The sequence below is a fragment of the Microbacterium sp. Bi121 genome (assembly GCF_918698005.1).
Lineage (GTDB): Bacteria > Actinomycetota > Actinomycetes > Actinomycetales > Microbacteriaceae > Microbacterium.
This window is the reverse complement of sequence record NZ_CAKKLJ010000006.1, coordinates 1-225,329: the sequence shown is the minus strand read 5'-3', so window position 1 is coordinate 225,329 and position 225,329 is coordinate 1. Positions and strand designations below refer to the sequence as shown.

220 protein-coding genes, 7 tRNA genes, 1 other RNA gene and 1 pseudogene (1 of these 229 running past the window's edge) are annotated in these 225,329 nt (G+C 67.8%); 146 read left to right on the top strand and 83 right to left on the bottom strand.

The genetic code is table 11. The features are described from left to right. The 8 genes from rplL to LQZ87_RS11755 form a co-directional block, all read left to right on the top strand. On the top strand, positions 1-33 hold the 3' portion of the coding sequence (gene rplL / locus LQZ87_RS11790; protein WP_230103660.1) for a 50S ribosomal protein L7/L12. 351 nt of this gene lie to the left of the window's left edge; only the last 33 of its 384 coding nucleotides appear in the window; its start codon lies beyond the left edge, outside the window; the stop codon is at positions 31-33. Between the two features lie 190 nt (positions 34-223). Then, entirely contained in the window at positions 224-1,552 is a 1,329-nt protein-coding gene (locus tag LQZ87_RS11785; RefSeq protein ID WP_230103659.1) for an extracellular solute-binding protein, read from the top strand. Positions 1,553-1,653: 101 nt separating this feature from the next. Beyond that, positions 1,654-3,009: an ABC transporter permease subunit gene (locus LQZ87_RS11780; protein ID WP_230103658.1), complete on the top strand. Its 1,356-nt coding sequence runs from the start codon at positions 1,654-1,656 to the stop codon at positions 3,007-3,009. Then, complete coding sequence (locus tag LQZ87_RS11775; protein WP_230103657.1) at positions 3,009-3,977, top strand: carbohydrate ABC transporter permease; 969 nt, start codon at positions 3,009-3,011, stop codon at positions 3,975-3,977. The genes LQZ87_RS11780 and LQZ87_RS11775 overlap by 1 nt, the downstream gene beginning before the upstream one ends. A 42-nt stretch (positions 3,978-4,019) precedes the next feature. Then, positions 4,020-5,393 (top strand): cystathionine beta-synthase, encoded by a 1,374-nt coding sequence (locus LQZ87_RS11770; protein WP_230103656.1) that lies wholly within the window; start codon positions 4,020-4,022, stop codon positions 5,391-5,393. Between the two features lie 65 nt (positions 5,394-5,458). Then, positions 5,459-6,613, top strand: a complete 1,155-nt coding sequence (locus tag LQZ87_RS11765) for a cystathionine gamma-synthase (protein ID WP_230103655.1) — start codon at positions 5,459-5,461, stop codon at positions 6,611-6,613. A 43-nt stretch (positions 6,614-6,656) separates the two neighbouring features. Then, entirely contained in the window at positions 6,657-7,301 is a 645-nt protein-coding gene (locus LQZ87_RS11760) for a phosphatase PAP2 family protein (RefSeq protein ID WP_230103654.1), read from the top strand. Next, positions 7,298-7,894, top strand: a complete 597-nt coding sequence (locus LQZ87_RS11755; protein ID WP_230103653.1) for a GNAT family N-acetyltransferase — start codon at positions 7,298-7,300, stop codon at positions 7,892-7,894. The genes LQZ87_RS11760 and LQZ87_RS11755 overlap by 4 nt, the downstream gene beginning before the upstream one ends. 176 nt (positions 7,895-8,070) lie before the next feature. Here LQZ87_RS11755 and LQZ87_RS11750 read toward each other — a convergent pair. Beyond that, positions 8,071-8,158, bottom strand: a tRNA-Ser gene (locus LQZ87_RS11750). An 86-nt stretch (positions 8,159-8,244) separates the two neighbouring features. On the opposite strand from LQZ87_RS11750, the gene LQZ87_RS11745 reads away from it, so the two are divergent. Together LQZ87_RS11745 and LQZ87_RS11740 are read left to right on the top strand one after the other, a co-directional pair. After that, positions 8,245-9,465, top strand: coding sequence for an LCP family protein (locus tag LQZ87_RS11745; protein WP_230103652.1), 1,221 nt, complete (start codon positions 8,245-8,247; stop codon positions 9,463-9,465). A 23-nt stretch (positions 9,466-9,488) separates the two neighbouring features. Further along, positions 9,489-10,388 (top strand): rhodanese-related sulfurtransferase, encoded by a 900-nt coding sequence (locus LQZ87_RS11740; protein ID WP_230103651.1) that lies wholly within the window; start codon positions 9,489-9,491, stop codon positions 10,386-10,388. Positions 10,389-10,401: 13 nt separating this feature from the next. Here LQZ87_RS11740 and LQZ87_RS11735 read toward each other — a convergent pair whose 3' ends face one another. From LQZ87_RS11735 to LQZ87_RS11725, 3 genes are read right to left on the bottom strand one after another with little or no spacing between them, the layout of a single operon-like run. Beyond that, a complete protein-coding gene (locus tag LQZ87_RS11735; RefSeq protein ID WP_230103650.1) occupies positions 10,402-12,624 on the bottom strand; it encodes a DUF3488 and transglutaminase-like domain-containing protein in 2,223 nt (740 codons plus the stop codon). Further along, positions 12,611-13,810 (bottom strand): DUF58 domain-containing protein, encoded by a 1,200-nt coding sequence (locus LQZ87_RS11730; protein WP_230103649.1) that lies wholly within the window; start codon positions 13,808-13,810, stop codon positions 12,611-12,613. Before LQZ87_RS11730 ends, LQZ87_RS11735 begins: the two co-directional genes overlap by 14 nt. A 4-nt stretch (positions 13,811-13,814) precedes the next feature. After that, positions 13,815-14,786, bottom strand: a complete 972-nt coding sequence (locus LQZ87_RS11725) for a MoxR family ATPase (protein WP_230103648.1) — start codon at positions 14,784-14,786, stop codon at positions 13,815-13,817. Positions 14,787-14,889: 103 nt separating this feature from the next. Here LQZ87_RS11725 and ffs point away from each other — a divergent pair. The 10 genes from ffs to LQZ87_RS11675 all read left to right on the top strand — a co-directional run bounded on the left by ffs (position 14,890) and on the right by LQZ87_RS11675 (position 26,719). Beyond that, an RNA gene (ffs, locus tag LQZ87_RS11720) (signal recognition particle sRNA small type) lies at positions 14,890-14,986 on the top strand. Positions 14,987-15,027: 41 nt separating this feature from the next. Continuing rightward, entirely contained in the window at positions 15,028-15,648 is a 621-nt protein-coding gene (locus tag LQZ87_RS11715; protein ID WP_230103647.1) for a rhomboid family intramembrane serine protease, read from the top strand. Continuing rightward, on the top strand, positions 15,645-16,247 hold the full coding sequence (locus LQZ87_RS11710) for a hypothetical protein (protein WP_230103646.1): 603 nt from the start codon (positions 15,645-15,647) through the stop codon (positions 16,245-16,247). Before LQZ87_RS11715 ends, LQZ87_RS11710 begins: the two co-directional genes overlap by 4 nt. Positions 16,248-16,271: 24 nt before the next feature. After that, positions 16,272-18,386, top strand: coding sequence for a phosphate acetyltransferase (gene pta, locus LQZ87_RS11705; RefSeq protein ID WP_230103645.1), 2,115 nt, complete (start codon positions 16,272-16,274; stop codon positions 18,384-18,386). Then, complete coding sequence (locus tag LQZ87_RS11700; RefSeq protein ID WP_230103644.1) at positions 18,383-19,606, top strand: acetate kinase; 1,224 nt, start codon at positions 18,383-18,385, stop codon at positions 19,604-19,606. The genes pta and LQZ87_RS11700 overlap by 4 nt, the downstream gene beginning before the upstream one ends. Before the next feature lie 36 nt (positions 19,607-19,642). Then, a complete protein-coding gene (locus tag LQZ87_RS11695; protein WP_230103643.1) occupies positions 19,643-20,452 on the top strand; it encodes a beta-phosphoglucomutase family hydrolase in 810 nt (269 codons plus the stop codon). Beyond that, positions 20,449-22,932, top strand: coding sequence for a glycosyl hydrolase family 65 protein (locus tag LQZ87_RS11690; RefSeq protein WP_230103642.1), 2,484 nt, complete (start codon positions 20,449-20,451; stop codon positions 22,930-22,932). The genes LQZ87_RS11695 and LQZ87_RS11690 overlap by 4 nt, the downstream gene beginning before the upstream one ends. A 76-nt stretch (positions 22,933-23,008) precedes the next feature. Beyond that, a complete protein-coding gene (locus tag LQZ87_RS11685) occupies positions 23,009-25,171 on the top strand; it encodes a DNA polymerase III subunit gamma and tau (RefSeq protein ID WP_230103641.1) in 2,163 nt (720 codons plus the stop codon). Continuing rightward, the gene (gene recR / locus LQZ87_RS11680; RefSeq protein ID WP_230103640.1) at positions 25,171-25,764 is read left to right on the top strand and encodes a recombination mediator RecR; all 594 of its coding nucleotides are present in this window, start codon (positions 25,171-25,173) and stop codon (positions 25,762-25,764) included. The genes LQZ87_RS11685 and recR overlap by 1 nt, the downstream gene beginning before the upstream one ends. A gap of 31 nt (positions 25,765-25,795) precedes the next feature. Further along, a complete protein-coding gene (locus tag LQZ87_RS11675) occupies positions 25,796-26,719 on the top strand; it encodes a DMT family transporter (RefSeq protein ID WP_230103639.1) in 924 nt (307 codons plus the stop codon). Positions 26,720-26,741: 22 nt separating this feature from the next. Here the strand turns inward: LQZ87_RS11675 and LQZ87_RS11670 are convergent, their stop codons facing one another. Beyond that, entirely contained in the window at positions 26,742-27,191 is a 450-nt protein-coding gene (locus LQZ87_RS11670; protein ID WP_290368267.1) for a DUF2871 domain-containing protein, read from the bottom strand. A 95-nt stretch (positions 27,192-27,286) separates the two neighbouring features. Between LQZ87_RS11670 and LQZ87_RS11665 the strand changes: the two genes are divergently transcribed. The 8 genes from LQZ87_RS11665 to LQZ87_RS11630 all read left to right on the top strand — a co-directional run bounded on the left by LQZ87_RS11665 (position 27,287) and on the right by LQZ87_RS11630 (position 35,953). Continuing rightward, entirely contained in the window at positions 27,287-28,480 is a 1,194-nt protein-coding gene (locus LQZ87_RS11665) for a histidine kinase (protein WP_230103638.1), read from the top strand. Beyond that, complete coding sequence (locus LQZ87_RS11660) at positions 28,477-29,094, top strand: response regulator transcription factor (protein ID WP_230103637.1); 618 nt, start codon at positions 28,477-28,479, stop codon at positions 29,092-29,094. Before LQZ87_RS11665 ends, LQZ87_RS11660 begins: the two co-directional genes overlap by 4 nt. An 87-nt stretch (positions 29,095-29,181) precedes the next feature. Beyond that, positions 29,182-30,468 carry an aspartate kinase gene (locus tag LQZ87_RS11655; protein ID WP_230103636.1) on the top strand — a complete coding sequence of 429 codons (1,287 nt, stop codon included), beginning with the start codon at positions 29,182-29,184 and terminating at the stop codon, positions 30,466-30,468. Positions 30,469-30,577: 109 nt separating this feature from the next. Further along, positions 30,578-31,642 (top strand): aspartate-semialdehyde dehydrogenase, encoded by a 1,065-nt coding sequence (locus tag LQZ87_RS11650; protein ID WP_230103635.1) that lies wholly within the window; start codon positions 30,578-30,580, stop codon positions 31,640-31,642. A gap of 47 nt (positions 31,643-31,689) precedes the next feature. Then, positions 31,690-33,162 (top strand): malate:quinone oxidoreductase, encoded by a 1,473-nt coding sequence (locus tag LQZ87_RS11645; protein WP_290368266.1) that lies wholly within the window; start codon positions 31,690-31,692, stop codon positions 33,160-33,162. A gap of 9 nt (positions 33,163-33,171) precedes the next feature. Further along, the gene (locus LQZ87_RS11640) at positions 33,172-33,825 is read left to right on the top strand and encodes a thymidine kinase (protein WP_230103634.1); all 654 of its coding nucleotides are present in this window, start codon (positions 33,172-33,174) and stop codon (positions 33,823-33,825) included. 150 nt (positions 33,826-33,975) lie between these two features. After that, a complete protein-coding gene (locus LQZ87_RS11635) occupies positions 33,976-34,683 on the top strand; it encodes a GntR family transcriptional regulator (RefSeq protein WP_230103633.1) in 708 nt (235 codons plus the stop codon). 10 nt (positions 34,684-34,693) lie between these two features. Then, positions 34,694-35,953 (top strand): alpha-hydroxy acid oxidase, encoded by a 1,260-nt coding sequence (locus LQZ87_RS11630; protein WP_230103632.1) that lies wholly within the window; start codon positions 34,694-34,696, stop codon positions 35,951-35,953. A gap of 3 nt (positions 35,954-35,956) precedes the next feature. Here the strand turns inward: LQZ87_RS11630 and LQZ87_RS11625 are convergent, their stop codons facing one another. The 5 genes from LQZ87_RS11625 to LQZ87_RS11605 all read right to left on the bottom strand — a co-directional run bounded on the left by LQZ87_RS11625 (position 35,957) and on the right by LQZ87_RS11605 (position 41,286). Then, positions 35,957-36,775, bottom strand: coding sequence for a DUF1295 domain-containing protein (locus LQZ87_RS11625; RefSeq protein WP_230103631.1), 819 nt, complete (start codon positions 36,773-36,775; stop codon positions 35,957-35,959). A gap of 9 nt (positions 36,776-36,784) precedes the next feature. Further along, the gene (locus tag LQZ87_RS11620) at positions 36,785-37,582 is read right to left on the bottom strand and encodes an HAD-IIB family hydrolase (protein WP_230103630.1); all 798 of its coding nucleotides are present in this window, start codon (positions 37,580-37,582) and stop codon (positions 36,785-36,787) included. Between the two features lie 54 nt (positions 37,583-37,636). After that, positions 37,637-37,710: transfer RNA gene (locus tag LQZ87_RS11615), tRNA-Pro, on the bottom strand. A gap of 61 nt (positions 37,711-37,771) precedes the next feature. Then, positions 37,772-38,716 (bottom strand): metallophosphoesterase, encoded by a 945-nt coding sequence (locus LQZ87_RS11610; RefSeq protein ID WP_230103629.1) that lies wholly within the window; start codon positions 38,714-38,716, stop codon positions 37,772-37,774. Next, entirely contained in the window at positions 38,713-41,286 is a 2,574-nt protein-coding gene (locus LQZ87_RS11605) for a transglycosylase domain-containing protein (protein ID WP_230103628.1), read from the bottom strand. Before LQZ87_RS11605 ends, LQZ87_RS11610 begins: the two co-directional genes overlap by 4 nt. A 78-nt stretch (positions 41,287-41,364) precedes the next feature. On the opposite strand from LQZ87_RS11605, the gene LQZ87_RS11600 reads away from it, so the two are divergent. Continuing rightward, positions 41,365-41,589: a DUF4177 domain-containing protein gene (locus tag LQZ87_RS11600; RefSeq protein ID WP_230103627.1), complete on the top strand. Its 225-nt coding sequence runs from the start codon at positions 41,365-41,367 to the stop codon at positions 41,587-41,589. Further along, complete coding sequence (locus LQZ87_RS11595) at positions 41,586-42,044, top strand: RidA family protein (protein WP_230103626.1); 459 nt, start codon at positions 41,586-41,588, stop codon at positions 42,042-42,044. Before LQZ87_RS11600 ends, LQZ87_RS11595 begins: the two co-directional genes overlap by 4 nt. A gap of 67 nt (positions 42,045-42,111) precedes the next feature. Here LQZ87_RS11595 and LQZ87_RS11590 read toward each other — a convergent pair whose 3' ends face one another. Continuing rightward, a complete protein-coding gene (locus LQZ87_RS11590) occupies positions 42,112-43,983 on the bottom strand; it encodes a hypothetical protein (RefSeq protein ID WP_230103625.1) in 1,872 nt (623 codons plus the stop codon). Positions 43,984-44,089: 106 nt separating this feature from the next. On the opposite strand from LQZ87_RS11590, the gene LQZ87_RS11585 reads away from it, so the two are divergent. After that, a complete protein-coding gene (locus LQZ87_RS11585; protein ID WP_230103624.1) occupies positions 44,090-44,707 on the top strand; it encodes a TetR family transcriptional regulator in 618 nt (205 codons plus the stop codon). A gap of 45 nt (positions 44,708-44,752) precedes the next feature. On the opposite strand, the gene acs is transcribed toward LQZ87_RS11585, so the two are convergent. After that, positions 44,753-46,720 (bottom strand): acetate--CoA ligase, encoded by a 1,968-nt coding sequence (gene acs / locus LQZ87_RS11580; RefSeq protein ID WP_230103623.1) that lies wholly within the window; start codon positions 46,718-46,720, stop codon positions 44,753-44,755. A gap of 210 nt (positions 46,721-46,930) precedes the next feature. Here acs and LQZ87_RS11575 point away from each other — a divergent pair, with 210 nt between their 5' ends. The 10 genes from LQZ87_RS11575 to LQZ87_RS11525 all read left to right on the top strand — a co-directional run bounded on the left by LQZ87_RS11575 (position 46,931) and on the right by LQZ87_RS11525 (position 56,214). Then, entirely contained in the window at positions 46,931-47,935 is a 1,005-nt protein-coding gene (locus LQZ87_RS11575; protein ID WP_230103622.1) for a TadA family conjugal transfer-associated ATPase, read from the top strand. Continuing rightward, positions 47,929-48,828, top strand: coding sequence for a type II secretion system F family protein (locus LQZ87_RS15220; RefSeq protein WP_290368265.1), 900 nt, complete (start codon positions 47,929-47,931; stop codon positions 48,826-48,828). Before LQZ87_RS11575 ends, LQZ87_RS15220 begins: the two co-directional genes overlap by 7 nt. Positions 48,829-48,854: 26 nt before the next feature. Beyond that, the gene (locus tag LQZ87_RS11560; protein WP_230103621.1) at positions 48,855-49,052 is read left to right on the top strand and encodes a DUF4244 domain-containing protein; all 198 of its coding nucleotides are present in this window, start codon (positions 48,855-48,857) and stop codon (positions 49,050-49,052) included. Between the two features lie 5 nt (positions 49,053-49,057). Next, the gene (locus LQZ87_RS11555; RefSeq protein WP_230103620.1) at positions 49,058-49,402 is read left to right on the top strand and encodes a TadE family type IV pilus minor pilin; all 345 of its coding nucleotides are present in this window, start codon (positions 49,058-49,060) and stop codon (positions 49,400-49,402) included. Beyond that, complete coding sequence (locus LQZ87_RS11550; protein WP_230103619.1) at positions 49,402-49,731, top strand: helicase; 330 nt, start codon at positions 49,402-49,404, stop codon at positions 49,729-49,731. Before LQZ87_RS11555 ends, LQZ87_RS11550 begins: the two co-directional genes overlap by 1 nt. A 91-nt stretch (positions 49,732-49,822) precedes the next feature. Continuing rightward, entirely contained in the window at positions 49,823-52,678 is a 2,856-nt protein-coding gene (gene topA, locus LQZ87_RS11545; protein WP_230103618.1) for a type I DNA topoisomerase, read from the top strand. Continuing rightward, positions 52,675-53,301, top strand: a complete 627-nt coding sequence (gene tmk / locus LQZ87_RS11540) for a dTMP kinase (RefSeq protein ID WP_230103617.1) — start codon at positions 52,675-52,677, stop codon at positions 53,299-53,301. Before topA ends, tmk begins: the two co-directional genes overlap by 4 nt. Before the next feature lie 62 nt (positions 53,302-53,363). Then, positions 53,364-54,518 (top strand): DNA polymerase III subunit delta', encoded by a 1,155-nt coding sequence (locus LQZ87_RS11535; RefSeq protein WP_230103616.1) that lies wholly within the window; start codon positions 53,364-53,366, stop codon positions 54,516-54,518. 65 nt (positions 54,519-54,583) lie between these two features. Further along, entirely contained in the window at positions 54,584-56,080 is a 1,497-nt protein-coding gene (locus LQZ87_RS11530; RefSeq protein ID WP_230103677.1) for an alpha/beta hydrolase, read from the top strand. Between the two features lie 58 nt (positions 56,081-56,138). Then, positions 56,139-56,214: transfer RNA gene (locus tag LQZ87_RS11525), tRNA-Thr, on the top strand. A 60-nt stretch (positions 56,215-56,274) separates the two neighbouring features. Here LQZ87_RS11525 and LQZ87_RS11520 read toward each other — a convergent pair. Next, positions 56,275-56,718, bottom strand: a complete 444-nt coding sequence (locus tag LQZ87_RS11520) for a VOC family protein (RefSeq protein ID WP_230103615.1) — start codon at positions 56,716-56,718, stop codon at positions 56,275-56,277. Between the two features lie 65 nt (positions 56,719-56,783). Between LQZ87_RS11520 and LQZ87_RS11515 the strand changes: the two genes are divergently transcribed. The 3 genes from LQZ87_RS11515 to LQZ87_RS11505 are packed head-to-tail and all read left to right on the top strand — an operon-like array spanning position 56,784 to position 58,560. Further along, entirely contained in the window at positions 56,784-57,383 is a 600-nt protein-coding gene (locus LQZ87_RS11515; protein ID WP_230103614.1) for an isochorismatase family protein, read from the top strand. Beyond that, positions 57,380-57,913: a DUF1697 domain-containing protein gene (locus LQZ87_RS11510; protein ID WP_230103613.1), complete on the top strand. Its 534-nt coding sequence runs from the start codon at positions 57,380-57,382 to the stop codon at positions 57,911-57,913. Before LQZ87_RS11515 ends, LQZ87_RS11510 begins: the two co-directional genes overlap by 4 nt. Continuing rightward, positions 57,910-58,560, top strand: coding sequence for a YigZ family protein (locus LQZ87_RS11505; RefSeq protein WP_230103612.1), 651 nt, complete (start codon positions 57,910-57,912; stop codon positions 58,558-58,560). The genes LQZ87_RS11510 and LQZ87_RS11505 overlap by 4 nt, the downstream gene beginning before the upstream one ends. Here the strand turns inward: LQZ87_RS11505 and LQZ87_RS11500 are convergent. Beyond that, positions 58,555-58,764 carry a hypothetical protein gene (locus tag LQZ87_RS11500; RefSeq protein ID WP_230103611.1) on the bottom strand — a complete coding sequence of 70 codons (210 nt, stop codon included), beginning with the start codon at positions 58,762-58,764 and terminating at the stop codon, positions 58,555-58,557. The genes LQZ87_RS11505 and LQZ87_RS11500 overlap by 6 nt on opposite strands. A gap of 25 nt (positions 58,765-58,789) precedes the next feature. On the opposite strand from LQZ87_RS11500, the gene LQZ87_RS11495 reads away from it, so the two are divergent. Together LQZ87_RS11495 and LQZ87_RS11490 are read left to right on the top strand one after the other, a co-directional pair. Next, entirely contained in the window at positions 58,790-59,305 is a 516-nt protein-coding gene (locus tag LQZ87_RS11495) for a CGNR zinc finger domain-containing protein (RefSeq protein WP_230103610.1), read from the top strand. A gap of 75 nt (positions 59,306-59,380) precedes the next feature. After that, positions 59,381-59,629: a hypothetical protein gene (locus tag LQZ87_RS11490; protein ID WP_230103609.1), complete on the top strand. Its 249-nt coding sequence runs from the start codon at positions 59,381-59,383 to the stop codon at positions 59,627-59,629. Positions 59,630-59,958: 329 nt separating this feature from the next. Here LQZ87_RS11490 and LQZ87_RS11485 read toward each other — a convergent pair whose 3' ends face one another. The 3 genes from LQZ87_RS11485 to LQZ87_RS11475 all read right to left on the bottom strand — a co-directional run bounded on the left by LQZ87_RS11485 (position 59,959) and on the right by LQZ87_RS11475 (position 62,580). After that, positions 59,959-61,197 carry an amidohydrolase gene (locus LQZ87_RS11485; RefSeq protein ID WP_230103608.1) on the bottom strand — a complete coding sequence of 413 codons (1,239 nt, stop codon included), beginning with the start codon at positions 61,195-61,197 and terminating at the stop codon, positions 59,959-59,961. Further along, positions 61,194-61,826 (bottom strand): TRIC cation channel family protein, encoded by a 633-nt coding sequence (locus LQZ87_RS11480; RefSeq protein WP_230103607.1) that lies wholly within the window; start codon positions 61,824-61,826, stop codon positions 61,194-61,196. The genes LQZ87_RS11485 and LQZ87_RS11480 overlap by 4 nt, the downstream gene beginning before the upstream one ends. A gap of 94 nt (positions 61,827-61,920) precedes the next feature. Further along, a complete protein-coding gene (locus tag LQZ87_RS11475; protein ID WP_230103606.1) occupies positions 61,921-62,580 on the bottom strand; it encodes a fasciclin domain-containing protein in 660 nt (219 codons plus the stop codon). A gap of 152 nt (positions 62,581-62,732) precedes the next feature. Between LQZ87_RS11475 and LQZ87_RS11470 the strand changes: the two genes are divergently transcribed. The 5 genes from LQZ87_RS11470 (at position 62,733) to LQZ87_RS11450 (ending at position 67,685) form a co-directional block, all read left to right on the top strand. Further along, positions 62,733-64,445: a cytochrome c biogenesis protein DipZ gene (locus LQZ87_RS11470; RefSeq protein WP_230103605.1), complete on the top strand. Its 1,713-nt coding sequence runs from the start codon at positions 62,733-62,735 to the stop codon at positions 64,443-64,445. 44 nt (positions 64,446-64,489) lie between these two features. Continuing rightward, entirely contained in the window at positions 64,490-65,089 is a 600-nt protein-coding gene (gene sigK / locus LQZ87_RS11465) for an ECF RNA polymerase sigma factor SigK (RefSeq protein ID WP_230103604.1), read from the top strand. Further along, positions 65,086-65,850 (top strand): anti-sigma factor, encoded by a 765-nt coding sequence (locus LQZ87_RS11460; protein ID WP_230103603.1) that lies wholly within the window; start codon positions 65,086-65,088, stop codon positions 65,848-65,850. The genes sigK and LQZ87_RS11460 overlap by 4 nt, the downstream gene beginning before the upstream one ends. Positions 65,851-65,870: 20 nt before the next feature. Next, complete coding sequence (locus LQZ87_RS11455; RefSeq protein WP_230103602.1) at positions 65,871-66,497, top strand: DNA-directed RNA polymerase subunit beta; 627 nt, start codon at positions 65,871-65,873, stop codon at positions 66,495-66,497. Between the two features lie 303 nt (positions 66,498-66,800). Then, on the top strand, positions 66,801-67,685 hold the full coding sequence (locus LQZ87_RS11450; RefSeq protein WP_230103601.1) for an aminodeoxychorismate lyase: 885 nt from the start codon (positions 66,801-66,803) through the stop codon (positions 67,683-67,685). A 143-nt stretch (positions 67,686-67,828) separates the two neighbouring features. Here LQZ87_RS11450 and LQZ87_RS11445 read toward each other — a convergent pair whose 3' ends face one another. The 8 genes from LQZ87_RS11445 to LQZ87_RS11410 all read right to left on the bottom strand — a co-directional run bounded on the left by LQZ87_RS11445 (position 67,829) and on the right by LQZ87_RS11410 (position 77,056). Beyond that, positions 67,829-68,659, bottom strand: coding sequence for a DUF559 domain-containing protein (locus LQZ87_RS11445; protein WP_230103600.1), 831 nt, complete (start codon positions 68,657-68,659; stop codon positions 67,829-67,831). A gap of 222 nt (positions 68,660-68,881) precedes the next feature. Further along, positions 68,882-69,661, bottom strand: coding sequence for a phosphate ABC transporter ATP-binding protein PstB (pstB, locus tag LQZ87_RS11440; RefSeq protein ID WP_230103599.1), 780 nt, complete (start codon positions 69,659-69,661; stop codon positions 68,882-68,884). A 37-nt stretch (positions 69,662-69,698) separates the two neighbouring features. After that, positions 69,699-70,781 carry a phosphate ABC transporter permease PstA gene (pstA, locus tag LQZ87_RS11435; RefSeq protein ID WP_230103598.1) on the bottom strand — a complete coding sequence of 361 codons (1,083 nt, stop codon included), beginning with the start codon at positions 70,779-70,781 and terminating at the stop codon, positions 69,699-69,701. Between the two features lies 1 nt (position 70,782). Next, complete coding sequence (pstC, locus tag LQZ87_RS11430) at positions 70,783-71,751, bottom strand: phosphate ABC transporter permease subunit PstC (RefSeq protein ID WP_230103597.1); 969 nt, start codon at positions 71,749-71,751, stop codon at positions 70,783-70,785. Between the two features lie 165 nt (positions 71,752-71,916). Further along, a complete protein-coding gene (locus LQZ87_RS11425) occupies positions 71,917-73,020 on the bottom strand; it encodes a phosphate ABC transporter substrate-binding protein PstS (protein ID WP_230103596.1) in 1,104 nt (367 codons plus the stop codon). A 172-nt stretch (positions 73,021-73,192) separates the two neighbouring features. Further along, positions 73,193-74,155: an NUDIX domain-containing protein gene (locus tag LQZ87_RS11420; RefSeq protein ID WP_230103595.1), complete on the bottom strand. Its 963-nt coding sequence runs from the start codon at positions 74,153-74,155 to the stop codon at positions 73,193-73,195. After that, on the bottom strand, positions 74,152-76,317 hold the full coding sequence (locus LQZ87_RS11415) for an RNA degradosome polyphosphate kinase (RefSeq protein ID WP_230103594.1): 2,166 nt from the start codon (positions 76,315-76,317) through the stop codon (positions 74,152-74,154). The genes LQZ87_RS11420 and LQZ87_RS11415 overlap by 4 nt, the downstream gene beginning before the upstream one ends. Positions 76,318-76,372: 55 nt before the next feature. Continuing rightward, positions 76,373-77,056, bottom strand: coding sequence for a response regulator transcription factor (locus LQZ87_RS11410; protein ID WP_230103593.1), 684 nt, complete (start codon positions 77,054-77,056; stop codon positions 76,373-76,375). Between the two features lie 91 nt (positions 77,057-77,147). Here LQZ87_RS11410 and LQZ87_RS11405 point away from each other — a divergent pair, with 91 nt between their 5' ends. The 3 genes from LQZ87_RS11405 to LQZ87_RS11395 all read left to right on the top strand — a co-directional run bounded on the left by LQZ87_RS11405 (position 77,148) and on the right by LQZ87_RS11395 (position 79,325). After that, complete coding sequence (locus LQZ87_RS11405) at positions 77,148-77,438, top strand: hypothetical protein (protein ID WP_230103592.1); 291 nt, start codon at positions 77,148-77,150, stop codon at positions 77,436-77,438. A gap of 160 nt (positions 77,439-77,598) precedes the next feature. Then, positions 77,599-78,201, top strand: a complete 603-nt coding sequence (locus LQZ87_RS11400) for an FABP family protein (protein WP_230103591.1) — start codon at positions 77,599-77,601, stop codon at positions 78,199-78,201. A 2-nt stretch (positions 78,202-78,203) separates the two neighbouring features. After that, positions 78,204-79,325, top strand: coding sequence for a glycine cleavage T C-terminal barrel domain-containing protein (locus LQZ87_RS11395; RefSeq protein ID WP_230103590.1), 1,122 nt, complete (start codon positions 78,204-78,206; stop codon positions 79,323-79,325). Here the strand turns inward: LQZ87_RS11395 and LQZ87_RS11390 are convergent. Further along, positions 79,322-80,152 (bottom strand): class I SAM-dependent methyltransferase, encoded by an 831-nt coding sequence (locus LQZ87_RS11390; RefSeq protein WP_230103589.1) that lies wholly within the window; start codon positions 80,150-80,152, stop codon positions 79,322-79,324. The two genes, LQZ87_RS11395 and LQZ87_RS11390, sit on opposite strands and share 4 nt — an antisense overlap. 51 nt (positions 80,153-80,203) lie before the next feature. Between LQZ87_RS11390 and LQZ87_RS11385 the strand changes: the two genes are divergently transcribed. Continuing rightward, positions 80,204-80,947: a phosphoglyceromutase gene (locus LQZ87_RS11385; RefSeq protein WP_230103588.1), complete on the top strand. Its 744-nt coding sequence runs from the start codon at positions 80,204-80,206 to the stop codon at positions 80,945-80,947. 80 nt (positions 80,948-81,027) lie between these two features. Here the strand turns inward: LQZ87_RS11385 and phoU are convergent, their stop codons facing one another. Continuing rightward, entirely contained in the window at positions 81,028-81,735 is a 708-nt protein-coding gene (phoU, locus tag LQZ87_RS11380) for a phosphate signaling complex protein PhoU (RefSeq protein ID WP_230103587.1), read from the bottom strand. Positions 81,736-81,930: 195 nt separating this feature from the next. On the opposite strand from phoU, the gene LQZ87_RS11375 reads away from it, so the two are divergent. Together LQZ87_RS11375 and LQZ87_RS11370 are read left to right on the top strand one after the other, a co-directional pair. Further along, positions 81,931-83,163 (top strand): ATP-binding protein, encoded by a 1,233-nt coding sequence (locus LQZ87_RS11375; protein ID WP_230103586.1) that lies wholly within the window; start codon positions 81,931-81,933, stop codon positions 83,161-83,163. Next, positions 83,160-83,843, top strand: coding sequence for a response regulator transcription factor (locus LQZ87_RS11370; protein ID WP_230103585.1), 684 nt, complete (start codon positions 83,160-83,162; stop codon positions 83,841-83,843). Before LQZ87_RS11375 ends, LQZ87_RS11370 begins: the two co-directional genes overlap by 4 nt. Positions 83,844-83,908: 65 nt before the next feature. Here LQZ87_RS11370 and LQZ87_RS11365 read toward each other — a convergent pair whose 3' ends face one another. Further along, the gene (locus tag LQZ87_RS11365) at positions 83,909-84,379 is read right to left on the bottom strand and encodes a DNA modification methylase (protein WP_230103584.1); all 471 of its coding nucleotides are present in this window, start codon (positions 84,377-84,379) and stop codon (positions 83,909-83,911) included. A 132-nt stretch (positions 84,380-84,511) separates the two neighbouring features. On the opposite strand from LQZ87_RS11365, the gene LQZ87_RS11360 reads away from it, so the two are divergent. From LQZ87_RS11360 to LQZ87_RS11340, 5 genes are all read left to right on the top strand, one after another. Next, complete coding sequence (locus tag LQZ87_RS11360) at positions 84,512-84,994, top strand: CarD family transcriptional regulator (RefSeq protein ID WP_147039792.1); 483 nt, start codon at positions 84,512-84,514, stop codon at positions 84,992-84,994. A gap of 9 nt (positions 84,995-85,003) precedes the next feature. After that, positions 85,004-86,218, top strand: coding sequence for a 2-C-methyl-D-erythritol 4-phosphate cytidylyltransferase (ispD, locus tag LQZ87_RS11355; RefSeq protein ID WP_230103583.1), 1,215 nt, complete (start codon positions 85,004-85,006; stop codon positions 86,216-86,218). Further along, entirely contained in the window at positions 86,215-87,624 is a 1,410-nt protein-coding gene (gene cysS / locus LQZ87_RS11350; protein ID WP_230103582.1) for a cysteine--tRNA ligase, read from the top strand. The genes ispD and cysS overlap by 4 nt, the downstream gene beginning before the upstream one ends. Next, complete coding sequence (gene rlmB, locus LQZ87_RS11345; protein ID WP_230103581.1) at positions 87,617-88,636, top strand: 23S rRNA (guanosine(2251)-2'-O)-methyltransferase RlmB; 1,020 nt, start codon at positions 87,617-87,619, stop codon at positions 88,634-88,636. The genes cysS and rlmB overlap by 8 nt, the downstream gene beginning before the upstream one ends. Before the next feature lie 86 nt (positions 88,637-88,722). Beyond that, a complete protein-coding gene (locus LQZ87_RS11340) occupies positions 88,723-89,361 on the top strand; it encodes an NAD(P)H-binding protein (RefSeq protein WP_230103580.1) in 639 nt (212 codons plus the stop codon). Positions 89,362-89,385: 24 nt separating this feature from the next. On the opposite strand, the gene LQZ87_RS11335 is transcribed toward LQZ87_RS11340, so the two are convergent. Next, positions 89,386-90,690 (bottom strand): DUF4032 domain-containing protein, encoded by a 1,305-nt coding sequence (locus tag LQZ87_RS11335; RefSeq protein ID WP_230103579.1) that lies wholly within the window; start codon positions 90,688-90,690, stop codon positions 89,386-89,388. Between the two features lie 83 nt (positions 90,691-90,773). Next, the gene (gene ugpC / locus LQZ87_RS11330; protein ID WP_230103578.1) at positions 90,774-91,880 is read right to left on the bottom strand and encodes a sn-glycerol-3-phosphate ABC transporter ATP-binding protein UgpC; all 1,107 of its coding nucleotides are present in this window, start codon (positions 91,878-91,880) and stop codon (positions 90,774-90,776) included. A 231-nt stretch (positions 91,881-92,111) separates the two neighbouring features. Between ugpC and LQZ87_RS11325 the strand changes: the two genes are divergently transcribed. Together LQZ87_RS11325 and LQZ87_RS11320 are read left to right on the top strand one after the other, a co-directional pair. Further along, complete coding sequence (locus tag LQZ87_RS11325; RefSeq protein WP_230103577.1) at positions 92,112-93,062, top strand: thioredoxin domain-containing protein; 951 nt, start codon at positions 92,112-92,114, stop codon at positions 93,060-93,062. Between the two features lie 58 nt (positions 93,063-93,120). After that, positions 93,121-93,196, top strand: a tRNA-Thr gene (locus tag LQZ87_RS11320). Positions 93,197-93,220: 24 nt separating this feature from the next. On the opposite strand, the gene LQZ87_RS11315 is transcribed toward LQZ87_RS11320, so the two are convergent. Then, entirely contained in the window at positions 93,221-93,526 is a 306-nt protein-coding gene (locus LQZ87_RS11315; protein ID WP_230103576.1) for a hypothetical protein, read from the bottom strand. 33 nt (positions 93,527-93,559) lie between these two features. On the opposite strand from LQZ87_RS11315, the gene LQZ87_RS11310 reads away from it, so the two are divergent. Next, positions 93,560-94,297: a tyrosine-protein phosphatase gene (locus LQZ87_RS11310; protein WP_230103575.1), complete on the top strand. Its 738-nt coding sequence runs from the start codon at positions 93,560-93,562 to the stop codon at positions 94,295-94,297. Here LQZ87_RS11310 and LQZ87_RS11305 read toward each other — a convergent pair. After that, on the bottom strand, positions 94,294-94,929 hold the full coding sequence (locus LQZ87_RS11305) for an SOS response-associated peptidase family protein (protein ID WP_230103574.1): 636 nt from the start codon (positions 94,927-94,929) through the stop codon (positions 94,294-94,296). The genes LQZ87_RS11310 and LQZ87_RS11305 overlap by 4 nt on opposite strands. Before the next feature lie 84 nt (positions 94,930-95,013). Between LQZ87_RS11305 and LQZ87_RS11300 the strand changes: the two genes are divergently transcribed. Next, positions 95,014-95,937, top strand: coding sequence for a DMT family transporter (locus LQZ87_RS11300; RefSeq protein WP_230103676.1), 924 nt, complete (start codon positions 95,014-95,016; stop codon positions 95,935-95,937). On the opposite strand, the gene LQZ87_RS11295 is transcribed toward LQZ87_RS11300, so the two are convergent. After that, on the bottom strand, positions 95,938-96,483 hold the full coding sequence (locus tag LQZ87_RS11295; RefSeq protein ID WP_230103573.1) for a nitroreductase family protein: 546 nt from the start codon (positions 96,481-96,483) through the stop codon (positions 95,938-95,940). Next, positions 96,480-96,890 carry a peptide-methionine (R)-S-oxide reductase MsrB gene (gene msrB / locus LQZ87_RS11290; protein WP_230103572.1) on the bottom strand — a complete coding sequence of 137 codons (411 nt, stop codon included), beginning with the start codon at positions 96,888-96,890 and terminating at the stop codon, positions 96,480-96,482. Before msrB ends, LQZ87_RS11295 begins: the two co-directional genes overlap by 4 nt. Before the next feature lie 78 nt (positions 96,891-96,968). Between msrB and LQZ87_RS11285 the strand changes: the two genes are divergently transcribed. The 4 genes from LQZ87_RS11285 to groL all read left to right on the top strand — a co-directional run bounded on the left by LQZ87_RS11285 (position 96,969) and on the right by groL (position 100,545). Further along, on the top strand, positions 96,969-97,961 hold the full coding sequence (locus LQZ87_RS11285; protein ID WP_230103571.1) for a DUF2332 domain-containing protein: 993 nt from the start codon (positions 96,969-96,971) through the stop codon (positions 97,959-97,961). A gap of 9 nt (positions 97,962-97,970) precedes the next feature. Continuing rightward, positions 97,971-98,228, top strand: coding sequence for a DUF3263 domain-containing protein (locus LQZ87_RS11280; RefSeq protein ID WP_230103570.1), 258 nt, complete (start codon positions 97,971-97,973; stop codon positions 98,226-98,228). A 93-nt stretch (positions 98,229-98,321) separates the two neighbouring features. Next, on the top strand, positions 98,322-98,813 hold the full coding sequence (locus LQZ87_RS11275) for a LytR C-terminal domain-containing protein (protein ID WP_230103569.1): 492 nt from the start codon (positions 98,322-98,324) through the stop codon (positions 98,811-98,813). Between the two features lie 112 nt (positions 98,814-98,925). Further along, positions 98,926-100,545 carry a chaperonin GroEL gene (groL, locus tag LQZ87_RS11270; RefSeq protein ID WP_230103568.1) on the top strand — a complete coding sequence of 540 codons (1,620 nt, stop codon included), beginning with the start codon at positions 98,926-98,928 and terminating at the stop codon, positions 100,543-100,545. A 65-nt stretch (positions 100,546-100,610) separates the two neighbouring features. Here the strand turns inward: groL and LQZ87_RS11265 are convergent, their stop codons facing one another. From LQZ87_RS11265 to LQZ87_RS11250, 4 genes are all read right to left on the bottom strand, one after another. Further along, positions 100,611-100,901: a WXG100 family type VII secretion target gene (locus tag LQZ87_RS11265; protein WP_230103567.1), complete on the bottom strand. Its 291-nt coding sequence runs from the start codon at positions 100,899-100,901 to the stop codon at positions 100,611-100,613. Positions 100,902-101,012: 111 nt separating this feature from the next. After that, positions 101,013-102,719 carry a HAMP domain-containing sensor histidine kinase gene (locus LQZ87_RS11260; protein ID WP_230103566.1) on the bottom strand — a complete coding sequence of 569 codons (1,707 nt, stop codon included), beginning with the start codon at positions 102,717-102,719 and terminating at the stop codon, positions 101,013-101,015. 18 nt (positions 102,720-102,737) lie between these two features. Continuing rightward, positions 102,738-103,424, bottom strand: coding sequence for a response regulator transcription factor (locus LQZ87_RS11255; protein ID WP_230103565.1), 687 nt, complete (start codon positions 103,422-103,424; stop codon positions 102,738-102,740). A gap of 18 nt (positions 103,425-103,442) precedes the next feature. Beyond that, positions 103,443-104,015, bottom strand: a complete 573-nt coding sequence (locus tag LQZ87_RS11250) for a TetR family transcriptional regulator (RefSeq protein WP_230103564.1) — start codon at positions 104,013-104,015, stop codon at positions 103,443-103,445. Positions 104,016-104,083: 68 nt separating this feature from the next. Between LQZ87_RS11250 and LQZ87_RS11245 the strand changes: the two genes are divergently transcribed. Then, positions 104,084-104,989, top strand: coding sequence for an alpha/beta hydrolase (locus tag LQZ87_RS11245; protein WP_230103563.1), 906 nt, complete (start codon positions 104,084-104,086; stop codon positions 104,987-104,989). Here the strand turns inward: LQZ87_RS11245 and LQZ87_RS11240 are convergent. Genes LQZ87_RS11240 through LQZ87_RS11230 form a run of 3 tightly spaced genes read right to left on the bottom strand, consistent with a single transcriptional unit; the run spans position 104,950 to position 108,641 of the window. Beyond that, positions 104,950-106,593, bottom strand: coding sequence for a DNA repair helicase XPB (locus LQZ87_RS11240; RefSeq protein ID WP_230103562.1), 1,644 nt, complete (start codon positions 106,591-106,593; stop codon positions 104,950-104,952). The two genes, LQZ87_RS11245 and LQZ87_RS11240, sit on opposite strands and share 40 nt — an antisense overlap. A 55-nt stretch (positions 106,594-106,648) precedes the next feature. Beyond that, positions 106,649-108,364, bottom strand: coding sequence for a helicase-associated domain-containing protein (locus LQZ87_RS11235; RefSeq protein ID WP_230103561.1), 1,716 nt, complete (start codon positions 108,362-108,364; stop codon positions 106,649-106,651). 1 nt (position 108,365) lies between these two features. Next, positions 108,366-108,641 (bottom strand): multidrug ABC transporter ATPase, encoded by a 276-nt coding sequence (locus LQZ87_RS11230; protein ID WP_230103560.1) that lies wholly within the window; start codon positions 108,639-108,641, stop codon positions 108,366-108,368. 95 nt (positions 108,642-108,736) lie between these two features. On the opposite strand from LQZ87_RS11230, the gene LQZ87_RS11225 reads away from it, so the two are divergent. Then, positions 108,737-109,117 (top strand): cold shock domain-containing protein, encoded by a 381-nt coding sequence (locus tag LQZ87_RS11225; protein ID WP_230103559.1) that lies wholly within the window; start codon positions 108,737-108,739, stop codon positions 109,115-109,117. Beyond that, positions 109,101-109,700, top strand: a complete 600-nt coding sequence (locus LQZ87_RS11220; RefSeq protein ID WP_230103558.1) for a DUF3027 domain-containing protein — start codon at positions 109,101-109,103, stop codon at positions 109,698-109,700. Before LQZ87_RS11225 ends, LQZ87_RS11220 begins: the two co-directional genes overlap by 17 nt. A gap of 46 nt (positions 109,701-109,746) precedes the next feature. On the opposite strand, the gene serC is transcribed toward LQZ87_RS11220, so the two are convergent. Then, complete coding sequence (serC, locus tag LQZ87_RS11215) at positions 109,747-110,859, bottom strand: phosphoserine transaminase (protein ID WP_230103557.1); 1,113 nt, start codon at positions 110,857-110,859, stop codon at positions 109,747-109,749. 101 nt (positions 110,860-110,960) lie between these two features. Between serC and LQZ87_RS11210 the strand changes: the two genes are divergently transcribed. The 4 genes from LQZ87_RS11210 to LQZ87_RS11195 all read left to right on the top strand — a co-directional run bounded on the left by LQZ87_RS11210 (position 110,961) and on the right by LQZ87_RS11195 (position 113,661). Further along, entirely contained in the window at positions 110,961-111,662 is a 702-nt protein-coding gene (locus LQZ87_RS11210) for a metal-dependent transcriptional regulator (protein WP_230103556.1), read from the top strand. A 328-nt stretch (positions 111,663-111,990) separates the two neighbouring features. Further along, positions 111,991-112,722, top strand: coding sequence for a M23 family metallopeptidase (locus LQZ87_RS11205; protein WP_230103555.1), 732 nt, complete (start codon positions 111,991-111,993; stop codon positions 112,720-112,722). Between the two features lie 318 nt (positions 112,723-113,040). Beyond that, positions 113,041-113,538 (top strand): HNH endonuclease, encoded by a 498-nt coding sequence (locus LQZ87_RS11200; protein ID WP_230103554.1) that lies wholly within the window; start codon positions 113,041-113,043, stop codon positions 113,536-113,538. A gap of 48 nt (positions 113,539-113,586) precedes the next feature. Next, a tRNA-Arg gene (locus tag LQZ87_RS11195) sits at positions 113,587-113,661 on the top strand. 205 nt (positions 113,662-113,866) lie between these two features. Here LQZ87_RS11195 and LQZ87_RS11190 read toward each other — a convergent pair. Then, complete coding sequence (locus LQZ87_RS11190) at positions 113,867-114,997, bottom strand: site-specific integrase (RefSeq protein WP_230103553.1); 1,131 nt, start codon at positions 114,995-114,997, stop codon at positions 113,867-113,869. A 161-nt stretch (positions 114,998-115,158) separates the two neighbouring features. On the opposite strand from LQZ87_RS11190, the gene LQZ87_RS11185 reads away from it, so the two are divergent. The 6 genes and pseudogenes from LQZ87_RS11185 to LQZ87_RS11160 all read left to right on the top strand — a co-directional run. Then, the gene (locus tag LQZ87_RS11185) at positions 115,159-116,208 is read left to right on the top strand and encodes an IS3 family transposase (RefSeq protein WP_230103552.1); all 1,050 of its coding nucleotides are present in this window, start codon (positions 115,159-115,161) and stop codon (positions 116,206-116,208) included. 38 nt (positions 116,209-116,246) lie between these two features. Continuing rightward, positions 116,247-118,913: an excinuclease ABC subunit UvrA gene (locus tag LQZ87_RS11180; RefSeq protein WP_230103551.1), complete on the top strand. Its 2,667-nt coding sequence runs from the start codon at positions 116,247-116,249 to the stop codon at positions 118,911-118,913. A gap of 106 nt (positions 118,914-119,019) precedes the next feature. Next, positions 119,020-119,334, top strand: coding sequence for a transposase (locus LQZ87_RS11175; RefSeq protein ID WP_230103550.1), 315 nt, complete (start codon positions 119,020-119,022; stop codon positions 119,332-119,334). 46 nt (positions 119,335-119,380) lie between these two features. Further along, complete coding sequence (locus tag LQZ87_RS11170) at positions 119,381-120,082, top strand: IS3 family transposase (RefSeq protein WP_290368269.1); 702 nt, start codon at positions 119,381-119,383, stop codon at positions 120,080-120,082. Positions 120,083-120,283: 201 nt separating this feature from the next. Then, complete coding sequence (locus LQZ87_RS11165; protein ID WP_230103548.1) at positions 120,284-121,354, top strand: IS110 family transposase; 1,071 nt, start codon at positions 120,284-120,286, stop codon at positions 121,352-121,354. After that, a pseudogene (locus LQZ87_RS11160) lies at positions 121,353-121,604 on the top strand (IS3 family transposase); the annotation flags it as partial. The gene LQZ87_RS11165 and the pseudogene LQZ87_RS11160, both read left to right, overlap by 2 nt. 663 nt (positions 121,605-122,267) lie before the next feature. On the opposite strand, the gene LQZ87_RS11155 reads toward LQZ87_RS11160, so the two are convergent. Further along, entirely contained in the window at positions 122,268-122,495 is a 228-nt protein-coding gene (locus LQZ87_RS11155) for a DUF2188 domain-containing protein (RefSeq protein ID WP_230103547.1), read from the bottom strand. Positions 122,496-123,010: 515 nt separating this feature from the next. On the opposite strand from LQZ87_RS11155, the gene LQZ87_RS11150 reads away from it, so the two are divergent. Then, positions 123,011-123,280 (top strand): hypothetical protein, encoded by a 270-nt coding sequence (locus LQZ87_RS11150; RefSeq protein WP_230103546.1) that lies wholly within the window; start codon positions 123,011-123,013, stop codon positions 123,278-123,280. Positions 123,281-123,296: 16 nt separating this feature from the next. On the opposite strand, the gene LQZ87_RS11145 is transcribed toward LQZ87_RS11150, so the two are convergent. Then, positions 123,297-123,548 (bottom strand): hypothetical protein, encoded by a 252-nt coding sequence (locus tag LQZ87_RS11145; protein WP_230103545.1) that lies wholly within the window; start codon positions 123,546-123,548, stop codon positions 123,297-123,299. A 23-nt stretch (positions 123,549-123,571) separates the two neighbouring features. Further along, positions 123,572-124,747 (bottom strand): zinc-dependent alcohol dehydrogenase, encoded by a 1,176-nt coding sequence (locus tag LQZ87_RS11140; protein WP_230103544.1) that lies wholly within the window; start codon positions 124,745-124,747, stop codon positions 123,572-123,574. 139 nt (positions 124,748-124,886) lie between these two features. Here LQZ87_RS11140 and LQZ87_RS11135 point away from each other — a divergent pair, with 139 nt between their 5' ends. Beyond that, positions 124,887-125,885, top strand: a complete 999-nt coding sequence (locus LQZ87_RS11135) for a YihY/virulence factor BrkB family protein (protein ID WP_230103543.1) — start codon at positions 124,887-124,889, stop codon at positions 125,883-125,885. Positions 125,886-125,955: 70 nt separating this feature from the next. Next, on the top strand, positions 125,956-127,317 hold the full coding sequence (locus tag LQZ87_RS11130) for an APC family permease (protein WP_230103542.1): 1,362 nt from the start codon (positions 125,956-125,958) through the stop codon (positions 127,315-127,317). Here the strand turns inward: LQZ87_RS11130 and LQZ87_RS11125 are convergent. Together LQZ87_RS11125 and LQZ87_RS11120 are read right to left on the bottom strand one after the other, a co-directional pair. Next, complete coding sequence (locus tag LQZ87_RS11125) at positions 127,268-128,245, bottom strand: cation transporter (protein ID WP_230103541.1); 978 nt, start codon at positions 128,243-128,245, stop codon at positions 127,268-127,270. The genes LQZ87_RS11130 and LQZ87_RS11125 overlap by 50 nt on opposite strands. Next, positions 128,242-128,754, bottom strand: coding sequence for a hypothetical protein (locus tag LQZ87_RS11120; protein ID WP_230103540.1), 513 nt, complete (start codon positions 128,752-128,754; stop codon positions 128,242-128,244). Before LQZ87_RS11120 ends, LQZ87_RS11125 begins: the two co-directional genes overlap by 4 nt. 134 nt (positions 128,755-128,888) lie before the next feature. Between LQZ87_RS11120 and LQZ87_RS11115 the strand changes: the two genes are divergently transcribed. Together LQZ87_RS11115 and LQZ87_RS11110 are read left to right on the top strand one after the other, a co-directional pair. Next, positions 128,889-129,833 carry an AraC family transcriptional regulator gene (locus LQZ87_RS11115; RefSeq protein WP_230103539.1) on the top strand — a complete coding sequence of 315 codons (945 nt, stop codon included), beginning with the start codon at positions 128,889-128,891 and terminating at the stop codon, positions 129,831-129,833. Positions 129,834-129,977: 144 nt separating this feature from the next. After that, entirely contained in the window at positions 129,978-130,298 is a 321-nt protein-coding gene (locus LQZ87_RS11110; RefSeq protein ID WP_230103538.1) for a hypothetical protein, read from the top strand. Here LQZ87_RS11110 and LQZ87_RS11105 read toward each other — a convergent pair. After that, positions 130,285-130,536, bottom strand: a complete 252-nt coding sequence (locus LQZ87_RS11105) for a hypothetical protein (RefSeq protein ID WP_230103537.1) — start codon at positions 130,534-130,536, stop codon at positions 130,285-130,287. The two genes, LQZ87_RS11110 and LQZ87_RS11105, sit on opposite strands and share 14 nt — an antisense overlap. Further along, positions 130,533-130,739 (bottom strand): hypothetical protein, encoded by a 207-nt coding sequence (locus tag LQZ87_RS11100; protein WP_230103536.1) that lies wholly within the window; start codon positions 130,737-130,739, stop codon positions 130,533-130,535. The genes LQZ87_RS11105 and LQZ87_RS11100 overlap by 4 nt, the downstream gene beginning before the upstream one ends. Positions 130,740-130,865: 126 nt before the next feature. Between LQZ87_RS11100 and LQZ87_RS11095 the strand changes: the two genes are divergently transcribed. Further along, complete coding sequence (locus LQZ87_RS11095; protein ID WP_230103535.1) at positions 130,866-131,246, top strand: hypothetical protein; 381 nt, start codon at positions 130,866-130,868, stop codon at positions 131,244-131,246. Between the two features lie 12 nt (positions 131,247-131,258). Here the strand turns inward: LQZ87_RS11095 and LQZ87_RS11090 are convergent, their stop codons facing one another. Beyond that, entirely contained in the window at positions 131,259-133,436 is a 2,178-nt protein-coding gene (locus LQZ87_RS11090) for an MMPL family transporter (protein WP_230103534.1), read from the bottom strand. Positions 133,437-133,506: 70 nt separating this feature from the next. Here LQZ87_RS11090 and LQZ87_RS11085 point away from each other — a divergent pair, with 70 nt between their 5' ends. Beyond that, a complete protein-coding gene (locus tag LQZ87_RS11085) occupies positions 133,507-134,079 on the top strand; it encodes a MarR family transcriptional regulator (RefSeq protein WP_230103533.1) in 573 nt (190 codons plus the stop codon). Positions 134,080-134,085: 6 nt separating this feature from the next. Here LQZ87_RS11085 and LQZ87_RS11080 read toward each other — a convergent pair whose 3' ends face one another. Next, positions 134,086-134,427, bottom strand: a complete 342-nt coding sequence (locus LQZ87_RS11080) for an Lsr2 family protein (protein ID WP_230103532.1) — start codon at positions 134,425-134,427, stop codon at positions 134,086-134,088. Positions 134,428-134,503: 76 nt separating this feature from the next. Then, on the bottom strand, positions 134,504-135,331 hold the full coding sequence (locus tag LQZ87_RS11075; protein WP_230103531.1) for a LuxR C-terminal-related transcriptional regulator: 828 nt from the start codon (positions 135,329-135,331) through the stop codon (positions 134,504-134,506). 148 nt (positions 135,332-135,479) lie between these two features. On the opposite strand from LQZ87_RS11075, the gene LQZ87_RS11070 reads away from it, so the two are divergent. Both LQZ87_RS11070 and LQZ87_RS11065 read left to right on the top strand, forming a co-directional pair. Further along, on the top strand, positions 135,480-135,827 hold the full coding sequence (locus LQZ87_RS11070) for a DUF485 domain-containing protein (protein WP_230103530.1): 348 nt from the start codon (positions 135,480-135,482) through the stop codon (positions 135,825-135,827). After that, positions 135,824-137,458: a cation acetate symporter gene (locus LQZ87_RS11065; RefSeq protein WP_230103529.1), complete on the top strand. Its 1,635-nt coding sequence runs from the start codon at positions 135,824-135,826 to the stop codon at positions 137,456-137,458. Before LQZ87_RS11070 ends, LQZ87_RS11065 begins: the two co-directional genes overlap by 4 nt. 84 nt (positions 137,459-137,542) lie before the next feature. On the opposite strand, the gene LQZ87_RS11060 is transcribed toward LQZ87_RS11065, so the two are convergent. Further along, complete coding sequence (locus LQZ87_RS11060) at positions 137,543-138,055, bottom strand: methylated-DNA--[protein]-cysteine S-methyltransferase (protein ID WP_230103528.1); 513 nt, start codon at positions 138,053-138,055, stop codon at positions 137,543-137,545. A 211-nt stretch (positions 138,056-138,266) separates the two neighbouring features. On the opposite strand from LQZ87_RS11060, the gene LQZ87_RS11055 reads away from it, so the two are divergent. Together LQZ87_RS11055 and LQZ87_RS11050 are read left to right on the top strand one after the other, a co-directional pair. Next, complete coding sequence (locus LQZ87_RS11055; RefSeq protein ID WP_230103675.1) at positions 138,267-141,929, top strand: AAA family ATPase; 3,663 nt, start codon at positions 138,267-138,269, stop codon at positions 141,927-141,929. Further along, a complete protein-coding gene (locus LQZ87_RS11050) occupies positions 141,922-142,131 on the top strand; it encodes a hypothetical protein (protein WP_230103527.1) in 210 nt (69 codons plus the stop codon). The genes LQZ87_RS11055 and LQZ87_RS11050 overlap by 8 nt, the downstream gene beginning before the upstream one ends. Positions 142,132-142,191: 60 nt before the next feature. On the opposite strand, the gene mscL is transcribed toward LQZ87_RS11050, so the two are convergent. From mscL to LQZ87_RS11035, 3 genes are read right to left on the bottom strand one after another with little or no spacing between them, the layout of a single operon-like run. Then, complete coding sequence (mscL, locus tag LQZ87_RS11045; protein WP_230103526.1) at positions 142,192-142,623, bottom strand: large conductance mechanosensitive channel protein MscL; 432 nt, start codon at positions 142,621-142,623, stop codon at positions 142,192-142,194. A gap of 27 nt (positions 142,624-142,650) precedes the next feature. Further along, complete coding sequence (locus tag LQZ87_RS11040; protein WP_230103525.1) at positions 142,651-142,923, bottom strand: FmdB family zinc ribbon protein; 273 nt, start codon at positions 142,921-142,923, stop codon at positions 142,651-142,653. 17 nt (positions 142,924-142,940) lie between these two features. Then, positions 142,941-143,537, bottom strand: a complete 597-nt coding sequence (locus LQZ87_RS11035) for a 5-formyltetrahydrofolate cyclo-ligase (RefSeq protein WP_230103524.1) — start codon at positions 143,535-143,537, stop codon at positions 142,941-142,943. Positions 143,538-143,588: 51 nt separating this feature from the next. On the opposite strand from LQZ87_RS11035, the gene galU reads away from it, so the two are divergent. The 5 genes from galU (at position 143,589) to LQZ87_RS11010 (ending at position 147,347) form a co-directional block, all read left to right on the top strand. Then, positions 143,589-144,476, top strand: coding sequence for a UTP--glucose-1-phosphate uridylyltransferase GalU (galU, locus tag LQZ87_RS11030; protein ID WP_230103523.1), 888 nt, complete (start codon positions 143,589-143,591; stop codon positions 144,474-144,476). 21 nt (positions 144,477-144,497) lie between these two features. Then, the gene (locus tag LQZ87_RS11025) at positions 144,498-145,127 is read left to right on the top strand and encodes a GNAT family protein (RefSeq protein WP_230103522.1); all 630 of its coding nucleotides are present in this window, start codon (positions 144,498-144,500) and stop codon (positions 145,125-145,127) included. 103 nt (positions 145,128-145,230) lie between these two features. Continuing rightward, the gene (locus tag LQZ87_RS11020) at positions 145,231-146,076 is read left to right on the top strand and encodes a hypothetical protein (RefSeq protein ID WP_230103521.1); all 846 of its coding nucleotides are present in this window, start codon (positions 145,231-145,233) and stop codon (positions 146,074-146,076) included. Between the two features lie 54 nt (positions 146,077-146,130). Next, positions 146,131-146,203: transfer RNA gene (locus tag LQZ87_RS11015), tRNA-Ala, on the top strand. Between the two features lie 70 nt (positions 146,204-146,273). Beyond that, positions 146,274-147,347, top strand: coding sequence for a PQQ-dependent sugar dehydrogenase (locus LQZ87_RS11010; RefSeq protein ID WP_230103520.1), 1,074 nt, complete (start codon positions 146,274-146,276; stop codon positions 147,345-147,347). A 15-nt stretch (positions 147,348-147,362) separates the two neighbouring features. On the opposite strand, the gene LQZ87_RS11005 is transcribed toward LQZ87_RS11010, so the two are convergent. The 3 genes from LQZ87_RS11005 to LQZ87_RS10995 form a co-directional block, all read right to left on the bottom strand. Further along, positions 147,363-148,268, bottom strand: a complete 906-nt coding sequence (locus LQZ87_RS11005) for a metallophosphoesterase (RefSeq protein ID WP_230103519.1) — start codon at positions 148,266-148,268, stop codon at positions 147,363-147,365. A gap of 44 nt (positions 148,269-148,312) precedes the next feature. After that, on the bottom strand, positions 148,313-149,233 hold the full coding sequence (locus LQZ87_RS11000) for an AEC family transporter (protein WP_230103518.1): 921 nt from the start codon (positions 149,231-149,233) through the stop codon (positions 148,313-148,315). 355 nt (positions 149,234-149,588) lie between these two features. Beyond that, positions 149,589-150,356 (bottom strand): IclR family transcriptional regulator, encoded by a 768-nt coding sequence (locus LQZ87_RS10995; RefSeq protein ID WP_230103674.1) that lies wholly within the window; start codon positions 150,354-150,356, stop codon positions 149,589-149,591. Positions 150,357-150,417: 61 nt separating this feature from the next. Here LQZ87_RS10995 and hutH point away from each other — a divergent pair, with 61 nt between their 5' ends. The 3 genes from hutH to hutI are packed head-to-tail and all read left to right on the top strand — an operon-like array spanning position 150,418 to position 154,818. Further along, positions 150,418-151,980: a histidine ammonia-lyase gene (hutH, locus tag LQZ87_RS10990; RefSeq protein ID WP_230103517.1), complete on the top strand. Its 1,563-nt coding sequence runs from the start codon at positions 150,418-150,420 to the stop codon at positions 151,978-151,980. After that, on the top strand, positions 151,977-153,635 hold the full coding sequence (hutU, locus tag LQZ87_RS10985; protein WP_230103516.1) for a urocanate hydratase: 1,659 nt from the start codon (positions 151,977-151,979) through the stop codon (positions 153,633-153,635). Before hutH ends, hutU begins: the two co-directional genes overlap by 4 nt. 10 nt (positions 153,636-153,645) lie before the next feature. Beyond that, positions 153,646-154,818 (top strand): imidazolonepropionase, encoded by a 1,173-nt coding sequence (gene hutI, locus LQZ87_RS10980; protein ID WP_230103515.1) that lies wholly within the window; start codon positions 153,646-153,648, stop codon positions 154,816-154,818. Between the two features lie 32 nt (positions 154,819-154,850). Here the strand turns inward: hutI and LQZ87_RS10975 are convergent, their stop codons facing one another. The 4 genes from LQZ87_RS10975 to LQZ87_RS10960 all read right to left on the bottom strand — a co-directional run bounded on the left by LQZ87_RS10975 (position 154,851) and on the right by LQZ87_RS10960 (position 160,016). Continuing rightward, entirely contained in the window at positions 154,851-156,731 is a 1,881-nt protein-coding gene (locus tag LQZ87_RS10975) for a glycogen debranching N-terminal domain-containing protein (protein WP_230103514.1), read from the bottom strand. Further along, positions 156,728-157,567: a carbohydrate ABC transporter permease gene (locus tag LQZ87_RS10970; RefSeq protein ID WP_230103673.1), complete on the bottom strand. Its 840-nt coding sequence runs from the start codon at positions 157,565-157,567 to the stop codon at positions 156,728-156,730. The genes LQZ87_RS10975 and LQZ87_RS10970 overlap by 4 nt, the downstream gene beginning before the upstream one ends. Positions 157,568-157,632: 65 nt before the next feature. Beyond that, complete coding sequence (locus LQZ87_RS10965; RefSeq protein ID WP_230103513.1) at positions 157,633-158,751, bottom strand: sugar ABC transporter permease; 1,119 nt, start codon at positions 158,749-158,751, stop codon at positions 157,633-157,635. Between the two features lie 2 nt (positions 158,752-158,753). Next, a complete protein-coding gene (locus LQZ87_RS10960) occupies positions 158,754-160,016 on the bottom strand; it encodes an extracellular solute-binding protein (RefSeq protein WP_230103512.1) in 1,263 nt (420 codons plus the stop codon). 112 nt (positions 160,017-160,128) lie between these two features. Here LQZ87_RS10960 and LQZ87_RS10955 point away from each other — a divergent pair, with 112 nt between their 5' ends. Beyond that, on the top strand, positions 160,129-161,133 hold the full coding sequence (locus tag LQZ87_RS10955; protein WP_230103511.1) for a LacI family DNA-binding transcriptional regulator: 1,005 nt from the start codon (positions 160,129-160,131) through the stop codon (positions 161,131-161,133). Positions 161,134-161,158: 25 nt separating this feature from the next. Here the strand turns inward: LQZ87_RS10955 and LQZ87_RS10950 are convergent, their stop codons facing one another. Together LQZ87_RS10950 and LQZ87_RS10945 are read right to left on the bottom strand one after the other, a co-directional pair. After that, positions 161,159-162,067: an agmatinase family protein gene (locus LQZ87_RS10950; protein ID WP_230103510.1), complete on the bottom strand. Its 909-nt coding sequence runs from the start codon at positions 162,065-162,067 to the stop codon at positions 161,159-161,161. Positions 162,068-162,085: 18 nt separating this feature from the next. Continuing rightward, positions 162,086-163,363, bottom strand: a complete 1,278-nt coding sequence (locus tag LQZ87_RS10945) for a DUF445 domain-containing protein (protein ID WP_230103509.1) — start codon at positions 163,361-163,363, stop codon at positions 162,086-162,088. A gap of 34 nt (positions 163,364-163,397) precedes the next feature. Between LQZ87_RS10945 and LQZ87_RS10940 the strand changes: the two genes are divergently transcribed. Then, a complete protein-coding gene (locus tag LQZ87_RS10940; protein ID WP_230103508.1) occupies positions 163,398-163,670 on the top strand; it encodes a metal-sensitive transcriptional regulator in 273 nt (90 codons plus the stop codon). 3 nt (positions 163,671-163,673) lie between these two features. Here LQZ87_RS10940 and LQZ87_RS10935 read toward each other — a convergent pair whose 3' ends face one another. The 4 genes from LQZ87_RS10935 to LQZ87_RS10920 form a co-directional block, all read right to left on the bottom strand. Next, a complete protein-coding gene (locus tag LQZ87_RS10935; RefSeq protein ID WP_230103507.1) occupies positions 163,674-164,828 on the bottom strand; it encodes an acyl-CoA dehydrogenase family protein in 1,155 nt (384 codons plus the stop codon). Continuing rightward, the gene (locus tag LQZ87_RS10930; protein ID WP_230103506.1) at positions 164,825-165,580 is read right to left on the bottom strand and encodes an alpha/beta hydrolase; all 756 of its coding nucleotides are present in this window, start codon (positions 165,578-165,580) and stop codon (positions 164,825-164,827) included. The genes LQZ87_RS10935 and LQZ87_RS10930 overlap by 4 nt, the downstream gene beginning before the upstream one ends. Before the next feature lie 139 nt (positions 165,581-165,719). Beyond that, positions 165,720-166,649: a sugar kinase gene (locus LQZ87_RS10925; RefSeq protein WP_290368264.1), complete on the bottom strand. Its 930-nt coding sequence runs from the start codon at positions 166,647-166,649 to the stop codon at positions 165,720-165,722. Continuing rightward, on the bottom strand, positions 166,646-167,860 hold the full coding sequence (locus LQZ87_RS10920; protein WP_230103504.1) for an MFS transporter: 1,215 nt from the start codon (positions 167,858-167,860) through the stop codon (positions 166,646-166,648). The genes LQZ87_RS10925 and LQZ87_RS10920 overlap by 4 nt, the downstream gene beginning before the upstream one ends. 379 nt (positions 167,861-168,239) lie before the next feature. On the opposite strand from LQZ87_RS10920, the gene nrdH reads away from it, so the two are divergent. The 7 genes from nrdH (at position 168,240) to LQZ87_RS10885 (ending at position 173,585) form a co-directional block, all read left to right on the top strand. Then, a complete protein-coding gene (gene nrdH / locus LQZ87_RS10915; RefSeq protein ID WP_120228032.1) occupies positions 168,240-168,473 on the top strand; it encodes a glutaredoxin-like protein NrdH in 234 nt (77 codons plus the stop codon). A gap of 9 nt (positions 168,474-168,482) precedes the next feature. Continuing rightward, positions 168,483-168,932, top strand: coding sequence for a class Ib ribonucleoside-diphosphate reductase assembly flavoprotein NrdI (nrdI, locus tag LQZ87_RS10910; RefSeq protein WP_230103503.1), 450 nt, complete (start codon positions 168,483-168,485; stop codon positions 168,930-168,932). After that, a complete protein-coding gene (gene nrdE / locus LQZ87_RS10905; RefSeq protein ID WP_290368263.1) occupies positions 168,899-171,073 on the top strand; it encodes a class 1b ribonucleoside-diphosphate reductase subunit alpha in 2,175 nt (724 codons plus the stop codon). The genes nrdI and nrdE overlap by 34 nt, the downstream gene beginning before the upstream one ends. 35 nt (positions 171,074-171,108) lie before the next feature. Further along, positions 171,109-172,086, top strand: a complete 978-nt coding sequence (nrdF, locus tag LQZ87_RS10900; protein ID WP_230103502.1) for a class 1b ribonucleoside-diphosphate reductase subunit beta — start codon at positions 171,109-171,111, stop codon at positions 172,084-172,086. Between the two features lie 111 nt (positions 172,087-172,197). Next, on the top strand, positions 172,198-172,350 hold the full coding sequence (locus tag LQZ87_RS10895) for a hypothetical protein (protein WP_230103501.1): 153 nt from the start codon (positions 172,198-172,200) through the stop codon (positions 172,348-172,350). Between the two features lie 93 nt (positions 172,351-172,443). Continuing rightward, a complete protein-coding gene (locus LQZ87_RS10890) occupies positions 172,444-172,656 on the top strand; it encodes a hypothetical protein (protein WP_230103500.1) in 213 nt (70 codons plus the stop codon). Further along, positions 172,656-173,585, top strand: coding sequence for an aldo/keto reductase (locus LQZ87_RS10885; RefSeq protein WP_230103499.1), 930 nt, complete (start codon positions 172,656-172,658; stop codon positions 173,583-173,585). Before LQZ87_RS10890 ends, LQZ87_RS10885 begins: the two co-directional genes overlap by 1 nt. A gap of 33 nt (positions 173,586-173,618) precedes the next feature. On the opposite strand, the gene LQZ87_RS10880 is transcribed toward LQZ87_RS10885, so the two are convergent. Then, entirely contained in the window at positions 173,619-174,221 is a 603-nt protein-coding gene (locus tag LQZ87_RS10880) for a GNAT family protein (protein WP_230103498.1), read from the bottom strand. A gap of 36 nt (positions 174,222-174,257) precedes the next feature. Here LQZ87_RS10880 and LQZ87_RS10875 point away from each other — a divergent pair, with 36 nt between their 5' ends. Together LQZ87_RS10875 and LQZ87_RS10870 are read left to right on the top strand one after the other, a co-directional pair. Then, the gene (locus tag LQZ87_RS10875; protein ID WP_230103497.1) at positions 174,258-174,632 is read left to right on the top strand and encodes a PLD nuclease N-terminal domain-containing protein; all 375 of its coding nucleotides are present in this window, start codon (positions 174,258-174,260) and stop codon (positions 174,630-174,632) included. Positions 174,633-174,634: 2 nt separating this feature from the next. Next, complete coding sequence (locus LQZ87_RS10870) at positions 174,635-175,627, top strand: DUF1731 domain-containing protein (RefSeq protein WP_230103496.1); 993 nt, start codon at positions 174,635-174,637, stop codon at positions 175,625-175,627. Here LQZ87_RS10870 and LQZ87_RS10865 read toward each other — a convergent pair. The 4 genes from LQZ87_RS10865 to hrpA are packed head-to-tail and all read right to left on the bottom strand — an operon-like array spanning position 175,608 to position 182,439. Then, positions 175,608-176,555, bottom strand: coding sequence for an NYN domain-containing protein (locus LQZ87_RS10865; protein ID WP_230103495.1), 948 nt, complete (start codon positions 176,553-176,555; stop codon positions 175,608-175,610). The genes LQZ87_RS10870 and LQZ87_RS10865 overlap by 20 nt on opposite strands. Continuing rightward, positions 176,548-177,543: a Gfo/Idh/MocA family oxidoreductase gene (locus LQZ87_RS10860; RefSeq protein WP_230103494.1), complete on the bottom strand. Its 996-nt coding sequence runs from the start codon at positions 177,541-177,543 to the stop codon at positions 176,548-176,550. The genes LQZ87_RS10865 and LQZ87_RS10860 overlap by 8 nt, the downstream gene beginning before the upstream one ends. A 48-nt stretch (positions 177,544-177,591) precedes the next feature. After that, positions 177,592-178,536 carry an NADP-dependent oxidoreductase gene (locus tag LQZ87_RS10855; RefSeq protein ID WP_230103493.1) on the bottom strand — a complete coding sequence of 315 codons (945 nt, stop codon included), beginning with the start codon at positions 178,534-178,536 and terminating at the stop codon, positions 177,592-177,594. A 9-nt stretch (positions 178,537-178,545) separates the two neighbouring features. Then, positions 178,546-182,439 carry an ATP-dependent RNA helicase HrpA gene (gene hrpA, locus LQZ87_RS10850; protein ID WP_230103492.1) on the bottom strand — a complete coding sequence of 1,298 codons (3,894 nt, stop codon included), beginning with the start codon at positions 182,437-182,439 and terminating at the stop codon, positions 178,546-178,548. A gap of 55 nt (positions 182,440-182,494) precedes the next feature. Between hrpA and LQZ87_RS10845 the strand changes: the two genes are divergently transcribed. From LQZ87_RS10845 to arr, 4 genes are all read left to right on the top strand, one after another. Next, positions 182,495-183,331, top strand: a complete 837-nt coding sequence (locus tag LQZ87_RS10845; RefSeq protein ID WP_230103491.1) for an aldo/keto reductase — start codon at positions 182,495-182,497, stop codon at positions 183,329-183,331. A gap of 76 nt (positions 183,332-183,407) precedes the next feature. Continuing rightward, positions 183,408-183,974, top strand: coding sequence for an FMN reductase (msuE, locus tag LQZ87_RS10840; RefSeq protein ID WP_230103490.1), 567 nt, complete (start codon positions 183,408-183,410; stop codon positions 183,972-183,974). Between the two features lie 39 nt (positions 183,975-184,013). Then, positions 184,014-185,816, top strand: a complete 1,803-nt coding sequence (locus tag LQZ87_RS10835) for a DUF255 domain-containing protein (RefSeq protein ID WP_230103489.1) — start codon at positions 184,014-184,016, stop codon at positions 185,814-185,816. A gap of 13 nt (positions 185,817-185,829) precedes the next feature. Further along, positions 185,830-186,231 (top strand): NAD(+)--rifampin ADP-ribosyltransferase, encoded by a 402-nt coding sequence (gene arr / locus LQZ87_RS10830; protein ID WP_230103488.1) that lies wholly within the window; start codon positions 185,830-185,832, stop codon positions 186,229-186,231. A gap of 23 nt (positions 186,232-186,254) precedes the next feature. Here arr and LQZ87_RS10825 read toward each other — a convergent pair whose 3' ends face one another. Further along, positions 186,255-187,796, bottom strand: coding sequence for a phospholipid carrier-dependent glycosyltransferase (locus LQZ87_RS10825; RefSeq protein WP_230103487.1), 1,542 nt, complete (start codon positions 187,794-187,796; stop codon positions 186,255-186,257). A 47-nt stretch (positions 187,797-187,843) separates the two neighbouring features. Between LQZ87_RS10825 and rsmI the strand changes: the two genes are divergently transcribed. From rsmI to LQZ87_RS10805, 4 genes are read left to right on the top strand one after another with little or no spacing between them, the layout of a single operon-like run. Next, positions 187,844-188,665, top strand: a complete 822-nt coding sequence (gene rsmI, locus LQZ87_RS10820) for a 16S rRNA (cytidine(1402)-2'-O)-methyltransferase (RefSeq protein WP_230103486.1) — start codon at positions 187,844-187,846, stop codon at positions 188,663-188,665. A gap of 56 nt (positions 188,666-188,721) precedes the next feature. Further along, entirely contained in the window at positions 188,722-189,360 is a 639-nt protein-coding gene (locus LQZ87_RS10815; protein WP_230103485.1) for a class I SAM-dependent methyltransferase, read from the top strand. A 54-nt stretch (positions 189,361-189,414) separates the two neighbouring features. Beyond that, entirely contained in the window at positions 189,415-190,992 is a 1,578-nt protein-coding gene (gene metG / locus LQZ87_RS10810; protein WP_230103484.1) for a methionine--tRNA ligase, read from the top strand. A 17-nt stretch (positions 190,993-191,009) separates the two neighbouring features. Next, on the top strand, positions 191,010-191,897 hold the full coding sequence (locus tag LQZ87_RS10805) for a TatD family hydrolase (protein WP_230103483.1): 888 nt from the start codon (positions 191,010-191,012) through the stop codon (positions 191,895-191,897). Here LQZ87_RS10805 and LQZ87_RS10800 read toward each other — a convergent pair. Beyond that, on the bottom strand, positions 191,876-193,153 hold the full coding sequence (locus LQZ87_RS10800) for an MFS transporter (protein ID WP_230103482.1): 1,278 nt from the start codon (positions 193,151-193,153) through the stop codon (positions 191,876-191,878). The two genes, LQZ87_RS10805 and LQZ87_RS10800, sit on opposite strands and share 22 nt — an antisense overlap. A 36-nt stretch (positions 193,154-193,189) precedes the next feature. On the opposite strand from LQZ87_RS10800, the gene rsmA reads away from it, so the two are divergent. The 11 genes from rsmA to LQZ87_RS10745 all read left to right on the top strand — a co-directional run bounded on the left by rsmA (position 193,190) and on the right by LQZ87_RS10745 (position 206,051). Then, the gene (gene rsmA / locus LQZ87_RS10795) at positions 193,190-194,050 is read left to right on the top strand and encodes a 16S rRNA (adenine(1518)-N(6)/adenine(1519)-N(6))-dimethyltransferase RsmA (RefSeq protein ID WP_230103481.1); all 861 of its coding nucleotides are present in this window, start codon (positions 193,190-193,192) and stop codon (positions 194,048-194,050) included. Further along, complete coding sequence (locus LQZ87_RS10790) at positions 194,047-195,114, top strand: aldo/keto reductase (RefSeq protein WP_230103480.1); 1,068 nt, start codon at positions 194,047-194,049, stop codon at positions 195,112-195,114. The genes rsmA and LQZ87_RS10790 overlap by 4 nt, the downstream gene beginning before the upstream one ends. A gap of 7 nt (positions 195,115-195,121) precedes the next feature. Continuing rightward, complete coding sequence (locus tag LQZ87_RS10785) at positions 195,122-196,054, top strand: 4-(cytidine 5'-diphospho)-2-C-methyl-D-erythritol kinase (RefSeq protein ID WP_230103479.1); 933 nt, start codon at positions 195,122-195,124, stop codon at positions 196,052-196,054. A 126-nt stretch (positions 196,055-196,180) separates the two neighbouring features. After that, the gene (locus LQZ87_RS10780) at positions 196,181-197,194 is read left to right on the top strand and encodes a LacI family DNA-binding transcriptional regulator (protein WP_230103478.1); all 1,014 of its coding nucleotides are present in this window, start codon (positions 196,181-196,183) and stop codon (positions 197,192-197,194) included. A gap of 179 nt (positions 197,195-197,373) precedes the next feature. Next, entirely contained in the window at positions 197,374-198,894 is a 1,521-nt protein-coding gene (mmsA, locus tag LQZ87_RS10775) for a multiple monosaccharide ABC transporter ATP-binding protein (protein WP_290368268.1), read from the top strand. Then, a complete protein-coding gene (gene mmsB, locus LQZ87_RS10770) occupies positions 198,891-200,210 on the top strand; it encodes a multiple monosaccharide ABC transporter permease (protein WP_230103477.1) in 1,320 nt (439 codons plus the stop codon). The genes mmsA and mmsB overlap by 4 nt, the downstream gene beginning before the upstream one ends. A gap of 30 nt (positions 200,211-200,240) precedes the next feature. Beyond that, complete coding sequence (locus LQZ87_RS10765) at positions 200,241-201,365, top strand: sugar-binding protein (RefSeq protein ID WP_230103476.1); 1,125 nt, start codon at positions 200,241-200,243, stop codon at positions 201,363-201,365. An 82-nt stretch (positions 201,366-201,447) separates the two neighbouring features. Next, the gene (locus LQZ87_RS10760) at positions 201,448-203,235 is read left to right on the top strand and encodes an ABC-F family ATP-binding cassette domain-containing protein (RefSeq protein ID WP_230103475.1); all 1,788 of its coding nucleotides are present in this window, start codon (positions 201,448-201,450) and stop codon (positions 203,233-203,235) included. 105 nt (positions 203,236-203,340) lie between these two features. Next, complete coding sequence (locus tag LQZ87_RS10755) at positions 203,341-204,237, top strand: MetQ/NlpA family ABC transporter substrate-binding protein (RefSeq protein ID WP_230103474.1); 897 nt, start codon at positions 203,341-203,343, stop codon at positions 204,235-204,237. 81 nt (positions 204,238-204,318) lie between these two features. Further along, a complete protein-coding gene (locus LQZ87_RS10750) occupies positions 204,319-205,392 on the top strand; it encodes a methionine ABC transporter ATP-binding protein (protein WP_230103473.1) in 1,074 nt (357 codons plus the stop codon). Beyond that, a complete protein-coding gene (locus tag LQZ87_RS10745; RefSeq protein WP_230103472.1) occupies positions 205,392-206,051 on the top strand; it encodes a methionine ABC transporter permease in 660 nt (219 codons plus the stop codon). The genes LQZ87_RS10750 and LQZ87_RS10745 overlap by 1 nt, the downstream gene beginning before the upstream one ends. 3 nt (positions 206,052-206,054) lie before the next feature. Here the strand turns inward: LQZ87_RS10745 and LQZ87_RS10740 are convergent, their stop codons facing one another. The 3 genes from LQZ87_RS10740 to LQZ87_RS10730 all read right to left on the bottom strand — a co-directional run bounded on the left by LQZ87_RS10740 (position 206,055) and on the right by LQZ87_RS10730 (position 208,814). After that, positions 206,055-206,966, bottom strand: a complete 912-nt coding sequence (locus tag LQZ87_RS10740; protein WP_230103670.1) for a pseudouridine synthase — start codon at positions 206,964-206,966, stop codon at positions 206,055-206,057. Between the two features lie 34 nt (positions 206,967-207,000). Beyond that, entirely contained in the window at positions 207,001-207,495 is a 495-nt protein-coding gene (locus LQZ87_RS10735; protein ID WP_230103471.1) for a MarR family transcriptional regulator, read from the bottom strand. Positions 207,496-207,572: 77 nt separating this feature from the next. Next, positions 207,573-208,814, bottom strand: a complete 1,242-nt coding sequence (locus LQZ87_RS10730; RefSeq protein ID WP_230103470.1) for an HNH endonuclease signature motif containing protein — start codon at positions 208,812-208,814, stop codon at positions 207,573-207,575. Positions 208,815-208,990: 176 nt separating this feature from the next. Between LQZ87_RS10730 and LQZ87_RS10725 the strand changes: the two genes are divergently transcribed. The 6 genes from LQZ87_RS10725 to LQZ87_RS10700 all read left to right on the top strand — a co-directional run bounded on the left by LQZ87_RS10725 (position 208,991) and on the right by LQZ87_RS10700 (position 214,515). Beyond that, positions 208,991-209,062, top strand: a tRNA-Gln gene (locus LQZ87_RS10725). A 1-nt stretch (position 209,063) separates the two neighbouring features. Further along, positions 209,064-210,512 (top strand): bifunctional UDP-N-acetylglucosamine diphosphorylase/glucosamine-1-phosphate N-acetyltransferase GlmU, encoded by a 1,449-nt coding sequence (gene glmU / locus LQZ87_RS10720; RefSeq protein WP_230103469.1) that lies wholly within the window; start codon positions 209,064-209,066, stop codon positions 210,510-210,512. Between the two features lie 8 nt (positions 210,513-210,520). Next, positions 210,521-211,555, top strand: a complete 1,035-nt coding sequence (locus LQZ87_RS10715; protein ID WP_230103468.1) for a ribose-phosphate diphosphokinase — start codon at positions 210,521-210,523, stop codon at positions 211,553-211,555. 72 nt (positions 211,556-211,627) lie between these two features. Then, positions 211,628-212,083 carry an FMN-binding protein gene (locus tag LQZ87_RS10710; RefSeq protein WP_230103467.1) on the top strand — a complete coding sequence of 152 codons (456 nt, stop codon included), beginning with the start codon at positions 211,628-211,630 and terminating at the stop codon, positions 212,081-212,083. Position 212,084: 1 nt separating this feature from the next. Then, positions 212,085-212,942, top strand: coding sequence for an FAD:protein FMN transferase (locus tag LQZ87_RS10705; protein WP_230103466.1), 858 nt, complete (start codon positions 212,085-212,087; stop codon positions 212,940-212,942). A gap of 61 nt (positions 212,943-213,003) precedes the next feature. Beyond that, on the top strand, positions 213,004-214,515 hold the full coding sequence (locus LQZ87_RS10700; RefSeq protein WP_230103669.1) for an FAD-dependent oxidoreductase: 1,512 nt from the start codon (positions 213,004-213,006) through the stop codon (positions 214,513-214,515). Positions 214,516-214,528: 13 nt separating this feature from the next. Here LQZ87_RS10700 and LQZ87_RS10695 read toward each other — a convergent pair whose 3' ends face one another. After that, positions 214,529-216,019 (bottom strand): ATP-binding protein, encoded by a 1,491-nt coding sequence (locus tag LQZ87_RS10695; RefSeq protein WP_230103465.1) that lies wholly within the window; start codon positions 216,017-216,019, stop codon positions 214,529-214,531. 14 nt (positions 216,020-216,033) lie between these two features. Next, a complete protein-coding gene (locus LQZ87_RS10690; protein WP_230103464.1) occupies positions 216,034-216,762 on the bottom strand; it encodes a response regulator transcription factor in 729 nt (242 codons plus the stop codon). Between the two features lie 164 nt (positions 216,763-216,926). Here LQZ87_RS10690 and LQZ87_RS10685 point away from each other — a divergent pair, with 164 nt between their 5' ends. Then, on the top strand, positions 216,927-218,378 hold the full coding sequence (locus LQZ87_RS10685) for an ABC transporter permease (protein ID WP_230103463.1): 1,452 nt from the start codon (positions 216,927-216,929) through the stop codon (positions 218,376-218,378). A gap of 29 nt (positions 218,379-218,407) precedes the next feature. Then, the gene (locus tag LQZ87_RS10680; RefSeq protein WP_230103462.1) at positions 218,408-219,133 is read left to right on the top strand and encodes an ABC transporter ATP-binding protein; all 726 of its coding nucleotides are present in this window, start codon (positions 218,408-218,410) and stop codon (positions 219,131-219,133) included. A 13-nt stretch (positions 219,134-219,146) separates the two neighbouring features. Here the strand turns inward: LQZ87_RS10680 and LQZ87_RS10675 are convergent, their stop codons facing one another. Further along, positions 219,147-219,926, bottom strand: coding sequence for an FCD domain-containing protein (locus LQZ87_RS10675; protein WP_230103461.1), 780 nt, complete (start codon positions 219,924-219,926; stop codon positions 219,147-219,149). A 154-nt stretch (positions 219,927-220,080) separates the two neighbouring features. Between LQZ87_RS10675 and LQZ87_RS10670 the strand changes: the two genes are divergently transcribed. From LQZ87_RS10670 to LQZ87_RS10645, 6 genes are all read left to right on the top strand, one after another. After that, positions 220,081-221,391, top strand: coding sequence for a sugar ABC transporter substrate-binding protein (locus tag LQZ87_RS10670; RefSeq protein ID WP_230103460.1), 1,311 nt, complete (start codon positions 220,081-220,083; stop codon positions 221,389-221,391). Between the two features lie 67 nt (positions 221,392-221,458). Next, the gene (locus tag LQZ87_RS10665) at positions 221,459-222,385 is read left to right on the top strand and encodes a sugar ABC transporter permease (protein ID WP_230103459.1); all 927 of its coding nucleotides are present in this window, start codon (positions 221,459-221,461) and stop codon (positions 222,383-222,385) included. Beyond that, entirely contained in the window at positions 222,382-223,263 is an 882-nt protein-coding gene (locus tag LQZ87_RS10660; RefSeq protein WP_230103458.1) for a carbohydrate ABC transporter permease, read from the top strand. The genes LQZ87_RS10665 and LQZ87_RS10660 overlap by 4 nt, the downstream gene beginning before the upstream one ends. 3 nt (positions 223,264-223,266) lie before the next feature. Continuing rightward, the gene (gene dgoD / locus LQZ87_RS10655; protein ID WP_230103457.1) at positions 223,267-224,424 is read left to right on the top strand and encodes a galactonate dehydratase; all 1,158 of its coding nucleotides are present in this window, start codon (positions 223,267-223,269) and stop codon (positions 224,422-224,424) included. Positions 224,425-224,434: 10 nt separating this feature from the next. Next, entirely contained in the window at positions 224,435-225,076 is a 642-nt protein-coding gene (locus LQZ87_RS10650; RefSeq protein WP_230103456.1) for a bifunctional 4-hydroxy-2-oxoglutarate aldolase/2-dehydro-3-deoxy-phosphogluconate aldolase, read from the top strand. A 1-nt stretch (position 225,077) separates the two neighbouring features. Next, the coding region (locus tag LQZ87_RS10645; protein ID WP_230103455.1) for an alcohol dehydrogenase catalytic domain-containing protein at positions 225,078-225,329 on the top strand (252 nt) is incomplete at its 3' end.

Below are 225,329 nucleotides of genomic sequence, written 5' to 3'. Positions count from 1 at the left end.
GAGGCCGCCGGCGCCACGGTTACCCTCAAGTAATCGCGTTCTCGCATCACGAAGGCCCCGGGGTTCGCCCCGGGGCCTTCGTCGTGCATTCCGCGCCAAGAAGGTTGTGTTGTCGTGACCTTCGGAAGGTTGTGGGAGCGCTCTCTTGGGAATAGATTGGGCACAGGTGGTCATCGCTGACCCCAGCGCAGGAAGATCTCCTGCGTCACTCTAGGAGGCACTCATGAGTCAGTCCAAGCGGCGCGTCCTGCTCGCGTCCCTTGCAATTCCGACGGTTCTGGGGCTCACGCTCGTCGGCTGTGCCGAGGGCGGGTCCGGTGACGGCGGCGGAGACGCCGGCAACAAGACCGTTCGCATCTCGGGTGGCATCACCGGCATCGAGGCGGACGACCTCAACGCGTCGTTCGACAAGTTCACCGAGGACACCGGCATCAAGGTGGAGTACACCGGTGACAAGAGCTTCGAGGGCAACATCGTCACCAAGGTCACCGGTGGCGACGCTCCTGACATCGCCATCGTCCCGCAGCCCGGTCTGCTCAAGACCCTCGTCGAGACCGGCAAGGTCATGGCAGCCCCTGAGGCCGTCGAGGCCGCCGTCGACGAGAACTGGTCCGAGGACTGGAAGACCTACGGCACGTTCGACGACACGTTCTATGCTGCGCCGATGCTCGCGAACCTCAAGGGCTACGTCTGGTACTCCCCGGCGAGCTTCGCCGAGTGGGGCGTCGAGGTCCCCGAGACGTGGGACGACATGATCGCGCTCACCGACACCATCGTCGAGAAGACGGGCGGCCCCGCATGGTGCGCCGGCTTCGCCTCCGACGCAGCCTCCGGCTGGCCCGGCACGGACTGGATCGAGGACCTCGTCCTGCGCCAGTCCGGTCCTGACGTGTACGACGACTGGGTGGCCGGCGACGTGAAGTTCACCGACCCCGAGATCAAGGAGGCGTTCGACGCGGTCGGCTCGATCCTGCTCAACCCGGACTACGTCAACGCCGGCTACGGCGAGGTGAAGAGCATCAACTCCACCGCCTTCGGCGACGTCGCGGCGAAGGTCGCTGACGGCAGCTGCGCTCTCACGCACCAGGCCTCCTTCCTGTCAGCGAACTTCCTCGACGTGCAGAACGCCGACGGTGAGACGCCGACCGTCGCCCCCGACGGCGACGTCTACGCGTTCGTGATGCCGGGTGCGACCGCTGGCGAGCTTCAGGTCGAGGGTGGCGGCGAGTTCGTCGCCGGCTTCTCCGACGACGAGTCGACCCAGAAGGTGCTCGAGTTCATGGCATCCCCTGAGTTCGCCGACGCCCGCGTCGAGCTCGGCGGCGTGATCTCCGCCAACAAGAACGCGGACCCCAGCCTGGCATCCAGCGAGTTCCTTCAGGAAGCCATGACGATCATGCAGGACGACTCCACGGTCTTCCGCTTCGACGCCTCTGACCTGATGCCGTCCACGGTCGGCTCCGGTTCGTTCTGGAAGGGCATGGTCGACTGGATCGACGGAAAGGCAACCGATCAGGTGCTTTCCGACATCCAGGCTGGCTACGAGAACTAGCAGTCCCTATTCTCGAGACATGACGGTTCGCGGGACCGGGCGCTGCCCGGTCCCGCGAACCGCACCACTCGAGTCCAGAGTCGTACTCAGAAGGAGTGTCCATGTCGCACACTGCCGCTGACGAGGCACCAGTCGCGGAGACCCACGCGACGCAAGAGGTGTCCGCGAAGCTGCACGGCACCGATCCGCGAGGTCGCACGATCACGCGCGTCGTCGTGGTCGTCGGATTCGTGCTGATAGCAGCCCTGATCTTCCTCCTGCTCATCAGCGCACCCGTGGAGGACCCGCAGCGCATCACGATCGGGTTCTCGCTGAACAGCCTGTTCATCTGGATGGGCGGGCTGCACCCGCTGCTGCAGATCCCCGTCGTGCTCGTGCTGTTCGGCATCGTCGTCGCGATCGTGCTCGTGCTCATCGAGTACGCGCCCCGCGCTGGCCGCGGCTACTTCATCATGCGCCTGATCGCCTGCCTCGTCATCCCGGTGCTGGCGTTCCTGCTGCTGCGACCGTACTCCAACGCGCTGCTCTACGTCGTGGCCATCGCGCTGCTGGCCGGTGGGCTGCTCTTCTTCGCCGACTACCGATCGCGGCAGGGGGCGGGGTACCTGTTCCAGCTCATCCTGTTCATGGCTCCCGCGTCGATCATGCTGCTGCTCGGGCTCATCTATCCGGCGATCTCCACATTCTTCAAGTCCTTCTTCGACAAGACCGGTACGGACTTCGTCGGCCTCGAGAACTACTTCTGGGTCTTCACGAACCCCACCGGCGCGGCGTCCGTGATCAACACGCTGATCTGGGCCCTTCTAGCGCCGACGATCGCCGTCGGCATCGGCCTCGCGTACGCGGTCTTCATCGACAGGGCCCGGGGCGAGAAGCTGCTGAAGGTCCTGGTGTTCATGCCGGTCGCGATCTCGTTCGTCGGCGCCGGCATCATCTGGAAGTTCATGTACGACTACCGTCAGGGCGATCAGCTCGGCCTGCTCAACGCGATCGTGACGATGTTCGGCGGCGATCCAGTCAACTGGCTCGCGGTGAAGCCGATCATCAACACGCTCATGCTGCTGGTGGTCTTCATCTGGACCCAGACCGGGTTCGCCATGGTCATCCTCTCAGCGGCCATCAAGGCCGTGCCGATCGAGCAGATGGAAGCAGCCGAGCTCGACGGCACGAACGCCTGGCAGCGGTTCCGGAACGTCACCGTCCCCGGCATCCGGTCATCCCTGATCGTCGTGCTCACCACGATCACGATCGCATCGCTCAAGGTCTACGACATCGTCGCCGTGATGACCGGCGGCCGAGACGACACCACCGTCCTCGGCTTCGAGATGGTCAATCAGCAGCAGCGCTTCCAGAGCTACGGACACTCCTCCGCACTCGCCGTGGTGCTGTTCATCTTCGTGCTGCCCCTGATCATCTACAACGCCCAGGCCATGCGCAAGCAGAGGGAGATCCGCTGATGAGTGCCACGCAAGCCGTCGTCACGGACAACCGGACCAAGCGCCAGGTCGCGCGCGACACCCGGCGCAACGAGGCGATCGCCCATAAGAAGCTCACCTCGAAGGGGGCGACGATCGCCGCGGCGATCATCGCGATCTTCTGGACGATCCCGACGTTCGGACTCCTCGTCACGTCGTTCCGACCCGGCGCCGACACCCAGTCGACCGGATGGTGGACGGCGTTCACCGACCCCGAATTCACGTTCGACAACTACATGCAGGCGCTCAACGCCGGTGGCACGTCGACCACCCTGGCATCCGCCTTCGTGAACTCCCTCGCCATCACGATCCCGGCGACGGTCTTCCCGATCGTCATGGCGGCCCTGGCCGCCTACGCGTTCGCGTGGATCGACTTCAAGGGACGGAGCATGCTCTTCGTCTTCGTCTTCGCGCTGCAGATCGTGCCGCTGCAGATGGCGCTCGTGCCGCTGCTGAGCCTGTTCTCCGACGGCCTCACCATCGGCGATGTCATGATCTTCCCCGGGTTCGGCCTGAACGACGTCAGCTACAGCTTCGCCCGTGTGTGGATCGCGCACGCGATCTTCGCGCTGCCGCTGGCGACCTTCATGCTGCACAACTTCATCGCCGAGATCCCCGGCGAGATCGTCGAGGCCGCGCGAGTCGACGGTGCAGGCCACGGGCAGGTGTTCTTCCGGATCATCCTGCCGCTGGCGATGCCGGCGATCGCCTCGTTCGGCATCTTCCAGTTCCTGTGGGTGTGGAACGACCTGCTCGTGGCGACGATCTTCGCCTCGCCGGGTGCACTGCCGATCACGCAGGCGCTGAACTCGCTGTCCGGCACGTGGGGGAACAAGTGGTTCCTGCAGTCCGCCGGAACATTCATCTCGATCATCGTCCCGCTGATCGTGTTCTTCGCCCTGCAGCGATTCTTCGTCCGCGGCCTGATGGCCGGAGCGACCAAGGGGTAACGTCACCAGCCGACGAGGTCCGCGCCGTCTACGCTTGTGCACATGGATTACGCGGAGCACATCGTCGACCTCGTCGGCAACACCCCCCTCGTGAAGCTGCAGCACGTCACAGAGGGCGTGGAGTGCACCGTGCTCGTCAAGCTTGAGTACCTGAATCCAGGAGGGTCTGCGAAGGACCGCATCGCGCGGCGCATCATCGACGCCGCCGAGGAGTCCGGCGACCTGAAGCCCGGGGGAACGATCGTCGAACCCACCAGCGGCAACACCGGCGTCGGTCTGGCCCTGGTCGCCCAGCAGCGCGGCTACAAGTGCGTGTTCGTGCTGCCGGACAAGGTCGGCGAGGACAAGATCGACGTGCTGCGCGCCTACGGGGCCGAGATCGTCATGACCCCCACTTCGGTCGCCCCAGACAGCCCGGAGTCGTACTACAGCGTCAGCGACCGGCTCGCCGAGGAGATCCCCGGCGCCTTCAAACCGAACCAGTACGAGAACCCGAACGGCCCCCGGAGTCACTACGAGACCACCGGTCCCGAGATCTGGCGCGACACCGACGGCAGGATCACGCACTTCGTCGCCGGCGTCGGCACCGGTGGCACCATCACAGGCACCGGTCGATACCTGCGCGACGTGTCCGACGATCGGGTGCGCATCGTCGGCATCGACCCGGAGGGCAGCGTGTACTCCGGCGGGACCGGCCGCCCGTACCTGGTAGAGGGCGTCGGCGAGGACATCTGGCCAGGGGCATACGACCCGAAGGTCCCCCACGAGATCGTCGCCGTCGACGACGCCGAGTCATTCGCGATGACCCGACGTCTCGCACGGGAAGAGGGGATCCTCGTCGGCGGATCCAGCGGCATGGCGGTGGCGGGGGCGCTCCGCGTGGCGAAAGGCCTGCCGGCGGATGCCGTCATGGTCGTGCTCCTGCCGGACGGCGGTCGCGGGTACCTTTCGAAGATCTTCAACGACTCGTGGATGCGCTCGTACGGCTTCAGCGACGTCGACGCAGGCGAGACCGTCGCCGACGTGCTGGATGCCCGTCGCGCCCAGGGCCCGGCCATCCCGGATCTCGTCCACGCCCACCCCAGCGACACCGTGCACGACGCGATCGCGACGATGACCGAGTTCGCCGTGTCGCAGCTGGTCGTACTGAGCGCCGAACCGCCGGTCATGATGGGCGAGGTCGTGGGAAGCGTGGATGAGCGGAGACTGCTCGATCTGCTGTTCCGCGGAGAGGCGAAGCCCGCCGATGCACTGGCGGCGCACATCGGCGAGCAGCTGCCGCTCGTCGGCATCCACACGTCCGTCGACGACGCGCGCGCTGCGCTCGCCGACGCCGACGCCCTGCTGGTGACCGTCGACGGACGGCCGCACACCGTGCTCACCCGACAGGACCTCGTGGCCTACCTCGCGCGCTGAGGTTCGGACGCGTCCGGCGACGTAACAGGCGGATGCCGGGAGCGGGTGCGACGTAGGCTGAAGACATGTCCGATCACGCCTTCGCCACTCGTGCCATCCATGCCGGCCAGGAACCCGACCCGGTCACCGGAGCGATCATCCCGCCGATCTATCAGGCCTCCACGCACGTTCAGGACGGCATCGGCGGCTTCCGGGACGGCTACGAGTACAACCGCGCAGGCAACCCGACCCGCACGTCGCTCGAGACGCAGCTCGCCGCTCTCGAGGGCGGCATCCGAGCGCTGTCGTTCTCCTCGGGCCTCGCGGCAGAGGACGCGCTGCTGCGCGGCATCCTGAAGCCCGGCGACCACGTGGTGCTGGGCAATGACGTCTACGGCGGAACATACCGGCTGCTGACCAAGGTGCACGCGGCCTGGGGCGTCGAATCCTCGATCGTCGAGCTCGGCGACGCCGACGCGCTGCGCGCCGCGCTGCGCCCGGAGACGAAGATCATCTGGATCGAGACGCCGAGCAACCCGCTGCTCAAGATCGTCGACATCGCGAAGACCGTTGAAATCGCGCATGCGGCCGGGGTCCTGGTGGTCGTCGACAACACGTTCGCCTCACCCGCCCTGCAGAGCCCGCTGGCCCTCGGCGCCGACTTCGTCGTCCACTCGACCACCAAGTACCTCGGCGGGCACTCCGACGTGCTCGGAGGAGCGGTGATCTTCGGCGATGACCGGTTCGTCGAGCAGGTCAAGTTCCAGCAGTTCGCCGTCGGAGCCGTCTCAGCGCCGCTCGACGGGTGGCTGACGACCCGCGGGATCAAGACCCTCGCGCTGCGGATGCGCCAGCACTCTGCGAACGCCCAGGCGATCGCGGAGTGGGCTGCTTCCCGCCCCGAGTTCGAGACCGTGTACTACCCCGGACTCTCGTCCCACCCCGGGCACGAGATCGCCGCATCCCAGATGAGCGGGTTCGGCGGGATGCTGTCGCTCGGTCTCGCCGCAGGGCAGGATGCCGCTCGCGCCTTCGCCGAATCGACCGAGCTGTTCCAGCTCGCGGAGTCGCTCGGCGGGGTCGAGTCGCTGATCGGCTACCCGCCGGACATGACGCACGCGTCGGTTCGCGGCACCGAGCTCGCGGTTCCCGAGAACGTCGTGCGTCTCTCGGTCGGCATCGAGGACATCAGCGACCTGCTCGCCGACCTCGAAGCGGGTCTCGTCCGCTCCACACGCTGACGGGCTCCTCGTCTCGCACGCGCCGATCGGGCACAATGGCCGGATGACGCGTCCGCTGTTGCTGTGGTGGGGGATCGGTGCGATCCTCGCGGCCGTCGTGCTCGGGATCGCGGTGACGGGCCCCGGTCCGAACGCGCCGTGGATCGACGCCGGCTGGAACGCCTTCATGGGCGACATCCGCACACCTGCGCTCATCGCGTTCGGGAACGTGCTCGATCACATCGGCGGCGGCTGGGTCGCGACGTATCTCGTCCCGCTCGCTGTCATCGCGGGGCTGCTCATCGCCAAGCACTGGCGCGCCGCGGTCTTCGCCGCTGTCGTGATGCTCGTGAGCGTCGCCGCCGTGCAACTGCTCAAGAGCCTGTTCGCCAGAGGGCGCCCTGAGGACATGCTCGTGCAGTCGGACTTCGGCTCATTCCCCAGCGGGCATACGGCCAACGCGGCGACCCTCGCTGCACTTGCGGTCCTGCTCCTTCCGCGCGTGTGGGTGGTGATCGCCGCCGCAGCGTGGACGCTCGCGATGGCGTTCTCGCGGACGCTGGTCTCGGTGCATTGGCTCAGCGACACCGTCGGGGGGATGCTGATCGGTGCCGGAGTCTCGCTCGTCATGGCCGGCTTCCTGCTGACCTGGGCGCGATCGCGCGGCAGAGAGCCCGACCTGCCGCGGCGCGCAGAGACGCCGTCGTGACCGGCATCCGGCCCTACCGCGCGCCGGACCGTGCTGAGCTGTTCGATGTCTGCGTTCGGACTGCCGACGCGGGAGGCGACGCGAGCGGGCTGTTCGCCGACGACGACCTGTGGGGACTCCTGTTCGCGGTGCCCTATGCCGAACGGCATCCCGATCTCACGTGGGTCGTCGAATCAGACGACGGAAGGATCATCGGATACATCGTCGCCACGGATGACACTGATGCCTTCGAGCGATGGTTCCAGGGCGAATGGTGGCCGCAGTTCGTCCAACGGTTCCCCCGGCCGGCATCAGCGCAGACCCGCGAGGAGACGATGATCGAGCACGCCTACGCGCGGGGGCGCGGCCGCGAGCCGCACGTCGACGCGTACCCGGCGCACCTCCACATCGACCTGCTGCCGGAGACGCAGGGGCAGGGCCTCGGGCGTCGGCTCATCGGGACGCTGTTCGCCGAGCTCCGGCGGCGGGGTGTGCCGGGGCTGCATCTCGGGATGGACCCCGCGAACACGGGAGCTGCCGCGTTCTACGAGCGCATCGGGATGCAGCGGCTGGCGACCGCGCCCGGCGAACTGGCCTACGGCATCCGGTTCTGAGCGTCCAGAATGCCCGGCAGCCAATAGACGAACAAAAGGCCCCGCTTGCGCGAGGCCCTTTGTTCGTCTGGCGGTGACGGCGGGACTCCGGTACTCGCTGCGCTCGTGCCTCCCCGAATCCCCGGCATCCAATAGACGACTAAAGGGCCCCGCTTGCGCGAGGCCCTTTAGTCGTCTGGCGGTGACGGCGGGATTCGAACCCGCGGTTGCTTGCACAACACACGCTTTCCAAGCGTGCTCCTTCGGCCGCTCGGACACGTCACCAGGGAACAACCTGAACAGTCTATCCGATCGCGCCCTGCACCCGTGACGCTACGGGGGCCGACAGCGTCCGCCAGTAGGCTGACCGCATGATGCGGCAGTCCACCAGAGCCACGGTCGCCCGACACGGGCAGCAGAAGCCGCCCTCCAGGGGCAGGCGCCTGCTCAAGGCACTGGGCATCGGCACGGCCGTCGTGCTCGTCGCGGTGCTCGGCGTCGTCGCCTGGCTGTACATCGACCTGAGCTCGACCTATACCGAGAACGTCGTCGAGCTGGAAGGCGACGATCCGCCCGCCTTCTCCGAGTTCGAGGGCAGCGCGAACATCCTCGTCGCCGGCACCGACAACTGCGAACCCGAGTACGCCGATCTGTTCGGCGACCGCTGCACGGACGCCGAGGACGGCGTCCGAAGCGACGTGCTGATGGTCGTGCACATCTCGGAGCTGCCGCGCAGGGTCACCGTGATCAGCTTTCCGCGTGACCTTCTCGTCGACATCCCCTCCTGCATCGATGCGAACGGCAACGCGACATCCGAGGCCTACGGTCAGATGATCAACTCGGCATTCGGCACCGGAGGGCTGGCGTGCTCGGTGAAGACCGTGGAGTCCCTCACCGGGCTCGACATCGGATACGCGGCATCCATCAACTGGGGCGGCGTCATCGATGTGACGAATGCGATCGGCGGCGTCGAGGTGTGCCTGGCCACACCGATGAAGGACGCCGATTCGGGCATCGATCTGCCAGCGGGAACGCATGAGCTCAAGGGCGCGGACGCCCTCGCGTTCCTGCGCGCACGGAAGTCCACGACCGACGGCAGCGACACCGCCCGCATCGGCAACCAGCAGCTGTACATGTCGAGTCTGGTGCGCAAGATCACCAGCGAGAAGGTGCTCACCGACCCCGCGCTCCTGCTGCGGCTGGCCAAGACGATCCTGGCGTCGGTCGACCCCAGCACGAGCCTCACCAACCCGGTCACGCTCGCACAGATGGGACTCGCGCTGAAGGACATCCCCGTCAGCGACTACGTGTTCGTGCAGTACCCGGCAGCCGAGTCGGCCGTCGACCGGAACCGCCTCGATCCGTTGCCCGACGCCGCGGCCGCGCTCTTCGACGCTCTCGAGAAGAACGAAGCGCTCGCGCTCGCCGACGAGGATGAAGGCGGCGAGCCCCCGGCGACGGAGTCTCCAGCGCCGGCGACACCGGCTCCGACGGCGTCCGCGACGCCGGAGGACGAGCCGGTCACGCTCCCCGGCGACGTGACCGGCACCACTGGCGACACCGAAGGGTGCGCGACTGGGCGCGTGTACTGAGGCTGCCCGCCTACAATCTCCAGGTGAGCACACCCAAGATCGTCCTGTTCTACGCCTTCGCGCCCCTGGCCGACCCTGACGCCGTGCGCGTCTGGCAGCGCGACCTCGGCGAGGCGCTGAAGCTCCGCGGGCGGCTCATCATCTCCGAGCACGGCATCAACGGCACGCTCGGCGGCGACCTGCACGACCTCAAGAAGTGGGCGCGGTCGTTCCGCTCGTACGCGCCGTTCAAGAACGCCGACATCAAGTGGAGCGAGGGGACGGGTCTCGACGACGACGGATGCAGCGTCGACTTCCCGAAGCTCAGCGTCAAGGTGCGCGACGAGATCGTGTCGTTCGGTGCCCCGGACGAGCTGCGGGTCGATGAGAACGGCGTCGTCGGTGGAGGCATCCACCTCTCGCCCGAGAAGCTGCACGAGCTCGTCGAGTCCAGAGACGATGTCGTCTTCTTCGACGGACGCAACGCCCTCGAGGCCGAGATCGGTCGGTTCAAGGACGCGATCGTGCCCGACACCGAGACGACGCGCGACTTCGTGGCGCTCCTCGACTCCGGCGCTTACGACGATCTCAAGGGCAAGCCGGTCGTCACATACTGCACCGGAGGGATCCGCTGCGAGGTGCTCTCGAGCCTCATGGTCTCCCGTGGCTTCGGCGAGGTGTACCAGCTCGACGGCGGCATCGTCCGGTACGGCGAGACGTTCGGGGATGACGGGCTCTGGGAGGGCTCGCTCTACGTCTTCGACAAGCGCGGCTCCATCGACTTCAGCGATCACGCCGTCGTCGTCGGCGAGTGCGTCGGCTGCGGCGCCGCGACCAAGCGGACGGCGAACTGCCCTGATGCGTCCTGCCGACGCCAGTTCGTCGTCTGCGAGGCGTGCGACGCGATCCCGTGCGAGGAGCACGCCGCAGCGACGGCGGGCTGAGATCGTCCTTGCCTCAGCGGCGCGCCGTCACGCGTGATGTGTCCGCGGCGAAGAGCGAGCGAGGCAGCAGCAGGGCGGTCACCCTGTCGCGTGCATCGACGCTCCGCCGGAGCCCGGACGTCGCCTGACGCAGCGCGTGCGCGAGATCTGCGGATGCCGGAGCGGAGCGGGCGAAGTTCGCCCGCTCGACAGCATCCACGATCAGACCGACCGACGCGGCATCCGCGCCCTGTTCGATCAGGTGGGCACCGCGTGCACGCGGGGTGTCGGCGTCCGACACTGGCAGCCTCAGATCGACGAGCGTGGCGCGCACCTCCTGCCACGCGCTCGCCGCGTCTCCACGCCCGGCGCGTCCGATCCGTCGTGCGCGGATGCCCAGTCGCACGAGCAGAGGCAGGAGCAGCACGATCAGGATGCCGGTTCCCACCAGCACGATCGGCTGAGGGTCGAGACGCCGCAGCGAATCGGAACCCTGGGCGGACGAGCTGCCGGGGTCGTCCTGGGCCTCCGGGCCGCGCGAAGGGGCCGCGGACGGAGTGGCGGACGGCTGCGGGTCCGTCGGGTCCGTGGTAGTGCCGCCGCCGGTCGTCGCAGGGAGGAAGTCGGTCGGCGTCCCGAGCGACGCCGTCGGCTCGAACGGGACCCAGCCGAGCCCGGAGAAATGCACTTCCGGCCAGGCGTGCAGCTGATCGCTGCTGACCGTGTAGATCGCCTCGTCGCCGCGCTTCTCGTCGGTCATGGACCCCGGCAGGTACCCGACCACGATGCGGACCTGCATATCGAGCGATTGCGCCATGAGCGCGAACGCGCCGGAGAAGTGGATGCAGTAACCGGAGCGGACGCGCAGGAACTCCTCGACCGCATCCGTGCCGGTGCCGTCGAAGTCGCCGTCGACCGGCGCGTCCAGCGAGTACTCGAAGTCGGACCGGAACCAGTTCTGCATCGCGATCAGCCGGTCGTAGTCGTTCGTCGCCCCCGCTGTCACCTCGCGCGCGGTCTCCGCGATGAACTCGGGGACCTCGGCATCCGCCGTCGTCGCCGACTCGGCCTGGATCTGCTCGCGGGTGGGATCGATCACCTGAGCCGTGACCGTGTAATCCTCGTCCGCGGCATCGCGGATCTCGGAGGTCACCGTGCGGTTGAACGGCATGATCTGCCACCCTGAGGTGGCGCCGACGATCTTGGTGGCGGCGTACGGCACCGGCAGCCAGGAACCGGAGATCCCCGTGATGCGGATCGAGGTGCGGCGTTCGACCGTCTCGATGTCCTCCGACCAGTCCGGGTCGCCGAACCCGTCGGTGATCTGCTGCAGATCGCCGTCGTCCGGCGACCATGTATCGCCGTCGAACTCGGACAGACTCGCAATGCGCAGGTACGGCGCCGACGCGGCGCTCGTGGCCAGGGTCATCACCGTGAAAGGTGTGGGACGCCGCAGATCCTCACCCAGGCGCAGCGACGGGTCCAGCTGGGTGCTCGTGCCGACGCCGACCCAGGTGTCCGAGACCGGGAGCACCGGAGTGATCGCGAGTGCGGCAGCGATCGCCGCTGCACCTGTCGCGGCCGAGAGCCCGACGGAGGCCCGGCGCGGCTGACGCGGATCATGCCTGACGCCGTGCCGCAGCAGGAACAGCGCGAGGAGCGCGAGGATCACGAACCACGGCACATTCGCGTCGCCGAGGGTGATGATCATCGGCAGCGCGCCGACCGCTGCGATCAGGACGATCGCCGGAAGCGCCGATCGGGCGGCGATGAGCTGGTCCACGAGGATCGTGACGAGCGCGAAGCCGATCGAGAGCATCGTGCGGAGAGCGGGCGTGTCGACGAGCGGGGCGGTGCCGTACTGCACCTGTTCGAAGGCCTCCCCGGCCGAGCGGCCAAGAGCGGAGACGGTCGTCCCGGTCGGGACGACGCCGAACAGCGCACCCTGCGGGACCAGCAGCAGCGTGAGGGCGCCGACGGCGACGACGAGCTGAGCGATCAGCGGCAGCGGCCCATCGGCGAATCGGCCGGACCGCACGAGTCGAACGATCATGCCGGTCAGGGCGACGACGGTGATCACGTAGACGCCCGCGAGGGTCCAGGCGCCTGGCGTGACGACCGATGTGTACGGCCAGAGCGCGACGTATCCCGCGCACGCCGACAGCAGCGCGATCGCGAGAGTGCGGTCGCGGCGTCGCACGCGCTGCTCGTATTCGATCGGCGTGCGCACCGCGGCGCGCGGCTCAGCGCGGAACATGACCGCCGCCGGGTGCCACGTATCCCGCGAGGGCGTCGTCCCACGCTTCTGACACGTCCTCGCCGAGCTCGGCGGCCGACCAGCCGAGGTCACCCGCTGCGGCGAACGCGCCGGGCCCTGGGGCTGTGGCGAGCAGAATCGGCGCACCGGCCCCGCCGTGGCGCAGATGCGCCGCGTCGTCCGCATCGATCCGGCCCGTGATCATCACCAGCGGGCCCGGCGGGGTGCCGTCGAACAGCGAGACGAGATCGCGCCCCTCTCCTTGCGGCGTCACCATAGCAAGCGCGACGAGCAGTGAATCGCGATCGTCCTCCTGGCCGCGCAACTGACCGAGCACCGTTCCTCCGGAGTCGCGGACGTCCACGCTGTAGCCCTCCTGGACGAGGTGCAGCGCCGCGGACGCGCACGCCGCCACCGCCGACTCGAACGTCGGGTCCGCGGTGTCGGACCGGGGAGCCCAGCGCCGCGCGGCGCGGTCGAGGATGACGATCGCGTCCGGGCTGGCTTCCTCCTCCTCCTGGCGCACCATGAGATCTCCGCGATGAGCCGTGGCGCGCCAGTGGATGCGCCGCATCGAGTCGCCGGAGACGTACAGTCGCGGAGACAGGTTGTCGCTCCCCTGGCCGAGCCGCGCCGAGGCCGTGTGGGCGGTGCCGCCGGCCGCTCCCACTTCGCTGCTCATCGGGGACAGCGGGACGACCTCTGGGACCACGGTGACCGTGCGGGTATCGCCGAACGACTGCGTGCGCTGCGCGACGCCGAATGGGTCGATGGTCCGCAGCGACAGCGGCCCGACCGGCCACACTCCTCGCCGCACGCCGGTGATGCTGTACCGGATGTGCGTGCCGTTGTCGGTGGGGAACTCTCCCGAGGCGTCACCTGCAACCGCATCCGGAAGCTCGTCGTTCCAGGCGCCGAACGGGACGCGCAATGCGCGCAGATCGAAGCGCACCGCCACCTGCGACTCCTCGCCGACGGTGAGCAGATCGGTCGAGATGCGCCGGGTGACCGAACCGCTGCGTCGGGGGACGTGCACGACGAGGATGCCGATCACGAGCACGGCGAACAGGAGCACGGCGACGTACAGCAGAATCGGGGCGGCGACCAGATTCGCCGCGATCGCCAGGAGCACGCCGACGGCCAGCACGGCGACGCCGCGAGCTGTCAGGGGCCGGCCGGAGCGCATGGCATCAGGCGCGTGCGGTCAGCGGCACGCGTACGCGGTCGACGATCTGACGCAACGCGGCCTCCACGGGCTGCGCGCCGGCGCGGTGCACCCCGCGTGCGGGGAGCAGACGGTGCGCGAATACCGGGCTGATCAGCGCCGTGAGATCGTCGGGGATGACGAACTCTCGGCCGTCCAGCGCCGCCCAGACCTTCGCGGCGCGCACCAGCTGGAGCGTGGCGCGCGGACTCGCGCCGAGGTGCAGACTCGGGTCGCTGCGTGTGGCCTGGGCCAGCGCCACCGCGTACTCCTCGACGGCGGGGGAGACGTGCACCGAGCGCGCCCACCCGATCATGCGGAGAATGGATGCCGCATCGGCCACCGGCCGGATCGCAGCGAGCGGATTGACGCTGTCGCGCTGACGGAGCATGAGTGCCTCGGCCGCGGCATCCGGGTATCCCATCGAGATGCGCATCATGAACCGGTCGCGCTGCGCTTCCGGCAGGGCGTAGGTGCCCTCCATCTCGAGCGGGTTCTGCGTCGCCACCACCAGGAACGGATCCGGCAGCATGTGGGTGCGCCCGTCGACGGTGACCTGGCCTTCCTCCATCGCCTCCAGAAGCGCCGACTGCGTCTTGGGCGAGGAGCGGTTGATCTCATCGGCCAGCACGATCTGCGCGAACACGGCGCCCGGCTTGAACTCGAACTCCCTGTCGACGGGGTTGTACACCGAGACGCCGGTGACGTCGCCCGGGAGCAGATCGGGTGTGAACTGGATGCGGCGCACCGTGGCATCCACGCTCGCGGCCAGTGCACGCGCCAGCATGGTCTTGCCGACCCCCGGGACGTCCTCGATCAGCAGGTGGCCCTCGGCGAGCAGACAGACCAGGGCGCTGCGGACCGCATCCTCCTTGCCATCGATCACGCCGCCGACGGATGCCAGGATCGCTGACGTCTGCGTCGCGAACTGCTCGGCCGTGATCAGGGAATCGTCCATGCGCTGCCTTTCGCCCGCCGTCGGGTGTCAACTGATCGTATCTCTGCCAGGGGTGCGAGGGGCGAGCGGTTCTCGACCGGTCCCTGGTGCAGGTAGACTTGCCTGCGGCTCTCCGCGTGGCAGCATCCAGGCCAATTCCCCCAGGACGGAAACGTAGCAAGGGTAACCGGGCTCTGCTGGGTGCGCGGAGGGTCCTTTCTTTTGTCCGGCGCTCTCCGGCTCGACCTGCGAGGATCGTGGTGTGACCACCCCCGTCGCCTCCCGCTGCAGCGCCGTCTCGCGCTTCGCGTCTCCTGTCGCGCTCGTGGTTCTGATGTGGGTCATCCAGTTCGCCGACGCCATCCTCCCCGGTTCGTTCACGGGATTCGGGCTTCGTTCGTGGGACCTCGGGAGCCTGCCGGGCGTCGTCCTCGGCCCGCTCCTGCATGCCGGCTGGCCCCACCTGATCGGCAACACGCTTCCCCTGCTGGTGCTGGGGTGCCTCGTCGCCGTCGAAGGTGCAGGCAGGTTCTGGCTCGTCACGGCGGCCGCCGCATTCGTCGGCGGGCTGGGAACGTGGTTCATCAACGCACCCGGCACGCTGACCGTCGGTGCCTCCGTGCTCGTCTTCGGCTACTTCGCCTACATCGTCGTCCGCGTCTTCTCGCCGCGACCGATCGCGCACCGGCTCGTCTATGCCCTCATCGCGCTGCTCGTCATCGTGCTGTACGGCGGCTCGATGCTCGCCGGCGTGCTCGGCGCTGGCCCTGGTGTCTCGTGGCAGGCGCACCTGTTCGGGGCGATAGGCGGGGCGCTCGCTGCGCTCGCCGCCAGCTCTCCTCGCGGAGGAGCGCGACGGGGACGCGGAGCGCTCGGAGCGTGAGCGTCAGATCGAAGCGGCGCCGACGTGCGCGCCGACGGGGTTGGCTCCCCGGCATACTCATCGGCGGTGTGACGCTCGTCGTGCTGCTGGCCGTCCTCGTGCCGATGGCGGCATCCCGCGACCCTCTCGCGCTGTGCGCGACCCAGCCGTCGACCTTCCCGGAATCCGGAGCCGACGGGTGGGACCGGGAGCAGCTCGAGAACGCCGCGATCATCGTGACGGCGGCACGCGATCGCGGGTTCGAGCGCGACGGTCAGGTCCTCGGCGTCATGGCGGCGATCGGCGAGAGCAGCCTGCACAACATCGACTACGGCGACTGGGAGACGTCTGGGGTGACCAACCCTGACGGCACCCGCACGAGCAGCATCGGGCTGTTCCAGCAGCAGGACTGGTGGGGGAGCGTCGAGGACCGGATGGACCCCGCGTCCGCGGCCGGCCTGTTCTACGCGCGGCTCGCGCGGCTGCCCGGCTGGCAGGAGCTGGAGCCGACCATCGCGATCCACCGGGTGCAGATCAATGCCGACCCCGGGCACTATGCGCGATTCGAAGGCGCTGCGTCCGAACTGGTCGACGTGCTGTCCGGCCCCTGCCCGGCCTGACGCCCCACCGCCTAAGCTGGAGACGTGGCGCGGAGCATCTACATCACCTCGGCCGAAGGCCATTCTGGGAAGTCCACCGTCGCTCTGGGCGTTCTGGACGCTCTGATGCGCGCTACCCCGCGCGTCGGGGTCTTCCGGCCCATCGCGAGGTCATCCGCCGAGCGCGACTACGTGCTCGAGCTCCTGCTCGCCCACGACGGCGTGCACCTCGACTACGACGACTGCATCGGCGTCACCTACGACGAGGTGCGCGACGACCCCGATCGGGCCCTCGCCACGATCGTCTCGCGCTTCAAGTCGGTCGAAGCGCAGTGCGACTCCGTTGTCATCATCGGCAGCGACTACACGGATGTCGCGAGTCCGGCCGAGCTCGGTTACAACGCGCGCATCGCCGCGAACCTCGGCGCCCCTGTGCTCCTGGTGCTCGGCGGCCGCGATCAGCAGGACCGTGCTGAGCAGCTCGGCACGTCGACCGCCCGCACTGCGGCTGCCGTCGGCCAGAGCGCCGCGCTCGCGATCGCAGAACTGCAGGCCGAACGTGCAGAGCTCTTCGCGGTGATCGTCAACCGCGCCGACCCGGATTCGCTGTCTGCGACCGTCGATGCCGTGCGCGCAGTGAAGGAGCAGACGACTCCGATCTGGGCGATCCCCGAAGACCGCACGCTCGTCGCGCCGTCGATTCGCGGCATCCTCTCGGCGGTCGACGGCCATCTCATCAAGGGCGACCCCGATCTGCTCACCCGCGAGGCGCTGAGCGTCGTCGTCGCAGGCATGTCGATGGTCAACGTCCTCCCTCGACTCACCGAGGACGCCGTCGTCGTCGTGCCGGCCGACCGCACCGAGGTGCTGCTCGCGCTGCTGCTCGCCGATGCCTCCGGCACCTTCCCCTCGATCGCCGGCATCATCCTGAACGGCCCCTTCCCCCTGCCGGAGACGATCGAACGGCTTCTCGACGGTCTCGCCTCACGGGTTCCGATCATCACCACGGACCACGGCACGTACGACACCGCGGTGCGGGTGATGGGTGCGCGCGGACGCCTCGCCGCCGACTCGCGGCACCGCTACGACAAGGCGCTCGGGCTGTTCCAGACGCACGTCGACATCGCCGAACTGACCACGCAGCTGGGACTGGCGGAGTCCACGGTCGTCACGCCGCTCATGTTCGAGTACGGACTGATCGAACGCGCACGCGCCGATCGTCAGCGCATCGTGCTCCCCGAGGGGGATGATGATCGCATCCTGCGCGCCGCCGGTACGCTGCTCGCCCGCGACGTGGCTGAACTGACGATCCTCGGGGATCCGGCGGACATCCACGCCAGGGCGACCTCTCTCGGCATCGATCTGTCGGCCGCGCAGATCATCAGCCCGACGGATCCCGAGTACGTGGAGCGATTCGCCGAAGAATACGCACGGCTGCGCGCGCACAAGGGCGTAACGCTCGGCCAGGCGGCCGACACCGTCACCGACGTGTCGTACTTCGGCACGATGATGGTGCACCTCGGCCTCGCCGACGGCATGGTCTCCGGTGCGGCGCACACCACGGCTCACACGATCCGGCCCTCGTTCGAGATCATCAAGACGAAGCCCGGGGTCGACGTCGTATCCAGCGTCTTCCTCATGGCGCTCGCCGACCGGGTGCTCGTCTACGGCGACTGCGCCGTCATCCCCGATCCCACGAGTGCACAGCTGGCCGACATCGCGATCTCCTCCGCCCGGACCGCGCGGCAGTTCGGCATCGATCCGCGGGTCGCGATGCTCTCGTACTCGACGGGGGAGTCCGGAACAGGCGCCGACGTCGACAAGGTCCGCGCGGCCACGGCGCTGGTGCGCGAGCGCGCCCCCGAGCTGCCGGTAGAGGGTCCGATCCAGTACGACGCAGCCGCCGACGCAGCCGTCGCGAAGGCGAAGCTGCCGGACTCCGCGGTCGCCGGGCGGGCGACGGTGTTCATCTTCCCCGACCTCAACACGGGCAACAACACGTACAAGGCCGTGCAGCGCTCGGCCGGCGCCGTCGCCATCGGGCCGGTGCTGCAGGGCCTGAACAAGCCGATCAACGACCTTTCGCGCGGCGCGCTCGTCGACGACATCGTCAACACCGTCGCGATCACCGCGATCCAGGCTCAAGGAGGTGCGGAATGAGCGTCGTCCTCGTCATCAACAGCGGCTCGTCGTCGCTGAAGTACAGCCTCATGGACATGGAGCGCGAGGTGCCGATCGGCGAGGGCCTCATCGAGCGCATCGGCCAGGAATCCAGCGACATCGCGCACACGGTCCGCCGCGTCGCAGCCCCTGGCGAGCCGGCGCCGGCGGTTCTGGATGCCACGCACCGCAGCCAGCGGGCGGTCGCCGACCACGACGCGGCGATGACCGTCATGCTCGAGCAGTTCGCAGAGCACGGGCCGCAGCTGGCGGAGCATCCGCCGGTCGTCGTCGGACACCGCGTCGTGCATGGCGGCGCCCGCTTCTTCGCGCCGACGCTCATCGACGACCTCATCGAGATCAACATCGAAGACCTCTCGGTGCTCGCGCCGCTGCACAACCCGGGGGCCGTGGCCGGCATCCGCGCAGGGCGGCGGGCCTTCGCGGACGTCCCGCACGTCGCGATCTTCGACACCGCGTTCCACCAGACGCTGCCGCCGGCCGCGTACACGTATGCGATCGAGCGCAAGATCGCCGAGCGCCACCGCATCCGCCGGTACGGGTTCCATGGAACGAGCCACAAGTACGTCTCCGAGCAGGCCGCGGCGTTCGTCGATCGGCCGCTCGGCGCGCTGAAGCAACTCGTCTTCCATCTCGGCAACGGAGCCTCGGTCACAGCGATCGACGGCGGGCGCTCGGTCGAGACCTCGATGGGCATGACGCCGCTCGAGGGCCTCGTGATGGGCACGCGATCCGGTGACATCGATCCGGCCGTCGTGCTGCACCTCGGCCGCGTCGCCCAGCTCGACGATCGCGAGATCGATGAGCTGCTGAACAAGAAGAGCGGAATGCTCGGTCTCGCCGGCCGCATCGACATGCGCGACATCCTCGCCGGCGTCGAGGCGGGGGAGGATGCCGCGACGCTCGCGTTCGACGTGTACATCCACCGGCTCCGCGCGTACGCGGGGGCGTACATCGCCCAGCTCGGCGGGGTCGACGTGATCTCGTTCACCGCCGGGGTCGGGGAGAACGCTGCGAAGGTGCGCGCGGACGCCATGGCGACCCTCGGATTCCTCGGCATCGAGATCGATGCTGAGCGCAACGAGGAGCGCGTCCCCGGCATCCGGCGCATCTCGACGGACGCGTCGAAGGTCGACGTCCTCGTGGTGCCCACGGACGAGGAGCTCGAGATCGCCCGCCAGGCGATGAGTCTGACATGATCGCTGTGCATCCGCCTGACCTGATTGGAGAGCCGAGTGCCTGAGAACCTGCCTGACCTGCGTCGCGCCGACGGCGTCCTGTTCGACCTCGACGGTGTGCTGACCCCGACCGCCGAGGTGCACATGCGCGCCTGGAAGGCGGTGTTCGACGGCGTCTTCGCGCAGTGGGGGATCACGCCCGAGTACACGGATGCCGACTACTACGCGTATGTGGACGGCAAGAAGCGCTACGACGGCGTCGCCAGCCTGCTGCGCAGCCGCAACATCGAGATCCCGTGGGGCGAGGTGACCGACGAACCGGAAGTCGACTCGATCTGCGGCATCGGCAACCGCAAGAACGCGGCATTCGCCTCGGCCCTGCGGCGCGAGGGCATCGCGCCGTACCCGGGGTCGCTCGCGCTCATCCAGCAGCTGCGTGACGAGGGCATCCCGCAGGGGGTCGTCTCCAGCTCCAAGAACGCCGAAGAGGTGCTCGAGAGCGCCGGCATCCGCGACTTCTTCACCGTCGTCGTCGACGGCCGGGTGGCCGAGCGCGACGCACTGGCATCCAAGCCCGCGCCCGACATGTTCCGTGCCGGTGCCGTTGCACTCGGAGTGAACCCCGCTGACAGCGTCGCCGTCGAAGACGCCCTGTCCGGCGTCGCCTCGGCCGTCGCGGCCGGATTCTCGACGGTCGTCGGCGTCGACCGCGGCGCCGGTGCGCAGGCGCTGCGCGCGGCCGGTGCCACGAGCGTCATCGACGACCTCGACCGCCTGCTCATCCCCTCGACCGACGACGCCTCGTCGCTCGACGACGCCTCATCGCTCGACAACGACTCGTCGACGGACAACCAGGAGAACGCATGATCGATCGCGACCGCTTCCCCGTCGACCCGTGGCGTCTCACCGAGACCCGCTACAGCGAGGACGGCGTCTCGGAGACGCTCTTCGCCGTCGGGAACGGCTATCTCGGCCTCCGAGGCAACCACATCGAGGGTCGCGGTGCGCACGAGCACGGCACGTTCATCAACGGTCTGCACGAGACCTGGCCGATCCGCCACGCCGAGCAGGCCTACGGGTTCGCCGAGGTCGGGCAGACGATCGTGAACGCCCCGGATGCCAAGATCATGCGCGTCTACGTCGACGATGAGCCGATCTCGTTCGACGAGGCGGAGGTGCGCGAGTACGAGCGCACGCTCGACATGCGCACCGGCGTCCTGTCCCGCAGTTTCGTGTGGGAGACGCCGTCGGGCAAGCGCATCCGGATCCGCGACGAGCGCCTCGTCAGCTTCGAGGAGCGTCACCTCGCAGTCCTGCGCCTGGAGGTCACGGTCGAGAACGCCGACGCGCCCGTCACGGTCAGCTGCCAATTGCTGAACAGGCAGGACGGCGGCGACGTGTACGCCGGGACTCCGACGGAGGCCAAGTCGGCCGCGTTCGATCCCCGCAAGACCGAGAAGATCACCGCGCGTGTTCTCGAGCCGGTCGAGTATTGGCAGGACGGCCTGCGCTCTGCACTGTCGTATCAGGTCGCCGACTCGGGCATGACGATCGCGCTCGTCGCCGATCACGTCATCGCCACGGACAACGAGTACAGCGCCCGCACGCTCATCGAGCAGGACATCGCCAAGAACGTCTTCCGCGTTCAGGCCAAGGCCGGCATCCCGATCGCGATCACCAAGCTCGTCAGCTATCACACATCGCGCGGCGTCCCGGCGCGCGAGCTCGTGGACCGCTGCCGTCGCTCGCTCGACCGCGCTGCCGTCGAGGGTGTGGAGGCGCAGTTCGACCGGCAGCGCGCTTGGCTCGCGGCATTCTGGGAGCGCTCAGACGTCGTCATCGAGGGCCACGACGATCTGCAGCAGGCGGCGCGTTGGTGCCTGTTCCAGCTGGCGCAGGCCGCGGCCCGCGCCGATGGCACCGGCGTGCCGGCGAAGGGCGTCTCCGGCTCCGGGTACAGCGGCCACTACTTCTGGGACACCGAGATCTACGTGCTGCCGTTCCTGACGTACACGAGCCCGCAGTGGGCGCGCAATGCGCTGCGTGCCAGGGTGCTCATGCTGCCCGCGGCGCGTCGCCGTGCGGCGCAACTGAACGAAGCGGGCGCACTCTTCCCGTGGCGGACGATCAACGGCGAAGAGGCGTCGGCCTACTACGCGGCCGGCACCGCGCAGTACCACATCAACGCCGACGTCAGCTTCGCTCTGGGCAAGTACGTACGCGCGACGGGGGACGAGGAGTTCATCCGTCGGGAGGGCGTCGACGTCGCCGTCGAGACGGCGAGACTCTGGGCGACTCTCGGCTTCTGGCGCGGTGCGAACGGTGACGCGACCTTCCACATCCACGGCGTGACGGGTCCGGACGAGTACACCACGGTCGTCAACGACAACCTCTTCACGAATGTGATGGCTCGGTACAACCTGCGCTTCGCCGCGCGTGTGGTGCGGGAGATCCAGAAGGAGGATCCGCAGGCGTACGCCGGCGTGGTCGAGCGCACCGGGTTGGATGCCGGCGAGGCGGATGCCTGGGATCGCGCCGCCGAGGCGATGTTCATCCCCTTCAGCGAGGGTCTCGGCATCCACCCGCAGGACTCGCTCTTCCTCGAGCGAGAAGTGTGGGACCTGGAGAACACGCCGAAGGACCAGCGCCCGCTGCTGCTGCACTTCCACCCGCTGGTGATCTACCGGTTCCAGGTGCTCAAGCAGGCGGATGTCGTGCTCGCGCTGTTCCTGCAGGGCAATCACTTCACCCCGGAGGAGAAACGAGCGGACTTCGACTACTACGACCCGCTGACCACCGGCGACTCGACGCTGTCTGCCGTCGTCCAGTCTGTTCTGGCCGCAGAGGTCGGGTATCAGGATCTGGCGCTGGAGTATTTCCGGCAGTCGCTGTTCGTCGATCTCGGCGACCTGCACCACAACGCCTCCGACGGCGTGCACGTCGCCTCGGCGGGTGGCGTGTGGACGGCGCTCGTCTCCGGCTTCGGCGGCATGCGCGATCACGGCGGAGAACTCAGCTTCGATCCGCGACTGCCGGCGGAGTGGCCGTCGCTGTCGTTCCCGCTGCAGTGGCAGGGGGCGATGCTGCAGGTCACGGTGACCAGGGACCAGTTGCGCGTGCACGTGAGATCGGGCGATCCGGTGACCTTCACGGTACGCGGTGCTGAGTACTGGGCAGCGGTCGACACCGATGCTGTGGTGACGCTCGAGGACCAGGGCCCGGTGCTGCCTGACCGTCCGAGGCTCGGGCAGTTCGAGGATGCGCGTCGCGACGACGGCACCAGGATCTCGGCATCCGTTCCTGTCGTCACGAGTGCGATTCCGGTGATCGCGGCGTACGAGGACTAGCGGCGCGGGCTGAGCCTGCCGAAGTGCGATGCGCTGAGCCTGCCGAAGTGTCGGTGGCACGCCGTAGGCTGGACGGGTGACCACAGCCCTCTACCGCCGCTACCGCCCCGAGAACTTCGGGGAGATGATCGGGCAGTCGCAGGTGACGGATCCGCTGATGACGGCGCTGCGCAGCGATCGCGTCGGCCACGCGTACCTGTTCTCCGGCCCGCGCGGGTGCGGAAAGACCACGTCAGCACGCATTCTGGCACGCTGCCTGAACTGCGCAGAGGGCCCGACGGACACTCCATGCGGAACGTGCCCGAGCTGCGTCGAGCTGTCACGGGCCGGTGGCGGCTCACTGGATGTCGTCGAGATCGACGCGGCCAGCCACAACGGCGTCGACGACGCCCGCGACCTGCGCGAGCGGGCGACATTCGCGCCGAGCCGCGACCGGTTCAAGATCTTCATCCTCGACGAGGCGCACATGGTCACGCCGCAGGGATTCAACGCCCTGTTGAAGCTCGTCGAAGAGCCGCCGGAGCACGTCAAGTTCATCTTCGCGACCACCGAGCCCGACAAGGTGCTCGGCACGATCCGCTCGCGGACGCATCACTACCCGTTCCGTCTCGTGCCGCCTGCGGCGATGCTCGAATACGTCGAGAAGCTCTGCGTCGAAGAGGGCGTGAAGGTCGCGCAGGGCGTGCTGCCGCTGGTCGTGCGCGCCGGTGGCGGATCGCCTCGAGACACGCTGTCGCTGCTCGATCAGCTCATCGCCGGTTCCGACGGCGACTCCGTGGCGTACGAGCGGGCGGTATCGCTGCTCGGCTACACGCACGGCGCGCTTCTCGACGAGATCGTCGACGCGCTCGCCGCGGGGGACGCCGCCGCTGCCTTCCCGGCGATCGACCGCGTCGTGCAGACCGGGCAGGATCCGCGCCGGTTCGTCGACGATCTGCTCGAGCGTCTGCGCGACCTCATCGTGATCGCGGCCGTCGGCGACGGGGCTTCCGCTGTGCTCCGCGGTCTTGCCGAAGACGAGCTGGCACGCATGCGCACGCAGGCGAGCGTGTACGGCGCTGCGCGCCTCTCGCGCACGGCCGACGTCGTGAGCGCCGCCCTGGATGACATGACAGGTGCCACATCGCCCCGTCTGCACCTCGAGCTCATGATCGCCCGCGTGCTCAGCGCGGCTGGGCAGGGATCTGCTCAAGCCGCTCCCGCTCAGGCCGCTCCCGCTCCGGCCGCTCCCGCTCAAGCCGCTCCCGCTCCTACAGAGTCATCCCCGCGGGTCGTTGAGCGAGCGAGCGAAGCGAACGAGACGAAACGGGTTGAGCGAGCGGAGCGAGCCGAAACCTCGACTCCGACCGAGACGTCCGCTCCGGCCGAAACCTCGGCTCCGACCGAGACGTCCGCTCCGGCCGCCTCGACTCCGGCCGAGACGCCGGCACCGGCCTCCACCCCATCCGGCCCGGTCGACATCGACCGGATCCGCGCGGTGTGGCCGGCCGTCCTCACGCGGCTCGAGAGCGTGAGCCGCACGTCGTGGCTCCTGGTCACGGCAGTGCAGCCGCTCGATTTCGAATCCGACACCGATGTGCTCACCGTGGGGTTCGCGAGCCAGCAGGACCTCGCGAAGTTCAAGGGGCAGACTCCGGGCAGCGGCGCATCCGATCACCTCCGCGCGGCGATCGAGCAGGAGCTGGGCGTGAAGGTGAAGTACCGGCCGGCGCAGATCCCACCGGCGGCGCTGTCCGAGGCGGCGGCACCCGCACCGGTTCGCACCGCCCCGCCGGCGCCGAAGCCCCAAGCCGCCCCCGCGGCACCGGTCACCGACTGGGCTGTGGCCGCGATCCCTGCCGACGCTCCCGCCGACCTTCCTGCTCCGGCCGAGTCCGCACCCCAGCCGCAGTTCCCCGTTGACGACGAACCCGCCGAGGTCGAGGCATCCGCCCCCGTCGCACCGCAGGACGGCCTCGTCGACCGCGACGAGCCGCCGCTGCCCGGTGACGACGAGGCTCCGCCGCCGGACGACGAGCCGCCGTACGAGCCGCCGCGCCAGGCTGCCGAGGCTTCACCGCGCGGGGCGACACCGCAGGCGCAGACTCCCGTTTCACAGGCGCCGGCCCGCATGGCGCCGGCGGTCACCGAGCGGGCGCCCGGTGGTGTCCAGCGCTACGGCGAGGCCGTGATCCGCCAGGTGCTCGGCGCGACGTTCGTGCGCGAAGAGCCCTACGAGCCCCCGACGAGGTTCGCCTGATGTACGACGGCATCGTTCAGGAGCTGATTGACGAGTTCGGTCGCCTCCCCGGCATCGGCCCGAAGTCGGCGCAGCGCATCACCTTCCACATCCTGCAGACGCCGTCGTTCGACGTCGCCCGTCTCGCCGAGCTGCTCACGGATGTGCGCGCGCGTGTGCGGTTCTGTGAGATCTGCGGCAACGTGTCGGAGCAGGACCGCTGCGCGATCTGCCGTGACCCGCGACGCAACCCCGCCCTGATCTGCGTGGTCGAAGACGCCAAGGACGTCTCGGCCATCGAGCGGACCCGTGAGTTCCGCGGTCTGTACCACGTGCTCGGCGGCGCGATCAGCCCGATCGCCGGCGTCGGTCCGGATGACCTGCGCATAGCCCAGCTCATGTCCCGGCTCGCCGACGGCACCGTGCAGGAGGTCATCATCGCCACGAACCCCAATCTCGAGGGCGAGGCGACGGCCAGCTACCTGAGCAGACTGCTGCTCACGATGCAGATCACCGTCTCGCGCCTGGCATCCGGCCTGCCCGTCGGGGGCGACCTGGAGTACGCGGACGAGGTGACTCTGGGGCGGGCCTTCGAGGGTCGGCGCACGCTGTGAGCGCGACGCGTCCGCTCAGCACGGTCGCCGCGTGAACGCCCAGGGCGGCTTCACGCGCAAGGGCTGGCTCCTCTTCGCCGTGATGGCGTTCGTGTGGGGGATCACCTACCTGTTCATCAAAGAGTCGGTCCAGTCGATCACGCCACCCGCAGTCGTCGCCGGTCGCACCCTGCTCGGCGGACTCGTGCTGCTGCCGTTCGCGATACGCAGCGGAGCGCTGAAGGCGGCGTGGAAGCACTGGCCCTGGGTGCTCGCGTTCGGACTGGTCGAGATGGCAGGTCCTTTCCTGCTGCTCAGCCACGCCGAGACGCAGCTGCCCTCCGGTCTCACCGGGCTGCTCGTGGCGACGGTGCCGCTGTTCGCCGTGATCATCGCGCTGCTGCGAGGGGACCGCAGCGCGCTCGCCCCCGTGCGCCTGGGAGGATTGCTGCTCGGGTTCGTCGGTGTCGCCGTGGTCGTCGCGGGTCCCGGACTCTTTCCGAGCGAGTCGGCGAGTGTCGTGGCGATCGGCGAGATCCTGCTGACCGCGGTCCTGTACGCCATCGCGCCGTTCATCATCGCGCACAAGCTCGCCGACGTGCCGTCGATCGGCACGATCACGCTCGCCCTGTTCGCGATCGGCCTCGGATATCTGCCGGCAGCACTGCTGACGCAGCATGAGCTCCCGACGCTGCGCTCCGGCGTCTCCCTGCTGCTGCTCGGCATCATCTGCACTGCAGTGGCGTTCGTGGCGTTCTTCGCACTGATCCGCGAGGTCGGACCGGTGCGCGCGCCGCTGTTCACCTATGTGAATCCGATCGTGGCGATCCTCCTCGGCACGATCTTCCTGTCGGAGCCGATCACGCCGGGTCTCCTCATCGGCTTCCCTCTGGTCATCATCGGATGCTGGTTCGCCGGAACAGGGGGAAGGCTGCGTCCTCGCAAGGAGTCGCTGCCCCCGCCCCAGATGCCCTGACCGCGTCCGGAGCGGACTCCGCTCACTCCTCCCGGCGGATGGCGGAGAACAGCGAGATCAGCAGCAGCACGAATCCTGCGCCGACCAGCATATGGCCCATCCCGGCGATGCCGGAGATCATCTTCGACGATTCCAGACCCTGCGCCTGCAGCATCCCGTGCCAGACGAGCATCGACGACGTGAGTACTACGCCGACGTTGTAGACCCAGAAGAACCAGCGGAACAGCTTGCTCGACGACAGCGCGAACGACTTCTCGAGCGCGAGGACCAGCAGCAGCACGATCATGCCGAGCGTGAGGATGTGGGTGTGCGCCAGCCCGAGTTGGCCCATCATCCCCTCTTCGTAGCCGTTGAGTTTGGTGAACTCGCGGTAGAAGAGCCCTGCGGCGAGTCCGAGCACCATGTAGACGGTGACTGCGATGAGGAGTTGGAGCTGGGCGGAGCGCGATGCGCGAGCGATGTCTGTGGTCATGAATCCAGCCTGTTCGCGCACCCGCGGATGCGGATCCATCGAAAGATCGATCTCCGCTCGCGGCATCCGCGCGTCGATCGCGAGAGAATCGGGTCATGTCCTCGTCAGCCGATCCGTCCGGCGTCTCGCGCCAGCGGATGCTGTCCATCGCGCGATTCGCGCTGCATCTGATCACGGCACTGCTGTCCGCCGTGACCGCGATACGGGCGATCGCGACCGGCGTGCCGCTGCTGCCGGCGATGCTCGCGGCCGGTGTCTTCCTCGCCTGGTATGCGGCAGGGGCCGCGTTCGCACGTGGCCGGTTCGGCGCCTGGTGGCTGGGCTTTCTCGGCATCCTGTGGGCAGGCACTCTGCTGATCTCAGCCGAATTCGTGTGGCTTTCGTTCCCGCTCTTGCTGCTCGCGGGTCACGTGCTGCATCGCTGGCCGTCGGTCGTGTTCGCGGTGCCGGTGCTGGTCGCCGCGATCCTCGCGCCGATCCTTCATCAGGTGACGATAACCTTCGCCCACATCGTCGGACCCCTGTTGGGCGGAGGCTTCGCGCTCGGCATCTCGCTCGGTTACGACGCGCTGCTGCGGGATGCCGTCGAGCGCGAGCGGCTCATCGCATCGCTCGTCCGAACACAGGACGAGATGGCATCCCTGCAGGAGGAGCTCGCCCGCACGCAGCGCGAGGCCGGCGCGACGCAGGAGCGCACGCGGCTCGCGCGCGATCTGCACGACACGATCGCCCAGGAGCTCAGTTCGATGGTGCTGATGGCGCGCAGCGGCGATGTCGAGCGACTGCCGCAGATCGAGTCGCTGGCGCAGCATTCGCTGACCGATCTGCGACGCATCGTGGCCGCCCTCGCGCCGGCCGAGCTCGAGGGGGCGGCGCTCGCCGCAGCGGTCGAGCGGATGCTGACCTCGCTGCGGGACGATACCGGCGTCCAGACCTCGCTGCACGTCGACGCCGATCTGCCGTCGTTGCCGACCTCGCACGAGGTCGCGTTCCTGCGCGTCGCCCAGTCCGCTCTGGCGAACGTCCGTCAGCACGCCGTCGCTGCGCACGTGGGCATCGAATTCGCTGTGGATGCCGGAACCGTCACGATGACGGTCGACGATGACGGCGTCGGATTCGACGCCGACGCGGCCGCCGCACCCACGACCTCGTATGGACTCGCGGCGATGCGGTCCCGACTGCGGGAGTTCGGCGGAGCGCTAGAGGTGCGTTCGGCGCCGGGCGAGGGGACGACGCTGGTCGCGGCGCTGCCCGCCGCACCCGCGCCCGAGGATGGGATGGCGCGATGACGACGAGCATCCTGCTGGTGGATGACCACCCGATCGTGCGGGCCGGTCTCCGCGCGGTCATCGAAGCGCGGGGGTTCACGGTCGTCGGGGAGGCCTCGACCGGCGAGGAGGCTGTGGAGATGGCATCCGCTCTGCATCCGGACGTCGTGCTCTGCGATCTGCGACTGGGCGACGGAATGGACGGCGTCGACACGACATCGATGCTGCGACGGATGCCGGATGCTCCTGCCGTCGTGATCCTGACGACGTTCGACCACGATGCCCAGATCATCCGAGCCATCGAGGCCGGCGCGGCCGGCTACCTGCTCAAGGATGTGGACAGCGACACGATCGTCGCCGCCATCAGCGACGCCGCTGCCGGGGCCATGGTCCTCACGCCGGGCGGCGACAGCCGCATCATCGCAGCGCTGCGCGCCCCCCGCGTCGTCCTCACCGACCGTGAGCGCGACGTGCTCGCGCTCGTCGACGAGGGCGCCGCGAACAAGGAGATCGCCGCGAGACTGTTCATCTCGGAGTCCACTGTCAAGACCCACGTCGTCCACCTGCTCGAGAAGCTCGGGGTCGCCAGCCGCGCTGCGGCGGCCAGCGAGGGCAGGCGGCTGGGGTTGCTGTAGCGGCACGTGTCACATGCGCCGGCGCGCATACGCGTCGAACGTAGAATGACGCATGGGCGAATCCGCCCGATGTCCCCGGGAGTGAACGTGGCCCTCATTGTGCAGAAGTACGGCGGCTCGTCCGTCGCCGACGCCGAGAGCATCAAGCGCGTCGCAAAGCGCATCGTCGACACTCGACGGGCCGGCCACGACGTCGTCGTCGCCGTGAGCGCTATGGGCGACACGACGGATGAGCTGCTCGACCTCGCGAACGAGGTGGCCCCCATCCCCGCTCCACGCGAGATGGACATGCTGCTCTCGAGCGGAGAGCGCATCTCGATGGCCCTGCTGGCCATGGCGATCCACTCGATGGGCTTCGACGCCCGATCCTTCACCGGCAGCCAGGCGGGGATGATCACGGACGACCACCACGGGTCGGCCCGCATCGTGGACGTGACCCCCGTGCGTCTGCGCGAGGCGCTCGACGAGGGCGCGATCGTCATCGTCGCCGGCTTCCAGGGCTTCAACCGAGACACTCGTGACATCACCACGCTCGGCCGCGGCGGCTCCGACACGACCGCGGTCGCACTGGCCGCCGCGCTCGACGCGGACGTCTGCGAGATCTACAGCGACGTGGACGGCATCTACACCGCCGACCCGCGCGTCATCCCGCGCGCGCAGAAGCTCGACCACGTCTCGAGCGAGGAGATGCTCGAGCTCGCCGCGAACGGCGCCAAGGTGCTGTACATCCGTGCTGTGGAGTTCGCGCGCCGCCACGGCGTGCTGATCCACGCTCGTTCGACGTTCTCGTCGAGCGAGGGCACCTACGTTCTGGGCGAGGGCATGAAGAACCCGCGCGAAGCTGAGGGAGAAGCCATGGAAGAACCGATCGTCGCCGGCGTCGCCACCGACAAGGGTCAGGCCAAGATCACCGTCATCGGCGTTCCGGACGTACCGGGCAAAGCCGCAGAGATCTTCAAGATCGTCGCGAAGTCCGGCGCCAACGTCGACATGATCGTGCAGAACGTGTCCGGTGCCGCCACCGGCCGTGCCGACATCTCGTTCACGCTGCCGAAGGCGGATGCGCCGGCCGCGCTCAAGGCCCTCGCAGCTGAGCAGATCGAGGTCGGCTTCGACAGCCTCGTCCATGACGACCAGATCGGAAAGCTCTCGGTCGTCGGCGCTGGCATGCGCGTGCACTCGGGCGTCTCAGCGACCCTGTTCGAGGCTCTGTCGACCGCCGGCATCAACATCGAGATGATCTCGACCTCGGAGATCCGCATCTCCGTCGTGCTCCGGGACACGGACCTCGCGGACGCCGCGCGCATCGTGCACACCGCCTACGGCCTGGATGCCGAGGACGAGGCCGTCGTGCACGCCGGCACCGGCCGCTGAGCCGGTAGACTCGCCAGAACCCTGACATCGGCGCCAGGCGCGGCATCCGCACCCCGACGCCGCGCCCTGCGCCTCGCTTGCACCATCTGCACGACGCCAAGGAACATTCATGACCCGCATCTCCGATCAAGGACACTCCGTCGCCATCGTCGGCGCCACCGGTCAGGTGGGCACCGTGATGCGCGAGATTCTCGCGGAGCGTGCTTTCCCGATTCGTGAGCTGCGGCTTTTCTCGTCGTCGCGCTCCGCCGGCACGGCCATCGACTTCGGCGGCGTCTCGGTGATCGTCGAGGACGTCGAGACCGCGGACCCCTCAGGCATCGAGATCGCACTGTTCTCGGCCGGAGCCACCGCGAGCCGCGCCTACGCCGAACGCTTCGCCGCCGCCGGCGCCGTCGTGATCGACAACTCCAGTGCCTGGCGGAACGACCCCGAGGTCCCCCTGGTGGTGAGCGAGGTCAACCCGCACGCCATCGATGAGCGCCCCCGCGGCATCATCGCGAACCCGAACTGCACCACGATGGCCGTCATGCCGGTGCTGAAGCCTCTCGCCGAGGCAGCAGGGCTCGAACGCCTGATCGTCTCCACGTACCAGGCCGTCTCGGGCTCCGGGCTCGCCGGGGCCCAGGAGCTGCTCGGCCAGGTCGAGGGCGTGCTCGCGCAGGGCGACACCCTGCGGCTCGTGCACGACGGCTCGGCCGTCGACTTCCCCCAGCCCGAGAAGTATGTCGCTCCCATCGCGTTCGACGTCATCCCGCTCGCCGGTTCCATCGTCGACGACGGCCTGAACGAGACCGACGAGGAGAAGAAACTCCGCAACGAGAGCCGCAAGATCCTCGAGCTGCCCGACCTCCGTGTCGCGGGCACGTGCGTCCGTGTGCCGGTATTCACCGGGCACTCGCTGTCGATCCACGCCGAGTTCCGCGACGACGTTACACCGGACCGTGCGCGGGAGATCCTCGCCGACGCCCCGGGCGTCGTGCTCGAAGAGGTGCCGACGCCGCTGTATGCGGCGGGCAAGGATCCGAGCTTCGTCGGTCGCATCCGCGCCGATCAGTCCGCACCGGAGAACAAGGGCCTCGTGCTGTTCGTCAGCAACGACAACCTCCGCAAGGGCGCCGCGCTGAACGCCGTGCAGATCGCCGAGATCGTCGCCGAGCGCCTCGCGGTCTGAGTTCTGCCCAGTTCGAGCGGGAGCCGCAGGCGAACTAGGATGGATGGGTGACTGAATCCGTCGACGTCGTCCTCATCGGTGGTGGCATCATGAGCGCCACCTTGGGCACTCTGCTGCACGAACTCCAGCCGGACTGGAAGATCGTCGCCTTCGAGCGACTGTCCGATGTGGCGGAGGAGAGCTCGAACCCCTGGAACAACGCGGGCACCGGCCACGCAGCGCTCTGCGAGCTGAACTACATGCCGCAGAACGGCGATGCGCCGCTCGATCCGGCCAAGGCCGTCTCGATCAACGAGCAGTTCCAGCAGAGCCGTCAGTTCTGGTCGTCGCTCGTCGAGAAGGGCGTCCTCGACGCCCCGTCGACGTTCATCAACGCCACGCCGCACATGACGTTCGTGCGCGGCGAGAAGGATGTCGCGTACCTCAAGGACCGCTACGAGGTCCTCAAGGAGCAGCCGCTGTTCGAGGGCATCGAGTACAGCGACGATTCCCGCGTCATCAACAAGTGGGCGCCGCTCCTCATGCAGAAGCGCCGCAAGGGCGAGCCCTTCGCGGCCACCCGCGTACCGGCGGGCACCGACGTCGACTTCGGCGCGCTCACCCACCAGCTCTTCGACCACCTCGCGGATGCCGGCGTCGAGCTGCGCACCAACCATGAGGTCCGATCGCTGAAGAAGCAGAAGGACGGCAGCTGGAACCTCAAGTTCCGCAACAGCCTCGGGCACACGCCAGGACGCATCAACGCGAAGTTCGTGTTCGTCGGCGCCGGCGGCTGGGCTCTGAAGCTTCTGCAGCGCTCCGGCATCCCGGAGATCAAGGGCTACGGCGTCTTCCCGATCGGCGGGCAGTTCCTCAAGACCACCAATCCTGCCGTCGTCGCTCAGCACAAGGCGAAGGTCTACTCGCAGGCCTCTGTCGGCGCTCCGCCGATGTCGGTCCCGCACCTGGACACCCGCGTCGTCGACGGCGAGGCGTCCCTGCTGTTCGGCCCGTTCGCGACGTTCAGCCCGAAGTTCCTCAAGAACGGCTCGATGCTCGACATCGTCAGCCAGGTGCGCACGCACAACCTGTGGCCGATGCTGCGGGTCGCGTTCGCGAATCCCGACCTCATCACGTACCTGCTCGGCGAGCTCACCAAGACGCACCGCAAGAAGGTCGACAGCCTGCGCGTGTTCATGCCCACGGCGAAGGACGAGGACTGGACCCTCATCCAGGCCGGCCAGCGCGCTCAGGTCATGAAGAAGGATGCCAAGAAGGGCGGCGTCCTGCAGTTCGGAACCGAGGTCGTCGCGGCCGCCGACGGCTCGATCGCCGGGCTCCTGGGCGCATCGCCCGGGGCCTCGACGGCCGTGCCGATCATGCTCGGACTGCTCAAGAGCTGCTTCCCCGAGCACTACGCCGGGTGGGAGCCCGCGCTGCGCGAGCTCATCCCCACGTACGGACGCACGCTGAACGACGATGCGGCAGCTGCCGATGAGTCGATGTCGGCGACGGCCGACGCGCTGAACATCTCGAAGTGACACGTCGCCGTGGCGAAGCTCTACTTCCGCTACGGAGCGATGAACTCCGGCAAGTCCACGGCGCTGCTGCAGGTCGCATACAACTATGAGGAGCGCGGTCAGCACGTTCTGCTGGCCAAGCCTGAGATCGACACCAAGGGTGCGACCCAGATCGAGAGCCGTCTCGGCGTGACCCGCGAGGTCGACTTCCTCATCCCCGCAGGCGGCGATGCCCGCGAGCTCTTCCGACAGGAACGCGAGCGGATGCAGCGCCGCAGCGCCGAGGGGCTCATCCCCGCCGACCCGATCGATGTCGCCTGTCTGCTGGTCGATGAGGCGCAGTTCCTCACTGCGGACCAGGTGGACGATCTGTTCCGGATCGCCGTTGAAGACGGCATCCCGGTCATGGCCTACGGCATCCGCAACGACTTCCTCACGCACGCGTTCCCCGGATCTGCGCGGCTCCTGGCGATCGCGCACGCGCTCGAGGAGATGAAGACCATCTGCCGTTGCGGGCGCAAGGCCGTATTCAACGGCCGTGTCGTCAGCGGGCGGTTCGTCTTCGACGGCGACCAGGTCGCGATCGACGAGGGTGCACTCGGGGGAGCGCCGGCCGACGTCGTCACGTACGAGTCCCTGTGCGGCAACTGCTACCTCGAGGAGTCCGGCGGACGCCTGGCCTGAGGTCGAGGCTTCGACTCGTTGCTGCGCTCCTCGCTCGGCTCGCTGTGCTCGCTCAACGACCCGCGCGGCGAAGCGCAGCCGCGCATTGCGTGGTCTGACCACACGAGGTACGCTGTGGTCAGACCACAGTGGCGGATGAAGGGGCGAGCAATGGCGGAACGCGCGTGGCAGCTCGTGCTCGAGCGGATCGAACGCGACCTCCTCGACGCGCGCCTCGGACCGGGCGACCGGCTCCCGTCCGAGCGCGAGCTCTCCGCCGAGCTCGGCGTCGGACGCTCGAGCGTGCGCGAGGCGTTCCGCGTCCTCGAGGTGATGGGGCTCATCCGCACAGCGACGGGTTCTGGGCCCTCCTCCGGCGCGATCGTGATCGCCGCGCCCTCCGGTGGGCTGTCGGCGCTGATGCGGCTCCAGGTGGCCGCACAGGGCTTCCCGCTGACGGATGTGGTGCAGACCCGTCTCGTCCTGGAGGATGCCGTCGCGGCATCCCTCGCCTCCGCCGACGTGCGCGACACCGCGGCCGCCCACGACATCCTCGACGCCATGGATGCCGACGACCTCACCGCGGCCGAGTTCCTCGCGCTCGACGCGCACCTGCACCTGGCACTGGCCCGATCCAGCGGCAATGCGGTGATCGCGGCGATGATGGCGGGCCTGCGCACCGCCATCGAGTCGTACGTTCTCGCCGGATCGCAGCAGATCGACGACTGGGATGCCATGACCGTTCGGCTGCGCGCCGAGCACCGCGACATCGTCGCCGCGATCGATCAGGGCGATGCGGGTGCCGCGCGCACCCTGGTCCGCGATCACATCACCGGCTACTACACCGCTGCCGGGCTCACGTCCGGCGCGCACCCCTGAGAGGAACGCCATGGTCCAGCGCCAGCTGCCCAACCCCGCCGAGCTCCTCGAACTGATGAAGTTCAAGAAGCCCGAGCTCGACGGCCGCAAGCGACGCCTGGAGGGTGCGCTGACGATCGCCGATCTCCGCACGATCGCCAAGCGCCGCACTCCGAAGGCCGCCTTCGACTACACCGACGGCTCAGCCGAGGGCGAGATCTCCCTGACGCGCGCCCGCCAGGCCTTCGAGGACGTGGAGTTCCACCCGGGCATCCTCAAGCCGGCACCCGATGTCGACACCAGCGCCGACATCCTCGGCGGGCTCAGCGCCCTGCCCTTCGGCATCGCCCCGACCGGATTCACCCGCCTGATGCAGACCGAGGGTGAGATCGCCGGTGCGGGGGCCGCGGCCGCTGCCGGCATCCCGTTCACGCTCTCCACGCTCGGCACGACCTCGATCGAGGGCGTGAAAGCAGCGAACCCGCACGGGCGGAACTGGTTCCAGCTGTACGTGATGCGCGACCGCGAGATCTCGTACGAGCTCACTCGCCGCGCAGCCGCCTCCGGCTTCGACACCCTGCACTTCACGGTAGACACCCCGGTCGCCGGTGCGCGCCTGCGAGACAAGCGCAACGGTTTCAGCATCCCGCCCCAGCTGACGCTGGGCACGATCATCAACGCGATTCCGCGCCCGTGGTGGTGGTTCGACTTCCTCACGACCCCGAAGCTCGAGTTCGCCTCCCTCAGCACCACAGGTGGCACCGTCGGCGAGCTGCTGGACGCCGCCATGGACCCGACGATCAGCTACGACGACCTCGCCGTGATCCGCGATCTGTGGCCGGGCAAGATCGTCATCAAGGGAGTTCAGAACGTCGAAGACGCCGTGCGACTGCAGGGTGAGGGCGTCGACGGCATCGTGCTCTCGAACCACGGCGGGCGCCAGCTCGACCGGGCGCCGGTCCCGTTCCACCTGCTGCCGAGCGTTCGCAAGGCAGTGGGCGACGACTTCACCGTCATGGTCGACACCGGCATCATGAACGGCGCCGACATCGTGGCATCCATAGCTCTCGGCGCCGACTTCACCCTCATCGGCCGTGCCTATCTGTACGGCCTGATGGCTGGCGGCAGGCAGGGCGTCGATCGCGCGATCGAGATCCTCCGCACCGAGATCGTGCGCACCATGCGCCTGCTGGGCGTCTCGAGCCTCGCCGAGCTGGAGCCGGCGCACGTCACGCAGTTGACCCGCCTCGTCCCTTTGGCGCGGAACGCGGAGGAGACGGCCTCGCGCTGAACGCTACGTCGTCGCCCGCGGGGGCAGAGGCACGATCATCGAGGTCGTGCGGCGGTACTGCGCGTACTCCGGATAGCGTGACGCCGAGATCGATTCGGTGAAGATCGTCGAGCCGATGAACAGAGCGGTCAGCAGAATCGGACCGATGATCGTCCAGTTCAGCGCTCCGCCGATGAATCCGGCACCGGATGCCACGGCCCCTGTCGCGCCGATCGCGTAGAAGACCCACCACTGGGACTGCTCGAAGAAGAAGTTCGGGTGCCGGCTGTAGCGGAACAGCCCGGCAGCGAGGAACCCGGACGCCTCGCCCGCGGCCTTTCGGCGATGGAAGTCCCACTGCTGCTGGTCCGCCACGGTCTCACCGGTGAGCAGAGCCAGGAAGAGCACGCTGAACAGCGCATCCCACACGGTCAAGGGCGCCGGGGTCGTGAGCGCGATGTGCGCCGGAAGGGTGATGAGCACGAGCAGCGTCATCTGGAAGCCGATGATGAACAGCAGGTTGAACGCCTGGAACTGCCAGGGACGCATCCGGCCGCGAAGGATCGCCCACCGATAGTCCTCCGTGCCGGTGTAGCCGCCCTTGCGCGCGAAGTTGAACGTCAACCGAGCGCCCCAGGCCGTCGCGAGCACCGCCATCACGATCAGGCGCGCGGCATCGAAGCCGGCCGTCAGCGCGGCGATCGCGAAGATCCACACGTAGACCACCGGAACGATCGACCACGCCCTGTCCACCCACGATGTGTCGCGGGTGGCTATCGAGAGCACCCAGCAAGCGCCGCTGGCGACGGCTGCGACGACGACGACGAGCGTCAGTGGGTCCATGCCGTCATGCTACGACGGACGGGACTCCATCTGCGGCTGCAGCGTCGGAAGCAGCGCGTCGAGCTCGTCGGCGGTGTTGCGCCAGTCGCTGACGGCGATCGAGCGGACGCCGAGCGCTAGCACGGGGTAGTCGTTGCCGCCCTCATCGAGACGGTCGCCGTAGAACAGCATGTCCGAGAGCGGGATGCCGGTGTGCTCGGCGAGAGACGTCATGCCGTAGGCCTTGTCGATGCCCGCGCGGGTGATGTCGATGGAGGTCGAGCCGCCGGCACGCACCTCGAGCCCTGGCAGGCGGGCGGCGACGGCGTCACGCAGTCGGAGCCGCTTCTGTCCCGTGGGGTCCCAGGCGTGCTTCGCATCGCCGGGCGCCTGCTGGCCCAGCGCCGAGAAGGTGATCTGCGAACCGCGGTCCTCGAGGATCTCGCCCCAGGGGTTCTGCTCCCACAGCCCCAGCCGCTCCGCTTCTTCACGCAGCGCACGAAGGGCGGAGGACTTCTCATCGCCCGAGAGGTCGTGGGCGTACACGGCGACGAAGTCCTCGCCGTCGTGGCGCAGATACCGCGTGCCGCAGGTCGGGAGCAGGTGCAGGCGCGCCAGCTCGGAGGCATTCGCGTCGCCGAGGTGCGCGACCACCTGCGAGCGGAACTGCGTCTCATTGCCGCCCGAGATGATCGCGACGTCGACGACGCGGAGCAGGGCGCGCAGCTGCGCGGCGATCCGCGGGTCGATCGCGCTCTTCGATGCTGCCAGCGTGTCGTCGAGATCGAACGCGACCAGGCGCGGAGGTGTCGGACGCGGTGAAGTCATGATGTCTCCAGGATATGGAAGAAGGCCGCCCGTGAGGGCGGCCTTCCTGCAACGTCGGGGTGACAGGATTTGAACCTGCGGCCTCTTCGTCCCGAACGAAGCGCGCTACCAAGCTGCGCCACACCCCGTTGCAACCGTTTGAGTCTACAGGGAAATATCGGTTGAGCCGAATCGACGGCGGCGCCGCGATCAGGCGGGCGTGTCCCGCGCCGTCAGCGTCAGAAGCGTCGCCTCAGGGCGGCATGCGAACCGCACAGGGGCATAGATCGAGTGCCCGCAGCCGGCGCTGACGTTGAGCGGGATGCTGCGCCCGCCGTGCGTCCAGGTGCTCAGGCCCTTGGCCTGCCCGAGCGGGATGTCGCAGTTGGCGACGAGCGTGCCGTAGAACGGAAGGCAGACCTGCCCGCCGTGCGTGTGCCCTCCGAAGATCGCCTGGGCGCCCAGGTCGGTGAAGCCGTTCAGCACGCGCTGGTAGGGGGCGTGCGTCACTCCGAGCAGGGGAGTGGCGGCATCGTCGCGTCGGTCGAGTTCGGCGATGGCGGGGGGGAGCGCGCCCAGATCGTCCCAGTGGCGGTGGGCGTCGTTCACGCCGAAGAAGTCGACGTCGCGATCACCGACGCGCACGCGCGCGGCGGCGTTGTTGAGATCGGCCCAGCCGAGCTCCTCCGTGAAGAACGCGTCGAGCCCGGCGGTGTCGAGGTGCTCCGGTTTCACATGTCGCTTCGAGGGGCCGGCGAAGTAGAGCAGCGGATTCTTCGCGGTCGGCCCGTGCACGTCGTTGGATCCGTGCACGAAGACCCCTGGCGTCCCGGCGAACGGCTCGAACGCGCGGCGGATGCCGTCGAGACCGTCCCGATGCCCCAGGTTGTCGCCGGTGTTGACGACGAGATCGGGCTCGAGATCGGCCAGCGATGCCAGCCATTGCTGCTTCCGGCGCTGCCACGGCGCCATGTGCGCATCCGAGACGTGCAGCACTCGGAGCGGCGCGGAGCCTGCGGGAAGGGCGGCAGCCGTCGCCTCGCGGACCGTGAACAGGTATCGCTCGATGCCGATGCCCCACACTGCGCAGGCAGCGCCGACGGCCCCCACCGCGCCGAGCGCGATGAGGGCCGGATGCGGCGCGCGTGCGTTCAATCGTCCCCGCCGGCGCACAGCAGCATGACCGTGGTGCCTGGTGCTGCTTGACCCTTGCCCGGATTCTGCGCGGCGACGTCGTCGCCCTCGGAGCATCCATTGGAGTCGACGGTGAACCCGGCCTTCTCGATCGCGTTCTTCGCCTGCGCGAACTTCGAACCGACCACGTTCGGCACCTCAGCAGTCTTCGGCTTGCCGCTGCTCGGTGAGATCGTCACGGTCGTGCCGCTGGTGACGCGGCCGGCCCCAGGGCTCTGCTCGGCGACCATGTCCTTGGCGAGGTCGCTGTCGACGGCCGGGCCCACCGTGACGGAGAAGCCGGCGTTGCGCAGGGTCGTGGTCGCCTCGTCGACGGACATGCCGACGACGCTCGGCAGGTTCACGAGGACCTGGCGGGTGAGGTTCTTGTCCGGCTGAGGGAAGGGATCTCCGCCGCCGAGGACCTGGTTGGCGGCGCGCTGCATGTCGCGGGCGACGAGGTAGCGGATGTTCTCCAGCAGGTTTCCGTTGTACATGTAGCCCCACATGTTCTCGGAGCCTTCGGTGCGGCCGACGAACACGGCGGTGGTCGCCTTCGTGCTGGACTCGATCATCATCGTGGTGATCTTGTTGTGCGAACCGGTCTTGCCGATCAGGGGAGTGCCGTCCCAGGGGTTGGCCTGCGAACCGGTTCCGCCGGATGCCATCACGCCCTGCAGCGCGTAGGCGGCCGTGGCAGCGACCTCGGGCGTGATCACCTGAGAGCAATCGGCCGCGGGAACGGGCAACTCCTCGCCCTTCTGGTTGACGACCTTGTCGATCGCGCGGGGCTCGCAGTACACGCCCTTGTTGGCGACCGTGGCGTACGCGCCGGCCATGTCCAGAGGCGAGATGAACTTCGAACCAAGCACCGATTCGAACGAGCCGTTCGAATCGTACGTCTTCGTGCCGTCTGCGACATTCACGCCCATGCGATCGGCGACCTTGTTGATGTCGCAGAGGTCGAGCTTCGACGCCATGGCGAAGTAGCCGGAGTTCAGCGAGTTCCGCGTGAACACCATCGGAGATCCCTGGTAGCCGGGCGCGTCTCGGAAGTTGCCGACGGTCTTCGTATCGAAGGGGCCGCCCATGCCCGTGCACGAGTCGGTCATGTTCAGGCGCTGGTTGTTCCCGTTCAGGCTCTCGTTGACCGAATGACCCTTCTCGAGCCAATCGATGAGCGTGAACAGCTTGTACGACGAGCCGACCGGGAATCCGCCCGAGCCACCGTGCTTCTTGTCCGAGGCGTAGACGAGGCTCGAGTACGCCTGGTCATCCGTCTTGGTCTCACGGAACGTGGTGTTCTGCGTCATCGCCAGGATGCGCCCTGTGCCCGGCTCGACCGTGACGCCCGCGGCACCGAAGTGCTTGTTATCGAAGTTCGCGGGCACGCGATCCTTGAGCGCGGTGACGGCGGGGTTCTGGATGCGCATGTCCAGCGAGGTGTAGATCTGCAGGCCGTCCCGCTGCAGAGCACGGGTGCGCTCCGCGAGGTTCGAGCCGAAGGATTCGTCGTCGAGGATGAGCGTCTGCACGTACTTGCAGAAGTACGCGTTGTTCCCGGCCGCGCCGCATCCCTGCGTCGGCGCCTTGATGTCGGGAACAATATCCGACGCGTCGGCCTCGTCGTACTGCGCCTGAGTGATCTTGCCGTCGGCGAGCATGCGCACGAGAACGTAGTGGCGGCGGTCCTTGGTCAGGGCCCAGCCGTCCGCCTCGCCGTTGACGCCCTCGCCGGCGTCGTTCGTGAGAGTGCCGTCCTTCTTGTCGATGCGGAACGTGTTCGGGTTCTGCACGATGCCGGCCAGCGTCGCGGCCTGGGCGACGGTCAGCTTGGCGGCGCTGGTGTTGAAGTAGTAGTTCGCCGCGGCCTCGATGCCGTAGACGGTTCCGCCGAAGCTGGCGATGTTCAGGTATCCGAGCAGGATGTCGTTCTTCGAGTAGTCCTTCTCGATCTGGATCGCGTAGCGCATCTCCTGGAGCTTGCGCTCGACGCCGTCGGCGCCCGTGGCGTTCGTCGCATCGAGCCAGCACTGTGCGATCTTGTCGTCGTAGCCCTCCGTGCCGGGGAGCACGTTCTGCTCGCACTGCTGGACGAGCACGTTCTTGACGTACTGCTGGCTGATCGTCGAAGCGCCGCGCGATGAAGTGCCCCGGACGTTGTCGACGAGCGCCTTGACCGTGGCGCCGAGGTTGATGCCGCCGTGCTCGTAGAAGCTCTTGTCCTCGCTGGAGAGGATCGCGTCGTACATCACCGGGCTGATCTCGTCGAACTCGACCTGCTGACGGTTCTGATCGAAGAACGTCGCGAGCTTGAGCGGCTTGCCGTCTTCACCGACTCCGTAGATCGTGCTCGGTTCCATCGGCTCGTCCGGCTTGAGATACGAGGGGAGTTTCTCGAACAGGTCGAGAGCGCTCGAGCCGGCGGCACCGGCGACAGCGAGTGCGGGGGTGACCGTTGCGGTCACCAGGAGTCCGGCGACCACGCTGAGCCCGACCAGGCCGAGCAGTCCGCCGAGCACGCCTGATGCCGTGCGATTCTTCTGGGGCATACGCTAGATGGTAGGGGAGTTCCCTGAATAACCGCCCTTGACGCACGGGATCCCGTCGTCACCGACGCCAGGAGTGCCATGACCACGTGGGAGTACCTCACCACCCCGCTGCTGATCCACAACACCGCCGCGATCCTCAACAACTGGGGCAAGCAGGGGTGGGAGCTCGTGCAGGTCGTGCAGGGCCCTGAAGGCGGGCTCGTCGCCTACTTCAAGCGCCCGGTGACGGGGGACGGCTCGAACACCGCCGGCCTCGCCGCTGCCGAGCAGGCCGCCCGCCAGTTCGACGGAGGCACCGCATGAGCGTCGCCGCACGCCTCGCAGAGCTCGGAATCGAGCTGCCGGAGGTCGCAGCACCCGTCGCCGCGTACGTCCCCGCAGCCGTCCACGGCGGACTCGTGTACACGTCGGGTCAGCTGCCGTTCACCGCAGGAACTCTGCCGGCGACAGGCAAGGTCGGCGCCGAGGTGTCGGTGGAGGACGCACAGGGCTACGCCCGCACTTGCGCCCTGAACGCGCTCGCCGCGGCCGCATTCGCGGCCGGGGGCCTCGATCGGATCGGCGGCGTGCTGCGCGTGGGCGGATTCGTGGCATCCGACCCGTCGTTCTCCGGGCAGCCCGGTGTCATCAACGGCGCGAGCGAGGTGCTGGGCGAGATCTTCGGCGATGCGGGCAGGCATGCCCGCGCAGCCGTCGGCGTCGCCGTGCTGCCTCTGGACAGCCCCGTCGAGGTCGAGGTCACCTTCATCCTCGCCTGACCCGGTCCGTGCAGTACGGAGGCCGCCCGCGCCCATGGCGCCGGCGGCCTCCGTTGCTGTTCGAGGGTCAGACGTGCACGTGGCGCCTCGCCCGGAGAGATGAGCCGACCAGCGACCCGGCCCCGAGCGCGAGCAGTGCAGCACCCACCCAGGGAGCCGCACTCGACTCGGAGCCGGTCGCTGCCAGTTCGCCGCGCCCCACGGTCACCGCGGCGACCACGGTGAGGCCGATGTCGTCGAAGCTGATGATGACGTGGTGCTCGCCGTCCTCGACGGCGGCGAGATCGAAGTGGCCAGTGATGGCTCCGCCGTCCCACTGGACGGTGCCGATCGAGACCGGGGTCGATCGCATGTTGCCGATGATCGCCGACCGCGAGTCTTGCATCTTCTTGACGAAGTCCGTCATCATGTCGAACGATTCATTGCGCTTGTTCGACAGGCTGGCCAGCCGCAGCATGTCCATCTGCTGGGTGTTCGTGACGGAGTCGAGTTCGATGCGCAACGATGCGACGAGCGAGGCGGCGGCCGTTCTCGCCTCGGGGGAATCCGAAGTCGCCGAGAGGAGATCGTGCGACTCCACCGCCGCGCCTGCGGCCGTGACCGCAACGGCCAGCGATCCATCAGCCGGAGCGGCGACGTATGCGCGGAGGGCCGAGATGGCCTTGTTGAGTGTGGCGATGCGGGCGTTGCGTTTCTGCACATCCGTGAGCTGCGAAGACAGCTGCTGGTCGAGCAGCTGAGCGCGCCTATCCTGGACGGCGAGCAGAGCTCCCTCGAGATCGAACGCGGTGAGCGAGATCTGGTTCACTGTCAACCCCGGTATGTCGGCGACGACCGGCGACAGCAACTGGGCTGCGGCGGCCGCCTTGTCCGGCGTCGGCTGCTGTGCGAGGCCGAGCGCCTGGCCCGAGGCGTTGAGAAGGGGGACTGCGCTGTTCGGCGTGCCTGCCGCGGTCGCGAGCAGAGTTGCAAGCTCGGATTCCGATATGCCGCTGAACACGTCAGTGAGGCCAGTGCCATCGGGGCGGTGGAAGAACGCGATGTAGGGCTGCTGAACCGGGTCGATGGAGGGTGCGGTCGGAGTCGGAGTCGGAGTCGGAGTCGAGGGAGCGGGGGTCGGAGTCGGAGTCGGAGTCGGAGTCGAGGGAGCCGGGGTCGGGGTCGGAGTCGACGGCGAGGGAGTCGGAGCCGGGGTCGGAGTCGGAGTCGGAGTCGCGCTGTCCGCGGTGAGCGCGAACGACCGGGCCACATCGACGCCGCTGGGGCTTTCGACGCCGCGGGGAAGGGCGAAGGCGGGGTTGGTCGATGGTTGCACGTCCGTGAGCGTGAAGCCCGTGGCGGGCTCGAAGGAGATGCTGTAATCGTCTGTGGATGTCGTCGGTAGGGCGCCGGAGGTGAAAGTGCCGTCGGCGGCGACGGCGATGCGCTGCACGGCCGTGCCGCCGCTGAGAATCGTGATGCTCGAGCCGGAGAGGTCTGAGACGGCTCCCGCATCCGTCGTCGCCGTCACCGACCCGCCTATGGCGCCGAATGAACCTCCCAGCACGAGGGAGACCGGATCGCCCAGGGCGGGGTTGAACTCGGTCCGCGCCGCGGAGTCGACGAGGTCGCCGATGGCGCCGCGCCAGGATGCCTCGGCGATGAAGCTGGTGTCGGTCGCCGGCACTTCGAGAGAAACGGTTCCGTCGGCGCCCGTGACGCCGGTGGCGATCACCTGCTCGGGGTCGTCTGCGGGGTGCACGCTCACGGTCGTGCCGCCCAGCGGTGCCGAGGCCACGTCGTCCGAGATCGTCGTCGTGATGAGCACACGTTCGGCTTCAGCGGCGTTGGCGGTCAACGGCAGCGTCACGAGGACGAGTCCGGTGATCGTTGACAGCGCCCCGAGGGTGCGCACACGTGGCATCCGGTCGCGACGACGTGGTTCGGTGAGGCGGGGCATGGCGATCCCTTCTGATCGTTCTCCGCTAAGTATGGACTAGGTCCAAACTTGCATACAAGCCAAGTATTGATGAACGTAGGATGGCATCCGGATCGAGGGGAGAGTGATGACCGAAGGGCTCAGAGAGCGCAAGATGCGTATCGCGCGTCGCGCGATGGAAGAAGCGGCGGTCGGGCTCGCCTACGACGACGGTGTGCAGGCGGTGACGGTCGACCGCGTCTGCGCGATTGCGATGGTTTCGCGCAGCACGTTCTTCAACTACTTCCCGTCGCTCGAACACGCGATCTTCGGACCCGCGTTGACATACGACCTCGCTCTTACCGAGCGCATCCTCGCGGCGCACGAGGACGATCTCGTGGTCGCGGCCTCATTGATCGTGATGGAGTCCGTACGCGGGCAACGGGATGACGAACTCCTGCGCAAACGATTCGCGCTCTTCGCGCGCGAGCCTGGAACGACGACGACGGTGTCGTGGGCAGCGGGGACGAGTCGCGCCGGCCTGCAGGACGTGATCAGGAGCTGGCTCGATGAGCATCCGGCATCCGCTCGTCTGGTGGACGCCGATCACGCCACCGAGGCGCGGATGATCGTGAACTTCTCCGTCACACTCGGCGACGAGGTCATGCGGCTGGTCGGCGAGGGCGGAGCGGACTTCCCGTTCGACCCTGCAGTGTTTCGCACCGTGCGCGAGCGGATGCAGGCCCTCAGCGTCCCCGCGCGGTGAGCGCCCCGCACCACGAGCAGCGGCACGAGGCGTTCGAGGACCTCGCTACTTCACCTGCGCTGAGATGATGCTCATCACCGCGGTGTCCGCGAGCGTCGTGGTGTCTCCGACTTCGCGCCCTTCGGCGACGTCGCGCAGCAGGCGTCTCATGATCTTGCCTGAGCGGGTCTTCGGCAGCTCGCCCACGATGTAGACGTCGCGGGGGCGAGCGATCGCGCCGATCTGCTCGCCGACCCAACCGCGCAGCTGCGTGGCGAGACCGGCCGGGTCGTGGGCCGCGAGGTAGCTCTCCTTGATGATCACGAAGGCGACCACGGCCTGCCCGGTGGTCTCATCCGACGCTCCGACCACCGCGGCCTCGGCCGTGGCCTCGTGCGCGACGAGCGACGATTCGATCTCGGCGGTCGAGAGCCGGTGCCCGGAGACGTTCATGACGTCGTCCACCCGACCGAGCAGCCACAGATCGCCGTCGGCGTCGAGACGCGCACCGTCGCCGGCGAAGTAGTATCCCTGCTTCTCGAACTTCTCCCAGTAGGTCTCCTTGTAGCGCTCCGGGTCGCCCCAGATCCCGCGCAGCATGCTCGGCCACGGCTCCGTGATCACCAGCAGGCCGCCGTTGCCGTTGCCGACCTCGTTGCCGCCCTCGTCCACGACGTCGATCGAGATGCCTGGCACCGGGACCTGCGCCGAACCCGGCTTGGTGGCGGTGATGCCGGGCAGGGGAGAGACCATGATCGCTCCGGTCTCGGTCTGCCACCATGTGTCGACGATCGGCGCCCTGTTCCCGCCGATGACCTCGCGGTACCACATCCACGCCTCGGGGTTGATCGGCTCTCCGACCGATCCGAGCACACGGATCGAAGACAGGTCGAACTTCTGCGGGATCGCACGACCGGATTTCATGAACGAGCGGATCGCGGTCGGCGCGGTGTAGAAGATGCTCACACCGTACTTCTGGATGATCTCCCACCAGCGACCGGGGTGCGGGGCGTCGGGGGTTCCTTCGTAGAGCACCTGCGTGGCGCCGTTCGCGAGCGGGCCGTACGTGACGTATGTGTGACCGGTGACCCACCCGATGTCGGCCGTGCACCAGTACACGTCGCTCTCCGGCTTCAGATCGAACACGTTGCGGTGGGTGTAGGCGGCCTGGGTCAGGTACCCGCCGGAGGTGTGCAGGATGCCCTTCGGCTTTCCGGTGGTGCCGGAGGTGTACAGGATGAAGAGCGGGTTCTCGGCGGGGAACGGCTGCGCGACGTGCTCGGCGGACGCGGCCGGCACGACATCGTGCCACCACAGGTCGCGACCGTCGACCCAGTCGACCTCGTTCTCGCCGCGCTTGACCACGAGCACGTGCTCGACCGTCTGCTGCTCGCCGAAGCGGTCATCGCTGAGCGCCTGATCGACCGCTGGCTTCAATGGCGAGACCTTGCCCTTGCGGTAGCCGCCGTCGGCGGTGATGACGATCTTGGCGCCGGCGTCGTCGATGCGTGAACGGAGGCTCTCGGCACTGAATCCGCCGAACACGACCGAGTGGATCGCGCCGAGCCTGGCCACGGCGAGCATCGAGGCGACCGCCTCGGGGATCATCGGCAGGTAGATGGCGACGCGGTCGCCGGCGCCGACCCCCAGTCCCTCGAGAACGTTGGCCACGCGCTTGACCTCGTCGGTGAGCTCCGCGTAGGTGATCCGGCGCTCATCGCCGGGCTCTCCTTCCCACAGCAGCGCGACACGGTCGCCGTTGCCTGCCTCCACGTGGCGGTCGAGGCAGTTGTATGCGACGTTGAGCTCGCCGTCGTCGAACCACTTCGCGAACGGCGGTGCCGACCAGTCGAGCACGCGGGTGAAGGGCTTCTGCCAGTGCAGCAGGTCGCGCGCCTGATCGCCCCAGAACCCCTCGCGATCGGCGGCGGCGCGTTCGTAGATTTCCGGCTTCGCCACGGCCGCCGCGGCGAACCCGTCGGACGGCGGGAACTGCCGGGTCTCGTCGAGGAGATGGTCGATCTGGCTGCTCATGGCATGCGCTCCTTTGCGATGGACGAGGTCGTGCACTGGTCACGACACTGACACGTGAATCTAGTCTCGCGCACTTCCCGTCAGTACCGCCGAAAGTGGGTACGAACCGTTCACGGCAGTCTCTCTGCACCTGCCGCGGCGGTCGGAGGTTGCGCACAGAGCGTGGGAATCAGGGGCCCAGGGGAGCGTCGACCCGCATACCGTCGGGGCATGCCGCAGCCGTTCATCATCCAACCTCGAGCGTCGTCGGTCGTGCCAGGAACGCGTGCTGCTTCGGCGCCCGACCTGGATGCCGCCCTCGGGCCCCTCGCTGCGCATTGTGCGGATCCGCTCGTCACCGACCTGTTCGTCAACGGCTCCGACGGGCTGTTCATCGACCGCGGGGCGGGCGTCGAGCGCGTAGCGGGCTGGGCGGCATCCGAGCGAGAGGTCCGCGACCTCGCCGTCGCGCTCATCGGCGCCGGCGGCCGACATCTCGACGACCAGTCGCCCTGCGTCGACGTGCGGCTCGCGTCCGGCATCCGCGTCCACGCCGTGCTGTCACCGGTATCGACTTCCGGCACCGCCGTCTCCGTACGCATTCCCCGTGTCGGGGCGACCGATCTGGAAGCGCTCGCAGCCCTCGGCGCTTTCGACGCCGCCCGACGCGCCTGGCTCGAGACGCTCGTCGCCGCTCGGGCGAACATCCTCATCACCGGCGGTACCGGTACGGGCAAGACGACGCTGCTGGCAGCGCTGCTGAGAGAAGTCCCGGCCCATGAGCGGATCGTGACGATCGAGGATGTCGCGGAGCTCCGCCCCGAGCATCCGCATCACGTCGCCCTGGAAGCTCGGCAGTCGAATCTCGAGGGCGCCGGCTCCATCACGCTCGCTCGGCTGGTCAGGGAGTCGCTGCGCATGCGCCCCGATCGCCTCGTGGTCGGCGAATGTCGCGGCGAGGAGGTGCGCGAACTGCTCTCTGCGCTGAACACCGGCCACGACGGCGGAGCCGGAACCCTTCACGCGAGCGGCCTCACGGATGTGCCCGCACGGCTGGAGGCCCTCGGCGCACTCGCGGGGATGGATGCGACGGCGCTGGCGCGCCAGGTCGTCAGCGCCTTCACCGTCGTGCTGCACCTGGCGCGCGGATCGGACGGGGTGAGGCGGCTCGAGAGCGCCGGGCGGTTCCGTCTTCGCGGCGAGCGGCTCGACATCGAGCAGGTGCAGCCGTGGTGATCGGACGGCGCCGAGTCGCCGCTGTCGCCGGGGCTGAGGCCGCAGCCGTCTCGGTGCGGACGCTCGCGGTGCTGCTGCAGGCAGGAGCGGTGCCGCTGAACGCGTGGCGGCATCTCGCGAACTCCGGAGACGTGAGCGCGCAGCGGGTCATCGACCGCTGCGACGAAGGCAGTCAGCTCATCGCGGCCATCGAAGCGGAGGGCGGCGCGTGGCGCGACCTCGCTGCGGCGTGGGAGGTCGCGACGACTGTCGGCGCACCGCTCGCCGAGGTGCTCCGCTCGCTCGCCGAGAGCATGCGGGATGCCGCATCCGCCGCCGACGACGTGCGGATCGCGCTCGCGGAGCCCGCCGGCACGGCCCGGCTGCTGCTGTGGATGCCGCTCGCCGGACTGCTGCTCGGATTCGCGCTCGGGTTCGACACGCTCGGCATCCTCGTCACGAATCCGATGGGCACGGCTTGCCTGGTGGCGGGGCTGCTGCTCGTGCTGTGCGCGCGGCTGTGGACCGGACGGCTGCTGCGACGCGCTCAACCAGACCCCGGCAGCCCAGGCATGCATGCGGAACTCGTCGCGGTCGCCCTCTCAGGCGGGGCGTCGATCACTCGTTCGCTGCAGCTGGTCGACGACACTCCTGCGCGTGATCATTTGCAGGGCGATCGCACGACCGCTGTGCTCGAGCTCTCGCGCGCAGCCGGTGTGCCGGCGGGGGAACTGCTGCGCGCGGCCGCGGCTCAGGACCGGCACGACGCCCGCGTGCAGGGCCGCGTGCGGGCAGCGAAGCTCTCGTCGCAGCTGCTGATCCCGCTCGGCGCCTGCACGCTCCCGGCCTTCCTGCTGCTGGGGGTCGCGCCCCTCATCCTGTCGGTCCTCGCTTCGACCCCGCTGCCGATCTGAGCAGCACCACAAGAAAGAAGGAACACATGAACACCATCCCCACCCTCACCAGACGCCGTGCATCGTCACTGTTCACCGACGAGTCCGGGGCCGCAACGGCCGAGTACGCGATCACGACGATGGCCGCTGTGGCCTTCGCCGGGCTCCTGGTGGTCATCATGCGGTCGGACGAGGTGCGCGGCATCCTCACCGATCTCGTGCGCCGGGCGCTCACCGTGTCGTGACCGGCATGTGCGCGAAGCACGATGCGGAGCGCGGCTCCGTCGCCGCCGAACTCGCCCTCGCCCTGCCCGCGGTCGCGCTGACGCTGCTGCTGGGTGCGGGGGCGCTCGGAGCGGCGGCGCAACTGGTCTCGGTTCAGGATGCCGTCGCCGACGCCGCGCGCCTCCTCGGCCGCGGCGAGAACGAGGCGTCGGCGCACGCCGCGGTCGCGGCGTCGGTTCCCGGTGCGCACGTCAGCAGTGAGATCCGTGGTGAGTTCGTCTGTGTCAGCGCGCGGATCGATGCGCGGGTCGGGCGGCTCATCAGCATCCCCCTGTCCGCGTCGAGCTGTGCTCTGACCGGAGGCCTGTGATGGCGGGCGCCGCGCTGTCGGCGAGCATCCTCGCCGTCTCGGCCGCGCTCGCGGTCGGACTCGCAGCCGTCGGCGGTGCCGCTGTCACTGCCCAGCGCGTTGCGGGAGCAGCGGATGCTGCGGCCCTGTCGGCTGCGGATGCCGCATCCGGGGCGATCATCACCGACGACGAGCCGTGCGCGCTCGCCGCGCGGGTCGCCGCGGCGTCCGGCGCGACGCTGACGGCGTGCACCGTCGACGGCTTCGTGGCGACCGTGCGTGTCGAAGCGGCGTACGCTGGTCTTGCTGCCGTCTCCCGAGCCCGCGCAGGGCCGCCCGAGGGATTCTGACGGCACCACTCCCGAGACTCCGCTCACGGCTCCGCTGTGAACGCGCCACGACCGTGGTGTGTATGGTGTGCTTCGAAGAAAGGACGCACCCTTGGCTGAAGGCAAGAAGCTCGTCATCGTCGAGTCCCCGACGAAGATGCGGTCGATTCAGGGGTACCTCGGCGACGACTACGAGGTGCTCAGCTCCGTCGGCCATATCCGCGACCTCGCAGACAAGAAGGACATCCCGGCCGCTGACAAGCAGGCGTACGGGAAGTACTCCATCGACATCGACAACGGCTTCGACCCGTACTACGTCGTCTCCGATCGCAAGACCAAGACGGTCGCCGAACTGAAGCGCGCACTGAAGCACGCCGACGAGCTCCTGCTCGCCACTGATGAGGACCGCGAGGGCGAGGCCATCGCCTGGCACCTGCTCGAGACGCTCAAGCCCAAGGTGCCCGTGAAGCGCATGGTGTTCCACGAGATCACCAAGGACGCCATCCGCGCCGCTGTCGGCAACACCCGCGAGCTCGACCTCGCGCTCGTCGACGCGCAGGAGACCCGCCGCATTCTTGATCGCCTCTACGGCTGGGACGTCTCGCCCGTGCTCTGGTACAAGGTCAAGACCGGGCTGTCCGCCGGGCGGGTGCAGTCCGCCGCGACGCGCATGATCGTCGAGCGGGAGCGCGAGCGGATGGCGTTCGTCTCCGCCGACTACTGGGACGTCGAAGCAGCCGCATCGAGCGGCACGTCATTCCGTGTGCGCCTGGTGCGCGTCGACGGGGGCCAATTGGCCCGCGGAACCGACTTCGACGACACCGGAAAGCTCAAGAAGGCCGTCGTCGTCCTCTCCGAGAAGGACGCCACCTCGCTCGCGCACGCCGTCGACGCCGCCGGTGCCGGAACCGTCACGAAGGTGGAGGCCAAGCCAGGAACGCGCAGCCCGTACGCCCCCTTCACGACCTCCACACTGCAGCAGGAAGCCGGTCGGAAGCTCTCGATGAGTGCCAAGCAGGCGATGAGCGTCGCCCAGCGCCTGTACGAGAAGGGCTTCATCACCTATATGCGAACCGACTCGGTCGCGCTCAGCACTCAGGCGGTGCAGGCGGCGCGCAGCCAGGCAGTCGCGCTCTACGGAGACAGCGCCGTGCCGCTGAAGCCCCGGGTGTACAAGTCCAAGAGCAAGAACGCGCAGGAGGCGCACGAGGCGATCCGCCCGTCGGGGGAGAACTTCCGCAAGCCGGCATCCGTCTCGGGCGAGCTCGATCGCGAAGAACTGCGCCTGTACGACCTGATCTGGAAGCGCACCGTCGCCAGCCAGATGGCCGACGCGAAATACGAGACCACGACGGTCACGATCTCTGTGAGCGCCGACGGCAAGAACGCCGAGTTCACGGCATCCGGCACCGTCTACACGTTCAAGGGCTTCCTCGACGCCTACGAGGAGGGCAAGGACGAGAAGCGCGGCGACGCCGACGCCGAGTCCGACCAGTCGCTTCCCGCCGTCGCGGTCGGCGACGAGCTCGCGATGTCGGATGCCGAGGCGAAGGGGCACAAGACCACGCCTAAGCCCCGCTACACCGAGGCATCGCTGGTCAAGGCGCTGGAGGAGCACGGCATCGGCCGCCCCTCGACGTTCGCCAGCATCATCGGCACGGTCATCGATCGCGGCTACGCGACCAAACGGGGCCAGGCGCTCGTGCCGACGTGGATGGCGTTCAGCGTCGTCCGGTTGCTCGAGGAGCACTTCGCCGACCTCATCGACTACGACTTCACCGCAGCGCTCGAGGACGACCTCGATGCGATCGCCCGCGGCGAGCAGAAGCGCGTCGAGTGGCTGCACTCGTTCTACTTCGGGTCCGACGCGCACGTCGGACTGCGTCAGGTCGTCGACAACCTCGGTGAGATCGACGCGCGCGCGCTGAACTCGACCCGGATCACGGAGAACGCCACGCTCCGATTCGGCAAGTACGGTCCGTACCTCGAGGTCGTCGACCCCGCCAAGCCGGATGAGCGCGGCCGCATCGTGAACGTCCCGGAGGACCTCGCGCCGGATGAGCTCACCGCGGCGAAGGCGCAGGAGCTCATCGACGCACCCGTCGCCGGTGACCGTGTTCTCGGGGAGAACCCCGAGAACGGTCGCGTCATCGTGGTCAAGGACGGCCGCTACGGCCCCTACGTGCAGGAGAACCTGCCCGAGGACGACGCCGTCGTCGACGAGGAGACCGGCGAGGTCGTCGAAGCGCCGAAGAAGAAGACGGCGAAGAAGGATGCGCCCAAGCCCCGCACCGGGTCGCTGTTCCGCTCGATGTCGGTCGACACCGTCGATCTCGACACCGCGCTGAAGCTGCTCAGCCTCCCGCGCGTCGTCGGCGTCGACCCCGAATCGGGCGATGAGATCACGGCGCAGAACGGACGCTACGGCCCCTACCTGAAGAAGGGCACCGACTCGAGGTCTCTCGAGAGCGAGCAGCAGATCTTCGACGTGACGCTCGAGCAGGCTCTGGCGATCTACGCCCAGCCGAAGTACGGCGCCGGTTCCCGCCGAGCCTCCAGCGCGCTCGCCGAGTTCGACGCCGACCCTGTGAGCGGCAAGCCGATCCGGGTGCGTGACGGACGCTTCGGCCCGTACGTCACCGACGGCGAGACGAATGTGACCATCCCTCGCGGTCAGAAGCCAGAGGACATCACGTTCGAGATCGCGGTGCAGATGCTCGCCGACAAGCGGGCCAAGGGCCCGGCTCCGAAGCGCGGCGCGAAGAAGGCTCCGGCGAAGACAGCGGCCAAGAAAGCACCGGCGAAGAAGGCCGCGGCCAAGAAGTCGCCAGCGAAGAGCGCGGCCGCCAAAACGGATGCCGAGAAGGCCGCTGCGCGCTCGGCCGCGGCGAAGAAGGCTGCTGCCACCCGCGCGGCGAACGCCGCGAAGCAGCGCACTGAGCCTGCCGAAGTGAAGGCGAACGCGTGACCGCAGGCCGCGGCCTCTGGATCACGCTCGAGGGCGGCGATGGCTCGGGCAAGACGACCCAGGCCGAACGACTGGAGGCGTGGTTGGCCGATGCCGGTCGCACGGTTCTGCGCACCCGCGAACCGGGCGGCAGCGAGGTCGGCCAGTTGATCCGCGACATCGTGCTGCATCACCGCGGCGACATCGCGCCCCGCGCGGAAGCGCTGCTCTACGCCGCCGACCGCGCGCACCATGTCGCGACGGTGGTGACCCCGGCGCTCGGGCGCGGTGAGATCGTGCTGCAGGACCGCTACCTGGACTCGTCCGTCGCCTACCAGGGCGCGGGGCGGGTACTCGACGGAACCGAGGTGCGCGACCTGTCGCTGTGGGCGACCGAGGGAGCGCTGCCCGATCTCACCGTGCTGCTCGATCTGGATCCGGTCGCAGCCAGGAAGCGGCTCGACTCGGCGGACAAGCCGTTCGACCGCCTTGAGGCGGAGAAGCTAGACTTCCACACTCGCGTCCGAGAGGCGTACCTCGCGTTGGCGGATGCCGAGCCGGATCGATTCCTCGTGCTGGATGCCGCGGCATCCGCCGATGCGATCGCCGACGCGATCCGCACTCGCGTCTCGACCCTCCTCTGACCCGCCCTCACAGGCCCGTCCGGCGAGCAGGCCGTGTCGGCGGCGACAGTTAGGCTGAGACCATGACCGCGACCCTCGCTCCGTTCCCCTGGACGGACGTGTGGGGGCAGGACGACGCGGTCGAGACGCTCAGGTCCGCGGCAGCCGATCCCGCCTCGCTGTCCCACGCATGGTTGATCACCGGCCCACCAGGATCAGGACGATCGACTCTGGCCTACGCGTTCGCCGCCGCGCTGATCGCCGACACCCCCGATGACGAGCAGACAATGCGCCAGGTGCTCGCCGGCACGCATCCCGACGTGACGGCGCTGCGCACCGACAAGGTCATCATCACGATCAAAGAAGCGCGGGCCCTGGTCGAGCGGTCGTACTTCTCGCCGTCCGCCGGGCGCTACCGGGTCATCGTCGTCGAGGATGCGGACCGCATGGTCGAGCGCACCTCGAACGTTCTGCTCAAGGCGCTCGAGGAGCCGCCGGAGAGGACCGTCTGGGTCCTGTGCGCACCGAGCGAAGCCGATCTGCTGCCGACCATCCGCTCACGGGTGCGTCCGCTGAGGCTGCGTGAACCCGACGTCGACGATGTCGCGCGCTTGATCGTGGAGCGCACCGGAGCTGCTCCCGAGGTGGCGGAGCAGGCGGCCCGCCACTCGCAGCGTCACATCGGAATGGCTCAGCGCCTCGCGACCGACGAGTCGGCCCGTCGCCGGCGCGACAGCACGCTGCGATCGGTGCTGTCCGTGCGCGGTGTCGGCAGCGCGGTCGAAGTCGCCGGCGACATCATCCAGGCAGCGACCGACGACGCCAAGGCGCTCACCGCCGAACGCGATGCGTCCGAGCGCGCGTCTCTGCTGCGCACGGTCGGTATCGCTGAGGGCCAGGCTGTGCCGCCGGCGCTGCGCGCCCAGATCTCGGCTCTCGAGGACGACCAGAAGAAGCGCTCCACCCGCAGTCTGCGCGATGGCATCGATCGTGTGCTCACCGACATGCAGTCGATGTTCCGCGACGTGGTGATGCTGCAGTACGGTCGCGGCGACGACCAGATCAACCGCGAGCTGGGATCCGAGCTCGCCGCGCTGGCCACGGCGTGGCCGATGGAACGTACGCTGGTGGTGCTCGATCATCTGGCCGAGACCAGGGAGTCGCTGGAGCGCAACATCGCTCCGACGCTGGCCCTGGAGAGTTTGCTCGTGACGGTCGCGAGCGGGAGGAAACCGTGAACACTCGACAGACTTCTCGCCTGCGGCGGATCGCGGCGATCGCGGCAGGGCTCGTCGCGGCATCCATGATGCTGAGCGGATGCCTGTACGCGATGATCCCGGAGGGCGCGGCCCCCCGTCCGTCGGTGACGAACACCCCGGACACCGAGGGCGTGTCCGCTGAGCTTCTGCCGTACTACGAGCAGACGCTCGAGTGGACTCAGTGCGACAGAGGGGGCGCGGCCTTCGACTGCACCTACGTCAACGCTCCGCTCGATTGGGAGAACCCCGGCGACGGCGACATCCAGCTCTCGATCGTGCGGCACCAGGCGGCCGGAACGCCGGCCGGGTCGCTGCTGACGAACCCGGGCGGGCCAGGAGCGAGCGGCCGCGACTTCATCCTCGACAACCTCAGCTACGCCGTGAGCACCGACCTCGCCGACAACTACGACGTGATCGGGTTCGACCCCCGGGGCGTCGGTGATTCCACCGCCGTCCGCTGCTTCGACGCGGCGGGCATGGACGCGTACCTCTACGACATCCCGGCATCCTCCCGCGGTACCGCGGAGTGGGAGGCGGAGCTGACTCAGCGCAACAAGGCGTTCGCCGAGGCGTGCGATGCGAACAGCGAAGGCATCCTGCCGTTCATCACGACGGTGAACTCGGCACGCGACATGGACCTGATCCGCGGGGTCCTTGGTGACAAGCAGCTCAACTATCTCGGCTACTCGTACGGCACGTTCCTCGGAGCGACCTATGCCGACCTGTATCCGCAGAAGGCCGGTCGTCTCGTGCTCGACGGCGCCATCGATCCGGCCGTCTCCGGGATGAACGTCGGCACCACCCAGGCGCTCGGCTTCGAGTCCGCGCTCCGCGCATACATGCAGGACTGCCTGGACTCCGGGTCGTGCCCGTTCAACGGCACTGTCGACGAGGCGATGGCAGACCTCGGCGCGCTGTTGGCAGCTGTCGACCGCACGCCGCTGAAGAACGACGACGGGCGGATGCTCGGCGCGGATTCGCTCATGACCGGCATCATCGCCGCGCTGTACTCGGCAGACAGCTGGACCTACCTCACCCAGGCCCTCGACGGCGCCCTGCAGGGCGATCCGTACACGGCGTTCGTGCTCGCCGACTTCTACAACGCCCGCGAGGACGGCACGTACCTCGACAACTCGAGTGAGGCGTTCAGGGCGTACAACTGCATGGACTATCCGGTGGAGGATGATCAGGCGGCGCAGGACGCCGCCGACGCGAAGATCGCTGCCGGGGCTCCGACGATCGCCCCGTACTGGAGCGGTCCTGATTCCTGCGAGGTCTGGCCGTACCCGCCGACGGGCACGCGCGGAGAGATCCATGCCGAAGGCGCAGGTCCCATCCTCGTGGTCGGTACGACCAACGACCCCGCGACGCCGTACGAATGGTCCGTCTCGCTCGCGAAGCAGCTCGAAGAGGGTGTCCTCATCACGCGCGTCGGCGAGGGGCACACCGGCTACAACAAGGGCAACGTCTGCGTGGACAGCGCCGTCGACGTGTACTTCCTCGATGACACCGTGCCCGATGCCGACGTGAAGTGCGACTGATTCGCGATAGCGGCGTCGACACGGTAATATCGTTGATCGCGCCGCTTCTGCGACGCACGCCGCTTTAGCTCAGTCGGCAGAGCATTTCACTCGTAATGAAAAGGTCGTCAGTTCGATTCTGACAAGCGGCTCCACAAGCCCCGTGATGCGAAGAGCATCACGGGGCTTCTTCGTCTCCCGCGGAGCCGAAGAGGTCAGCCGAGCCGCTCAGCGAGCGCCACGATGATGCCCTCCGGCCCGCGCACGTACGTCATCAGCCAGTAGTTCTCGTATTCGCCGATGCCGCCGTCCAGGTGGTAGCCGGCTGCTGTGAGTCGCTCGACCATCTCGCGCAGCCCTGTGACCTCGAACGCGACACTGCGGATGCCGATCTCGTTCGCCATCGCCTCCGGTTGTCCTGCGCCCGGGGCTGGGCGCTCGAACGTCGACAACTCGATCCCTGTACCGCCTCCGGGTGCGTGCAGCATCACGATCGTCGTCTTCGCGTCGGGGATGCCGCACACGGTGTCGAGGAACTCTCCTTCCATGGGCATCGGTCCGCCCTCGATCTCCAGTCCGAGATCGAGGAAGAACTTCGTGGCGGCATCCAGATCGGAGACGGTGATACCGACATGGTCGAATCGCTTGATGGCAGACATGCGGCGATTCTTCTCCACCGGACAGCAGATATCCACGGGTCTCGACGGGAGCGTACGCTCGAATCATGAGCCGAGCACTCCTCATCGTCGACGTGCAGAACGATTTCACCGAAGGCGGCGCGCTTGCGGTCGCCGGAGGGGATGCCGTGGCCTCCGCCGTCTCGGAGTTCCTGTCGGCCCACGCGCCCGAGTATGACGTGATCATGGCTTCCCGCGACTGGCATGAAGCGGACAGCGACAACGGAGGACACTTCGCCGAGGCGCCCGACTTCATCGGCACCTGGCCGGTGCACTGCGTGGCAGACACCGCCGGCGCCGAGTACGACCCGCTGCTGGCGACGGATGCCGTCACGCATCACGTCCGCAAGGGCCAGGGCGTGCCGGCGTACTCGATGTTCGAAGGCGGGACCGAGGACGGCGCGACCGCTGCGGCTGTGCTGGGGGAGCACGGGGTGCTCGCTGCCGACGTCGTCGGGATCGCGACCGACCACTGCGTCCGGGCATCGGCGCTCGACGCCATCGCCCACGGCGTGCACGTGCGGGTGCTGACAGACCTGGTCGCCGGGGTGGATCAGGCGTCCAGCGATGCGGCACTCGCCGAGCTCGCCCACGCTGGGGCGGAGCTCGTCCGCAGCGACGAGGCGTTCGAGAGCCCGGCCTCGTGAGCCGCAGCGTTCTGCTGCTGCGCGCCGTGAACGTCTCGGGCCGTAACAGCGTCCCGATGGCGCGGCTCCGCGAGGTGCTGGCATCCGAGACCGACCTGCAGAACGTTTCGACGTACATCGCGAGCGGCAACATCATCTGCGACACTCCTGCCGACCCGGCCGCGGCGTGTGCAGGCGTGCGGAAGGTCATCGCCGCCGATTTCGGCGTCGACACCCCCGTCATCCCGCGCACGCACGACGAGCTCGTGGCGGCGCTGGAATCGCATCCGTTCGCAGACGGGGCTGAGAAGCTCGTGCACGCGATGTTCCTCGAAGCGGAGCCGTCAGACGGGGCCGTTGAGGCGCTGCGGGGACGCGCAGTTCCGGGGGAGGAGGTCGAACTCGTCGGACGCGACCTCTGGATCAGTTACAGCGAGAACGGCGTCCACGCGACGAAGCTCACCAAGGCGGTGCTCGACCGCGCGCTCGGCGTCGCCGGTACGGCCAGGAACCTCCGTACGACGCGCAAGCTCGCCGAACTCACAGCGTGACCCGGTACCCCGCGACGATCGCTCACGCGGTCGAACACGAGACGGTGATCAAGAAGTCCCGGTTCATCGCGTTCGTCGCCCCCGTCGCATCGCCGGAGGAAGCGGATGCGGTGATCGCCGCCGTCAAGAAGCGTACGTGGGATGCCAGGCACAACTGCTCGGCGCACGTGACCGGTTCCCTGGGGGAGCGGGCGCGCTCGTCGGATGACGGTGAGCCATCGGGGACCGCTGGCGTTCCGATGCTCGAGGTGCTTCGACGACGCGAGCTCACCGACCTCGTCGCCGTGGTGACGCGCTACTTCGGCGGGGTCAAGCTCGGTGCCGGCGGACTCGTCAGGGCGTACTCATCGGCTGTGTCGGAGGCGCTCGATCTCGCGGTGCTCGTCGACCGGCGAATGCTCACCGGGGTCGAAGTGGCGGTGATGCACGCGGATGCCGGACGCTTCGAGAACCTGCTTCGGGAGTGGATGCAGGGCCGGGATGCCGTGCTCGACGACCCCGTCTACGCCAGTCGTGCGACCTTCACGCTCTGGGTCGCGCCGGACGAACTCGATGCGCTCCGTGCAGAGGTGGCCGCGGCATCCGCCGGCGCTGTGCCGGTGCATCCGACCGGCGTGGAGCGCCTCATCGACGTGCCGCGGTCATGATGCAGTGTCGACGCTGCGGCTGAGGGCGACGGGTGGCAGCTGCGGCCTCGACTGCAGGTCGACGCGCCTCGCGCTGCATGCTGCGCAGCGCACGTAGGTCACGATGCCTTCGCTGGTGCGATGCCTCGACTCGGTGAGCCAGGCGTGCTCGTGCATCGTGAGGGTCGTCTGCTGGGGGATCGGCCGAGTGTGCAGTGTGGTCATGAGACCAGCGTGATGTAATGGTCTTATGCATCTCAACCCTTACGGTGAGTACGCGGTGCTGCTGGCAGCGTCTCTCGCGAACGAGTGGCCGGACGACCGGCAGGGTATCGAGGATCGCACTCTGGATCTCGGCATGACCATGACGTTCCCGCCGGCGCAGGACGACCACGCCCGTGTGCGCGACGTGATCGACGACTGGCTCCGAATCGTCGACGAGCCGGATCACACTGCTCGCGCCGAGCTGCTGAACGTGCAGCTCGCTCAGGCGGCTGCCTACCCGCGGCTCACCGATCACGACGGTGAGGGCTGGCATCTGCACTATCGCGACGACGTGCAATCACTGCCGTACGTGCTGCGCGCGATCATCAGCGTCGGCACCTCACTGCACCTGGTCACACGTGGCATGGACCGGCTCGGACGATGCGCTGCAGCGCCCTGCACGAACGTCGTGGTCGACGTCACGCGCAACGGCCGGCAGAGATTCTGCTCCGTGCGATGCGCGAACCGCGCCGCAGTGCGCCGGCACCGGGCGCGCCAGTGAGCACAGTCACAGGCCTCGTCCGTGCATCGCGGCGGACCGCCAGTTGCGCCCCATGCGCTGGTACGTGACGATCGCATGGCAATTGCGGCAGCGAACGTCGCACTTGCCAATCTCCTCGACGACTGTTCGAGTGCTGAATCCATCGCGCACGAGTTTCATCACGGCGTCACGTTTCGATGTTCCTGGACGATGGTCGAAGTCGAGAACTCGGAGGTCGGCGTTGCCGCAGTCTATGCAGGGATGGGCCAGGAGGAACTCGGATTGAAGTCGGTCAACGGTCTGACCCTCCGGCAGGTGCCGCATTTCTTCATGGCGTCACACTAACGCCGGGGTCAGACGTAATTGCGGTGGGCCCCATGGGGCTCGAACCCATGACCCGCGGATTAACATGCCACTTCGGCTTTCGCCGCCGTCCAATGGACGTTCGTGGTCTGGACTGTCCCTTCACCCTGGCTTGCGCTGTAGGTGCCACCCGTCCAGTCTCTACACCTTCCGGACTTTCATCCGGCTTGGCTCGGGATTGCCAACTGGTCTCCCAGGAAGGGTTCCCCGACTTTGAGTGGTGTCATCCCCGGAGTTTCCCCCGAGGCGCTCCTATTTTTTGTTGAAGTCCGATGCTCTGCCAACTGAGCTAGAGGCCCGCGTATGCGAGTCTATCGGTTCTTCTCGAGGCCCAGCCACGCGCCGGCGGCGACGACCAGTGCGGCCGTCCCCGTCGCGAGCGTCGGCTGCATCACCGGCAGGAACAACGGCGAATGGTTGGCCGGGATGTCGGAGAACACCGTGCCTCTGCGCTCGGCCTCGGCCCAGGCATCCGGATCCGTGCCGCCGATCGACCAGTACGTGTAAGGAGCGCCGAGGGCGCGTGGCACGTCGCTGAAGTCCTCGCTGGCGGTCTGCAGCTCCATGGGCAGCGCGCGATCGCCGAAGTGCTCGGTGAACGCGAGAGCCACGCGCGTCGTCGCAGCATGATCGTTCTCGGTGAGCGGGAAGCTATCGTGCACCTCGATGGTGGGCTCCTTCGGCGAGCCGCTCGCCTGGCTCTCTCCACGGGCGATCCGCTCGATCGCCTCGAGCATGTGGGCGCGGGTCGCATCGGTGTAGGTGCGGAGGTTCAACTCGAGCACGGCGTCATCCGGGATGATGTTGCTCTTCGACCCCGCCCTGATGCTGCCTACCGTCAGCACCGCCGGCTCGGTCGGCGCGATCTCGCGCGAGACGACCGTCTGCAGCCGCACCACGATGAGGGCGGCCAGCACCACCGGGTCGACCGTCTTCTGAGGCATCGACCCGTGTCCGCCCCTCCCGAACACGGTGATCCGCACGCTGTCGGCGCTGGAGAGCACCGGGCCCGGCCGGGTCAGGACTGTGCCTGCGGGGCCGGGGAGCACATGCTGCCCGAGCGCGACGTCGGGTTTCGGGATGATGCCGGCCAGCCCGTCATCCAGCATCCCCCTCGCCCCGTCGCCCGTCTCCTCCGCCGGCTGGAACAGCGCCACCAGCGTCCCCTGCCACGAGTCCTGATGCGCGGCGAGCAGCCGCGCGGCGCCCAGAAGGCAGGCGACGTGCACGTCATGCCCGCACGCGTGCATCACGGCATCCACCGTGCTCGCGTACTCGACGCCGGTCGCCTCCGTGATCGGCAGAGCGTCCATGTCGGCGCGCATCAGCACGGTCGCACCATCCCCGTTGCGCAGGATGCCGACGACTCCCGTTCCGCCGATGCCGGTGTGCACCTCGAAACCCCACTCGGTCAGCCGCTGGGCGACCTCGCCCGCGGTCCGCATCTCGTGGTGCGAAAGCTCGGGATGCGCGTGCAGGTCGCGGTACAGCGCCTCCTGATCCTCTCGGATGGAGTCGTAGTCGTTCAGGATGCCGACGGCGATGCTCATTCGGATGCCCTTCCTCTTCTCGGCTGTCCCTGCGCGTGCGGGATGCGCCAGCGGAATCGCAGCGACAGCACGCGGAACACGAAGACGACGATCGCCGCAGCCAGCACCGTCGCGATGTTCGGGAGCACGGTGAACCAGAGGACAGCGACGATCGCGGCCCCCAGGAACGCCGGCACGGCGTACAGATCGGAGGAGTTGAACAGCTGCGGATCGCGGTTGGCGACGACGTCGCGCAGCAGCCCTCCGCCGACGCCTGTGGTGACGCCGAGCAGCATCCCGGCGACCGGGTTCATCCCTGCTTCGAGCGCCTTGACCGTCCCGGTCGTGCAGAACAGCGCGAGGCCCGCCGCGTCGAAGATCAGCAGCGGGCGCGAGTAGCGTTCGATGCCGCCTGCGAGGAAGAACACCAGCACGGCGGCCGCGACAGGAGCGGCGAGATGGACCGGTTCGGCGAACGCGGTCGGGGGGACGCCGATGATCAGGTCGCGGATCACGCCGCCGCCGAGCCCGGTCAGGCTTCCCAGCAGCAGCGAGCCGACGATGTCGTAGCCGCGCTGCGCGGCCAGAAGCGACCCGGAGATCGCGAAGAAGAAGGTTCCCAGCAGATCGGCCGTCAACGCCCAGTTCATGCGCGTGTGCCGCCGTCATCCGCTGAGAACCGCATGAGGCAAGGATATGCGGCGCGCCCCGTCGCGAGAACGAAGGGCGCGCCGCATGGGTGGGTCACTCAGCCGGCGGCATGAGGACCGAGTCGATCAGGTACACGGTGGCGTTCGCGGTCTGCACACCACCGCAGACGATGTTGGCGTCGTTCACCATCCACATGTCTCCCTCACCCGTGACCTCGAGGTCGGCGCCCTGCACGGTCTTGTGCATGCCGGCGATGTCGGCGGGCTCGATCTGACCGGGGACGACGTGGTACGTCAGGATCGACGAGAGCATGTCCGAGTCGGTCTTCAGCGTCTCGATCGTGGCGGGGTCGATCTTCGCGAAGGCGTCGTCGACCGGCGCGAACACCGTGAACTCGTCGCCGTTGAGCGTATCGACGAGGTTCACGTCGGGGTTGAGCTCTCCGCTCACTGCCGAGACGAGCGTGGTCAGCATCGGGTTGTTGGATGCTGCGACCGCGACGGGATCCTGCGACATGCCCTGGATGGAACCTGCGCCATCCGGCACGGCCTCAGCGTAGGCCTCGCAGCCGGGGCCGACGAGGTTGGCGGCCGGGTCCATCGTGTCGGGTGCGGCCTCAGACGTCTCCGGTGCGGACGGCTCGGTGGACTCCTCGGCCGTGCTGCCGCCGCCCATCGAACATCCGGCCAGCAAGAGCACGCTGGCGAATCCGAGCGACAGTGCTGCGGTCATCTTCTTCTTGGTGCTGAACATCTCTACCTCCGGGGTTCGGAGCCGCGACATCTCCGCGGCGTTGATTGCTGTTCGGAACCCCCGGCGGTTCGGATGGGAAGAATCTCAGATTCGTTTCGGTCAATCCGAATGACCCTCGACGCCGAAGAACTCGCAACAGAAGCGAGGAGCTCATGGACCTGGTACTCATCGGCCTGCTCGGAGGGCTCATCACCGGCATCTCGCCGTGCATCCTGCCCGTCCTGCCCGTCATCTTCCTGACCGGAGGCGCGCAGTCCGCGAGCTTCGAAGGTGCCGGCGAGGTGATCCCTGCGCGCCGAAGCCGCCCGTATCTAGTGATCGCCGGGCTCGTCCTCAGCTTCACCCTCGTCACGCTCGTCGGCTCGCTGATCCTCGGATTGCTGGGACTCCCGCAGGACGTGCTGCGCTGGGCGGGCATCATCGTGCTGATCATCATCGGCGTCGGCCTGCTCATCCCGCGGTTCGAGCAGCTGCTCGAGAAGCCCTTCCAGTGGCTGCCGCGCAAAGAGGTCAAGAACCAGGGGAGCGGTTTCGGCGTCGGGCTCGCGCTCGGAGCGGTGTTCGTGCCGTGTGCCGGGCCCGTGCTCGCCGCGATCATCGTGGCCGGGTCCACCGGGCAGATCGGCCCTGGAACAGTTCTGCTCACGGTGTCGTTCTCGATCGGCGTCGCAGTTCCGCTGCTGATCTTCGCACTGGCCGGCCGCAGCGTCGTGAACCGCATCCGTGCCTTCCGCACCCGCGAGCGCGGCCTGCGGATCGCCGCCGGCATCGCGATGATCGCGCTCGCCGTCGGCCTCGTGTTCAATGTGCCGCAGATGCTGCAGCGGCTGCTGCCTGACTACACCGCTCCGCTGCAGCAGGAGCTCACCGAGAACGACGCCGCAGAAGAGGCGCTCGGCCTCGGCGGCCTCGTCAACGACGAGAACCGGGACCTCGACAAGTGCACGAGCGGTGCGGAAGAGCTCGAGTCCTGCGGCACCGCGCCGTCGATCCGCGGGATCGAGCAATGGCTCAACACTCCTGACGGTGAGGCGATCGAACTCGACGACCTGCGCGGCCAGGTCGTGCTCATCGACTTCTGGGCGTACTCGTGCATCAACTGCCAGCGGTCCATCCCGCATGTGGTCGGCTGGGACGAGACCTATCGCGACGCCGGCCTGCAGGTCATCGGCATCCATTCGCCGGAGTACGCGTTCGAGAAGGACGCCGGAAACGTCGCGGCCGGCATCCGCGATTTCGGGATCGAGTATCCCGTCGCACTCGACAACACCCTCTCGACCTGGACCAACTACCGCAACCGCTACTGGCCGGCGCACTACCTGATCGACGCCGAGGGCACCGTGCGGCACATCTCGTTCGGCGAGGGCAACTACGAGGCCACTGAGAAGATGATCCGCGAGCTTCTCGTCGACGCCGATCCCGACGTCCGGCTTCCCGCCGAATCCGGCGTGGAGGACGAGACGCCGGAGCTCGGCTCGACGACGCCTGAGACATTCCTCGGGTCGTCCAAGGACGTCAACTACGGCGGCGGGGACGAGTACGGCGCGGGGACGTCGGAGTTCTCCTTCCCCGCGGACCAGGACGAGGACACGTTCGCGCTCGACGGCACGTGGGAGATCGCGTCGCAGTACGCCACACCGGCAGAATCCGGCGCCGAAGTGCGTCTCAGGTATCGGGCGTCCGAGGTGCGGATGGTGCTGGCCGGCGAGGGCGAGGTCACTGTGACCGCTGACGGCGACAGCCGCACGATCGACGTCTCGGGAACCCCGCGATCGTATCGCCTGCTCCAGGGGGAGCCGGGTTCGGGGGAGCTGACGGTGCAGATCCCCGAGGGCATCCAGGCCTACTCGTTCACCTTCGGATGAGCTGATGATCGGTGAGTGGTCAGGGCGAAGGGGATTGATACGGCATGCTTGTGGAGATGGTGATCGACGGTGTGGACGTGCCGGAGGACGGTTCGGCGGGGGATCCCGTCGCCGATCTCCTGGTCAGCGTCGCGCGCGGAGACCAGCGGGCGTTCGCCGAACTCTACGATCTGCTCTCCTCGCGCGTGTTCGGACTCATCCTCCGCGTGCTCGTCAACCGCGCGCAGAGCGAAGAGGTGCTCCAGGAAGTGTTCCTGGAGATCTGGCAATCCGCTGGCCGGTTCGCTCCGAACAAGGGGCAAGGACGCACCTGGGTTCTCACGATGGCCCACCGCCGCGCGGTCGATCGTGTGAGGGCGTCGCAGTCCAGCACGGATCGGGACGTCCGGGCCGGGATCCGAGACGTCGCGGTTTCCCACGACAGCGTCGCCGAGCAAGTGGAGCTGAGCATCGAGGGCGAGCGGGTCGTGACAGCCCTGAGAACGCTGCCCGAGCCGCAGCGTGAGGCGATCGTGCTGTCGTACTACGGCGGTTACAGTCAGAGCGAGATCTCCGTGCTCATCGGTGCTCCGCTGGGAACGGTCAAGACGAGGATGAGAGACGGACTCTCACGACTGAGGAACGAGATGGGGGTGAACGCATGAACGAGAACGAGTTCGCTGAGCTCGCGGCAGGTCGCGCCCTGCACGCGCTGTCGGATGCTGACGAGCGCCGCTATGCGGACGCCCTCGCCGCGCATCCCGAATGGGCGGCCATCGCCGAACACGACGCCGAGACGGCTGCGCTCCTGGCTGATGCCGCGCAGGCGTCCGTGCCGCCCGCCGGCATCAGAGACGCCCTGCTCGCGAAGATCGCCGTGACTCCTCAGACGGATGCCGCTGAACCCGCGCCCGCGCGCACGTCTGCGCCCGGACCCGCTTCTGCGCCCGATTCCGCGGAGCGTCCGCGGCGCTGGAGCCGCCGACTGTTCACGCTCGCCGCATCCGTCGTCCTGGTCCTGGGACTCGGCATCGGCGCCGCTGTTCTCATCCCGCAGCTCGTGCAGCCGGCATCCGTGGTGGCACTCGAGAAGATCGAAGCGGCGTCCGACGCGCAGCAGGCCACCGTCGAACTCGAGTCGGGTGCTGAGGCGACGGCCCACTGGTCCGCATCCGTCGGCAGTGCGGTCCTCGTCACCGCTGGGCTGGATGCTCTGGACGAAGACCAGACCTACCAGCTCTGGTTCGTCCGCGGTGAAGAAGCGCTCCCCGCAGGGCTCTTCGAGACGGAGGCGGGCGCGGCCACCGCGCTGCTGGACGGCGCCATGCACGAGGGCGACGTGATCGCCGTCACCGTGGAGCAGGCCGGCGGATCCCCGACCGGGCTCCCCACCACGGATCCGATCATCGCGATCCCCACCGCCTGAAGCGCGAGTAGCCTGGACGGATGCCTGAGCATCACCGGCCCATTCGTCGACCCACTGCGGCGTTCGACAACCTCGTCGGCTCAACCGATTCGGCTGAGGCCATGAGGGTCGCGCACGCCACGGCGTCCGCGCTGCTCATGCGCGCGCGCGAGGATGAGAGCGGCGAGAGCACTGAGCGCCTGATCGCCTTCACCGCGGAGCACGGCATCGACGACATCGCCGAGCTGTGGGCGCAGGCACCTGCTGTGTCGCTGCCGGGCGCGTTGTGGCGGTTGTACCTGCTGCAACTGGCGATACACACGGATCCGCAGACCTCTGCGCTGCTGTACGAGCGAGGGCGTGTCGAGCTGGCGTCGGCGGATGCCGTCGTCGCAGGGGCGCCGGTGCCGGCGAGCCCGGAAGAGATCGTCGCGCTGATCGACACGATTCTGCGCGGCGCGTTCCGCGGGGACTTCTCCGTCGCGCTCGAGCGGGCGGCCGCGTTCTGCCGGGTGCAGGTGTCGGGCGCGACGTATCTTGCCGACGACTACGACGCCACGGAGCCTGACCGGGCGACAGAGCTGACCGCCAGGGCGCGCAGGCTGCACCTGTACGCGAACGACCTGACCGCGGCGGCGATGCTGTGGCGGGCCGACGCGCTCGCCTGAACGGACGGCCCGACCTGTCGCACCCGGGCCCGTGCGTGCACAGCTTCGGATGCCGGAGGTGACACGCCGTGCGATCGCTCAGGTCGGCGGCGTGTCGTCGTCCACGTCCGAAGTTGTGCCCGGCTCCGGCCCGTTCGCGGGATCGGCTCTCGCCCCGAAAAAGGAAGACCGGGCCGCAAGAACGCCTCTCGGCGGAAGGCCGCTCTAAGCGGCAGAAGTTGGAGCCCGGGGTTATGCGGCCCGGCCACTTCAGTGTAACGTCCCCGCGCCCTGGGTATTCCTGAGTGGCCGTAGAGTCTTCTCATGGCCCAGCGCTTCGCTCTGATTCTCGACCCAGCCGATGCCGCTGAGGAGCGCGCCGACTTCTCCGACACCTTCACGGTGGTGGATGCCGGGGCGCCGGCGCTCAGCGTGAGCGAACTGAGCACCCAGCGCGGCGACGGCGTCTTCGAGTCGATCGGCGTGATCGATGCGCACGCGCAGGAGGTCGTGCCGCACCTGGAGCGCTTGGCGAATTCCGCCCGGATCTGCGATCTGCCGGCGCCGAACCTGGAGCAGTGGCGTCAGGCGGTCGCCGTGGCCGCTGCGGAATGCCCTGCCGGCGAGTGGGTCATCAAACTGATCCTCAGCAGGGGAGTGGAGCACGGCCCGACGCCGACCGCCTGGGTGACGGCCGCCCCAGCGGCGGTCTTCACCGCGGTGCGAACATCGGGAGTCTCCGTCGTAACGCTGGACCGCGGCTACCCGCTCGACGTTGCAGAGCGCGCGCCGTGGCTGCTCCTCGGAGCCAAGACACTGTCGTACGCCGTGAACATGGCGGCGCTCCGCGAGGCGCACCGCCGGGGCGCCGATGACGCCGTGTTCCTCTCCAGCGACGGCTTCGTGCTCGAGGCGCCGACGGCATCCCTCATTCTGCGCTTCGGCGACCGATTCGTCACACCGGTGCCGAGCGGCGGCATCCTGCAGGGCACGACGCAGCTCAGCGTTTACGAGTACCTGGAGGGGCGCGGGTTCGAGGCGGGCTACGAGCAGGTGCCTGCGTCGCGGATCGCCGAGGCGGATGCCGCATGGCTCGTCTCGAGCGTCCGCCTGGCCGCGCCCATCACGGCCGTCGACGATCGCCCGCTGCCCGTCGACCATGCGCTGACCGAGTCCCTGAACCAGTACCTCCTCTCTCCCCGCGACTGACCCGGCGGTCGGCGTCCCCCCGCCCCGGCCCTGGCCCCTGGCGTGCATAACTTCGGATGCCGGGGACGACACGCCGCGACTCGGGCTGCAGCCGCGGCGTGTCGAACGACCCGGCCCGAAGTTGTGCACGGGGAGGTGTGGGGTCAGGTGGTGGGGTGAGCGGCCATGGCAGCGAGGATCGCGCGTTCGACGGCATCCCAGTCGTGGACGATCATGGCGTAGTCGAAGCGCAGCGTCACGTAGCCCCACGCAGCGGAGTTCGCGTCTCTGACGAGATCCTTGTGCCGATGGCTCTCGCCGTCGTGGTTCTCCTTGCCGTCGGCCTCGACGATCAGCCATCCGTCGATGAGGAAGTCGACCTTGCCGGTGCCGAAGATCCATACCTGGCACTGCAGATCCCAGCCGTGATGCCTCGTTCGCAACCGGATGAGCGACTCCAGACCGCTGTCCGCGTCGTCGCGGGAGAACTCGATCAGATCCTGGCCGCGACGATCGATCAGGCGGTGCAACCGCCGCAGAGCCGGCGCGGAGATGAGGCCTTTCCTGCGGGCGGACTCCAGCGCGACGAAGAAGCCCTCTCCGCCGCGGCATCCGTAGACCTGGAGGAGCACGCGTTCGACTGCGGGCAAGCCGAAGGCGGATGGGGCGTCGGCGTGATCCCAGTGCGGTGTGCAGTCGCACTCGGCCTTCTCGCCGTGCTCGTACTGATGGCGGTCCCCGCGCATCCACACGTGCACGCCGTCGACGTCGTCGAGCACCCAGAGGCCGAGATGACGGGCCGCGCTCTCGCACGCGAGCGAACCGCCGTGCGCAGCGGCATCCACAGCATCCGTGCACGCGTCGACGCCGGCATAGACGCCTCGGCGCACCCGGCGGAGGAGTCCGACGGAGTGCTGCGACTCGATCTCGCGTCGGCTGAGGTCACCGCGCAGCTCGGCATAGGTCCAGATCGCCGGGGCCCAGGTCTCGCACATGCCGCTGAGCCTGCAGCATCCGTCAGTCTCTCTGCGGTCTGCTTCGCACATTCCGTGGAGCATCGGCTCATTCGCCTCATTGTGCAGAGCAACTCGCCCCGAGCACGACTTCGGATCCAAACGGCGACACGCCGCCGATCAGAGCGATCGTGCGGCGTGTCGTGTGCGGCATCCGAAGTTGTGCCCGGGAGCGCGGATGGCGGCCCGGCGGCGGGGCCGGGCCTACCCGAAGCGGCCGGAGACGTAGTCCTCTGTGGCCTGCACTGACGGAGTCGTGAAGATCGTGGCGGTGTCGTCGTACTCGATGAGCTTGCCGGGCTTGCCGGTGCCGGCGATGTTGAAGAACGCCGTGCGGTCCGACACCCGCGAGGCCTGCTGCATGTTGTGCGTCACGATGACGACCGTGTACTGGCTCTTGATCTCGGCGATGAGCTCCTCGATCGCGAAGGTCGAGATCGGGTCCAGGGCCGAGCACGGCTCGTCCATGAGGATGACGTCGGGGGAGACGGCGATCGCGCGAGCGATGCACAGACGCTGCTGCTGACCACCCGAGAGGCCGGAACCCGGCTTGTCGAGACGGTCCTTGACCTCGTTCCACAGGTTCGCGCCGCGCAGCGACTTCTCCACGAGGGCGTCCTGGTCGGACTTCGCCATGCGCGAGTTGTTCAGCTTGACCCCGGCGAGCACGTTCTCCTTGATCGACATCGTCGGGAACGGGTTGGGGCGCTGGAACACCATGCCGACCTGGCGGCGCACGAGCACGGGGTCGACACCCGGCCCGTAGAGGTTCTTGCCGTCGATGAGCACCTCGCCCTCGACACGGGCACGCGGAATGACCTCGTGCATGCGGTTGAGGGTGCGCAGGAACGTCGACTTGCCGCAGCCGGACGGGCCGATGAACGCCGTCACCGTGTTCGGCTTGATGTCGATGCTGACGCCCTCGACGGCGAGGAAGTCGCCGTAGTAGACGTTGAGGTCGTTGACTTCAATGCTCTTTGACACTGGAATCCTTCTTGTTCAGTCGGGTCGGTTGGGCCGCTCAGCGGCCGGTCTTGGGGGCGAACACCTTCGCGATGAGGCGGGCGACGAGGTTGAGGACCATGACGACGAGGATGAGCGCGAGTGCGGACGCCCATGCGCGATCGATGAACGCCTCGGCGGGGATGCCCGGGTACTTGGCCTGCATGTAGGTGAACACCGGCAGTGTCGCCATCTGTCCGCTGAACAGGTTCACGTTCAGGCTCTGCACCATGCCGACGGTGAGCAGCAGCGGGGCGGTCTCTCCGATGACGCGGGCGATCGCGAGCATGATGCTCGTGGTGATGCCGGCGATGGCGGTGGGCAGCACCACCTTGAGGATCGTCAGCCACTTCGGCACACCGAGTGCGTACGCCGCCTCGCGGAGCTCGTTGGGCACGATGCGCAGCAGCTCCTCCGAGCCGCGCACGACGACGGGGATCATCAGCACCGACAGCGCGAGCGAGCCCATGATGCCCATACGCGTCCCCGGCCCGATGAGCAGCGCGAACACCGAGTAGATGAACAGACCCGCGACGATCGACGGGATGCCGGTCATGACGTCGACGAGGAAGGTGATCCCGCGGGCGAGCTTCTTGCCCTCGCCGTACTCGACCAGGTAGATCGAGGTCATCAGGCCGATCGGCACCGAGATGATCGTGGCTGCGAGCGTGATGAGCAGCGTGCCCCAGAGCGCGTGGACAGCGCCGCCGCCCTCGCCGACCACGTTGCGCATCGATGAGCTGAAGAACTCGGCGTCGAAGCGCACCAGTCCGTTGAGGACGACGGTGTAGAGCAGCGAGACCAGCGGCAGCAGTGCGATCACGAACGCCGTCGACACCAGGGCGGTCATGAGCCGGTCCATCGCGTGACGGCGGCTCTCGGCGACCGTCGAGACGATGAAGATCAGCGCCATGTAGAGGATCATTCCCACGACGAGGGCCATGGCGATGTTGAAGTCTGCAGGGTCGCCGCCGGTGTTGGCGAACGCGAAGATCACGGCGCCGATGGCGAAGCAGACCAGCAGGAGCATCCACGGCGCCCACTTGGGCAGGTGGCCGGCGGTGTACGTGCGAGTGGACGGAGCGACAGCGGTGGCGGTCATGTCAGTTGGCTCCCGAGAACTCGGCGCGTCGCGAGACGATCCAGCGTGCGACGAAGTTGACCGCGAAGGTCACGATGAACAGGATGAGACCGGCGGCGATCAGGGTGTTGACGCCCTCATCGTGAGCCTCGGGGAATCGCAGGGCGATGATCGCGGGGATCGTCGTCGGGTTCTCCGGGTTCAGCAGGTTGAAGGTGACGATGCCGAGCGGCGAGAGCACCAGGGTGACGGCCATCGTCTCGCCGAGCGCGCGGCCGAGGCCGAGCATCGCACCCGAGACCATGCCGCTGCGGGCGAAGGGGAGAACCGCCATGCGGATCATCTCCCAGCGCGTCGCGCCGAGCGCGAGAGCCGCCTCTTCGTGGAGCTTCGGGGTCTGGAGGAAGACCTCGCGGCAGATGGCGGTCATGATCGGGAGGATCATCACCGCGAGAACGAGGGATGCCGTGAGGATCGTCTTGCCCGTGCCGGAGGGCGTGCCGCCGAAGATAGGGATCCAGCCGAGGTTCGTGTTCAGCCACTTGTAGAACGGCACGAGCATGGGCGCGAACGTGAGCGCCCCCCAGAGGCCGAAGACCACGGAGGGGACAGCAGCCAGCAGGTCGATGATGTAACCGAGCACACCGGCGATCTTGCGCGGGGCGTAGTGCGAGATGAACAGCGCGATGCCGATCGCGAGGGGCGCTGCCACGATGAGGGCGATCGCGCTCGCGTACAGCGTGCCGAAGACGAACGGCCAAACCCAGGAGATGAAGGACTGGCCCTCGAGGATGTGGTTGTTGCTCGTGTCGGCCTTGAACGCGGGGATCGACTGGACGATCAGGAAGACCGCCACCGCCGCCAGCGTCACGAGGATGATGATGCCGGCAGCGAGTGCCGTGCCGGAGAAGACGCGGTCTCCCACTCGTCTCACGGCTCTGGGCTCCGCAGACGGGCGGGTGGTTTCGGGTCCCGTCGTGGTGGTTGTCATCTGAGCGGCTCCACGGTGTTCAGAGGGAAGATCTCGGGTTCAGAGAAATGCCTGGGCTCGGAGGGTGTTCGGGTCATTCATGCGGGTGCCCCCGTGGCGCTTGTCGATCCAGTCGATCAGCGCCACGGGGGCGTGTGACTTTCTCAGCCTCGGCTGAGGGTCAGATTACTCGGTGACGATGGCGTCGATCGCGGCGTTGACCTTCTCGCGGAGGTCGTCCGAGATCGGGGCGCTGCCGGCAGCCTCGGCCGAAACGTCCTGGCCCTCTGCCGATGCGACGTACTGGAAGTACGCCTTGACGAGCGAGGCGACCTCAGCGTCCTCGTAGTTGACGCAGCCGATCAGGTACGAGACCAGGGCGATCGGGTAGGAGCCGGCGGGTGCGGCGGCCGGGTCGACGGCGAACGCGAGGTCGTGGTCCGAACGGCCCTCCTCGAGCGGCGACGCGGCGACGAGAGCCGAAGCGGCCTCGGCGGAGTATGCGACGTACTCGCCCTCGACCTCGATGGCGACCTGGCCGAGGCCGGAAGCCTGCGAAGCGTCGGCGAAGCCGATGTAGCCCACGCCGTTGGTGATGGCGTTCACGACACCGGAGGTGCCATCGGCTGCCTCACCGGTCGAGAGCGGCCACTCGTCGCTGGCCTCGTTCGTCCACACATCGGGCGCGACGGCCTCGAGGTAGGAGGTGAAGGTCTCCTGCGTGCCGGAGGCGTCGGCGCGGTGAACGGGGACGATCGCCTGGTCGGGGAGTTCGACGCCCTCGTTCTGCGACGCGATGGCCTCGTCGTTCCAGTTGGTGATGTCGCCGGCGAAGATGCCCGCGATGGTTGCGCCGTCGAGGTTCAGCGTGTCGATTCCGTCGAGGTTGAAGGCGACGGCGACGGGCGAGATGTAGACGGGGACCTCGACGATCTCGTCGTCGGTGCAGGCGCCGAAGCCGCCGGCTGCGATCTCGTCAGCGTTGTAGGCGCGGTCCGAGCCGATGAAGTTGGAAGAACCGGCGATGAAGTTCTCGCGGCCGGTGCCCGAGCCGGTGGAGGTGTAGTTCACCGTGGCGTCGGGGTTGGCGGTCTGGAAGGCGGCGACCCAGGCCTGCTGAGCGGCCTCCTGCGACGAGGCGCCGGTGGCCTCGATCGTGCCGGAGACGGTCGACTCGGGAGCGTCGGAGGCGTTGTCCTGAGGAGCGGCTTCGTTCGCAGCACAGCCGGCGAGGGCAAGAGCGGCGACGGCGCCGATGGCGCCGATGCGAGCGATTCGGGAGATCTTCACTGTGGGATCCGTTCGATCGTGGATGGTTGAGGCCCGGTGCAGGGCACACAGTGACGCTAAGTGCGGCGGTTAACGAGATTCGCGCGCACGGGTAAACGGGAGGTGAACGGGAGCCGTCCCCTTGGGGGAGCCGCCCGACGCCGACTCGTTCGCTGCGGGGTCCGTCGAAGCGTCAGACCTTCGGAACGTGCGTCTCGATCGAGATGATTCCGGAGCCGGGATTGGTCGCCGACAGATGCGCGACGGAGAATGCGCCGACCTCGAGCGCCGATGCGCTGCCGAGATAGGACCCGTGCATGGTGCCGGTCGCCAGAGCGAGTTCGGAGAGGATGCCGGGGAGAACGGGGCCATGGCTGCAGATGACCGCGGGCTTCCCCGAGCGCACTCGCTTGCCGACGACGCTGCGGACGTCGGAGACGCCCTCCTCCCACGCATCCTGACTGATCCGCGCCGTCCCCGTCGGGGTTCGTCCGAGTGCTAATGCGAGCGGGGCGACCGTCTGCACGCAGCGGACCGCGTCGCTGGTGACGATCTTGCGGATGCCGAAGGCGCGCAGCGGCGCGACGATCGCCTGGGCCTGACGGAGCCCTCGCTCGGTGAGCGGTCTTGCGGCATCCGACCTGTCCCACTCCGAACGCGAGACGGCTTTCGCGTGCCGGAGGGCCACGATGGGGAACGTGCGCAGCACGCCGTCCGAGACGAGACGCTCGAACTCGTCGAGGATCTCGAGATCGACGGGATAGCTGAGATGCTTGCGGGCTTTCTTCAGGCTCACCCACTCGAGCGCCGCGACTTCGCTGTTCGGCACGAACGTCGACCGGCGGATCGCATCGTCGGTGGCCTCGGCCGCCCAGTAGTGCACGACCTTCTGGCGTTTGGGTCGCATGAAGTAGCGGCTGACGCCGACCGGAACGCCGAGATGCACCCGGATCCCGGTCTCTTCGAACACCTCGCGCACAGCCGTCTCGGCGAGCATCTCGCCGGGGTCGACCTTGCCCTTGGGCAGCGTGACGTCCTGGTACTTCGTGCGGTGGATGAGCAGGATGCGGAGCTTGTCCTCCGTGAGCCGCCACACCACCGCGCCGGCGGCGTACACAGCCTTGTCGTCGCGGACGACCTGGACCTCCTGAGTCATCGCACCGAGCGGGAACGGCGGCGGCGACGGATCTGGTTCATGGTCTTATCCTGCAGATCGACCAGCGGCGTGCCGTCGGCATCCTCGGAGTGTCGCTCCCAGATGCCCTCCGCCCCGAGATGCCAGGAGCTCGTGCCGTCGTCCTGGGACCGGTCGAAGAACGCGAGCAGCTCTGTCACGTGCGCCGGATCGTTCACCCGCACCAGGGCCTCGACGCGGCGGTCGAGGTTGCGGTGCATCATGTCGGCGCTGCCGATGTACACCTGCGGATCGCCGTCGTTCTCGAAAGCGAAGATCCGGGAGTGCTCGAGGTAGCGGCCCAGGATGCTGCGGACGGTGATGTTGTCGCTGATGCCCGGCAGATCGGTGCGGATGCTGCAGATGCCGCGCACCCAGATGTCGACCTTCACGCCGGCCTGGCTCGCGCGGTAGAGCGCGTCGATGATCTCCTCGTCCACCATCGAGTTCACCTTGATGCGGATGTGCGCCGGCTTGCCGTCCACGACGTTCTTGCGCTCGCCGTCGATCAGGCGGAGCAGGCCCTTGCGCAGGTGGAGGGGCGCGACCAGCAGCCGCTTGAACTTCTTCTCGATCGCGTACCCGGACAGTTCGTTGAACAGCCGGGTCAGGTCCTTGCCGACCTGAGCGTCGGCGGTGAACAGTCCGAAGTCCTCGTAGATCCGGCTGGTCTTCGGGTTGTAGTTTCCCGTGCCGACGTGGGAGTAGTGGCGCAGCTGCCCTTCCTCCTCGCGGATCACCAGGGCGAGCTTGCAGTGGGTCTTCAGGCCCACGAGACCGTAGACGACGTGCACGCCCGCCTTCTCGAGCTTGCGGGCCCAGACGATGTTGTTCGCCTCGTCGAATCGGGCCTTCACCTCGACCAGGGCGAGAACCTGCTTACCCGCCTCCGCCGCGTCGATCAGCGCCTGCACCACGGGGCTGTCGCCCGACGTGCGGTACAGCGTCTGCTTGATGGCGAGCACGTGCGGGTCTCTGGCCGCCTGCTCGAGGAAGGCCTGCACACTCGTCGCGAACGACTCGTACGGGTGGTGCACGAGCACGTCGCTCTTGCGGATCGCGGCGAAGATGTCGGCGCGGCTGTTGGAACCCGTCGGCTGGAACGCGACAGGAGTCGTCGGCAGATGCGGGGGGTAGCGCAGATCGGGACGATTCACGCGCGAGAGCGAGAAGAGTCCGCGCAGGTCGAGAGGGCTCGGGAGGCGGTAGACCTCCTGATCGGTGATGTCGAGCTCCTTGATCAGAAGATCGAGGGTGAGGTCGTCCATGTCGTCGGCGATCTCGAGCCGGATCGGCGGACCGAACCGGCGCCGCAGCAGCTCGGCCTCGAGCGCCTGGATCAGGTTCTCGCTCTCGTCCTCTTCGATCACCACGTCCTCGTTGCGAGTGAGCCGGAACGCATGGTGGTCGAGGACCTCCATGCCCGGGAACAGGTCGCCGAGGTGGTTCGAGATCAGGTCTTCGAGGGGGAGGTAGCGGGCGATCTCGCTCGTGCCTGGCACCTCGACGAGGCGGGGGAGCATCGGCGGCACCTTGAGGCGGGCGAACTCCTGCCGCCCGGTGCGCGCGTTGCGGATGCGGATGGCGAGGTTCAGCGAGAGCCCCGAGATGTACGGGAACGGATGCGCCGGGTCCACGGCGAGTGGCATGAGCACAGGGAACACGTGCAGCTGGAAGTACTCGGTCAGACCCGACTGCTCCGACTCGGTGAGCTGATCCCATTCGGTGATCTCGATGCCGGCATCTGCGAGTGCGGGCCGTACCAGTTCGGTCCACGCCCGCGCATGGCGGAGCTGCAGCGCGTGCGCCTCTTGAGAGATGTCGGCGAGGACGTCCGCCGGTGATCGGCCCACGTTCGTGGGGATCGCGAGGCCGGTCACGATGCGGCGCTTGAGTCCGGCGACGCGGACCATGAAGAACTCGTCGAGGTTGCTGGCGAAGATGGCCAGGAAGTTGGAGCGCTCGAGCTCCGGCAGGCTCGGGTCCTCGGCGAGTTCGAGAACGCGCTGATTGAACGCCAGCCAGCTGATCTCGCGGTCGTGATACCGATGGTCGGGCAGCAGGGAGTCCGGGGCCTCGATGGCGTCGAAGTCGTCGTCCTCGGAGTCTCCGAGCCCGGCATCGGTGATTGCGGCATCGATCATGGGTTACATCTTTGCACCGCGAAGTGACGGGCGTGTGAACGGACCCGAACCGCGGTCAGGAGGCCGGAGCGCTGACCTGCTCGTCGTCGTGCACGTTGAAGCGGTAGCCGACGTTGCGGACCGTCCCGATGATCTGCTCCTGGTCGCCGAGTTTGGCGCGCAGTCGCCGCACGTGCACGTCGACGGTGCGGGTGCCGCCGAAGTAGTCGTACCCCCACACCTCGCTCAGCAGCTGCTCGCGGGTGAACACTCGGGCAGGGTGGGTGGCGAGGAAGTGCAGGAGCTGGAACTCCTTGTACGTCAGGTCCAGCGGGCGTCCGTGCAGCTTCGCCGAGTAGGACTGCTCGTCGATCGTGACTCCGGATGCCTGCACCCTCGTCGGCGCGGCGGTCGATTCCGCCCTGGCGATCGCGAGCCGGATGCGGGCATCGGTCTCGGCCGGGCCCGCATCCGCGAGCAGCACGTCGTCGATGCCCCACTCGCCGGACACGGCCGTCATGCCGCCCTCGGTGACCACGAGCAGCAGCGGGGAGTCCTGGCCGGTGGCCCGCAGCAGACGGCACAGGGACTTCGCCCCGGCGAGGTCGGTTCGTGCGTCGACGATCACGACGTCGCTCTCCGGCGCGTCGACGAGCTGGGCTGGTTCAGCAGGGATGCGGCGGACGTGGTGGCTGAGCAGATCCAGCGCGGGCAGCACCTGCTCGGAGGGGACCGAAGACAGAATCAGGATCGAAGCCACGCGCATTCCTTTCGAGCGGCGAGGCGGCCGCCCAGGTCGGCTGCCAGCACGGCGCCGTGCGCCAATGATACCGATGGGTGAGAATGGAGGCATGTCGGAACCCGCTCTCGCACCGCGCAACGCCCTCGGTGGCGTGATGATCGTGTGGGCCGTCGCACTCGTCGCGGCGGTCGTGATCGGCCTCGCCGTGCCGGAGGAGTGGCGCGTGACATGGTTGCTCATCGGCTTCGGGGGCTCCATCCTCCTCTCGTTCGCCATGCAGCTCTGGTACGGGCAGACGACGGGCTTCATCTTCCGAGTCGCAGCCAGCACGATCGGTGCTCTCGTCCTGCTGGGCGTCGTATCGGCCGGATTCGGGCTCGCCGCGCTGATCCCCGCGTGACGGCCGCACGGTAGAGTGGGGCCCATGGATCTCGTCGCCCTCGAATTCTTCTTCATCGGCCTGCTCGGTCTCGCAAGCCTCGCGATCGTCTTCGTCGCAGGCGTCGTGCTGCGGAACCTGTTCCGCGGCCAGCGCTGACCCCTGGTCGAACCGAGCCGTCATGCTCGAGCTGCCCACGGATCTCCCTGCCGACCTCGCCCCGCTGAGCTGGCTCATCGGCGTGTGGGAGGGCACCGGCGTCATCGAGTACACGGCCGGCGACCGCCGCTTCCAAGGCGAGTTCACGCATCGCGTGAGCTTCAGCCACGACGGCACCGGCCACCTGAACTATTCGGCTGCCGGCTGGATGGATCCCGCTGACGGCGAGACGCGGATCCCCCTGGTCGCCGAGACCGGCTTCTGGCGTCTCTCGCGACCGGCGACGCCGGCGGATGCCGGCCCTGCTCTGCTGCCGCCGATCGAAGAGCCGCCCGTCCGCACCGTCGACGACGTCGAGTTGCTGCGTGCGCCATCCGGCGGGTTCCCGATCGAGGTGTCGCTGACGCACTCGGACGGCGTCCTCGAGCTGTACCTGGGCGAGATCAACGGGCCGCGCATCGACATCGCGACAGACGCCATCGTCCGGCCGGCAGGCGGCAAGGAGTACGGCGCGGCCAGCCGGATGTACGGACTGGTCGATGGCCATCTGCTCTGGGCGTGGGACATCGCCGCGCTCGGCTCGGGGATGGCATCGCACGCCTCGGCGCGACTGGCTCGGGTCTGATCGTGTCCGCTCTCCACGACGCGCTGGCCGCGCGGCAGGGCGCGGTCGTCGACGACGGACTCATCGCGCACTACGGCGACCCGATGCGCGAGCAGCGCCGCCTCGCCGACGGGTCGGCGATCGCCCTGCTCGGTGACCGGACGGTCATCGAAGTGGCCGGCGAAGACCGACTGACCTGGCTCGACTCGATCACCTCGCAGGCATTGACCCGGCTGGCGCCGGGCGACAGCACCGAGTTGCTCATCCTCGACCCGCAAGGGCGGGTCGAACACGCCGCTGCGGTTCTCGAGGACGGCGCGTCGACGTGGCTCATCGCGGACGCCGCCGATGCTGAAGGTCTGGCCACCTGGTTGCAGCGCATGGTGTTCCGGTCGCGGGCCGCGGTGACGCTGCGTCCCGAACTCGCGCTGCTGGGCTTCTTCGCAGGCGGCGACGCCGAGGCCGCCGTCAGCGCCGCGGCCTCGGCTCCGCATGACGCGACGCTGGTGTGGTCCGACCCGTGGCATTCCGTGCAGGCCGGCGGATATCAGTACTCGGCCGTGGAGCAGCACCCGGGCGCCGAGTACCGCTGGCGAGTGGCGATCGTCGAGGAGGATGCCGTGGCATCCGCTCTGTCGGAGATCGACGCGGCCGGCCTTCTCGCGACCGAAGCGCTCCGCATCGCGGCCTGGCGCCCCCGCTGGTCCGGCGAGGTGGATGAGCGACTGCTCCCACATGAGGCCGACTGGATCCGCAGCGCCGTGCACCTGAACAAGGGCTGCTACCGGGGCCAGGAGACCGTCGCCAAGGTGCACAACCTCGGGCACCCGCCGCGCCGGCTCGCCGCGCTCCACCTGGACGGCAGCGACGATGTGCTCCCCTCGACGGGAGACACCGTGTTCGCAGGCGAGAACGAAGTCGGGCAGATCACCTCGGTCGCCCGCCACTACGAAGACGGGCCGATCGCATTGGCGATGCTGTCGCGCCGAGCGCCAGCCGGAGATCTCGTCGTGCGCACCGACGGCACCGACATCGCGGCGGCTCAGCAGGTGATCGTTCCGGCGGATGCCGGTGCCACCGCCGACGTGCCGCGCCTGACGCGCCTCTCCCGACGACCGGCCGGCCAGGATCCGCGCAGGGTCTAAAGCACCTGGGCGGGCGCCACGGCGTCCCAGGGGACGGTGAGCTCGCCGAGCCGCCACCGGCTGCGATCTCCGAGCACGGGCCAGCCCTGTTCCTTCAGCGCCTTCACCGCGGCGAGGAACCGCTGCGTCGCACCGAACGTCGACAGAGGCGCTGCCCTGTCCCACTCGCGGTCGAGCGTGACGAGCAGATCGTGGATGCGCTCGCCGGGGACGTTGCGATGGATCAGCGCCTTGGGCAGTCGCTCTGCGACGATTCCGGGATGCTCCAGCCCGGCCAGGCGCAGGGAGACGGTGAGGCGGACCGGGTCGCCGTCCGGCATGACGTCGACCCAGCTGGCGATACGACCGATCTCGTCACAGGTGCCCTCGCACAGCATCCCACCGGGGGAGAGTCGTGCGCTCATCGTGCGCCACGCGTCCCGCACGTCCTCCTCGTCGTACTGGCGGAGCACGTTCATGGCGCGGATCACGGCAGGACGGCGTCCGCCGGCGATCGGGACCTCGAAGCCGCCACGGGCGAACGCGACGGGCAGAGCGGGCGAGAACGAGGTCCGTCCGAGCCGGACCTCGTCGAGCTGGCCGCGGGCTGTCGCGACGCGCTCGGGGTCGAGCTCGAAGCCGATCACCTCGGCGTCAGGGCGCACCTTCGTCAGCCGGGTGGCGAGTTCGAAGGCCGTGACACCGCTGGCGCCGTATCCGAGGTCGACCACGAGCGGGTCGGATGCTGTGCGGAAGGCAGCGCTCGACGCGATCCAGCGGTCGTTGCGCCGCAGCCGGTTCGTCCCCGTCGTGCCCCGGGTGGGGCGACCGATCGGCGAAGGGGGCATGGGCCCATTCTTCCATCGGGCGGCTGGCGGCGAGAGCCATAGACTGGGGCCATGACCCGCACTCTCATCCTGCTCCGCCACGGCCAGAGCGAGTGGAACGAATTGAATCTGTTCACCGGTTGGGTGGACGTCCGTCTCACCGAGAAGGGCAAGGAAGAAGCGCGCCGCGGTGGCGAGCTGCTCGCCGAGTCCGGCCTGCTGCCCGACGTGCTGCACACCTCGGTGCTCAGCCGCGCGATCCAGACCGCGAACATCGCTCTGGATTCGGCCGATCGCCTGTGGATCCCCGTGAAGCGCACCTGGCGTCTCAACGAGCGCCACTACGGCGCGCTGCAGGGCAAGGACAAGGCGCAGACGCTCGAGGAGTTCGGCCCCGAGCAGTTCCAGCTGTGGCGTCGCTCGTTCGACGTGCCGCCGCCCCTGCTCGATGACGACAGCGAGTTCAGCCAGGTGAACGACCCGCGCTACGTCGGGATCGACGGCGAGGTGCCCCGCACCGAGTCGCTGAAGATCGTCATCGACCGGATGCTGCCCTACTGGGAGAACGAGATCGTCCCCGACCTCGAGGCGGGCAAGACCGTGCTGGTCGCAGCCCACGGCAACTCGCTGCGCGGCCTCGTCAAGCATCTCGACGGGATCAGCGACGACGACATCGCCGAGCTGAACATCCCCACCGGCATCCCGCTGGTGTACGAGCTCGACGACGACAACGTCCCCACCGGCCCCGGCCGCTACCTCGACCCCGAGGCCGCCGCCGCAGGAGCGGCAGCGGTCGCCGCGCAGGGCAAGAAGTAACCTCGCCGAGACCCCGCTTTCACGCCGAGACCCCTGGCTGCTGACGTCAGCAGCCAGGGGTCTCGGCGGTAACAGCGGGTTCAGACCTCTTCGGTCTTGCGGATCTCTCCGTGCGCCTCGGCGGCAGCGGCGATGTCGTCGTCGCCGACTGCCCAGTCGCCGGTGGCCAGGTACACGACCTTCTTGGCGACGGCCACAGCATGGTCGGCGAAGCGCTCGTGGTAGCGGCTGGCCAGGGTCGCGTCGACTGTCGCCGTCGGCTCGCCCTTCCAATTGTCGCTGAGGACCTTCTCGAACACGCGCGCGTGGAGCTCGTCGACCTCGTCGTCGGCGTTGCGGATGACGTCGGCCAGGCGGAGGTCCTGTGTGCGGAGCAGTTCGGAGAGCGTGCGCGAGATCTCCACGTCACGCTCGCCCATCTTCGTGAAGGTGCCCTTCAGGCCCTTCGGGATGGCGCGCTCGGGGAAGCGCAGACGCGCGAGCTGAGCGATGTGCTCCGCCATGTCGCCCATGCGCTCGAGCGAGGCGCTCACGCGGAGGGCGAAGACGACGATGCGCAGGTCTCGGGCCACCGGCTGCTGACGGGCGAGGACCTCGATGGCCAGCTCGTCCAGGCTGACGGCCAGTTCGTCGATCTGCACGTCGTTGGCGATGACCTCTTCGGCCATCGCCACGTCGCTGTTCGCGAAGGCGCGGGTGGCCTTGTCGATGGCGACGGTGACGAGGTCGGTGATCTCCACGAGGCGGGACTGAATCTCCTCGAGTGACTGATGGAAGACTTCGCGCATGACGGCGCAACCTTTCGTTCGGTTCGGGCGGTTCCGGCCGGCCGATGGAGGGCGAGGCCGCATTCGCAGGCCCTCAGTGATTCTGTGCGCCGAAGGTTAACGAACGGTGCCCATCGTGTGAATACTACTTCGCGGCACCCAGGAGTGGCGCGGAAACCTGCGGAAGAGGAGGTGAACGGGCTCTACGCTGGAGGCATGAGCCCGGGGACAATCGCCATGATCGCGTTGGCCGCCGGCGTCGTCATCGGCCTCGGCCTCGCCGCGGTCGTCGCATGGGCCTATTACACTCGTGCCCAGTTCGCCGAGGCCACATCGACGGTCGTTCCGCAGGGAACCGTCGACGTCCTCAACAGCATGGACGACGCGGCCTGCGTCGTCGACTCCTCCGGGCTCGTGCTCGCCATCTCGCACGCCGCAGCGAAGTTCGGCATCGACGTCGGCTCGACGCTCGACAATCAGGAGCTCAGGCAGCTGGTGCGGACGGTGCGCTCGACCCAGACGTCGAAGACCGAGACGCTGCGCCTGACGCGCTCCGGGGTCAGCCTCGATCCTCGTCTGGTCTCGGCCCGTGCCAGCGCCCTCGGTGCGCAGCTCACCCTGCTCATCATCCGGGACGTCACCGAGCAGGAGCGTCTCGATCAGATGCGACGCGACTTCGTCGCCAACACCAGTCACGAGCTGAAGACGCCTGTTGGCGCCGTCAGCCTGCTCGCCGAGGCGATCGAGTCCGCCGCGGATGATCCTGCTCAGGTGCGGATCTTCGCCTCTCGGATCTCCGCCGAGGCCAATCGGCTCGGCCAGCTCACCGGCCGGATCATGAGCCTGTCGCGGCTGCAGGCCTCGGACGGCGTCGCCGACTTCGCAGCGGTGGCCGTCGACGAGGTGATCGCGGCATCGATCGAGGCGCACACGGTCCAGGCGGATTCAGCCGGCGTCGAGCTCGTGCGCGGCGGCGACCGAGGGACGTTCGTGCGCGGCGACGCGCAGATCCTCATCGAGGCCGTCGGCAACCTGATCGCGAACGCGATCCTGTACTCCCCGCGGAGCTCTCGCGTGGGGGTGGGGGTCAAGGTCGAGGGCGAGACGATCGAGATCGCAGTCTCGGACCAGGGGATCGGTATCACCGAGTCCGACCGTGAGCGCATCTTCGAGCGCTTCTACCGTGCAGACGAGGCGCGCTCTCGTCGTACAGGCGGCACAGGTCTCGGACTTTCGATCGTGAAGCACGCGACGCAGCGGCACGGGGGAGAGGTGCGGCTCTGGTCGCGCCCCGGCCGCGGATCCACCTTCACGATGGTCCTCCCGCGCATCGACGCTCCGATGACGGAGGCCGAGAAGAAGGCCAAGAAGAAGAAAAAGAAGAAGCGCGCGCAGCAGGCTCTCCGAGCCGCCGAAGCGGCGCGTGTTCGAAACGGAGAGAACGCATGACCCGCATCCTTCTCGTCGAGGACGAGCCAGACCTCGCCGACCCGCTCGCCTACCTTCTTCGCCGTGAAGGCTATGAGGTCGAGATCGCCGAGGACGGCCCGGGCGCGCTCAGCGCATTCCGGGAGCGGGGTGCAGACATCGTGCTGCTCGATCTGATGCTGCCGGGGATGCCCGGCACCGAGGTGTGCCGTCAGATCCGATCGACATCCGCGGTGCCGATCATCATGCTCACCGCCAAGGACTCCGAGGTGGACATCGTCGTCGGACTCGAGCTGGGCGCCGACGACTACATCACCAAGCCGTACTCGTCGCGCGAGCTGCTCGCGCGCATGCGTGCCGTGCTGCGCCGTGTCGTCCAGGCAGAAGGCGACCTCGACGAACGCGTGCTGGAGGGCGGCAGGGTCTCCCTCGACATCGACCGCCACACCGTGACGGTCGCCGGCTCGGAGATCAACATGCCGCTCAAGGAGTTCGAGCTGCTCGAGGTGCTCATGCGCAACTCCGGCCGCGTGCTCACCCGCGGCCAGCTCATCGACCGGGTGTGGGGCAGCGACTACTTCGGAGACACGAAGACGCTGGACGTCCACATCAAGCGCATCCGCTCACGTATCGAGGAGAACCCGGGAGAGCCGGTCATGCTCGTCACCGTGCGCGGCCTGGGGTACCGATTCGAGGGCTGAGCGCGCCGCGTACGACGAGAGGCCGGCACCCGACGGGGTGACCGGCCTCTCGTGATGTCAGATCGTCACGCTGCGGGGACGAGATCGGCGTAGTACGGCAGAGTGCCGTCGAGGACCTGAACCTCGGCCGTCTTCCCGGTGGCTCCGCCGGACTGGAAGTACATCTCGACGGTCGCCCCGGGCATGGTGTTGAGATCGTCGATGCGCAGCGGCTCGGCGTTCGCGCCGAGGCTCAGCGTGTCGCGCGCTCCGACGCGGACCGTGAGAGGGGACAGGCCCTCGATCTCGACGGTGAGCACCTCTGCCTGATCGGTGTCGTTCACGATCGCGGCGATCAGGTTGCCCGTCGAGCCGTCTTCGGTGGCGATGACCATCACGTTGCGGATCTGGAGGGGGCCGTCGGAGTCCGGGATGTTGATGCCGTCCGAGGCCGGATAATCGATCTCTGTCGACTGCGGCGTGATGAACGTGCATCCGGTCGCGCCGAGCAGAACGAGGGCGCTGAGGGCGGCAGACGCTACAAGGCGCGATTTCACGGATCCTCCTGGAGCTGTGGGATGTCCAGTCCATTCTATGGGTATCGATCGCGCCGGCACGGACGATGCGGAGGCAAACCTTAGCGCATGTCGCCTGTGGTATTCTGGAGGTTGCCGAAAGGACACGATTTTATGCTTTTTGAGGTTGGCGAGACGGTCGTCTATCCGCACCATGGGGCCGCGACGATCATCGAGGTCAAGGATCGCGTCATCAAGGGCGAGACGAAGAAGTATCTGAAGCTCAATGTCACTCAGGGCGACCTGATCATCGAGGTTCCCGCAGAGAATGTCGACCTCGTCGGCGTTCGCGATGTGATCGGCCAGGAGGGCCTCGATCACGTGTTCGAGGTGCTGCGCGCCCCGTTCACGGAGGAGCCCACGAACTGGTCGCGTCGCTACAAGGCGAACCTCGAGAAGCTCGCCTCCGGTGATGTGATCAAGGTCAGCGAGGTCGTGCGCGACCTGTGGCGCCGGGATCAGGACCGCGGTCTGTCCGCTGGTGAGAAGCGGATGCTGGCGAAGGCTCGTCAGATCCTCATCTCCGAGCTCGCGCTCGCTGAGAAGTGCGACGAGGAGAAGGCCGGCGCGCTGCTCGACGAGGTCCTCGCATCGTAATCTGAGAGTGTGACTCTCCTTCCCGTGCCGACGACGGCGATCATCGTCGTCGCTGCCGGCTCTGGAACGCGATTGGGCGCCTCGGCTCCCAAGGCGTTCGTCGGCATCGATGAGCTGTCGGTGCTGCGTCACGCCCTGAACGGCGTGTTCGCCGCGTCGCCCGCTCAGGTGATCGTCGTCGTACCAGACGGGCATCAAGGGGATGCCGAGACCGAGCTGCGTGCGGCCGCCGGAGACCGTGCCGATCTCGGACGCGTCGTGGTCGGCGGCGAGACAAGACAGGCGTCGGTCGCCGCTGGACTGCACGCGCTGTGGGGCGACATCACGACGGTTCTCGTGCACGACGCCGCGCGCGCCCTGACGCCGCCCGCTCAGATCGACGCTGTCGCCGCGGCGGTCACTCCGACGTCCGGGGTGATCCCGGCACTCCCTGTCGTCAACACACTCAAGCGCGTCGCCGGCGCGGACGTCGTCGAGGCCGTGGATCGCAGCGAACTCGTCGCCGCGCAGACCCCGCAGGGCTTCCCGCGCGATCTCCTCGAGGCGGCGTACGCAGCTGCCGGCGCCTCTGGCGCCGAGTACACCGACGACGCCGCGCTGTTCGCGGCTGCGGGTCGTCAGGTGTCTCACGTGACCGGATCTCCGCTGGCCTTCAAGATCACGGTTCCCGCCGACCTCGAGCGCGCCCGCCAGCTGCTCTCGCGCAGCGACCGGGTCGCGGCATCCATCCCGCGCGTCGGCGTCGGGACAGACGTGCACGCCTACGGCGGTGAGGGCGACCTCTGGCTCGCCGGACTGGAATGGCCGGGGGAGCCGGCGCTCTCCGGGCACTCCGACGGGGACGCCGTCTCCCACGCCATCGTGGACGCGCTCCTGGGCGCCGCCGGCCTCGGCGACATCGGCGAGCACTTCGGCACTTCCCACCCCGAGTACGCCGGAGCGCACGGGGCGGTCTTCCTGGCCCGCACTCGCGAGATCCTCGCGGAGGCGGGCTTCGCGATCGGCAGCGTTTCGGTGCAGCTGCAGGCGAATCGGCCGCGCTTCAGCACCCGTCGCGCCGAGGCTCAGACGGCCCTGTCGGCTGCGCTCGGCGCCCCGGTGTCGGTCACCGCGACCACGACCGACGGCCTCGGATTCACGGGCCGTGGCGAAGGTGTCGCTGTGACCGCCGTCGCGCTCGTTCTGCCTGGTTCTGCAGGTGCTCCGAGTACGCTGGAGCAGTGACTCTCCGCCTGTATGACACCCGCGCACAGCAACTGCGCGATTTCGTGCCTCTCGACCCCGAGAACATCACGATGTACGTGTGCGGACCCACCGTTCAGTCCGGCCCGCACATCGGGCACGTCCGCGGCGCCCTCAGCTTCGACATCCTGCGCCGCTGGCTGACCCACCGGTACGGGCGCGTGACCTTCGTGCGCAACGTCACCGACATCGATGACAAGGTGATCGCGAACGCCACGGACTCCGAGCCGTGGTGGGCGCTCGCGTATCGAATGGAGCAGGAGTTCACCGCCGCGTACGCCGGCATCGGCGTGCTGCCGCCCACGTACGAGCCGCGCGCGACGGCATCCATCCCGCAGATGCAGGAGCTCATCGCGAGCCTCATCGAACGAGGTCATGCGTACCCCGCGCCCGACGGATCGGGGGACGTCTACTTCGACGTGCGCTCCTGGACCGACTACGGGGCTCTGACGCACCAGTCGCTCGACGCGATGGAGGCCGCTGAGGATGCCGATCCTCGCGGCAAGCGGAATCCGCAGGACTTCGCCCTCTGGAAGGGCGCCAAGGCCGGCGAGCCGGCCGATGCCACCTGGTCCTCACCCTGGGGGGCGGGGCGCCCCGGCTGGCACATCGAATGCTCGGCCATGGCGAAGCGCTATCTCGGCGCCGAGTTCGACATCCACGGCGGCGGACTCGACCTGCGCTTCCCACATCACGAGAACGAGCTCGCCCAGTCGACGGCAGCCGGCGACGGGTTCGCGAACTACTGGGTGCACAACGGCCTCGTCACCGTCGGCGGGCAGAAGATGTCCAAGTCGATCGGCAACTTCACGCTGGCGGCCGACGTGCTCGCCGAGCACGACCCGCTCGTCGTCCGCTACGCGCTCGCGGCGGCGCACTACCGTTCGAGCCTGGATCTCGTGGAGTCGTCCTGGGCCGAGGCCGAGGCCGCTGTGGGACGCATCCGCACCTTCCTCGAGCGCGGGCAGCGCATGGCGGCTGCCGGGTGGGGCCAGCACAAGGAGGGCCTCCCCGCGGCGTTCACCGAGGCGATGGACGATGATCTCGGGGTGCCGCGCGCGCTCGCTGTCATCCACGAGAGCATTCGGTCCGGCAATGCCCACCTGGATGCCGGACGCATCGACGCGGCACGTCAGGACGTGTCCGACGTGACGGACATGACGCTCGTGCTCGGCATCAACCCCCTGGCGGCGCAGTGGCGTGCGAACGGCGCAGGCGCCGAGGGCTCGGCGCTCGACGCCCTCGTGCAGGAGATGATCACCCAGCGCGCACAGGCCCGCGCTGACAAGGACTGGGCGGCAGCGGATCGCATCCGCGACGCGATCGCCGCAGCAGGAATCACGCTGGAGGACACTCCGGCCGGAACTCATTGGAGTATTGATGGCTAAGCCAGGACGCCCCGGAGCGGGCAACAGCAAGAAGAAGGGCGCTCTCAAGGGCACCGGCGGACTCGGACGCAAGTCGCTCGAGGGCCGCGGTCCGACGCCCAAGGCCGAGGACCGTGCGTGGCACGTCGCGGGCAAGCGCAAGGCCGCGAACGAGCGCTATGCAGCAGCCGGCGGCAAGGGTCGCCCTGGGGCGGGCTCGGGCGGTGGGCGCAGCGGCGGCAGCAACCCGAACCGCGCGCCCAAGGCGAAGGCCGGCGACGACACCGAGAACGTGACCGGCCGCAACTCGGTGCTCGAGGCGCTGCGCGCCAAGATCCCCGCCACGGCCTTCTACATCGCGCAACGCGTCGAGATGGACGACCGCGTCAAGGAGATGCTGTCGATCGCGACGCACCGAGACATCCCCGTGCTCGAGGTCACCCGACAGGAGCTCGACCGCATGGCCGGCTTCGACGGGGTACACCAGGGCGTCGCCCTGAAGGTGCCGCCGTACGAGTACGCGCACCCGCAGGATCTGCTCGAGCAGGTGATCGATCGCGGTCAGATGCCGCTGTTCGTCGCCCTCGACGGCATCACCGATCCGCGCAACCTCGGCGCCATCATCCGGTCGACCGCCGCATTCGGCGGGCACGGCATCATCCTGCCTCAGCGCCGCTCGGCGGGTGTGAACTCCGCAGCCTGGAAGACGAGCGCCGGCGCTGCCGCACGCATCCCTGTGGCGATGGCGACGAACCTGACGACCCAGTTGAAGGAGTTCAAGAAGCAGGGCGTCTTCGTCCTCGGCCTGGACGGCGGCGGCGACGTCGCGCTGCCCGCGCTCGAACTCGCCGATCGTCCCGTGGTGGTCGTCGTCGGTTCCGAGGGCAAGGGACTGTCGCGTCTGGTCACCGAGAACTGCGATCAGATCGTCTCGATCCCGATCTCCGCAGCAACCGAGTCGCTGAATGCCGGCATCGCGGCATCCGTCGCGCTGTACCAGATCTCCACGTTCCGCGCCGCAGGCGGGAACTGATCCACCGGTCGCGGAATACTTGCCGAGGCAGGTTGTTTCCCTGAGCGGGCCGCATTCAGCGACCGACGTCCACGAAGGGAACGCACATGGCACGCATCGCCGTCATCGGAGGCACCGGCTACGCCGGCTCGAACATCGTCGCAGAGGCGGTGTCGCGCGGTCACTCGGTGGTGTCGATCGCTCGAACCGTTCCCGCCGAGCGCGTCGAGGGCGCGGTGTACCTCGAGGGCAACATCCTCGACGTCCCCGGCCTCCTCACGCAGATCGGCGAGGCCGATGTCGTCATCCAGGCACTCTCGCCGCGCGGCGACATGGTCGGCAAGGTACGCCCCGCGACGGCGGAGCTGTTCGCAGCGCTCCCCGAGAACGTGCGTCTCGGGGTGGTCGGCGGCGCCGGAGGCAGCCTGGTCTCCCCTGACGGGCCCCGCCTGGTGGATGCAGGCTTCCCCGACGAGTTCAAGGCCGAGGCGCTCGAGGCCATCGGCGTACTCGAGGACCTGCAGGCCGACACGAGCGGGCGCGACTGGTTCTTCGTCCACCCGGCCGGCGGCTTCGGCAACTGGGCGCCGGGGGAGCGCACCGGCACGTACCGGGACGGCGGACCCGTTCTGGTCTCCGACGAGAAGGGCGAATCGTTCATCTCGGGCCCGGACCTCGGCGTCGCGTTCGTCGACGAGATCGAGAACCCCCAGCACCACCGCGAGAACTTCGCCGTCGGCTACTGATCCCTGGCCCCTCGGGCTCGAGAGTCAGACCAGGTCGCGCCAGTCGACCGCTTCCTCCTCGTCGGTCACCGGCACGGCGCCGGTGACCACGGGGAGGGACACCGTCTCCGTCGGCGGGCCCATGATGGTGGCCTCGTCGCGACGGTGACGCAGCACGTCGTTGATGTACGAGGTCAGAACCTCGGCCAGCGGCACTGATCGGCCGTTCGCCTGCGAGAGATACCAGCGGTGCTCCAGCACCTGGTGGAACACCTCGGCGGGCTCGAGCTTCGCGCGGAGCTCGTAGGGGATGGCGCGCACGACCGGCTCGAACACGCGGGTGAGCCACTCATGCGCGTACATCTCCTCGTCGGCCCACTCCTTCGTCGAGCGGGCGCGGAACTCGTCGAGGTCGTTGAGCAGGCGTCGTGCCTGGTTCTCCTCGACATCGAGGCCGGTGAGGCGGATGAGACGGCGCTGGTGGTGCCCGGCGTCGACCACCTTCGGCTGGATCTCGACGACCGTGCCGTCGGCGGTCGTGGCCATCGACATCTCGTCGATGTCGAAGCCCAGGGCGTTGAGCCGCTCGACGCGCTCGGTGATGCGCCACGTCTCGTTGGCCGAGAAGGACTCCTCGGCCGTCAGTGCAGCCCACAGCGAGTGGTAAGAGGACACGATGCCGTCGGCGATCGCGACGGCGTCGACACCGTGCTCCAGGCGTCCGCCCGCAGCGAGGTCCATGATCTCCCCGGCGATGTTCGTCCGCGCGAGGTCCAGGTCGTAGAGGCGCTGCCCCTCGGTGAGACCCTCCTCGTGCAGCTCTCCGGTCTCGGCGTCCACCAGGTAGGCGGCGAACGCACCGGCGTCGCGACGGAAGAGCGTGTTCGACAGCGACACATCGCCCCAGTAGAAGCCGACGTTGTGCAGCCGCACGAGCAGGAGAGCGAGGGCGTCGACGAGGCGGGTGGCGGTGTCGGGCCGAAGCACGCGCGTGAACAGTGCGCGGTACGGCATCGAGAACCTCAGGTGCGAGGTGACCAGGACCGCTGGAAGATGCGCGCCCCCGGCATCCGTTCGCCCGGCGATGACCGCGACGCGCTCGACGCACGGCACAGCGAGCCTGGCGAGGTTGCCGAGCATGTCGTACTCGCGCTGGGCCATCTCGGCCGTGGTCTCCTTGACCGCGACGACACGGCCGGACAGATCGGCGAAACGCACCAGGTGGCGGGAGAGTCCCTTGGGCAGTGAGACGATCCGCTCCGATGGCCACTTGGCGAGCGGAGTCGACCAGGGCAGGGCGAGGAGTTCAGGGTCGACCTTGCTGGCGGTGATGCGCAGGGCGTTCTGCATGTTGACCTCCCTGGATGACGCGGCCGGGAAACGACGCGGCGCGGGTGACCGTGAGGTCAGCCCGCGCCGCGTGTGTGGCGAACCTACGAGGCCGAGACGACCGGCTTGTCGTTGAGGCGCTCGCCCGACTCGATGTCGAACGCGTGCACGTGGCCGGCGTTGGCGGCCAGCGTGACGGTCTCGCCGGCGTTCGGGTGGCTGCGGCCGTCGACGCGAGCGACGATGTCGGTGCGCTTGCCGTTGATGTCGGTGTGGCCGTAGAGGTAGCCGTCGGCACCGAGCTCCTCGACGAGGTCGACGGTGACCGAGAGGCCCTTGCCGTCGGCCGGGCCGACGGTGATGTCCTCGGGGCGAACACCCACGGTGACCTGCGAGCCGTTCGCGCGGCCGACGGTGTCGCGGTCCAGCGGCACGACCTCGGTGCCGAACTGCACGCCTCCCTCAGCGAGGTCTGCGGCGAACAGGTTCATGGCGGGCGAGCCGATGAAGCCGGCGACGAACACGTTCTCGGGCTTCTCGTACAGGTCGCGCGGGGTGCCGACCTGCTGCAGGAGACCGTCCTTGAGAACCGCGATGCGGTCACCCATCGTCAGTGCCTCGGTCTGGTCGTGGGTGACGTAGACCGTGGTGACGCCGAGGCGACGCTGCAGCGAGGCGATCTGCGTACGGGTCTGGACGCGGAGCTTTGCGTCGAGGTTCGACAGCGGCTCGTCCATGAGGAACACCTGCGGCTGGCGGACGATCGCGCGGCCCATCGCGACGCGCTGACGCTGACCACCCGAGAGCGCCTTCGGCTTGCGGGTCAGGTACTCCTCGAGGTCGAGGAGCTTGGCTGCCTCGAGAACGCGAGCGGCGCGCTCCTCCTTGCCGACACCGGCGATCTTGAGCGCGAAGCCCATGTTCTCGGCGACGGTCATGTGCGGGTACAGCGCGTAGTTCTGGAAGACCATCGCGATGTCGCGATCCTTCGGGGGCACATCGGTGACGTCGCGGTCACCGATGAGGATGCGTCCCTCGTTGACCTCTTCGAGGCCGGCGAGCATGCGCAGCGAGGTGGACTTACCGCAACCGGAGGGGCCGACCAGGACGAGGAACTCGCCGTCAGCGACTTCGAGGTTGAGCTTGTCGACAGCCGGGCGGGTTCCGCCTGGGTACAGCCGCGTGGCGCTGTCGAAAGTTACCGATGCCATTGTTTTCTCCTTCACCGGCAGGTACGTGCCGGACGATCCGTTGTGATGGAAGCGGCGAGGTGACCCGCCGTGGCCCGCCATCGGGCCGGTTTCAGTATGGCACGGGGCGGCCCCACCTGGGTATTTCCCAGCCTGGCTCGATACCATCGAAGACGGTCCGGTCAGGCATGCAGATCGCGTGTTCGGCGGATGCCGGGGAACCCGTCCCCGATCAGATCTTCAAGAGGAACGATGTCGAGCGACGAAACGCCGAACGTCCCCACCCCTCGCAATTCCCGTGAGGCGGTCAGGGAGAAGGCCCAGCAGATGCACGCGAAGCAGTCGCGCGCGCGCATCATGCGACGCATCATCATCGGCGCTGTCGCGATCGTGGCAGTCGGCGCCATCGGCACCGCCGTCACCATGGCAGTGACCTCGAGCGTGTCCAAGCCGGTCATGAACCCGCAGGGCCTCGAAGGCGACGGCATCGTCGTCGGCAGCGTTTCGGACACAGTCGCCGAGAGCGTGCCGAGCACTCCTGCTCCGGAGGAGTCCGGTGCCGGCGAGGAGAGCGCAGCGCCGACGCCGACGCCCGTGCCGACGACCGCTCCTGTCGACGTGCACATCTACGTCGACTACCTCTCACCGGGCGCAGGAGAATTCGAGCGCGCGAACACGCGCCAGCTCGCCGGCTGGATCAACGAGGACGCGGTCACCGTGACCTACCACCCGGTCGCGATGCTCACGGCCAGCTCGAACGGCACGAAGTACTCGCTGCGCGCCGCAGCGGCCGCCGCGTGCGTCGCAACGCACTCGCCCGACCAGTTCTACGCCTTCAACCACGAGCTGCTCGTCGACCAGCCGGAGGTCGACAGCAGCGGGCGCACCGACGTCGAGCTCGCGGACCTCGCCGTCGCCGTCGGCGCTCAGACGCCCAAGGCGGTGCGCTCCTGCATCGAGGACCAGGACTTCCTCACGTGGGCCAAGGAAGCGACATCCCGCGCACTCGAGGGCCCGCTGGACGGTTCGGACGACCTCGTCCTCACCAGCGCGCCGATGATCGTCGTGAACGGCGAAGCCTATGTCGGATCGCTCAAGGACCCGGCGGAGTTCTCGCAGTTCGTTCTCACGGTCGCGGCCGAGACCGATTCGACCGCGACGCCGACTCCGACTCCGACCGCAACCGAGACGCCGGCCCCCTAGTCTCAGAGCGTCCTGGTTTCAGACTCGCGCGTCCTGCTCGCTAAGCTGGACGGCGTTCGCCGACTTAGCTCAGCTGGTAGAGCACCTGTCTTGTAAACAGGATGTCACGGGTTCGAATCCCGTAGTCGGCTCCACAGAATCACCGAGAGTTCGACGCGTCACTGCGCGCTGTTCGGCCTGCGGCCCCTGCGGGGGCGGTTGTGCCACGCGTCGATGGCCTCCGGCGTGAGATCGTCGCGATCCCACAGATACCCGGACACGTTGCCGATCGGATCGATGAACGCGTCGCTCGCGGACGACGCCTCACCGGCATCCCGCCGTCGCATCGTCTGGCGCAGTGACACCGGCGTCACGCCGAGCAACTCGGCGACCTCGTCGATCGTCGCGTAGCGCGCCGCGAAACGGGGCTCTGCCGTGCCGTCGCGCAGTGCGCGCGGGCGCGGTTTGTCGTCCTCGGAACCCATGAGCCCACGATAGTCGACGACTAGCATGGCGCCATGGTCCTAGAACCCCCTGGCGATGCCGCAGGCCGACTCGACGTGCCGGGGACCTACAACTTCCGCGAGGTGGCTCCAGGGGTGCTGGCGTCCGGTCGGCTGTACCGCTCCGACGCGCTTCACCGTCTCGACAAGGCCGGCCGGCGGCGCATCGGCGAACTCGGCATCCGCACGGTGCTCGACCTGCGGTCGGCGATCGATCGGCGTCTCGGCGGCCGCGACAGGCTGCGCGGCACGGGTGCGATCCGCGTGAGCGTTCCGATCGACGGGACGCCGCGCGCTGTGGACCTCGCCACCATCACGCTCGCCGACGTCTACCGGGCCATCCTCACCCGCCACCAGCCGATCCTCGGCCGGATCATCCGCGAGATCGCGGCATCCGACGGCCCGGTTCTCGTGCACTGCACGGCGGGCAAGGATCGCACCGGCCTGATCGTCGCACTCACGCTCGCGGCGCTCGACATCGACCGCCGCGTCATCCTCGCGGATTACGCGGCGACCGCGGCCAACCTGGCGGGGGAGTGGACCGAGCGGATGCTGCGCAAGGTGCGACGCTTCCGGGTGCCTGTGACCGACGAGATCGTCGCTGTGCTCACCGGCTCGCCGGCCGAGGTTCTCGATGAGACGCTCGACTGGATCGACAGCGAGTACGGCGGCATGAGCGCGTACCTGGACGGCGCGGGGGTGGATTCTTCCACCAGGGCGGCGCTGCGGGCGAAGCTGCTGCCGCCCGCCTAGCGGTCGGACGCTCGTGGCGCCACGCTGATCCGCTCCGCCATCTCGGCCGATGCCGCCAGCGCCTCGTCGATGAGTTCTCGTCCCGGCTCTGCGGTGAGCCAGTCAGCGCTCATCTCTGCGGGGATGAGCACGGGCATCCGGTCGTGGACCTCTGCCAGGTGATCAGGAGCCGGGGCCATCACGATCGAATAGCAGGTGACCCAGTCCCCGCCGGGAGTGCGTCCGCGCTGCGTGACGGCCGCCATGCCGAACAGCACGCCGTCGTCGAGGGTGAACTCGTTCCACACCCGCTCCGGCTTGCGCATCTCGAACCACCCGGTCGTCGGGACGATCGCGCGGGTGCGCAGATTGCCCGGCCGATCCTGGAGGCGCTCCGAGCGGGTGTTGATCGAGGGGAACCGTGAGGGCTGGCCGTCGATCAAGTACCCCCACCACGCCGGCTCGAGCGCGGCTCGGCCGCTGCCGGGAACCACGACCGGGTTCAGGTTGCGCAGGTTCTTGCCGGTGGGCCGCAGGGTCTCGCCGTCGTTCTGCTGCGCCCACTCGCGCAGACCCTCGAGGATGTCGGCGTCGGCTTCGGCCAGCAGCTCGGCGTCGGTGAAGCGGGGATCGAGTCCATAGCTCGCGCACATGCCGTCAGCGTACCGCCGGCCACCGACACGGAACTCGCGCGCATGCTCGGGTAGGGTGCTCTGGTGCCCCAGACGTCCCGCCGCATGCCCGCCTCTGTCGCGCTCGGCGGTGCGGTGTCGATCGGTGCGATGACCGCGATCCAGGCGCGCATCAACGGCGTTCTCGGAGTCCGCCTGGACGATGGCATCGTCGCGGGTCTCGTCTCCTTCAGCGTCGGGCTCGTCGTTCTCATCATCGTGACGATCGCGCTGCCGACCTCACGTGCCGGAGCCGCACGGCTGTGGCGAGGAGTCCGCTCTCGACACGTGCCGATCTGGATGCTGCTCGGCGGCGTGTGCGGCGCGCTGACGGTCTCCACGCAGGGCCTCGCAGCCGGCGTCCTCGGCGTATCGCTGTTCACCGTCGGCGTCGTCGCGGGGCAGACGGTGAACGGGCTGCTCCTGGACCGCATCGGCGTCGGACCGGCCGGTGTGGTCGCGGTGACACCCGGTCGGGTGCTCGGCGGCGTCTTCGCGCTCGCCGCCGTCGGGATCTCGCTCAGCGGCGACGCGCTCACGCGGGCGCCCTGGTGGCTGCTGGTGCTGCCGTTCGCCGCCGGGGTCGGCATCGCCTGGCAGTCCGCGGCGAACGGGCGTCTGGCTCAACGGGTGCAGTCGCCGATGACGGCCACCCTGATGAGCTTCGTCGGCGGGACGCTCGTGCTCGCCGTCGCGGCATCCATCAGCGTCGCCGTGAACGGGATGCCGGCCGCCCTGCCGAACGAGCCCTGGCTGTACACGGGCGGGCTGCTCGGATTCGCGTACATCCTGCTCGGTGCGACGATCGTCGCTCACACCGGGGTGCTGCTGCTCGGGCTCGGCTCAGTGCTCGGACAGCTGGTCACATCCGTCATCATCGATCTGCTCTGGCCCGCAGCAGCCGTGCCTGCGCTCTGGCAGCTGCTGGCCATGGTGGCCGTGGCGGTGGCATCCGTCGTCGTGGCGGTGCCGTGGCGCCGACGTCGGTGACTACTGCTTCTTCGACGGCATCCGCGAGATGAACGCCTCGGCGTCGACGGACTTGCGCCTGCCTGGCTTCCGGTCGGCGGGTTTCTCGCCGACGTAGAGCCAGCCCAGCAGCTCTTCGTTCTTCTTCAGCCCGTGAGCTTTCGCGACGGGCTTCGAGCGCGTATACCCGCCCGTGCGCCAGAAGACGCCCCAGCCAGCCTCGTCCAGCAGCAGGCTGAGTGTGTGCGCGACCCCGGCCGCCACCGCCTCCTGCTCCCAGTGCGGCACCTTGGAGCTCTTCTGGAAGCTGGCCACCACCGCGATCAGAACCGGCGCGCGCATCGGCTTCGACGACGGATGCCGGTCTTTGTCGGCCTTCGCGATCGCCTTGCCGAGCCGCACACGGTCATCGCCGCGCAGCTCGATCAGCCGCCACGGCCGCAGCGAGGAATGGTCGGCGACGCGTCCTGCCGCGGCGACGAGGCGAACCAGTTCTTCGTGCGTCGGCCCGTCGCCGGTGACCTTCGACCACGACTGCCGCGCGAGCGCGGCCTCATAGGCGCTCACGCCTCGGGGGCCTCGGGGGTGAAGTTCAGGGCCAGCGAGTTCATGCAGTAGCGGTCACCGGTCGGGGTTCCGAAGCCGTCGGGGAAGACGTGGCCGAGGTGCGAGCCGCAGTTCGCGCAGCGGACCTCGGTGCGCTGCATGCCGAGGGTGTTGTCCTCGAGCAGCTGCACGGCGTCAGGACGGATCGACTCGTAGAAGCTCGGCCAGCCGCAGCCGGAGTCGAACTTCGTCCCGCTCTTGAACAGCTCGGTGCCGCACGCGCCGCAGGTGTACAGCCCTGCACGCGATTCGTCCAGCAGCTCGCCCGTCCAGGCGCGCTCGGTCGCAGCCTCGCGCAGCACTGCGAACTGCTCGTCGCCGAGCTCCTCGCGCCACTCGTCGTCGGTCTTCTTCACGCTGTAGTCCATCAGTCCTCCTGAGTCCTCTCCATTGTCCACCGTGCACAGGGCACGCGGGCCATCATGACGAGAGGTGACAATGGACGCATGACGGATGCTGTGCGCGAGCGCTACGAGCGATTCGCCCGCGAGGAGGCACCAGGGCGTTCAGAGCTGTACGAGGAGTGGGCGCAGGGTGCGGCATCCGATCCGGATGTCCGCCGCGTCCTCGCTCGCATCCCTGAGACGCGCAGGCAGCCCCCGCTCGTCTTCGCGGTGACGCGGATGCTGGGTGCGCCGCTCGACGGATTCTCCACCTGGCGCGCCTTCCTGCTCGAGCACGAGGACGCGGTCGTCGCGGAGTGCGCCGCCCGCAGTGTGCAGACCAATGAGCCGCTGCGGCTCGCGCCGCTGCTCCCGGTGCTGTCCGAGATCGACGGGCCCATCGCGCTGCTCGAGATCGGCGCGTCCGGTGGGCTCTGCCTGTACCCCGACAGGTATTCGTACCGTTTCGTCGGCAGGGACGGCGCACTGCGCTCGAGTCTCGACCCTCCGGACGGCACTTCGGCTGTCGTGCTGACCAGCGAGGTCCGCGGGGCGATGCCCGAGGTCAGCATGCCGGAGATCGTCTGGAGAGCGGGAATCGATCTCGCGCCGCTCGATGCGCGGAGTCCGCGCGATCGCGCGTGGCTGCAGGGGCTCGTGTGGCCCGGGGAGCGCGGTCGGGAGGAGCGGATCGCAGCAGCGCTGGACGTCGTCGCGGCCGATCCTCCTAGGATGACTCAGGGCGACGCCCTCGACGTCGTCGCCGAGGTGGCGGCATCCGCGCCGCGGCACGCGACCCTCGTGATCACCACACCGGGTGTCCTCGCGCACATTCCGCGCGCGGCCAGGCTCGCGCTGATCGACCGTGTTCGCGCTCTGCCGGCGCGATGGATCACGATCGATGCTCCGACCCTGCACGCGGCGTGGGAGCCGCCGGTGGATGCTGCGGCGTGGCCGGGCTTCGTGGTCGCCCTCGACGGGGATGTGCGCGCGTCAGCGGACCCACTCGGACGATGGTGGGAGTGGCGCGCGGACGAGGCGGCATCTCGGACCTAGCCTGGAGCCATGCTCGGAGATCTCACCGATCGCGATCGCGCGATCCTCGCCCTGGAGGCCGCATGGCCGCGCCACGGCGGGACCAAGGAGGAGGTCATCCGCAGCACGCTCGGGATGAGCCCTGCGCGCTACTACCAGCTGCTGGGGCGTCTGATCGACACCGAGCAGGCGCTCGAGCACGACCCGCTTCTCGTCCGGCGCCTGCGGCGCCTGCGGGAGCATCGGGTCGACCAGCGCGTTGCGCGAATGCGCGGCTTCGCCGGGTAACATCGACGCGTGCCCCAGCCCGTGAGAGACCGCTTCGACGACGTCCCCCGTACCTCAGGTCGGGTAGGCGCGCATCGGGCCGAAGCTCCCGGCATGAACGGCTGGGCCGTGCTGCTGTGGTCGTTCGTAGCCGCTCTCATCCTGATCGTCGTCGGCATCTTCGCCACGCTCGTCGCGCAGCAGCGCATCACCCTGTTCCCGGTCGCCGAGGAATCGGTCGCTCCCGCACCGGAGGAGACAGGCGTGGTCGACATGACCTACTCGGTGCTCGTCCTGAACGCGACGCCGGAGGACGGGCTCGATGCGCAGGTGCGCGAGACCCTGATCAACGCGCAGTGGCCGGACGAGCTCATCAGCTACGGCGACGCCGGCACGCAGGACTTCGCCGAGACGACCGTGTACTACGTATCGGATGCCGAGCGCGAAGCCGCCCTCGGACTCGCCGATCTGATCGGCGGGGCGCTGGTCGATCAAAGCGATATCTACGCAGACCCGAACGACCCCGAGCAGAAGCAGCTCGTCGTCGTGGTGGGGCTGGACCGCTCGAGCGCGCAGCCGGAGTCCACGGAGACGCCCGCGGAGTAGACACCGCCTCGGCGGCTTGCACTCGATGGGGTCGAGTGCCAGAATGGCGTTAGCACTCTCTCACTCTGAGTGCTAAACCCAACGTCTACGTCCAGGAGGGACGACAAAACTCATGGCAAAGATCATCGCTTTCGATGAGGAGGCCCGCCGCGGCCTCGAGCGTGGCCTGAACATCCTCGCCGACGCTGTCAAGGTGACCCTCGGCCCGCGCGGTCGCAACGTCGTGCTCGAGAAGAAGTGGGGCGCCCCCACGATCACGAACGACGGTGTGTCGATCGCCAAGGAGATCGAGCTGGACGACCCGTACGAGAAGATCGGCGCGGAGCTCGTCAAGGAGGTCGCCAAGAAGACCGACGACGTCGCCGGCGACGGAACCACCACCGCGACCGTTCTCGCCCAGGCGCTCGTGCGCGAGGGCCTGCGCAACGTCGCAGCCGGTGCCGACCCGATCTCGCTCAAGCGCGGTATCGAGAAGGCTGTCGCCGCCATCACCGACGAGCTGCTCTCCAGCGCCAAGGAGATCGAGTCGAAGGAGCAGATCGCCGCTACCGCATCGATCTCCGCGGCCGACGCTGAGATCGGCGAGCTGATCGCCGAGGCCATCGACAAGGTCGGCAAGGAGGGCGTCGTCACCGTCGAGGAGTCGCAGACCTTCGGCACCGAGCTCGAGCTCACCGAGGGCATGCGCTTCGACAAGGGCTACCTGAACCCCTACTTCGTCACGGACCCCGACCGCCAGGAGGCCGTGTTCGAGGAGCCCTACATCCTCATCGCGAACTCGAAGATCTCGAACATCAAGGATCTTCTCCCCGTCGTCGACAAGGTGATCCAGGACGGCAAGGAGCTCGTCATCATCGCTGAGGACGTCGAGGGCGAAGCTCTCGCCACTCTCGTCCTCAACAAGATCCGCGGCATCTTCAAGTCGGCTGCGGTCAAGGCTCCCGGCTTCGGCGACCGTCGCAAGGCTCAGCTGCAGGACATCGCGATCCTCACCGGTGGTCAGGTCATCACCGAAGAGGTCGGCCTCAAGCTCGAGAACACCACGCTCGACCTGCTCGGCCGTGCGCGCAAGGTCATCATCACCAAGGATGAGACGACCATCGTCGAGGGTGCTGGCGAGTCCGACCAGATCGAGGGTCGCGTGACCCAGATCCGTCGCGAGATCGAGAACACCGACAGCGACTACGACCGCGAGAAGCTGCAGGAGCGTCTGGCCAAGCTCGCCGGCGGCGTCGCCGTCATCAAGGCGGGTGCAGCCACCGAGGTCGAGCTCAAGGAGCGCAAGCACCGCATCGAGGACGCCGTCCGCAACGCGAAGGCGGCCGTCGAGGAGGGCATCGTCGCCGGTGGTGGCGTCGCACTCATCCAGTCCGGCACCAAGGCGCTCGACGCTCTCGAGCTGACCGGTGACGAGGCGACCGGTGCGAACATCGTTCGCGTCGCCATCTCGGCTCCGCTGAAGCAGATCGCGATGAACGCCGGCCTCGAGCCGGGTGTCGTCGCCAACAAGGTCGCCGAGCTTCCGATCGGTGAGGGCCTCAACGCCGCCACCGGCGAGTACGTCGACATGTTCGGTGCGGGCATCATCGACCCGGCCAAGGTGACCCGCTCCGCCCTGCAGAACGCGGCATCGATCGCCGGTCTCTTCCTCACGACCGAGGCCGTCGTCGCCGACAAGCCCGAGAAGGTCGCGGCTCCGGCCGGCGACCCGACGGGTGGCATGGACTTCTGAGTCGCAGCCCTACTCAGGAACGCCCCGGCCTCACAGCCGGGGCGTTCCTGCGTTCCGGGGCGGGGTCACTGCCGGAACAGGCTCGCCGAGTACTGATCGGCGTCCGAGTACTGCGTCGCCGCAGACCCGAGGGCCGTGCCGATCGAATCGAGCACCTGCTCGACGTGCAGCTGGGCGGCAGCCCACTGATCACTGCACCCCTGGAACGCGGCGGACGCGGCACCGGTCCACGATGACTGCAACTGCGTCAGCTGGCCTTTGAGAGCCTGGGATTCACTTCGCAGACGTTCGATCGTGGCCCTGGTCGCACCGTTCGCGGCGAAGACCGCCTCGGTGTCGACGGTGTAGACGGACATGGGAACTCCTCTCGTCGGGCTTCACACGCTAGAAGAGCGCGTGAACGCGCGAGAGCCGGGGAAGCGGCATCCGTGGAGGAACCCAGCGGAGGAGACGAAGTGCAGAGCGGGTCAGGCGCCGTCCAGATCGACCCGCTCCAGGGGCTGCGTGTCCTCGAGCAGGTGTTCGGGCGTCGCCTGCGACGGGGCGAGCGGCAGGGTCACCGTGAAGGTGGCGCCGCCGCCGGATGTCTCGTCGACCCGGACGCTCCCGCCCAGCGCGGAGACGATCGACGCGACGATCGCCAGGCCCAGGCCCGAGCCGCCGGTCTCCCGCGCACGGGAGGTGTCCGCGCGCCAGAAGCGCTCGAAGATCTGCTCGCGGATCTGAGGGGGGATGCCCTCGCCGTGGTCCACGATCGCGATGCTCGCCGTTCCCGCGGTGCGGTCCGAATCGACGACGAGCTCGATCGGGGCATCGTCCGGCGAGAACCGGCGTGCGTTGCCGAGCAGGTTGGCGACGACCTGGCGCACCTTGTTCTCCTCGCCGAGGACGATCGGAGGGGTGCGCACCGGCACGTCCTCCGCTTCGGTGAAGTCGATCTGCGGCATGGGCTCGCCGGCGCCCCGAGGGCGGCGACGCAGACGCGCCAGCGCTCCGGCACGCGGTTTCGTCACCGGGGGAGTGAGCTTCGGGAGCGTCGGGTGGCTGGGCGCCGGTGCAGAGGTCTTGGCATCCGCCGTCCTGTCGATCACCGTGATCGTCCGCCCGGGAGCCGCCGCACGCACATCCAGGGCGGCATCGCGGGCGAGCGGCCGCAGATCGAGCGGCCCGATCTGGAGCTCCGGTTCCTCATCCAGACGGGCGAGGTCGAGAAGATCCTCGACGAGCACGCCCATCCTGATCGCCTCCTTCTCGATGCGCTCCATCGCGCGCGCCGTGTCCTCCTCGCCGCGGATGGCCCCCATCCGGTACAGCTCCGCGTATCCGCGCACGCTGACCAGCGGGGTGCGCAGTTCGTGGCTCGCGTCGCCGATGAACCGTCGCATGTGCTGCACGGTGCGGTCGCGCTGAGCCAGGGAGCGGTCGATCCGGTCGAGCATCGTGTTGATGGCGAAGTTGAGCCGCCCCACCTCTGTGCTGGGCTCGAGGTCGGTGAGGCGCTGACTGAAGTCTCCTGAGGCGATCAGCATCGCGGTGGATTCGACCTGGCCGAGGCGACGGAACGTCAGGGTCACCAGGCCGCGGATGAGGAGGGCGGCGATGAGGATCGTCACCAGTGCCACCGTGGTGTAGATGCCGAAGTACTGGCCGATGATGCTGTCGACCTCGGCGAGCGGGAGTGCGACGAACTGCACGTACAGGGTGCCGTCGTTGCCCGGCACGACCGCGACAGCACCGCGGAACTCCTGTCCGTCGGCGCTGCGCAGCGGAATCATCTCGCCGTCGAGGGCGTGAGCCTGCTCGAGCGCGAGTGACGAGTAGAACGCCGGCGCCGACTCGTCCGTCGCTCCGCCCGCCCTGGCGAGGAAAGAGCCGTCGGCGGCGTAGACCGTGAAGGTGTAATCGGCGGCGCGCGGCGCGTTCTCCGAGGGGACGAGCTTCTGCTCGCCGTCGACCGTCTCGACGTCGAACCAGCGGCTGACGAGGTCGCTGGCCGCCAGCGACGGCAGCTGAGCCTCGATGTTGGTGATGAGGGAGTTGCGCAGCAGCGGCACGGTGCCGATACCGGCGACGACGAGGCCGAGGGCGAGGACGGCCACGGTGACACCGGTGACCTTGGCACGCAGACTGATGCGTCGCCACCAGCCGGTGACCGCGTCAGGCTTGTGCGCCATGCGCGCTCCCTTCGCGGACTACTTGCCCACCTTGAGCATGTAGCCGAAGCCGCGCTTGGTCTGGATGACGGACTCCTCGGTGTGCGGATCGATCTTGCGACGCAGGTACGAGATGTAGCTCTCCACGATGCCGGCATCGCCGTTGAAGTCGTACTCCCAGACGTGGTCGAGGATCTGCGCCTTGGACAGCACCCTGTTCGGGTTGAGCATGAGGTATCGCAGCAGCTTGAACTCCGTGGGGCTGAGCTCGATCGGCTCCTTGCCGACGAAGACATCATGGGTGTCCTGGTCCATCGACAGCTCGCCGGCGCGGATGATCGACTCTTCGTCGGCCTGCATGGTCCGCCGCAGGATCGCCTGCACGCGCGCGACGATCTCATCGAGCGCGAACGGCTTGGTGACGTAGTCGTCGCCCCCGGCGTTGAGGCCTTCGATCTTGTCCTGGGTGTCGTCCTTCGCCGTGAGGAAGAGGATGGGGGCGGTGAACCCGGCGCCGCGCAGGCGCTTGGTGACGCTGAATCCGTTCATGTCGGGCAGCATGACGTCGAGGATGATGAGGTCTGGTTCCTCCTCGAGCACCGCCGAGATCGTGGCGGCGCCATTGGCCACCGTCTTGACCTGATAGCCGGCGAAGCTCAGGCCGGTGGACAGCAGATCACGGATGTTCGGCTCGTCGTCGACGACCAGGATGCGCGCATCAGTCATGACCCCATTATGGTGACTTCAACCATGCGACGGCTGATTGTCTTGCGGAGCGCCCTGTTTGCCGCCCAGCGCCGCATCGACGGCCAGGCCGACGGACGCCACCAGCTCCGCGTCGCGGTCGACCGTCAGTCGGTGCAGGAGAAGCCCGTCGCAGGCGGCCATGAGAAACGTGGTGCGGGCCGCCGCCGCTTCGCCGCCGAGCGCGAACAGGATGCCGTTCGTCCACCGTTCGAATACCTCGCGCTGAATCGTCAAGGGGGCGACTGCGTCGGAGTCGGCCTCGAGGAACAGGGCGTACCGCGCCCGGGTGCGGGACGCGAATGGCCCTGACTGCGCCTCCATCATTCCGGTGAGGGCCGTGATGAGATCGTTCGCACTGCGGATCTCGGGGATCCGTGCGTCGGCGCGCTCGAGCTCCGCGATATGCGCGATGACTCCGGCCACAAGAGCCGCGCGTGTGCGGAAATGGTTGGACGTCGAGCCGCGGGGGAGGCCGGCCGCGGCATCCACTCGAGCGTGCGTCAGCGCGCGGACTCCGTCCGCGCCGACGACATCGACGGCTGCATCCAGGGCGCGCAGGCGGGTGCTCATCCAACGATTCTAAACGCGATCACTATGTTCCTAGTGACATAACACTATGAACGTAGTATTCTCGGTGCATGAACGGGAACCCCCCACTGCCGGAGGCGCCCGGGTTCGAGCACTCGGTCATCGAGACCCCCGGCCTGCGCACCCACATCGCGACCATCGGCCAAGGCGATCCGGTCGTGATGCTCCATGGCTTTCCGCAGCACTGGTGGGAGTGGCGGCACGTCGCTCCGATCGTCGCGGCGGCGGGCTATCGCGTCATCTGCCCTGACCTGCGCGGTTCGGGGTGGACCGAGGCCATCGACCCGCGCTTCGGACCCGAATCGCAGTTGAACGACGTCGTCGCGCTGCTCGATGCGCTCGGCATAGAGCGGGCGCATCTGCTGTGTCACGACATGGGCGCCATCTCCGGCATGCAGCTCGCGTACCGGCATCCCGAGCGGGTGCGCACCATCGTGCAGCTGTCGGTGCCGCCCGGGTTCATGGAGTTCACGCCGCGGGTGATGCCGGCGTTCGCGCACATGCCCAAGCTGCTCATGCACCGGGCCGGGGGCCCACTGGACTATCTGTTCGGGCCCCGCTACGCGGCGCGGCCACTGAGCGTCGAGACTCGGGACGGCTACCTGCGCGTGCAGGAGCGACCCGAGGTCACCAGGGCGGTCGCCGCGATGTACCGCGGGATGGTCATCCCCTTCTCGATGCGTCTCATGCGCGGGGTGTACAAACGGATGCGGCTGCACCCGGCCACGCTCGTCGTGTTCGGACGCCAGGACGGACCGTTCGCCGAGTCGACGGCCCGGCGCATCTGCCGAGAGCACGCCCGTCGTGCGGATCGCTTCGAGCTCGCCTTCGTCGATGACGCCGCGCACTTCATCGTCGACGACGCGCCGGATGCCGTGGCCGCGCTCGCTCTGGACTGGTTCGCGCGAGAAGGGGGTCAGGCCGCAGCGAGAGCGTCGGCGTCCAAGATCGTGTAGCTGTAGCCCTGCTCGGCCAGGAAGCGCTGGCGGTTCTGCGCGTAGTCCTGATCGACCGTGTCGCGCGCGATCAGCGTGTAGAAGCTGGCGGTGTGGCCGGACTCCTTGGGTCGCAGGAGGCGTCCGAGGCGCTGTGCCTCCTCCTGGCGCGATCCGAACGAGCCCGACACCTGGATCGCCACTGACGCCTCGGGAAGGTCGATGGAGAAGTTGGCGACCTTCGACACGACGAGCAGCTCGACCTCGCCCTCGCGGAACTGGCGGTACAGCTCTTCGCGCTCGTCGATCGGCGTCGCGCCGGTGATCTGCGGCGCGTTCAGCGCCTCGGAGAGCGTCTCGAGCTGGTCGAGATACTGTCCGATCACGAGAATGCGCTCGCCGGGATGCTTGGCGATCAGGTCGCGCACGGCGTCGACCTTCGCCGGAGCGGATGCCGCGAGGCGATACCGTTCGTCGTCGGTCGCCGCTGCGTACTCCAGTCGATCGTCCGCCGGCAGGTCGACGCGCACCTCGTAGCAGGCGGCGGGGGAGATGAAGCCCTGCGCCTCGATCTGCTTCCACGGTGCATCGAAGCGTTTGGGACCGATGAGGCTGAACACGTCGCCCTCGCGGCCGTCCTCTCGTACGAGGGTGGCGGTGAGGCCGATGCGCCGACGTGCCTGCAGGTCGGCGGTGAGCTTGAACACCGGCGCGGGCAGCAGATGCACCTCGTCGTAGACGATCAGACCCCAGTCCATCTCGTCCAGAAGGGACAGATGCGCGTACTCACCCTTCCGCTTGGCCGTCAGGATCTGGTACGTCGCGATCGTGACCGGCTTGACCTCCTTGGCCTGGCCGGAGTACTCGCCGATCTCCTCGGGCGTCAGCGATGTGCGCTTGAGCAGCTCGTCCCGCCACTGACGGGCGGAGACCGTGTTGGTCACGAGGATGAGCGTGGTCGTCTTGGTCGCGGCCATGGCGCCGGCACCCACGATCGTCTTCCCCGCACCGCAGGGGAGGACGACGACGCCGGAGCCGTCCTTGGAGAACGCGTCGACGGCATCCTGCTGATACGGCCGGATGTTCCAGCCGTCCTCGGCGAGTTCGATCTCGTGCGGGGTCCCCGGTGTGTAGCCGGCGAGGTCTTCCGCTGGCCAGCCGATCTTCAGCAGCTCCTGCTTGATCTGTCCGCGGGCCCACGCGTCGATGACGAACGTCTCGGCGGAGGGATGCCCGATCAGCAGCGGCTGGATGCGCTTGTTGTTCGCGACCTGGGTGAGCACCGCCGGGTCGGTGGAGCGCAGGATCAGCGTGCCTTCGTCGTCACGCTCGATGACCAGGCGGCCGTAGCGGTTGACCGTCTCCCGCAGATCGACAGAGACCGACGGCGGAACGGGGAAGCGCGACCAGCGGTCGAGCACCTCGAGCATGTCCTCGGCGGTGTGCCCGGCTGCGCGTGCGTTCCACAACCCGAGCCGCGTGATGCGGTACGTGTGGATGTGCTCTGGCGCGCGTTCGAGCTCGGCGAAGATCGCCAATTCGTGCCGGGCTGCCTCAGCATCCGCATGCGCGACTTCGAGGAGCACCGTGCGGTCGCTCTGGACGATCAGGGGGCCATCAGACATAGCTGTCCAGTCTACCGTCCGTCGGCGGCGTCGGCCCCTGAGCCCTTCGACGAGCTCAGGAACCACCTGTCGAAGGGTCGATGACGCGCGCTGAGCGGATGCTCTTGACAGGGAGGGTGCGCTCCACGTCAGCGGCGCGATCGCGTCCGCGCAGTCGTCCGCCGCCGAGGCCGCTCGCCTCCAGTTGCAGCTCACGCGCTGTGCCGTCCGGCATCACGATCTCCACCAGGAGGACGGCCCGAGCCCGAACGGCCGCGTCGAGTTCACGGTCGAGCCAGGCGGCGTCGGCATCCGGGCCCTGCTGAGCGCGCAGCCGGGCGATCAGCGGCTGATGGTCCGGCGCCGACGTCTTCGGCGGCTCCGGGGCCGGGTTGCGTTCGACGATCATCGGCTCTCCGTCGGCGCCCACGATCATCGCGGGGTAGCGCGCATCCGTCAGGGTCCAGTACACCGTGTCCCGGCCGACGCGAGAGGTCAGCCCCTCGGCATCCCGCGCCAGCGCGAGCGGCCGCAGCGCCTGGTCGACGCCGATCGCGTCGAGCAGCGTGGAATCCACGCTCGACACGCGTGTCCGCCCCGACCAGTCGGTGAAGACGCGCACGAGCCCGTGGCGCTGCGCCGTCTGCATCACGAGGTACTCGAGCGGTTGGGGGATGCCGGTGAGCGAGATGACGGTCAGGAAGTCGAGGATCGACGCTGCGGTCTCACCAGAGGTGAGGGCGTGCGCGATCGAATCCGCCGTGAATCGATACGAGGATGCCTGCGCTGCGGACTCGCGTTCCGCGATGTGCCGCAGTCGCACGTCCAGCGCGGGCTCGAGGGGGCCGGGCGCGATCGCGGTCAGGTCGTTCTGCAGGAAGATGCGGTCGACTTCAGAGGGCAGCATCTGCTGCAACGCCGTCGGGTCCGCCCTTTCGCCGAGTCTCAGGGGGCGGGCCCATTCCGGTTCCGAGCCATCCGCCGTGGTCAACCCGAGCAGCTCGGCGCGAGCCGCGATCCCCGCAACGCGGTCGCTCCACGTCGCGTCCCACGGATACTGGCGGTCCCACGCGTCGGTGGGCAGCCAGCCTCCGTCCGTGGTCCGCAGGCCGCGGGGAAGGGCGGAGCGGAGCGATTCGGCCAGCTCGATCCATCGATCGGATGCCGGCAGCCGCAACCACGACTCGCCGGTGGCTGTGGCATGCAGTCGGCGATCCGCGGCGATGAGGATGCCGGCGTCGAGAGCGATGGCGACGAGGTCGTCGAGCGTTTCTGCGGGCGTGCCGTTCTCGGCTATACGGCGCTTCTCACCCGCGGCCAGGCCGCCTCCGGTGAGCAGGGCGAGCGGCGTCTCGGCTGCGAGCAGCACCAGATCGGCGACCGCTGCGACGGTCGTGAAGGCCCGTTCGGCCGCCCGTGCCGCGGCGACGGAATCCGCGGGCTCAGGGTCGGCGATGTCGATGTGAGGCGGCAGCTCTCGTGCTGCGACGGCTTCCGCGACCGGCGGATACGGTGTGCCATCGGGCCGCAGCAGCGCCAGTGCGATCAGGCCATCGACGTCAGCGCCTGGGGCGTCGCCATCGGTCGCGTGGCGGAGCGCCCTCGCCTCGTCGACGGTCAGACGCGGCAGCATCCGGTCGATCGACGATTGGTCGAGCAGCGCTTCGGCCGCGTCGAAGAAGTCGGCCCATGCGGCATCCGCGCGCACGCCGCGCGCCGCGAACAGCGCCGCCAGCTGCGCGTCGGGCGCAGCGGCCAGCCACACAGCGAGCGGGCGGGCATGCGTGCTCATCTCAGGAGCGCTTGGCGGCGCGTCCCTTCCGCACGAAGGTGATGATCAGAAGCGCGATGATCATCACGAACGCGAGGGGAAGACCCCACAGCGGAATCGCGCCGACGATCGGCCAGATGCCTTCGCCGAACGCATGCTGATCCATTCCGACCCAGCTGCCGATGATGATGGCGAAGAAGCAGATCACCGAGAGCGCCGCCAGCGTCAGGGCCGTGAACGCGAGGATGCGATCGAGTCGACTGACGGGGACCTCTGGCCCGGAATTCTGCGTGCTCATCCGTCTCAGCCTAGTCCCTGGAACACCGGTAGGCTGGGGGTGGCCGCGTACGCGCGTGCCTTCATATCGGCACCATCACACAGCGAGGTTTCCCCATGCCCACCGGCAAGGTCAGGTTCTACGACGACGAGAAGGGCTTCGGCTTCATCGCCACAGATGACGGCCAGGACGTCTTCCTGCACGCCTCTGCCCTGCCCGCCGGCGCCACGGTCAAGTCCGGCGCCCGCGTGGAGTTCGGCGTGGCCGACGGCAAGCGCGGACTCCAGGCGCTCTCCGTGCGCGTGCTGGAGGCCCCGGTCAGCCTGTCGAAGGCCAAGCGCAAGCCCGCTGACGACATGGCGATCATCATCGAGGACCTCGTGAAGCTCCTCGACAGCATCGGCGGCGACCTGCGTCGCGGTCGATACCCCTCCAGCAGTCACGGTCGCAAGATCGCGGCCATGCTCCGCAAGGTCGCCGATGACCTCGACGCCTGAGCCCTCTGCCGAAGCGGATGACCGCCTGATCGGCGCGCACGACCTCGCGCTCGCCGCTCTGCAAGAGATCACGCCCGCCTCGACGATCGGCCCGGCAGCCGGGTACATCGTCGAGGAGGACGGCTCCGTCTCGTTGCGGTTCGAGAACCGGCTCCCCGGTTACCCCGGGTGGTACTGGACGGTCACCGTCGCGCGCGTCGACGACGCCGAGCCCACTGTGCTCGAGGTCGAGCTGCTGCCCAACGAGGGCGCGCTGCTCGCGCCGGAGTGGGTGCCGTGGGCGGAGCGTCTCGCCGAGTACCGCGCACACCAGGCGGAGCTCGCGGAGCAGGCGGCCGCGGCAGCGCCCGACGCGGCCGAGTCCGGCGAGGACGGCGGGTCGAGCAGCTCGGACGATGATGACGTCGACGACGATCTCGACGAGGACGACGAGCCCGACATCCTGCACGCCGGTGACCTGGACGGCGTCGACATCGACGAGCTCGACGACTCTGTCGCCGACGAGTCCGACGACGACGAGTCCGATGAGGACGACTCTGACGACGACGAGTCCGACTCGGACCACTCCGACGAAGAGGAGTAGTTCGCGCTGCTGATCCTCGGTTCGCGCGGGCCGGGCCGTCCTGCGCTCAGGCGCCGCTGTTCTCCAGCACGTAGTCGATCGAGCGGATCAGCTGACGGACGTCGTCCGGCTCGATCGAGACGAACGTCGCGATGCGCAGCTGGTTGCGGCCCAGCTTGCGGTACGGCTCGGTGTCCACGATCCCGTTCGCACGCAGCGTCTTGGCGATGCCCGCGGCGTCGATCGACTCGTCGAAGTCGATCGTGACGACGACGGGGGAGCGGTGCTCCGGATCCGAAACGAAGGGCGTCGCGACGGCGGATGCCTCGGCCCAGTCGTACAGCGCCTGTGACGACTCCGCGGTGCGGGCGCCGGCCCAGGCCAGACCGCCGTTGTCGTTGATCCACTGCAGCTGCGAATCGAGCAGGTGCAGTGTGGTGAGCGCCGGCGTGTTCAGCGTCTGGTTCAGGCGGGAGTTGTCGACGGCGTTCTTGAGGCTGAGGAACTCCGGGATGTAGCGGTCGGATGCCGCGATCCGCTCGATCCGCTCGATCGCAGCCGGTGACATGGCCGCGAACCACAGACCGCCGTCGGATCCCAGGTTCTTCTGCGGGGCGAAGTAGTACACGTCCGTCTGCGTGACATCGAAGTCGATGCCGCCTGCGGCGCTTGTCGCATCGATCACCGTCAGAGCGTCGTCCGCAGCGACGCGCTCGATCGTCGCGGCGACGCCGGTCGAGGTCTCATTGTGCGGCCACGCGTAGACGTCGACCCCGTCGACGACCTCCGCGGCTGCGCGCGATCCGGGCTCAGCGCTGCGCACGTCGGGAGCCTCGAGCCACGGGGCGGCAGCGGCCTTTGCGAACTTGCCGCCGAACTCGCCGAAGGTGAGGTTCTGGCTGCGACGCTCGATGAGGCCGAAGGCCGCGGCATCCCAGAACGCGGTCGAACCGCCGTTGCCGGTCACGATCTCGTAGCCGTCCGGCAGGCGGAACAGGCTCGCGAGCTGCTCGCGGACGCTGCCGACGAGGTTCTTCACCGGTGCCTGGCGGTGCGAGGTGCCGAGGATGCTCGCTCCCGCAGTGACCAGCGCCTCGAGCTGCGCGGGGCGCACCTTCGAGGGGCCGCAGCCGAAACGGCCGTCGACGGGCAGGAGGTCACGGGGAATCTCGATCGCCATGCGTCGATTCTAGGCGCGCGTCCGGAGCGCCGATTGCACTGTGACTCCGCCTGACGTCTTCGCGGGAATGTAGGCTTGCCTAAGAAGACCCGGAGGGCCAGATGACGGACTTGATCGACACCACGGAGATGTATCTCCGCACCATCCTCGAACTCGAGGAGGAGAACATCGTTCCCCTGCGCGCGCGCATCTCCGAGCGGCTCGGCCACTCAGGGCCGACCGTTTCGCAGACCGTCGGTCGCATGGAGCGCGACGGACTCGTCGTCGTGTCGGAGGACCGCACGCTCGAGTTGACGGATGCCGGTCGCCGCAAGGCGGTCGACGTCATGCGCAAGCATCGTCTGGCTGAGCGTCTGCTCTCCGATGTCATCGGGTTGGACTGGGCGTTCGTCCACGACGAGGCCTGCCGGTGGGAGCACGTGATGAGCGAGCAGGTCGAGCGTCGCCTCGTCGAACTGCTCGGTCACCCGACGGAGTCGCCGTACGGCAACCCGATCCCCGGTCTCGACCAGCTCGGCGATGCTCCGGCTCGCACGTTCGACGAGGGCGTCATCGGCCTCGTTCAGAAGCTCAACGCCGCCGGCGAGCCCATCGAGGGAACGGTACGACGTCTCGCAGAGCCCGCCCAGGTCGACCCTGAACTGCTCCAGCAACTGCGCGAAGCCGGCGTCGTTCCCGGTGCCCGCGGCAACTACCGCTACAGCGAGGGATACGTCCTGATCGAGATGGACGGCAACGACGAGGGCCTCGAACTTCCCGTCGAACTCGCGTCGCACATCTTCCTCGTCGGAGAGCCCGCCTGACCCCTCTCGGAAGATTGCCAGGCCGACAGGGTGACATGATCGTTATCTTCCGGTAACCTCGGACAGGTCGTCGGCGAAGAAGCCCGCCGGGGACAACCCCGTGAAGATCGCCTCCCCGGCTCGTCGTCTCCACGGTCAGATCGCACGAAGTACCCCGAGCTTGTGCCCCGAGAAGCAGAGTGCCGACGAGCCAGCGCACCCGAGCGCTGAGGCGCAGGAGGATTTCCTTTTGGCCGCAGACATCGAACCGACCACGACATCTGAACAGACCCCGAAGCGCCGACGCCCTGTCGCGCCGCGTCAGGTCGCGCGAACCATGGTGAAGCCGATGCGTTCGATCGTGATCTTCGGTGCCGTCGGCGCCCTGGTCGCCGCTGTCGCTCTGCCTGCGTATGCCGCTTCGTCCGGCCCCGTCGATGCCGCAACCACGCTGCAGCAGGTCGCCGTGGATGACGCCCAGTCTTTGGTCGTGGCATCCGCTGCGACCGCCTCGCCGCTCGACCGTTCGACCTACGGTGCGACCACCCCCGAAGAGATCGCCACGAAGAAGGCGGAGGAAGCCGCGAAGGCCCGCGCCGCCGCAACCGCCGCCGCGGCCGCTGCATCCAGCGGTGCGTCGTCCAGAAGCTTCGACGTCGGCAACTATGCGCTCGTCTCGCCGGGATCCGGAGAGGTGCGCTACCCGCTTCCTCGCGGCTCGTACACCCAGGGCCGCACCATCGGCGGCGGCCACAACGGCGCCGACATGCTCGCACCTCAGGGCACGCCGATCTACGCCGCTGCCGCGGGTGTTGTTCGCGCTTCGGCCGAGAGCATCGGCGGATACGGCGTCGCCGTCATGATCGATTCCGTGATCGGCGGGCAGAGCGTTGGCACGACGTACGGGCACATGACGTACGGCTCTCGTCAGGTTCAGGCAGGGCAGACGGTGAGCGCAGGGCAGCTGATCGGTTTCGTCGGAAGCACCGGTCGCTCGACGGCGAACCACCTGCACTTCGAGGTGTGGGTCAACGGCGGCCTGTACGAGCCGTATGGCTGGCTCGCTGCCAACGCCGGCTGATTCCACCGGCTCAGGCGACACGCGCCTGAGCGTTCACCCGTCGTTTCGTCATCGGTCAGCCTGATGGGCTAACCTGTTCCCGTCGTCGCACGGACGGGAGAAGCCGATGGAACGAATACCGGGCATCCGCACCATGGATGCACTCGGTCGTTACGTCCTTCGGCATTGCCCGCAGGGATGCACTGAGCTTGTCGTGTGCGAAAGACGTCGTCCGTAGGACGGCGTCTTTTTTCGTTTCTGCGTATCGTCTGTCGCCCGGGTGGCGTCGTGTGAGTCGAGAGTGCCGGGAAGCCGTCCCGGCGGATCGAGAGGATGACGATGCGCACACTAGTTCTGAACGCGGGCTATGAACCGCTGGCCGTGGTGTCCTTCAAGCGAGCACTCGTGCTCGTGATGAATCAGAAGGCGACCGTTATCGAGCGGGTCGAGGATGATCCCGTCTGGGCCTCTGGGGGCCCGTACGACAGACCTGCCGTCATCATCCTGTCGAGATACGTCCGCGTGCCGATGAGCCGTCGGGTGCCGGTCACCCGACGCGGTGTACTGCGTCGTGACAATCATCGATGCGGATACTGCGGCAAAGCGGCATCCACGATCGATCACGTCATGCCGCGGTCACGCGGGGGAGCGGACTCGTGGGAGAACCTCGTCGCGTGCTGTCTGCGGTGCAACAACGTCAAGAGCGACCGCACGCCTCAGGAGATGCGCTGGGAACTGCGGTTCGTGCCGCGTCAACCGAACGGCAACAGCTGGACCGTTCGCGGCACCGAGCGCAGCGACCCCTGCTGGGAGCCGTACCTCGCGCTCGCCGCGTGAGTCACGATTCTCGGGCCGCCCCGTCGACTGGCTAGACTTGTCGGGCCAGCCTCTGTAGCTCAATGGAAGAGCAGTTGCGTCCTAAGCAAACGGTTGGGGGTTCGAGTCCCTCCAGGGGCACCATCTCTTTTTCCCTCTGACCAGGAGTTTCCTCTGAGGTCAGAGCGCACAAAACGCGTTTTTGCCCGTTTTTTGCCCGCATTCTGAAAATTCGGCACGCCGAAAACGCCGTCTGCAACGGTCGGCGAATGACGTCGGAAAGACCCAAAATCACGCGTTTCGAGCGCGATCTGCCTCGTCGAGAAACTGAGCATTCTGCTCTCCGGGGTCACGACGGGCGCACGTAGCGGGTCCGCTGGGCTGAGGGCAGCGCCACGAGCGGCATCGCAGCGTTCAGGCGCGACGCGACTTCGTCCAGATCGTCCTCGAAGAGATCGGCGTAGGTGTCCAGCGTCATCGCCGCCGAGGCGTGTCCGAGCATCCGCTGCACGGCCTTCGCGTTCGCCCCCGAACTGATCGCGAGCGACGCGGCGGTGTGACGGAGGTCGTGCGGAGTGATCCGCGGGATCGATGGATCGAACTCCTGCGCGCGGCGAACCGCGTTCGCGAACCACCCCTTCTCGCCCGAATTGCGCATGTGGTTCACCCCGTCGCCGAACAGCAGCCCCTCCGGCCCCTTGCCCGCGCACGCCTCCTCGATCATCGCGGTGAGACGTTCCGGGTAGGGGACCGAGCGCTTCTCGTGCGTCTTCGGCGTGCCGATGTGGATCTCGTAGCCGATCATCACCGCGTTCTCCTCGATCACGAGGCGCCGACGCAGCCGATTCACGCTGCGCACTCGCAGTCCCGTGGCCTCGCCCCATCGGAGTCCGGTGTAGGCCAGGGTGAAGACGAGCGTCGGATACGCCGAGCACGCCGCCAACGTCGCCACCTGGTCATGCGTGAGGTACACGCGGCGCTTGCCCGGCCCCCGCCGCGGCAGGCTGCGGACGTGGCGTGCCGGATTGCTCGCCAGGCGTCGATCGTCGATGGCGACGTCGAGGATGCCGGCGAGGATTCCCAGGGAGCGGATGACGACAGTCCGCGACTTCCGTGACGCGAGATCGGACACCCAGTCCTGGACCTCCGAGCGTCGGATCGACGAGATCTCCCGGTCAGCCCATACCGGCTCCACATGGTTCTTCCACGCCCGCTCGAGCGTCATGTAATACGAGGGCTTCGTCATCGGCGGCTGCTTGGACTTCAACCAACTGTCCGCGAACATCCGAACGGGAACCCGCGACGACGACGGGTCGATGTACTCGCCCTTCGACTTCGACGTCGTGACCATGGACAGGTACAGCTGCGCCTCACGCATCGTCGTGAAGCCGCGCTTCTCCGTCTCGGAGTGGTCTGGCCTCCGATACCGCGCACGGTACCGGCGACCCTTCACCGTCTCATACGGCGTGATGCTGCCCATCTCGACCTCCGATCGATGCCGGCCTCATGGTCCAGTGTCCGCCTAGTGTCGGACACCCGCGAGGCCCCGTCAACGCGACCGATGAAGGCCGGGGACTGCTGCACGAGTAGGTGACATCTGATCTGGCTTGCCCGTGGGGGTGGGCCTGGAAGGATGTTGCTGTGCCCAAGCCCTACCCGAGTGAATTCCGTGACGACGTCGTGCGCGTCGCGAGGAACCGCGAGCCCGGAGTCACGATCGAGCAGATCGCGAAAGACTTCGGTGTTCATCCGATGACGCTGCAGAAGTGGCTCCACCGCGCCAAGGTCGAGGAGGGCACGGCGCCGGGTCAGTCCCGGTCCGAAGCGGCGGAGATCCGTGAGCTTGCGGAAGCGGAACCGGCTGCTGGAGCAGGAGAACGAGGTGCTGCGACGGGCGGCGGCGTATCTGTCGCAGGCGAACCTGCCGGGAAAAGGTTCTACCCGCTCGTGACGGAGCTCGCCACCGCAGGGATTCCTGTGACGGTGACGTGTCGGGTGCTCAAGCTCTCTCGCCAGCCCTACTACCGGTGGCTGGCGAACCCCATCACCGAGAGCGAGGTGGTGGAGGCGTATCGCGCAAACGCACTGTTCGATGCTCACAAGGACGACCCGGAGTTCGAGCACCGGCTCCTCGCCGATGAAGCCGCAGACGCAGGTGAGGCGATGTCGGACCGGACCGCGTGGCGGATCGCGTCGAGCAACGGCTGGTTCAGCGCGTTCGGGAAGCACAAGCGGGGTAAGGGCCGCCGGCCCGGCCCGCCGGTCCACGACGACCTCTGCGCGGTGGTCGACGAGGACGGCAGGACTCGGCATGTGTTCGCCGCCGAGGCACCGAACGAGCTCTGGCTCACGGACATCACGGAGCACAAAACGAGTGAGGGCAAGCTCTATCTCTGCGCGATCAAGGACGTCTTCTCCGGTCGGATCGTCGGGTACTCGATCGACTCGAGGATGAAGTCCCGGCTGGCGGTTCAGGCCCTCGAGAACGCTGTCGCGATGCGCGGCGACGTCGCCGGCTGCGTGGTCCACAGCGACAGAGGATCTCAGTTTCGAAGCCGGAAATTCCTACGTGCGCTGACCCGCCACCGCATGGTCGGAAGCATGGGAAGAGTGGGCTCGAGCGGAGACAACGCGGCCATGGAATCGTTCTTTGCGCTGCTTCAGAAGAACGTCCTCGACCGCGGTCGATGAACCTGCTTACCACGAGACCCGCTTGGTACAGTTCTGAAATGGATCACCTTTCCTCAGTGTCCACCCACGTCCAGCCCGATGTCCGGGTGCGTGGTGCCCGCGAACACAACCTCAAGGACGTCGATCTCACGGTTCCGCGTGACGCGATGGTTGTGTTCACGGGCGTGTCCGGATCCGGGAAGTCCTCCTTGGCTTTCGGCACGTTGTACGCGGAGTCGCAGCGGCGCTACTTGGAGTCAGTTGCCCCGTACGCGCGGCGACTGATCGACCAGGCGGGTGTCCCCGACGTCGACTCCATCACCGGGATGCCGCCCGCAGTCGCCTTGCAGCAGCAGCGCGGAGGGCGCAGCGCGCGCTCCTCTGTAGGCAGCATCACCACGCTGTCGAGTGTGGTTCGGATGCTCTATTCGCGAGCAGGTGAATACCCAGATGGTCAGCCGATGCTCTACGCCGAGGACTTCTCCGCGAACACCGTGCAGGGCGCGTGCCCCGAGTGCCACGGCATTGGCAGAGTGTACGCGGTGACCGAGGAGCGGATGGTGCCCGATCCCTCACTCACCATCCGGGAGCGCGCCATCGCATCGTGGCCGACCGCCTGGCACGGCCACCAGTTGCGGGACGTGCTCGTCGCGCTCGGCTACGACGTCGACGTACCGTGGAAGGATCTGCCGAAGAAGGATCGGGACTGGATCCTCTATACCGACGAGACCCCCTTCGTTCCCGTCCACTCTCGACTCACACTCGCCGAGGCGCGCCGGGCAATCCGAGCAGGAATCGAACCGAGCTACTCGGGCACCTTCGTCGGCGCGCGGCGGTACGTGCTCGACACTTTCGCGAACACGAAGAGCGCGTCGATGAAGCGCCGCGTAGCCCAGTTCATGAGCGCGGCGGTCTGCCCGGTGTGCCATGGGAAGCGGCTCAAACCCGAAGCACTGACGGTGACGTTCGAAGGACTCGATATCGCGGACTTCTCAGCCTTGCCACTGCGTGAATTGGCTGAGCTCCTCGAGTCCGTCGTCGCCGAGTCTGACCGCGAGGGCGAGACCTCCGGCGCCGTGGTAGACGTCGCGACTAGACGTGAAGCCGTCGAGCAGCGCGTTGCTGCTGGCGGCTCCGCTCACTCCGCTGCGCCGGATGTCCGTCGCACACCGAATCAGTCTGTCGAGAAGCGCGCCGCGGCAGCCCGCCTGGGCGCAGAATTGCTGGACCGCCTGCGCCCCATCATCGATCTCGGACTCGGTTACCTCTCGCTAGGTCGCACTACGCCGACACTATCCGGAGGGGAGCTACAACGACTTCGACTCGCCACGCAGCTCACGTCGGAACTGTTCGGTGTTGTCTACGTCCTCGACGAACCGTCAGCCGGTCTCCATCCGCACGACGTCACCGCGCTGCTGGGTATCCTCGACGGGCTGAAGCAGCGCGGCAACAGCCTCTTCGTCGTGGAGCATTCCGTCGACGTCATGCGGCACGCGGACTGGCTGGTTGACATCGGCCCCGGAGCCGGGGAACGCGGCGGGCGCGTGATCTACAGCGGACCCACGGACGGGCTCGCGGAGGTCGACGAGTCGGTGACGCGCGGATACATCTTCGGGGGCAGCGGCCTTCCACCGCACCAGCCCCGTGCCGCCCACGGCTGGTTGCAGCTGGAGCACGTCACCCGCAACAACCTGCGGGACGTATCTGTGGCGCTACCGCTCGGAACGCTCACGGCTGTCACTGGCGTGTCAGGGTCGGGGAAGTCCAGCCTTGTCAGTCAAGTCCTGCCTGCCCTCATCGGCGCCAGGCAAGGAGACGCCCCTCGCGTCGAGGAGGAAAGCGCTGAGGCCGACGCCCTGCTCCTCACTGACGAGTCCGATGAACTTGGAGGGTCGGTCGAGGGCGATCTCACGACCGTCCGGCGTGTGGTGAGCATCGACCAGAAACCCATCGGCCGCACGCCCCGCTCCAACGTCGCGACCTACACAGGACTCTTCGATCATGTGCGGCGCCGGTTCGCCGAGACGCCGGAAGCTCGGACACGCGGATACAAGCCCGGTCGGTTCTCCTTCAATGTCGCAGGCGGCCGTTGCCCGACCTGTGAGGGTGAAGGCTCCGTGATGGTCGAGCTGCTCTTCCTGCCCTCGGTCTACACCGTGTGTCCCGACTGCCATGGCACCCGCTATCAATCGAGCACCCTGGAGATCACCTGGCGAGGGCGCAACATCGCGGAAATCCTCGCGATGAGCGTCGAAGAGGCTCACGATTTCTTCGCCGGCGAGTACGACGTGATGCGCTCACTCACCTCGCTGGTCGATGTCGGGCTCGGTTATCTGCGCTTGGGACAGCCGGCCACAGAGCTCTCCGGTGGGGAGGCGCAGCGTGTGAAGCTGGCCACCGAACTGCAACGAGCGCAGCGCGGCGACACTCTGTACGTGCTCGATGAGCCGACCTCCGGATTGCACTGTGCCGACGCAGACCGTCTAGTTACCCACCTTCAGACTCTCGTCGATGCGGGCAACACGGTCGTGATGGTGGAACTCGACATGCGAGTGGTCGGCGCAGCCGACTACGTCATCGATCTCGGGCCGGGAGCCGGTGACAACGGCGGCACAGTGGTCGCGTCCGGAACGCCAGCAGAGGTCGCCGCGTCGAGAAACAGCGCTTCAGCACCGTATCTCGCCGCCGCCCTCGCCGAGGCCGCGACGCTGACGTCAGGGGCATAACCGGCTCTTCGCAGATGAGGGTGTAGACGTCGAGGGTGCGTCGTTGGCCGGGTAAGGTGATTCGCTCTGAGTTTCGTTCCGTCCTTTCCTTTTGGAGGATGGATTCATGCCAGGACCGTATCCGGACGAGTTCCGTCAGCGTGCATTGCGGATGTTGAGCGAGGCTCGCCCCGATCACAAGACCGATCACGCCGCGATCAAGCACGTCGCCACCAAGCTCGGCGTCAACCCCGAGACGCTGCGATTGTGGAAGAAGCGTCTCGACGTCGACGAGGGCCGGCGGCCGGGAACCTCGAGTGAGGCGCAGGCGGAGATCAAGCGTTTGAAGAAGCAGATCGTCGAGTTGGAGAAGGCGAACGAGATCTTGCGGTCTGCGAGCGTGTTTTTCGCGACCGAGCTCGGCCGCCCCTCGTCGAGATGATCGCGTTCGTCGACAAGATGCGTGATCGTTTCGGGGTCGAGCTCGTCTGCCGTGTGATGCGGCAGGCGAGGTGGGGTTCCTCACTGCCCGCGGATACCGGGCTGCGAAAGCGCGTCCCGCATCGGCGCGGCAGCTGCGGGACGAGCTGCTGATCCCGGAGATCACCCGGCTGCATGCGGAGAACTACGGCGTGTACGGAGTCCGCAAGATGCACGCCCTGCTGCGGCGGCAGGGCTGGGTGATCGGTCGCGATCAGACCGGCCGGCTGATGCGCATCGCGGGTGTTCACGGGGTGAAGCGGTCGAAGAAGGTCTTCACCACGAAGCCCGACCCGGCGAACGAGAAGCCGAGGGATCTCGTGCAACGCAGGTTCACCGCCGACGCGCCACGAAAGCTCTGGGTCGCGGACATGGCGTATGTCGCGACGTGGTCCGGGTTCGCGTACGTCGCGTTCGTCACCGACGTGTTCTCCCGCCGCATCGTCGGGTGGAACGTCGCCTCGACGCTCAAAGCCGACATCCTGCCGCTCCAAGCTCTCAACATGGCCGCGTGGGCCGCGGACGGGAACCTCGACGGACTCGTCCATCACGCCGACCACGGATCGAACTACCTCGCCGTGGTCTACACAGACCGCATCGACGAGCTCGGCGCGACTCCGTCGACGGGAACCGTTGGCGACAGTTTCGACTGTCAGTCTGTTTCTGCCGCATCCCGCGAGGATGAGGAAGTCCTGGCCGGAGTGTTCTGACCCTTGCTTACGATTGGCCCGCAGGGTGCCTTGGCGTTGATCTGTCGAGCCTCCGGCCGGGCGCGCAGTAACCGCTGCCGCCGGATCGGGCGTGACCTGATAGGAGCCTGGAGCAGTCTCGACAACGCGTCCCCATGACAGTCCTGTCCACCCGCCGGCGACAGCGTGACACCACGCTAACGGCAGGAGTAACAGAAGAACATGACCGAGATTGAGACCGCCCGTTCGGGGCACGTCGTCATCGGCGTCGACACCCACAAGCACATCCATGTCGCCGCGGTGATGGACTCGATCGGCGGGATCCTCGCGACGCTGACGATCTCGACCCACACCGCCGGGTTCAGGCAGCTGCTGGAGTGGGCGGCGGGTTTCGGGAAGATCATCGCGTTCGGGATCGAGGGCACCGGCTCCTACGGGGCCGGACTGACCTCGTTTGTTCGTCGCCACGGGCATAAGGTGATCGAGGTCTCACGACCCGATCGGCGGCTGCGCAGGCTCAACGGCAAGTCCGACACCCTGGACGCGGAGAACGCCGCCCGAGCCGTGCTCGCAGGGTTCGCGACCGCGATTCCGAAGACCGCGGACGGCGTCGTCGAGATGATCCGTCAACTGAAAGTCGCGCACGATACCGCGGTGAAGGACCGCACCGGCGCGATGGTCACTCTCAAAGCGATGCTCGTCCACGCCACCGAGGACCTGCGCAAGGAAACCGCGAAGAAGACGCAGAAGATGGTTGCGAGGCACTGCGCCGCGCTCCGCCCCCGCGGGCTGGCCACACCGGAGGACGCGAACCGTCATGCGCTCCGCTCGATCGCGAGACGCTGGATCGCTCTCAACGAGGAGATCAAAGACCTCGAAGCACAGATCGAGCAGCTCGTGCTCCATCGCGCACCGCACCTGCTGGACGAGTTCGGGATCGGTGTCGACACCGCCGCAGAGATCCTCATCGTCGCGGGAGACAACCCCGAACGCATCAAGAGCGAGGCCGCGTTCGCGAAACTCGCCGGGATCAGCCCCGACCCCACCGGGTCAGGGATGACCAGCGGGAAGCACCGCATCAACCACGGCGGCCATCGGCAGCTCAACGCGGCGATCTACCGGACCGTCATCGTCAGGATGAGGTTCCATGAACCCACCATCGCCTACGTCGCCCGACGAACCGCCGAGGGCAAGAGCAAACGAGACATCATCCGCTGCCTGAAACGCTACGTGATCCGCGAGGTCTACCACCTCGTGAAGACCGACCCGAGAACCGGCGAAATCATGAGTTGACAACTATAGGAGCATCAACGCGATGGCCGAGGCCGTCAACGGGCTCTACAAGACCGAGTTGATCCGCCGCCGCGGCCCGTGGCGCACGGTCGAGCAGGTCGAACTCGCGACACTCGAGTACGTGTGGTGGTGGAACAACCAGCGCCTCCACGGCGAGCTCGACATGCGCACCCCCGCCGAGGTCGAAGCCGACTCCTACGCTGGCCTCGACACACCCTTGGGAACACCCGTCTCCCAAGCCGCCCGATAGGAACGAAACTCAGGGCGAATCAGATCTCAGGGCGTGCGCGGCGGTTGGGAGTGCCCGGAATGCGGCCACGTGCAGCAGGCGCAGGACGTTGAGATGCCGTCCGAGTTCAACGGTCCAGGATCCATGGCGGATGGCTGGAGGCGGCCTGATGCCTATGCTGTCGCTGCCAGGGGCGGGAAGTGCGGAATCTGGATCGGGCGGCGCGAACGGCTTCTGGAGTGGAAGCGGTTCACGTCCTCGAGAACCTCGGCCGCATCCGTGTAAGAAACCCGCAACGGGAGATCGCGCACCCAGACCACACCGACCAGACACTCTTCCATCTGGTGAACACAGGCAACTGTCCTACGCGCATCGTTCGGCCCGTAACGGTGGTCAAGGATCAACCACTCCGAGTCCGTGACCTTCTTCAACTCGAACCGAGGATCAGGCATCAGCGACATCTCAACACTCCAATCAGACGGAACCAGGTGCGCTTGAAAGGAACGGAGACCCCACTTCGCTGAGTAGAGCGTCGAGCGTGACGAGCACTCATCTCGGCGACAGGGAGAACTCACCCATCAGGCGTCGAGGTCATTATAGGAAGCCGCCGACCACGCTTCAACATGTCAACGCCGCAGCCGAACACATGGGAGCGGATTGAACATCCACGGGTGACTATGGTCGTCAGCCCTTGACGTCGCGCGGGTCTTTTCCGTAGCTGTTCCGCTCAGAGACCTGGCCGTCCTTGTCTTTGATGATGTGCTCCACCTCACGGCTGGCCGCAATCTGCCGGCCCTCTTCGGCTGCTCCGGCCTGTGTCCGGTAGGTCTCACCGGTGTTCCCGGCCTCGCCCGTCACGTGGTTGTGCCACGTACCGTTCTCGTGGAAGGTTTCGACGTCTCCCTTGGGCATGATGGCTCCGCTCTCTGCTGTTCGGTCGAACATAGAACGAGTGCGCGCGCCGCGGTCAGGGGCTTGCCTGTCCGACGCGGGATGCGCTATCTGTCGCATTGCAACGGGATCGACGGGCACAGCCAGATTGTCGAACGTCCGCCGGCTCATCCTCCGGATGTTTCCATGACGGCTCGACAGCCTTATCCCGGACTGCGAGGGTGGAGGTATGCGACAACGCGAGGTGAACCCGACAATGACTTGGATTGGCCTGACTTTCGGGGGCTCCTACGCCATCCTCTGTACTGTGCTGATCCTGACTGGCGTGGTGGGCGGCACCCTCTGGTTCACCGTTGTGGCGATGGTGTTGCTCGCCGTCTCGAGCTTCATCCAGATCATCAGACGCCGTCGGCAGCCATAGCTTCCGCCGAGTCGATCCTGGGGGCGACTCGATGCCTTCCCGGCGCATGTACCTTCTCCTGCAGCATCCCGCAAGGCCCTCAGTGTCCGCCAATGCGCCCTTCTACCCTCTTCGTATGGACGGGGAAAGCAGGCGCACAACGACTTACGTCGAGATCGATGGCAGAGAGTACACGCTCGGGCGAGATCTCGACCTGGTCGACGTCATGTCAAAGATCCAAGCAGCCGCGCAGTCGAGGCCGACGTTCGTCGACCTCGCCGACAGCGCGCACCTCGTCTCCGTCCTCGTCTCGCCTCAGTCGAGGGTCGTGATCACCGTCCGGCCGGAGTCGTCCACGCCCGAGCATCTGCACCCGAGCGGCGCGATGAGCGATTGGGATCTGTAACGGCGCGCGCCCGACGCTACTCGGCGTCATCCGTCCCTTCGCCCTCGTCACCCAGCTCGGGTTCGACCTGCGGCCGTCCGATGATGCCGATGCCGACCGCCTCATGGCTGGGTTCGGGCTCCTCGCGAGCAGGGGCCTTGGGCTCCTCACCGGGGTCCTTCTCCGCGCTCGGCTCCTGCATCTCCTCGGCGTCCGGCATCTGCTCCGGATCGGGGCGCTTCGGCTCAGCCGGGGTATTGCTTTCGGGATCGGTCGTCGAATCGCTCATGATGCGCTTCCTTTCGTCGTGGGTCAGGGGTTGAGGACGACCTTGATGCAGCCGTCCTCCTTGCGCTGGAAAGTCGAATAGAGGCCGGGAGCATCCTCGAGCGGCGCGTGATGCGTCGCGAGATCCATCACGCCGATCGGGTCCGCCGGGTCTTCGACCAACGGAAGCAGATCATCGATCCAATGCTTCACATTGCACTGGCCCATGCGCAGGCTCAGCTGCTTGTCGAACATCGTCTTCATCGGAAGGATGTCGGCGTCGCCGGCGTACACGCCGCTGAGCGAGACCGTTCCCCCGCGACGAACGAGGTCGATCGCGGCATACAGTGCGGTGAGTCTGTCGACTCCTGCCTTGTCGAGCGCCGCTCGCGCCACGGCATCCGGGAGCAACCCGATCGCCTGCTGGGCGAACTTCACGCCGGGAGCGCCGTGCGCTTCGAGCCCGACGGCGTCGACGACGGAGTCCGCGCCGCGGCCATCGGTCAGATCACGCAATTCTTCGACGACCGTGTCCGTCAGGTCATAGGTGAGGATGCCGTGACGCTCAGCCATCGCGCGTCGCTCCGGGACCGGATCCACCGCGAGTACGCGGAAGCCGCGATGCGTGCCGATGCGCGACACGAGCTGACCAACCGGGCCGAGACCGAGCACCGCGAGCGTCCCGCCCTCGGGAACGTGCGCATACTCGACCCCCTGCCACGCCGTCGGCAGGATGTCGCTGAGATACAGATACCGGTCGTCGGGGAGTTCGCTCCCCACGAGGACGTGGTTGTAGTCGGCCAACGGCACCCGAAGGTACTCTGCCTGTCCGCCCGGGATCTGACCGTAGAGCTTCGTGTACCCGAAGAGAGCGGCGCCGCTGCCGTACTCGCGCACCTGAGTCGTCTCGCACTGGGATTGCAGGCCTCGGCGGCACATGAAGCAGTGTCCACAGGCGATGTTGAACGGAATCACGACGCGATCGCCGATCTTGAGCTGCGTCACATCGGCGCCGACCTCGATGACCTCTCCCATCGGCTCATGCCCGAGCACGTCACCGCGATCGAGGAAAGGACCGAGCAATTCGTACAGGTGCAAGTCGGACCCGCAGATCGCCGATGAAGTGACGCGGATGATCGCGTCGGTCGGCTCTTGAATCTGTGGATCGTCGACTTCGGTGACCTGGACGTCGCGTTTACCCTGCCAGCTGAGTGCCTTCATGCTTACACCTTCGCCGAGACCACGCGTGCACCGAACAGGGTTGACAATCAGGGTTCGCCACCACAGCGCGGGATGTCAAGGGGAGTGCTCTGTGCCGAGCAGAGGCGCAGAGTCGAGGCAACAGAGTCAGGAGCCCGTCATGACGTCAGAGCACGCTGCCGAACCCGAATCCCCGGCGAAGATCGACGGACGATCATGGCGGCTGGCGGTGCGGCGCGCTCTTCGAGCGTTCGGCGCCGACGACTGCCCCGACGTCGCCGCGAGCCTCACGTTCTACTCCGTGCTCGCCCTGGTGCCGGCTGTGATGGTCTCGTTCTCGATCGTCAGCCTGCTCGGACGCGGTGAGGAGACCGCCAGCATCGTTGTCGACGTCGTCCGTGCCCTGGCGCCGGATGCCTCGGCTGCAGCGGTGCGCGACGCGATCGGCCAGATCGCCGAGGCGCGTCTTTCCGGCCTCCTGCTCCTCTTCGCCCTCGCGTTGACGCTCTGGGCCGTCGCCCGGTACGTCGCCGCTCTCGGGCGAGGCATGAACCGCATCTACGGCGTCGCAGAGGGCCGCCCGGTGTGGCGGCTGAAAGGAGGGCAGCTCCTGATCGCCCTCGTCGTCATCATCTGCACCGCGCTGATGGCGGTCATACTGTCCATCACCGACGGCGTCGCAGAGACGCTGGGGCAGGCATTCGGGCTCGGCGATGTGACGTTGCTCGTCTGGCAAGTCCTGCGCTGGCCGCTCCTGGCCGCGATAGCCGTCTTCGTACTGGCGTTCCTGTACTACTTCGCTCCGAACGTCGAGCCGGCGAGGTTCCGCTGGATGAGTCTCGGCGCTGCAGCAGCACTCATCGTGCTGCTGCTCGCCTCGTTCGGGTTCTGGTTGTACGTCTCCACGCTCGCCGACTACGACCGGCTCTACGGGGCTTTCGCGGGGGTGATCATCTTCGCGCTCTGGCTGTGGATCGCGAACATGGCGATCCTCGTCGGCGCGGAGTTCGATGCGGAGGTGGAGAGAGTCCGCCAGCTGCGGGCGGGCATTCCGGCCGAGGCTCAGGTGCAGGTGCCGCTGCGGGATGCCCGGCGGATCGCGAAGAGCGTGCGCGGTGATCGCCGTGAGGAGGCACGGGCCCGCCGGATCCGCGGCTGACGTTCGGCTCATCCGCGGCATGATTGTCAAGCCCGATGCGGGGAGAGAACGTCCGCAATAGGGTCGCGGGATGACGAACGATTCGAAGGTTCCCTCTCGCTTGCGGCGCGCGATCACCGGGCCGCTGCTGTTCGCCTTCATCCTCGGCGACGTGCTCGGTGCGGGGATCTACGCGTTGATGGGTGTGCTCTCCGCCGAGGTCGGCGGGATGCTGTGGGCGCCGCTCCTGCTTGCACTGCTGCTGGCGCTCCTGACAGCGGGCTCCTATGCGGAGCTGGTGACCAAGTACCCGCGCGCCGGCGGGGCCGCGGTGTTCGCCGAACGCGCGTTCCGCAGTCGCATCCTGTCGTTCCTGGTCGGTTTCAGCATGATGGCCGCCGGTGTCGTCAGCGCCGCGGGGCTCGCCATCGCATTCGCGGGGGAGTACCTGCAGACCTTCTTCGCCTTGCCGGTGATCCCCGTCGCGATGGTCTTCCTCGCCATCGTCGCCGCGCTCAATGCCCGCGGCATCCGCGAGTCGATGGGGGCGAACCTCGTCATGACGGCGATCGAGGTGAGCGGTCTCGTGATCGTGATCGTCGTCGTCGGCGTCTTCGTTGCCGGCGGCGGCGGAGATGTCACGAGGGTGACCCAGGCGCCCGAAGCCACGCCGGTCGGCTTCGCGGTGCTCGGGGGAGCGATCATCGCGTACTACTCCTTCGTGGGATTCGAGACGTCCGCGAATGTCATCGAGGAGGTGAAGAGCCCGTCGAAGACCTACCCGCGTGCGTTGTTCGGAGCTCTCATCACGGCAGGAGTCGTCTACGTGCTCGTCGGACTGGCGAGTTCGGCGGCTCTTCCGCCGGAGCAGCTCGAGGGCTCCAGCGGGCCGCTGCTCGCCGTCGTCGAGGCGACCGGAGTCGGCATCCCCTCCTGGCTGTTCAGTCTGATCGCGCTCATAGCCGTCGCGAACGGTGCGCTGCTCACCATGATCATGGCCAGCCGCCTCGCCTACGGCATGGCGGAACAGGGGCTGCTCCCTGGTGCCCTCGCGCGAGTGCTGCCGAAACGCAAGACGCCGTGGGTCGCCATCCTCGCCACGACCCTGGTTGCGATCCTGCTGACACTCGTCGGGGATCTCGCCACGCTCGCAGAGACCGTCGTGCTCCTCCTGCTGTTCGTCTTCATCAGCGCGAACGTCTCCGTGCTCGTCCTGCGTCGGGACCGGGTGGAGCACGAGCACTTCCGCGTCTGGACGTTCGTGCCGGTGCTGGGCATCGCCTCCTGCATCCTGCTGTTGACCCAGCAGCGCCCGCAGGTGTGGCTGTTCGGTGCGATCCTGCTCGCCGTCGGCGTCGTGCTCTACCTGCTGGCGCAGTGGGGCCGGGGCCGGGAGAAGGGCGTCACCGCGCAGCATCCGCTTCGTCAGGCAGACGATCGGACGGGACGATGACGACGTCCTGCACCTTCCAGTCAAGAGCGGCGATCCGTTCGGATGCTTCATCGATGTGACGCAGCGACACCCGGCGCTTCCGAGGCACGACGAACGCCTCGACGTGGAACACCTGACCCTGGTCGCGCATGCGCACCGCCGCGTCGGCTATCCACGGCAATGATCGCAGGGTGTCGACGATGTGCGCGGCGAGCGGATGCGGCTCCTTGTCGTCGTAGGTCGTGGCGCGCTGATCCATGAGGCCGACGACGGCGGACTTGGTGTTTCGGAACCCGTCGTGGATGATCCCGAGCGAGATGAACACGGCCGCCACGCCGTCGAGCCACCACACGCCGACACCGATCCCGAGCACACCGACGACGGATGCCGCGTTCGTCTGCCAGTCGGCCTTGGCCATGTCGGCATCGGTGAACAGCAGCTTGTTGTGCAGCACGGGGGCCAGCTTCGCCTTCGCCGGACCGTAGATGAACACCGGCCCCACGACGACGAGCACCATGACGCCGACCATCAGCCAGCCGAGCCAGATCGTCTGGCCGAACAGCTGCACGGTGCCGATCGTCGCGTGCTCCGCGGCGATCAGTCCCGTCACGGCTTCGAAAGCGAGGTTGAGACCGACCGTGAGAAGCGCGACGCCGGCGACGAGGTGGCCGATCCCCATCGAACGGTGCATGCCGTAGGGGTGCTTCTTGTCGGGCCTGCGGCGGACGAATATGAGAGCGACGAGGAAGGCGACCTGCGGGATCAGCGAGAGCATGTCCTCGATCCAGGCCGTGCGCATGGCCTGTGAGTTGCCCACGACGAAGGCCACCAGCGTGATCGTGCAGGTGGTGTACGCGATCGTGAACCATTCCCAGAACACCGCCTTCTTCAGCGCGACCTGCTGCTCGGGTGGCAGATCGGTGCGGCCGAACTGGTGACTCGGGTTCATGATCCGACCTCCTGATCGAGGAAGGCTTCGAGCTTCGAGAGGAACGCGTTCTCACCGAGCGGCACGAGGAAGACCAGAGTGCGGCCGTCCGACCCTTCGATGTTCTTGTACCCACGGGTGATTCCGGCTCGATCGGCCCACGGGGTCTGATCGGTGAACCCGCCGATCGCGAGGTCGATCCTCCCGGACTCGAGATCGCCGACGAGAGTCTCCTCGGCGCCCGCACTCCATTCGATGCGCGTGTCTATCGACGCGGCGAAGCCCTCCACCAGATCGACGAGCGGCCCGCTGGGCTCGTCGCCGGTGACGACCACCAGGCCGGGGTCGGGAGTGACGCCCACGTGCATGGTCGCACCCGTCACGGATTCCAGCGTGCCGTCCGGGTCAGTCGGAACGGTCACCCCGCACGCCGCGACGGACAGGGTGATGAGGGAGAGAGCGGCGGCGGCAGACGCGCGTCTGACACGACGGCGCAAGAGGCTGCCTCGTCGCGGTGTGATGACGGTCATGAGGGCAGTCTCGTCTTGGGCACAGGGCGCGGCAAGACGCTTGACCGTGACGGACGACGCCGGTATGGCGGCCGAGGCATGAAACCTCGGATACTGTCCGAGTGAGGCCTGAATCAGAACGGAGAAGGAACGGGATGCTGTCCACACTGCGCTTCGCATCGAAGGACGTTTCGCGCGTTGAGGAGACCTGGAAGCAGTTCGTCCCGTCCGCGGCTCTTCAGAACGTGGACCCCACGCGTTTCGCCTTCGACTGGTTCTCGGCAGAGACTCCGGATATGACGCTGGTGCAGTACGAGCTCGCCGCCGAGGTGCGCTCGGTTGTCGAGCCGGACGATCAAATCCTCGTCTGCCGTGTCGACTCGCCTCGCGTCGAACTCGGCTCGGGGCACGCCGACGTCGACGCGCACCTGCCCTGGATGACGGACGGCCGTCAGGTCTGGGCCCGATGGGATGCAGCAGCGAAGGTCAGTGCACTCATCTTCGACCGAACTGCCGCGCAGGATCTTGCTCGTCGAATGAGCGGGAACGACGCGTATCGTCTGCGCGTGAGGGAACTCGGACCGGTCGGACGTGATGCAGCCGCCCAATGGGAGCGCTCGTACGCCTATCTGACCGCATCGCTCGGGCAGGCATCACCCGATGACGACCTGATCCTCGCGGGGCTTCGCCGACACGCGCTGTGGGCGACGCTCACCGCCTTCGATACCGGCTTCGGGGAGGCGCTCGAAGGGGCGGCGCAACTGCGCCCAGCGCCCACGACGGTGCGTCGTGCACTCGATTTCATCGACCAGAACGCCCACCGGGACATCACGGTCGATGACATCGCCGTCGCCGTCCACATGTCCACGCGAGGACTCCAGTACGCGTTTCGTCGCGCCCTCGACACGACCCCGGCCGAGCAGCTTCGCAGAGCGCGCCTGGACGGCGCGCACCGAGAGCTGCTGCGCGGCCGCGCATCGACCGTCGGTCAGATCGCGCGACGCTGGGGGTTCGCGCATCCCTCCCGATTCGCGACCGCATACCGAGACGTCTACGGTGTCGCACCTTCGCAGGCCCTGCGCCGTGGGCGCGGTGACTGACGGCGCACTGAATGTGCGCGGAATGCACCTGCCTCGAGTCCGAGCCGGGGCGCGCGGCGTCGGACGGTTAGATTCAGAGCAGGCGCATGGCCTTCGGGTCAGCAGTTCTGCAGCGCCGTGAGGCATCAGGAGAGCAGAGACGTCATGGGGAGCCTTTACTACGGCGATTCGGCCGAGCCCATCAACATCGAGGATCGTGCGCTGGCGCATCTCAAGATCGTGATCGCGACGAAGCTGCGGCGCAACGAGAGCTTCACGCTCTCATGGCCGCACCCGGAGACCGAAGCGAATGGCCGCAGCACGATCTGGCTTCACCCGTCGATTCCTCTGCGGTTCGTCTTCGACGCGCCGGAGGCGCCCGCGATCAGCCGTCAATGGGTCGAGGATCTCGCGAACTCGGCCAGCTCCAGCGGCGGCATCACCCTGATCGACGAGCACGTGGAGAGCGTGGTCACTGAGAGCTAGGGTCGCCGGGTCCCACACCGGGGGTGTCGTTCATCTCGGATGTGTCCGGGATCTGCGACTCGTCATCCGGATCGATCCGCACCCTGTCGGCGGAACCGGAGTCGGCGCCTGCACGGCCGGCGGGAACCTGCTCGGTCTCGTCGTCCGGCCGGTCTTTCTTCGTCTCGTCGTCGGCGCCTTCGGCGGGGGCCTTCTCGACGTCCGGTGGGCGCATCCCCTGATCTCCGATGCCGCTCATAGTGCACCTTCTTCGGGTTCTGCGCCGGCGGCCAGGCGATCTGCCTCCGCGCTGTCGACCTGATCGTCGTCGATGTCGGGGTCGATCGTGCGCTCGCCGTCGTCATCGACGGTGGCCGGATCGACGCCTGGTTCCGGGACGCCCTCGGCCGCCACGCGGTCGTCGTCGGGGAATGGCAACGGAGGAATGGGGGGATTGGACATGACTTCACCTTTCGTCGATGCTCCGGATGCTACGCAGGCGCCTGTCCGACGCAGACCCGGTTGACCGGAGTCGATCGGCGGACTATAAGTGCGTTCCGCGCCACGCCCGCCTTCTAGAATGAGCGAATGAGTCCGATCGACACCCTCGCCATCGTCGGCGAGGTCGTGTCGTGGATCGGGCTGGGGATCGGCATCCCGCTCCTCGTGATCGCCGGGATGATCGCCTTGGCCGAAGGGCGCTGGGAAGGCGCCGACATCGCCGTGGTCGAGCGCGCGGACGGGACCATCCTGCGGTGGTTCGCCGGCGGCGACTTCCACGAACGGGCCCTCTCCGCCGGTGAGCACGTCGGCGACGGCTGGCACCGGGGGTTCGTCAGCGTGCGCGATCCGAGCCATGCGCGCCTCGATCCGCCCGTGCTGCGGAAGCTCTTCACCACGCTGGGGATCGTGTTCACGGCGCTCGGGGCTGTCGGATTCATCCTGTCGATGATCCCCGCGTTCATCTGAGGCCGATCGGCGTCAGCGCTCTCCGCGTCGCAGTGCGGACGGCCACCAGATCGCGCGACCGATGTCGTATGCCAGCGCCGGGACGAGCAGCGAACGGACGACGAGCGTGTCCAGCAGAACTCCGAAGGCGACGATGAACGCCAGTTGCAGGAGGAACAGGATCGGGATGACGGAGAGGGCTGCGAACGTCGCGGCCAGGACCAGCCCGGCTGATGTGATGACGCCGCCGGTCACGGACAGGCCACGGAGCACGCCCTCGCGGGTTCCGTGCTTGAGTGCCTCCTCGCGCACGCGGGTCATGAGGAAGATGTTGTAATCGATCCCCAGCGCGACGAGGAACACGAAGCCGTAGAGCGGCACTGCGGGGTCGGCGCCGGGGAAGGCGAAGATCCCGTTGAAGACAAGGGCCGACACGCCCATGGCCGTGCCGAACGACAGCACCGTGGTCAGCACCAGCAGCACAGGGGCGAGCACAGACCGCAGCAGCAGCATGAGGATGACCAGGATCACGACGAGGATCAACGGGATGATCAGATTGCGGTCGTGGATCGAGGCGTCGTTCGTATCCACCTGAGTGGCGGTCACCCCGCCTACCAGCGCATGCGAATCGGTCAGGTCGGTGCGCAATTCTCTGACTGTCGAGGCAGCCGCGTCGGAGTCGGCTGCAGCGCTCAGAGTGCCCTGCAGCAGCACGTCGCCGTCGACGATGGTCGGCTCCGGGGTCGGCGTTCCCGGAGGGCCGAACGCGGCGATGCCGTCTTCGGTCACACTCGCCGACCCGCTCGGCGAGTCCGATGCGGTGACTGCGACGGCGTCTATGCCGTCATTGGCGAGCAGCACATCAGCGGCATCCTGAAGCGACTCCTCGGCCACGACCACGTAGACGGGGCTTCCGGAACCGCCGGGGAAGTGCTCGCCGAGCGCCACCTGGCCGTCGCGGGCCTGTGAGGCGCCGAGCACGAGGTCGGACTGCGGAACCCCCGAGGCGTTCAGCTGCGTGATCCCGGCCGCGCCGGCGATGAGCACGAGCGACGTGACGATCCAGATCAGACGTGGACGACGCCCGATGGCGCCGGCGAGGCGCGCCCAGAGCCCGGTGCCGGCCATCCCGCGCTCCGCGGTGACGATGTCGGGTTCGAACTTCGGCCGCCGGGGCCAGAAGGCCGCGCGCCCGAACACGAACAGCAGGGCAGGAAGCAGGGTGAGCGCTGAGAGCATCGCGAAGACGATGCCGATGGAGGCCACAGGGCCGAGTGTGCTGTTCGACTTCAGATCGCTGAGCAGCAGGCAGAGGAGCCCGGCGATCACCGTTCCGCCGGACGCTGCGATCGGCTCGAGCGAGCCCTTCCAGGCGGATATGATCGCCGCGCCCTTGTCCTTCGTGCTGCGCAGCTCCTCCCGGAACCGGGATACGAACAACAGCGAGTAGTCCGTCGCCGCGCCGATCACGAGGATGAAGAGAATGCCTTGGGTCTGACCGCTCAGCAGCAGGATCTCCCATTTGGCCAGCCACCAGACGACCAGCAGTGCGACGCATAGCGCGAACAGGCTGGTCGAGAGGACGACGACCGGCAGGAGCAGCGACCGGTAGACCAGGATCAGGATGACGAGAACAGCCAGGAGGGCGACGGCGAGCAGCAGGCCGTCGATGCCGGAGAAGCCGGCGACCAGATCCGCGGAGAAGCCGGCCGGTCCGGTGACATACACGCTCACGCCCGTCGGCGCAGCGTCGCGCAGGTGCTGACCGAGGGCCTCCACGGTGTCGCCGAGGTCCGCATCGCTGGAGATGGGGATGAAGGCCTGCACGGCACGGCGGTCCTCGGACTGGAGGCCGGGGGAGACCTCGGCGGAGACCCCGTCGACATCCGGGGCGTTCTCGATGGCGCTGTCGATGGCGGAGAGCTGGTCGTCGTCGAGCGCGCCGTCGCCGACGAAGACGACGACGGCTGGGATGGCATCGGAGTCGTTGAACTCGCCCAGCAGGTTCTGCACCTCGGTGGCCTCAGCCGATGTCGGCAGATAGCTGGTCTGGTCGTTCGAGGAGACCTCGCTCACCTTGCCGAAGAGCGGGCCGCCCATGCCGGCCGCGACGAGCCACGCGATGATGAGAAGAGCTGGGACGAGTGCGCGCGCCCATGATCGGCGACGCACGCGGGTACGCGGAGTCGTGGATGCGGTGTTCTTCGGCATGGGACCTCATTTAGCTAGCCAGGCAAGAGGTAAGCCTAGCAGGAAACAAGTTGGAGGTAGCATCGTCACCATGTCCGAGGTTCCTCCCTTCGAATCGGGATCCGGCGTCTACGACGTGGATGTCAGCGATCCTCACGGCGAGCTGATCGATCGGAGCGCCGTGTCGGCGGCCGACGTCCGCCAGATCAGCGCGCTCATGCGCGCGCTGGGGGAGTTGCGGGAGGCCGAGCAGAAGATCTCGGAGGCGTCCTTGCGGTACATGAAACTCAACAGCACCGACATGCGGGCGCTGCATTTCCTCATCGCCTGCGAAAACAGCGGGTCTGTCGCGACGCCGGGTGCGATGGCGGCTCACCTCGGCATCTCCACGGCTTCGACGACCAAGCTGCTCGACCGCTTGGAGCGGGGAGGCCACGTCACGAGATCCCCGCACCCGTCCGACCGGCGGGCGCTCGCGATCGCGATCACAGCGGCGACGAGGCGCTCGGCGATCGAGACGGTCGGGCGTCAGCACGCCCGTCGGTTCGCAGCCGCGGCCCGACTCGCTCCGGCCGAGCGCGAGATCATCACCCGGTTCCTCGCGGATATGACGACGGAGATCGCCCTCGGCGATGAGCCGTGGGCGATCTCCGCAGAAGAATGATGCCGGTCAGTGCGCGGCGCGGTACGCCTCGATGACAGTCGCAGGGATGCGTCCGCGCTCCGAGACCTGGTGGCCGTTCTCGTTGGCCCACTCGCGGATCGCGGCGGTCTCGGGAGATGCTGCCGATCGCTTGCGAGCTGATCCTGATCGCGCGCCGGCCGCCGAGGCGCGACGGGCACCCGCGATGTACGGCTCGAGAGCCTTTCGGAATTCGTCCGCGTTCTCGGTCGTCAGGTCGATCTCGTATGCGGTGCTGTTCAGGGAGAAGTGAACGGTCTCACCTTCTCCGACCCCGAGAACGGTTCCGTCGATGTCATCAACCAGCTGGTGCACAATTCGTCGAGCCATTCACTCAGCTTACGCAGGAGGAATGCGCGGAGACAATGTTCCCGAACGCATTCTTCGGGAATTCAGCCGTCTGATATCAGGGAAGAATTCCGGCTCGTCGAGCACGTGCGACTGCGGCATGTCTTGTCGATGCGTCCAATTTCGACATCGCCGTTCCCAGATACGCCTTGACCGTTCCTTCACGAAGCCCGAGTTGTGAGGCGATCTCGGCATTCGTGCCGCCGAGCGCCACGCAGGCGAGCACATCGGTCTCGCGTGGCGAGAGCTGCACGGTCGGAATCGGGCGTGTGATCGGACCGGTCGCCGGGGTGGCGTCACCGGCGAAGGTGAGCAGCGTCTTCTCGAGTCGACTCAGCCGCGTACGCAGAGCGGAGTCGGTGACCTCGGCGGAGATGCTGCGCAGCTCGGCGAAGCTCTCCCGCAGTTCCTCTCGATCCGATGACGAGAGGATCTGCCCTTGCGGAGCGAGTGCGCGTACGCGGCGGTCGACCTCATCACGGATGCGCAACTCGGATGCGACGTCGTCGGCGACGTTCATCGCCGGAGCAGTCGTCACGCCGCCGACCGGTGCTTCCTTCCACGCGCCGGCGTAGAGGACACCACGTGAGCGGCCGCCGACGACGATCGGGACGGCGAGAAGAGTGCGCAATCCCTCCCCGAGGATGAATTCGTCGTAATCGTGGGTGATGTGCCGCGATGCGCCGTAGTCGCTGGTCATCCGCGGTCGCAGCTCTGACATCGCCCGCCCGCCGAGGCCACGGTCGGGCCGCACTCCCAGCCCCTCGATGCTCCGGGTGCGCGTACCGACGATGCTCGTCACCGACACCACGCCGTCTTCGAACAAGCCCCCGAAAGCGACGGGAAAGCGGGTGCGTCGAGCGAGCTCGCGCACGGCATGTGTCACGAGATCAGCGTCCGGATCAAGTGCGATCGTTGTGCTCCTCGGTACCGACTTTCGGGGGTGACGGCGTTGGCCCCCGTTTCGTAGCGTCGACCCTACCACTCGCGCGGGTCTCACCGCGCGAGGATCCGACATGAGGCAAGGAGGCCCCATGACTGACCGAATCCCTGATGAGTCCGGCGGTGGAATCGACTACGTCGCCGTCGAGGAATCACCCCGATTCCAAGCACTGAAACGCACGCAGCGTTCATTCATCTTCCCTCTCGCTGCACTGTTCCTTATCTGGTATTTCGTCTATGTCTTGCTCGGCGCATACGCGACCGAATTAATGGGCCAGCGAGTATGGGGCGATATCACCGTCGGCCTGCTGCTCGGACTCGGGCAATTCGTCACGACATTCGCCATCACGATGGCATATGTGTCGTTCGCGAACCGAAAGCTCGACCCCAAGGCTGCGGCGATCCGCGAAGACCTCGAGAATGCGCAGGCGCAGTCATGAATATCGTTCACCTGGCCGCCGCCCCGAGCGGTGAGAACAATCCGATCCTGAACATCTCGATCTTCGCGGCATTCGTCGCGGTGACGCTCTTCATCGTCATCCGTGCGAGCCGCAACAACAAGACCGCAGCCGACTACTACGCGGCCGGTCGATCCTTCACCGGCCCGCAGAACGGCTTCGCGATCGCCGGAGACTACCTGTCGGCAGCATCCTTCCTCGGTATCTGCGGAGCGATCGCCGTGAACGGATACGACGGATTCCTCTACTCGATCGGATTCCTCGTCGCGTGGCTCGTCGCGCTGCTGCTCGTGGCCGAGCTGATGCGCAACACGGGAAAGTTCACGATGGCCGACGTGCTGTCGTTCCGGCTCAAGCAGCGCCCCGTTCGGATGGCCGCCGCGATCACCACGCTCGCGGTCTGCTTCTTCTACCTGCTGGCGCAGATGGCCGGAGCCGGCGGGCTCGTCTCGCTGCTCATGGGCATCGAGGGGCGGATCGGCCAGTCCGTCGTCATCGCCGTCGTGGGCGTTCTCATGATCATCTACGTCCTGATCGGCGGGATGAAGGGCACGACCTGGGTGCAGATCGTCAAGGCGTTCCTGCTGATCGGCGGGGCGATCGTGATGACGATCTGGGTGCTGGCCATCAACGGCTTCAACCTGAACACGCTGCTCGAGTCTGCTGTCGCAGCCTCGCCGCAGGGCGACGCCGTGCTCGCACCGGGTCTCCAGTACGGCGCGAACCCGCTGGACTTCGTGTCGCTCGGCCTCGCACTGGTGCTCGGTACGGCGGGCCTGCCGCACGTGCTGATGCGCTTCTACACGGTGCCGACGGCCAAGGAGGCCCGTCGCTCCGTGGTGTGGGCGATCTGGCTGATCGGCGGTTTCTACCTGCTGACGCTGGTGCTCGGCTACGGCGCGGGGGCGCTCGTCGGTCCAGAGGTGATCCAGGCGGCTCCCGGAGGTGTGAACTCGGCGGCGCCGCTGCTGGCGCAATACCTCGGAGGACCGCTGCTTCTCGGATTCATCTCGGCAGTCGCGTTCGCCACGATCCTCGCGGTCGTCGCCGGCCTCACGATCACGGCTGCGGCGTCGTTCGCGCACGACATCTACGCGAACGTCATCCAGAAGGGACGCAAGAATGCCGACGGCACGCCCGTCGACGCAGATCCGAACGCCGAGGTGAAGGTCGCCCGACGCACGGTGATCGTCATCGGCATCCTCGCGATCGTCGGCGGCATCGGAGCGCAGGGGCAGAACATCGCGTTCCTGGTCGCGCTCGCCTTCGCGGTCGCGGCATCCGCGAACCTGCCGACGATCCTGTACTCGCTGTTCTGGCGCCGGTTCAACACCCGCGGCGCCGTCTGGAGCATGTACGGCGGACTCGGCTCGGCGATCATCCTCATCGTGCTCTCGCCGGTGTTCTCCGGATCGGAGACGGCGATGATCCCGTCGATCGACATCGCGATCTGGCCGCTCAACAACCCAGGTATCGTCTCGATCCCGCTCGGGTTCGCCCTCGGCTGGCTGGGCACCATCACCAGTCGTGCCACCGAGTCGCGGGAGCTGGCCGCCGAGATGGAGGTGCGTTCGCTGACCGGCTTCGGGGCCGAGAAGGCGGTCGATCACTGACCTCGTCTCGCTGAGCCCTGCTCACCGCGATGAGCTCGAGGCGGGAACCTCTGGCGGCCCACGCGCCAGGGGTTCCCGCCTTGTCTACGCCCGCTCGAGGTCGAGCAGGTAGCGCTTGTGCTCGGGGTGCGCGCCGTACTGACCAGGGCTGCCGTCCGAGCGCACCACGCGGTGGACGGGGACGATGATCGAGAACGGGGTGATCCGACACGCGGTGCCCACAGCCCGTGCCGCACCAGGGCTGCCCGCGACCACCGCCACTTCGCCGTAGCTCATCGTCTCGCCCCAGGGGATCGCGGCGATCGTCTGGAGCGCTGTCCTGTGGAACCCGTCGACGAGTCGCCAGTCGAACCGCACATGCTCGTCGAATGCGACCGGCGATCCGGCGAAGTAGTCGTCGAGAAGGTGCGCGAGCTCGTCGGCGGCGCCCGGGTCGGGAACAGGTGTGTCGTGCAGCCGGGCAGAGACTGCCTCGAGCAGCCAGGGCACCGACGGATCGACCGCTTCGGACAGATCGAACCGGACGATGCCTTCGTCGGAGAACACGACGAGCGCGTCGCCGAACGGAGTGGGTGCGAAGTCGTAGCGGAATGTCATGCGCTCATCCTGAACCGTGTGTCGACCTCGCAGCGGCCGAGATCTCACGAGTGGGGGAGAAGCCGCTGAACACCCTCCGATGTGGAGGAGATGTGGGCCAATCCGGTGAAACCCGCTCAGGATACAGGGTGCGTGGGACACCGGAGCCTAGTCTGTCTATGTGTGGCGACGTGAAGACAAGGCCGCGGATGCCGCGGCAGCGGATGCCGCGATGATGATCGGCGATCAGCAGAGTGACCCGACCGCCGTCGTGGTCGCGCACATCGCCGACGCCGAACGCACTCGGCTGCGCGCCGAAGCCGCCGACCTCGGCGGACCCTCGCCGCTGATCACCTACCGGGACACGGTCGAGGGCGGCATCGACATCTCGAAGGCGCACCCGGGGAGCCTGCCGCAGTTCATCACCGGCAAGTCGACGTTGCTGTCGAATCTCTTCCGCGACGAGGTCGGACTGCGCACAGCGCGTCTGGCCGCCGAGCGCATCACCGCGAAGCACACCGAGCTGCGAATGGTCAGGGGGATCGACGCGGTCCATCTCGCCGTCGGCATCGCGAGCTGGCGCATCGGCGGCGCGGAGTTCGCGGCTCCGGTGCTGCTGCGCCCGCTGGCCATCCGCCGCCACCACACCGACTACGAGCTCAAGCTGCAGGGCGCTTTCGTGGTCAACCCCGAGCTCGTGCGCATCGCACGCGAGCACTTCGGCATCACCATCGACGCCGAGGCACTGGCGTCCCTCGCGTACGACGGCGGCATCTTCAAGCCGCAGCCCGTGATCGACCGGCTGCGCGCGGCCACCCAGTCGATCGACACGTTCGCCGTGCTGCCGCGTCTGGTCGTCTCGACGTTCGCCGACGTCGGCGCATCGCTGGCGCGCGACAGCCGCTTTCTCGACCACAGGCTGCTGAACGCGCTCGCCGGCCACGATGCCGACCGTGAACAGGTAACCGCAGCCCGCCCGCTCCCGCACATCACCGGCCCGGACGAACGCGCTCCAGCGTCCGACACCCTCCTGCTGGACGCCGACGCCGAACAGGAGTCCGTGCTCGCCCGCATCTCAGCCGGTCACTCCCTGGTCGTATCGACCCTTCCGGGAACCGGCGGCACCCAGACGGTCATCAACGCGCTCGGCGAGCTGGTCCGCGCCGGCAAGCGCGTGCTGGTCGTCTCTGCCCGCCGATCCACGTTGGACGGCGTCCGTCACCGCCTCAGCGGCATCGGCCTGGACAGCCTCACAGTCTCGCCCGCCAGCATCCGCCGCGATCTCGTGCGCGCGATCGGCCGCAACGAGAAGGCGACGACCCCGAAGGTCAGCGAGGTCGACGACGCGCTCGTTCGACTGCGCAACGTCCTGATCGACTATCGCAAGTCGCTGAGCGCGCCGATCGACGGCCTCGGCGCGACCGTCCTGGATGCGACGCGTCAACTGACCAGGCTCGCCTCGCTGCCGACGCCTCCGGCGACCACCGCGCGACTGAACGCCGACACGCTGCGGCGCCTCGCGGGCGATCGGAGTGCTGCCGCTGCCGCACTCGTCCAGGCCGCCAGGCTCGGCGAGTTCCGCTTCGGCCCGAACGACTCGCCGTGGTACGGGGTCAACTTCCGCAGCACGCAGGACGCGCGGGCCGCGCACGAGCTCGCCGGTCGTCTTCACTCCACCAGCGTTCCCGACCTGCTCGAGCGCGGCTACGCGCTGATCTCGCAGACGCGCATGCGCCCCTTCGCGACCATCGATGAGCTGGGCGAGTACGTGCGCCTGCTCGAGGGAATCCGCGACTCGCTCGACCGCTTCAGCCCCACCGTCTTCGAGCGCCCCCTGGGGGAGCTCATCCAGGCGCACGGCTCCCGCCGCGATGCACCCGCGATGTCCGGAGCCAACCGTCGGCGCCTGCGCCGCCTCGCCAAGGAGTACGTCCGGCCGGGCGTGCACATCGCCGAGATGCACGAGGCACTGCTGCGCATCCAGCAGCAGCGCACGCAGTGGCAGCGGTTCGTCGATGCGGGTGTGGCGCCGGAGATCCCGCTGGGCCTCGGCGAGGTCTACTCGTCGTGGCAGCGGGTGGCAGCCGGGCTGTCCGAATTGGATGCCGCACTCGGTCGCCGCGAACCCCTCGCGACGCTCCCCGTGGAGCGCCTGGTGCGCACGCTGGCGGGTCTCGCCGCGAAATCGGATGTGTTCGACAACATCGTCGAACGCGCGACGATCCGCGACGAACTGGCGACGCTGGGCCTCGAGCCCCTGCTCGCCGACCTCTCGGTGCGTCACGTCGCGGACGACCGCGTCGCCGACGAGCTCGAGTTCGCCTGGTGGCAGTCGCTGCTCGAGCGCGCTCTGCAGGAGAACCGGGCGCTGCTCGGCGCGAACACGGCAGTCGTCGATCGACTCGAGCGCGACTTCCGTCTGGTCGACGAGGCTCATGCCGCGATGGCGGGTCCGCTGCTGGCCTGGCAGCTCGCGAACCAGTGGCGGATCGCGATCGTCGACGAGCCGACCGAGTCGCAGAACCTGCGCCGGGCACTCACCCAGGGCACGCCGACGACGGCCGAGATCGTGTCGGCCGCACCGACGCTCATGAACGTCCTGGCCCCGGCGTGGATCGCGTCGCCCTACCTCGTCCCCGAGATCCCCGACTCCGTCGAGTTCGACACGGTGCTGCTCGTGGATGCCGCTGCCATCAACCTCGCTGAGGCGGCGCCGGCGATCCGTCGCGCTCGTCAGGTCGTCGCGTTCGGCGATCCGGTCACCCAGCGGCCCACCCCGTTCGAGTCGGCAGTGGATGCCGGCGAGGAGTGGGAGGCCGAGGTGCCGTTCGACGAGACCTCGGTGTTCGAGCGCCTTGCCGAGCTGCTGCCCGTCATGACCCTGACGCGGAGCTACCGCGCGGGTGGCGAAGACCTGGCCGAGCTCATCAACGATGCGTTCTACGGGGGAGAGATCGTGTCGCTCCCGTGGGCGGGCTCGTACCTCGGCCGTGGCAGTCTGACCGTCGACTACGTCGAAGGCGGAGTCGGCGCACCGGACCCGATATCCGGTGCCGTGGAGAGCCCGGATGCCGAGGTCGCGCGCGTCGTCACCCTCGTCGTCGAGCACGCCGTGCACCGTCCGTCCGAGTCGCTCATGGTGATCACCGCCAGCGCCCGACACGCCGAGCGCGTGCGTGCTGCTGTGACGACGGCGTTCGCCGGGCGCTCGGACGTCGCTGATTTCGTCGGCCGCGACACCGCAGAGCCGTTCGCCGTGCTCACCCTCGAGGAGTCGGTCGCGGAGAGCCGCGATCGCGTGATCTTCTCGCTCGGCTACGGCCTCACCAAGCACGGCCGGGTCCTCAGCGACTTCGGCGATCTGTCGACACCAGACGGCGAGCGGCTGCTGACGGTCGGCATGACGCGTGCGCGGCGATCGATGGTCATCGTGTCGTCGATCCGCCCGTCCTCGTTCGACGACGGGCGCCTCGAGCACGGAGCATCCACCCTCATGTCGATCCTCGGCGGCCTCGCCGCACGGGGCAGGGACTCCCGCTTGGAGGACCTCGCGGATCCGCTCACGCTGGCCCTCGCCCGCGAGCTGCGTCGACTGGGAGCCTCCGTCGACGTGGACTATCGCGGACTCCTGCCGCTGGTCGCTCAGCACAACGGCAAGGCCGTCGTGATCGAGTCGGATCCGGAGACGCTCGGTGAATCGCTGCGCGAGACCATTCGTCTGCGACCGCACGTACTCAGACGCCTCGGGTGGCACTATGTGCGCGTGCACGCCTTCGACCTGTACAGCGACCCCGTGACCGCCGCATCCCGGATCGCCGCCGTCCTCGGCATCGCTCCCGATGCCGTGCGGGCCGAGACGGACACGCAGCCGATCGACCTGCCGGGCGATGTCTGACCAGGATTCCCCTGTGGATGCCGCTGAGCCGCAGCGTCAGCGGATCGTCCGCGTCGCCGGCAGTCGCCGCGCCCGCCTGACACCCGTCGCCGGCACCGACCCTGCCCCTGACGTGCCGCCGAAGTCCGAGCGGCCGGAGCGGCGGGGTGCGAAGGGCGCGAACGACGATCAGCTGTTTCGCGACGTTCCCCCGCACTACTGAGATACAAGAAAGAAAGGGCCCCCGCTGCGCGGGAGCCCTTTCGGCGTTGCAGGTTCGTACTCAGAGGCGTGGAGCGGTGCCTGCGGTGCCGGCAGCACCGCTGCGCAGAGCGTCGCGGATCTCGATTAGCAGCTCCTGCTCGGTGGGCAGGGTCTCCTCTTCGACGGCGGGGTTCCTGGCAGCCTGGCGCTCCTTGTACTTGTTCATCGGAACGACGAAGACGAAGTACACGACGAGTGCGACAGCGAGGAAGCTGATGATGGCGGTGATGAGGCTGCCGAGCGGGAAGGTGACCTGCTGGCCGTAGAGGCCGGTCAGGGTCGGGCCGAAATTGCCCGAGTCGTCCGGCTGGTAGAACAGTGCGACGAGCGGGGTGATGATGCTGTCGACGACCGCGGTGACGATGGCGGTGAACGCCGTGCCGATGACGACCGCGACCGCGAGGTCGATGACGTTGCCCTTGGTGATGAATTCCTTGAATCCCTGGAACATGGGAACCCCCGTAGGTGTGTTCTGACCTCAGGTCGAGGCCGGCGCCGCCGCGGGCGCCGGTTTGGCGCTCGTCGACGATTCCGTCTTCGATGATGCCGATGAACGGGGCTTTTCGCCACCGCCACTCCGAGAATCCGTGCGATAGAAGCCGGATCCGTTGAAGGTCACCCCGATCGATCCGTACTGCTTGCGCAGCGCTCCGCCGCACTCGGGGCAGAGCGTCAGCGCGTCGTCTGAGAAGGACTGCACAGCATCGAAGGCGTGGTCGCACGACGTGCAGGCATAGGCGTAGGTGGGCATGTGCGTCTCTGTATGGCTCAGTGTCGCTGCGGCGACAGATGGAGGGTTCGCGTGGGAGTCACGACGCCCGATACCGGCTGGTCGTGCAGCTCCCGCGGAAGGGAGTCGAGTACTTCGGAATCATAAGTCACCGCATACACGGGCGGGCAGTTCTCCATGGATCCGATGGTCTTGTCGAAGTATCCCCGGCCCCAGCCGAGTCGCGTGCCCTCGGCATCCACGGCGGCGGCGGGGATGATCATGAGGTCGACGTCGTTCACGGCGATCGGACCGAGGACCTCCCCGGTCGGTTCGGGCAACCCGAACATGCCCTCGGCGATCTCATCGGAGTCGTCGGCGACGGCCCAGTCGAGCAGGCCGTCGGCGCGGGTGATCGGCAGGAGCACTCGTATGCCGCGACGCACGGCGCCGGTGATGAACTCGCGAGTGTCGGGCTCGGTCGTCGTCGACAGGAAGCATGAGATCGAGTGCGCCTCGTGCGCGGAGACCAGCGCATCGAGCTGCTCGGTGATGCCGGATGCCGCTGCCTCGCGCTGCTGATCCGAGAGCAGTTGGCGGCGCTCGCGCAGGTCGGCGCGCAGTGCGCGCTTTTCTTGTTCGACGTCGGGCGACATGCTGAGATTCTACGTGGCGGTGCTGATGCCCGCCCCCAGTAAGCTGGCCAGATGGGAAAGCAGTCGATCAAGGCAGTCATTCCGGCAGCGGGCCTCGGCACGCGCTTCCTTCCGGCGACCAAGGCGATGCCGAAGGAGATGCTGCCGGTCGTCGACAAGCCGGCCATCCAGTACGTCGTCGAAGAGGCCGCAGCTGCGGGCATCGACGACATCCTCGTCATCATCGGGCGCAACAAGAACGCGATCTCCGACCACTTCGACTCCGTGCCGGAGCTCGAGGTGCGACTCACCGAGAAGGGCGACACCGGTCGCCTCGAGCGGGTCATGAAGTCGAGCGACCTCGCAGACATCCACTTCGTCCGCCAGGGCGAGCCCAAGGGGCTCGGGCACGCGGTTCTGCGCGCCAAGACGCACGTGGGCGACAGCTCGTTCGTCGTCATGCTCGGCGACGACCTCATCGACGAGCGCGATGAGCTCATCACGACGATGATGGCCGAGCACGAGCGCACCGGTGCCACGGTCGTCGCCCTCATGGAGGTCGACCCCGAGCAGATCCACATGTACGGCGCCGCGGCCGTCGAGTCCACCGACAGGGACGACATCGTGCGGGTCACCGGGCTCGTCGAGAAGCCGGCCAAGGAGGATGCGCCCTCGAACCTCGCCGTCATCGGCCGCTACGTGCTGCCGGCGTCGGTCTTCCCGATCCTCGAGCGCACCGAGCCGGGCAAGGGCGGCGAGATCCAGCTGACCGACGCCCTGCAGGAGCTGGCCGCCGATCCGAACGGACCCGGCGTCGTCGGTGTGATCTTCCGCGGTCGCCGCTACGACACCGGCGACCGCGTCGACTACATCAAGGCGATCGTCCAGCTCGCCTCCGACCGCGACGACCTCGGCGACGACCTGCGGCCGTGGCTCAAGGAGTTCGCCGAGAGCCTCTAGGCCTTCCGGCGGGGTAGATCGATGGAATACCTGCAGGGTCATCGTCACGGTCCCGTGGAGCTGCGGCTCATCAGGACCCGCGACGCGCGCACCCTTCAGAACGAACTGCTCGCCAATCGCTCGTGGCTGCAGCGGTGGGAGGCGACGATCCCCGGCGGGACGGCGTCGTTCGACATGCGGCTGAGCATCCGGCGGCTCCTCCAGCAGTACCGCGACGGCGGCGGCTATCCGTTCGTGATGCTGCACGACGGTGAGATCGCCGGGCAGCTCAACGTCTGGGGCGTGGCCCGCGGCTCGTTGAACTCGGCGACGATCGGGTACTGGGTCAGCGAGCGATTCGCCGGGCGGGGAATCACTCCGACCGCGGTCGCGCTCGCCACTGATGCGTGCTTCACCGAGTACGGCCTGCATCGGATGGAGATCTGCATCCGACCGGAGAACGCCGCGAGCCTGCGCGTCGTGCAGAAGCTCGGTTTCCGATACGAGGGCTTCCGGCGTCGATACATCCACATCGACGGCGATTGGCGGGATCACTACGCGTTCGCGCTGACCCGTGAGGATGTGCCGGATGGAGTGCTGGCGCGCTGGCTCAGCGGCCGTGCGCCACAGGACGCCGCCAGCATCCCACCCGCCGATCGACTCGCGATCTGAAACCCGTCCGATGTCGCCGGGCGACACGCGCCGGCGCTGAGGGGCGCGCGGGGCGCGGTCGAATACCGTTGAGGCTATGAATGGGCCGGTGCTGAGTGGGGGCGTGATCGTCCTTGTCGCAGTGCTGCTCTGGATGCTTTATCTGCTGCCGTCATGGCGCGGCCGGTATCAGTACAACGCCGCCGAACGGAACGCCGTTCGCCTGAATCAGGCTCTTCGCGTTCTCGCCGAGACGAGCGAGACGCCCCAAGAGGTGCGCCTGGAGCTCAACGCCCGCACCGCGCTCGCGCAGCAGAAGCTCGCCAAGCGGCTGCAGTCGGAGAAGGAAGCCGCAGAACTCGTGCAGCTTCGAGCCGAACTCGCCGCTGCCAGCGCCGATCCTGTGCTCCGCCAGGCGCGCGCACGTCGGCGGGTCCGTATTGTCGCAGCATCCGTGCTTGTGGTGGGGCTCGCACTCGCCGGACTCGGGGTCTGGCAGCAGATCGCCGTCGCATCTGCGGTGCTGATCTGGATCGGTGGCGCTGTGGCCGTCGCGGCAGCCATCACGCTGCAGAAGATGGCGTCCGTTGCGCGCCGCGCGCTGAACCGGCCCGCAGCGACCGTCCTGGCGGACAATGCGCCGCGCGTCTCGCCGCCTCTGCACGATCAGGGGCGCGCGTCGTGGACGCCGCGTCCACTGCCGGCGCCGATGGCATCCGTCAGCGGATCGCTGGCGCAGACCGCCCAGGCCGAGATCGAAGCGAAGCGCGAGTTGGTTCGGGCTGAGCGCATGGCCGAGCTGCGCAAGCGCGCAGCGCAGATGGCTCCGGCGGAGCCGATCTCGCTGCCTGCTGCTCCCGCTCCACCCGCGGAACAGCCTGCCTCGCCGTACGCACGCATGGGCTTCGTGGACGACGACGAGATCGAGCGGCACGTCCGTCAACTGCTGCAGCGGCGCGCGGCCGGTTGAGCATCGCCTCGGCGCAACGCCCCTTTCGAGCGTGATAATCTAGCTGAGGTTCATGGGCCTATGGCGCAGTTGGTAGCGCGCCTCGTTCGCATCGAGGAGGTCAGGGGTTCGAATCCCCTTAGGTCCACCGAACGTGAAGCCCCCAGGCAGCTGCCGGGGGCTTCACTCATTCCCCCGAGAAGTCGTAGGCTCCGAGCATGAATGCGAGGGCTGTACTGGGTGCCGCGGCTGCTGTGGCCGTGCTCGTCCTCGCGTCGTGTGCTCCGCAGTCGGACGTCTCACCGGACACGGATGCTGCAACACCAGGGGTGGCCTCTGCAGGCGCCCCAACCGCCGTCGCCGACGGGCTCGACGTGCCGTGGTCCGTGGCGTTCTTCGACGACATCCCGCTCGTCAGCGAACGCGACACGGCACGCATCGTCGAGCTCGACGACACCGGCGCAGCGCGCGAGGTCGTCGTGGTGCCGGGGGTCCAGCCGTCCGGCGAGGGCGGCCTCCTCGGCATCGCCGTGCGCGACGACCACCTCTACGCGTACTTCACATCCGTCGACGACAACCGCATCGTGCGCTTCCCGATCGAGGGAGGGTCCGGCAGCGTGAGCGTCGGGGATCCGGAGACCGTGCTCGACGGCATCCCGTCGGCCGGCAATCACAACGGCGGCCGCATCGCGTTCGGACCGGACGGGATGCTGTACGCGACAGCGGGCGACGCAGGAGACCGCCCATCCGCCCAGGACCTGGACAGCCTGGGCGGAAAGATCCTGCGCATGACCCCGGACGGCGATACCCCCGCAGACAACCCGTTCCCCGGCTCCTACGTGTACAGCTACGGGCACCGCAACCCGCAGGGCATCGCCTGGGATGCCGACGGCACGATGTACGCGTCCGAGTTCGGGCAGGACACCTGGGACGAGCTCAACGTCATCGAGGCCGGCGGCGACTACGGCTGGCCCGAGGTCGAGGGGATCGCAGAGGACGAACGCTACATCGACCCCGTGCAGCAATGGCAGCCCGCCGAAGCGAGCCCGAGCGGCATCGCGGTCGCGGGCGGCTGCATCTTCATCGCGAACCTCCGAGGCGAGCGGCTGCGACAGGTGCCGCTCGACGACCTCACGGCCTCCACCGAGCTCTGGACCGGCGAGTACGGCCGGCTGCGTGACGTCGTCGTCGCGCCCGATGACGCGCTCTGGGTGCTGACCAACAACACCGACGGTCGCGGGAGTCCAGGGCTCGACGACGATCGCATCGTGCGGTTCGATCCCGCCCTCTGAGAAGATCGGAGTCGCTCAGGGAGCCAGCGACTCCGCAGGGTCAGCAGGCCGCCCGGCATCCCTGATGATGTCGGCGACGACGTCCGCGTCGAAATGGAAGACGAGCTCGTCCGGAGTCAGTCGCTCGACGAACGGCACGACGCGCACGCGATCGCCGTCGATCGTCACGACCGATCCGCCGAAGCCGTTGATCGCCGCTTCCTCCGCCGGGTCGCCGAACCCGCATGAGACGTTGGTCACGCCTGGGGCGACGGTGACGGGCACCCCCGCCACGAACTCCGTGATCGGCAAGTGGTAATGACCAGAGAGGATGACGCGAACGTCCGTGCCCGCGACGATGTCGATGAGGTCGCGTCCGTCCTGCTCATCCAGGGCGAGCGCCTGCAGCAGATCGGTCTGGGCGCCCACGGGAGGGTGGTGCACGACGACGACGGTGCCGTTCTCTGCCGGGGTGACAAGCGTCTCGCGCAGGAACTGCTTCTGCTCATCCTCGAGACCGCCGAACCCGACGCCCTGCACCGAACTGTCGAGGACGATGACGCGCCACCCCTCGTGCGTGGCGACAGATGCCACCGGGCGCTCCAGATCGATGCCCGCGAGCTCCTGCTCACCGGCATCCGGCTGTCCGCCGCCCAGAACCGCACGGAAGGCCTCGCGCCTGTCGTGATTGCCCATCGCGAAGACGAGGCGCGCTCCGCGCGCCTGCGCCCACGGCGTGAGCTGCTCGCGGACGTGCCGGTACGACTCCTCGGTGCCGTCCTCGCTCACATCGCCCGAGACGACCACGAGGTCGAACAGCAGATGCCCGACCTGCGCGAGTGCACGGCGAAGGTGCTCCGCCGTGTCGACGACTCCGTAATGGCGCCCGCCGTCTCCGGAGAAATGCGTGTCGCTGAGATGCAGGATTCGCAGACCGCTCATGCACTCACTCTGCCAGAAAGCAGTGACATCTCACCCGCGACATCTCACCCGAGGATCAGGGTCGCAGCCAGCAGCACCGGGATGCACCCGACCGTCGTGATGAACACCGTGTCCCGGGAGATGGACTCGCCGATGTCGTACCGCTGCGAGTAGTTGAACACGTTCTGCGCCGTGGGAAGCGCCGCCAGCACCACCACGATCAGCACCTCATGCGCCGACAGGCCGAACAGGAACTCCGCGACGACCCAGGCGATCACCGGCATGACCAGCAGCTTCAACGTGCTCGCGAGAAGAACGTCTCGCCGATGCCCCGAGGTGCCGAGCACCCTCTGCCCGAAAAGAGAGATGCCATAGCTGATCAGAAGCACGGGTACGCAAGCGTTCGCGATCAGGGTCGCCGGCTCCATCACGATCGGCGGCAGCTGAATGCCGAGCACCGAGACGAGTGTGCCGAGCGCCGAGCCGACGATGATCGGATTCGTCGCCGTGCGGACGAACGTGCGCCACGCAGAGGTGCGTCCGCTCGTCACCGTGTCGAGGATCGTCAGTGAGATCGGCGTGAAGACCAGCAGCTGCATGAGGATCACCGGCGCCGGGTAGGCGGCGCTGCCGAGCAGGTACAGCGACAGCGGGATGCCGATGTTGTTCGAGTTCACCTGCCCAGCGGACAGCGCGCCGATGACCGTCTCACCGATCGGTCGCTTCCAGGCCAGGCGAGCGACCAGTGCGTACGCGCCGATGACCGCGATCGCAGCGATCGCCGATACCGGCAGGAGCGACGAGAACAGCACACGTGCATCCGCCTGCGCGAGAACCGTGAACAGCAGGAAGGGCGACAGGACGAAGAAGGTCAGCCGGCCGAGCACATGCCGTGCGCCAGGGCCGAGGAGGTCGATGCGACCGAGGATGTACCCGACGGCGATCGCGAGTCCGACGACGGCGAATCCGGTCAGAGTCTCGAGCACTTCTCGAGCCTAGTGCTCGGCCGTTCCGGCGTCTCGCCGCGAGATTCCGTTTTTTCCTTCTCACCGGGTAATTTGACTTCCCTTGGGAACCGGCTATGGTCGGTGGCACACACGCCAGCCGATACGAGAGGGGAAGCGAGTCCCAATGGCAGGAAAGACGCCGACAGTGAAGACGGGCAAGAAGACAGCGCAGCTGACGCTCAAGGAGAAGCGAGCAGCCAAGCGCGCCAAGCAGGCGCCGGAATCCTTCATCAAGCCCCGCAAGGGCGCGGCAGGCTGACCCGACGAAGGCCTGGCCCCTGGGGGAGTCGCGGACTGGTGAGCTGCGGCTCCCCTCACCACGTCCACCGGTCGGTCACCTCAGGCGGCGTTGAAGCTCCGCAGCCGTCTCGATGACGGTCTTCGCCGCGTCGGCCTCGGCCGGCCCCGAGCCGCTCGACCAGGTGACGGCGACGGCCGCCACCGGCCACCCGGAAGCGTCGAGCACCGCTGCGCCGACCGACCGCGTGCCGCTCGTGACCTCACCGTCCTCTGAGGCGTATCCGGCGGCGCGGATGCTGCGCAGCAGTTCGCGCAGTTCGCCGGCCCGACCGGGGCCGAGCCCCGTCCGCGTGGAGAACGCCGACGCGTGGGGATACAGCGCCCGTACCTGTTCGCGGGGGAGCGCGGCGAGCATGGCACGCCCCGTCGCCGTCAGATGCGCAGGCAGGCGCACGCCGACGTCGGTGACGAGCGCAGGCCGACGCGGTGCTCGCTCCTCGACGATGTAGACGACATCGGAGCCGCTCAGCACACCGAGGTGCGTGCTCTCTCCGAGTCGGTCGGCAAGGGCCGCGACGAGCGGGCGGCCGAGCCTGGCCAGTGGCTGCTGGCGGGCGAAACCGCCGGCGAGCTCGGATGCCGACGTGCCCAGCGCCCACCGCCGCGCTTCACGAAGGTGCAGCACGAATCCGTGGTCGCAGAGCGTGTTGAGCAGGTGGTGGACGCTCGAACGCGGGAGGTCGAGATCGCGAGCGATGGCGGATGCCGCGACCGGGGCAGGACGCGTCGCCAGGTGACGCAGGATCCGCAGCGTCTGGTCGGCTGCCGGGACCTGCGGGGCCGTTCGCGTATTGTCTGGGATCACAGACACAGGATGCCATGCCGCAGTGTCCGCCGCCATCGGTGAGGTGTGGAATCGAGTCATGTCACAACCCATTCGCATCGGCGCAGGCGTGCTCACCCCCGCACAGGTCGTCGCCGTCGCTCGAGACGGCGCCCTGATCGAGATCGCGGACGAGGCGCGCGGACGCATCGCCGAGACGCGGAGCGTCATCGACGGACTCGCCGCCGACCCGAACCCGCACTACGGCGTCTCGACAGGATTCGGCGCGCTCGCCACCACGTTCATCGCCCCTGAGCGCCGCCGTCAGCTGCAGGCCAGCCTCATCCGCTCGCACGCCGCAGGCACCGGGGCAGAGGTGGAGACCGAGGTCGTGCGTGCACTGCAGCTTCTGCGACTGCAGACCCTCGCCTCCGGACGCACCGGCGTACGGCCCGTGGTCGCGGAGACCTACGCCGCGATGCTCAACGCCGGCATCACCCCGATCGTCCGCGAGTACGGGTCGCTCGGATGCTCCGGCGACCTCGCACCTCTGGCGCACATCGCGCTCGCGGCGATGGGAGAGGGCGATGTCCGGGTGGGTGACGCGCTTATCCCGGCATCCGACGCCCTCGCCGACGCAGGCATCGAGCCGCTGGTCCTCGAGGAGAAGGAGGGGCTCGCGCTCATCAACGGCACCGACGGGATGCTCGGGATGCTGCTTCTCGCCCTGCACGACCTCGAGACGCTCATCACGACTGCCGACGTGGCGGCGGCCATGTCGGTCGAGAGCCAGCTCGGAACCGATGCCGTGTTCGCCGCCGACCTCATGGCTCTGCGCCCGCAGGACGGGCAGACGGTGTCCGCCTCGCACATCCGCGCGTTCCTCGCCGGTTCGCCGATGGTCGCGAGCCACCGCGGACCCGAGGACGGCCGCGTGCAGGACGCCTACTCGCTGCGCTGCGCTCCGCAGGTGCACGGGGCAGCACGCGACACCATGACGCACGCCGCGATGATCGCCTCGCGCGAGCTCGCGAGCGTCATCGACAACCCCGTCGTCACAGTTGACGGCCGCATCGAGTCGAACGGCAACTTCCACGGGGCGCCGGTCGCGGCCGTCCTCGACTTCCTGGCGATCTCGGTCGCCGACGTCGCGTCGGTGTCGGAGCGCCGCACCGATCGTGCGCTCGACCCCGCACGCAGCCACGGTCTGCCGCCGTTCCTCGCGCACGAGGTCGGCGTGGACTCAGGGCTCATGATCGCGCAGTACGCCGCCGCGGGGATCGTCTCCGAGCTCAAGCGGCTCGCCGTTCCGGCATCCGTCGACTCGATCCCGTCCTCCGCCATGCAGGAGGACCACGTGTCGATGGGGTGGGCCGCAGCGCGCAAGCTGCGTCGAGCGATCGACGGGCTCGCCCGCGTTCTCGCGATCGAGGTCATCACGGCGGCTCGCGCGCTCGACCTCAGAGCACCGCTCGAGGCAGGACCAGCCACCGGGGCCGTTCGCGACCTCGTCCGCACCGTGGCCGCCGGCCCCGGCCCCGACCGATTCCTCTCACCCGAGATGGAAGCCGTCACCGAACTCGTCCGTTCGGGCGCCGTCGCCCGCAGCGCGCTGTCATCCATCACCGCGCTGTCATCCATCGCCGCCAAGGAGAACTCATGAAAGACATCCACGCCGCACGCGGACCGGAGCGCACCGCCAAGAGCTGGGGCGCCGAGGCCGCCAAGCGCATGCTGATGAACAACCTCGACCCCGAGGTCGCCGAGCACCCGGAGGACCTCGTCGTCTACGGCGGCACCGGACGCGCCGCGCGCAGCTGGGAGGCGTACGACGCGATCGTGCGCACCCTCGACGAGCTGGAGCCCGACGAGACCCTGCTCGTGCAGTCCGGCAAGCCGGTCGGCGTCTTCCGCACGCACGAGTGGGCGCCGCGCGTGCTGATTGCGAACTCGAACCTCGTCGGCGACTGGGCGACGTGGCCGGAGTTCCGCCGCCTCGAATCACTGGGCCTGACCATGTACGGGCAGATGACGGCAGGTTCCTGGATCTACATCGGCACCCAGGGCATCCTGCAGGGCACATACGAGACGTTCGCGGCCGTCGCGCGCTCGCTCGGCTCTTCAACAAGCTCCGGCCGCGACTCACTCGCGGGGACACTCACCCTCACCGGAGGCGCTGGCGGAATGGGCGGCGCGCAGCCGCTTGCCGTGACGATGAACGGGGGAGCGGTGCTGATCGTCGACGTCGACGAGACCCGCCTCGCACGTCGCGTCGAGCACGGGTACCTCGACCGCTATACGGCCGATCTCGATCAGGCCGTCGCCGACGTCCTCGCCGCCAAGGATGCCGGCACGGCGCTGTCCGTCGGGGTCGTCGGCAACGCCGCCGATGTCTTCCCCGAGTTGCTGCGCCGCGGCATCCCGATCGACATCGTCACCGATCAGACCAGCGCGCACGATCCGCTCGCGTATCTGCCGCAGGGAGTCGCTGTCGCGGATTGGAAGGCCGAGGCCGAGCGCGACCCTTCCGGATTCACCGATCGTGCACGCGCGTCGATGGCGGAGCACGTCGCCGCGATGGTCGGATTCCAGGATGCCGGTGCCGCCGTCTTCGACTACGGCAACTCCATACGTCGTGAGGCCGAGCTCGGCGGCTTCGAGCGGGCGTTCGCGTTCCCCGGGTTCGTGCCGGCATACATCCGGCCGCTGTTCGCCGAGGGCAAGGGGCCGTTCCGCTGGGTCGCGCTCTCCGGGGATCCGGCAGACATCGCCGCGACCGACCGCGCCGTCAAGGAGCTGTTCCCTGAGGACGCCGCCCTGCACCGCTGGCTCGACCAGGCAGCCGAGAAGGTGCACTTCGAGGGACTGCCGGCGCGCATCTGCTGGCTCGGATACAAGGAGCGCCACCTCGCCGGCCTTAGGTTCAACGAGATGGTCGCCTCGGGCGAGCTGACGGCGCCGATCGTGATCGGCCGTGATCATCTGGATGCCGGATCCGTGGCCTCTCCGTACCGCGAGACCGAGGCCATGGCCGACGGCTCGGATGCGATCGCGGACTGGCCGCTGCTGAACGCGCTGCTGAACACGGCATCCGGGGCCTCGTGGGTGTCGCTGCACCACGGCGGAGGGGTCGGGATCGGTCGGAGCATCCACGCCGGCCAGGTGACTGTCGCCGACGGCACCGCGCTCGCCGCAGAGAAGCTCGAGCGGGTGCTCACGAATGATCCTGGTACCGGCGTCATGCGCCATGTGGATGCCGGGTACGAGCGTGCCCGTGAGGTCGCGCGCGAGCGCGGCCTGAACGTGCCGATGCTGTGAGGATGTCACCATGCGCACGCTGATCACGAACATCGGTGAGTTGAGCACCTGCACGGTGCAGCTTGACGGCAGTGCCGGGATCATCCGCGACGCCGCGATCCTCGTCGAGCACGACCGGATCGCGTGGGTCGGCCCGGTGGACGATGCTCCCACGGAACCAGGCGGGTACGTCGAGGTGGATGCCGAGAGCCGTGCCGTCGTTCCCGGGTTCGTGGACAGTCACAGTCACATCGTGTTCGGCGGTGATCGTGCCGCGGAATTCGAAGCGCGGATGGCGGGAGAGAGGTATGCCGCCGGCGGCATCCGTTCGACCGTCGCCGCGACCAGGGGTGCGAGCGACGACGATCTGCGTGCACGGCTGCGCGGCTTCATCGCCGAGATGCATGCGCAGGGCACCACGACCGTCGAGATCAAGAGCGGGTACGGCCTGGACGTCGAGACAGAGCTGCGCCTCGTCCGGCTCGCTGCCGAGGTCACACCCGAGGTCACGTTCCTCGGCGCGCATGTGGTGCCTGCGGAGTACGTCGAAGACGCGGACGGCTATGTCGACCTCGTCACCGGCCCGATGCTGGAGGCTTGCGCCCCGCACGCCCGCTGGATCGACGTGTTCTGCGAGACCGGGGCGTTCACGGTGGAGCAGTCGCGCCGTGTGCTCGAAGCCGGCATCGCCCGTGGACTCGCGCCGCGCGTGCACGCCGGCCAGCTCGGGCCCAGCGACGGCGTGCGGATGGCGATCGAGCTCGGCGCGGCATCCGTCGACCACGGCACGTACCTGACCGACTCCGACATCGAGGCGCTCGCAGCATCCGACACCGTTCTCACGCTGCTGCCCGGCGTCGAGTTCTCCACGCGACAGCCGTACCCCGACGCGCGCCGACTCATCGACGCCGGCGTCACCGTCGCGCTCGCATGCGACACGAATCCCGGGTCGAGTTTCACCTCGTCCATGCCGTTCTGCATCGCCGTCGCCGTCCGCGACATGGGCATGACTCCGGCCGAAGCGCTGTGGGCGGCGACCGCCGGGGGAGCGGCGGCGCTGCGGCGGGACGACATCGGCATGATCGCGCCCGGTTTCCGCGCCGATCTTGTGCTGCTGGACGCGCCCAGCCACGTGCACCTGTCGTACCGGCCAGGGGTTCCGCTGGTCAGGCAGGTATGGAAGGACGGCGTCCCCGTCGCGTAGCCGGTCGCGAAGCAGGAAACAGCAGCGCGAGATCAACCCAGTGCCTGGGCGCACACCACGGCGGCTGCCGCTGACCACGCCTGAGGCCGGCACGCGGCGGGGTACGGCACCGGGATGCCACCGGGAATCCTGGAATCACCGGACTGCAGCTCCGGGACGCGGTAGTCGAAGCCTTCGGCGGAGTCGACCAATTCGCGAGCGATAACGGCGGCCTCGGCGGTGAGCCCGGCGCGCAGCATCCCGTGCACGGCGATGGCCGTGTCGTGCGCCCAGACGCTGCCGCCGTGATAACTGAGCGGCCAGTACCCGGCGGCCCCGGTGGACAGCGTGCGGATGCCATATCCACTCGACATCGTCGGCGAGATGAGCACCTCCGCGCACGCGCGCTCTTCGTCGGGATCCAGGATGCCGGTGCCGATCAGATGGCCGATGTTGCTCGAGAGCGAATCGACCGCGGCTCCATGCGCATCGAGGGCGATCGCCGGGTACCGGCCCTCCGAGGTCTCCACCCAGAACGCTGCACGGAACCTCCGGCGCAGGTCGGCCGCCCACTGTCTCAGATCGTCGCCGCCCTGCTCGTCCAGTGCATCGAGCAGCTCCGCCCCGCGCATCGCGGCCTCGTAGGCGTAGCCCTGCACCTCGCTCAGCGCGATCGGGCCCTCGGCCAGGTGCCCGTCCTGCCACTGGATCGAGTCTCCTGAGTCCTTCCAGCCCTGGTTCGCGAGGCCGTGCCCCGTCTGGTCGACGTAGTCGATGAACCCGCTGCCCGAGGCGTCGCCGTGCACGATCATCCAGTCCAGTGCTGCGCGCAGGTTGGGCAGCAGATCGCGCAGATCCGCGTCCGAGAGTCCGGCATCCCGAGCATCGGCCAGCAGGCACACCCAGAGCGGCGTCGCATCCACGGTGCCGTAGTACAGCGGCGGCAGATGCACGCCCTCGTTCGGCAGCGACAGCGCGGCGCTGCGCAGCTCGTGGGGGATCTTGCCCGGCGCCTCAGCGGTTGCGGCATCCGTCTTCGTGCCCTGAAGGCGGCCGAGCACGCGCAGGGTGGAGGCTGCGATCTCGGGGTCGAGTGCGAGCGCGAGTCGCGCCGCCCAGATCGAATCGCGACCGAACAGGGTGAAGAACCAGGGCGCTCCGGCCGCGTAGAAGGCGTCGTCCGGATGCTCCGGAGCAGACAGCCGCAGCGCCGCGAGGTCACCGGCGGCTCGGTCGAGCCAGCGTCGCACGCGGGAGTCGCTCGTCGCGACGTGGACTGCGTCGGCAACCGACGTCGGCGCACCCACCACGAGCGTCGCGTCCTCGAACGCGAGAGCCCAGTCGAGTTCGACGCGTCCACGTGGCGGCACATCGACCTGCCAGCGAAGCCGGATGCCGGCACCCGGCGCCGACTCCGCATCCTCGATCGAGATCGCAGCATCCGCGGCCTCGACGGTGAACGACGCCGTGGCTGACCGGACTCGTGTCCCGTCCCAGGTCCATTCGTCTGCGCCGGCAATCCCGGCCTTCACCTGCTGGAGCGGCGCGAAGTCCGGCGCGATGGTCACGGTCAGTCTCACCGAGAGCGAGACGTCGCGGGCGGATGACACCACGATCCGCTCGTGGAACGACCCAGCGGCGACGAGGCGCTCGCGATCCATGCGCACCTTGGGGTCGGCCTGATCGTCATCGATGCCGCGCAGCACATCGGTGAACACCGCGGTCTGCGCCGTGGGGGTCGCGCACGCGATCGATTCCAGCTCCGTGCCGTCCACACCGGTCGCCACCGACCGGACGTGGCGGACATCGCCGTGATAGATGCCGTGGATGGGCGACGCACCCATCCTCCCTGCGGCATCCGACCAGACCTGGGTCGGGGCCCGGAGGATGATGGTCGCGTCGTTCAGGAGCGGCTGGAGAGGCGTGATCGTCATCCCTTCACCGCTCCTTCGCTGGTGTTCATGATGCGCTTCTGGAAGATGAAGAACATCACCGCAACCGGGATGGTCATGATGAGCGCCGCCGCGAGCTTGAGCGGATACTGCTTGCCCTGACTCAGCTGTCCGTTCGCGAGCTGCGCGACGCCTCTGGTCAGTGTTGTGAGATCCGGCGACTGCGTCGAGATGATGAAGTGCGCCAGCTCGTTCCACGACCCCTGGAACGACAGGATGATGATCGTGATGAGCGCCGGACGCGCCATCGGCAGCACCACAGACCAGAACACCCGGAACGTTCCGGCCCCGTCTATGCGGGCCTGCTCCTCGACGGAGGCGGGAATGGACTCGAAGAAGTTCTTCATGATGAACACGCCTGCCGCGTCCACGAGGAGCGGCAGGATCATGCCGGCGTACGAGTCGTAGATGCCGAGCTGCTTGATCACGAGGAACTTCGGAATCAGCAGAACGACCGCCGGAACGCTCATGACAGCGACGAGTCCGGCGAACACGACCCCGCGGCCGCGGAATTGCAGCCTGGCGAGGGCATAGCCGGCGAGCGAGACGAAGAACACGCGTCCGAGGGTCACGACGACCGTGACGACGACCGAGTTGCGGAACCACGTCGGGTAGTCGCTGCGCAGGAACAGCTGCGCGTACGCCTCTGTCGTGAAGGTCTGCGGCACGAGGGAGAGCGGGTTGGCCGCCGCATCCGGATCGGTCTTGAAGCTCGTGGCGACCTGGATGAGGAACGGGTAGATGTACACAAGAGCGAGCACGACCAGGACGGCGTAGAGGATCGACGTCGTGAGAATCCGTTTCGTTCCGCTGCTCATGCCGGCGCGGCGCGCCGGGGCCGCCGACGGAGCAGCAGCGGTATCGGTGGCGGGATCGATCGCGGTCATGATCTGGCCTCCTCAGCGGCGGATGCCGCGGCCGCCGACTCGCGGGCGGTCGCCGCTGCGACAGCGGCCTGATACGGACGTGCACGCCGGCGCGAGACCGGACGCTCACGGAGAACCCAGCGCTGCAGCAGCGTGAGCAGGATGATGATGACGAACAGGATGAACGCGATCGCGGCACCCTGCCCCCAGTCCTGATTGATGAACGAGGCCTGGTAGGACTGGTACGCGGGCGTCAGCGTGGTCTTGCCCGGTTGTCCGCGGCTGCCGGTGTAGATCTGGTCGAACACCTGCCAGGTGCCGATCAGTCCGAGCGTCAGAACCGTGAACAGCGTCGGACGCAGCTGCGGCAGCGTCACCTGCCAGAAGCGCTGCCACCCGTTCGCGCCGTCGGTCATGGCAGCCTCCTGCACCTCGCCCGAGATGTTCTGAAGGGCCGCGAGGAACAGCAGCATGAACGTGCCGCTCGTGGTGAACACGGCCATGATGATGTACACGCACATCGCCACGCTCGGGCCGCCGATCCAGTCCCAGAGCGAGACGCCCAGCACGTCGTTGCCTGTCAGGGCGGCAGGGCCCGAGGTCGCTCCGAAGTGGAAGATCCCGGAGGGGTCGTTGAGCCAGTTCGGGCCGTTGATGCCGAGCCAGCCGAGCGCCGCGTTGATCGCACCCGTCGTCGAGAACAGGAACAGGAACAGGACGGTGATGGCGACCGAGCTGGTGACGGACGGGAAGTAGAAGGCGGTGCGGAAGAAGCCTCGGCCCTTGAGGATCTGCCGGTTCACCAGGACGGCGAGGAAGAGACTGAGCGCGGTCTGGCACGGCACGACGAGCAGCGCGTACCAGGCGTTGTTCTTCAGGCTCATGCCGAAGTCCTGCTCGTCCAGTCCTCCGCCGACCAGCAGTGTGCCGTAGTTGCGGAGCCCGACGAACGACACCGAACCGGCGAACGGTGAACCGCGCCCTCCCCAGTCGCTGACGCTCACCCACAGCGCCATGAGAACGGGAACGACGAGGAAGACTCCCAGCAGGATGAGCATCGGGGCGGTGAACAGCCACCCCGATGCGGTCTCGCCGCGGCGGAGGCCGCGGTGGGACCGCACATCGGAGGCGGCCATGATCACTTCAGAAGTGCTTCGAGGTTCTTCTGCGCCGAGTCGAGGATCGCCTGCGGGTCGGCCGTCGCGAGTGCGCCGATCTTGCTGTTGAAGTCGGTGACGACGTCAGCCGCGCCCTTGATGGTGGGCATGCTCATCGCGTAGTCGGCGCCGGCGAGGAAGGGCGCCAGAGTCGGGTTGTCGCTCTTCCACTGATCGGCTGCGGACTGGATCGACGGCATCACGCCGAACGCCTTCGAGAATGCGAGCTGCTGATCGGTCGACGTCAGGTACTCGACGAGGTCGAGCGCCGCCTCCTGATTCGGGCTGTCGGCTGCGATGCCCCAGCAGTTCGTGAACTGGAGAGTTCCCATGTCGCCATCAGGGCCGGCCGGCAGCTCTGCGACCTTGTACTTCACGTCGGGGTAGTCGTTCGTCATGGCGCCGGTGATCCAGTTGCCCTCGACGACCATGGCGGCCTTCTGCGTGCCGAACGCCTCGCCGCCCCATCCGGTGCCGAGGTCCGCGGCGAACTTCATCTCACCGTCGTTCAGCATGCCCTTGAGGTAATCGAGCGCCGCGACGTTGCCGTCGGCGGTCGCGGTGGCCTCCGTGGAGTCGGCGTTCATCAGGCCGCCTCCAGCGGCGACCATGAAGGCGCCGACGCGGGCGTACTCGCCGCCCATGCTGAGGCCGACGTGCCCGTCTGCGGTGAGCTTCTTCGCCACGGAGGTCAGCTGATCCCAATCGGTGGGGATGTCGGAGTCGGTGAGGCCAGCAGCATCCCACATGTCGGTGTTGATGATGAGCTGCAGCGTCGAAAAGTCCTTCGGAGCGCAGTAGAGCTCGTCGTCGTAGGTGAAGGAGGTCTGCAGGCTCGGGTAGAAGTCGTCCTTGTTCTTCAGCTGATCGCCGTAGGCGAGCAGCGACCCGTTCGACGCGTATCCGGCGAGAGCGTCGGTCGACAGGTAGAACACGTCGGCGGGGGAGCCGGCGGCGAATCCCTGCGACAGCTGCTGGTTGAGGTCGCTGGCGGCGGTGACGGTCGCCTTGACCCCTGAGTCCTTCGACCACGCTGCGACGGCCGCGTCGACCGCGTCGGTCTCGGCGTCACCGGATGACCCGATGAGGATGCTGAGCGGCTTGTCAGACGACGTGAGCGAGTCGGGTTCGGCTGAGCTGCCGGTGTCGTCCGAGAATCCGGAGCCGCAGGCGGTGAGCGCGAGAGCTGCGGTGCTGAGCAGGGCGAGGGTGCCGAGCACCGAACGGGTGGTGTGCCGTGACATTGCATTCTCCCTTGAAGAAAGTCCGGTGAATTTGAACGATCAAATTCGGTATGCAATACGCTAGATCCGGTGCAGGGGGCTGTCAAGGGCACCTGCGGGACGGGAGGCCCCGATGGCGAAGGCGCCGACGGTACAGGACGTCGCGGAGCGTGCCGGTGTGTCGCGGCAGACGGTCTCCAACGTCCTGAACACGCCGGACGTCGTGCGCCCGGGCACCAGGGACCGCGTCCTGTCCGCGATCGACGAGCTGGGCTATCGACGGCACGGCCCCGCGCGCAGGCTGAGGCTGCGCCGCAGCTCGACCATCGGCATCCGGCTCGACCCGTATGTCGGCGGCATCTCCGGCGTCGTGCTGGACCGATTCGTGCACGCCGTCACCGAGCGCGCGAGCGCGCGCGGCATGCGCATGCTCGTTTACTCGGCACGGTCGGCGGAGGAGGAGTACACGCGCCTGTCGGAGCTGTGGGACAGCTCGGAGATCGATGCGGCGATCCTGACCGGCACCGTGCGCGATGACCCACGGGTTCCTCTTCTGGACGAACGCGCGCTGCCGTTCGTGTCGTTCGGCCGGCCGTGGGGGAAGGACGACATCGCTGACCCCCGCCACCTGTGGGTCGACGTCGACGGGGCCGGCGGCACGCGAGCGGCGACGAAGCATGCCCTGGCCTACGGCAGCCGTGTGGCGTTCCTCGGATGGCCGTCGGGCTCAGGAACCGGGGATGATCGCGAGCGCGGCTGGCTCGAGGCGATGCGCGCGGGTGGAGTCGGGGGCACGCGTCTCACCGCCACCGAGGACGTCGCCGCGGCGCGCGGTGCGGTCGCGCAGAGTCTGGATGACGGGTTCGATGCGGACGCGATCGTCTGCGTCAGCGACACGCTCGCCGTCGGCGCGCTGCTCGCCCTGAACGCGGCAGGACGACGGATGCCGGTCATCGGCTTCGACAACACACCGACCGCTGACGCCCTCGGTTTCTCCAGCGTGGAGCAGCGGCCGGAGGACGTGGCAGACGGAGTGCTCACCTTGCTCATGGGCCGCACCGGCGATGTGGTCGTGCCGCGCCGGCCGCAGGCCGGGACCGCGCACGTGCTGATCGAGCCGGAGCTCGTCGTTCGCTGAGCGCGTCGTTCGCTGAGCGCAGCGGTCAGATCCGCCCGGCGACCCCGGCGAGCAGCTCCAGCACGCACAGGGCGGCCAGGCGCACGGTGCGGCCGTCCTCGGTGTCGGCGGTGGCATCCACTTCGGCGATGTCCGCGCTGACCACCCGAGCGTCGGAGGCAACCGCCCTGGTGAGCGCGCGCAGCTCCCAGGCTGCGAGCCCGCCTGGCACGCTCGCAGGGCACCCCGGCGCGACAGAGCGATCGCACACGTCCACATCGATGTCGAGATGGACGGGGCCGTCGCCCGCACCGGCGACCTCGACGGCTTCGGCGACCACATCGTCGATGCCGCGCCGACGCAGCTCGTCGAGCGTGATCACGCGGATGCCCCAGTCGGCCGCGCGTCGAGCGTATGCGGCCGAGTTCGCGAAGTCGGCGATCCCGATCTGCACGATCCGACGCGGATCGATGCGCTCGGTCGGCACGGTGGCGGCCGCCGGCGCGTCCTCGACGAGCCGCCGCACCGGGGTGCCGTTCGAGACGCCGTCGCGCAGGTCGAAGTGGGCGTCGAAGGTGATGAGACCGGATGCCGCAGAGCCCAGCGCGACGGGATAGGTCAGCGAGTTGTCCCCGCCAAGGGCGATCACGAACGCCGGCGCGAGTTCGCGCACCCGTGCGATGGTCGCGGCCTCACCCTCGTCGCCATCCGGCTCGTCGACGTCGCCGGCATCCTGGATCGTCAGGGCATCGGCGAGATCGAGGATCGGCGGACCCATGAGCGTCGTGCCGTACCGCTGCAGCGCCTCGCGGATCGCTCCTGGCGTCGCGTGCGCCCCGGTGGGCGACAGCGAGGTCTGCCACGTCGGCACGCCGAGCAGCACGGCATTCGCCTCGCCGTCGAAGGCCGGCCAGGAACCGGCACGAGGCCACAGCGGGTCTTGCGAGAGAGCCATGTTCACACTCCGTGTTCTTCAGACGCCGGGGATCACGGCGTGCGCGATGGAGAAGATGGCAAGCCCTGCCAGCGCCCCGACGACGGTGCCGTTGAGGCGGATGTACTGCAGGTCGCGACCGACCATGAGCTCGATCTTCTCGGTCGTCTCGGCCGGATCCCAGCGCTCGACGGTGTCGGTGATGATCGACGCGATGTCGTGCCGGTAGCGGTCGACGAGGAAGACGGCGGCCTCCGACACCCAGGAATCCACGCGGCGCTGCAGCGCGGCATCCTTCGTCAGGCGTTCGCCGACCTCTTCGAGCGCCTGCACCGCCCGCAGGCGGAGGCTGCTCTGCGGATCGGCGAGCGATCGGATCAGCCCGTTCTTGGCGGTGTTCCAGGCCTCGGCCGCCAGGGCCCCGACGCGTGGACTGTCGAACAGCGACGCCTTCGCGTTCTCGAGCTTTCGGCGGGTGACCGGATCGTTCTGCAGGTTCTCGGCCAGCCGGGCGAGATACCCGTCGATCGCCAGCCGCGCCGGATGCTGCGGGTCGGCGCGCACGGCATCCACGAACTTGACCGCCTCGTGGTACACCGTGTCATCCACGAACCGGTGCGCGAGCTTCGGCACCCAGCCGGGGAGGCGTCGGGAGACGAGTCCGTGGAACGCGTCCTCGTTCGCGATGAGCCACGTGCTGATGCTGTCGGCGGCGAGATCGATGGCGCCGCGGTGCGCGTCGGATTCGACGATCTTCTCGAGCCAGGCGCCGGCCGGCGGCCCCCACTCCGGCTGGACGAGGTGCTCGCGGGCGAGGTCGGTGATGAGGTCGCGGACGTCGTCGTCGCTCAGGGCGTTCAGAACACCCGTGGCGATCGCAGAACCTTCGGCGGCCACCCGTTCGGCGTGCGCGGGCTGCTGCAGCCACTCGCCGGCGCGCAGTGCGATCGCCGTCGAAGCGAGTTTCGTGCGCACCACGTCGGCGGCCAGGAAGTTCGTCTCGACGAACTCGCCGAGCGTCCGGCCGATCTCGTCCTTGCGGTTCGGGATGATCGCCGTGTGCGGGATCGGCAGCCCGAGTGGGCGCCGGAACAGGGCCGTGACGGCGAACCAGTCCGCGAGTGCGCCGACCATGCCGCCCTCGGCGGCGGCCCGGACGTACGAGAGCCATGGATGCCGCTCCTGCAGCCAGAACGCGATGACGAATACGATCGCCATGAAGATGAGTGCGCCCAGTGCGATCGCCTTCATCACCCGCAGGGCGCGCAGGCGTTCCTGATCGGCAGGGGACAGCAGAGCCATCGGAGTGCGCGGCATGCTGTCATCCTCGCACGCGGGGTAGCCTCGTCTCGTGATCGAAGACATCAAGAAGCGCGCGCTGCACCGCACCAGCATCCTGGAGGGTCAGCTGCGCGGCGTCGCCCGCATGATCGAGGGCGAGGAGTACTGCATGGACATCATCACGCAGTCCCGCGCCATCCAGAAGTCCCTGGAGTCACTGAACCGCCTGCTGCTGGAGAACCACCTGCGCACGCACGTCACGCACATGTTCGAATCCGGCGGCGACGAGCGCGAGCAAGCCGTCGACGAACTGCTGAAGGCGTTCGACTTCGAGCGGAAGTAGTAGTCAGTCGAGCGGACCGAGCAGCGCGCTCGCCGCGGTCGAGTGCGCCGACTCCGGGTCCGACGGATGGAACATGCCCGCCAGCACGTCGCGGTAGAGCCGGGAGAGCTCGTTCGACGAGAAGTAGGATCCGCCGCCCGCGGTGAGGATCGCCTGATCGACGACGTGCTTGGCCATCACGACCGCGCGGTGCTTCGTGCCCGACAGCAGAGTGAACCAGCGGGCGCCGTTGTCCGCCTGCTGATCGACGTCGCGCGCGAGCGCTGCGATCTGCGGAGGCAGCGCCTCGTACGCGAGGCTCATGTCGGCGATCCGCAAGCGGATGTCGGGATCCTGGCTGTATGCCAGACCGGTCTTCTTCGATGTGCGCTTCTGCACGGTCTGCACCGCCAGCTCCAGAGCGCGGCGGGCGATGCCGGTGTAGACCGAGGCGAGCAACAGTTCGAAGACGCTGAAGATCCCGAAGACGATCGGATCGGGTGAAGGCCCCGGGTCGATGCGGCGCACGATCTGCGATGCCGGCGCGACGGCTCCGTCGAGGCGGGTGGTGCGGCTCTGGGTCGCTCGCATGCCGAGCGTGTCCCAGTCGTCGCTGGTGACGACGGCATCCGTTCGATCGACGAACGCGAACACGAGTTTCGGGGCATCCTCGCTCGTCGTGTCGAGCCCGTGCAGGCCGAGCTTCGTCCACACCGGGGCGAGCGAGGTGAATATCTTCGTTCCGGTGAAGACGTACGAGCCGTCCGGCTGCGGTGCGGCATCCGTGTCGCTTCCGAACAGCACGAGGTCGTTGCCGCCCTCGCTGATCCCGAAGGCGAACACGTCGCCACGGGCGGCGCCATCCTGCACGAACTCGAGCCCCGGCACGCCGCGGTCGCCGAACACCTTCGCGACGCCGGTCCAGACCAGGTGCATGTTGATGCACAGCGCCGTGGCAGGGGATGCCGTCGCCAGCCGCTGCTGCAGGATCGCCGCCTGCTCGAGCCCGAGCCCCGCGCCGCCGCGTTCGGTCGGAACGAGGATCTTGAGGTACCCGGCATCCCGGAGGTCGTCCAGATCCTGCTGGGGGAACGTGTTCTCGCGGTCGTGGATCGGCGCGCGCTCGCGGATGCGCTCGAGCAGGTCGTCGGGGAGGTGGACAGTGGGGTCGAAACTCATGACAGTGCCTCCAGGAGGTGGCGGATGGTGTCTTCCGGCTTGTCGCGATGCGGCGAGTGTCCGGCGCCGGTGACGACGGACATCGAGATGTTCGCGTTCGCGGCGAGCAGTTCGGCTGCGACCCCGCCGGTGAACAGGCTGTACACCTCGGGGTCCGCTCCGATGATGTGTGTTCGGATCGTCAGCCGCGCAGCATCCGCCCTGACGTCCCAGGGCTTGTTCTGCGCGCTCGTCTGCTCGACGGCCCAGCGGCTGCCCCGGGTGACCGCGTCGATCTTGAGCTCGTGGTCCTGAGGGTGCCAGTGCGGGTGCTCCGACTGCACGACCTCGATCCGGTTGTCGGAGAACGCCCGCTCCTGGCTGCGACGGACGATCGACGCATCGCGCCCGTCGACGAGGATGGCCGGGTCGATCAGGACGAGGCGCCTCGTCCAGGACGGGTCGGATGCCGCGGCGACGGTGCTGGATGCTCCGCCGAGCGAGTGTCCGATGACGGCATCCCATTGATCGGCGCCCGCCGGGCGGGTCGCAGTCAGATCGGCGGCGTAGGCGGCGACCGTGTAGTCGAGCGCGCGCGGCGCGTCGCCATGGCCGCGCAGGTCGATCGCGACCGCGTGCCATCCGGCGTTCCCCAGCGCGTCGCCCAGACGCCACATCAGCGCTCCGGACGAGCCGAGCCCATGCACGAGCAGTGCGGTCTTCTCGGACGCGGGATCGCCCCACGACAATCGGGGCAGTGTCACAACGCTCACGGGATCAGCCTAGGAGGGTGCGCGGTGCCGTGCTCGGAAAACCCGGACGATCTGGCGTGTCGACGGCGCGCCAGGCGATGACACGCCGACGCGCGTCGTGTCGCTCTCCGTTTCGACGTCGGAGCGGGCAGCGGCGCGATCACCCGATGGGCGGCATGTCGGCCGCGATGCGCAGGACTCTGGCAGCCGCGTCGTGGCCGGCCTGAAGGCGATCGGCGAGTGGCCGATCCTCGAGGGTGGCGGCGAGGAACCCGGCAGCGAAGGCGTCGCCTGCGCCCACTGGCTCGACGACCTCGACCGTCGGCGCGGGGACGAACACCGAGTCGGAATCGCCACTGAAGGCCGTCGCCCCGACATCGCCGTCCTTGACGATGAGAAGAGCGCAGCCGGGCAGGAACGCGCGGATCTCGGATGCCGTCGCCGTGCCCCAGACGCGTTCGGCCTCATCGCGGCCGACGAACGCGATGTCGGCCGCGTTCGCGAGACGTGCAAGGGTGTCTGCGGCATCCTCCAGCGACCACAGCGGCCGCCGGTCGTTCACGTCGAAGGACACCAGCGCGCCCGCCGCGCGGGCGTCGGTGAAGAGCTGGTCGACCATCGCGCGGCAGCTCGGAGAGAGAGCGGGCGTGATGCCGGTGGTGTGCACGATCCGGATGCCTTCGAGCCGGTCTGCTCCGAGGAAGCCGGATGTCATTCGGGATGCCGCGGACCCGCGGCGGTAGTAGTAGACGGAAGAGCCATCTGCGCCCGGGTCCTTGAACATGACACCGGTCGGAGCATCCTCGTCGTTCTCGGTCCACAGCTGGATGCCTCGTCGCGCGAGCTCCGAGGAGACGCGAGCGCCGAGCGCGTCCGCTCCGAGACGGGACGCCCACGCTGCACGATGGCCGGCGGCGACGATGCCGGCGGCCACGTTCGACTCGGCGCCGGCGAGGCCGATGCTCGCTTCGCGGGACTGGGAGAGCGCTGCGTCCGTCGGAGTGACGAGAGCCATGGTCTCTCCGATGCAGACGACCTCGGGCACGGGGAATTCGGGTGAGGTGGATTCGGGTGAGACGGAAGTTTTCATGTGGATGTGATCGTCGTGACGGGTTCGGTGTCGGGGTAGGGGCTGGGATCCCGATCGCGCAGGTCCGGCAGGTAGCGGACGAAGGCGGCGGAGACGATGACGCCGACGACGGCGAACAGGACGGCGGCGAGATAAGCGCCCTGGGCTCCTCCTGTGCCGTCCACGAGGAACCCGGCGATGGCGGAGCCGGCAGCTGCGCCCATGAGCTGCCCGGTGCCCGCCCAGCCGAAGGCCTCGGCGGTCTCGCTGAACTTCACGCTCGCCGTGGTGATCGCGAACAGCACGGCGAGGGCAGGGGCGATGCCGAGTCCGGCGATGAACAGCGCTCCGCCGAGCCAGAAGATGTTGAGCATGACCATGGTGAGCGCCAGTCCGACGGTCAGCAGGATCAGTCTGCGCGCCATCGCCCACGGTCCGATCGGGATGTGACCGAACGACAGCCCGCCGACGAGACTGCCGACCGAGAACACGGCCAGGACGAGACCGGCATCCAGGCTCCCGTGCTCGAACGTGGCGACGACGCCCACCTCGACCGCGGCGCACGCGCCGATGAGGAGGAAGCCGATCACGGTCGCCAGCAGCACCGGCGGCTTCAGCAGAACCTTGCCGAGGCTGCGGCGACTGCGCGGGATGCGGACGCGGCCGAGTTCCGGGGAGGCGATGAACCAGCCGCAGCCGAGGACCAGGATGATCGCCACGAGCAGCAGACCCTCTGTGGTGCCGACCTGGGTGGAGACCAGCGTGATGACGACGGGCGCCAGGATCCAGATGATCTCCTGCAGTGATGCGTCGAGGGAGAACAGCGGGGTCAGCTGAGAGGAGTTGACCAGCTTCGGGTAGATCGTGCGCACGGCCGATTGGATCGGCGGCGTCGAGAGGCCTGCGAGCAGGCCGAACGCCATGTAGCCGGGAACGTTCAGGGGAAGCAGGGCCAGTGCGAGTACGGCGAGAATGCAGACGATCGTGGTGAGGGAGATGACGCGGCGCATTCCCCACACGCCCATCCAGCGGCTCGTCACCGGCCCGGCGACGGCCTGCCCGATCGAGGTCGCGGCGAGCACGAGACCGGCGGCTCCGTACGAACCGGTCTGCTGCTCGACGTGCAGCAGCACCGCCAGTGAAGTCATGCCGCTGGGGAAGCGCGCCGTCAACTGAGCGGCGATCATGCGCCCGACGCCTGGGGTGCGAAGAAGGTCCCGATATCCCGCCACGAGACAACGCTAGTGGGCGTCGATCGTCGTGCGCACGCGCGTCCGTCGCGCGTCTCCCGCGCGACACGCCCGCGACACGCCGAGCAGCAGTTTCCACAGGAATTCGGATGTCCGAGCCCCGGCGTAGCGTCCAATCTGTGGATGGATTTCTGAACGGCTCCTGAGAACCGCGAGATCACGCGCTTCTCGAGGCTCGAAACCGACCTCGGGACTGTGGATGAAATGGTGGACAACCTGTGTTGTATCCAGTGGAGAACGGTGGAAAACTACACGGATGTAACTACTATCCCTTGTGGTCACTCCTAATGTCCGTACCCATATGTAGTATTGAGATCCCGACGGGGGGTCTGTCGGAAACTTGGATCTGAGGGGAATGAATATGTCGATCACGGTCTACACCAAGCCTTCGTGCGTGCAGTGCAATGCGACCTATCGCGCGCTCGATGCGAAGGGCATCGAATACGAGATCCACGACCTCTCTGAGGACGCCGCGGCGCTCGAGCAGGTCAAGGCGCTCGGCTACATGCAGGCGCCCGTCGTCGTCACCGACGAGGGCCACTGGTCGGGCTTCCGTCCCGACAAGATCGACGAGCTCGCAGCCCGTCTGGCCTGAGACGTCACGATGAGCGCCGTCGCGACTGCTGCGCCGCTCCTGGTCTACTTCTCCAGCACCTCGGGCAACACAGCCAGATTCATCGAGAAGCTCGGCCTGCCGGCTCGCCGCATCCCGCTCTATCGCGGGGAGGAGCCGCTGGTCATCGATGAGCCCTTCGTCCTCGTCACCCCTACCTATGGCGGTGGCCAGGGCAGGGGAGAGGAGAAGGGGGCCGTTCCCAAGCAGGTGATCCGGTTCCTCAACGACGAGCGCAACCGGCGTCACATCAGGGGAGTGATCTCCGCAGGAAACACCAACTTCGGCGACGCGTTCTGCGTCGCCGGCGACATCATCAGCCGCAAGTGTCATGTGCCGCACTTGTACCGGCTCGAAGTATTCGGCACGCAAGACGATGTTGATCGCGTGAGCGACGGATTGGAACGATGGTGGACATTGCAGTTGAAGAGCAGGCAGTGACCGAGCAGGTGGCGTTCAAGGTCAACCCCGCGTACGAGGGGCTCGACTATCACGCGCTCAACGCGATGCTCAACCTGTACGACGCGAACGGCAAGATCCAGTTCGACGCCGACAAGCGCGCCGCACGCGAGTACTTCCTGCAGCACGTCAACCAGAACACCGTGTTCTTCCACTCCCTCAAGGAGCGCCTCGACTACCTGGTCGAGAAGGAGTACTACGAGGGCGAGCTCATCGAGAAGTACTCGCTCGAGTTCATCCAGAAGCTCAACGACCTCGCCTACTCGAAGAAGTTCCGCTTCGAGACGTTCCTCGGCGCGTTCAAGTACTACACCAGCTACACGCTGAAGACCTTCGACGGCAAGCGCTACCTCGAGCGCTTCGAAGACCGCGTCGTCATGACCGCTCTCGGCCTCGCCGACGGTGACGAGCAGGTCGCCATCGACCTCGTGGAAGAGATCATCTCGGGCCGCTTCCAGCCGGCGACGCCGACGTTCCTCAACGCCGGCAAGGCGCAGCGCGGTGAGCTCGTCAGCTGCTTCCTGCTGCGCATCGAAGACAACATGGAGTCGATCTCGCGCGGCATCAACTCGTCGCTGCAGCTGTCGAAGCGCGGCGGCGGCGTGGCACTGCTGCTGTCGAACATCCGTGAGTCGGGTGCGCCGATCAAGCAGATCGAGAACCAGTCCAGCGGAATCATCCCCGTCATGAAGCTGCTCGAAGACAGCTTCAGCTACGCGAACCAGCTGGGTGCGCGTCAGGGCGCCGGCGCGGTCTACCTCAACGCACACCACCCCGACATCATGCGCTTCCTCGACACGAAGCGCGAGAACGCCGACGAGAAGATCCGCATCAAGACCCTGTCGCTCGGCGTCGTCGTGCCCGACATCACCTTCGAGCTCGCCAAGAACGGCGAGGACATGTACCTCTTCTCGCCCTACGACGTCGAGAAGGTCTACGGCGTGCCGTTCGGTGACATCTCCGTCACCGAGAAGTACCGCGAGATGGTCGACGACCCGCGGATCAAGAAGACCAAGATCAACGCGCGCGAGTTCTTCCAGACGATCGCCGAGATCCAGTTCGAGTCCGGCTACCCGTACATCATGTTCGAGGACACGGTGAACAAGGCCAACCCGATCAAGGGCCGGATCAACATGTCCAACCTCTGCAGCGAGATCCTGCAGGTGAACACGCCGACCACGTACAACGAGGACCTCTCGTACGACACGATCGGCAAGGACATCTCCTGCAACCTCGGCTCCATGAACATCGCACTCGCGATGGACGGCGGAGACCTCGGTGCCACGGTCGAGACCGCGATCCGCGGCCTGACCGCCGTCAGCAACCAGAGCCACATCTCATCGGTGCGCTCGATCGAGGACGGCAACGACCGATCCCACGCGATCGGCCTCGGCCAGATGAACCTGCACGGCTACCTGGCGCGCGAGCACGTGCACTACGGCTCTGAAGAGGGCATCGACTTCACGAACATCTACTTCTACACGGTTCTGTTCCACGCGCTGCGCGCGTCGAACAAGCTGTCGATCGAGCGCGGCGTCGCCTTCGACGGGTTCGAGGAGTCGACGTACGCGTCCGGAGAGTTCTTCGACAAGTACATCGACCGTGCCTGGGTGCCCGAGACCGAGAAGGTCAAGGGACTCTTCGCCGGTCACCACATCCCCACGCAGGACGACTGGGCCGAGCTGAAGGACAGCATCCAGAAGCACGGCATCTACAACCAGAACCTGCAGGCCGTCCCGCCGACCGGATCGATCTCGTACATCAACAACTCGACGTCGTCGATCCACCCGATCGCATCGAAGGTCGAGATCCGCAAGGAAGGCAAGCTCGGCCGCGTGTACTACCCGGCGCCGTTCATGACGAACGACAACCTGGAGTACTACCAGGACGCGTACGAGATCGGCTACGAGAAGGTCATCGACACGTACGCCGCGGCGACGCAGCACGTCGACCAGGGCCTGTCGCTGACGCTGTTCTTCAAGGACACCGCCACCACGCGCGACATCAACAAGGCGCAGATCTACGCATGGCGCAAGGGAATCAAGACGATCTACTACATCCGTCTGCGCCAGCTCGCCCTTGAGGGCACGTCGATGGATGAGTGCGTCAGCTGCATGCTCTGATGCGCTGAACAGAACTCTTTGAGAACAGGAACGAAATGACCCCGCACTCGCTCAAGCTGGTCGACCACGTGCAGGCGATCAACTGGAATCGCATCGAAGACGAGAAGGACCTCGAGGTCTGGAACCGTCTGGTGAACAACTTCTGGCTGCCCGAGAAGGTGCCGCTGTCGAACGACGTGCAGTCGTGGAACACGCTGACACCCGAAGAGCAGCTGCTCACCATGCGCGTCTTCACCGGCCTGACCCTGCTCGACACGATCCAGGGCACGGTCGGCGCGGTCTCGCTGATCCCGGACGCGATCACCCCGCACGAGGAGGCGGTGTACACGAACATCGCCTTCATGGAGTCGGTGCACGCCAAGAGCTACTCGTCGATCTTCTCGACCCTGGCGTCGACGAGGGAGATCGACGAGGCGTTCCGCTGGTCCACGGAGAACGCGAACCTTCAGAAGAAGGCGCAGATCATCATGGACTACTACCAGGGTGATGACCCGCTCAAGCGCAAGGTCGCCTCGACGCTGCTGGAGTCGTTCCTGTTCTACTCGGGTTTCTACCTGCCGATCTACTGGTCGTCCAAGGCGAAGCTGACGAACACGGCCGACCTCATCCGCCTCATCATCCGCGACGAGGCCGTGCACGGCTACTACATCGGCTACAAGTTCCAGAAGGGTCTAGAGAAGGAGACTCAGGAGCGCCGAGACGAGCTGAAGGACTACACCTTCAATCTCATGTTCGAGCTGTACGAGAACGAGGTGCAGTACACGCAGGACCTCTATGACGGCGTCGGTCTCACCGAGGATGTCAAGAAGTTCCTGCACTACAACGCGAACAAGGCGCTGATGAACCTCGGCTACGAGGCCATGTTCCCCTCTGATGTGACGAACGTGAACCCCGCGATCCTCTCGGCGCTCTCACCGAACGCCGACGAGAACCATGACTTCTTCTCGGGCTCCGGGTCCTCGTACGTCATCGGCAAGGCGGAGGCCACCGAGGACGACGACTGGGACTTCTGAGTCACGAAGACGACATCGGCGGCAGTGTCCACGTCGGCCGGGCGCAGGTCAACCCCCTCATATCGCCTCTGAGCTTCACGTACGTTCGACAGAACGACAAGAGGAGATGTGATGAGCGATCCGCAGAACACGCACGGTACCCCCGGTCCCGACGAGCAGGCAGACACAGCGTCCGGTGGTGCGCCCGACGATACGGATCAGATCCTCGAGGACGAGACCACCGACGACGAGGGCAAGCCGCTGGAGAATCCGTCCGGCGGCTGAGCAGTCGTCCGAACCTCGTCGTCGACGGCGCCGGTGAACGGGGGAGCGGAGCGCCGACTATCCTGGAATGAGCATTCACAACAGGAGGCAGCCGTGATTCTCAGCTTCATCGTTTTCTTGGTCATGTTCATCGGCGGGATCTGGGTGATGGGCATCGCGCACGGTCTGCCCATGGACTTCCAGGCGATCACGTTCTGCGTCGGTCTCGCGCTCGTATGCCTGTCGCTGGCCTGGATGATGCGCGAGGGTCGCAGCGGCGCCACCCGCCGCTCGAACAACTGGGACGGCGGCCCCGCGGCCAACTGATGAAGTCCGTACCGTTCGGCTCAGCCGCCGCGCCCGCGATCATCGCGGGGATGATGCGCATCAACGACAAGGACGATACGCAGATCCGCGATCTCTACCGCACTGCTCGTGATGCCGGGATCGACTTCTTCGATCACGCCGATATCTACGGCGGCAGCATGCACTTCTGCGAGCAGCGCTTCGGAGACGCGCTGCGCCTGAGCGCCGCCGAGCGCGCCGAGATCACGCTGCAGACCAAATGCGGGATCGTACCGGACGCGGGGATGTTCGACTTCTCGTACGAGCACATCGTCAGGCAGGTCGACGGGTCGTTGCGGGCGCTCGGCACCGACTACATCGACGTGCTTCTGCTCCACCGACCCGACGCTCTGGTCGAGCCCGATGAGGTCGCACGCGCGTTCGACGAGCTCGCCGAATCAGGCAAGGTTCGCGCGTTCGGCGTCTCCAACCACACGCCGCGGCAGATCGACCTGCTGCGCACCGCTGTGCAGCAGCCGCTCGTCGCCAACCAGGTCCAGCTGTCGATCACCCACGCGCCGATCATCACCCAGCCCATCGCCATGAACATGCTGGGCGAAGAGCAGAGCGTCGTCCGCGACGGCGGAGGGATCGTGGAGTACTGCCGGATGAACGGCATCACGATCCAGGCCTGGTCGCCGTTCCAGGCCGGATTCTTCAGCGGGGTGTTCCTCGGCAATCCCGACTACCCCGAACTCAACGCCGTCATCGATCGGCTCGCGGCCGAGTACGACGTGACACCGATCGGCATCGCGACCGCCTGGATCACGCGGCACCCGGCGAACATGCAGGTCGTGCTCGGCACCACCACGCCGCAGCGCGTGAGCGATGCGGCCGCCGGCGCCGACATCACCCTCACCCGCCCGGAGTGGTACGAACTCTTCCGGGCGGCCGGGCACTTGCTGCCCTGACCCGCCTGGCCTGGGCGAGCGAGCGGCCGGCGATCAGCGGCGCTTGGCGAGCCGAGCCTCCAGGTTCGCCTTCACCGCCGGCCACTCCGGCTCGATCACGGAGTACTCGACGCTGTCGCGGAGCGCTCCGTTCCGGTAGCGCGAGATCGCCCGCATGACACCGTCCTGTTTGGCGCCGAGTCGTTCGATCGCCGCGCGCGACTGGAAGTTCACCCACTGCGTCGTGAGCCCCACCCGGTAGACGCCGAGTGTCTCGAACGCGTGCTGCATGAGCAGCAGCTTCGATTCCGCGTTCGTGCCGGTGCCGTGCGCTGAGGGACGATTCCACGTGTACCCGATGTGCAGCCGAGGAACGGAGGCGTCGAGGTCGTAGAACGTCGTCATTCCGATCGCGCGACCGGCCGCATCGAACGCCGTGAACGGCACCATCTCGCCCGCATCCCTGAGGCCGAGGCGTCGCTCGATCTCGTCCGCGACGCCGTCGGGCGCCGGTACGGACGTGTACCAGGCCGTCTGCCACAGGTCGCCCTCGCGCACGGCATCCACGAGACCGTCGACATGCGAGCGATCCAGCGGGCGCAACTCGACGAGGGAACCGGTGAGGACGACAGGTGCGGGAGGGGTCAGAAATGCCACCTGCCCATTCAATCAGTCGTCGTCTACTCTGAAGGCATGCCGTTCGTCTCCATCCTCATCATCGCGCTGATGATCGGCGCGCTGATCGATGTCATCACGCGCGACGAGTCCCAGGTGAAGCACCTGCCGAGGATGGTGTGGATCATCCTCGTCGTGGTGCTCCCGCTGGTCGGAAGCATCCTGTGGTTCCTGCTCGGTCGCGAGTACGGCGACGGCGGCGTCTCCCTACCGCGGATGCCGCGCCGTGAGGCCCGTCCGAGCGCCCCGGCAGCGGCCGCTCCGCAGTACACGGCTTCGGCTGATGTCCGAACGACGGAACAGCAGATCGCCGACCTCGATCGCGAGATCGAGGAGTGGCGGCTGCGCGAGGAGATCGCCAAGCGCAAGCTCACGGACGGTGAGACCTCCTGACGATGCCGAAACGGGCCGTGCTTGGCGGCGGATCAGGTTTCCTCGGCACGGCGCTCAGGTCAGCACTCGAAGCCGATGGGTACGAGGTCAGCATCATCGGCCGGTCCGGACCCGACGCACGGTGGGACGACCCGGTGTCCGTTCTGCGCGTCGTCGACGGTGCCGATCTCATCATCGGGCTCGCGGGGAAGATCGTCAACAGTCGCTTCACCTCCGCGAACCGCGACGAGATCCTGCGTTCACGGATCGACACGACCAGGCTGCTCAGCGACGCAATCGCACAGTCCGAGAACCCGCCGGCTCTGTGGATGAACTCCAGCAGCGCCACCGTGTACCGGTATGCGCTCGATCGCCCGCAGACAGAGGCTGACACCGAGTACGACACCGGTTTCTCTCCTGACGTCGCCCTGGCGTGGGAGGAGGAGTTCTTCCGTGCCGAGCTTCCCGGCACGCGTCGAGTGGCACTGCGCATCACGATCGTGCTGGGTGACGGCCCGGCGACGACCATGCTCTTCCGGCTCGCACGATTCGGGCTCGGCGGACCGCAGATCGACGGATGGTGGTTCCCGCATCGACGCTACCGGGGCATCGGCCCGCATCCGACCGAGCCGCGCAGCCCGCTCGGCGTGCGCTCGAAGGGGCGGCAGAAGTTCAGCTGGATCCACATCGACGACCTCGTGGGCGGCATCCGGTTCATCCGCGACACCCCGGCGCTCCGCGGTCCGGTGAATCTGTCAGCCCCGACGCAGACCGACAACCGCACCCTCATGGCGACGCTGCGCCGCATCGTGCGGATGCCCTTCGGCGTGCCGGCATGGCGCTTCATGCTGGAGCCTGCGATGTGGGTGCTGCGCACCGAGCCTGAGCTCGTGCTCAAGAGCCGGTGGGTGGCCCCGCAGGTGCTGATGGATGCCGGTTACCGCTTCCGCTACGACGAGCTGGAGCCGGCGCTGCGCGACCTCCATCGCGGGAGCATCAGCGGTCGCGGAGCCTGACCAGACGCTCGTGCCCCGTCTCCTCGAGCTCGGTGATCTGCTCCCGCGACTTCAGGAAGTCCGAGAACGACCGGTAGCCGAGGCCCTTCTCGCTGAACGAGGGGTCCATGCGGCGCATGTGCGTCTTCACGGCCGAACTGTGCAGCCACTCGTCGGCATCTGCCTTGTCGTGGCCCAGACGCAGCGCCCGCTGGAGGAGTGCTGTCGCTTCGTCCTGGTCGCTGAGCTGCGAGGCCTCCGCATCCGGCTCCGGCTCGGCCGGCTTCTTCTTCGCGCGGCTCCGCGTGGCTGCCCTGGTCTTCGCCGGGGTGTCCTCCTCGGCCTCTGCCGCCGCGACCGGTGCAGGCTTCTTCTGCACTGGACGCGTGACGCCGGGGAGGGAGTCGTAGGATTCGAACTCGTCGCACGCGGCGGCGAGGGACTTCGCTGTCGACCCAGCGACGCCAACGCCGATCACGTAGCGGCCCAGGCGCTTGCAGCGCTGGGCGAGCGGCACGTAATCGCTGTCTCCGGCGACGAGCACGACATGCGTGAGGTCGGACAGGCGGAACATGTCCTCCACGGCATCCACGGCGAGCCGGATGTCGGCGCCGTTCTTGGCGTAGGCGGCCGCGGGGAAGAGCTGTACGAGGTCGACGGCGCGGGCGACCAGCTGCGTGCGGTACTCGGCATTCACCGGGGAGGACCAATCGGCGTAAGCGCGGGTGAGGACGAGCGTGCCGAACGATGCGGCGTAGTCGATGATCGCCCCGACCTCGATCATCGCGTCCTTCAGGCGCTCAGCGACCTCCGGGTCGTTCGGGTTGTCTGAGATGCGCTGCCGGTCTTTGCTGTAGGCGTTGCGCCCGTGGACCCGGTCGTACCAGGAGATGACGATGTTGTCGAAGTCCAGGTAGACGGCGACTCTGGCTTCCTGGGTCTCAGCCATCTGCGCGCTCCTCGCTCGGGTAGCGGACGCCGATCTGCGCCCGGATCTCGTCCAGCGTTCCCATGATCGCGACAGTCTCCGCGATGGGCAAGACATCGCCCTCGAGAACGCCGCTGTTCACCAGGCGCTCGGCGGCCAGAGCCTGATACTGCATCCCCCGCCCGTCGATGCGCGACTCGTAGGTCTCGCGAACGGTTCCGTCCGGCGCGACGACCCGGAACGTCGTCGGCGCGTACCAGACGCGGTCGATCTCGATCCGGGCTTCGGTGCCGATGATGACCGCGGCGTTCGGGCCTGCGGCACGCGAGGACGAGAGGCTCGTGGAGATCGCGCCACCCGCATGGGTCATGATCGTCGCGACCTCGGCATCGGCGCCTGTTTCGGCCAGCCGCGCCGTGGCGGTGATCGTCTCCGGAGCTCCGAGGACGTCCCAGATGAACGAGATCGGGTAGATGCCGAGGTCGAGGAGCGCTCCGCCCCCGAGCTCGAGGCTGTTCAGCCGGTGCGCAGGGTCGGAACTGATCAGCTGCGTGTGGTCGGCGGTGACCGCACGGATCTCGCCGAGGGCACCGGCGTCGACGATCTCACGGATCCTGACCATGTGCGGCAGGTACCGCGTCCACATCGCTTCCATCACGAGCAGGCCGCGTTCTGCCGCGATTCGCTGCAGGTCCTCGGCCTCGGCGCGGTTGACCGTGAACGCCTTCTCGACGAGCACGTGCTTGCCGTGCTCGAGCGCCAGCTTCGCCGCCTCGTAATGCATCGGATGCGGCGTCGAGACGTAGACGATGTCGACATCAGGGTTCGTCGCCAGCGCCTCATACGTCGCGTGGGCGTGCGGTATGCCGAACTCCGCCGCGAACGCGTCGGCCGACGCCTGAGTCCGCGATCCCACGGCGACGAGGTCGAGCTTCGCAGTGCGAAGGTCGGAGGCGAAGGCGTGGGCGATCCCACCTGTTGCGAGGATTCCCCAGCGAAGACCAGTCATCTGTTCAGCGTAGAGCAGTCGTGTCGCGCCCCGGCGAATCAGGGCGCATCACGGCACGAGGGAGATCTTGCCGCGTGCCTGATGCTCTTCGATCAGCCGGTGCGCCTCGGCGGCATCGCTCAGCGGCAGCTCTGCGCCGAGCTCGACCTGGAAGTCGCCCTTCGCGATCAGATCGATTGCGACGCCGATGCCCTCGGCCCGCCAGGCGAGTTCCTGTGCGGTCAGCGGTTCGGGAGAGCCACCGCTGAAAGCGCGGATGCCGAAGCTCGCGGCATCCGCGCCGCGAACGATCGTCGCGATGCGGTTCCGGTCCGCGACGAGCTCGAGCGACGCCTCGATCGCCTCGTCAGTGCCGGCGCAGTCGAGCGCCACCGTGACCTCGCCGTCGACGGCCTCTCGTACGCGATCGACGAGACCGTCGCCGTAGGCCACCGGGGTGGCGCCGAGCTCACGGAGCTGCTCATGCCGTGCCGGACTCGCCGTGGCGACCACGGTCGCTCCGCGCGCGACCGCGAACTGGATCACGGCCTGACCGACGGCGCCGGACCCGGCATGGACGAGGAGTACGTCGCCGTCGCCGACCTCGAGAGAGCGCACGCACTGGTATGCGGTGCCGATCGGGATGCCGAGACCGGCGGCCTCCGCTGCGGTGACGGCATCCGGGAGCGGGTAGAGGCGGTCGGCTCCGATCGTGATGTGGGTGGCGTACGTGCCGACGGCGTCACGGACGGCGACGCGGTCGCCGACGGCGAAACCGGTGACCCCCTCGCCGACCGAGTCGATGACGCCTGCGCCGTCGAAGCCGACGCGGCGCGGCTCGGTGATCGGGGGCATGGGACGCTTGCCGCTTCGCCGCTTCGCATCGAGCGGGTTGACGCCGGCGACCTCGATGCGGACGACGACTTCGCCGGGGCCCGCGACAGGATCGGGGATCTCCACGAGCTGGAGGACGTCAGGGGAGCCGAGTTCTGTGTAGACGATCGCGCGAGCCATGCCGCCAGGCTACCCGCCGCGCAGGGCCTTCGCGATTCGCTGGGCGGACACCGGCTGGGCGGTGCCGAGACGCTGCGCGAACACGCTGACCCGGAACTCCTCGAGCAGCCAGCGCACCTCCACGAGCTCCGGCGGGGCGTCCGCCGGGAGGGGTATCGCGCCCCCGGCCTCCGTGAACGCCTGGGCGACGCGCTCGTACTCCGTCATCCGGGCCCGGTCCTTGCCCGGCTCGCTCGCCAGAGTCTTCAGACGGTCGAGCATTCCGTCCAGATACCGCGGGAGATGGGCGAGTCGTTCAGCGCCTGAGGCGGAGATGAAGCCCGGATGCAGAAGGCCGCTGAGCTGCGACCGGACATCGTTCAGCGGCCCGAGCAGAGCGAGTGAGTTCTGCGACTTGATCCCGCGTTCGACTTCGCGCGACTTCGTGAGGATGCGGGCGACCAGTGACACGGTCTGGAAGAGGTCGTCGACGAGCGTCGCGTTCACGGCGTCCCGCGCGCGGGTGAACTCGGCTTCTGTTCGGATGGCGCGCTCCGAGCCGCGCGCTCTGCGGATGGCATCGCGCACCACAGCGGTCCGTGCGTCCTCGATCAGTGCAGCGACGGTTTGGTACGGCGACGCCGCGAGCGCCAGTTTCTCCTGCGAGGTGAGGTGATCCTGCACGTACGAGGCGGGGGACGGCACATTCAGGAGCACGAGTCGCAGGACGCCGGCGCTGGTCGCCTTCTCGGCAGCATCCGCCGTCGCCTCGACACGCACCGAGACCGTCCTGCCCTGATCGACGATCGCCGGATAGCCGCGCACGACGCCGCCGGCGACTCGGGTATCGAGCACCTCCGGCAGATCGCCGAAGGTCCACGAGGTCAGACCGTCCTGCTCGATGGTCGCAGACGGAGATGCCGCCACCATGCGAGGGGAAGGAGCGTGCCGACGCGGCTCCTGGTGCGAGATCGTCCGCGCCACACTCGCCCTGGCGCGGTCGGACAGCGACCGTTGCAGTTCGCCGAGATCGCGTGCGGATCCGGCGACGCGCCCGCGCTCGTCGACAGCGCGGAAGTTCATGCGCAGGTGCCCAGGGACTCGGTCGTCCTCGAAGTCCGCAGCCGAGACCGGCTGATTCGCGAGCGGCTGGATGAGACGGGCGAGCGCTTCCTTGAGCGACCGCTCCGGTCGGCCCTCATGCGACTCGGGACCCTGCTCGGCCAGTTCGGCGCCGAACTTGTCCGCCCAGTCCGCGGCTGGGACGACGTGGCGGCGGATGGCCTTCGGGAGCGCACGCAGCAGCGCCGTGACGAGCTCGGCGCGAAGACCAGGCACCTGCCAGTCGAACCCGCGGTCCTCGATCTGCGCCAGCAGTGCGAGCGGCACGACAACACTGACGCCGTCATCCGGCGCACCCGGCTCGAACCGGTAGGCGAGCCCCAGAACCTGGTCGCCCTGTGTCCAGCGGGTCGGGAACTCGTCCTTGCCTGCGCGATCCTCGTCCTCGATGAGGTCGCTCTCGCGCATGACGAGCAGCTTCGGAGTCTGCTGAAGGGCCTCGCGCCACCAAGCCTCGAACGATCGGACGTCGAACACCTCGGCCGGGACGCGCTCGTCGTAGAAGCGGAACACCGCCTCGTCGCCCGCGAGGATGTCACGTCGGCGCTCGCGCTCCTCGAGCTTCTCGAGTCGTCGGCGCAGCTCGAGGTTGCTGCGCCAGAACGCGCTGACGCGCTTGTCGATCCGGCCCGGATCCCATTCGCCCTCGACGAGCGCATGCCGCACGAACAGCTCCCTGGACGCCGCGCGATCGATGCGGGCGAACTGGATGCGCCGGCGGGGCACGATCTCCACCCCGAACAGCGTCACCTTCTCGTAGGCGACGGCGGCGCCGGCATCCTTCGACCAGTGCGGCTCCGCGACCTGACGCTTGGCCAGGTCGCCGGCGAGCGACTCCGCCCACGCCGGGTCGATCGCGGCGACGGTGCGGGCGAACGTGCGCGAGGTCTCGACGATCTCGGCGGCCATCACCGCGCGCGGGCTCTGCTTGCGGAGCCCCGACCCCGGGAAGATGGAGAATCGGATGCCGCGAGCACCGCGATATTCGGCGATGCGGCGCTTGGGATCCTTCTGGCTCTTCGCCTGGCCCTTCGGCGGTGTCTTCGCGTTCCGCTCGTCGAGGATGCCGATCTGAGAGAGCAGGCCGGCGAGGAGCGACCGGTGGATGGCGTCGCCGCGCTCGCTCAACGCCCCGCGGGAGGAGACCTTCACCAAGGAGCGGAGCTGTCTGTGCACGTCGAACCACTCGCGCACGCGCACGTAGTTCAGATGCTCCGAGCGGCACAGCCGGCGGAAGGCACTCGAACCGAGCTCGCGCTGCTGCTCGCGCAGGTGGTTCCACAGGTTCAGGACGCCCAAGAAGTCGCTCGTCGGGTCGGTGAAACGGGCGTGCATCCGATCCGCGGCATCCCGCACCGCCTGCGGAGCGTCCTGCGACGGTCGCTCGCGAACATCCTGGATCGTCATCCCCGCGACGATCGCGAGCACCTCGTCGACGACGCCGTTGCGCTGCGATTCGAGCAGCATCCGTGCGAACCGCGGGTCGATCGGCATGCGGGAGACGTCGCGACCGATCTTCGTGAGGCGCGGGGTGTCGCGGGTGGTGTCGACGGCTCCGAGCTCGGTGAGCAGGTCGAAGGCCGCCTTGATGCCGCGGGAGTCGGGAGGGGTGAGGAACGGGAATGCGGTGATGTCGCCGAACCCGAGCGACAGCATCTGCAGCACGACCGAGGCGAGCGACGTGCGCAGGATCTCGGGCTCGGTGAACTCGGGCCGTTTCTCGAAGTCCTCTTCGGAGTACAGCCGGATCGCGATGCCGTCGCTGGTTCGGCCCGCGCGGCCAGAGCGCTGGTTCGCGGATGCCTGGGAGACCGCCTCGATCGGCAGCCGTTGCACCTTCGAGCGGTTGCTGTAGCGCGAGATGCGCGCGGTTCCGGTGTCGATGACGTACTTGATGCCGGGGACGGTGAGGCTCGTCTCGGCGACGTTCGTGGCGAGGACGACGCGGCGACGCACGCCGGCGACGCGGCTCGGCTCGAACACGCGGTGCTGTTCGGCGGCCGAGAGCCTGCCGTAAAGCGGGAGGACCTCGACGGGAGCCGTCGCCGATGTGTACGCCGCGCGGACAGCGTCAGCGGCATCCCGGATCTCGGCTTCACCCGGGAGGAAGACGAGCACGTCGCCAGGAGCCTCCCGATCGAGTTCGCGCAGGGCGGTGACGATCGCGGAGACCTCGTCCGCCTCTGCCTCCTCCTCATCGGCGATCCCGCGGTAGCGGATCTCGACGGGATACGTGCGGCCGGAGACCTCGATGACGGGCGCCGGGGTCTCGTCCGCGCCGGCGAAGTGCTTCGCGAAGCTCTCCGGGTCGATCGTCGCGGAGGTGATGATGACCTTGAGATCCGGGCGCTCGGGGAGGATGCGGGTCAGGTAGCCGAGGAGGAAGTCGACGTTGAGTGAACGCTCGTGCGCCTCATCGATGATGATCGTGTCGTAGCGTCGCAGCAGACGGTCGCGGTGGATCTCGTTCAGCAGGATGCCGTCGGTCATCAGCGCGATCTTCGTCTCGGCCGACACCTGATCGGTGAAACGCACCTTGTAGCCCACGACGCCGCCGAGCTCGACCTGCAGCTCTTCGGCGACGCGCTCGGCGATCGTCCGCGCTGCCAGGCGCCGAGGCTGCGTGTGCGCGATGCTCGTCCGCCCGAGCTCGAGGCAGATCTTCGGCAGCTGCGTGGTCTTCCCCGAGCCGGTGGCGCCGGCGACGACGACCACCTGGTTGTCGCGGATGGCATCGGCGATCTCCTGCCGCGCGGCGCTGACGGGCAGCTCGGGGGGATAGACGATCACGGGGGAAGACATAGCCCTCCATCGTATGACGCCCGAGCCTGTCATCACAGGTCGTAGGCTGGTCTGCATGACGATTCCCCTGATCACTCTCAATGACGGTCACACGATCCCGCAGCTCGGCTACGGCGTCTTCAAGGTCGATCCGGCCGACACGGAGCGCACGGTGAGTGAGGCCCTCGAGGTCGGCTACCGCCACATCGACACGGCAGCGATCTACGGCAACGAAGAGGGCGTTGGTGCTGCGATCGCGAAGAGCGGCATCGCGCGCGACGACCTCTTCATCACGACCAAGCTCTGGAACGACCGCCACGACGGCGACGAGCCGAACGCCGCGATCGCGGAGAGCCTCGAGAAGCTCGGCCTCGAGCACGTCGACCTGTACCTCGTGCACTGGCCGACACCCGCCAAGGACAACTACGTCCACGCGTTCGCCAAGCTCATCGAACTGCGTGAGCAGGGACTGACCCGCAGCATCGGCGTCTCGAACTTCCTCGTGGAGCACCTCGAGCGCGTCGTCGCCGAGACCGGCGTCACCCCGGCCGTGGACCAGATCGAGCTCCACCCGGCGTACCAGCAGCGCGAGGTCACCGAGTGGGCCGCCGGTCACGGCGTCCGCATCGAGGCGTGGGGTCCGCTCGGCCAGGGCAAGTACGACCTGTTCGGCACGCCCGCCGTCGCCGATGCCGCAGCATCACATGACAAGACCCCTGCGCAGGTCGTGCTGGGCTGGCACCTGCAGAAGGGGAACATCGTGTTCCCGAAGTCGGTGCGGATCGAGCGTCTGCGCGAGAACCTTGACGTGTTCGACTTCACGCTGTCCGACAGCGAGATCGCGGCGATCGACGCGCTCGACCCGCTGGACGGCTCCGGCCGCGTCGGAACGCACCCGAACGAATTCAACTGAGACGTCGCATTTCGTTCGATGACGCCCTGTGTCGCTTCGCGTGCCACAGGGCGTCATCGTGAGTAGCGTCATCGGCATGACAGCTCCCTATCGCGTCGTCGCCGTCTCCGGTTCGCTCCACGAGCCCAGCAAGACGACCGCCCTGCTCCGTGCGATCGCGGATGCCGTCGCCGCGCGCGCCGACGCGGAAGTGCAGCTGATCGAGCTCACCGTGATCGGCCCGTCGCTCGCCGGGGCCCTGCGGCGCGAGCAGCTGCCCGCGCACATCGAGGAGCAGCTCGTCGCGATCGAGCAGGCCGACCTGCTGATCGTCGGCAGCCCCGTCTACCGCGCCTCGTTCACCGGACTGTTCAAGCACCTGTTCGACTTCGTCGAGCAGTACGCCCTGGTCGGAAAGCCCGTACTGCTCGCGGCCACCGGCGGGGGAGAGCGTCATGCGCTGATGATCGAGCATCAGCTGCGTCCGCTGTTCGCGTTCTTCCAGGCGCTGACGCTGCCGCTCGGCGTCTATGCCAGCAACACCGACTTCGACGGGTACCGCGTTGCGTCGGACGTGCTCGAGGCGCGCATCGCGCTCGCAGCCGACCGCGCGCTGCCGCTGGTCGGATACGCGGCGACGCGCACGGTGGAGGCGCTCGTCTGACCCGCCGCCCCACGTCGGGTGGGGCGTAGCGTGTGAGGCATGACCAACCGCCTCGCCGAGACGCTCAGCCCGTATCTGCGCGCGCATGCCGAGAATCCCGTCGAATGGTGGGCGTGGGGGCCCGACGCCTTCGCCGAGGCGGAGCGACGCGGAGTGCCCCTGCTCATCTCGATCGGATACTCCACATGCCACTGGTGCCACGTCATGGCGCGGGAGTCGTTCTCCTCCGACGCCATCGCCCAGGTGATCAACGCGAACTTCGTGGCCGTCAAGGTCGATCGTGAGGAGCATCCGGAAGTCGACGGCGCCTACATGGCAGCGGCGTCGGCGTTCACGCAGAATCTCGGTTGGCCGCTGACGGTCTTCGCGACACCGCAGGGACGCACCTTCTACGCCGGAACATACTGGCCCCCGGAGGCGCAGGGGCAGATGCCGGCGTTCCGCGACGTGCTCGCCGCGGTGCAGGAGGCATGGATGCTGCGCCGCGAGCAGGCCGTCGAGTCGGCGGATGCTGTCGCCGCGGCTCTCGCGGAGGCGGCTGTCGTGTCGCCGTCCGATGTGCCGTCGTCGTCTGCTGTCGTCGCGGCGGCCGAGGCGATCGCCGCGCGCGAGGACCGGATGTTCGGCGGATTCGGCGGTGCGCCGAAATTCCCTGTCGCGACGACGCTGAGCCTTCTGCAGCAGCCCCTCGTGCGCCGCGCGTCGCCGGATGCCGCAGCCGCTGCCGACCGGGCGCTGGCAGCCATGGCCGCCTCCGATCTGCACGATGAGGACGGCGGCTTCTTCCGCTACGCGACCCAGCGCGATTGGACTGTGCCGCACTACGAGCGGATGCTGACCGACAATGCGCAGCTGCTGGAGGTCGCGCTGCGCGCCGGCGATGAGCAGACGGCGCGCGGCGTCGCGGCCTTCCTCCTGTCCGTGCTCCGCCGCGAGGGCGGCGGATTCGGCGCGGCGCAGGACTCGGAGTCGGTCATCGACGGCGAGCGCTGTGAGGGCGGGTACTACCTGCGTCCCATCGTCGAGCGCGCAGCGCTGCAGCCGCCCGCGGTTGATGGCAAGGTCATCACCGGTTGGAACGGCCTGGCGATCGCCGCGCTCTCGCGGGCGGGATCGGCGCTGGGGGAGTCGGCGTGGGTGGACGCGGCCGAGGATGCGGCGCGATTCGTGCTGCGGGTGAACCGCGCGGCTGACGGCCGGATCGTGCGTTCATCCCTCGATGGCGAGGCCGCGACGGCTGTGGCGACGTCAGCGGATCTGGCTCTGCTCGCCGATGGACTGTTCGCCCTGGCTGTCGCGACAGGCAGCGCTGGGTGGGCGGTGCAGGCCAGGGAGATCCTCGATGATGCGCTCAATCTCGGTGCCGTGACGGATCCGGTGCTCGCGGCACAGGGTGTGCCCGCAGCCGCGGATCAGACCGACGGCGATCTGCCGTCAGGAGTCGCGGCCGCGGCTGCGGCGTCGCTCACCGCCTGGCGTCTGGGTGCGGGGTCTCAGTACCGCGCGGCCGCCGAGGAGCAGGTGCGGGCGCACGCGGCATCCGCTCTGCAGCATCCGTTCGGACACGGGTCTCTCCTCGCCGTCGCGGCCGGTCTCGCACAGACGCCGCGTCAGGTCGTCGCGGTCACGGATTCCCGCGACGGCGCACTGGCGACGGCATCCCGACGGCTCGACGCCGACGTCATCGCCGTCGTCACTCCGGCGCAGGCGGGGGACTTCGAGGACGCAGGGTTCGACCTGTTCGCGGGCAAGTCCGCCGCAGCCGACCTGGTTTACGACTGCCGCGATTTCGTCTGCCGCCTGCCGGTGTCGGATGGCGGCGAACTGGTCCGAGAGCGTTGAGAGGAGATCACTCGTGGACAAGCGCGGCCCGTTCTTCCACGGCACGAAAGCGGAGCTCCAGGTCGGCGACCTGCTGACGGCCGGCTTCCGGTCGAACTACCGACCCGAGGTCGTCATGAACCACATCTACTTCACGGCGGTCGCCGACGGTGCGGGTCTCGCTGCCGAGCTCGCACCAGGGGAGGGCGCGCCGCGGGTGTATGTCGTGGAGCCGACCGGGGAATTCGAGGACGACCCGAACGTGACCGACAAGAAGTTCCCCGGCAACCCGACGCGGTCGTACCGCAGCAGCGATCCGCTCCGCGTCGTCGGCGAGACCGATGACTGGGCCAGGCAGACACCGGAGGCGCTCGCCGCCTGGCACGAGCGTCTCACGGCCCTGCGGGCGGACGAGCGCGGCACGATCATCAACTGAGCGCGGCGCCCGCGCCGCCGGGGCTACACCCAGGTCGGCATCCAGTTGTGGATGAGCCAGAAGTCGTACGGCACGTTCATGCCCGTCCACACCGGGTAGAAGAACGCCGAGACGAGCACGACGACGATCAGGAACACCAGCACGGTGCGCTCGCCCGCCTGTCGCCGATAGAGGGGATCGTCGCGTCGACCGGCGATGTCGCCCAGCGCGAGCACCAGCGCCAGCACGAGGAACGGCACCATCACGACCGTGTAGAACTGGAAGATCGTCCGCTCGGGGTACAGCAGCCATGGCACATACGTGATGCCTAGGCCGACCAGCGGCAATCCGTACGTCCACGGCATCGGCGTGCGGTCGATGAGTCCGCGCACGAACCGGTAGAGCAGATAGATCGCGGCGGCGACCCCGGCGTACCAGATGAGCGGATTCGGGACCGTTGAGATCACCGACATGCAGTGATCGGAGCCGCAGGACTTGTCGTCGCCCACCCACACCGCGGTCGGCCGGATCAGGAACGGCCACTGCCATGCCGGGCTGGCGTAGGGGTGACCCGAGTCGAGGCCGACATGGAACGCGTAGATCGCCTCGTGGTACTTCCACAGCGCCACGAGCGGATCAGCGTCCGATTGCCGGTCGTAGCCGCCGGCGGTGAGGAGCCACCCGGTCCAGGAGGCGAGGTAGGTGAGCGCTGCCGCCGGCACCAGCAACAGGAACGACGCGGCACCCTGTCTGGCGACGGCATCCATCGGCCAGAACGCGACCCCGGCGCGGCGCCGGGCGAGCGCATCGGTGACGACGAGGTAGATGCCGAATCCGGCCACGGCGTACAGACCGGACCACTTGACGGCGGTGGCGGCGCCGAGGGCGACTCCCGCCGCGAGGACCCATGGGCGGCGCCAGATGACTCGACCCCACAGCTTGCCGCCGTCGGCATATTCCACAAGCGGAATGGAGCGCCGCCGATCGAGCAGCACGAACCAGAATCCGAGCAGGAGGAAGAACGTCAGGATGCCGTCGAGCAGGCCGATCCGACTCATGACGATGCTCAGCCCATCGATGGCGAGCAGCAGTCCGGCCACGGAGGCGGCCACGATCGATCGTGTCAGCTCCTTCGCGACGAAGTACACGAGCAGGACCGTCGCCGTCCCGACGAGCGCGACCATCAGGCGCCACGCCGCGCTGTTGCCCGCTCCGAAGAGCCCCATGCCGAGCGCGATGATCCACTTGCCGAGCGGCGGATGCACGACGAAGCTGCCCGTCTCGCCCAGGGCGCTCGTGTCACCGGTCAGGAACGCCTCGTTCGCGCCGTCGCCCCAGCTGCCCTCGTAGCCGAGCACCCACAGCGACCAGGCGTCCTTGACGTAGTACGTCTCGTCGAACGCGAGCGTGTGGGGGTGAGCGAGGTTCGCGAGCCGCAGCACAGCCGCGAGCGCGGTGATCACGAGCGGGGCGAGCCAACGGACGACACGGCTCCAGTCCGGATCGAGGAGCATCCGATCGCGCAGGCGGCCCCACACCGTCAGACGCTCGGCCGGAGGCGGGAGCAGGGGCACGGGCGCGGACACGGCATAAGCCTAAGGCGTGCGTGTTTTGCCGCACCTAAGCTGAACGGGTGATCATCCTCGCGGCGACTCCGATCGGCAATCTCGGCGATGCGTCCCGTCGTCTCATCGAGGTGCTCGAGAACGCGACCGTCGTCGCAGCGGAGGACACCCGCACCACGCAGCGACTGCTCAGGGCGCTGAACATCGAGAACCGTCCTCGGCTGATCGCCCTGCACGACCACAACGAGAAGCACAAAGCCGCAGAGCTCGCGGCGCTCGCCGCTGACGAGGACGTCGTCGTCGTCAGCGACGCCGGGATGCCCGCGGTCAGCGACCCCGGATACGGGTTGGTCGCCGAAGCCGTCGCACAGGGCGTGACTGTCACCGCGATCCCCGGACCGAGCGCGGTGATCATGGCGCTCGCGATCTCAGGGATGCCCACCGATCGCTTCACATTCGAAGGCTTCCTGCCGCGTAAACCGGGGGAGCGGCGGCAGACACTGCGTGCCGTCGCCGCGGAGCCGCGCACCATGATCTTCTTCGAATCGCCGTCCCGACTCGCGTCCTCCCTCGCCGACATGGGGGCGGCCTTCGGCGACGACCGCCGCATCGCCGTCTGCCGCGAACTCACCAAGATGTTCGAGGAGGTCCGGCGGGGCACCGCACCTGAGCTCATCGAGTGGGCAGAGGCCGGCCTCAAGGGCGAGATCGTCATCGTCGTCGAGGGGGCGGCGCCCGTCGCGGCATCCGTCGAGGATGCGGGTGCACAGGTGCAGGCCCTCGTCGCCAGCGGCATGCGCCTGAAGGACGCCTGCGCCGAGGTCGCCGCGGCGACGGGCCTCAGCTCACGCGACCTGTACCAGCAGACCCTCGCCTCCCGCACCCGATGAGCGCGGACTTCGCAGAAGCGCACGAATCTCGCAGACATTCCGCGGAACCCTGCGAGATGCTCGCACAACCGCGAGATTCCGACGACGTCGCGATCGCTGCGGCCTACGACTCGCGCGCGGCCGAGTACATCGAGCTCGCCGGCAGCATCGATCAGATGGATGCCTCGGACCGCCGCCTCATCGCCGGGTGGCGCGATTCCACCGCTGGGCCGCTGCTGGATGCCGGATGCGGCCCCGGCCCGTGGACAGACTTCCTCCACGACGGCAGCCGGGACGTCATCGGCGTCGACCTCTCTGAGAAGTTCCTGGCGAGTGCGCGCCGCACCTACCCGCATCTGAGGTTCGAGGCCGGCAGCTTCCGCACGCTTCCCGTCGCCGACGCTTCGCTCGGCGGCATCCTCGCCTGGTACTCGCTGATCCACACTGCCCCAGCCGAGGTCCCCGACGCGCTCGACGAGTTCTACCGAGTCCTGGCCCCCGGCGGCTCCCTCCTCCTCGGCTTCTTCGACGGACCTCCCCGCGAGCCGTTCGCCCACGCGGTCACCCGCGCCTACTTCTGGTCAGCGGAGGCGCTGGATGCTCTTCTCGCCGAAGTCGGCTTCACCGTCACGCACCAGGAACACCGCCAGCGAACCGCAGCTGAAGCCAGTACACGCCCGCACGCCGCTCTGACTGCGATCAAACGCGACAGTTGAGGCCGGAGCGACACACGAGCTCGCCGCCCCGGCATCCCGCCTAGAATTGGGCGCATGCCCGCAGGCGATTCCTTCTACATCACCACGCCCATCTACTACCCCTCCGATGTGCCGCACATCGGCCACGGGTACACGTCGGTGGCGGTCGACACGCTCGCCCGCTGGCACCGCCAGGCGGGCGATGACACCTGGATGCTGACCGGAACCGACGAGCACGGCCAGAAGATGCTCCGTGCCGCCGCGGCCAACGGCGTCACCCCGCAGCAGTGGGTCGACAAGCTCGTCTCCGAGAGCTGGTTCCCGTTGCTGGAGACGCTCGACGTCGCCAACGACGACTTCATCCGCACCACGCAGGAGCGCCACGAGAAGAACGTGCAGGTGTTCTTCCAGCGGCTGTACGACGCGGGCTACATCTATGCCGGCGAGTACGAGGCGCTCTACTGTGTGGGCTGTGAGGAGTTCAAGCCCGAGTCCGAGATCGTCGACGGAACCGGACCCTTCGAGGGTCTGAAGGTCTGCGCGATCCACTCCAAGCCGCTCGAGCTGCTGCAGGAGAAGAACTATTTCTTCAAGCTCAGCGAGTTCCAGGACCGCCTGCTCGAGCTGTACAAGAACGAACCGGACTTCGTCCGCCCTCATTCGGCCCGCAACGAGGTCGTCTCATTCGTGTCGCAGGGTCTGAAGGACCTCTCCATCTCGCGTTCGACCTTCGACTGGGGCATCCCGCTGCCATGGGACGAGTCGCACGTCATCTACGTGTGGGTCGACGCGCTTCTGAACTACGCCACAGCCGTCGGGTACGGCTCGGATGAAGAGACGTTCGCCCGCCGCTGGCCCGCTTATCACGTCGTCGGCAAGGACATCCTCCGGTTCCACGCCGTCATCTGGCCTGCACTGCTCATGGCGGCCGGCGTCGACGTGCCCAAGGGCGTCTTCGCACACGGGTGGCTGCTCGTCGGGGGCGAGAAGATGTCGAAGTCGAAGCTCACCGGCATCGCGCCGACCGAGATCACCGATGTGTTCGGCTCCGACGCGTACCGCTTCTACTTCCTCTCCGCCATCGCGTTCGGACAGGACGGCTCGTTCTCATGGGAGGACCTGTCCGCCCGGTACCAGGCCGAGCTCGCCAACGGATTCGGCAACCTCGCCTCGCGCACGATCGCGATGATCGAGAAGTACTTCGAGGGCGTCGTCCCCGAAGCCGCGGAGCACACCGAGCAGGACCTCGCCATCCAGAAGATCGTCGCGGATGCCGCCAGCGCAGCTGATGCCTCGATCGAGCAGTTCCGCATCGATGAGGCGATCTCGGCGATCTGGAAGATCGTGGATGCCCTGAACGGCTACATCACCGAGAACGAGCCCTGGGCCCTGGCACGCGACGAGGCCCAGCGGGGTCGCCTCGGCACCGTGCTGTACACGTGCGCCGAAGGCCTGCGTGCACTGAGCGTGCTGCTGTCCCCGGTGATGCCGCAATCGACCGGCAAGCTCTGGTCGGCTCTCGGCGCCGCTGAAACCCTCGGCGGTCTGCAGGACCAGCCGATCCGCGAAGCGGGCGGTTGGGGCAAGCTCGCCCCTGGCACTTCTGTGCAGGCCCTCGCACCGTTGTTCCCCCGCGTGGAGCAGCCGGCTTGACCCGAGAGCGTCGACCCGTGACCGAGAGCCCGAGCCAGTACGTTCGGGAGCGGGCGGCAGACGGCCGCAAGGACCTCCGTTACCCGCCCGCGCCCGAACCGCTGACGGTGCCCGTGTACGACAACCACGCGCACCTCGAGATCACCGACGGCGACGACCCGCTCACACTGACCGAGCAGCTCGATCGGGCGCAGGCCGTCGGCATCCTCGGCGTCGTACAGGCATCGGGAGACATCGAGTCGTCACGGTGGGCCGTGGATGCCGCGGCATCCGATCCTCGCGTCCTCGCGGCCGTCGCGATCCACCCGAACGACGCTCCTGACTACGCCGAAGCCGGGCAGCTCGGTCACGCGATCGACGTGATCGACGAACTCGCCGCGCACCCGCGCGTGCGCGCGATCGGCGAGACGGGACTGGACTTCTTCCGCACGGGGCCCGAGGGACACAAAGCCCAGTTCGAGGCGTTCGAGGCGCACATTGCGCTTGCGAAGAAGCACAGCATCGCGATGCAGATCCACGACCGCGATGCGCACGACGCGGTCCTCGAGACCCTCGCCCGCATCGGCGCGCCGGAGCGGACCGTGTTCCACTGCTTCTCCGGCGACGACGCGATGGCGCGTATCTGCGCGGACGCCGGCTACTACCTGTCGTTCGCCGGAAACGTCACGTTCAAGAACGCCCAGAACCTGCGCGATGCGCTGGCAGCGACTCCGCTCGACCGCATCCTCGTCGAGACGGATGCTCCGTTCCTGACCCCCGTGCCGCTCAGGGGCCGCCCGAACGCGCCCTACCTCGTGCCGATCACCGTGCGGTTCATCTCTGACGAGCTCGGCGTGCACGTGGACGAACTCGCCGCGCAGATCGCAGAGAACACCCTGCGCGTCTACGGCTCCTTCGAGGGCTGAGGCAGACCGCCGTCGGACTCCTCGACGACGACCGGCGCGTTCACGATGTGCGAGATCGGCTTCCACACGAGCAGAAGTGTGATCGCCGCGCCGACGAAAGCGAACCACCATGGCGCGGTCAGGCCCCACACCTGCGCGATCACGCCGCCCAGCGCCTGACCGATCACCATCCCGCCGAAGACGCCGACCATGTTGACCGAGGCGACCCGCCCCTGAAGCGCATGGGGCACGAGCCGCTGCCGTACGGTCGTCGAGATCGTGCCCCACACGAACGCGTAGGTGCCGAAGACGAACATGATGATCAGCGCCACCCAGCCCGCCGTCGTGAGTGCGAACGCGAGGTGCATGAGCACCTCGAGCGACAGCGCCACTCGCATCAGGGTCGCGAAAGACACATGACGCTCGAGCCACCCGAACGTCAGCGTGGCGAGGATGCCGCCGGCCGCCGATGCCGTGGTGAGCGCTCCATAGCCGACCGCTCCCATGTTGAGATGCTCTGTCGCGTAGAGGACGAGCACGCCCCATGGAGCCGCCCACGTGATGTTGAACGTGAGGATGATCAGCACGAGCATCCGAACAGGCGGGTTGCGCCACATCCATCGAACGCCCTCGGCGATATCGGTGTGCACAGGCGTGCGGGCCTCGGCATCGCGCGGAGGCACAGGGGTCGATGCCATCCGCGAGATCAGCACGACCGCGAGCCCGACGCACACGACCTCGACGAGGAACGGCCAGGCAGCGCCTGCCGCGAACAGGAACGCGCCGATCGGCGGACCGGCGAACTGATTGGCCACCAGATATCCGGCCTGCAGTCGCGCATTGCCGATGCCGAGATCGGCTGGCTTGACGAGCATGGGCAGCAGCGTGCTCGCAGCCGTGTCGACGAAGACCTCAGCCGTGCCGTAGAGGAATGCGACGGCCAGCACGGCCCAGATGGTGGCGGCGCCGGTGACGATGAAGACGCACAGGGTCGCGAGCACGATCATGCGAGCGGCGTTCGCGAACATGACCAGCTTGCGCCGATCGAAACGGTCGGCGACGGCTCCCGCGTGCAGGCCGAAAACCAGCCAGGGCAGGAACTGCATGACGGCCCCAGCGGCGACGAGCACGGGGGAGGACGTCAGCGACGCGATCAGCAGCGGAGCGGCGGCCAGCGCGATGCCGTCGCCGATGTTGCTCGTCCACGACGACGCCATGAGCCAGCGGAAATCACGTCCCAGTCTGCGGGGTGCGATGAGCTCGCCGAGTGTGCGCACCCGTAAACAGTAGTCGGCATGGGGGACAATGGCAGGATGACCGTCACCCTGCTCGGCGCGACCGAGATCCGCCGCCTTGCCGCCGAGCTCGACGTCACCCCCACCAAGAAGCTGGGTCAGAACTTCGTCGTCGACGCGAACACCGTCCGCAAGATCGTGCACGTCGGACGCGTGCAGGCGGGGGAGCGCGTGGTCGAGGTCGGCCCCGGCCTCGGTTCATTGACCCTCGCGATCCTCGAAACCGGGGCATCCGTCACCGCCGTCGAGATCGACCATCGACTGGCTGCTCGTCTGCCGCAGACCGCCGCAGACCACGGCGTCCCCGGCGATGCGCTCAGTGTCGTCGATGCGGATGCACTGCGTGTGACCGAACTGCCTGGCGACCCGACCGTACTCGTCGCCAACCTGCCCTACAACGTCTCCGTGCCCGTGCTGCTGCACTTCATGGAGACCTTCCCGAACCTGCAGCGCGGGGTCGTCATGGTGCAGTCCGAAGTCGGCGAACGACTCGCGGCCCCTCCCGGCGGCAAGGTCTACGGCGCGCCGAGCGCGAAGGCTGCCTGGTACGGCTCGTGGCGGCTCGCCGGAACGGTCTCCCGCCAGGTGTTCTGGCCCGTCCCGAACGTCGACAGCGTGCTGGTCGCCTTCGAACGCGACGAGCAGGAGCGCGGCGACGAGGAGCTGCGGCTGGCCACGTTCCGCATCGTGGATGCCGCCTTCCAGCAGCGCCGCAAGATGCTCAGGCAGGCACTCGCAGCCGTGCTCGGGGGGACGGCCGCCGAGGCATCCGCTCTGCTCGAACGCGCCGGCGTCGCGCCGACCGCGCGCGGCGAGGAACTGTCGATCGACGACTTCGTCCGAATCGCGCGCGCGCTGGCCGCTAACCTGGAGGCGTGACCGACTCGCCTCGTTTCCGCTCCGACGTTCCAGAGATCCATCGACCCTACGCGGCCGATGGCTCACGATACGAACAGTTCGCGTATCGGCAGGTCGGGTCGTCCGGGCTCTTCCTACCGCCGATCTCGCTGGGGCTGTGGTGGAACTTCGGCGACAACATCCCGCTCGACAATCAGCGTGCGCTTCTGCGCCACGCCTTCGACCGCGGCATCACGCACTTCGATCTGGCGAACAACTACGGCCCGCCGCACGGCTCGGCGGAGAAGAACTTCGGGCGCATCTTCCGTGAGGATCTCCGCCCCTATCGCGACGAACTGATCATCTCGTCCAAGGCCGGCTGGGACATGTGGCCGGGTCCGTACGGCGACTTCGGCAGCCGCAAGTACCTTCTTGCCAGTGCCGAGCGATCGCTGGCCGCGATGAATCTCGACTACGTCGACATCTTCTACTCGCACCGCGTCGATCCGGTCACTCCCGTCGAGGAGACCGTGGGGGCGCTGGACACGCTGGTGCGACAGGGCAAGGCCCTGTACGTGGGCATCTCGTCGTACAGCGCCGAGCGGACGTCTGAAGCTCTGGCCGTCGCGCGGTCTCTCGGTACGCCGCTCGTGATCCACCAGCCCTCGTACTCGATCCTCAACCGCTGGATCGAGCCGGAGCTCACCGAGACCCTGCGCTCGGAGGGCCTCGGCGCCATCGCGTTCACGCCGTTGGCGCAGGGGCTGCTCACCGACAAGTACCTCGGCGACGGCACCGCCCAGCGTGCGCAGAAGCGCGGGTCGCTGCCGGACAAGCCCCTCTCCGCGGAAGCCCTCGGCATACTGCGATCGTTGAACGAGATCGCCGGCGAACGCGACCAGACCCTCGCACAGATGGCGCTGCAGTGGACGCTGCGTGATCCGGTGGTCGCGTCGGCGCTCATCGGAGCATCCCGTCCGGAGCAGATCGACGAGAACATCGCCGCGGTGAGCGGTCCCGACTTCAGCGCGGAGCAGCTCTCGCGCATCGATGCGCTCGCCGGCAGCATCGACGTCAACCTCTGGTCCGTCTCCTCCTCCCTGTGAGCGCATCGTGACCCGCGAGGCCTTCGCCGAATCCGTGCACGTGCGCGCGCCGGGGAAGATCAACGTCTACCTCGGCGTCGGAGGCCGTCACGACGACGGGTACCACGCGCTGGCGACGGTGTTCCAGGCCGTCTCCCTGTACGAGGACGTCATCGCGACGGACGCGCCCGACTTCACGCTGAGCGTGACTGGCGTCGATGATCCGAGCACGGTGCCTGTGGATGATCGAAACCTCGCGATGCGCGCGGCCAAGATGCTCGCCTCGGCCACCGGCTACGAGGGCGGCGTGCATCTGGAGCTCCGCAAGAGCGTCCCTGTCGCCGGGGGGATGGGTGGAGGTTCGGCGGATGCCGCGGCCGCTCTCGTCGCCTGCGATGCGCTCTGGGGCACCGGGCTCTCGCCGCAGCGACTGCACGAGCTCGCCGCACGACTCGGAGCTGACGTCCCGTTCGCGCTGCATGGCGGAACAGCAGTGGGCACGGGGCGCGGCGACCAGCTCAACCCCGCCCTCGCCCGCGGTCGATTCGACTGGGTGCTCGTCACCAGCGAAGCCGGGCTGTCGACGCCCGAGATCTACGCGCGGCTGGACGCGCACCGCACCGAGATCGGCGCGCTCGCGGACGACCCGCCGATGTCTCTGGATGTGCCGATCCCGGTGCTGCAGGCTCTGCGCGCCGGCGATCCTCACTCGCTCGCAGCATCCATGTTCAACGACCTCGAGGTGTCGGCGCTGCTCGAGCGTCCTGCCCTGGACGACATCATCAACGAGGGCCTGCACGCGGGCGCGCTGAGCGGAATCGTGTCGGGCTCGGGCCCCACGATCGCCTTCCTCTGCGAGACGCCGGATAGCGCCCAGTACGTCCAGGGCGAGCTGCAGAAGAACGGCCGCACGGCGCTGCACGTTCACGGTCCTGTGCCGGGCGCGCGCATCATCTCCTGAGGGGCGGCAGCGACCCGGCTCGTGCGGATCGGACAACGGTTCGCGGCCTGGCGCGTGCGCTGATTGTGCCCTGGGGACATAATGGAGAGATCGATGTGACCGTGCACACGCGAAGGAGGCGTTGCGATGGCAGCCTCCGGTGACCGGGCACGTGTGCCCAGCATCCGCGACGTCGCCCGGCTTGCGGGCGTCTCCCATCAGACCGTCTCCCGCGTGCTGAACGAGCATCCGAGCATCCGCCCGGAGACGCGCAAGCGGGTCGAGGACGCGATCTCCGTCCTCGACTACAAGCCGAATCTCGCCGCTCGCGCCCTCGTCACGAGTCGCACCCACACGATCGGCGTGCTCTCGGCCACCATCGGGGAGTTCGGCCCGACGTCGTCGATCGCGAGCATCGAGGATGCCGCGCGGGCCGAGGGCTACTCGGTGACGACGGTGAACCTGCCGGCGACGACGCCGGAGGCCATCGGCGACGCCATCCGGCAGCTGAGCCGTGAGCAGGTCAGTGGGATCGTCGCGCTCGCGCCTCAGGTGCGGGTCTTCAACGTCCTCCGGGGCATGGCCGTCGGCGTGCCGCTGGTCAGTCTGCAGACCGCGTCCGGGTCGGACGGTTTCACGCTCTCGGCCGATCAGGTCGCGGGTGCCAGAGCCGTCACCGAGCACCTGATCGACCTCGGGCACACCGACATCCTGCATCTCGCCGGCCCCCAGGACTGGATCGAGGCCGAATCGCGCATGCGCGGATACCTCGACGCGCTGAGAGAGGCCGATCTGCCGACGTTCCCGCCGATTCGCGGCGATTGGACCGCCGACTTCGGCCATTTCGCGGGCGGCGAACTCGCGCGGCGACGCGACTTCACGGCGGTCTTCGCGGCGAACGACCTCATGGCGATCGGGCTCATGCACGGCTTCCGGGATGCCGGGATCGACGTGCCGCGCGAGGTCAGCGTGGTCGGGTTCGATGATATTCCGGTCGCGGCACATGTCTGGCCCCCACTGACCACGGTGCATCAGGACTTTCCCGAGCTCGGACGACGGGCCGTCGGCATGCTGCTCGCCGAGATCCGCGGCGAGCGGGCTCCGCAGTACGGCGCCGTCGTGCCCCAGCTGCGGCTGCGTTCATCCAGCGCTGCGCGCTGATTCCGGGGCCTTCCGTCTCGAATCGGCATCGACGACGGCGGTCCACTTGACACGGTGCCCGCATGAGCGCAAGATGGTGTCTCATGTGAACGGTCACATTGAGGGTGGCCGTCAGTTATCGAGGAAGATCCGTGAGCAGCACAGCGACGTTGCCGACCGTGTCAGGTCCGATCCTGGAGATGCGCAGCATCACCAAGGAGTTCCCTGGCGTGAAGGCCCTCTCCGACGTCTCGATCGCCGTACGCGCTGGAGAGATCCACGCCATCTGCGGTGAGAACGGCGCCGGCAAGTCCACCCTGATGAAGGTCCTCTCGGGTGTGTACCCGTACGGCAGCTACGACGGCGACATCCTGCTGTACGGCGAGGAGCAGCGCTTCAAGGACATCGCCTCGAGCGAGCAGGCCGGCATCGCGATCATCCACCAGGAGCTCGCGCTGATCCCCGAGCTCTCGATCACCGAGAACATCTTCCTCGGCAATGAGATCCGTCGCGGCGGCGTCATCGACTGGCGAGCCTCCAAGACCCGGGCGACCGAACTGCTCGCCCGCGTCGGCCTCTCCGAGGACCCCGACATCGCGATCAAGCACCTCGGCGTCGGCAAGCAGCAGCTCGTCGAGATCGCCAAGGCTCTGAACAAGGACGTGAAGCTCCTCATCCTCGACGAGCCGACGGCGGCCCTCAACGAGAACGATTCCCAGCACCTGCTCGATCTGATCCTCGGTCTCAAGGCCAAGGGCATCGCCTCGATCATGATCAGCCACAAGCTCAACGAGATCGAACAGATCGCCGACGAGATCACGATCATCCGCGACGGCCGCACTGTCGAGACGCTCGACGTCACCAGGGGCGAGATCAACGAGGACCGCATCATCCACGGCATGGTCGGCCGCTCCCTCGAGAGCCGGTACCCCGACCGCACGCCCGACATCGGCGATGTGTTCTTCGAGGTCAAGGACTGGTGGGTGCAGCACCCGACCGTCAGCGAGCGCATGGTCGTGAAGGGCTCCTCGCTAAACGTCCGTCGCGGCGAGGTCGTCGGCATCGCCGGGCTCATGGGAGCAGGTCGAACCGAGTTCGCCCGCAGCATCTTCGGCCGTTCGTACGGCACGTTCCTCGGCGGCCAGCTGTTCAAGGACGGCACGGAGATCGAACTCCGCGATGTCGCAAGCGCGATCCACCACGGACTCGCCTATGTGAGCGAGGATCGCAAGAGCCTGGGCCTGAACCTCCTCGACACGATCAAGCGCGCGATCGTCTCCGCCAAGCTGTCGAAGATCGCGAACAACGGCGTCGTCAACGATCGCGAGGAGTTCCAGGTCGCAGAGCGGTACCGCAAGGCGCTCCGGATCAAGACCCCCACCGTCGAGCAGGGCGTCTCGACGCTCTCCGGCGGCAACCAGCAGAAGGTCGTCCTCGCGAAGTGGATGTTCACCGACCCCGACCTGCTGATCCTCGACGAGCCCACCCGCGGCATCGACGTCGGAGCGAAGTACGAGATCTACTCGATCATCAACGAGCTCGCGGCATCCGGAAAGGGCGTCATCGTCATCTCCAGCGAGCTGCCGGAACTGATGGGCATCTCCGACCGCATCTACACCATCTTCGAGGGACGCGTCACCGACTGCATCCCCGCTGACCAGGCCACCCCGGAGGCGCTCATGCGCAGCATGACCTCCACGAATCAGAAGGCGAGCGCATGAGCACCAGCACGACCCCGGCTCAGAAGCACGGGTTCCAGTTCTCCGACATCAGGAAGATGTTCGGCGGCGGCGGGATGTCGTCGCTGCGTCAGTTCGGCATCCTCGGCAGCCTCATCGTCATCGTGCTGTTCTTCGAGATCTTCACGCTGATGCGCAACGGCGCGAACGGCGCGACGCTGACGCCGGGGAACCTCATCAACGTCGTCAACCAGTACTCGTTCATCCTGATCCTCGCCATCGGCATGGTCATGGTCATCATCATGGGGCACATCGACCTGTCGGTCGGCTCCGTGGCGGCCTTCGTCGGCATCATCGTCGCGAAGTCCATGGCCGAATGGAACCTCCCCTGGCCGCTGGCTATCGTGCTGGGCCTCGTCGTCGGCGCTCTGGTCGGCGCGTGGCAAGGATTCTGGGTCGCGTACGTCGGGGTGCCGGCGTTCATCGTGACCCTCGCCGGCATGCTCTTCTTCCGCGGAGCGAACCAGTGGATCGGCGACTCGCAGTCCATCCCGGTCCCGAAGGAGTTCGTCTACATCGGAGCCGGCTACCTGCCTGAGCTCGCGATTCCGCTGGACTTCAACGTGCTGACCATGGTGCTCGCACTCCTCGGCGTCGCCTGGGTGGTCTTCTGGGAGATGCGCACCCGACGCATCCAGCGAAAGATGGGCTCCGACATGGCCCCTGCGTGGGTCAGCACGGTCAAGGTCATCCTCATCTCGATCGTCGTCCTCGCCGCCGGATGGATGTTCGCGACCGGTCGGCCTGGCACCAGCTTCCCGGTCTCGGGCCTCATCCTGCTGGCGCTGGTCATCATCTACTCCTTCGTCACCAACAGCACCGTCTTCGGTCGCCACATCTACGCCGTCGGCGGCAACCGCCAGGCCGCTCGCCTGTCGGGTGTGAAGGACCGCTGGATCGACTTCTTCGTGATGATGAACATGTCGACCCTGGCCGCACTCGCCGGCATGATCTTCGTCGCCCGGTCCCAGGCATCCGGACCCGGTGACGGGAACGGCTGGGAGCTCGACGCCATCGCCTCGGTCTTCATCGGCGGAGCCGCAGTCGCCGGTGGTATCGGAACCGTCATCGGCTCGATCATCGGTGGCCTGGTCATGGGCTTCCTCAACAACGGACTGCAGCTGCTCGGTCAGGGCGCCGACGTCGTCTCGATGATCAAGGGACTCGTCCTGCTCGTCGCGGTCGGCATCGACGTCTGGAACAAGCAGCAGGGCCGGCCGTCGCTCATCGGCTTCATGATGCGCAGGCGGAACAAGGCCGATGCTCCGAACCTCACCGACTATCCCAGCTCAAAATAACCGCACCATCAACACAGAGAAAGAGATCGCATGAAGAAGATCGCACTCGCGGGGACAGCGCTCGTCGCCGCGGCAGCACTCGCACTCACCGGCTGCTCCGGGCAGCGCGGTGGCGGCGACACCGGCACCGACACCGGCTCAGAGGAGACCACCGGTTTCGAGGCAGGATCCACGATCGGCATCGCCCTTCCGGACAAGACCAGTGAGAACTGGGTCCTCGCGGGCAAGCTGTTCGAGGAGGGCCTCGCAGACGCCGGTTTCAAGGCCGACGTGCAGTACGCCCCGGCATCCAACACCGTCGCCGAGCAGCAGAACCAGATCCAGACCATGGTGCAGAACGGCGCCAAGGTCATCGTCATCGGCGCGAAGGACGGCAAGCAGCTGGCCACGCAGGTGCAGGCGGCGCAGGATGCTGGCGCCAAGGTGATCGCCTACGACCGTCTCATCGAGAACACCGAGGCCGTCGACTACTACGTCGCGTTCGACAACTTCAAGGTGGGCCAGCTCCAGGGTCAGGCTCTGCTCGACGGTCTCGCCGAGCGTGCGGGTCACGACGCGCCGTACAACATCGAGCTGTTCTCCGGCTCGCCGGACGACGCGAACTCGGCCGTGTTCTTCGACGGCGCGATGGAGGTGCTGCAGCCCAAGATCGACGACGGCACGCTGAACGTGGTCTCGGGTCAGACCAAGATCGCCCAGACCGCGACCGAGGGCTGGCTGGCCGAGAACGCCCAGAACCGCATGGACACCCTGCTCACCGGCTCGTACAGCGGCGACACGGTGATCGACGGCGTCCTCTCCCCGAACGACACCCTCGCCCGCGCCATCATCACGTCGGTGCAGCAGGCCGGAAAGCCGGTCCCGGTCGTCACCGGTCAGGACTCCGAGGTCGAGTCCGTGAAGTCGATCATGGAGGGCATCCAGTACTCCACGATCAACAAGGACACCACCCTGCTCGTCGAGCAGACCATCAAGATGGTCGGACAGCTCCAGAAGGGCGAGGAGGTCGACGTCAACGACACCGAGCAGTACGACAACGGCGCGAAGGTCGTTCCGGCGTACCTGCTCGACCCGATCATCGTCACGAAGGCGAACGCCGCTGAGGCCTACGCCAACGTGCCGAGCCTGCTGGAGATCGTCGAGTCCTACAAGTAAGTCGACATCGTGCACATGAGCCGTCCGGTCCTTCGGGGCCGGGCGGCTCGCTCGTTTCTGCGGCGGCTACCCTTGAGAGGACATGGCACATCTTCTCGGGGCCGAAGGCCTCCACCTGGAATACCCGACCAAGGTCGTCTTCGACTCGATCACCCTGGGGATCGAGGAGGGCGACAGGATCGGCATCGTCGGTCGCAACGGCGACGGCAAGAGCTCGCTGCTCGCTATGCTCGCCGGGCGCAAGGAGCCGGATGGCGGGCGAGTGACCGTCCGTGCCGGAACCACGATCGGCGTGCTCGACCAGGCGGACACGCTGGATGACTCTCTCACCATCGCGCAGTCCGTCGTCGGCGACGTGCCGGAGTACGAGTGGGCGGGTGACTCCCGAGTTCGCGACGTCATCCAGGGCCTGCTGGCGGACCTGGCCTGGGATGCTCCGGTGAAGGGCCTCAGCGGGGGGCAGCGCCGCCGTGTGGCGCTCGCAGCTCTGCTGGTGCAGGACTGGGACATCATCGCGCTCGATGAGCCGACGAACCACCTCGACGTCGAGGCGATCACCTGGCTCGCCGGTCATCTGAAGAAGCGATGGTCGGCGAACACCGGCGCGTTCCTCGTCGTCACCCACGACCGGTGGTTCCTCGACGAGGTGTGCACCGAGACCTGGGAGGTGCACGACCGCATCGTCGAGCCGTTCGAGGGCGGGTACGCCGCGTACATCCTGCAGCGCGTCGAGCGCGACCGGATGGCCGCAGCGACCGAGGCGAAGCGTCAGAACCTCGCGCGCAAGGAGCTCGCGTGGCTGCGTCGTGGCGCGCCGGCCCGAACGAGCAAGCCGAAGTTCCGCATCGATGCGGCGAACGAGCTCATCGCCGATGTGCCCGAGATCCGCGACAAGGTCTCGCTGCAGTCGCTGGCCACGTCGCGGCTCGGCAAGGACGTCGTCGATCTGCTGGATGCCGGCGTCGCGTACGGTGACGTCGAGATCCTCCGCGACGTCGAGTGGCGCATCGCGCCGGGGGAGCGCACCGGCATCCTCGGCGTGAACGGTGCGGGCAAGTCCACTCTGCTCGGCCTCGTCGCCGGCACCATCGAACCCACCAGCGGTCGAGTCAAGCGCGGTAAGACGGTGCAGGTGCGCACTCTCACCCAGCGCATCGACGAACTCGAGCAGCACTGGAACGACCCTGTCCGCACCGTCATCGCCGGGCTCCGGACGGAGTACACCTTCGGCACCGGATCCAAGTCGCAGGACCTCACGCCGGGGCAGCTCCTCGAGCGGCTGGGATTCTCATCCGCTCAGCTGTCGACGCAGGTCAAGGACCTCTCGGGCGGTCAGCAGCGGCGCCTGCAGCTGTTGCTCGTGCTGCTCGACCAGCCGAACGTGCTGATCCTCGACGAGCCGACCAACGACATGGACACCGACATGCTCGCCGCGATCGAGGACCTCCTCGACTCGTGGCCCGGCACGCTGCTCGTCGTCAGCCACGACCGGTACTTCCTCGAGCGCGTCACCGACCAGCAGTACGCCGTGATGGGAGGCCACCTGCGGCACCTGCCCGGCGGCGTGGACGAGTATCTGCGCCTTCGCGCGGCATCCGCCCCGGGTGAGGCCGCGAAGACGCCGGCCGCTTCCAAGACCCCGACGCTCTCCGGCGCAGACCTGCGCGCCGCCCAGAAGGAGATCGCGGCCCTGGAGCGGAAGATCCAGAAGCTCACGCAGCAGATCGACAAGGCCAAGCACGGCCTCGTCGACCACGATCAGTCCGACTATGCGGGCCTCGCCGAGAAGATGAAGAGCATCGCGGCGCTGGAGGCCGAGGTCGAGGAGAACGAGATGCGCTGGCTCGAGCTCAGTGAGCAGCTCGATTGAGTGTGTGACGCGTTCGTGACACCGTGACGCTCTGTGACAGATGGATTCCGCATCGACACGGTCGCCTGCTTACCGTTGAGGCATCCCACCAGGAAGGTTCTGTCCATGTCTCGTCGTATCGTCTCCGCTGTCGCCGCGCTCGCCGCGCTCCCTCTCGTGATCGGCCTGGCCGGCTGCGCCACAGCCTCCGAGAACCCGGGCGGTGGCGAGAACGAGGTCGTCAAGATCGGCGTCGTCGGCAAGTCCGATGAGCAGTGGCCCGCATTCGTGGATGCCGCGGCCGAAGAGGGCATCACCGTCGAGCTCGTCGACTTCGGCTCGTACGAGCAGCCGAACCCCGCGCTGACCGAGGGCGAGCTCGACCTCAACCAGTTCCAGCACATCGTGTACCTCGCGCAGTACAACGAGGCCTCGGGTGAGGATCTCACCCCGATCGGATCGACCGCGATCTACCCGCTGGGCCTGTACTCGCAGAAGTACGACGACGTGAAGGACATCCCGAAGGGCGAGACCGTCGCCGTTCCCGATGACGCCTCCAACCAGGCACGCGCACTGCTCGTGCTGCAGTCCGCGGGCCTCATCGAGCTGAAGAGCGGCGGCACGATCTTCTCCGACCTCGCGGACGTCGACGAGTCGGCATCCAAGGTCAAGGTCCAGGCCCTCGAGGCCGCGCTCATCCCGACCTCGCTTCCCGACGTCGCCGCCGCGATCATCAACAACGACTTCGTCACACAGGCTGGTCTCTCCTTCGAGGACGCGATCGCGCAGGACGACCCGTCCGACCCGAACGCGCTGCCGTACGTGAACATCTTCGCGGCGCGCGCCGACGATGCCGAGAACGAGACATACCTGAAGCTCGTGGAGATCTTCCAGACCGATGAGGACGTGCAGGCGGGTCTGCTGAAGTCCTCCGGCGACACTGCGGTTGCGCTGCAGACGCCTGTCGCCGACCTCGTCGAGTCGCTGAAGACGGTCCAGAAGGACGTTGCGGCCAACGGCTGATCAGCACACCGTGAAAGAATCGGGCGGCGCCTTCGTGCCGCCCGATTCTTACGTCCAGCTCAGAGAACCACCGGAGAACCCATGCCGATCGTGACACTCGAGAACGTCTCCAAGGCGTATCCGCCGTCGAGCCGCGACGCGCAGCCCACCGTCGCGGTCGACGATGTGTCCCTGCAGGTCGAGAAGGGCGACGTCTTCGGCATCATCGGCTACTCGGGCGCCGGCAAGTCGACTCTCGTCCGCCTGATCAACGCGCTCGAGCCTGCCACCGACGGGACGATCACCGTCGACGGCACCGACATCACAGCCCTGAGCGAACGCAACCTGCGCGGAGTCCGCAGCGGCATCGGCATGATCTTCCAGCAGTTCAACTTGTTCGCCGCGAAGTCGGTTCGTGCGAACGTCGCCTATCCGCTCAAGCTCGCCGGGTGGTCGAAGCCCGACATCGACGCGCGCGTCACAGAGCTGCTGTCGTTCGTGGGGCTCAGCGACAAGGCCCGTGCGTATCCGGAGCAGCTCTCCGGCGGTCAGAAGCAGCGGGTCGGCATCGCCAGGGCTCTGGCCACCCGGCCGGCCATCCTGCTGGCCGATGAGGCGACCAGCGCCCTCGATCCGCAGACGACCCACGAGGTGCTCGACCTGCTCAAGCGGGTGAACCAGGAGCAGGGCGTCACGATCGTGATCATCACGCACGAGATGGACGTCATCCAGACCATCGCCACGAAGGTCGCCGTGATGGATTCCGGTCGCGTGATCGAGCAGGGCGAGGTCTTCGAAGTGTTCTCGAACCCGCAGCATCCGGCGTCTCAGCGGTTCGTCGGAACCGTCATCAAGGGCATTCCTTCGCCGGCGGAGAGCGCCGTGCTGCGCGAGCGGCACCGCGGCCGCATCGTCACCTTCTCGTTCCGTGACGGCGACTCATCCCAGGCCCAGGTCTTCCTCGACCTCGCCGCCGCAGGGCTGGAGTTCGAGCTGATCTACGGCGGCATCAACGACATCAGAGGTCGCGCGTTCGGTCACCTCACGCTCGCCATCCGAGGGGCGGATGCCGCGATCGACAGCGCCCTCGCCCAGATCGGCTCGCACGTGACGGTGACCGAGATCACGGAAGAGTCCGGATTCGACGGGGCCGGATTCGACGGGGAGGTGCGCTGATGGATCGCCTCATCGAACTGCAGAGCGAGTTCTGGCAGGCCGCTGTCGAGACGCTGTACATGACGTCGTTCGCACTCGTGCTCGGCGGCATCCTGGGCCTCGTCATCGGCGTCGCCACCTACGCCACGCGAACAGGCGGCGTGCTGCCGAACCGCCCGGTGTACCTGGTGGTCAACCTCCTCATCAACTTCTTCCGGCCGATCCCGTTCGTGATCTTCCTCGCCGTGCTGCAGCCGTTCACACGGGTCGTCGTCGGGACGGGTATCGGCGTGACGGCAGGAGCGTTCGCGATCGGCATCGCCGCATCGTTCGCCATCGGTCGAATCGTCGAGCAGCATCTCGTCTCCGTGCCACCCGGTGTCGTCGAGGCGGCCCGGGCGATGGGGGCAGGGCCGTGGCGGATCCTCTTGACCGTCGTCATCCCCGAGGCGCTCGGGCCCCTGATCCTCGGCTACACGTTCATCGTCGTCGCGGTCATCGACATGACGGCGATGGCCGGAGCGATCGGCGGCGGAGGACTGGGTGCGTTCGCCCTGATCTACGGCTTCCGCCAGTTCGAGCCTGTGGTCATGTGGGCCGCGATCGTCCTGATCGTCGTGTTCGTGCACCTCGTGCAGATGCTCGGCACGTGGCTGGCGCGCCGGGTGATGCGCCGCTGAGCGTCAGCGCGGCGCGTACTGCAGAGTGCGACGCGTGACGAACTCGCGCGGCTGACCGCTGAGCGGGTCGACGAAACGCAGTTCGCGGGCGAGAAGCTGCAGAGGGCGATCGTGGTCGTCCGGGCGTTCGTCCGTGAGGATGGGGTAGAGGTTGTCGTGCAGGATGCCGGCACCGATGCTCGCCAGGTGCACGCGCAGCTGGTGCATCTTGCCGGTGTGCGGACGCAGCAGTGTGTGGATGACGTCATCGTCGGCGTCGATGAGCTCGATCAGCGTCTCGGAGTTCGGCTCACGCGCGGCATCCACCTCGACGCATACCTGCGCGCGGAGCTTCTCGATGTGCAGCCGCACCGTCGTGGGGAACGGGTTCACCCACCCGGCGGGCTTGGCCGAGACCGCTTCGTACACCTTCTCGATCGAACGGCGCTGGAACAGCATCTGGTAGGCGCCGCGCGTCTGCGGTCGCGTCGAGAACATCAGCAGGCCGGCGGTGTGACGGTCGAGCCGGTGGATCGGGGCGAGGTCGGGGTTGTCGAGTTCGCGGCGCAACCGGATCAGCGCCGAGTTCTGCACGTACTTGCCCGCGGGGGTCGTGGGAAGGAAGTGCGGCTTGTCGACGACGAGCAGGTCATCGTCCTGATGCAGGATCTCGTGTTCGAACGGGATCTCGAGCTCGACCGGTGGCTCACGGTAGTACCAGACGAACTCCTCGGCGCCGAGGGCGGTGTCGCGCGTCAGCGCCGAGCCGTCGAAGGCGACGATCTCGCCGCGGTCGAAGCGCTCGCGCAGGCGCTCGGAGTCGAGGTGGAAGAACCGCTCGACCATGTAGGCACTCACCGTCGGCCACGGGCCTGTGAGCGGCACGTGCAACCGGGTGGCGCCGACGCCATCGCGTACTGGCAGCGGCGATCGCATCGCCATCAGAGTGCAACCATCACTAAACGTGCCATCACGAGTCGAAGCTCAGGCTGAGCTTGCGCAGCAAAGCAGCCATTCGCTCGCGGTCGGCGCGGGAGAGCGCTTTGAGGAGCTCGGCTTCCACGTCGACGAGGCGGGTGATCGCGGCATCCACGCGGATGCGCCCGTCATCGGTGAGGGTGACCAGCACGCTGCGCCCGTCGCCGGGGTCGGCCTCGCGGCGCACGAAACGGCGCCCGACGAGCCGATCGATGCGGTTGGTCATGGTTCCGCTGGACACGAGGGTCTGCTGCAGGAGCTGCTTGGGGGACAGCTGGAACGGTGCGCCTGCACGGCGCAGGGCAGACAGCACATCCCACTCCCAGTGCTCGATGTCGCTGCGGCGGAACACATCGCGCCGCGCGCGGTCGAGATGCTTCGAGAGCCGGTCCATGCGCGAGAGAACCTCGAGCGGCGAGAAGTCGAGGTCGGGGCGCTGGGTGTTCCACGCGCCGACGATCCGGTCGACCTCGTCTGCTTCGCTCATCCCTCCATTATCCGATGCCCGGGTTCGACCACTCGACGGGCTCAGGGCTCGACGACGGCTCAGGGATCGAGCAGGGCTCAGACGAACATCACACGGGGTTCGGGGTTGTCGATGTATTCGCGCCCGAGGGGGCTGCGCCAGTGCAGGACGCCGTCCGGATCCTGTTGGACCGTCCACCGATGTCGTTCGTCGACGTCGGGGTGCTTGAGCGGGTGGTGGCTGTTGCAGAAGCAGGCGAGGTTGCAGAGTTCGGTCTTTCCGCCGAGTGCCCAGTCGCAGTTGTGGTCGAGCTGACACCGCGAGGTCTTGGCGCGGCATCCGGGGAACCGGCAGTGCTGGTCTCGGGCCCGAAGGTACTTCTTCATTCGGCTCGACGGGACGTAACTGTCGACGTTGGTGACCATCCCACTCGGATCGAGGAACAAGCGGGAGAAGCTGGGCGCCCGGCCGGCGAGGCTGCGGGCGATGTCGGGGTGGACCGGGCCGATGCCATCGAGTTCGGCCATCATGTCGTCGCGTCCGGTGAGGGTGCTCGCTGCGATCGTCACCTGGACGGTGGGGCGGAAGGCGTCCTTGTCGGTGCCGATGGTCGTGGACGGCACGGCGGTGAGCAGCAGGTCGCAGAACAGGTCGGCTCGGCGCTGATCCATCGTCCGGTCGTCGTCCATCAAGGCGGCCATCGCCGTTAGCCGGTCGAAGATCGCGTACGCGAGGACCTCAGGAATTGCCGCGATGAACTGTGCGATGGCGTCTGCCGTCGGCCTGACGCTCACTTCGCGCTCTTCGCGCGCCTCTCGGTGCGCTTCCTCCTGCGTGACGGGCTGCAGTCGCGCGGTCACCGCCCGGGCGTGCGTCCGAGTGCGCGGAGCCGTCGTCTCGCTGGCGTAGGGGAGCACATCGTGCTCGTACGCAGCCCGCAGCGTCGCGCCGTCATCCGCGGAGTCGACTTCACGGGGCGCGGCTTCGAGGATCACTTCGGCGTGGCGTCGACTGATCCGCCCCTCGTGCAGCGCGCGCATCGTTTCGGGGAATCCGCTCACCAGCGCCGCGGCGTTGGAGAACTGCACGGACATGGTGCCCGGAGAGACCTGACCTGCCGCAGCGAACTCAGCGACCATCGATCGCTCCGCCATCGAACTGTGCACGATCTTCGGGCCGGCTTCATACTCGAGCAACTCGGCCCGTTCGGCGAGCACCTCGACGCGGCGTGCTTCGAGGGCGGCGATCTGCGCACCGAGGTCGACCCATTCATCCAGCAGAGCCGCACGGCGCTCGTCGGCGTCGACGCCGTGCGCTGATTGCTCCGCGGTGAGGATCATACGTCTATTATCGAACAAAACTTCGATAAATGCAAGAGACATTCCGCGGAATTCCGCGGAATTCGTGACGTCAGCGAGACCGAGCCCATGCTTCGATCCAGTGGATCGCATTGACCTCGGTCAAAATGCCCCGGCTCACCCGTGGCAGACTTGTCTGGCAGCCCGATGGGCTGCGGTCCGCCGTGGTGTAATGGCAGCACGACAGCCTTTGGAGCTGTTAGGTCTAGGTTCGAGTCCTGGCGGCGGAGCATGACCGAGAACAGACTCGCCATCGTCGTCCTTGCTGCAGGACAGGGCACCCGGATGAAGTCCAGGCTGCCCAAGGTGCTGCACCCGATCGCCGGGCGCCCGCTCGTCGGGCATGTGCTCACCACGGCATCCCATCTGGGAGCAGAGCACGTCGAGGTGGTCGTCCGTCACGAGCGCGACCGCGTGGTCGAGGTGCTCTCGGAGCAGTATCCGGATGCCGTGATCGTCGACCAGGACGACATCCCCGGCACGGGGCGTGCCGTGCAGGTCGCCATCGACGCCCTGCCTGACGACTTCACAGGGGACGTGCTCGTCCTCTCCGGCGACGTGCCTCTGCTCGAGGCAGGCACGCTGCAGGCGCTCGTCGACGCGCACCGCGCGGCCGCGGCATCCGCCACTGTTCTCAGCGCGCTGCTGGATGACCCGACCGGGTACGGCCGTGTCATCCGCGACGACAGCGGCACAGTCGCCCGCATCGTCGAGCAGAAGGATGCCACCGCCGACGAGGCGGCTGTCACCGAGATCAACTCCGGTGTGTACGTCTTCCGCGCGGCCTCGCTGCGCACCTTCCTGACGAAGCTCGACCAGAACAACGCACAGGGCGAGCTCTATCTCACCGATGTGATCGGACTGCTGCGGGGGGCGCAGGAGACCGTCGCCGCCGAGATCGCGGCCGACACCGCGGCCACGTTCGGGGTGAACGACCGCGTGCAGCTCGCCGAGGCCGGGCGCGTGCTCAACGATCGCATCGTCCGCCGCTGGCAGCGCGAGGGCGTCACGATCGTCGACCCGTCGACCACCTGGATCGACGACGACGCCAAGCTCGCCCCCGACGTCACCCTGCTTCCGAACACCTACATCGCCGGCGCCACCGTGGTCGAGTCCGGCGCAATGATCGGCCCCGACACGTCGCTGCTGGACTGCGAGGTGGGTGAGGATGCGGTCATCCGCCGCTCCGACGCGACGCTCGCCGTGTTCGGCGCCGGCGTCACGGTCGGCCCGTTCGCCTACGTCCGCCCCGGCACCGTGCTCGGTGCGAAGGGGAAGATCGGTACGTTCGTCGAGACGAAGAACTCTCAGATCGGTGCTGGAAGCAAGGTCCCGCACCTGTCGTACATCGGCGACACGACCATCGGCGAGCGGGTGAACCTCGGCGCCGGCGCCATCACCGCGAACTACGACGACATCGTCAAGCACCGCACCGAGATCGGCGATGAGGTGCACACCGGCTCGCACAACGTGTTCGTCGCGCCCGTTAGGATTGGTGACGGTGCGAAGACCGGAGCAGGAGCGGTCGTCCGCAAGGACGTTCCCGCCGGAGCTCTGGCCCTCAGCGTCGCCCCTCAGCGCAATGTCGAGGGGTGGGTCGAGAAGAATCGGGCCGGTACGGGAGCCGCTGAAGCAGCGGTTCGTGCCAGCAAAGCCGCAAACAGCGAAGCTGCAGAGTAAGGCAGGTCATGGGCCAGAAGAAGAAGACCGTTGCGCTTGATCGAGACAACGGTGTGGCCCCCGGCCTCATCGCCAAGACCAAGAAGCGCCTCGTCGTCGCCGGTGGCCGTTCGCACCCCGAGCTGACCCACGCGGTCGCCGCGGGCCTGGGCACCCAGGTCGCACCCGTCGAGCACCGCACGTTCGCCTCCGGTGAGATCTATTCGCGCTTCGAGGTCTCGATCCGCGGCTGCGATCTGTTCCTGATCCAGACCTTCGGCGAGCCGGTCAACGAGTGGCTCATGGAGACGCTCATCATGATCGACGCGGCCAAGCGCGCCTCGGCGAAGCGCATCACGGTCGTCGCGCCGTACTACCCGTACTCCCGGCAGGACAAGAAGGGCCGCGGCCGCGAGCCGATCAGCGCCCGTCTGGTCGCCGACCTGCTCAAGACCGCCGGTGCGGACCGCGTCATGAGCGTCGACCTGCACGCGGCTCAGATCCAGGGATTCTTCGACGGCCCCGTCGACCACCTGTTCGCCAAGCCGGTGCTGCTCGAGCACTTCAGGGCGAACCTGACGGCCGAGGACCGTGAGACGCTCACGATCGTCTCGCCCGACATGGGGCGCGTGCGCGTCGCCGACACGTGGTCCGACAGCCTGGACGCACCGCTCGCGATCATCCACAAGCGGCGCGACCCCAAGGTCGCCAACCAGGTCTCCGTGCACGAGATCGTCGGCGCGGTCGACGGCCGCACCTGCCTCCTCGTCGACGACATGATCGACACCGGTGGGACGATCGTGAAGGCAGCGCAGGCGTTGAAGGCCAACGGTGCCCGACGCGTGATCGTCGCCGCCACCCACGCCATCTTCAGCGACCCGGCCAGCGAGCGCCTGCAGGACGCCTCGATCGACGAGGTCGTCGTCACCGACACGATCCCGCTCACCGATTCCCGCAAGTGGGACAACTTGACGATCCTCCCGATCGCTCCGCTGCTCGCTCGGGCCATCCACGAGGTCTTCGAAGACGGCTCCGTGACGAGCATGTTCGGCGGCGACGCGTAGGCGTCGGGTCCGCACAGCGAAGCGAGACCAGGACACAGCCCGCGCATAGCGGCCCGACCTACGCTCGATCCCATGATCAGCCAGGCCGTATCCCCGACCGTTCGCACGGGCGCCGCCGTCGCCGGCATCGCCGGGATGCTCGTGCTGGCCGGATGCTCCGGCGCAGCCGACGCCGAGGACGTCCCCGCCGACTCTGGTTCGACGGTTGACTCGACGGCATCCGCATCCGGCGAGTACGCGGACGGCACCTACACGGCAGAAGGGTCGTACCAGACCCCGGAGACGGTCGAGCAGATCTCCGTCACCCTCACCCTCGCCGACGGCGTCGTCACCGACGTCGAGGTCACCGGTGACCCGCAGGCGCGTGAGACGGAGCAGTACCAGGGGGAGTTCGTCGCCGGCATCGCCGAAGAAGTGGTCGGTGTGCCGCTGGACGAACTGAACGTCAGCCGCGTGGCCGGCTCGTCGCTCACCAGCGGCGGCTTCAATGCCGCGGTCGAGGACATCAAGGACCAGGCCGCAGCCTGACATGTCCACGTGGCGATTCGACGCGATCGGCACGCGCTGGGAGATCGACACCGTCGAACCGCTCTCGACTGAGCAGCGAGCACGCGTCGCCGCGGTCATCTCGGGATTCGATGCGACATGGTCGCGCTTCCGCGCGGACTCTCTCGTGTCACGTCTGTCGGTCTCCGGCGGTTCCGTCGAGACGCCGGCGGATGCCACGGCCATGCTCGACGCGTACCTGGAGCTGTCCGATGCGACAGCGGGGGCGGTCAACCCGCTCATCGGCGAGAGTCTGAACGCCCTCGGCTACGACGCTGCGTACTCGTTCTCGGCGCACGAGCCCGCGCCGGCACCGGGTGATTGGCAGAGTCTCCTCAACTGGGACGAGGAGCGACTCGTCCTGGCATCCGCCGCTCTGATCGACGTGGGCGCGCTCGGCAAGGGTCGGCTCGTCGATCTCGTGACGGCGGCGCTCGACGACCACGATGGCGGTCTCGTCGTGGATGCCTCCGGCGACCTGACCGTCCGAGGGGAGTCCAGGGTGGGGCTGGAGCATCCGTTCGACCCGTCGAAGGCCATCGGCATCGCGACGATCCGCGACCAGGCGCTGTGCGCGTCGGCGACGAACCGTCGCGCATGGGGAGACGGACTGCACCACGTGCTCGACGCGCGCACCGGGGTCCCTGTGCGGACCTGGGCCGCCACGTGGGCGTTCGCCTCCGACGCCATGCGGGCGGATGCCATCGCGACCGCGCTGTTCTTCGACGGCGGGCCGGCCCTCGCGGAGCAGTGGGGCGTCGAGTGGGTGCGGATGAGTACCGCAGGCATCGCCGAACGATCCCCGAACGCGCCGGTGGAGCTGTTCATGCGGAAGGATTGAGCTCGTGACTTCATTCACCTCGATACGTCAGCGGGTGCTCGCCGTCCTCGGTGCCGTTTCCATGTACCGGCTTGCTCTGACCGGCCTGGCCACCCTCGCCGGCATCGCGTTCGTCCTGTCGCTGTTCGGACTGGTCGGCCCCCAGCCGCTCGAACTCGTCGTCTCGTTCGTGGTGCTCGCGATCGTGATCTCGGCAGTGGATGCCGCGGCACAGCGTCTGCTGCGCCTGCCGTGGCGTGTGGAGTCCTCACTGGTGACGGCGCTGATCCTGCTGTTCGTGATGCGCCCCGGCGCGGATGCGGCAGCGCTGGTGGGGCTGGCGCTCGCCGGCGCGCTCGCCAGCGTCTCGAAGTACCTCATCGCCTGGCGCGGACGCCACATCTTCAACCCCGCGGCGTTCGGCGCGGCCGTCGTCTCGATCGCCGGATCATTCGGCGCGTTCGAATGGCTGGGAACATCCGCCTCCTGGTGGGTGGGCAGCCCGGCCATGACGATACCTGTCGCCCTTCTCGGGCTCACCCTGCTGTGGCGCATCGAGAAGGTGCGCGTCATTCTCGTGTTCCTGCTCATCGCCGTCGGCGCATCGGTGGTTCGTCAGGCCGTCCAGGCGCAGCAGTTCGGCATCGAGTTCGAGGTGTCAACGGCGCTGTCGTTCGCCGTGCTGCAGTCGCCGTACCTGTTCCTGGGCGCGTTCATGGTTTCGGAGCCGCTGACGAGCCCGCCGCGGCGCTGGCAGCAGTTCTGGGTGGCAGGCCTCGTCGGCGTCCTGGCCGGCTGGCCGATCGCCGTCGGCGATCTGTTCACCCTCGGCCAGGAGCGGGCGCTGCTCATCGGCAACCTGCTCGCGCTGACCTTCGCATTGCGCGGGTCGGTGCGCCTCACGCTCGAGAAGCGCGAGTTCATCACGCCGACTGCGCAGGAGCTCACGTTCCGCGCGAAGGGGAAGCTGCGGTTCCTGCCCGGCCAGTACCTCGAACTCGACGTGCCGCATCACCGCCCCGATGCGAGGGGCACGCGCCGCGAGTTCAGCATCGTCTCGGCGCCGGCGGATCTGCCTGCACTGCGGATCGCCTACAAGAACGGCGATCAGAAGCATCCATCGTCGTACAAGCGCGCACTCGCGGACGCCGAAGCAGGCACTGTGCTCGCGGTCACCGGCACATGGGGCGACTTCCTGCTGCCGAAGAATGAGGCGCCGGTGCTTATGGTCGCCGCCGGCATCGGCGTGACCCCGTTCGTGTCGCAGCTTCGTCAGCTGCAGGCCGAGGGAATCAGCCGCGACGTGGTGCTCGTGTACGTGGCATCCGAGGCTTCAGAACTCGCATTCCGCGCCGAACTGGAGGCGACGGGCGTGCCGACGGTCGTGTTCACTCGCGACCGGCCGGCGGATCTGCCAGCGCACTGGACGTGGGCGGAGGGCATCCGTCTGGATGCCGAAGGCCTCGAACGCGTCGTGCCGGACATCTCATCGCGGCACACCTTCATCTCCGGTCCGCCGCGACTGATCGCCGACCTCGCACCCGCGCTGCAGAAGGCCCACTCGGTGACCACCGACGCCTTCGCCGGGTACTGAGTCCCGTTCGCTGCTAGGCGGTGGCCCGAGGGTTCAGCGGGAACCGCACGGTGAACGTCGTGTCTCCGGGCTCCGACTCGACGGCGATCGTGCCGTGGTGTCCCTCGACGATGGCCTTCGCGATCGCGAGCCCGAGTCCGGTGCCCCCGGTCTGCCGTGCTCGAGAACTGTCGCCGCGGGCGAACCGTCCGAACAACTGATCGCGTACCGCCGGCTCGATCCCCGGTCCGTCGTCGTGCACGCGGATCACCGCCTGATCGCCCTCGCGCGCGACGCGCAGTGTGATCGCCGTGCCGGCGGGGGTGTGCGTCCTGGCGTTGGCGAGCAGGTTCGCGACGACCTGGTGCAGGCGGCCGGCGTCGCCGAGCATGAGGATGGGTTCGGCCGGCACATCGATGTTCCACACGTGCTCAGGGCCGGTCGGCCGGGCGTCCGACAACCCCTCCAGCGCCAACTGAGTGAGATCCACAGTGCCGTGCACGAGCTCCTGACCCTCGTCGAGGCGTGCCAGCAGAAGCAGATCCTCGACCAGGCGGGTCATGCGCAGCGACTGCGCCTGGATTCGCTCGAGCGCCGTCTCGGTGCCGGCGGCATCGGCCGCGGCATCCGTCGCCTGCGCCTGCCTGATCGAGCGCAGTGAGAGCTCGGAGTACCCGCGGATGGATGCCAGGGGAGTGCGCAGCTCATGGCTGGCGTCGGCGACGAACTTGCGCATGAGCGCCTCGTTCCGCTGCCGAGCCGCGAGCGAATCGTTGACGTGATCGAGCAGCTTGTTCAACGACGCGCCGACGATCCCCGTCTCGGTGCGTGGATCTGCCTCTGCCGCAGGGACGCGCTCGGTGATCTCGACCTCGCCGCGGTCGAGGGGCTGATTCGCCACCCGCGTCGCGGTCTGCGCCACCGCGCGGAGAGGGCGCAGGCTGTAGCGGATCGTCACGGCCGTCGTCAGCGCGAGCAGGATGAGCCCGCCGAGCGTCGCGAGCGTGATCACGGTGAGCAACTGGGCCATCGTGCTCTGGATCTCGGTGCGGGGGAGGCCGGTGACGATGCCGACGCCGTTGCGCTGGGTGACAGTGATGAGGAACGAGCCGACGCCCTCCAGGTTCACGGAGGCTTCCGGTGACGATTGCACGGCTTCGTTCAGCTTCAGGAGTTGATCCCTGGTGAGATCGATCGTCTTGTCCGACGTCACGACGACGCCGGTCGCGCCGTCCGGCGAGGCGATGGCCAGCAGCAGCCCGGGGCCCTGGAAATGCTGGCCGGACAGCGCCTTCTGCGCCGTCACCGGCTCGCCCGACGCCGCGGAGTAAAGCGTCTGCTGCGCGACGAGATAGGTGGTCTGGTTGGAGGTGGCCTTCACCTGGTCGAGCAGACGCCCCTCCAGCGCCGTCCCCAGCGTCGCGCTGGTGATGACGGCGACGATGATGAGGATGAGTGACACGAACCCGATGACGGCGGTCATCAGCCGCGTCTGCAGGGTCAGCGGACGGTGCATCCTCGTCATCGCGAAAGGCTTTTTCACTGCGGGGCCTTGATCATGTACCCGACGCCGCGGACGGTGTGCAGGAGCGGCGTGCGCCCCGCGTCGATCTTCTTGCGCAGGTACGAGATGTACAGTTCGACGACCGAGGACTTGCCGCCGAAGTCGTAGCTCCAGACGCGGTCGAGGATCTGCGCCTTCGACAGGACGCGCCGCTCGTTGCGCATGAGATAGCGCAGCAGCTCGAACTCCGTCGCGGTGAGCTCGATCTCGGTGCCGTCGCGCTCGACCTCATGGCTGTCCTCATTGAGCGTGAGGTCGCCGACGCGCAGGATCGACTGGCCGTCGTCGACCGTGGCGACGCCGGTGCGACGGATGATGGCGCGCAGGCGCGCGATGACCTCCTCCAGGCTGAAGGGCTTGGTGACGTAGTCGTCTCCGCCCGCGGTGAGACCCGCGATGCGGTCGCCGACGGCATCCTTCGCCGTCAGGAACAGAACGGGCACGAGGTTGCCCGACTCGCGCAGCCGCCGCAGCACGCTCATGCCGTCGAGATCGGGCATCATGATGTCGAGCACGAGGGCGTCCGGCTCGAACTCGCGGGCGACCTGCAGCGCCTCGAGGCCGGACGATGCCGTCCGCACCTCCCAGCCCTCCATCCGCAGGGCCATCGCCAACAGATCGGTGAGCATCTGCTCATCGTCGACGGCGAGGATGCGCAGCGGGGATCCGTCGGGGCGGTGGAGTTCGGGCAGCTCAGAGGTCATGACTTCATTCTGAGGAATCACCTATGCGATTTCTATGGAGAACGCTATGCGTGGTCTGTGAGTCCTCGCACTGATAGGAATCTCATCGTCCGATCATCTGCTGCCCATACGCGCCCTCCTTAACTTCAGATCGAGCCCGGGACGATCCCGGCCGAAGGAGTGAGATGTACGCAAGATATCTGCGGCGAGAGATCGCCGGACGCAAGAAGCAGACGGTGATCGTCGCGGTCGGTCTCGCTATCGCGATCGCCCTCGTGATCGTCGTGAATGCGCTGACCGCCGGGGTGCGCGATGCGCAGGCGCAGGCGCTGGAGTCGGTGTACGGTGTCGGCACCGACCTCACGGTCACCGGTGAGGCGACCGAGCCGGGCGAGGGCGGCGGTGCGCGCTTCGATTTCGAAGCGGATGCCGGCGAGAGCGCCGATGACACCACGACGATCAGCCAGTCGCGTCTGATGGCCGACATGATGCGCGGCACGCTGGACGCCTCGGTGCTCGAGGACGTCCTCGGCACGGAAGGCGTCGCCGCGGCATCCGCGGCACTGAGCCTGACCAATACGACGTTCACCGGTGAGATGCCGGCCGGCGGGGCCGCCGATCAGACCGCGCAGGGCGCGCCCGGCGAGGGTCAGCCGTCGCAGGGCGGTCCGGATGGGAACGGCGGCAGCTCGTTCGGCGTCGACTCGTTCTCCGTCCTCGGAATCGACCCGACGGCGTCGGCGATCGGCCCGCTCGCCTCGGTCGAGGTGAGCGACGGCCGCGGCCTCGGCGCTGACGACTCTGATTCCCTCGTGGCCCTGGTCGACAGTTCGTACGCGACCACGAACGAGATCGCCGTCGGAGACACGATCGACGTCGCCGGCTCCGACGTCGAGGTGATCGGCATCGTGTCGTCGACGTCGGATGCCGCGGACACCGCAGCAGACGTGTACCTCCCGCTGACGACGGCGCAGAGCCTCGCCGATCTGGAGGGCGTCGTCTCCACGGTCTACGTGCAGGCGGACTCCGCCTCGGAGATCGACGGGGTCCAGACGGCGCTCACGGACTCGCTCGACGACGTCACGGTCAGTTCGCAGTCCGAGCTCGCGGCCACCGTCTCGGGCTCGCTCACGAGCGCGACCGCGATGATCACGAACCTCGGCACCTGGCTGTCGGTCATCGTCCTCGTGGTGGCGCTGCTGCTGGCGGTGCTGCTCACGATGTCGGGCGTCTCTCGCCGTACGAGGGAGTTCGGAACGCTGAAGGCCATCGGTTGGTCCGACGGCCGGGTCGTGCGCCAGGTAGCGGGCGAGTCCATGGTCCAGGGGCTGATCGGCGGGGTCGCAGGACTCGTACTCGGCATCTGCGGCATCGTCCTCGTGAACGTGATCCAGCCGACGATCTCGGCATCCTCCTCAGCGATGGAGAACGGCACGAGCGGCGGCATGGGGCGTCCGACAGGGGGGATGTTCCAGCAAGCCGCCGCCGCTGACATCGTCCTGACGGCACCGTTCACCCCGACAGTCATCCTCGCCGCCGTCGGCATCGCCGTGCTCGGCGGCGTCATCGCCGGCGCATTCGGCGGCTGGCGAGCGGCACGTCTCAGCCCGGCAGAAGCACTGCGATCCGTGTCATGACCACCCCCGAACAGAATGGACAGACAACCATGACAGACACCGCAACCACGATGGCCGCGGCTCCTCGGGCGGAGCGCCCGTCGGTGTACCGACTCGAGGGCGCCACGCGCACGTATTCGCAGAAGGACCGCATCGTCAAAGCGCTGACCGGGGTCGACCTCGAGATCCAGGAGGGTGAGTTCGTCAGCATCCAGGGCCCGACCGGCGGCGGCAAGTCGACGCTGCTCCAGCTCCTGGGTGCGTTGGATCGTCCCAGCAGCGGGTCGGTCCACCTCGGCGACGTCGAACTGGCGACGGCATCCTCCGCGCAGTTGAACCGGCTGCGATCGGAGGAGATCGGATTCGTGTTCCAGGGATTCAACCTGATCCCGACGCTGACAGCAGCCGAGAACGTGGACATGGCACTCGAGATGGCCAGGCTCGACCGCGAAGAGCGTCGCCGTCGCGTCGCGCAGGCACTGGAGCACGTCAACCTCGCCGATCGCGGAGATCATCGGCCGAGTGAGCTCTCCGGCGGTCAGCAGCAGCGCGTGGCGATCGCCCGCGCTATCGTGAAGCGCCCGAGAGTACTCCTCGCGGACGAACCCACCGGCAATCTCGACGAGGGCATGCGCGATGAGATCCTCGTTCTGCTGGAAACGCTCTGCGCGGAAGGGCTGACGCTCATCGTCGTGACGCATGACTCGGCGGTCGCCGGTCGTGCCACGCGGAGACTCCGGCTCGCCAAGGGAGTGGTGACTGACATCACCCGGTGACGGCAGGCGCCAGTCAGGATGCCCCGGTCAGCGCCTCGCTGGTCGGGGTGTCGCCGTCTCTGTCCCAGATCGTGCTCATCTCGACGAGAGCCCGCTCCGTGATCGCGATCATCGACTGGGCGGCTTTGTCGGCGTTGCCGGTCTGGATCGCCGTGGCGATGTCGACGTGCCACTGCAGTGCCTCGGTGGCCGGATACTGCGGCATCAGGTTGTACTGCGCCCGGCTGAGCAGCACCTCTTCGACGAGATGATGCAGTTGCTCGAACATCTCATTGCCGCTCAGGCGCAGGATCATCTGGTGGAACTGCAGATCCAGGCGCAGGAACTCCTCGGCGTCTCCCTGTCTGCCCGCCGCCCAGAGGCGGCCGGCGAGCCCGACGAGTTCGCCGGCCTCGTTCAGCGGCACCCTGATCGCGGCCAGTCGGGCGGCGGCCGGTTCGATCGCCCCCCGCAGCTCTGTCAGGGAACGCAGCTGTGCGACCCGGCTGGGGCCGGCGAGGCGCCAACGGATCACCTGCAGGTCGTAGGCGTTCCAGCGGGTCGCCGGCATCACGCGCACGCCGACGCGGCGCTTCGTCTCGACGAGCCCCAGCGCTTCCAATGCCCGCAGGGCCTCGCGCACGACGGGGCGTGACACGCGGAATCGGCCTTCGATCGACTCCGTGGTGAAGATCGCCCCGACGGCGATCACGCCTGAGCAGATCTCCCGCCCGAGCGCGTCGAGGACGAGGTTGCGCAGATCGCGCGCCGGTGTGAGAGCGGGATCGACGTCGATGCCCGAGGGTGTGGCCATGGCTTGATCTTATCTTTTCGATATACAGGGTTGAAAAGTATTACTTGTCATCGCTATCTTGACCACTGGGCAGATATAACGACGGGCAGATGTGACGGAACATCGGCTTGCCCCCAGGATGCCGCGCGATGACGCACGGCAGGACGGAGTCACAGTGAAGTACGGATCCAAGACCGCCCGCTTCCTCGCGGCGGCAACGACAGCAGTGATCGCCGGTGCACTCGTCAGCTGCAGCGGAGGCTCGGACATCGATCCGGAAGAGGGGATCGAGGGAACGACCATTCGCGTCACCCTCGCGAACCACGTCTGGACGGAGACGATCAAGGACCTCATTCCCCAGTTCGAGGAGGAGACCGGAGCCAAGGTCGAGCTATCCCAGCTGGCCGAGGATCAGCTCTCCGACCAGTACAACGTCAAGCTCAACGCCGGAACCGATGAGATCGACGTCCTCATGTACCGCCCCTTGCAGGAGAACAAGCTGTTCGCGAGCAACGGCTACCTCTCGGACATCACCGAGCAGGTCGAGGGCGACTCCGAGTGGGACTGGTCCGACTTCCAGTCCGGCCCCGCATCGCTGACGTCGTACGAGGACGCCGTCGTCGGCGTTCCGATCATCACCGAGCGCACCGTGCTGTACTACCGCAAGGACCTCCTCGAAGAGGCAGGACTCGAGGTGCCGACCACACTCGAGGAGCTGGATGCCGCGGCGGCCAAGATCCACGAGATGCATCCCGACGTGGCCGGCTACATCGGCCGGACGGGGAAGTCGGCAGCGGTCACCCAGTTCAGCGCATTCCTTTTCAGCTCCGGCGGAAAGTGGATTAACGACGACGGCACCTCGGCGATCGACAGCCCGGAGGCCGTGGGCGCGTACAAGTTCTACGGCGACCTGATCCGCAACCACACCGACGCGACCATCAACCCCGAGATGAGCTGGGCAGAAGCGTTCGCGGTCTTCCAGCAGGGGCAGGCCGCGTTCATCGCCGACGCAGACAGCCTCTACAAGAACATGACCGATCCGTCGCAGTCGACGGTGTCCGACCAGGTCGGATTCGCCTCGTTCCCGGAGGGCTCGGCCGGCTCCAAGCCGTACAACGTCGCAGCCTGGGCGCTGGCGATCAACGAGTCGTCGGAGAACCAGTCCGCCGCATGGCAGTTCATCCGCTGGGCGACCTCCCAGGAGGTCACGCTCGAGATGTCGAAGCTCGGCGTCATGGGCGCTCGCACGTCGATCTGGGAGGACCCGGACGCGACAGCCGACTATCCGGCCGAGCTGGTCGAGGCGATCAAGACCAACGGCGAGAACGGCGTCGGCGAGGACCGGCCGCTGGTGATCCAGGTCGCTCAGGCCCGTGAAATCGTCGGCGACCCCATCGTCGCAGCCATCTCGGGCGGAGATGTGGATGCTGCCGCCAAGAGCGCGAACTCGGCGTTCGACGAGTTCCTCGTCGAGGACTCCGAATAAACCGGACCGCTCCCGTCGTCGCCCCGGCCCAGCCGGGGCGGCGACGCCCACCACCACGGAAGCACCCATGACTGCACTTCAGACCCCCGAGCAGGTCGGGGTGGGGGAGCGCTTCAGCCGCTGGGCCAACCGGCACCGCAAATGGCTGTTCGCAGGGCCCTCCATCGCCTTCACCGTCCTGCTGCTGGCCATCCCGCTCGGATGGACCCTGTTCCTCAGCTTCACCGACGCCAAGCGGTCGGTGCGCAGGAAATTCGACTTCAACGGCCTCGAGAACTACCTCGGGGTACTCACGGACACCGAGCGCTTCTGGCCGGCGGTCTGGCGCACCTTCGCATTCACCGGTGGCGCGCTGCTGTTCGAGCTGATCCTCGGGATGATCATCGCCCTGCTGCTGTGGAAGCCCTTCCGCGGTCAGGGCGCCGTGCGCACCATCATCCTGCTGCCGCTGGTCGCGACGCCGGTCGCGGTCGGCATGATGTGGCGGCTGCTGTTCGAGCCGAACATCGGTTTCATCAACGAGATGCTCGGCTGGGTCGGCATCCCGCCCCAGCCGTGGCTCGCCGACCCGTCGACATCGCTGGCGACGCTCACGTTCGTCGACATCTGGCAGTGGACCCCGATGGTCGCCCTCATCCTGCTCGCAGGACTCACGAGCCTCTCCGAAGAGCCGCAGGAGGCGGCTAAGGTCGACGGCGCCAACGGCTGGCAGAGATTCTGGTACGTCACGGTTCCGCTCATGCGACCGGTCATCGTCGCCGCCGTCCTGCTGCGCGGAATCGATGCGCTGAAGACGTTCGACATCCTGTACGCGACCAAGGGCAAGGGCGGTGGCGCCTTCCACGACGTGGAGACGCTGAACGTCTACGCCTACGGTCTGAGCTTCGACTACAACGAGTACGGGGTGGCTTCAGCGGTGCTGATCCTGTTCTTCCTGCTCATCCTGGCCGTGATCTGGGTGCTCCAGATGCAGAGGAAGGGGCGGGAATCATGACCGCGCTCGACACCCGCACCCTCGTCACCGGCGGGGGACGACCGCCTCTGCGCCGTCGGCGTCGGATCCGCTGGACCGGCATCGGCCGATTCGTCGGGCTCGCCGTGATCGTGCTCGCCTTCCTCGGACCCATCGTCTGGATGGTGCTCGCGAGCTTGAAGCTCAACGTGCAGATCTACGACTCCAGCCAGGCGTTCATCTTCGAGCCGACGCTCGAGAACTACGGCACGGTGTTCGACCCGCGGCGTGGCAACTACCTCGTCTACATCTGGAACTCGTTCTTCGTGGCGTTCATGGCCACAGCGCTGTCGCTGGTCCTGGCCGTGCCGGCCGCCTACGCGATGAGTCGCTTCCTGATGAACAAGTCCGCGATGGTGGTGCTGCTGGCGCGCATCATCCCCGGCGTCAGCCTGCTGGTGCCGTGGTACTTCATCTTCGCCCAGCTGAAGATGACGGGCGGCTACCTGCCGCTGATCCTCTCGCACATGTTCGTCTCGCTGCCGCTGATCCTGTACATCATGATGTCGTTCTTCGATCAGCTGCCGGAGGAGCTCGAGGAATCGGGACAGGTGGACGGTCTCACGGCGATCGGCGCATTCTTCCGGATCACGCTGCCGCTGTCGATCCCCGGCATCGCGACGGCGACGATCCTGTCGTTCATCTTCTCGTGGAACAACTTCATGTTCGCCCTCGTGCTCTCCGGCAACTCGACCAAGACACTGCCGGTCGCGATCTTCGACTTCATCGGCTACGCCTCGATCGACTGGGGTGCGCTGATGGCGGCATCCGTCGTCGTCACGACACCCATCATGCTGATCGCGCTGTTCACGCAGCGGTACATCGTCTCCGGCCTCACCGCCGGTGCGACGAAGGGCTGAGCCGTGACCGAACGATCCGTGATCACACGTGTCGAATCGTTCCCCGTCGCACCGCGGTGGCTCTTCGTCCGCATCGAGACCGGCGACGGCCTCGTCGGGTGGGGAGAGGCGTCGCTCGAGGGTTACGCCGACGTCGTCCGGGCAGCCGTCGACCAGTTCGCCGCGTACCTCGTCGGACGCGACCCCGGGTTGATCGAGGACCACTGGCAGGTGCTGACGAAGAGTCAGTTCTACCGGGGCGGTGCAGTGCTGGCCAGCGCCGTCTCGGGTGTCGATCAGGCCTTGTGGGACCTCAAGGGCAAGCGACTCGGCGTGCCGGTGCACGATCTGCTCGGCGGAGCTGTGCGCGACCGCATCCGGGCATACGGCTGGGTCGGCGGTGACGACCCGGCGGAGGTCGCCGACCACATCTCGGAGCAGATCGAGACAGGGCTGACGGCGGTCAAGATGAACGCATCGGGCCGGATGAGCCGCAACGGATCGATGGCGGAACTCGACGGCGTGGTCGCCAGGGTCGCGAGCGCCCGCGAGGTGCTCGGACCGGACCGCGACGTCGCCGTCGACCTGCACGGGCGGTTCACCGTGGCGACAGCACGGCGTCTTGCGCCGATGCTCGAGCCGCTGCATCCGTTCTTCATCGAGGAGCCCGTCGTCCCCGAGAGCTCGCACATGATCGGCCGTGTGACCGACGCCACCAGCATCCCGATCGCGACGGGGGAGCGTCTCTACAACCGGCAGGAGTTCCTCCCCGTGCTCCAGGCGGGCGTCGCGATCGTCCAGCCCGATCTGTCGCATGCAGGCGGAATCTCCGAGACGCGCAGGATCGCGGCGCTGGCCGAGACCTTCGACGCCCTGCTGGCTCCGCACTGTCCCCTGGGGCCACTGGCGCTCGCCGCGTGCCTGCAGGTGGCCTTCTCGACGCCGAACCACCTCATCCAGGAGCAGTCGATCGGGATCCACTACAACACCGGGGCCGAGGTGCTCGACTACGTCGTGGACAAGGCCCCGCTGGCGTTCCAGGACGGATGCTTCCCGCTGCTCACCGGGCCAGGGCTCGGCATCGAGATCGACGAGACGGCGGTGCGCGAGGCGGCCTCTCGCTGGGAACGGTGGCAGAACCCGGTCTGGCGGCACGCCGACGGATCCGTGGCGGAATGGTGAGCTGATCGACATGACGACGGTGGACAACGACACCCTGCGCGACCGCATCGGCTCCGACCGCCTGATCGCCATCCTGCGCGGCACCGACGTCGACGCGACCGTCGCCGCCGCTCAGACGCTCATCCGCGAAGGAGTCACGACGCTCGAGGTCACGCTGACGCTCGCCGATGCTGAGGAGGCCATCGCCCAGATCGTGGCGGATGCCCCGGGTCACGCTCTCATCGGCGCCGGCACCGTGCTCACCGCGGCCGACGTCGACCGCGCCGTCGCCGCCGGAGCGCAGTTCATCGTGACTCCCACGCTGACGGCATCCGTCGAGCTCGCGATCGCCCAGGGGATCGGGGTGCTTCCGGGCGTCTACACGCCGACCGAGATCCAGCGCGGGCTCGACCTCGGTGCGGCCGCGGTCAAGCTGTTCCCGGCCTCGGCTCTCGGAGCCGGCTTCATCCAGGCCGTTCGGGATCCGTTCCCGGAGGCGCGGATCATTCCCGTCGGCGGCGTGTGGATCGAATCGATCCCGGCCTTCCTCGAGGCCGGCGCTTTCGGGTTCGGCGTCGGCGGCCCTCTGGTCGGGGACGCGGCGAGGCCCGGTGGCGACCTCGTGGCGCTGGCCCGGCGGGCGGCGGCGTTCCGGAAAGCCGTGAGGGGCTGAGATGGCCGACGCTACGACCATGCCCGCCGTCATCAAGAACGCTGACGGCGTCGAGGGGATCGAGGTCGGTCGGGTGCCGGTTCCCATTGCCGGGGCAGGGCAGGCGGTCGTGGACGTGCTCGCGACCGGGATATGCGGCACGGACGTGCACATCGCGCACGACGAGTACGCGCATGAGCGCCCAGTGGTGATGGGCCATGAGGTGCTGGGTGCGGTGTCGTCCGTCGGTTCGGCGGGGGACGGGGCGTGGGTG

Bases quoted from the DNA above. Each gene is read 5' to 3' on its own strand.
- LQZ87_RS11785 (WP_230103659.1), top strand. From the start codon at position 224: ATGAGTCAGTCCAAGCGGCGCGTCCTGCTCGCGTCCCTTGCAATTCCG.
- LQZ87_RS11780 (WP_230103658.1), top strand. From the start codon at position 1,654: ATGTCGCACACTGCCGCTGACGAGGCACCAGTCGCGGAGACCCACGCG.
- LQZ87_RS11775 (WP_230103657.1), top strand. From the start codon at position 3,009: ATGAGTGCCACGCAAGCCGTCGTCACGGACAACCGGACCAAGCGCCAG.
- LQZ87_RS11770 (WP_230103656.1), top strand. From the start codon at position 4,020: ATGGATTACGCGGAGCACATCGTCGACCTCGTCGGCAACACCCCCCTC.
- LQZ87_RS11765 (WP_230103655.1), top strand. From the start codon at position 5,459: ATGTCCGATCACGCCTTCGCCACTCGTGCCATCCATGCCGGCCAGGAA.
- LQZ87_RS11760 (WP_230103654.1), top strand. From the start codon at position 6,657: ATGACGCGTCCGCTGTTGCTGTGGTGGGGGATCGGTGCGATCCTCGCG.
- LQZ87_RS11745 (WP_230103652.1), top strand. From the start codon at position 8,245: ATGATGCGGCAGTCCACCAGAGCCACGGTCGCCCGACACGGGCAGCAG.
- LQZ87_RS11735 (WP_230103650.1), bottom strand. From the start codon at position 12,624: ATGTTCCGCGCTGAGCCGCGCGCCGCGGTGCGCACGCCGATCGAATAC.
- LQZ87_RS11730 (WP_230103649.1), bottom strand. From the start codon at position 13,810: ATGCGCTCCGGCCGGCCCCTGACAGCTCGCGGCGTCGCCGTGCTGGCC.
- LQZ87_RS11725 (WP_230103648.1), bottom strand. From the start codon at position 14,786: ATGGACGATTCCCTGATCACGGCCGAGCAGTTCGCGACGCAGACGTCA.
- LQZ87_RS11700 (WP_230103644.1), top strand. From the start codon at position 18,383: ATGAGCGTCGTCCTCGTCATCAACAGCGGCTCGTCGTCGCTGAAGTAC.
- LQZ87_RS11690 (WP_230103642.1), top strand. From the start codon at position 20,449: ATGATCGATCGCGACCGCTTCCCCGTCGACCCGTGGCGTCTCACCGAG.
- recR (WP_230103640.1), top strand. From the start codon at position 25,171: ATGTACGACGGCATCGTTCAGGAGCTGATTGACGAGTTCGGTCGCCTC.
- LQZ87_RS11670 (WP_290368267.1), bottom strand. From the start codon at position 27,191: ATGACCACAGACATCGCTCGCGCATCGCGCTCCGCCCAGCTCCAACTC.
- LQZ87_RS11665 (WP_230103638.1), top strand. From the start codon at position 27,287: ATGTCCTCGTCAGCCGATCCGTCCGGCGTCTCGCGCCAGCGGATGCTG.
- LQZ87_RS11660 (WP_230103637.1), top strand. From the start codon at position 28,477: ATGACGACGAGCATCCTGCTGGTGGATGACCACCCGATCGTGCGGGCC.
- LQZ87_RS11650 (WP_230103635.1), top strand. From the start codon at position 30,578: ATGACCCGCATCTCCGATCAAGGACACTCCGTCGCCATCGTCGGCGCC.
- LQZ87_RS11635 (WP_230103633.1), top strand. From the start codon at position 33,976: ATGGCGGAACGCGCGTGGCAGCTCGTGCTCGAGCGGATCGAACGCGAC.
- LQZ87_RS11630 (WP_230103632.1), top strand. From the start codon at position 34,694: ATGGTCCAGCGCCAGCTGCCCAACCCCGCCGAGCTCCTCGAACTGATG.
- LQZ87_RS11625 (WP_230103631.1), bottom strand. From the start codon at position 36,775: ATGGACCCACTGACGCTCGTCGTCGTCGTCGCAGCCGTCGCCAGCGGC.
- LQZ87_RS11620 (WP_230103630.1), bottom strand. From the start codon at position 37,582: ATGACTTCACCGCGTCCGACACCTCCGCGCCTGGTCGCGTTCGATCTC.
- LQZ87_RS11605 (WP_230103628.1), bottom strand. From the start codon at position 41,286: ATGCCCCAGAAGAATCGCACGGCATCAGGCGTGCTCGGCGGACTGCTC.
- LQZ87_RS11600 (WP_230103627.1), top strand. From the start codon at position 41,365: ATGACCACGTGGGAGTACCTCACCACCCCGCTGCTGATCCACAACACC.
- LQZ87_RS11595 (WP_230103626.1), top strand. From the start codon at position 41,586: ATGAGCGTCGCCGCACGCCTCGCAGAGCTCGGAATCGAGCTGCCGGAG.
- LQZ87_RS11590 (WP_230103625.1), bottom strand. From the start codon at position 43,983: ATGCCCCGCCTCACCGAACCACGTCGTCGCGACCGGATGCCACGTGTG.
- LQZ87_RS11585 (WP_230103624.1), top strand. From the start codon at position 44,090: ATGACCGAAGGGCTCAGAGAGCGCAAGATGCGTATCGCGCGTCGCGCG.
- acs (WP_230103623.1), bottom strand. From the start codon at position 46,720: ATGAGCAGCCAGATCGACCATCTCCTCGACGAGACCCGGCAGTTCCCG.
- LQZ87_RS11575 (WP_230103622.1), top strand. From the start codon at position 46,931: ATGCCGCAGCCGTTCATCATCCAACCTCGAGCGTCGTCGGTCGTGCCA.
- LQZ87_RS11560 (WP_230103621.1), top strand. From the start codon at position 48,855: ATGAACACCATCCCCACCCTCACCAGACGCCGTGCATCGTCACTGTTC.
- LQZ87_RS11555 (WP_230103620.1), top strand. From the start codon at position 49,058: ATGTGCGCGAAGCACGATGCGGAGCGCGGCTCCGTCGCCGCCGAACTC.
- LQZ87_RS11550 (WP_230103619.1), top strand. From the start codon at position 49,402: ATGGCGGGCGCCGCGCTGTCGGCGAGCATCCTCGCCGTCTCGGCCGCG.
- LQZ87_RS11535 (WP_230103616.1), top strand. From the start codon at position 53,364: ATGACCGCGACCCTCGCTCCGTTCCCCTGGACGGACGTGTGGGGGCAG.
- LQZ87_RS11530 (WP_230103677.1), top strand. From the start codon at position 54,584: ATGATGCTGAGCGGATGCCTGTACGCGATGATCCCGGAGGGCGCGGCC.
- LQZ87_RS11520 (WP_230103615.1), bottom strand. From the start codon at position 56,718: ATGTCTGCCATCAAGCGATTCGACCATGTCGGTATCACCGTCTCCGAT.
- LQZ87_RS11515 (WP_230103614.1), top strand. From the start codon at position 56,784: ATGAGCCGAGCACTCCTCATCGTCGACGTGCAGAACGATTTCACCGAA.
- LQZ87_RS11500 (WP_230103611.1), bottom strand. From the start codon at position 58,764: ATGACCACACTGCACACTCGGCCGATCCCCCAGCAGACGACCCTCACG.
- LQZ87_RS11495 (WP_230103610.1), top strand. From the start codon at position 58,790: ATGCATCTCAACCCTTACGGTGAGTACGCGGTGCTGCTGGCAGCGTCT.
- LQZ87_RS11490 (WP_230103609.1), top strand. From the start codon at position 59,381: ATGGCAATTGCGGCAGCGAACGTCGCACTTGCCAATCTCCTCGACGAC.
- LQZ87_RS11485 (WP_230103608.1), bottom strand. From the start codon at position 61,197: ATGAGCATCGCCGTCGGCATCCTGAACGACTACGACTCCATCCGAGAG.
- LQZ87_RS11480 (WP_230103607.1), bottom strand. From the start codon at position 61,826: ATGAACTGGGCGTTGACGGCCGATCTGCTGGGAACCTTCTTCTTCGCG.
- LQZ87_RS11475 (WP_230103606.1), bottom strand. From the start codon at position 62,580: ATGTTCAGCACCAAGAAGAAGATGACCGCAGCACTGTCGCTCGGATTC.
- LQZ87_RS11470 (WP_230103605.1), top strand. From the start codon at position 62,733: ATGGACCTGGTACTCATCGGCCTGCTCGGAGGGCTCATCACCGGCATC.
- sigK (WP_230103604.1), top strand. From the start codon at position 64,490: ATGCTTGTGGAGATGGTGATCGACGGTGTGGACGTGCCGGAGGACGGT.
- LQZ87_RS11460 (WP_230103603.1), top strand. From the start codon at position 65,086: ATGAACGAGAACGAGTTCGCTGAGCTCGCGGCAGGTCGCGCCCTGCAC.
- LQZ87_RS11455 (WP_230103602.1), top strand. From the start codon at position 65,871: ATGCCTGAGCATCACCGGCCCATTCGTCGACCCACTGCGGCGTTCGAC.
- LQZ87_RS11450 (WP_230103601.1), top strand. From the start codon at position 66,801: ATGGCCCAGCGCTTCGCTCTGATTCTCGACCCAGCCGATGCCGCTGAG.
- LQZ87_RS11445 (WP_230103600.1), bottom strand. From the start codon at position 68,659: ATGTGCGAGACCTGGGCCCCGGCGATCTGGACCTATGCCGAGCTGCGC.
- pstA (WP_230103598.1), bottom strand. From the start codon at position 70,781: ATGACCGCCACCGCTGTCGCTCCGTCCACTCGCACGTACACCGCCGGC.
- pstC (WP_230103597.1), bottom strand. From the start codon at position 71,751: ATGACAACCACCACGACGGGACCCGAAACCACCCGCCCGTCTGCGGAG.
- LQZ87_RS11420 (WP_230103595.1), bottom strand. From the start codon at position 74,155: ATGACTCAGGAGGTCCAGGTCGTCCGCGACGACAAGGCTGTGTACGCC.
- LQZ87_RS11415 (WP_230103594.1), bottom strand. From the start codon at position 76,317: ATGATCGATGCCGCAATCACCGATGCCGGGCTCGGAGACTCCGAGGAC.
- LQZ87_RS11405 (WP_230103592.1), top strand. From the start codon at position 77,148: ATGTCGGAACCCGCTCTCGCACCGCGCAACGCCCTCGGTGGCGTGATG.
- LQZ87_RS11400 (WP_230103591.1), top strand. From the start codon at position 77,599: ATGCTCGAGCTGCCCACGGATCTCCCTGCCGACCTCGCCCCGCTGAGC.
- LQZ87_RS11390 (WP_230103589.1), bottom strand. From the start codon at position 80,152: ATGCCCCCTTCGCCGATCGGTCGCCCCACCCGGGGCACGACGGGGACG.
- LQZ87_RS11385 (WP_230103588.1), top strand. From the start codon at position 80,204: ATGACCCGCACTCTCATCCTGCTCCGCCACGGCCAGAGCGAGTGGAAC.
- phoU (WP_230103587.1), bottom strand. From the start codon at position 81,735: ATGCGCGAAGTCTTCCATCAGTCACTCGAGGAGATTCAGTCCCGCCTC.
- LQZ87_RS11375 (WP_230103586.1), top strand. From the start codon at position 81,931: ATGAGCCCGGGGACAATCGCCATGATCGCGTTGGCCGCCGGCGTCGTC.
- LQZ87_RS11370 (WP_230103585.1), top strand. From the start codon at position 83,160: ATGACCCGCATCCTTCTCGTCGAGGACGAGCCAGACCTCGCCGACCCG.
- LQZ87_RS11360 (WP_147039792.1), top strand. From the start codon at position 84,512: ATGCTTTTTGAGGTTGGCGAGACGGTCGTCTATCCGCACCATGGGGCC.
- rlmB (WP_230103581.1), top strand. From the start codon at position 87,617: ATGGCTAAGCCAGGACGCCCCGGAGCGGGCAACAGCAAGAAGAAGGGC.
- LQZ87_RS11340 (WP_230103580.1), top strand. From the start codon at position 88,723: ATGGCACGCATCGCCGTCATCGGAGGCACCGGCTACGCCGGCTCGAAC.
- LQZ87_RS11335 (WP_230103579.1), bottom strand. From the start codon at position 90,690: ATGCAGAACGCCCTGCGCATCACCGCCAGCAAGGTCGACCCTGAACTC.
- ugpC (WP_230103578.1), bottom strand. From the start codon at position 91,880: ATGGCATCGGTAACTTTCGACAGCGCCACGCGGCTGTACCCAGGCGGA.
- LQZ87_RS11325 (WP_230103577.1), top strand. From the start codon at position 92,112: ATGTCGAGCGACGAAACGCCGAACGTCCCCACCCCTCGCAATTCCCGT.
- LQZ87_RS11315 (WP_230103576.1), bottom strand. From the start codon at position 93,526: ATGGGTTCCGAGGACGACAAACCGCGCCCGCGCGCACTGCGCGACGGC.
- LQZ87_RS11310 (WP_230103575.1), top strand. From the start codon at position 93,560: ATGGTCCTAGAACCCCCTGGCGATGCCGCAGGCCGACTCGACGTGCCG.
- LQZ87_RS11305 (WP_230103574.1), bottom strand. From the start codon at position 94,929: ATGTGCGCGAGCTATGGACTCGATCCCCGCTTCACCGACGCCGAGCTG.
- LQZ87_RS11300 (WP_230103676.1), top strand. From the start codon at position 95,014: ATGCCCGCCTCTGTCGCGCTCGGCGGTGCGGTGTCGATCGGTGCGATG.
- msrB (WP_230103572.1), bottom strand. From the start codon at position 96,890: ATGGACTACAGCGTGAAGAAGACCGACGACGAGTGGCGCGAGGAGCTC.
- LQZ87_RS11285 (WP_230103571.1), top strand. From the start codon at position 96,969: ATGACGGATGCTGTGCGCGAGCGCTACGAGCGATTCGCCCGCGAGGAG.
- LQZ87_RS11280 (WP_230103570.1), top strand. From the start codon at position 97,971: ATGCTCGGAGATCTCACCGATCGCGATCGCGCGATCCTCGCCCTGGAG.
- LQZ87_RS11275 (WP_230103569.1), top strand. From the start codon at position 98,322: ATGAACGGCTGGGCCGTGCTGCTGTGGTCGTTCGTAGCCGCTCTCATC.
- groL (WP_230103568.1), top strand. From the start codon at position 98,926: ATGGCAAAGATCATCGCTTTCGATGAGGAGGCCCGCCGCGGCCTCGAG.
- LQZ87_RS11265 (WP_230103567.1), bottom strand. From the start codon at position 100,901: ATGTCCGTCTACACCGTCGACACCGAGGCGGTCTTCGCCGCGAACGGT.
- LQZ87_RS11260 (WP_230103566.1), bottom strand. From the start codon at position 102,719: ATGGCGCACAAGCCTGACGCGGTCACCGGCTGGTGGCGACGCATCAGT.
- LQZ87_RS11255 (WP_230103565.1), bottom strand. From the start codon at position 103,424: ATGACTGATGCGCGCATCCTGGTCGTCGACGACGAGCCGAACATCCGT.
- LQZ87_RS11250 (WP_230103564.1), bottom strand. From the start codon at position 104,015: ATGAGCACCCGCCTGCGCGCCCTGGATGCAGCCGTCGATGTCGTCGGC.
- LQZ87_RS11245 (WP_230103563.1), top strand. From the start codon at position 104,084: ATGAACGGGAACCCCCCACTGCCGGAGGCGCCCGGGTTCGAGCACTCG.
- LQZ87_RS11240 (WP_230103562.1), bottom strand. From the start codon at position 106,593: ATGTCTGATGGCCCCCTGATCGTCCAGAGCGACCGCACGGTGCTCCTC.
- LQZ87_RS11235 (WP_230103561.1), bottom strand. From the start codon at position 108,364: ATGAGCACGCATGCCCGCCCGCTCGCTGTGTGGCTGGCCGCTGCGCCC.
- LQZ87_RS11230 (WP_230103560.1), bottom strand. From the start codon at position 108,641: ATGAGCACGCAGAATTCCGGGCCAGAGGTCCCCGTCAGTCGACTCGAT.
- LQZ87_RS11225 (WP_230103559.1), top strand. From the start codon at position 108,737: ATGCCCACCGGCAAGGTCAGGTTCTACGACGACGAGAAGGGCTTCGGC.
- LQZ87_RS11220 (WP_230103558.1), top strand. From the start codon at position 109,101: ATGACCTCGACGCCTGAGCCCTCTGCCGAAGCGGATGACCGCCTGATC.
- serC (WP_230103557.1), bottom strand. From the start codon at position 110,859: ATGGCGATCGAGATTCCCCGTGACCTCCTGCCCGTCGACGGCCGTTTC.
- LQZ87_RS11210 (WP_230103556.1), top strand. From the start codon at position 110,961: ATGACGGACTTGATCGACACCACGGAGATGTATCTCCGCACCATCCTC.
- LQZ87_RS11205 (WP_230103555.1), top strand. From the start codon at position 111,991: ATGCGTTCGATCGTGATCTTCGGTGCCGTCGGCGCCCTGGTCGCCGCT.
- LQZ87_RS11200 (WP_230103554.1), top strand. From the start codon at position 113,041: ATGCGCACACTAGTTCTGAACGCGGGCTATGAACCGCTGGCCGTGGTG.
- LQZ87_RS11190 (WP_230103553.1), bottom strand. From the start codon at position 114,997: ATGGGCAGCATCACGCCGTATGAGACGGTGAAGGGTCGCCGGTACCGT.
- LQZ87_RS11180 (WP_230103551.1), top strand. From the start codon at position 116,247: ATGGATCACCTTTCCTCAGTGTCCACCCACGTCCAGCCCGATGTCCGG.
- LQZ87_RS11175 (WP_230103550.1), top strand. From the start codon at position 119,020: ATGCCAGGACCGTATCCGGACGAGTTCCGTCAGCGTGCATTGCGGATG.
- LQZ87_RS11165 (WP_230103548.1), top strand. From the start codon at position 120,284: ATGACCGAGATTGAGACCGCCCGTTCGGGGCACGTCGTCATCGGCGTC.
- LQZ87_RS11155 (WP_230103547.1), bottom strand. From the start codon at position 122,495: ATGCCCAAGGGAGACGTCGAAACCTTCCACGAGAACGGTACGTGGCAC.
- LQZ87_RS11150 (WP_230103546.1), top strand. From the start codon at position 123,011: ATGGACGGGGAAAGCAGGCGCACAACGACTTACGTCGAGATCGATGGC.
- LQZ87_RS11145 (WP_230103545.1), bottom strand. From the start codon at position 123,548: ATGAGCGATTCGACGACCGATCCCGAAAGCAATACCCCGGCTGAGCCG.
- LQZ87_RS11140 (WP_230103544.1), bottom strand. From the start codon at position 124,747: ATGAAGGCACTCAGCTGGCAGGGTAAACGCGACGTCCAGGTCACCGAA.
- LQZ87_RS11135 (WP_230103543.1), top strand. From the start codon at position 124,887: ATGACGTCAGAGCACGCTGCCGAACCCGAATCCCCGGCGAAGATCGAC.
- LQZ87_RS11130 (WP_230103542.1), top strand. From the start codon at position 125,956: ATGACGAACGATTCGAAGGTTCCCTCTCGCTTGCGGCGCGCGATCACC.
- LQZ87_RS11125 (WP_230103541.1), bottom strand. From the start codon at position 128,245: ATGAACCCGAGTCACCAGTTCGGCCGCACCGATCTGCCACCCGAGCAG.
- LQZ87_RS11120 (WP_230103540.1), bottom strand. From the start codon at position 128,754: ATGACCGTCATCACACCGCGACGAGGCAGCCTCTTGCGCCGTCGTGTC.
- LQZ87_RS11115 (WP_230103539.1), top strand. From the start codon at position 128,889: ATGCTGTCCACACTGCGCTTCGCATCGAAGGACGTTTCGCGCGTTGAG.
- LQZ87_RS11110 (WP_230103538.1), top strand. From the start codon at position 129,978: ATGGGGAGCCTTTACTACGGCGATTCGGCCGAGCCCATCAACATCGAG.
- LQZ87_RS11105 (WP_230103537.1), bottom strand. From the start codon at position 130,536: ATGAGCGGCATCGGAGATCAGGGGATGCGCCCACCGGACGTCGAGAAG.
- LQZ87_RS11100 (WP_230103536.1), bottom strand. From the start codon at position 130,739: ATGTCCAATCCCCCCATTCCTCCGTTGCCATTCCCCGACGACGACCGC.
- LQZ87_RS11095 (WP_230103535.1), top strand. From the start codon at position 130,866: ATGAGTCCGATCGACACCCTCGCCATCGTCGGCGAGGTCGTGTCGTGG.
- LQZ87_RS11090 (WP_230103534.1), bottom strand. From the start codon at position 133,436: ATGCCGAAGAACACCGCATCCACGACTCCGCGTACCCGCGTGCGTCGC.
- LQZ87_RS11085 (WP_230103533.1), top strand. From the start codon at position 133,507: ATGTCCGAGGTTCCTCCCTTCGAATCGGGATCCGGCGTCTACGACGTG.
- LQZ87_RS11080 (WP_230103532.1), bottom strand. From the start codon at position 134,427: ATGGCTCGACGAATTGTGCACCAGCTGGTTGATGACATCGACGGAACC.
- LQZ87_RS11070 (WP_230103530.1), top strand. From the start codon at position 135,480: ATGACTGACCGAATCCCTGATGAGTCCGGCGGTGGAATCGACTACGTC.
- LQZ87_RS11065 (WP_230103529.1), top strand. From the start codon at position 135,824: ATGAATATCGTTCACCTGGCCGCCGCCCCGAGCGGTGAGAACAATCCG.
- LQZ87_RS11060 (WP_230103528.1), bottom strand. From the start codon at position 138,055: ATGACATTCCGCTACGACTTCGCACCCACTCCGTTCGGCGACGCGCTC.
- LQZ87_RS11055 (WP_230103675.1), top strand. From the start codon at position 138,267: ATGATGATCGGCGATCAGCAGAGTGACCCGACCGCCGTCGTGGTCGCG.
- LQZ87_RS11050 (WP_230103527.1), top strand. From the start codon at position 141,922: ATGTCTGACCAGGATTCCCCTGTGGATGCCGCTGAGCCGCAGCGTCAG.
- mscL (WP_230103526.1), bottom strand. From the start codon at position 142,623: ATGTTCCAGGGATTCAAGGAATTCATCACCAAGGGCAACGTCATCGAC.
- LQZ87_RS11040 (WP_230103525.1), bottom strand. From the start codon at position 142,923: ATGCCCACCTACGCCTATGCCTGCACGTCGTGCGACCACGCCTTCGAT.
- LQZ87_RS11035 (WP_230103524.1), bottom strand. From the start codon at position 143,537: ATGTCGCCCGACGTCGAACAAGAAAAGCGCGCACTGCGCGCCGACCTG.
- galU (WP_230103523.1), top strand. From the start codon at position 143,589: ATGGGAAAGCAGTCGATCAAGGCAGTCATTCCGGCAGCGGGCCTCGGC.
- LQZ87_RS11025 (WP_230103522.1), top strand. From the start codon at position 144,498: ATGGAATACCTGCAGGGTCATCGTCACGGTCCCGTGGAGCTGCGGCTC.
- LQZ87_RS11010 (WP_230103520.1), top strand. From the start codon at position 146,274: ATGAATGCGAGGGCTGTACTGGGTGCCGCGGCTGCTGTGGCCGTGCTC.
- LQZ87_RS11005 (WP_230103519.1), bottom strand. From the start codon at position 148,268: ATGAGCGGTCTGCGAATCCTGCATCTCAGCGACACGCATTTCTCCGGA.
- hutH (WP_230103517.1), top strand. From the start codon at position 150,418: ATGTCACAACCCATTCGCATCGGCGCAGGCGTGCTCACCCCCGCACAG.
- hutU (WP_230103516.1), top strand. From the start codon at position 151,977: ATGAAAGACATCCACGCCGCACGCGGACCGGAGCGCACCGCCAAGAGC.
- hutI (WP_230103515.1), top strand. From the start codon at position 153,646: ATGCGCACGCTGATCACGAACATCGGTGAGTTGAGCACCTGCACGGTG.
- LQZ87_RS10975 (WP_230103514.1), bottom strand. From the start codon at position 156,731: ATGACGATCACGCCTCTCCAGCCGCTCCTGAACGACGCGACCATCATC.
- LQZ87_RS10970 (WP_230103673.1), bottom strand. From the start codon at position 157,567: ATGAGCAGCGGAACGAAACGGATTCTCACGACGTCGATCCTCTACGCC.
- LQZ87_RS10965 (WP_230103513.1), bottom strand. From the start codon at position 158,751: ATGGCCGCCTCCGATGTGCGGTCCCACCGCGGCCTCCGCCGCGGCGAG.
- LQZ87_RS10960 (WP_230103512.1), bottom strand. From the start codon at position 160,016: ATGTCACGGCACACCACCCGTTCGGTGCTCGGCACCCTCGCCCTGCTC.
- LQZ87_RS10955 (WP_230103511.1), top strand. From the start codon at position 160,129: ATGGCGAAGGCGCCGACGGTACAGGACGTCGCGGAGCGTGCCGGTGTG.
- LQZ87_RS10950 (WP_230103510.1), bottom strand. From the start codon at position 162,067: ATGGCTCTCTCGCAAGACCCGCTGTGGCCTCGTGCCGGTTCCTGGCCG.
- LQZ87_RS10945 (WP_230103509.1), bottom strand. From the start codon at position 163,363: ATGCCGCGCACTCCGATGGCTCTGCTGTCCCCTGCCGATCAGGAACGC.
- LQZ87_RS10935 (WP_230103507.1), bottom strand. From the start codon at position 164,828: ATGAGTTTCGACCCCACTGTCCACCTCCCCGACGACCTGCTCGAGCGC.
- LQZ87_RS10925 (WP_290368264.1), bottom strand. From the start codon at position 166,649: ATGAAAACTTCCGTCTCACCCGAATCCACCTCACCCGAATTCCCCGTG.
- nrdH (WP_120228032.1), top strand. From the start codon at position 168,240: ATGTCGATCACGGTCTACACCAAGCCTTCGTGCGTGCAGTGCAATGCG.
- nrdI (WP_230103503.1), top strand. From the start codon at position 168,483: ATGAGCGCCGTCGCGACTGCTGCGCCGCTCCTGGTCTACTTCTCCAGC.
- nrdE (WP_290368263.1), top strand. From the start codon at position 168,899: ATGGTGGACATTGCAGTTGAAGAGCAGGCAGTGACCGAGCAGGTGGCG.
- nrdF (WP_230103502.1), top strand. From the start codon at position 171,109: ATGACCCCGCACTCGCTCAAGCTGGTCGACCACGTGCAGGCGATCAAC.
- LQZ87_RS10895 (WP_230103501.1), top strand. From the start codon at position 172,198: ATGAGCGATCCGCAGAACACGCACGGTACCCCCGGTCCCGACGAGCAG.
- LQZ87_RS10885 (WP_230103499.1), top strand. From the start codon at position 172,656: ATGAAGTCCGTACCGTTCGGCTCAGCCGCCGCGCCCGCGATCATCGCG.
- LQZ87_RS10875 (WP_230103497.1), top strand. From the start codon at position 174,258: ATGCCGTTCGTCTCCATCCTCATCATCGCGCTGATGATCGGCGCGCTG.
- LQZ87_RS10870 (WP_230103496.1), top strand. From the start codon at position 174,635: ATGCCGAAACGGGCCGTGCTTGGCGGCGGATCAGGTTTCCTCGGCACG.
- LQZ87_RS10865 (WP_230103495.1), bottom strand. From the start codon at position 176,555: ATGGCTGAGACCCAGGAAGCCAGAGTCGCCGTCTACCTGGACTTCGAC.
- LQZ87_RS10860 (WP_230103494.1), bottom strand. From the start codon at position 177,543: ATGACTGGTCTTCGCTGGGGAATCCTCGCAACAGGTGGGATCGCCCAC.
- LQZ87_RS10855 (WP_230103493.1), bottom strand. From the start codon at position 178,536: ATGGCTCGCGCGATCGTCTACACAGAACTCGGCTCCCCTGACGTCCTC.
- hrpA (WP_230103492.1), bottom strand. From the start codon at position 182,439: ATGTCTTCCCCCGTGATCGTCTATCCCCCCGAGCTGCCCGTCAGCGCC.
- LQZ87_RS10845 (WP_230103491.1), top strand. From the start codon at position 182,495: ATGACGATTCCCCTGATCACTCTCAATGACGGTCACACGATCCCGCAG.
- msuE (WP_230103490.1), top strand. From the start codon at position 183,408: ATGACAGCTCCCTATCGCGTCGTCGCCGTCTCCGGTTCGCTCCACGAG.
- LQZ87_RS10835 (WP_230103489.1), top strand. From the start codon at position 184,014: ATGACCAACCGCCTCGCCGAGACGCTCAGCCCGTATCTGCGCGCGCAT.
- LQZ87_RS10815 (WP_230103485.1), top strand. From the start codon at position 188,722: ATGCTCGCACAACCGCGAGATTCCGACGACGTCGCGATCGCTGCGGCC.
- metG (WP_230103484.1), top strand. From the start codon at position 189,415: ATGCCCGCAGGCGATTCCTTCTACATCACCACGCCCATCTACTACCCC.
- rsmA (WP_230103481.1), top strand. From the start codon at position 193,190: ATGACCGTCACCCTGCTCGGCGCGACCGAGATCCGCCGCCTTGCCGCC.
- LQZ87_RS10780 (WP_230103478.1), top strand. From the start codon at position 196,181: ATGGCAGCCTCCGGTGACCGGGCACGTGTGCCCAGCATCCGCGACGTC.
- mmsA (WP_290368268.1), top strand. From the start codon at position 197,374: ATGCGCAGCATCACCAAGGAGTTCCCTGGCGTGAAGGCCCTCTCCGAC.
- mmsB (WP_230103477.1), top strand. From the start codon at position 198,891: ATGAGCACCAGCACGACCCCGGCTCAGAAGCACGGGTTCCAGTTCTCC.
- LQZ87_RS10765 (WP_230103476.1), top strand. From the start codon at position 200,241: ATGAAGAAGATCGCACTCGCGGGGACAGCGCTCGTCGCCGCGGCAGCA.
- LQZ87_RS10760 (WP_230103475.1), top strand. From the start codon at position 201,448: ATGGCACATCTTCTCGGGGCCGAAGGCCTCCACCTGGAATACCCGACC.
- LQZ87_RS10755 (WP_230103474.1), top strand. From the start codon at position 203,341: ATGTCTCGTCGTATCGTCTCCGCTGTCGCCGCGCTCGCCGCGCTCCCT.
- LQZ87_RS10750 (WP_230103473.1), top strand. From the start codon at position 204,319: ATGCCGATCGTGACACTCGAGAACGTCTCCAAGGCGTATCCGCCGTCG.
- LQZ87_RS10745 (WP_230103472.1), top strand. From the start codon at position 205,392: ATGGATCGCCTCATCGAACTGCAGAGCGAGTTCTGGCAGGCCGCTGTC.
- LQZ87_RS10740 (WP_230103670.1), bottom strand. From the start codon at position 206,966: ATGCGATCGCCGCTGCCAGTACGCGATGGCGTCGGCGCCACCCGGTTG.
- LQZ87_RS10735 (WP_230103471.1), bottom strand. From the start codon at position 207,495: ATGAGCGAAGCAGACGAGGTCGACCGGATCGTCGGCGCGTGGAACACC.
- LQZ87_RS10730 (WP_230103470.1), bottom strand. From the start codon at position 208,814: ATGATCCTCACCGCGGAGCAATCAGCGCACGGCGTCGACGCCGACGAG.
- glmU (WP_230103469.1), top strand. From the start codon at position 209,064: ATGACCGAGAACAGACTCGCCATCGTCGTCCTTGCTGCAGGACAGGGC.
- LQZ87_RS10715 (WP_230103468.1), top strand. From the start codon at position 210,521: ATGGGCCAGAAGAAGAAGACCGTTGCGCTTGATCGAGACAACGGTGTG.
- LQZ87_RS10710 (WP_230103467.1), top strand. From the start codon at position 211,628: ATGATCAGCCAGGCCGTATCCCCGACCGTTCGCACGGGCGCCGCCGTC.
- LQZ87_RS10705 (WP_230103466.1), top strand. From the start codon at position 212,085: ATGTCCACGTGGCGATTCGACGCGATCGGCACGCGCTGGGAGATCGAC.
- LQZ87_RS10700 (WP_230103669.1), top strand. From the start codon at position 213,004: ATGTACCGGCTTGCTCTGACCGGCCTGGCCACCCTCGCCGGCATCGCG.
- LQZ87_RS10695 (WP_230103465.1), bottom strand. From the start codon at position 216,019: ATGACGAGGATGCACCGTCCGCTGACCCTGCAGACGCGGCTGATGACC.
- LQZ87_RS10690 (WP_230103464.1), bottom strand. From the start codon at position 216,762: ATGACCTCTGAGCTGCCCGAACTCCACCGCCCCGACGGATCCCCGCTG.
- LQZ87_RS10685 (WP_230103463.1), top strand. From the start codon at position 216,927: ATGTACGCAAGATATCTGCGGCGAGAGATCGCCGGACGCAAGAAGCAG.
- LQZ87_RS10680 (WP_230103462.1), top strand. From the start codon at position 218,408: ATGACAGACACCGCAACCACGATGGCCGCGGCTCCTCGGGCGGAGCGC.
- LQZ87_RS10675 (WP_230103461.1), bottom strand. From the start codon at position 219,926: ATGGCCACACCCTCGGGCATCGACGTCGATCCCGCTCTCACACCGGCG.
- LQZ87_RS10665 (WP_230103459.1), top strand. From the start codon at position 221,459: ATGACTGCACTTCAGACCCCCGAGCAGGTCGGGGTGGGGGAGCGCTTC.
- LQZ87_RS10660 (WP_230103458.1), top strand. From the start codon at position 222,382: ATGACCGCGCTCGACACCCGCACCCTCGTCACCGGCGGGGGACGACCG.
- LQZ87_RS10650 (WP_230103456.1), top strand. From the start codon at position 224,435: ATGACGACGGTGGACAACGACACCCTGCGCGACCGCATCGGCTCCGAC.